Source organism: Paenibacillus sp. FSL R5-0490, assembly GCF_001956215.1.
Taxonomy (GTDB): domain Bacteria; phylum Bacillota; class Bacilli; order Bacillales; family Cytobacillaceae; genus Cytobacillus.
In genome coordinates, this window is sequence record NZ_MRTQ01000007.1 from 1 (window position 1) to 196,904 (window position 196,904).

The 196,904-nt window shown below is 43.7% G+C and carries 189 protein-coding genes, 4 pseudogenes and 1 other annotated feature; of the genes and pseudogenes, 46 read left to right on the forward strand and 147 right to left on the reverse strand.

All coding sequences use genetic code 11. From position 1 onward, the window contains the following. Positions 1–210: 210 nt before the first annotated feature. Both BK139_RS06935 and BK139_RS06940 read right to left on the reverse strand, forming a co-directional pair. The gene (locus tag BK139_RS06935; RefSeq protein WP_076257630.1) at positions 211–1,449 is read right to left on the reverse strand and encodes an ATP-binding protein; all 1,239 of its coding nucleotides are present in this window, start codon (positions 1,447–1,449) and stop codon (positions 211–213) included. Positions 1,450–1,592: 143 nt separating this feature from the next. Next, positions 1,593–2,726 carry a zinc-dependent alcohol dehydrogenase gene (locus BK139_RS06940; RefSeq protein ID WP_076257631.1) on the reverse strand — a complete coding sequence of 378 codons (1,134 nt, stop codon included), beginning with the start codon at positions 2,724–2,726 and terminating at the stop codon, positions 1,593–1,595. Positions 2,727–2,952: 226 nt separating this feature from the next. On the opposite strand from BK139_RS06940, the gene BK139_RS06945 reads away from it, so the two are divergent. Next, positions 2,953–4,209, forward strand: a complete 1,257-nt coding sequence (locus BK139_RS06945; protein ID WP_076257632.1) for a S8 family peptidase — start codon at positions 2,953–2,955, stop codon at positions 4,207–4,209. Between the two features lie 63 nt (positions 4,210–4,272). Here the strand turns inward: BK139_RS06945 and tatC are convergent, their stop codons facing one another. The 4 genes from tatC to BK139_RS06965 all read right to left on the reverse strand — a co-directional run bounded on the left by tatC (position 4,273) and on the right by BK139_RS06965 (position 8,813). Continuing rightward, positions 4,273–4,998, reverse strand: a complete 726-nt coding sequence (tatC, locus tag BK139_RS06950) for a twin-arginine translocase subunit TatC (RefSeq protein ID WP_076257802.1) — start codon at positions 4,996–4,998, stop codon at positions 4,273–4,275. A gap of 342 nt (positions 4,999–5,340) precedes the next feature. Next, a complete protein-coding gene (locus BK139_RS06955) occupies positions 5,341–5,526 on the reverse strand; it encodes a twin-arginine translocase TatA/TatE family subunit (RefSeq protein WP_009335004.1) in 186 nt (61 codons plus the stop codon). A 9-nt stretch (positions 5,527–5,535) separates the two neighbouring features. Then, positions 5,536–7,176, reverse strand: a complete 1,641-nt coding sequence (locus BK139_RS06960) for a PhoX family protein (RefSeq protein WP_076257633.1) — start codon at positions 7,174–7,176, stop codon at positions 5,536–5,538. A gap of 179 nt (positions 7,177–7,355) precedes the next feature. Beyond that, a complete protein-coding gene (locus BK139_RS06965) occupies positions 7,356–8,813 on the reverse strand; it encodes an alanine/glycine:cation symporter family protein (RefSeq protein WP_076257634.1) in 1,458 nt (485 codons plus the stop codon). A gap of 266 nt (positions 8,814–9,079) precedes the next feature. Between BK139_RS06965 and BK139_RS06970 the strand changes: the two genes are divergently transcribed. Next, entirely contained in the window at positions 9,080–10,288 is a 1,209-nt protein-coding gene (locus BK139_RS06970) for an MFS transporter (RefSeq protein ID WP_076257635.1), read from the forward strand. Positions 10,289–10,324: 36 nt separating this feature from the next. Here BK139_RS06970 and BK139_RS06975 read toward each other — a convergent pair whose 3' ends face one another. The 8 genes from BK139_RS06975 to BK139_RS07010 all read right to left on the reverse strand — a co-directional run bounded on the left by BK139_RS06975 (position 10,325) and on the right by BK139_RS07010 (position 18,963). Further along, a complete protein-coding gene (locus tag BK139_RS06975; RefSeq protein WP_076257636.1) occupies positions 10,325–11,656 on the reverse strand; it encodes a CoA-disulfide reductase in 1,332 nt (443 codons plus the stop codon). Positions 11,657–11,757: 101 nt separating this feature from the next. Further along, positions 11,758–12,546: a class II aldolase/adducin family protein gene (locus BK139_RS06980; RefSeq protein ID WP_076257637.1), complete on the reverse strand. Its 789-nt coding sequence runs from the start codon at positions 12,544–12,546 to the stop codon at positions 11,758–11,760. Positions 12,547–12,722: 176 nt separating this feature from the next. Then, a complete protein-coding gene (locus tag BK139_RS06985; RefSeq protein WP_076257638.1) occupies positions 12,723–13,994 on the reverse strand; it encodes a S8 family peptidase in 1,272 nt (423 codons plus the stop codon). 378 nt (positions 13,995–14,372) lie between these two features. Then, a complete protein-coding gene (gene mtnA, locus BK139_RS06990; protein ID WP_076257639.1) occupies positions 14,373–15,434 on the reverse strand; it encodes an S-methyl-5-thioribose-1-phosphate isomerase in 1,062 nt (353 codons plus the stop codon). A 13-nt stretch (positions 15,435–15,447) separates the two neighbouring features. Beyond that, entirely contained in the window at positions 15,448–16,671 is a 1,224-nt protein-coding gene (gene mtnK / locus BK139_RS06995; RefSeq protein ID WP_076257640.1) for an S-methyl-5-thioribose kinase, read from the reverse strand. A 155-nt stretch (positions 16,672–16,826) separates the two neighbouring features. After that, positions 16,827–17,642 (reverse strand): STAS domain-containing protein, encoded by an 816-nt coding sequence (locus BK139_RS07000; protein WP_076257641.1) that lies wholly within the window; start codon positions 17,640–17,642, stop codon positions 16,827–16,829. Positions 17,643–17,750: 108 nt separating this feature from the next. Beyond that, positions 17,751–18,047: a hypothetical protein gene (locus BK139_RS07005; RefSeq protein ID WP_076257642.1), complete on the reverse strand. Its 297-nt coding sequence runs from the start codon at positions 18,045–18,047 to the stop codon at positions 17,751–17,753. Between the two features lie 145 nt (positions 18,048–18,192). Next, a complete protein-coding gene (locus BK139_RS07010) occupies positions 18,193–18,963 on the reverse strand; it encodes a hypothetical protein (RefSeq protein WP_286148156.1) in 771 nt (256 codons plus the stop codon). A gap of 118 nt (positions 18,964–19,081) precedes the next feature. Between BK139_RS07010 and BK139_RS07015 the strand changes: the two genes are divergently transcribed. After that, a complete protein-coding gene (locus tag BK139_RS07015) occupies positions 19,082–20,125 on the forward strand; it encodes a lactonase family protein (protein ID WP_076257644.1) in 1,044 nt (347 codons plus the stop codon). Between the two features lie 36 nt (positions 20,126–20,161). Here the strand turns inward: BK139_RS07015 and BK139_RS07020 are convergent, their stop codons facing one another. The 7 genes from BK139_RS07020 to BK139_RS07050 form a co-directional block, all read right to left on the reverse strand. Then, positions 20,162–21,952 carry a methyl-accepting chemotaxis protein gene (locus tag BK139_RS07020; protein ID WP_076257645.1) on the reverse strand — a complete coding sequence of 597 codons (1,791 nt, stop codon included), beginning with the start codon at positions 21,950–21,952 and terminating at the stop codon, positions 20,162–20,164. Between the two features lie 138 nt (positions 21,953–22,090). Continuing rightward, positions 22,091–23,083, reverse strand: a complete 993-nt coding sequence (locus BK139_RS07025) for a zinc-binding dehydrogenase (protein WP_076257646.1) — start codon at positions 23,081–23,083, stop codon at positions 22,091–22,093. Between the two features lie 78 nt (positions 23,084–23,161). Continuing rightward, positions 23,162–24,409 carry a tyrosine--tRNA ligase gene (gene tyrS, locus BK139_RS07030; RefSeq protein ID WP_076257647.1) on the reverse strand — a complete coding sequence of 416 codons (1,248 nt, stop codon included), beginning with the start codon at positions 24,407–24,409 and terminating at the stop codon, positions 23,162–23,164. 48 nt (positions 24,410–24,457) lie between these two features. Beyond that, positions 24,458–24,664: a binding site (T-box leader), on the reverse strand. A 107-nt stretch (positions 24,665–24,771) separates the two neighbouring features. Continuing rightward, on the reverse strand, positions 24,772–25,512 hold the full coding sequence (gene map, locus BK139_RS07035) for a type I methionyl aminopeptidase (RefSeq protein ID WP_076257648.1): 741 nt from the start codon (positions 25,510–25,512) through the stop codon (positions 24,772–24,774). A gap of 152 nt (positions 25,513–25,664) precedes the next feature. Further along, the gene (locus BK139_RS07040) at positions 25,665–26,240 is read right to left on the reverse strand and encodes a nucleotidyltransferase family protein (RefSeq protein WP_076257649.1); all 576 of its coding nucleotides are present in this window, start codon (positions 26,238–26,240) and stop codon (positions 25,665–25,667) included. Further along, positions 26,230–26,862, reverse strand: a complete 633-nt coding sequence (locus BK139_RS07045; protein ID WP_076257650.1) for an NUDIX hydrolase — start codon at positions 26,860–26,862, stop codon at positions 26,230–26,232. The genes BK139_RS07040 and BK139_RS07045 overlap by 11 nt, the downstream gene beginning before the upstream one ends. A gap of 64 nt (positions 26,863–26,926) precedes the next feature. After that, positions 26,927–27,337 carry a GNAT family N-acetyltransferase gene (locus tag BK139_RS07050; RefSeq protein ID WP_076257651.1) on the reverse strand — a complete coding sequence of 137 codons (411 nt, stop codon included), beginning with the start codon at positions 27,335–27,337 and terminating at the stop codon, positions 26,927–26,929. Positions 27,338–27,514: 177 nt separating this feature from the next. Between BK139_RS07050 and BK139_RS07055 the strand changes: the two genes are divergently transcribed. The 4 genes from BK139_RS07055 (at position 27,515) to BK139_RS07070 (ending at position 32,865) form a co-directional block, all read left to right on the forward strand. Beyond that, positions 27,515–29,254 carry a sensor histidine kinase gene (locus tag BK139_RS07055; RefSeq protein WP_076257652.1) on the forward strand — a complete coding sequence of 580 codons (1,740 nt, stop codon included), beginning with the start codon at positions 27,515–27,517 and terminating at the stop codon, positions 29,252–29,254. Continuing rightward, complete coding sequence (locus BK139_RS07060) at positions 29,254–29,985, forward strand: LytR/AlgR family response regulator transcription factor (RefSeq protein WP_076257653.1); 732 nt, start codon at positions 29,254–29,256, stop codon at positions 29,983–29,985. Before BK139_RS07055 ends, BK139_RS07060 begins: the two co-directional genes overlap by 1 nt. A gap of 304 nt (positions 29,986–30,289) precedes the next feature. After that, complete coding sequence (locus tag BK139_RS07065) at positions 30,290–31,741, forward strand: carbon starvation CstA family protein (protein WP_076257654.1); 1,452 nt, start codon at positions 30,290–30,292, stop codon at positions 31,739–31,741. A 203-nt stretch (positions 31,742–31,944) separates the two neighbouring features. Further along, positions 31,945–32,865 carry a ketopantoate reductase family protein gene (locus BK139_RS07070; protein WP_076257655.1) on the forward strand — a complete coding sequence of 307 codons (921 nt, stop codon included), beginning with the start codon at positions 31,945–31,947 and terminating at the stop codon, positions 32,863–32,865. Positions 32,866–32,907: 42 nt separating this feature from the next. Here BK139_RS07070 and BK139_RS07075 read toward each other — a convergent pair whose 3' ends face one another. Continuing rightward, positions 32,908–34,734, reverse strand: a complete 1,827-nt coding sequence (locus tag BK139_RS07075) for a M6 family metalloprotease domain-containing protein (protein ID WP_076257656.1) — start codon at positions 34,732–34,734, stop codon at positions 32,908–32,910. A gap of 218 nt (positions 34,735–34,952) precedes the next feature. Between BK139_RS07075 and BK139_RS07080 the strand changes: the two genes are divergently transcribed. From BK139_RS07080 to BK139_RS07090, 3 genes are read left to right on the forward strand one after another with little or no spacing between them, the layout of a single operon-like run. Then, positions 34,953–35,141, forward strand: a complete 189-nt coding sequence (locus BK139_RS07080) for a hypothetical protein (protein WP_076257657.1) — start codon at positions 34,953–34,955, stop codon at positions 35,139–35,141. Continuing rightward, complete coding sequence (locus tag BK139_RS07085) at positions 35,141–35,338, forward strand: YwbE family protein (protein ID WP_048010563.1); 198 nt, start codon at positions 35,141–35,143, stop codon at positions 35,336–35,338. The genes BK139_RS07080 and BK139_RS07085 overlap by 1 nt, the downstream gene beginning before the upstream one ends. Positions 35,339–35,377: 39 nt before the next feature. Beyond that, positions 35,378–36,631: an ATP-binding protein gene (locus BK139_RS07090; protein ID WP_076257658.1), complete on the forward strand. Its 1,254-nt coding sequence runs from the start codon at positions 35,378–35,380 to the stop codon at positions 36,629–36,631. Between the two features lie 41 nt (positions 36,632–36,672). Here the strand turns inward: BK139_RS07090 and BK139_RS07095 are convergent, their stop codons facing one another. After that, on the reverse strand, positions 36,673–37,281 hold the full coding sequence (locus tag BK139_RS07095) for an exonuclease domain-containing protein (RefSeq protein WP_076257659.1): 609 nt from the start codon (positions 37,279–37,281) through the stop codon (positions 36,673–36,675). Between the two features lie 70 nt (positions 37,282–37,351). Beyond that, on the reverse strand, positions 37,352–37,576 hold the full coding sequence (locus BK139_RS07100) for a hypothetical protein (RefSeq protein WP_048010560.1): 225 nt from the start codon (positions 37,574–37,576) through the stop codon (positions 37,352–37,354). 106 nt (positions 37,577–37,682) lie between these two features. Between BK139_RS07100 and BK139_RS07105 the strand changes: the two genes are divergently transcribed. Beyond that, positions 37,683–38,411 carry a DUF3784 domain-containing protein gene (locus BK139_RS07105; RefSeq protein WP_076257660.1) on the forward strand — a complete coding sequence of 243 codons (729 nt, stop codon included), beginning with the start codon at positions 37,683–37,685 and terminating at the stop codon, positions 38,409–38,411. A gap of 69 nt (positions 38,412–38,480) precedes the next feature. Then, on the forward strand, positions 38,481–39,437 hold the full coding sequence (locus tag BK139_RS07110; RefSeq protein WP_076257661.1) for a calcium/sodium antiporter: 957 nt from the start codon (positions 38,481–38,483) through the stop codon (positions 39,435–39,437). A 161-nt stretch (positions 39,438–39,598) separates the two neighbouring features. On the opposite strand, the gene BK139_RS07115 is transcribed toward BK139_RS07110, so the two are convergent. The 4 genes and pseudogenes from BK139_RS07115 to BK139_RS07130 form a co-directional block, all read right to left on the reverse strand. Continuing rightward, complete coding sequence (locus tag BK139_RS07115) at positions 39,599–41,065, reverse strand: cbb3-type cytochrome c oxidase subunit I (RefSeq protein ID WP_076257662.1); 1,467 nt, start codon at positions 41,063–41,065, stop codon at positions 39,599–39,601. Further along, entirely contained in the window at positions 41,058–41,609 is a 552-nt protein-coding gene (locus BK139_RS07120) for a cupredoxin domain-containing protein (protein WP_076257663.1), read from the reverse strand. The genes BK139_RS07115 and BK139_RS07120 overlap by 8 nt, the downstream gene beginning before the upstream one ends. Positions 41,610–41,744: 135 nt before the next feature. Beyond that, positions 41,745–42,544: pseudogene (locus tag BK139_RS07125) on the reverse strand (GNAT family N-acetyltransferase). Beyond that, positions 42,525–43,007 carry a DinB family protein gene (locus BK139_RS07130; RefSeq protein WP_076257664.1) on the reverse strand — a complete coding sequence of 161 codons (483 nt, stop codon included), beginning with the start codon at positions 43,005–43,007 and terminating at the stop codon, positions 42,525–42,527. The pseudogene BK139_RS07125 and the gene BK139_RS07130 overlap by 20 nt, the downstream one beginning before the upstream one ends. A 140-nt stretch (positions 43,008–43,147) precedes the next feature. Between BK139_RS07130 and BK139_RS07135 the strand changes: the two genes are divergently transcribed. Beyond that, positions 43,148–44,662: a glycine betaine uptake BCCT transporter gene (locus BK139_RS07135; protein ID WP_076257665.1), complete on the forward strand. Its 1,515-nt coding sequence runs from the start codon at positions 43,148–43,150 to the stop codon at positions 44,660–44,662. A gap of 43 nt (positions 44,663–44,705) precedes the next feature. On the opposite strand, the gene BK139_RS07140 is transcribed toward BK139_RS07135, so the two are convergent. After that, positions 44,706–45,569 carry an AraC family transcriptional regulator gene (locus BK139_RS07140; protein ID WP_076257666.1) on the reverse strand — a complete coding sequence of 288 codons (864 nt, stop codon included), beginning with the start codon at positions 45,567–45,569 and terminating at the stop codon, positions 44,706–44,708. 441 nt (positions 45,570–46,010) lie between these two features. After that, positions 46,011–48,098, reverse strand: coding sequence for a catalase (locus tag BK139_RS07145; protein ID WP_076257667.1), 2,088 nt, complete (start codon positions 48,096–48,098; stop codon positions 46,011–46,013). Positions 48,099–48,389: 291 nt separating this feature from the next. Between BK139_RS07145 and BK139_RS07150 the strand changes: the two genes are divergently transcribed. From BK139_RS07150 to BK139_RS07160, 3 genes are all read left to right on the forward strand, one after another. Further along, positions 48,390–49,649 carry an ATP-binding protein gene (locus tag BK139_RS07150; protein WP_076257668.1) on the forward strand — a complete coding sequence of 420 codons (1,260 nt, stop codon included), beginning with the start codon at positions 48,390–48,392 and terminating at the stop codon, positions 49,647–49,649. Between the two features lie 105 nt (positions 49,650–49,754). Beyond that, positions 49,755–50,324, forward strand: coding sequence for a sigma-70 family RNA polymerase sigma factor (locus BK139_RS07155; protein ID WP_076257669.1), 570 nt, complete (start codon positions 49,755–49,757; stop codon positions 50,322–50,324). After that, on the forward strand, positions 50,321–51,373 hold the full coding sequence (locus BK139_RS07160) for a DUF4179 domain-containing protein (RefSeq protein ID WP_076257670.1): 1,053 nt from the start codon (positions 50,321–50,323) through the stop codon (positions 51,371–51,373). The genes BK139_RS07155 and BK139_RS07160 overlap by 4 nt, the downstream gene beginning before the upstream one ends. A gap of 98 nt (positions 51,374–51,471) precedes the next feature. Here BK139_RS07160 and BK139_RS07165 read toward each other — a convergent pair whose 3' ends face one another. The 5 genes from BK139_RS07165 to BK139_RS07185 all read right to left on the reverse strand — a co-directional run bounded on the left by BK139_RS07165 (position 51,472) and on the right by BK139_RS07185 (position 54,583). After that, the gene (locus tag BK139_RS07165; protein WP_076257671.1) at positions 51,472–52,065 is read right to left on the reverse strand and encodes a histidine phosphatase family protein; all 594 of its coding nucleotides are present in this window, start codon (positions 52,063–52,065) and stop codon (positions 51,472–51,474) included. An 83-nt stretch (positions 52,066–52,148) separates the two neighbouring features. Further along, on the reverse strand, positions 52,149–52,670 hold the full coding sequence (gene lepB / locus BK139_RS07170; protein ID WP_076257672.1) for a signal peptidase I: 522 nt from the start codon (positions 52,668–52,670) through the stop codon (positions 52,149–52,151). Continuing rightward, positions 52,663–53,205, reverse strand: coding sequence for a DinB family protein (locus tag BK139_RS07175; protein WP_076257673.1), 543 nt, complete (start codon positions 53,203–53,205; stop codon positions 52,663–52,665). Before BK139_RS07175 ends, lepB begins: the two co-directional genes overlap by 8 nt. Positions 53,206–53,263: 58 nt before the next feature. Next, complete coding sequence (locus tag BK139_RS07180) at positions 53,264–54,088, reverse strand: MBL fold metallo-hydrolase (protein WP_076257674.1); 825 nt, start codon at positions 54,086–54,088, stop codon at positions 53,264–53,266. A 96-nt stretch (positions 54,089–54,184) separates the two neighbouring features. Beyond that, the gene (locus BK139_RS07185) at positions 54,185–54,583 is read right to left on the reverse strand and encodes a GNAT family N-acetyltransferase (RefSeq protein ID WP_076257675.1); all 399 of its coding nucleotides are present in this window, start codon (positions 54,581–54,583) and stop codon (positions 54,185–54,187) included. A 178-nt stretch (positions 54,584–54,761) separates the two neighbouring features. Between BK139_RS07185 and BK139_RS07190 the strand changes: the two genes are divergently transcribed. Further along, positions 54,762–56,444, forward strand: a complete 1,683-nt coding sequence (locus tag BK139_RS07190) for a hypothetical protein (protein WP_076257676.1) — start codon at positions 54,762–54,764, stop codon at positions 56,442–56,444. 41 nt (positions 56,445–56,485) lie between these two features. Here the strand turns inward: BK139_RS07190 and BK139_RS07195 are convergent, their stop codons facing one another. From BK139_RS07195 to BK139_RS07215, 5 genes are all read right to left on the reverse strand, one after another. After that, positions 56,486–57,331 carry an STAS domain-containing protein gene (locus BK139_RS07195; protein WP_076257677.1) on the reverse strand — a complete coding sequence of 282 codons (846 nt, stop codon included), beginning with the start codon at positions 57,329–57,331 and terminating at the stop codon, positions 56,486–56,488. 82 nt (positions 57,332–57,413) lie between these two features. Then, on the reverse strand, positions 57,414–58,724 hold the full coding sequence (locus BK139_RS07200) for an MFS transporter (RefSeq protein WP_076257678.1): 1,311 nt from the start codon (positions 58,722–58,724) through the stop codon (positions 57,414–57,416). Between the two features lie 294 nt (positions 58,725–59,018). Then, the gene (dctP, locus tag BK139_RS07205) at positions 59,019–60,308 is read right to left on the reverse strand and encodes a C4-dicarboxylate transporter DctP (protein ID WP_076257679.1); all 1,290 of its coding nucleotides are present in this window, start codon (positions 60,306–60,308) and stop codon (positions 59,019–59,021) included. Between the two features lie 122 nt (positions 60,309–60,430). Further along, positions 60,431–61,117, reverse strand: a complete 687-nt coding sequence (locus BK139_RS07210) for a response regulator (protein WP_076257680.1) — start codon at positions 61,115–61,117, stop codon at positions 60,431–60,433. Continuing rightward, on the reverse strand, positions 61,107–62,699 hold the full coding sequence (locus BK139_RS07215; RefSeq protein WP_440230865.1) for an ATP-binding protein: 1,593 nt from the start codon (positions 62,697–62,699) through the stop codon (positions 61,107–61,109). Before BK139_RS07215 ends, BK139_RS07210 begins: the two co-directional genes overlap by 11 nt. A 90-nt stretch (positions 62,700–62,789) precedes the next feature. On the opposite strand from BK139_RS07215, the gene BK139_RS07220 reads away from it, so the two are divergent. Beyond that, complete coding sequence (locus BK139_RS07220; RefSeq protein ID WP_076257682.1) at positions 62,790–63,836, forward strand: TRAP transporter substrate-binding protein; 1,047 nt, start codon at positions 62,790–62,792, stop codon at positions 63,834–63,836. Positions 63,837–63,896: 60 nt separating this feature from the next. Here BK139_RS07220 and BK139_RS07225 read toward each other — a convergent pair whose 3' ends face one another. The 3 genes from BK139_RS07225 to BK139_RS07235 form a co-directional block, all read right to left on the reverse strand. Beyond that, on the reverse strand, positions 63,897–65,090 hold the full coding sequence (locus BK139_RS07225) for a class I SAM-dependent rRNA methyltransferase (RefSeq protein WP_076257683.1): 1,194 nt from the start codon (positions 65,088–65,090) through the stop codon (positions 63,897–63,899). A 105-nt stretch (positions 65,091–65,195) separates the two neighbouring features. Continuing rightward, positions 65,196–66,719, reverse strand: a complete 1,524-nt coding sequence (locus tag BK139_RS07230) for a succinyl-CoA:acetate CoA-transferase ScpC (RefSeq protein ID WP_076257684.1) — start codon at positions 66,717–66,719, stop codon at positions 65,196–65,198. Positions 66,720–66,851: 132 nt separating this feature from the next. Continuing rightward, complete coding sequence (locus BK139_RS07235; protein ID WP_076257803.1) at positions 66,852–67,496, reverse strand: LytTR family DNA-binding domain-containing protein; 645 nt, start codon at positions 67,494–67,496, stop codon at positions 66,852–66,854. A 139-nt stretch (positions 67,497–67,635) separates the two neighbouring features. On the opposite strand from BK139_RS07235, the gene cbpA reads away from it, so the two are divergent. Beyond that, complete coding sequence (cbpA, locus tag BK139_RS07240) at positions 67,636–68,280, forward strand: cyclic di-AMP binding protein CbpA (protein ID WP_076257685.1); 645 nt, start codon at positions 67,636–67,638, stop codon at positions 68,278–68,280. A 40-nt stretch (positions 68,281–68,320) separates the two neighbouring features. On the opposite strand, the gene BK139_RS07245 is transcribed toward cbpA, so the two are convergent. The 16 genes from BK139_RS07245 to BK139_RS07325 form a co-directional block, all read right to left on the reverse strand. Next, the gene (locus tag BK139_RS07245) at positions 68,321–68,776 is read right to left on the reverse strand and encodes a hypothetical protein (protein WP_076257686.1); all 456 of its coding nucleotides are present in this window, start codon (positions 68,774–68,776) and stop codon (positions 68,321–68,323) included. Between the two features lie 63 nt (positions 68,777–68,839). Beyond that, positions 68,840–70,048, reverse strand: a complete 1,209-nt coding sequence (gene lhgO, locus BK139_RS07250) for an L-2-hydroxyglutarate oxidase (RefSeq protein ID WP_076257687.1) — start codon at positions 70,046–70,048, stop codon at positions 68,840–68,842. 18 nt (positions 70,049–70,066) lie between these two features. Further along, positions 70,067–71,332, reverse strand: a complete 1,266-nt coding sequence (locus BK139_RS07255; protein WP_076257688.1) for a (Fe-S)-binding protein — start codon at positions 71,330–71,332, stop codon at positions 70,067–70,069. Next, complete coding sequence (locus BK139_RS07260) at positions 71,325–72,743, reverse strand: FAD-binding oxidoreductase (RefSeq protein WP_076257804.1); 1,419 nt, start codon at positions 72,741–72,743, stop codon at positions 71,325–71,327. The genes BK139_RS07255 and BK139_RS07260 overlap by 8 nt, the downstream gene beginning before the upstream one ends. Further along, complete coding sequence (locus tag BK139_RS07265; protein ID WP_076257689.1) at positions 72,737–73,456, reverse strand: FadR/GntR family transcriptional regulator; 720 nt, start codon at positions 73,454–73,456, stop codon at positions 72,737–72,739. Before BK139_RS07265 ends, BK139_RS07260 begins: the two co-directional genes overlap by 7 nt. A 13-nt stretch (positions 73,457–73,469) precedes the next feature. Beyond that, positions 73,470–75,434: a TRAP transporter permease gene (locus tag BK139_RS07270; protein ID WP_076257690.1), complete on the reverse strand. Its 1,965-nt coding sequence runs from the start codon at positions 75,432–75,434 to the stop codon at positions 73,470–73,472. A gap of 13 nt (positions 75,435–75,447) precedes the next feature. Next, positions 75,448–76,464 (reverse strand): TAXI family TRAP transporter solute-binding subunit, encoded by a 1,017-nt coding sequence (locus BK139_RS07275; protein WP_076257691.1) that lies wholly within the window; start codon positions 76,462–76,464, stop codon positions 75,448–75,450. A gap of 464 nt (positions 76,465–76,928) precedes the next feature. Further along, complete coding sequence (locus BK139_RS07285) at positions 76,929–77,426, reverse strand: GNAT family N-acetyltransferase (RefSeq protein WP_076257693.1); 498 nt, start codon at positions 77,424–77,426, stop codon at positions 76,929–76,931. Between the two features lie 25 nt (positions 77,427–77,451). Beyond that, the gene (locus tag BK139_RS07290; protein WP_076257694.1) at positions 77,452–78,666 is read right to left on the reverse strand and encodes a benzoate/H(+) symporter BenE family transporter; all 1,215 of its coding nucleotides are present in this window, start codon (positions 78,664–78,666) and stop codon (positions 77,452–77,454) included. Between the two features lie 87 nt (positions 78,667–78,753). Then, positions 78,754–80,013: an MFS transporter gene (locus BK139_RS07295; RefSeq protein ID WP_076257695.1), complete on the reverse strand. Its 1,260-nt coding sequence runs from the start codon at positions 80,011–80,013 to the stop codon at positions 78,754–78,756. Between the two features lie 64 nt (positions 80,014–80,077). After that, positions 80,078–80,677, reverse strand: coding sequence for a TetR/AcrR family transcriptional regulator (locus BK139_RS07300; RefSeq protein ID WP_076257696.1), 600 nt, complete (start codon positions 80,675–80,677; stop codon positions 80,078–80,080). Between the two features lie 145 nt (positions 80,678–80,822). Continuing rightward, on the reverse strand, positions 80,823–81,821 hold the full coding sequence (locus tag BK139_RS07305) for a DUF3231 family protein (RefSeq protein WP_076257697.1): 999 nt from the start codon (positions 81,819–81,821) through the stop codon (positions 80,823–80,825). A gap of 82 nt (positions 81,822–81,903) precedes the next feature. Beyond that, entirely contained in the window at positions 81,904–82,689 is a 786-nt protein-coding gene (locus BK139_RS07310) for an STAS domain-containing protein (protein ID WP_076257698.1), read from the reverse strand. Further along, on the reverse strand, positions 82,676–83,320 hold the full coding sequence (locus tag BK139_RS07315) for a cobalamin B12-binding domain-containing protein (protein WP_076257699.1): 645 nt from the start codon (positions 83,318–83,320) through the stop codon (positions 82,676–82,678). The genes BK139_RS07310 and BK139_RS07315 overlap by 14 nt, the downstream gene beginning before the upstream one ends. Before the next feature lies 1 nt (position 83,321). Beyond that, a complete protein-coding gene (locus tag BK139_RS07320; protein WP_076257700.1) occupies positions 83,322–83,687 on the reverse strand; it encodes a hypothetical protein in 366 nt (121 codons plus the stop codon). Further along, positions 83,684–83,989: an antibiotic biosynthesis monooxygenase family protein gene (locus BK139_RS07325; protein ID WP_076257701.1), complete on the reverse strand. Its 306-nt coding sequence runs from the start codon at positions 83,987–83,989 to the stop codon at positions 83,684–83,686. Before BK139_RS07325 ends, BK139_RS07320 begins: the two co-directional genes overlap by 4 nt. 419 nt (positions 83,990–84,408) lie before the next feature. Between BK139_RS07325 and BK139_RS07330 the strand changes: the two genes are divergently transcribed. Continuing rightward, positions 84,409–87,468, forward strand: coding sequence for an efflux RND transporter permease subunit (locus BK139_RS07330; protein WP_076257702.1), 3,060 nt, complete (start codon positions 84,409–84,411; stop codon positions 87,466–87,468). Positions 87,469–87,889: 421 nt separating this feature from the next. Here BK139_RS07330 and BK139_RS07340 read toward each other — a convergent pair whose 3' ends face one another. From BK139_RS07340 to BK139_RS07420, 17 genes and pseudogenes are all read right to left on the reverse strand, one after another. Next, entirely contained in the window at positions 87,890–88,438 is a 549-nt protein-coding gene (locus tag BK139_RS07340) for a CBO0543 family protein (RefSeq protein WP_076257805.1), read from the reverse strand. A gap of 214 nt (positions 88,439–88,652) precedes the next feature. Then, positions 88,653–89,414 (reverse strand): MerR family transcriptional regulator, encoded by a 762-nt coding sequence (locus BK139_RS07345; RefSeq protein ID WP_076257704.1) that lies wholly within the window; start codon positions 89,412–89,414, stop codon positions 88,653–88,655. Between the two features lie 581 nt (positions 89,415–89,995). After that, positions 89,996–91,342 (reverse strand): lanthionine synthetase C family protein, encoded by a 1,347-nt coding sequence (locus BK139_RS07350; RefSeq protein ID WP_076257705.1) that lies wholly within the window; start codon positions 91,340–91,342, stop codon positions 89,996–89,998. Positions 91,343–91,357: 15 nt separating this feature from the next. Then, positions 91,358–93,205, reverse strand: coding sequence for an ABC transporter ATP-binding protein (locus BK139_RS07355; RefSeq protein ID WP_076257706.1), 1,848 nt, complete (start codon positions 93,203–93,205; stop codon positions 91,358–91,360). Then, on the reverse strand, positions 93,193–96,432 hold the full coding sequence (locus BK139_RS07360) for a lantibiotic dehydratase (RefSeq protein WP_076257707.1): 3,240 nt from the start codon (positions 96,430–96,432) through the stop codon (positions 93,193–93,195). The genes BK139_RS07355 and BK139_RS07360 overlap by 13 nt, the downstream gene beginning before the upstream one ends. 16 nt (positions 96,433–96,448) lie before the next feature. After that, a complete protein-coding gene (locus BK139_RS07365) occupies positions 96,449–97,066 on the reverse strand; it encodes a winged helix-turn-helix domain-containing protein (protein ID WP_139325610.1) in 618 nt (205 codons plus the stop codon). Between the two features lie 63 nt (positions 97,067–97,129). Continuing rightward, positions 97,130–97,876, reverse strand: coding sequence for an ABC transporter permease (locus tag BK139_RS07370; protein WP_076257709.1), 747 nt, complete (start codon positions 97,874–97,876; stop codon positions 97,130–97,132). Then, positions 97,873–98,784: an ATP-binding cassette domain-containing protein gene (locus BK139_RS07375; RefSeq protein WP_076257710.1), complete on the reverse strand. Its 912-nt coding sequence runs from the start codon at positions 98,782–98,784 to the stop codon at positions 97,873–97,875. The genes BK139_RS07370 and BK139_RS07375 overlap by 4 nt, the downstream gene beginning before the upstream one ends. Before the next feature lie 115 nt (positions 98,785–98,899). Beyond that, positions 98,900–99,826 carry a sensor histidine kinase gene (locus BK139_RS07380; RefSeq protein ID WP_083675319.1) on the reverse strand — a complete coding sequence of 309 codons (927 nt, stop codon included), beginning with the start codon at positions 99,824–99,826 and terminating at the stop codon, positions 98,900–98,902. Continuing rightward, positions 99,823–100,530, reverse strand: a complete 708-nt coding sequence (locus BK139_RS07385) for a response regulator transcription factor (RefSeq protein WP_076257711.1) — start codon at positions 100,528–100,530, stop codon at positions 99,823–99,825. Before BK139_RS07385 ends, BK139_RS07380 begins: the two co-directional genes overlap by 4 nt. Positions 100,531–100,604: 74 nt before the next feature. After that, positions 100,605–101,942, reverse strand: coding sequence for a lanthionine synthetase C family protein (locus tag BK139_RS07390; protein WP_076257712.1), 1,338 nt, complete (start codon positions 101,940–101,942; stop codon positions 100,605–100,607). Between the two features lie 29 nt (positions 101,943–101,971). Further along, positions 101,972–102,733, reverse strand: a complete 762-nt coding sequence (locus tag BK139_RS07395) for an ABC transporter permease (RefSeq protein WP_076257713.1) — start codon at positions 102,731–102,733, stop codon at positions 101,972–101,974. Between the two features lie 15 nt (positions 102,734–102,748). Further along, entirely contained in the window at positions 102,749–103,567 is an 819-nt protein-coding gene (locus tag BK139_RS07400; protein ID WP_076257714.1) for a hypothetical protein, read from the reverse strand. Between the two features lie 224 nt (positions 103,568–103,791). After that, positions 103,792–104,472, reverse strand: a pseudogene (locus BK139_RS07405) (ABC transporter ATP-binding protein); the annotation flags it as partial. Positions 104,473–104,619: 147 nt separating this feature from the next. Continuing rightward, positions 104,620–106,785, reverse strand: a complete 2,166-nt coding sequence (locus BK139_RS07410) for a peptidase domain-containing ABC transporter (RefSeq protein ID WP_076257716.1) — start codon at positions 106,783–106,785, stop codon at positions 104,620–104,622. Then, positions 106,782–109,901, reverse strand: coding sequence for a type 2 lanthipeptide synthetase LanM family protein (locus BK139_RS07415; protein ID WP_076257717.1), 3,120 nt, complete (start codon positions 109,899–109,901; stop codon positions 106,782–106,784). Before BK139_RS07415 ends, BK139_RS07410 begins: the two co-directional genes overlap by 4 nt. Positions 109,902–109,977: 76 nt before the next feature. Further along, positions 109,978–110,190: a class II lanthipeptide, LchA2/BrtA2 family gene (locus BK139_RS07420; RefSeq protein WP_061791363.1), complete on the reverse strand. Its 213-nt coding sequence runs from the start codon at positions 110,188–110,190 to the stop codon at positions 109,978–109,980. 226 nt (positions 110,191–110,416) lie between these two features. On the opposite strand from BK139_RS07420, the gene BK139_RS23560 reads away from it, so the two are divergent. Then, positions 110,417–110,581 carry a gallidermin family lantibiotic gene (locus BK139_RS23560; RefSeq protein WP_206698159.1) on the forward strand — a complete coding sequence of 55 codons (165 nt, stop codon included), beginning with the start codon at positions 110,417–110,419 and terminating at the stop codon, positions 110,579–110,581. Between the two features lie 47 nt (positions 110,582–110,628). Here BK139_RS23560 and BK139_RS07430 read toward each other — a convergent pair whose 3' ends face one another. Beyond that, on the reverse strand, positions 110,629–111,003 hold the full coding sequence (locus BK139_RS07430) for a hypothetical protein (RefSeq protein WP_076257718.1): 375 nt from the start codon (positions 111,001–111,003) through the stop codon (positions 110,629–110,631). A gap of 156 nt (positions 111,004–111,159) precedes the next feature. Between BK139_RS07430 and BK139_RS07435 the strand changes: the two genes are divergently transcribed. Continuing rightward, positions 111,160–111,420, forward strand: a complete 261-nt coding sequence (locus BK139_RS07435) for a DUF3949 domain-containing protein (protein ID WP_076257719.1) — start codon at positions 111,160–111,162, stop codon at positions 111,418–111,420. 23 nt (positions 111,421–111,443) lie between these two features. Here BK139_RS07435 and BK139_RS07440 read toward each other — a convergent pair whose 3' ends face one another. The 4 genes from BK139_RS07440 to BK139_RS07455 all read right to left on the reverse strand — a co-directional run bounded on the left by BK139_RS07440 (position 111,444) and on the right by BK139_RS07455 (position 114,292). Next, the gene (locus tag BK139_RS07440; protein ID WP_076257720.1) at positions 111,444–111,698 is read right to left on the reverse strand and encodes a hypothetical protein; all 255 of its coding nucleotides are present in this window, start codon (positions 111,696–111,698) and stop codon (positions 111,444–111,446) included. Further along, on the reverse strand, positions 111,695–112,225 hold the full coding sequence (locus BK139_RS07445; RefSeq protein WP_076257721.1) for an RNA polymerase sigma factor: 531 nt from the start codon (positions 112,223–112,225) through the stop codon (positions 111,695–111,697). The genes BK139_RS07440 and BK139_RS07445 overlap by 4 nt, the downstream gene beginning before the upstream one ends. Next, positions 112,212–112,589 (reverse strand): hypothetical protein, encoded by a 378-nt coding sequence (locus BK139_RS07450; RefSeq protein ID WP_076257722.1) that lies wholly within the window; start codon positions 112,587–112,589, stop codon positions 112,212–112,214. The genes BK139_RS07445 and BK139_RS07450 overlap by 14 nt, the downstream gene beginning before the upstream one ends. An 86-nt stretch (positions 112,590–112,675) precedes the next feature. Next, complete coding sequence (locus tag BK139_RS07455) at positions 112,676–114,292, reverse strand: acyl-CoA dehydrogenase family protein (RefSeq protein WP_076257723.1); 1,617 nt, start codon at positions 114,290–114,292, stop codon at positions 112,676–112,678. Between the two features lie 92 nt (positions 114,293–114,384). Here BK139_RS07455 and BK139_RS07460 point away from each other — a divergent pair, with 92 nt between their 5' ends. The 3 genes from BK139_RS07460 (at position 114,385) to BK139_RS07470 (ending at position 117,269) form a co-directional block, all read left to right on the forward strand. Continuing rightward, positions 114,385–114,774, forward strand: a complete 390-nt coding sequence (locus tag BK139_RS07460) for a MerR family DNA-binding protein (protein ID WP_076257724.1) — start codon at positions 114,385–114,387, stop codon at positions 114,772–114,774. 28 nt (positions 114,775–114,802) lie between these two features. Continuing rightward, on the forward strand, positions 114,803–116,287 hold the full coding sequence (locus tag BK139_RS07465) for a class I adenylate-forming enzyme family protein (RefSeq protein ID WP_076257725.1): 1,485 nt from the start codon (positions 114,803–114,805) through the stop codon (positions 116,285–116,287). Positions 116,288–116,390: 103 nt separating this feature from the next. Further along, the gene (locus tag BK139_RS07470; protein WP_076257726.1) at positions 116,391–117,269 is read left to right on the forward strand and encodes an aminoglycoside 6-adenylyltransferase; all 879 of its coding nucleotides are present in this window, start codon (positions 116,391–116,393) and stop codon (positions 117,267–117,269) included. A gap of 27 nt (positions 117,270–117,296) precedes the next feature. Here the strand turns inward: BK139_RS07470 and BK139_RS07475 are convergent, their stop codons facing one another. Beyond that, positions 117,297–118,604: a uracil/xanthine transporter gene (locus BK139_RS07475; RefSeq protein ID WP_076257727.1), complete on the reverse strand. Its 1,308-nt coding sequence runs from the start codon at positions 118,602–118,604 to the stop codon at positions 117,297–117,299. Positions 118,605–118,776: 172 nt separating this feature from the next. Beyond that, complete coding sequence (locus tag BK139_RS07480) at positions 118,777–119,508, reverse strand: DUF1836 domain-containing protein (RefSeq protein WP_076257728.1); 732 nt, start codon at positions 119,506–119,508, stop codon at positions 118,777–118,779. A 178-nt stretch (positions 119,509–119,686) separates the two neighbouring features. On the opposite strand from BK139_RS07480, the gene htpX reads away from it, so the two are divergent. Together htpX and BK139_RS07490 are read left to right on the forward strand one after the other, a co-directional pair. Beyond that, entirely contained in the window at positions 119,687–120,568 is an 882-nt protein-coding gene (htpX, locus tag BK139_RS07485) for a protease HtpX (RefSeq protein ID WP_076257729.1), read from the forward strand. Between the two features lie 282 nt (positions 120,569–120,850). After that, positions 120,851–121,084, forward strand: a complete 234-nt coding sequence (locus BK139_RS07490; protein ID WP_076257730.1) for a DUF378 domain-containing protein — start codon at positions 120,851–120,853, stop codon at positions 121,082–121,084. Between the two features lie 37 nt (positions 121,085–121,121). Here the strand turns inward: BK139_RS07490 and BK139_RS07495 are convergent, their stop codons facing one another. The 6 genes from BK139_RS07495 to kynU form a co-directional block, all read right to left on the reverse strand. Further along, positions 121,122–121,709: a class I SAM-dependent methyltransferase gene (locus tag BK139_RS07495; RefSeq protein WP_076257731.1), complete on the reverse strand. Its 588-nt coding sequence runs from the start codon at positions 121,707–121,709 to the stop codon at positions 121,122–121,124. Between the two features lie 67 nt (positions 121,710–121,776). Continuing rightward, positions 121,777–122,616, reverse strand: a complete 840-nt coding sequence (locus BK139_RS07500; protein WP_076257807.1) for an STAS domain-containing protein — start codon at positions 122,614–122,616, stop codon at positions 121,777–121,779. 198 nt (positions 122,617–122,814) lie between these two features. Beyond that, positions 122,815–124,158 carry a sodium-dependent transporter gene (locus BK139_RS07505; RefSeq protein WP_076257732.1) on the reverse strand — a complete coding sequence of 448 codons (1,344 nt, stop codon included), beginning with the start codon at positions 124,156–124,158 and terminating at the stop codon, positions 122,815–122,817. A gap of 247 nt (positions 124,159–124,405) precedes the next feature. Further along, positions 124,406–125,260, reverse strand: a complete 855-nt coding sequence (gene kynA / locus BK139_RS07510; protein ID WP_175609072.1) for a tryptophan 2,3-dioxygenase — start codon at positions 125,258–125,260, stop codon at positions 124,406–124,408. A 72-nt stretch (positions 125,261–125,332) separates the two neighbouring features. Beyond that, complete coding sequence (kynB, locus tag BK139_RS07515) at positions 125,333–125,962, reverse strand: arylformamidase (RefSeq protein ID WP_076257733.1); 630 nt, start codon at positions 125,960–125,962, stop codon at positions 125,333–125,335. Continuing rightward, entirely contained in the window at positions 125,959–127,227 is a 1,269-nt protein-coding gene (kynU, locus tag BK139_RS07520) for a kynureninase (RefSeq protein ID WP_076257734.1), read from the reverse strand. The genes kynB and kynU overlap by 4 nt, the downstream gene beginning before the upstream one ends. 114 nt (positions 127,228–127,341) lie before the next feature. Between kynU and BK139_RS07525 the strand changes: the two genes are divergently transcribed. Continuing rightward, positions 127,342–127,959 carry a TetR/AcrR family transcriptional regulator gene (locus BK139_RS07525; RefSeq protein ID WP_076257735.1) on the forward strand — a complete coding sequence of 206 codons (618 nt, stop codon included), beginning with the start codon at positions 127,342–127,344 and terminating at the stop codon, positions 127,957–127,959. A 115-nt stretch (positions 127,960–128,074) separates the two neighbouring features. Here BK139_RS07525 and BK139_RS07530 read toward each other — a convergent pair whose 3' ends face one another. The 6 genes from BK139_RS07530 to BK139_RS07555 all read right to left on the reverse strand — a co-directional run bounded on the left by BK139_RS07530 (position 128,075) and on the right by BK139_RS07555 (position 132,954). After that, positions 128,075–128,866, reverse strand: a complete 792-nt coding sequence (locus BK139_RS07530; protein ID WP_076257809.1) for a phosphotransferase — start codon at positions 128,864–128,866, stop codon at positions 128,075–128,077. A 325-nt stretch (positions 128,867–129,191) separates the two neighbouring features. Beyond that, the gene (locus BK139_RS07535; protein WP_076257736.1) at positions 129,192–129,659 is read right to left on the reverse strand and encodes an NUDIX hydrolase; all 468 of its coding nucleotides are present in this window, start codon (positions 129,657–129,659) and stop codon (positions 129,192–129,194) included. Positions 129,660–129,853: 194 nt separating this feature from the next. After that, on the reverse strand, positions 129,854–130,975 hold the full coding sequence (locus BK139_RS07540) for an NADH-dependent flavin oxidoreductase (protein ID WP_076257737.1): 1,122 nt from the start codon (positions 130,973–130,975) through the stop codon (positions 129,854–129,856). A 171-nt stretch (positions 130,976–131,146) separates the two neighbouring features. After that, positions 131,147–131,587: a GreA/GreB family elongation factor gene (locus BK139_RS07545; protein WP_076257738.1), complete on the reverse strand. Its 441-nt coding sequence runs from the start codon at positions 131,585–131,587 to the stop codon at positions 131,147–131,149. A gap of 180 nt (positions 131,588–131,767) precedes the next feature. Further along, on the reverse strand, positions 131,768–132,145 hold the full coding sequence (locus BK139_RS07550; protein ID WP_076257739.1) for a VOC family protein: 378 nt from the start codon (positions 132,143–132,145) through the stop codon (positions 131,768–131,770). A 56-nt stretch (positions 132,146–132,201) separates the two neighbouring features. After that, positions 132,202–132,954, reverse strand: coding sequence for a GNAT family N-acetyltransferase (locus tag BK139_RS07555; RefSeq protein ID WP_076257810.1), 753 nt, complete (start codon positions 132,952–132,954; stop codon positions 132,202–132,204). A gap of 339 nt (positions 132,955–133,293) precedes the next feature. On the opposite strand from BK139_RS07555, the gene BK139_RS23880 reads away from it, so the two are divergent. Beyond that, a complete protein-coding gene (locus BK139_RS23880; RefSeq protein ID WP_175609073.1) occupies positions 133,294–133,443 on the forward strand; it encodes a hypothetical protein in 150 nt (49 codons plus the stop codon). Positions 133,444–133,481: 38 nt separating this feature from the next. Here the strand turns inward: BK139_RS23880 and norA are convergent, their stop codons facing one another. Further along, the gene (norA, locus tag BK139_RS07560; RefSeq protein ID WP_076257740.1) at positions 133,482–134,666 is read right to left on the reverse strand and encodes a multidrug efflux MFS transporter NorA; all 1,185 of its coding nucleotides are present in this window, start codon (positions 134,664–134,666) and stop codon (positions 133,482–133,484) included. Between the two features lie 99 nt (positions 134,667–134,765). Here norA and BK139_RS07565 point away from each other — a divergent pair, with 99 nt between their 5' ends. Then, positions 134,766–135,593: a MerR family transcriptional regulator gene (locus BK139_RS07565; protein ID WP_076257741.1), complete on the forward strand. Its 828-nt coding sequence runs from the start codon at positions 134,766–134,768 to the stop codon at positions 135,591–135,593. 95 nt (positions 135,594–135,688) lie between these two features. Here BK139_RS07565 and BK139_RS07570 read toward each other — a convergent pair whose 3' ends face one another. The 6 genes from BK139_RS07570 to BK139_RS24585 form a co-directional block, all read right to left on the reverse strand. Then, positions 135,689–135,889: a cold-shock protein gene (locus BK139_RS07570; RefSeq protein WP_009335135.1), complete on the reverse strand. Its 201-nt coding sequence runs from the start codon at positions 135,887–135,889 to the stop codon at positions 135,689–135,691. 429 nt (positions 135,890–136,318) lie between these two features. Continuing rightward, positions 136,319–138,181 (reverse strand): ABC transporter permease, encoded by a 1,863-nt coding sequence (locus BK139_RS07575; protein WP_076257742.1) that lies wholly within the window; start codon positions 138,179–138,181, stop codon positions 136,319–136,321. Continuing rightward, entirely contained in the window at positions 138,156–138,920 is a 765-nt protein-coding gene (locus BK139_RS07580) for an ABC transporter ATP-binding protein (protein ID WP_076257743.1), read from the reverse strand. The genes BK139_RS07575 and BK139_RS07580 overlap by 26 nt, the downstream gene beginning before the upstream one ends. Before the next feature lie 87 nt (positions 138,921–139,007). Next, a complete protein-coding gene (locus tag BK139_RS07585) occupies positions 139,008–140,009 on the reverse strand; it encodes a sensor histidine kinase (protein WP_076257744.1) in 1,002 nt (333 codons plus the stop codon). Positions 140,010–140,023: 14 nt separating this feature from the next. Next, positions 140,024–140,713 (reverse strand): response regulator transcription factor, encoded by a 690-nt coding sequence (locus tag BK139_RS07590; protein ID WP_076257745.1) that lies wholly within the window; start codon positions 140,711–140,713, stop codon positions 140,024–140,026. A 73-nt stretch (positions 140,714–140,786) separates the two neighbouring features. Next, positions 140,787–140,990, reverse strand: a complete 204-nt coding sequence (locus BK139_RS24585; RefSeq protein WP_440230854.1) for a hypothetical protein — start codon at positions 140,988–140,990, stop codon at positions 140,787–140,789. Positions 140,991–141,480: 490 nt separating this feature from the next. Between BK139_RS24585 and BK139_RS07600 the strand changes: the two genes are divergently transcribed. Both BK139_RS07600 and BK139_RS07605 read left to right on the forward strand, forming a co-directional pair. Continuing rightward, entirely contained in the window at positions 141,481–142,227 is a 747-nt protein-coding gene (locus BK139_RS07600) for an ABC transporter ATP-binding protein (protein WP_076257746.1), read from the forward strand. Further along, entirely contained in the window at positions 142,224–144,179 is a 1,956-nt protein-coding gene (locus BK139_RS07605) for an ABC transporter permease (protein WP_076257747.1), read from the forward strand. Before BK139_RS07600 ends, BK139_RS07605 begins: the two co-directional genes overlap by 4 nt. 3 nt (positions 144,180–144,182) lie before the next feature. On the opposite strand, the gene BK139_RS07610 is transcribed toward BK139_RS07605, so the two are convergent. The 8 genes from BK139_RS07610 to BK139_RS07645 all read right to left on the reverse strand — a co-directional run bounded on the left by BK139_RS07610 (position 144,183) and on the right by BK139_RS07645 (position 149,129). After that, on the reverse strand, positions 144,183–145,178 hold the full coding sequence (locus BK139_RS07610) for a sensor histidine kinase (RefSeq protein WP_076257748.1): 996 nt from the start codon (positions 145,176–145,178) through the stop codon (positions 144,183–144,185). Further along, positions 145,175–145,849: a response regulator transcription factor gene (locus tag BK139_RS07615; RefSeq protein WP_076257749.1), complete on the reverse strand. Its 675-nt coding sequence runs from the start codon at positions 145,847–145,849 to the stop codon at positions 145,175–145,177. The genes BK139_RS07610 and BK139_RS07615 overlap by 4 nt, the downstream gene beginning before the upstream one ends. A 94-nt stretch (positions 145,850–145,943) precedes the next feature. Further along, positions 145,944–146,462 carry a hypothetical protein gene (locus BK139_RS07620; protein WP_286148207.1) on the reverse strand — a complete coding sequence of 173 codons (519 nt, stop codon included), beginning with the start codon at positions 146,460–146,462 and terminating at the stop codon, positions 145,944–145,946. Positions 146,463–146,477: 15 nt separating this feature from the next. Continuing rightward, on the reverse strand, positions 146,478–146,819 hold the full coding sequence (locus BK139_RS07625) for a hypothetical protein (RefSeq protein ID WP_076257751.1): 342 nt from the start codon (positions 146,817–146,819) through the stop codon (positions 146,478–146,480). A gap of 107 nt (positions 146,820–146,926) precedes the next feature. After that, entirely contained in the window at positions 146,927–147,412 is a 486-nt protein-coding gene (locus BK139_RS07630; protein WP_076257752.1) for a nitroreductase family protein, read from the reverse strand. A 92-nt stretch (positions 147,413–147,504) separates the two neighbouring features. Next, positions 147,505–147,933 (reverse strand): DUF4181 domain-containing protein, encoded by a 429-nt coding sequence (locus tag BK139_RS07635; RefSeq protein WP_076257753.1) that lies wholly within the window; start codon positions 147,931–147,933, stop codon positions 147,505–147,507. Between the two features lie 133 nt (positions 147,934–148,066). Continuing rightward, positions 148,067–148,564 (reverse strand): methylated-DNA--[protein]-cysteine S-methyltransferase, encoded by a 498-nt coding sequence (locus BK139_RS07640; RefSeq protein WP_076257754.1) that lies wholly within the window; start codon positions 148,562–148,564, stop codon positions 148,067–148,069. Further along, positions 148,554–149,129, reverse strand: coding sequence for a bifunctional transcriptional activator/DNA repair enzyme AdaA (locus tag BK139_RS07645; protein WP_076257755.1), 576 nt, complete (start codon positions 149,127–149,129; stop codon positions 148,554–148,556). The genes BK139_RS07640 and BK139_RS07645 overlap by 11 nt, the downstream gene beginning before the upstream one ends. Positions 149,130–149,248: 119 nt before the next feature. Here BK139_RS07645 and BK139_RS07650 point away from each other — a divergent pair, with 119 nt between their 5' ends. After that, complete coding sequence (locus tag BK139_RS07650; RefSeq protein WP_076257756.1) at positions 149,249–150,166, forward strand: DNA-3-methyladenine glycosylase family protein; 918 nt, start codon at positions 149,249–149,251, stop codon at positions 150,164–150,166. Between the two features lie 154 nt (positions 150,167–150,320). Here BK139_RS07650 and BK139_RS07655 read toward each other — a convergent pair whose 3' ends face one another. Further along, positions 150,321–150,515, reverse strand: a complete 195-nt coding sequence (locus BK139_RS07655) for a hypothetical protein (RefSeq protein ID WP_076257757.1) — start codon at positions 150,513–150,515, stop codon at positions 150,321–150,323. 83 nt (positions 150,516–150,598) lie between these two features. Then, positions 150,599–151,195 (reverse strand): YitT family protein, encoded by a 597-nt coding sequence (locus tag BK139_RS07660; RefSeq protein WP_076257758.1) that lies wholly within the window; start codon positions 151,193–151,195, stop codon positions 150,599–150,601. A gap of 76 nt (positions 151,196–151,271) precedes the next feature. Here BK139_RS07660 and BK139_RS07665 point away from each other — a divergent pair, with 76 nt between their 5' ends. Continuing rightward, complete coding sequence (locus BK139_RS07665; RefSeq protein WP_076257759.1) at positions 151,272–151,784, forward strand: GNAT family N-acetyltransferase; 513 nt, start codon at positions 151,272–151,274, stop codon at positions 151,782–151,784. Between the two features lie 251 nt (positions 151,785–152,035). On the opposite strand, the gene BK139_RS07670 is transcribed toward BK139_RS07665, so the two are convergent. Next, the gene (locus BK139_RS07670) at positions 152,036–152,302 is read right to left on the reverse strand and encodes a hypothetical protein (RefSeq protein ID WP_076257760.1); all 267 of its coding nucleotides are present in this window, start codon (positions 152,300–152,302) and stop codon (positions 152,036–152,038) included. A gap of 284 nt (positions 152,303–152,586) precedes the next feature. On the opposite strand from BK139_RS07670, the gene BK139_RS07675 reads away from it, so the two are divergent. Then, complete coding sequence (locus BK139_RS07675) at positions 152,587–153,432, forward strand: DUF6612 family protein (RefSeq protein ID WP_076257761.1); 846 nt, start codon at positions 152,587–152,589, stop codon at positions 153,430–153,432. On the opposite strand, the gene BK139_RS07680 is transcribed toward BK139_RS07675, so the two are convergent. Beyond that, positions 153,429–154,670, reverse strand: a complete 1,242-nt coding sequence (locus tag BK139_RS07680; RefSeq protein WP_175609076.1) for a YeeE/YedE family protein — start codon at positions 154,668–154,670, stop codon at positions 153,429–153,431. The two genes, BK139_RS07675 and BK139_RS07680, sit on opposite strands and share 4 nt — an antisense overlap. 179 nt (positions 154,671–154,849) lie before the next feature. Here BK139_RS07680 and BK139_RS07685 point away from each other — a divergent pair, with 179 nt between their 5' ends. The 4 genes from BK139_RS07685 (at position 154,850) to BK139_RS07700 (ending at position 159,937) form a co-directional block, all read left to right on the forward strand. Next, positions 154,850–156,280: a polysaccharide deacetylase family protein gene (locus BK139_RS07685; RefSeq protein WP_076257763.1), complete on the forward strand. Its 1,431-nt coding sequence runs from the start codon at positions 154,850–154,852 to the stop codon at positions 156,278–156,280. A gap of 184 nt (positions 156,281–156,464) precedes the next feature. Next, positions 156,465–157,799, forward strand: coding sequence for a spore germination protein (locus tag BK139_RS07690; RefSeq protein WP_076257764.1), 1,335 nt, complete (start codon positions 156,465–156,467; stop codon positions 157,797–157,799). Then, the gene (locus BK139_RS07695) at positions 157,789–158,868 is read left to right on the forward strand and encodes a GerAB/ArcD/ProY family transporter (protein ID WP_076257765.1); all 1,080 of its coding nucleotides are present in this window, start codon (positions 157,789–157,791) and stop codon (positions 158,866–158,868) included. The genes BK139_RS07690 and BK139_RS07695 overlap by 11 nt, the downstream gene beginning before the upstream one ends. Beyond that, positions 158,855–159,937, forward strand: a complete 1,083-nt coding sequence (locus BK139_RS07700) for a Ger(x)C family spore germination protein (RefSeq protein WP_076257766.1) — start codon at positions 158,855–158,857, stop codon at positions 159,935–159,937. Before BK139_RS07695 ends, BK139_RS07700 begins: the two co-directional genes overlap by 14 nt. Positions 159,938–160,217: 280 nt before the next feature. On the opposite strand, the pseudogene BK139_RS07705 reads toward BK139_RS07700, so the two are convergent. After that, positions 160,218–160,484: pseudogene (locus tag BK139_RS07705) on the reverse strand (DnaB-like helicase C-terminal domain-containing protein); the annotation flags it as partial. Continuing rightward, positions 160,481–160,921, reverse strand: coding sequence for a GNAT family N-acetyltransferase (locus tag BK139_RS07710; protein ID WP_076257767.1), 441 nt, complete (start codon positions 160,919–160,921; stop codon positions 160,481–160,483). The pseudogene BK139_RS07705 and the gene BK139_RS07710, both read right to left, overlap by 4 nt. Positions 160,922–161,122: 201 nt before the next feature. Here BK139_RS07710 and BK139_RS07715 point away from each other — a divergent pair, with 201 nt between their 5' ends. Continuing rightward, positions 161,123–163,090: a M6 family metalloprotease domain-containing protein gene (locus tag BK139_RS07715; RefSeq protein WP_076257768.1), complete on the forward strand. Its 1,968-nt coding sequence runs from the start codon at positions 161,123–161,125 to the stop codon at positions 163,088–163,090. Between the two features lie 43 nt (positions 163,091–163,133). Here BK139_RS07715 and BK139_RS07720 read toward each other — a convergent pair whose 3' ends face one another. The 9 genes from BK139_RS07720 to BK139_RS07765 all read right to left on the reverse strand — a co-directional run bounded on the left by BK139_RS07720 (position 163,134) and on the right by BK139_RS07765 (position 169,282). Further along, positions 163,134–163,634, reverse strand: coding sequence for an anthrone oxygenase family protein (locus BK139_RS07720; RefSeq protein ID WP_076257769.1), 501 nt, complete (start codon positions 163,632–163,634; stop codon positions 163,134–163,136). Further along, a complete protein-coding gene (locus tag BK139_RS07725; protein ID WP_076257770.1) occupies positions 163,631–164,245 on the reverse strand; it encodes a DUF5957 family protein in 615 nt (204 codons plus the stop codon). Before BK139_RS07725 ends, BK139_RS07720 begins: the two co-directional genes overlap by 4 nt. A 134-nt stretch (positions 164,246–164,379) precedes the next feature. After that, on the reverse strand, positions 164,380–165,069 hold the full coding sequence (locus tag BK139_RS07730; RefSeq protein WP_076257771.1) for a response regulator transcription factor: 690 nt from the start codon (positions 165,067–165,069) through the stop codon (positions 164,380–164,382). Continuing rightward, positions 165,070–166,161, reverse strand: coding sequence for a sensor histidine kinase (locus BK139_RS07735; RefSeq protein ID WP_076257772.1), 1,092 nt, complete (start codon positions 166,159–166,161; stop codon positions 165,070–165,072). A gap of 551 nt (positions 166,162–166,712) precedes the next feature. Further along, a complete protein-coding gene (locus BK139_RS07745; protein WP_076257774.1) occupies positions 166,713–166,913 on the reverse strand; it encodes a hypothetical protein in 201 nt (66 codons plus the stop codon). After that, positions 166,910–167,110: a hypothetical protein gene (locus BK139_RS07750; protein ID WP_076257775.1), complete on the reverse strand. Its 201-nt coding sequence runs from the start codon at positions 167,108–167,110 to the stop codon at positions 166,910–166,912. The genes BK139_RS07745 and BK139_RS07750 overlap by 4 nt, the downstream gene beginning before the upstream one ends. A gap of 106 nt (positions 167,111–167,216) precedes the next feature. Beyond that, on the reverse strand, positions 167,217–167,786 hold the full coding sequence (locus tag BK139_RS07755) for a DUF2812 domain-containing protein (protein WP_076257776.1): 570 nt from the start codon (positions 167,784–167,786) through the stop codon (positions 167,217–167,219). Next, the gene (locus tag BK139_RS07760; RefSeq protein ID WP_076257777.1) at positions 167,773–168,090 is read right to left on the reverse strand and encodes a PadR family transcriptional regulator; all 318 of its coding nucleotides are present in this window, start codon (positions 168,088–168,090) and stop codon (positions 167,773–167,775) included. Before BK139_RS07760 ends, BK139_RS07755 begins: the two co-directional genes overlap by 14 nt. A 172-nt stretch (positions 168,091–168,262) precedes the next feature. Then, entirely contained in the window at positions 168,263–169,282 is a 1,020-nt protein-coding gene (locus tag BK139_RS07765; RefSeq protein WP_076257778.1) for a DUF3231 family protein, read from the reverse strand. 313 nt (positions 169,283–169,595) lie between these two features. Here BK139_RS07765 and BK139_RS07770 point away from each other — a divergent pair, with 313 nt between their 5' ends. Beyond that, a complete protein-coding gene (locus BK139_RS07770; RefSeq protein WP_076257779.1) occupies positions 169,596–169,778 on the forward strand; it encodes a hypothetical protein in 183 nt (60 codons plus the stop codon). Between the two features lie 502 nt (positions 169,779–170,280). Here the strand turns inward: BK139_RS07770 and BK139_RS07780 are convergent. From BK139_RS07780 to BK139_RS07805, 6 genes are all read right to left on the reverse strand, one after another. Next, positions 170,281–174,111: a S8 family serine peptidase gene (locus BK139_RS07780; protein ID WP_076257781.1), complete on the reverse strand. Its 3,831-nt coding sequence runs from the start codon at positions 174,109–174,111 to the stop codon at positions 170,281–170,283. A gap of 389 nt (positions 174,112–174,500) precedes the next feature. Beyond that, positions 174,501–175,241, reverse strand: coding sequence for a 3-oxoacyl-ACP reductase FabG (gene fabG / locus BK139_RS07785; protein WP_076257782.1), 741 nt, complete (start codon positions 175,239–175,241; stop codon positions 174,501–174,503). A 19-nt stretch (positions 175,242–175,260) separates the two neighbouring features. Beyond that, positions 175,261–176,832 (reverse strand): sodium:solute symporter family protein, encoded by a 1,572-nt coding sequence (locus BK139_RS07790; protein WP_076257783.1) that lies wholly within the window; start codon positions 176,830–176,832, stop codon positions 175,261–175,263. A gap of 147 nt (positions 176,833–176,979) precedes the next feature. Continuing rightward, on the reverse strand, positions 176,980–178,044 hold the full coding sequence (locus tag BK139_RS07795) for a ketopantoate reductase family protein (RefSeq protein WP_076257784.1): 1,065 nt from the start codon (positions 178,042–178,044) through the stop codon (positions 176,980–176,982). 29 nt (positions 178,045–178,073) lie between these two features. Continuing rightward, complete coding sequence (locus BK139_RS07800) at positions 178,074–178,934, reverse strand: beta-keto acid cleavage family enzyme (protein ID WP_035325753.1); 861 nt, start codon at positions 178,932–178,934, stop codon at positions 178,074–178,076. 191 nt (positions 178,935–179,125) lie between these two features. Then, positions 179,126–180,673: a sigma-54 interaction domain-containing protein gene (locus BK139_RS07805; RefSeq protein WP_076257785.1), complete on the reverse strand. Its 1,548-nt coding sequence runs from the start codon at positions 180,671–180,673 to the stop codon at positions 179,126–179,128. Between the two features lie 368 nt (positions 180,674–181,041). Between BK139_RS07805 and BK139_RS07810 the strand changes: the two genes are divergently transcribed. The 4 genes from BK139_RS07810 to BK139_RS07825 all read left to right on the forward strand — a co-directional run bounded on the left by BK139_RS07810 (position 181,042) and on the right by BK139_RS07825 (position 183,364). Further along, the gene (locus tag BK139_RS07810) at positions 181,042–181,227 is read left to right on the forward strand and encodes a hypothetical protein (RefSeq protein ID WP_076257811.1); all 186 of its coding nucleotides are present in this window, start codon (positions 181,042–181,044) and stop codon (positions 181,225–181,227) included. A gap of 22 nt (positions 181,228–181,249) precedes the next feature. After that, entirely contained in the window at positions 181,250–181,888 is a 639-nt protein-coding gene (locus tag BK139_RS07815; protein ID WP_076257786.1) for a pyridoxamine 5'-phosphate oxidase family protein, read from the forward strand. A gap of 32 nt (positions 181,889–181,920) precedes the next feature. Further along, the gene (locus tag BK139_RS07820) at positions 181,921–182,739 is read left to right on the forward strand and encodes an MBL fold metallo-hydrolase (RefSeq protein ID WP_076257787.1); all 819 of its coding nucleotides are present in this window, start codon (positions 181,921–181,923) and stop codon (positions 182,737–182,739) included. A 136-nt stretch (positions 182,740–182,875) separates the two neighbouring features. Next, a complete protein-coding gene (locus tag BK139_RS07825; RefSeq protein ID WP_076257788.1) occupies positions 182,876–183,364 on the forward strand; it encodes an SRPBCC family protein in 489 nt (162 codons plus the stop codon). Positions 183,365–183,521: 157 nt separating this feature from the next. Here BK139_RS07825 and BK139_RS07830 read toward each other — a convergent pair whose 3' ends face one another. From BK139_RS07830 to BK139_RS07865, 8 genes and pseudogenes are all read right to left on the reverse strand, one after another. Then, complete coding sequence (locus BK139_RS07830; protein WP_083675322.1) at positions 183,522–184,718, reverse strand: FAD-dependent monooxygenase; 1,197 nt, start codon at positions 184,716–184,718, stop codon at positions 183,522–183,524. A 17-nt stretch (positions 184,719–184,735) separates the two neighbouring features. Then, on the reverse strand, positions 184,736–184,954 hold the full coding sequence (locus BK139_RS07835; protein WP_076257789.1) for a hypothetical protein: 219 nt from the start codon (positions 184,952–184,954) through the stop codon (positions 184,736–184,738). A 110-nt stretch (positions 184,955–185,064) separates the two neighbouring features. After that, entirely contained in the window at positions 185,065–185,514 is a 450-nt protein-coding gene (locus BK139_RS07840; RefSeq protein ID WP_083675327.1) for a GNAT family N-acetyltransferase, read from the reverse strand. Positions 185,515–185,645: 131 nt separating this feature from the next. Further along, a complete protein-coding gene (locus tag BK139_RS07845; protein ID WP_076257813.1) occupies positions 185,646–186,365 on the reverse strand; it encodes a nucleotidyltransferase domain-containing protein in 720 nt (239 codons plus the stop codon). A 6-nt stretch (positions 186,366–186,371) separates the two neighbouring features. Beyond that, positions 186,372–186,818: pseudogene (locus BK139_RS23565) on the reverse strand (GNAT family N-acetyltransferase); the annotation flags it as partial. A gap of 100 nt (positions 186,819–186,918) precedes the next feature. Then, positions 186,919–187,350, reverse strand: coding sequence for a cytidine deaminase (locus BK139_RS07855; RefSeq protein ID WP_076257791.1), 432 nt, complete (start codon positions 187,348–187,350; stop codon positions 186,919–186,921). Positions 187,351–187,385: 35 nt separating this feature from the next. Beyond that, positions 187,386–188,384, reverse strand: coding sequence for an ABC transporter permease (locus BK139_RS07860; protein ID WP_083675323.1), 999 nt, complete (start codon positions 188,382–188,384; stop codon positions 187,386–187,388). After that, positions 188,377–189,303: an ABC transporter ATP-binding protein gene (locus BK139_RS07865; protein ID WP_076257792.1), complete on the reverse strand. Its 927-nt coding sequence runs from the start codon at positions 189,301–189,303 to the stop codon at positions 188,377–188,379. Before BK139_RS07865 ends, BK139_RS07860 begins: the two co-directional genes overlap by 8 nt. Positions 189,304–189,410: 107 nt before the next feature. On the opposite strand from BK139_RS07865, the gene BK139_RS07870 reads away from it, so the two are divergent. After that, complete coding sequence (locus BK139_RS07870; RefSeq protein WP_076257793.1) at positions 189,411–190,181, forward strand: SGNH/GDSL hydrolase family protein; 771 nt, start codon at positions 189,411–189,413, stop codon at positions 190,179–190,181. 136 nt (positions 190,182–190,317) lie between these two features. Here the strand turns inward: BK139_RS07870 and BK139_RS07875 are convergent, their stop codons facing one another. The 8 genes from BK139_RS07875 to BK139_RS07910 form a co-directional block, all read right to left on the reverse strand. Then, positions 190,318–192,009 (reverse strand): methyl-accepting chemotaxis protein, encoded by a 1,692-nt coding sequence (locus BK139_RS07875; protein WP_076257794.1) that lies wholly within the window; start codon positions 192,007–192,009, stop codon positions 190,318–190,320. A 392-nt stretch (positions 192,010–192,401) separates the two neighbouring features. Next, positions 192,402–192,752 (reverse strand): YciI family protein, encoded by a 351-nt coding sequence (locus tag BK139_RS07880; RefSeq protein ID WP_076257795.1) that lies wholly within the window; start codon positions 192,750–192,752, stop codon positions 192,402–192,404. A 115-nt stretch (positions 192,753–192,867) separates the two neighbouring features. Beyond that, positions 192,868–193,686, reverse strand: a complete 819-nt coding sequence (locus BK139_RS07885; protein ID WP_076257796.1) for an SDR family NAD(P)-dependent oxidoreductase — start codon at positions 193,684–193,686, stop codon at positions 192,868–192,870. A 43-nt stretch (positions 193,687–193,729) separates the two neighbouring features. After that, positions 193,730–194,428, reverse strand: coding sequence for a GDSL-type esterase/lipase family protein (locus tag BK139_RS07890; protein WP_076257797.1), 699 nt, complete (start codon positions 194,426–194,428; stop codon positions 193,730–193,732). A gap of 2 nt (positions 194,429–194,430) precedes the next feature. Continuing rightward, positions 194,431–195,024, reverse strand: coding sequence for a TetR/AcrR family transcriptional regulator (locus BK139_RS07895; RefSeq protein WP_076257798.1), 594 nt, complete (start codon positions 195,022–195,024; stop codon positions 194,431–194,433). A 262-nt stretch (positions 195,025–195,286) separates the two neighbouring features. Continuing rightward, positions 195,287–196,081: a hypothetical protein gene (locus BK139_RS07900; RefSeq protein ID WP_076257799.1), complete on the reverse strand. Its 795-nt coding sequence runs from the start codon at positions 196,079–196,081 to the stop codon at positions 195,287–195,289. A 12-nt stretch (positions 196,082–196,093) separates the two neighbouring features. After that, positions 196,094–196,519 (reverse strand): hypothetical protein, encoded by a 426-nt coding sequence (locus BK139_RS07905; RefSeq protein ID WP_076257800.1) that lies wholly within the window; start codon positions 196,517–196,519, stop codon positions 196,094–196,096. A 2-nt stretch (positions 196,520–196,521) separates the two neighbouring features. Next, on the reverse strand, positions 196,522–196,722 hold the full coding sequence (locus tag BK139_RS07910) for a helix-turn-helix transcriptional regulator (protein ID WP_076257801.1): 201 nt from the start codon (positions 196,720–196,722) through the stop codon (positions 196,522–196,524). Positions 196,723–196,904 lie beyond the last annotated feature (182 nt).

The following is a 196,904-nucleotide window of genomic DNA, read 5'->3' on the forward strand; positions in this document are numbered from 1 at the left end:
CCCATCAGCTGATTGGCTTATGACCTCGAGCCCCTAGGAGCCGCAGCTAGATCGGGCAGTTTGACCCCCACTTATCCTCCTTTAATTCCTCTGAGTCTTGACCCACTTATCCTCCTTTAATTCCTCTGAGTCTTGAAGTGGGGGTCTTACTGCCCGTTAGACTACGATAAATAGAGGATGCACATTAAATGTACATCCCCTGAAATCCTTTTATTCTGCCGGCTGCTCTATAGGTATAAAAAGGTTCACGATGGTCCCTTTTCCCACTTCACTCTCAAATATGATCTCCGCCTTGTGATCATTCATAATCTGCTTGGTAACCATCAGTCCTAAACCGGTTCCATCCGGTTTCGTTGTATAAAATGGATCCGCGACCCGTTCCATATTTTCTGCATCTATCCCGCAGCCTTCATCTTTAATGCTGATCAAAACCTGGCCACCCCCTGCCAATTTGGCCGAAATCACGATTGTGCCGCCTTCTGTCATAGATTCCACCGCATTTTTGATCAGATTAATAAAAGCCTGCTTCAGCATATGCTCGTCACATTGAACTTTTGGAAGAGATTTCAGATTCTCTGTTTCAAAATGAATATTCTGATTGGCTGCCTGTTCTTTAATGATTGAGAGGACGTAGTGAATCACTGCATTCAGTTCAACCCTTTTAAACATAGGCAGCCTTGGTTTGCTCAGGATCATAAGGTCATCAGCAATCAGATTAATGCGGTCGATTTCCTCAATCATCATTTTATATCGATCCCTATCTTCAGGGTGCTTTTCCATCTGCAGCTGAGTAAACCCTCTTAAGGCTGCTAAAGGATTTCTCACTTCATGGCCCACTGCTGAAGCAATCTGTCCAACAGCAGCCAGCTTTTCCGTCTGGCGGAGTTCCTGGAAAACATGTGTCAGCGAGTGAATATATGAATAGAAGCGGTTCAGCAGAACATATGAAACACTTGAAAAAATGACCATAAGCACGATTGGCACCATTACCTTCTGGCTGCTCAACAGTAAACCAGCCAAAAGATACTTCCCAATCATGCCGCCGGATACGATCCAAAAATAACGCTTATTTACAAAAATAGGTGCAAATAAAATAAATAATAGTTCTATTGCGCTTCCGCTCTGAAATTCCTTCGACTCACCAAGATAGATCAGCATGCTGTTACTAAAATCTATCAGAAAAAAACCTGCAAAAAATAAGTATTTCACCTGAAAAGGCCGTCCCATCCTGATTAAATACAGCGCAAACGGCAAGAGTCCGATATTCGCGAGATAAAACCCCCAGCCAAGTCCGCCTTTTGGGAGCCCGGGATTTCCACCTGTATTGAGAGGAAGCAGATAATAATAAAATAAATCATAAAGTGCTAAAATAATATAAAACAGCCAGATAAAAAGGGTGACTGCTTTTGTTTCTTCTTTTATCAAAGTATCTTGATTAAAGCCTTTCATTTACATGCTCCTTGGTTAACTCTATTAATAATATGCCTTTAGCACTATTATATACGTTTGTGTCGAAACATGTAATATTATGTTTTATTCTTAAACTTCAAAAAACCGGCCCTGGTATATTCAGGCCGGTTTTTGTATAACAGCTAGGGTTTTAAAATGACTTTAATGCAGTCATCTTCATGGTCATTAAAAATCTTATAGGCACGATCTGCTTCTTGGAGTGGAATCTGATGAGTAATGATCGACTTTGGATCAAATTCCTTGTTCGTGATTTTTTCGAACAGCTCAGGCATGTAGTGCACAACAGGGGCTTGTCCCATTTTAATGGTAACATTTCTCGAGAAAAATTCCTCCAGCGGGAACATATTATAAGTCAGCCCGTACACACCTGTCAGCTGGACGGTCCCAAATTTCCGGACGGCTTTTGTCGCAATTTGAATCGGGCCAAGCGTTCCTCCCTGCAGCTTCAGCTTCTGTTCTATTTTTTCAACTGCGGATTTCTTTCCGTCCATGCCCACACAATCGATGACCACATCAGCTCCACCCTGGGTGATTTCTTTCAGATAAGCTCCCATGTCATCATATTTCGTGAAATCATAGACCTCCACATCATTGGTGAGCTTGGCGTGGTTCAGACGGTAATCAAGATGATCGACCGCTATTACCCGCTTAGCACCTTTCATCCAGGCAAATTTCTGGGTCATTAACCCGATGGGGCCGCAGCCGAGAACGACGACTGTATCTCCCGCTTTTACACCTGAATGCTCCACACTCCAATAAGCTGTCGGCAGCACATCTGATAAAAAGAGCAGGGACTCATCCTCCAGCTCGCATGATTCCGGTATGACAAAGGGCATGAAATTGCCAAAGGGCACCTTCAAAAACTCTGCCTGGCCGCCCGGATGATTTCCATATTTCTCTGTATAGCCAAAATAGCCGCCTGAATCATTATGCGGGTTCGAGTTATCACATTGGCTTTCCATATCATGCTGGCAGTAGAAGCAATGCCCGCACGACACATTAAATGGGATGACCACCCTGTCGCCTTTTTTCACCCGCGTCACATCAGGGCCTGTCTCCTCAACGATTCCCATTGGTTCATGCCCGATAATATACCCGGGCCGCAATGGCATGTTTCCCTGATATAAATGAAGGTCCGATCCGCAAATGGCTGTTGACGTAATCCGGACAATCACATCATCCCGTTTTTCAATTCTGGGATCCTCCACATTTTTCACTTGAATATCTTTTGCTCCCTGGTAAGTTACAGCTCTCATGCTTCACACTCCTTAAATGACTTAGTAGGCTATACCCTCCAAGAGGTTTTATTAACACCATTTATATCCATTCTATCGAACAGAAAATTTTTCCTGAAAATCCAAATCTCTAATAATTTCAAAGAAATAGTACGAAAGGCCGGTTTAATTATTCTGAATTTTGTAAATATAATAGAGTCACAGCTTTTCCGGCTGTGCCCATACATATTTTGAGAGGAGATTTTGAATGAAGAAAAAAAGAGTAATTGGATCTGCAGTATTAAGTGTCGCAATGGGGCTTTCTGTATTTGCATCTGGGGCATTTGGCCAGCAGGTTGAGAGCAATGAAACCTACCGGGTCGTTATTCAGGGACCAAGTGCGGAAAAGGCAAAGGCAAAATCGAACTACGGAGTACGGTGGGATTTTGGACAGAATGGTTTTACTACAACGGTCAATGCTAAACAGTATCAGGCACTTTTAAAAAATAAAAACTTAAAGATTGATAGAGTTGACGAAGTTAAGAATGCACCTGTGACCGCTGCAAAACCCGGATCAGGGGCAGCATCTGCTCCAACTGACGGTACACCCTGGGGAATTGAAGCCATTTATAATGACAGCTCCATCCAAAGCACATCAGGCGGAAATGAAGTAAAAGTGGCAGTGCTGGACACAGGGGTAAATACAGCACATGCAGACCTTGCCGGACAAGCCGAGCAGTGTAAAGACTTCACACAAAGAACATCGCCTTTAATTGACGGAAGCTGCGCAGACAAAAACGGGCACGGCACACATGTTGCTGGTACTGTACTGGCTACTGGCGGCGCTAACGGACAAGGTGTTTATGGCGTAGCTCCAGACGCAGATCTCTGGGCATATAAGGTGTTAAATGACAGAGGATCAGGTTATTCTGATGACATCGCAGGAGCCATTCAGCATGCGGCCGATGAAGCAGCCCGCACAGGATCTAAAGTGGTTATTTCCATGTCATTAGGTTCCAGTTCCAAAAACTCATTGATTACAGATGCAGTTGATTACGCCTACAGCAAAGGTGTGCTGGTAGTTGCCGCAGCCGGAAATGATGGTCCCGGGGACAACACGATCGGCTATCCCGGTGCATTAGTGAATGCTGTTGCAGTGGCTGCACTTGAAAATGTTCAGCAAAATGGTTCCTACCGTGTTGCAGATTTCTCATCACGGGGCAATCCTGCAACTGATGGCGACTTCGTGATTCAGGAGCGTGATGTCGAAGTATCTGCACCAGGCAGAGCGATTGAATCCACATGGTATGATGGCAGCTACAGCACCATCAGCGGCACATCCATGGCTACTCCTCATGTATCCGGATTGGCTGCTAAGATCTGGGCCCAGAATCCATCCATGACCCATGCCCAGCTTCGCGCCGAGCTTCAGAACCGCGCTAAGCAAAATGATATTCTTGGAGGAACAGGAGCTGCCGCTGGCGACGATTATGCGTCAGGCTTTGGCTTCCCTCGTGTAAAGTAAGAGAATAATAGAAAGGCTTGGACATTTGATGTCCAAGCTTTTTTGTTTCTGATTTAATTATAATTACTGCAAAACAGCCTGCTTTTTCTGCTTTCTGTTATATATAATTTTGGATAGGCTCACACTCGCCTCGTACAGCAGCAGGAGAGGCAATGTGACCAATATATCTGAAATAAAATCAGGCGGTGTGACTAAGATCGCAACCACAATCAGCACGAAGTAGGCATACTTCCTTATCTTCTGCAGCGAATAAGGATTAAGAATGCCAAGGCTGGTCAGGAACATAATCACAACCGGAAGCTCAAACAGGAAGCCGAATGGCAGTGTTAAATGCAGCACGAATCGAAAGTATTTTTCCGTTGTAAAGAAAGCTGTGAACATATCTCCTGATAAGGTCATTAAAAAATTCAGAACCAGCGGCAAAAGGATGAAATATCCGAATGCTATACCGGTAATGAACAGAAAAAATAACGCGGGAATATAGGATAAGGCCACCTTTTTCTCAATTCCGGTAAGCGCCGGGCTGACGAACTGCCAGATTTGATGGGCAGCTACCGGGATGGCGGCTGCAATAGCGACAACAGACGCAAGCATAAAATAGACCCATAGAATCTCAGAAGGACCAAGAACAGCCAATTTAAAGTCCAGATCCCTAACCAGCCACTGGTAAATGTCGCTGACAAAAATAAAGGATAGTGCCAAGAATGCTATAAAGACAGCAGCTATAATCATCAGCCTCTTCCGGAGCTCTTCAAAATGCTGGAGAACATTTACTGCCTCATTGTTCATATTAATCACCTCATAAGAAAAGCGCAAGCGCCTTGCCCACCCCCGACAAGCACAAGACGAGCCACCCGGAAAGGCGTTCTTTGCCTTCTTGGGAGGATTGCCAGAAATGTGGAGGCGACTGCCCAGGGACGACAGGCATAAGACGAGCCCTGCAAGAAGGTGTTCTTTCCTCCTGGGAGGGATTGGCTTATGTCTCGAGTCCCTAGGAGCCGCAACAAGCCAAGCTTGTGACCTCGAGGGGGTAGGCTGCTTGCGCTAGACAGTTATCGACGTTCAAAAATTATATACTTTCTTATCTTTATATAAAAGGAAGGAAGATATCCCTCCCTTCCCTATTCATTCTTATAGCAATTCTTTTTTCTTTTCTTCCGGCTGTTCGTCTGAAACAAGTTCGCGTGTGGACTTCTTGAATTCTTTCAAAGTTGTGCCGAATGCCCTGCCTATTTCAGGAAGCTTGGATGGGCCGAAAATGATCAGCGCCAGCACTAGTACAATAATCAATCCTGGTATCCCGATATTTGATAGCATAGTAACCTCCTAGTATTTAAAGCCTGTAATCGCCACAACTCCCGGACGCGGCATGGTGTCTCCCTTGCGGTGCGGCCATTTGCTTGTCAAATTGTTCAGATTTTCCGTCTCTTCTCCCGGGTGCTGAATGGACAGGAACAGGGTTGTCTCGTTTGGTGTAAAAGATGGTCCAGTCAGTTCTGCTTCAACGGGAGCTGAAGCAAACTGAAAAGCTTCACCTGTATTTTTTCCGATCGTTGGGATGACAAACATGCCATTGTTGGCGAAATGTGTGTAGATTCCTGTATTCAGCTTGCTTGATGACATATCTGTTACAGTCCAGAGATTGCCAAGGCTATCGAAAGTCAGATTATCAGGTGCACTGAAGCCGCTCTGTTTTCCGCCGGCTGCAAAGATTTCAAAATCAAAAGTCAGTGCCCCCAGGTCATCTCCATCTTCGATAAATCTGGTAATATGGCCATGGAAGTTGCCATGTTTATCATTGTTGGTGTGGGCAATGAATACCGTTTTATCGAACGGGCTGATCTCCACATCTTCCGGACGGTCAGTAGGCGTTCCGCCAACAAGCAGAGCTGCTTCATGGCAGTGAACAGCCACATCGGCCTGTGTCTGGAATTTCTTTAAAAGATCTGCATTCCCCTTGACGGCTTTCTGCACATTTTCAATCGTTAATGGCACCCATTTTCCGCTGCCCATATTAGCCGCATAAAGTGTCCCTTCTTCCAGAAGGTCAGAGTTTGCTTTCCCGCGGGACTTTACATATTTATTTTTGCTGATGAACTTATACACGCATGCATCTTTCTTATCATCGCCCATATAAACCACAACCCGATTGTCATTGGTCAGGCCGACTGCTGCATTTTCATGGTTGAAGCGACCAAGAGCAGTGTGCTTGCGCGGCTTAAAATTTGGATCAAACGGATCGATTTCCACAATCCAGCCATAATGTGTATCATTTAATCCTGCATCCTTTGAGGTAGATTCGAAATTTTCCTCAGCTGATAAAACCGTGCCCCACAATGTCTTGCCGCCGGAACAATTGGCAAAAGTCCCCTGTACATTCGTTGCACCGCCCACTGCTTTTGAACCTTTGGCAGGACCTGTCAGCTGAAACGGAGTCAAGCCTGTAATACGGCGCGCAAATTTAGAATCTGTGTCCAATTTCCAGGTGCCCTCTTTATCACGGTATACTTCGATAATCGATCCGCCCTGGCTGTAAAGCATTTTTTGAATTTGGGCTGCGGAATACTTGCCATTTGCCGGCCTTGCACCATGAACAAATAGATCGCTTGAATATTCATGATTCACCCATAAAAGACCGCGCTTGTCCCCATCTATTGGAAAATATAAGGTAAAGTCATTGTTAAAGCCGAATGTATCGCCTTTTTTATTTATGACATCTCCATAGGCTGCCACAACATCGTATTTGTAACCACGAGGCAAAACAAGGTCATCTTTATCTGTCGGGTCAATCGGCTTAAAATTCAAGCCAGAGACTTTCTTCTGGAATCCGAATAAATGGGAGGCTGCCTCAACACCCCTAGCTTCCGCTTTTGGAACCATTGCCCCCAAACCTGTCGAAGCTACAGTCAATGCTCCCACACCTGTACCTACATACGTTAAAAACTTGCGGCGATTCAATTCTGACATTCTTAGCACCTCTTCATATTATTTGATAATGTTTTCATCGTATTTATGTACCAAACCCAAGTACAATACTAAAAGATGAATATTAAGAGAATGCTAAGAAATAACCTGAATATTGTAAAAGTAGTTTAAAGATTGTAAAAAAAATGCCCGGCATCAGCCGGACATTTCTAATCTTTCTATTAAGATACTTTTTCTTTCTGAACTTTGTAGCCTTCTTCCCAATATTCGGCGTTTTTGATGCCCAATTTAGTAGAGTTAAATACTGGATCAAGTCCCTGCTTCTTCTGTGCTTCATAGTCTTTAAGCGCAAGCAGTGCAGGTTTCGCAAGTATAAGAATGGCAATAAGATTCAGCCATACCATTAAACCAAGACCTGCATCTCCGAGTGCCCAAGCAAGACCCGCTGTTTTGACTGCTCCATAGAAAGTTGATGCCAGCAAAACAACCTTCAATATATGAGTAGCAAGTTTGAGGTTTTTCCCTTTTATTAAATAAGTAACATTCGTTTCTGCCATATAGTAATAAGCCATAATCGTTGTAAAAGCGAAGAAGAACAGAGATACAGCAACAAATCCTGCACCGAATCCCGGCAATACGGATTCAACAGCAGCCTGTGTATATCCTGGGCCCGCTTCTACTCCAGGCAGATTTTCAAAAAGGAATGTCTTTCCATCTGTGCCAACAGTATTGAACATACCAGTGAACAAGATCATGAAAGCTGTTGCAGAACACACGAATAGCGTGTCAATGTAAACTGAGAAAGCCTGAACCAGTCCCTGCTTGACCGGATGGGAAACCTCAGCAGCTGCAGCAGCATGTGCTCCAGTACCCTGACCAGCTTCATTAGAATAAATTCCACGCTTTACTCCCCATGCAATTGCACTTCCGACAAGCCCCCCAAACATGGAGTCTGCAGCAAAAGCACTTCGGAAAATCAATGAGAATACGGCAGGCAGTTCACCAATATTCATCCCGATAATAACTAATGATACTAGAATATAACCAATTGCCATAAAAGGAACAACGTATTGGGCTACTGTAGCAATACGCTTAACACCGCCAAAAATAATTAAAGCTAAAAGTGCGATAATAATTGCGCCTGTAACGCTTTTATTGATTCCAAATGCGTTTTCCATTCCCAAAGCAATAGAGTTGGACTGAATGCCAGGCATTAATATTGCCATTGCAAGCAAAGCAGAAATGGCAAAAAGAACGGCAAACCATTTAATCCCTATACCTTTTTCAATATAAAATGCCGGTCCCCCGCGATACAGTCCGTCTTTCTTTTCTTTGTAAATCTGGGCAAGCGTTGACTCTATAAAAGCCGTAGCCGCTCCGATAAAGGCCATAGCCCACATCCAGAATACAGCACCCGGTCCACCCATTGCGATGGCAGTGGCAGTACCTGCGATGTTACCAGTTCCTACACGGCCGGAAAGAGCAATAGATAAGGCCTGGAATGAAGAAACGCCCGATTCGGAACTTTTACCCTGGAACATTAGCATAACCATGTCTTTAATATGTCTGACCTGCAGGAACCGCGTCAGGATTGTAAATAGCAACCCTATTGCAAGACAGATGTAGATAACAGGTGTACTCCATAAAATACCGTTTAGCTGATTAACAAAAGCTTCCAAACAACTTCCCCCTTTTTAATATATATTCTGAATCTTTTTCCTATTAGGAATTATAGAATAAATACTGTTATAAGACAATGTTTTTTTAACGGACTGTGGGAATAATGTCATAGAAGTTTCTGGATTCCCTGAATAAAGCGGTTTTCTTCTTAGTTGAGAGGTTATATAAAAATTAGAGTGATAGCATAACCCTTCCTATTTTTTGTAATTTTCGTTATTATATATTTAGGGAAACGAAATGTTGACCGGAAAGAAGTGTTTCAAATATGGTAAAACAGACGAAAAGAAATTTAATGATTATGTGGTTTGCTAATTTCTTTGTAGCAGGCAGCATGACAATGGTGCTTCCCTTTATTTCGTTATATATAGAAAGCTTTGGCGACCATTCTCCAGCCTATGTGCAGCATTGGTCAGGGTGGACGTTTGCCATTACATTTGTAACCGCATTTCTTTTTTCTCCTGTCTGGGGAAGAATAGGGGACCTTTTTGGGCGCCGGAAAATATTGATTCTGTCAGGAATCGGAATGGGGATATCCATCTTCCTGATGGGATATGTGACAAACGTCTGGCAGCTGTTTTTTCTCAGGCTGTTTACGGGAATTTTTACTGGCTTCATCGGTATGTCCCAGGCGTTCATTTCTACGCAGACTCCGAAGGAAATTGCCGGCAGGGTGATGGGGACACTGCAGACCGGAAGCATCACAGGTTCATTGATGGGCCCTCTTCTTGGCGGAGTCCTTGCAGATTTATTCGGATTTTCAGATACCTTCAAATGGACCTCCATCGCCATCTTTGTTTCCGCGTTTCTTGTTTTTTTCACAAAAGAACACAAAATTCAAACTCAAAAGGGCGAGAAAACGCGGTATTCAAGCAAGGCGGTCATTCAGCATATTATCAGTAATCCCATCCTGCTGACAGTTATGCTGATATCAACGCTTGTTCAGATCGCACACTTCAGCATCCAGCCTATCCTATCCCTATATGTCAGCGAATTGCACGGACCGGAAAATCTGGCGTTTTTTGCGGGGATTGCCTTTTCAGCTGCAGGGCTTGGCAACTTGCTGATGGCCAGGCAATGGGGGAAAATTGGGGATCAGTACGGCTATATTAAAACATTGGTTGTTCTCCTCTTCCTTGCAGGCGTGTTTTATCTGCCGGGCGGATTTGTCTCAAACATGTGGCAGCTTGTTCTTGTCCGCTTTGCACTTGGTGTCACCATCGGAGGCATCATTCCTGTCCGGATCGCCTATATCCGCCAGGAAGCACCCGTTGCTATGCAAGGTGAAGTGCTTGGGTACAACACAAGTCTTCGCTTTTTCGGGAATATAATAGGTCCCGTTATCGGCGGTATGATATCAGGCTATCTTGGCTTTTCGGCCGTATTTGTCGTCACAAGTTTCCTCCTCATCTTAAGCGGACTGATTCTGCTCGGTGCGATGAACCGCCATCCAAAGCTTGCGAAGGATTCTTATTAAATAAAAATGAAGCCGGCAGAAATGCCGGCTTCATTTTTATTTCGCTGCATTGCTTGCAATATGGACAGCATCCCAAACACCCGCAAACGGCGGGGCATAACAAAGATCCACCATGCCAAGCTCTTCTGCTGCCATATTGTTGTGGATGGCAACGGCAAATACATCAATTCGAAGGACCACTCCTTTATTTCCGATGGCGTGGGCTCCGAGAATTCGGTTTGTTCCTTTCTCACATATCAGCTTGATCCAGATAGGAGTCTGATTCGGGTAGTAGTCTGGATGATCGGCCGCTTTTACAAATTCAGTTGTGTAGCCAATATCAAGCTTTTTGGCATCCTCCTCGGAAAGCCCCGTTCTCCCAAGCTCCATATCAAAAATTTTAATCGCAGCACTTCCCAAAGTTCCCACATATTTTTCATGACTGCCGGCTATATTGCCACCAGCCAGGCGGCCGCATTTATTCGCATTTGTTCCCAGCGGAATATAATCGTTTTCTTCAAGCACCTTGTGATAAACCTGAGCGCAGTCCCCCGCAGCATAAACACTTTCAATATTTGTCCGCATTTCACGGTCGATGATAATGGCACCATTTTCCGCCATCTCTATTCCCGACCCTTCCAGAAACTTCGTAGCAGGCTTTACACCAACAGCAACAAGCACTAAGTCTGCTTTATAAATGCCTTTATCCGTTTTTACACTCTCCACTTTCCCATTGCCGCTAAAGCTCTCTACCTTTTCACCCAGATTCAGTTCTACGCCGTTATCACGGATTTCTTTTTCAGCTATATCGGTTATTTCCTTGTCAAAAGGAGCCAGGATTCTCTCCCCCATTTCAATAACACGGACATTTTTACCGAGGGTTTTCATCGCTTCAACCACTTCAATACCTATATAGCCACCGCCGACGATAACAACATCTTGCACTTCAGGTTTGTGGGAAATTTCTTTTAATACCATTCCATCTTCGAGTGTCTTCAGCACATAAATGTTCTCGAGATCGGCTCCCGGGAATGGGGGCATGATCGGAAACGTGCCTGTCCCTATCATCAGCTTGTCGTATGTATCCGTAAAGGTTTTGCCTGATGCAAGGTCTTTAACCGTTACTTCCTTTTTGTTTGTATCCACTTTTAAAACTTCATGCTGCAGATGTGTATTAATGTTCCTCTCAGAAAATTGCTCCTGTGTTCTAGCGATCATTTTCCGGTAATCGTCATTTTCACCGGAAATATAGTAAGGAAGACCGCAGGCACCGTAGGATAAAAACTTGCCTTTTTCATACACGGTAATCTCCGCTTTTTCGTCCATTCTCCTTAATTTCGATGCGGCTGACATACTTGCAGCCACCCCGCCAATGACTAGCAGTTTCATTCGGAATCTCTCCTCACGTTCAATAAGGTATTCAAGATAGGTTTCGTTAAAAGGTTGAAATTATACAGAATTCCTATACCCTTATAGCTATCCCTTTTTGGCTATTTTAAAACGTTTTTCAGGACTTCTTCCGTTACTCTCCGAACAATATTGTCGATCATTTCTTCTGGCAGGCCGGGAGCTGTCCGGATTTCCTTATCACTTTTCGGAACCGGTATTCCGCCTGTTTTAATGCCCATTTTCTCCCGGATTGAGATCAGCTCTGCAATTTGTCCAGTGCTCAGTTCGTTTGACTTTTGAATGATTTGTTCGGAATACATCAGCATAAGTGCATAGTGTTCCAGTGACTCCATCCGGAAATAGGCCTCTGTTATGTCCCTGCCCCAGGTTAGTGCGCCATGATTCGCTAAAAGTACAGCATTGTAATCCCTGCAGTATGGAGCAATAGAATCCGGCACTTCCTGTGTCCCGGGGGTGGCATAAGGGGCTACGGGCACTTTGCCAAGCAAAACTACCGCCTCCGGAGAAACGGGCTTTTCAAGACTGATTCCGGCTATGGCAAATGATGTGGCCACAGGCGGATGGGCATGGACAACAGCCTTTGCTTCAGGGTTTTCCTGATATACTCTGAGGTGCATCTTTACTTCTGAAGATGGGTTCAGCTTCCCTTCCAGAATATTGCCTGAAAGGTCCATCTTAACCATCATATCCGGTGTCATAAACCCTTTGCTCACTCCGGTTGGTGTTGTCCAGAGTTCACGTTCATTCACTTTAATGGAAATGTTTCCGTCGTTTGCAGCCACGAAGTTTTTATTGTATATTCTTCTGCCGATTTCGCAGATGAGTTCCTTTGCTTCCTGGTCATTAAGATATGTGTTACGAACAGCCACGGCTGTCAGCTCCCTTCCTATTCACATCCACTCCCTATTGTATAATCAAAATTAATTTGTTTCAGCCTTTTCTATTAGTTTCATGGTTCGTCAAAATTAGATCATTTCCGCGGAAATATTATTAAAAACCGCCTGATCCGAGATCAGACGGTTTTCGGGGGTATGATTCTGTCCGTTTATTTTACGCGCGGGTATCCGAAGCCTGACGCATAGTCGTCACCAGCTGCTGCTCCATATCCGCCTTTAATGTCATATTGCTTGGCACGGTTTTGAAGCTCTGTGCGAAGCTGAGTATGGCTCATGGATGGGCTGGAAGACCAAATTTTTGCTGCAAGGCCTGCTACGTGAGGTGTTGCCATGGATGTTCCGCTGATCGTATTGTAGCCTCCGTTATACCACGTAGATTCGATGCTTGCACCAGGAGCAGACACTTCCACGTCTTTTTCCTGAATGACATAGTCGCCGTCCGTGTTAGGGTTGCCACGGGATGAGAAGTTGGCTACACGGTATGTACCGTTTTGCTGAACGTTTTCAAGAGCTGCAACCGCGATCGCATTCTTCAGAGCTCCAGGATAGCCGATTGTATTAGCGCTGTAGCCTGAGTTTCCTGCTGCGGCAACAACAAGGACACCTTTGCTGTATGCGTAATCAACCGCACTGCTGATGAGAGAATCCTTGCCGCTTGAACCAAGGGACATATTAATGACCACTTTAGAGCCAGTACGGGATGCTTCGTCAGCTACGTGGCGGATTGCTCCTGCAATATCATCTGAATATCCCGAACCATTATCTCCAAGGACTTTATATGCCCATAACTTCGCCTGTGGAGCCACTCCATAGATTCCCTGACCATCATATCCTCCATGTGCTAAAACCGTCCCGGCTACATGTGTGCCATGGCCCTGGCGATCGGTACAAGAACCATTGACAAGCGGAGTGGATTGAGTAAAGTCCTTACATTGCTCTGCAGAGCCTTCCAGGTCAATGTGGCTTGTATAAACGCCAGTATCAAGAACAGCTACCTTAATGCCGCTTCCGCCTGACGTACTCGTAATGCTGCTGTTATTATAGATCGAAGCAATTCCCCATGGTGTTTGATCACTAGGATATCCTGCTGCCTGAATAGAAACTGAATCTTTCTTGGACGCCTCTGTTCTGGCAGTATCAAGAGTAACTTCGCTTACTTTTTCAATCTTTAAGTTCTTATTTTTCAGGAGTGCCTGGTATTGCTTAGCATTAACCTCTGCAGTCATGCCATCGCTCCCAAAATCCCAGCGCTTGTCCACCTGTGAATTCACACTGGCTTTAGCATTTGCCGGACCCTGGATCAATACCCGGTAGGTTTCATTTTGGGTCTCCGGTTCTTTTGCGAATGCCCCCGCTGTGAAAACCGATAAACCCATGGTCATACTTAGAAGTGCTGCTCCTAATGCCCTTTTTTTCTTCATCCTTTTTCTCCTCTCAAGTCTATATTTTTCTGTCGATTCCTGTTGTATTTAAAGTATATTTAAAATATTCAGACTCTAACAATATGCTAAAATGTTTAATTCTCAGACTTTAGAATCAGGCATTGAAACATAGCTTCTAAAAAAGTAACAGGCATTTTGACTGATTTACAAATTTTTTCTACTTTCTACATGTTGTTTAATTCATAATTTTTCCAGAAATAAATAAATTACCTCAAAAAAATTAGTTCCTTTGATAGATACAAAGAGTGAAATTACACTTCGTTTTTATGGATGTCAGGGATATTTTCCTAGTTAAACGCTTTAAAGATATGAAGAATAAAAAACCTCCTAACCGCTTGGTCAGGAGGCTATTTCTTCTTATTTGAACATCTTTGGAAGGCTTTCTGTGTAAGGTGCATACGCGATGCCATTTTCCGTGATAATGCCTGTGATCAGTTCATTATCTGTTACATCGAATGCGGGATTATAGGTTTTTACACCATCTGGCGCCATCGGCTTTTCGTACCATTTAGAAGTAATCTCTTCTGAATCTCTTAATTCAATATGGATATCGTCCCCTGTTTTGCATGCGAGATCGACTGTTGACAGCGGAGCACAAACATAGAAAGGTATATTATAATGTTTTGCGAGAATTGCGACGCCGGATGTGCCAATCTTATTGGCTGCATCCCCATTGGCTGCAACACGGTCACAGCCGACAAGAACCGCTTGAATCTTGCCTTCTTTCATGACGATGCTGGCCATGTTATCGCAGATCAGTGTAACATCGACACCTGCTTCTTCGAGCTCCCATGCAGTCAGGCGTGCCCCCTGCAGAAGCGGGCGGGTTTCATCGGCGTATACTTTAAAATCATATCCCTTTTCCTGTCCTAAATAAATCGGAGCAAGGGCTGTCCCATATTTAGCAGTAGCAATTGTTCCGGCATTACAGTGTGTCAGAATGCCCCATCCAGGCTCAAGTATAGAAAGCGCGTGCTGTCCGATCGACTCGCAAACTTTTTCATCCTCAGCACGAATTTTTTCTGCTTCCTCTTTCAGGGCCTGCTTTATTTCCGCAGCAGCTTTGCCTTCTTCCTTCTGGAAACGGGCTTCCATGCGATCGAGTGCCCAAAACAGATTGACAGCAGTTGGCCGTGATGACGCAAGGTATTCCTTCGCTTTCTTAAAGTCCAGATAAAGTTCTTCATAGCTTTCTGCTGCTGATTGCTTTGTGCCCAAATAAACACCATAAGCCGCGGCTATGCCAATGGCAGGTGCACCTCGTACCTTTAAATGATAGATTGCACCCCAAATATCCTTTAATTCTTTTAAATGCAAAAAGTTCTTTTCATTCGGCAGAACTGTTTGATCTAATAGAATGAGTGTATTGTTTTCATCGTCCAATCTCACAGACTGGATCACATCCACTGGTTTCCCCATCATGCTGCCTCCTCTAGAATCTTTTTTCACAGTCTTTTAAAGTACGCACAAAATCCGCTCCTGTTTTAAAAGATTCCCTATCCATAATAAACATTTTTCCGGCTGCCAGACAAATCATTTCTGCTGCAGCTCTGCTGGTGTAATCTTTAATGGATGTGACATCCTTTACGGATGCCAGCCCGATAATTCTCCTGCACAATTCAAGTCCTGTGACGGCTGCTGTGTCACGCAGGATTGTATCAAGATAGTATTCCTTAAAGCCTTCATAGCTGGCTGTTTGTTCAGTTGCCTTCTCATCCCAGGCCTGCAGGAATTTCGTTTGGAATAAGTCGATAATATCTTCTATTGTGTTTTCAAGATAACCAAGCTGATCGGTTCTTGCTCCATCTTCAGTGATGGTATATTTCGCGTTTACATAGGCGAAAATCAGGTTGGCAATCACGTTGCCGACATCGTATCCGGCAGGGCCGTAAAAGGCGAACTCAGGATCAATGATCTTGGTGGAATTTTCTTTCACAAAAATTGAGCCTGTGTGCAGATCCCCATGCAGGAGGGACTGGGCATTTGTCATAAACTCAAATTTAAGCTTAGCCGTTTCAAGCTGAAGCTTAGGATCCTCCCAAATTTCCTTTTTGGCAAATTCCCTGGTGCCTTCAAACACTTCATTTCTCACACAATCGTAAAACGGTTCTGTGAAGACGAGATCCTCTGAAATTTCGCATAGTTCCGGGTTGATAAACTTTTTGACAAGCTCTTTCTTTTCCTTATGCCCCATTACGACATCTGAAGTAAGCAATAAGGTATTTACCAGGAAGCTTGAGATATGGTCAGCAAACAGCGGGAATTTCTCATGCTGCATTAAGGCTGTTCTCATTATAGTGTAATCTGACAGATCCTCCATTGCTGTACAATTCATTACGGGATCGTAGTTAAACACTTGTGGCACGAAGCCTGGAGCTAGCTTGTTTTGCAGATCAAGAATTTCGTATTCAATGCGGTTGCGGTCAGGAGACAGCTTAAATTCATCAGATATTCTGGCAACCGGTCCGGCCTGCTTGATAATCAGCGACTTCTTGTGTTTATAGTCAGTCAGCCTGAATACATAGTTCAAATTGCCATCGCCAATTTCCCTGCAGTCCAATTCAGCATCTGGAGAAAAATAACTCAGCCTTGTTTTGGCATATTCAATGGCTTCCTGTTCAGTCATTGTAAAATAAGCGGATGTAAAAACAGTCATGCAAAAAGCCTCCCATACGAATCTTTATAATTGTATCTATAATTTGTTAATTTAATATATTTGAAAATATCTAAATACTATCATGTGACTTGGTGTTCGACAATATTTTTTTATATAAAAAGAAGCCGCTTTATGAGCAGCTTCAATCATTTCATTTAATTAATACTTCTAATCGCCTGCAGGACGTTTGAATAGACTTCAAGGGATGATAAATCAATGCCAAGGGTAACGGCTTTCTTTGCCAAATCGGGTCTGACTCCTGTGGCAATGGTGTTGACACCGATCAGAAGGAGGATATTCCGGATATCAAAAATATGCTTGGCAATTTCGACATCTATATTCACCGTGCTGGAAAAATCGATAATTAAGGTTTCGATCCCCAGCTGGCTGACCCGCGGGACTGTCTTCTCAATGATGATTTGCGCCCTGTCATAGTCTATACTGCCGATTAATGGCAGGATTGCAATGCTGTCCTGTATCGGTACAATGGTTGCAGACAGCTCATTTACCTGGGATTGGGTCTCTTTTAATTGTTCTTCGGAGTGGCGCTCAAAAGCGAATACGGTCTCATTAACGCTAATGTCCAGCATAAAGTTCACTTTTTTAATAATAGAAATAATCTCATCAGCCGTTACTTCAAAATTTTTGCCAATTTTGTTTAATCTATCAGTAAAAACAAGGCGGGTGTCCGGATACCGGATGACGATATCAGAAATTTTTCCTCCCTTCGAGGCAGCCCGTTCGCCATTTCCTTTGCTCCATTCAACCAGTCCTTCAGGAATCATATTATCGCTGCTTGCAATCATGTTTCCCAGGAACTTCATAAACTCCACATACATCGAAACGGCAGCCTCGAATTCCAGTTTGGGAATTTCAAAGCCAAATCGCTTTACGATCTCTGTAACTATCTCTTCAGATAATACCTCCGCATTTTGAGTAAGATACGCTGAAACTTTATGAATAGGCTCCATCTGTGTATATATCTCCCCTCTTATGTCTTGCTTCGATTATATCCTACTATATCTTCAAAAGGACAGAATGGAAAATAAATAGGAGAATTTCCTTAAGAGAAAGAGTCATTAAAGCCACTCTTCATAATCTTCTTCCCTTATTTCGCTGATCAGTAGAGCTTCAAATCTTCTGTAAAGCTCCTGGATCCCGGGGTCACTGTTAATCAGCGGCAGCTTGATTTGATAGTCATCTTCCGACTTAAAAAAACTGATTTCAGTCCACTTTGTCTCATCTATCCTACTTTTTAATATTTTGGTCTGAATATCGATGTAATTCTGGTAGATTTGACCGACTTTCCGTTGTATCAGCATCAGTTCATGTTCATTTTCAGGGCTGATATGATATTGATAGATTTTTATGTACATGGCAGCTCCTTTGGTTATTCAGTTATGGGTAATCTGGGGATTTATGATCGATTTTTTGGTATTCATGGCCAAATTACACCTTTTGAGCGAATCCAGCTTCTGAGTAACATTCAGATAAAAGGGAAATTCAACCGGCAACAGTTATTCAATCTCCCAGCTTTTTATAGAAGCCCAATGCCTCTATTAAAAACTCCCAATCATACCCTGTCTTTTCATGAATCCGGGCCGCCCATTCTTCAATAGATTCTGCAGGAGCATCATGGTAAAGGCCTTCTGTTGTACTGAGGAAGCTTTTCCAGTTGTAAAATTCCCAGTGTGCGGTTTCGTTTTTATAGGGAATCCGCTGCTCTAGCAAAACTTTTGGATAAATAGAGTTTTGCGATCGTTCAGCTGCTTCCAGAAAAATTTTCATGTCTGCCGGGTCCGTATCATAACTCTGCCCCGAAATTTTTCCGTTTGGGCGGTGATAGGCAATTTCCAGCTGTCCGCGTTCAGATGAAACCTGGACATCTGCTGCAGGGAAAAATCCGCTTATTTTATCGGGAGTAAAATCCCGGGCCTTTGAATCAATTAATATAGGCTGCAGCCATTGGTCGCCCAGATCACATAGAAAGCGGCGGCCTTCTTCATCCACCGCCACCACTGCTGCATGGGCTGAAGAAGTTTCCAAATCATGGCCTACCGGATAGGCCTGAATTCCAGCCTCCTTAAATTCGTAAAGTAGCCAAATCGCAAGGTCAAAACAGTTTCCGGCAATGCCATATTGAGCACGGTGCTCCTTCATTAAAGAAACATCCCTCTGCTTTTTCGTTCCTGCTTTATTATAAAACCATGCTTTTGTCAGAGTTTCCATCGGAAAACGATCAAATTTTCTCCAGACTGCCAATATCGAATGGGGAGCGTACAACCTCATCATCCTCTCAAATATTTACCTTTTACTATTCTTTTTCCATTGTAAAATTCCTCTTCCTTTTGTTTAGAAGGCAAATTATGATAGAGTATTTTCAGATGAATACATATAGAGGAGGCTTCATATGGCCAAGTACAGAGGATACATAGGCACATACACAAAGGGTGAAAGTGAAGGGATTTATTCATTTATTCTGGATACAGAAGCAGGCAAAATTTCCGATGTCAGGACTGCAGCGCAATTGGATAATCCCACCTATCTAACAATCAGCCGGGATAATCAATTTTTATTCTCGGTAGCCAAGGAAGGCGAATCCGGCGGAGTGGCTGCATATCGCCTTGACAGCAGCAGCGGTTTACTTGAGAAAATCAACAGCCAGGTTTCTGCCGGCTCCCCTCCATGCCACGTCAGTGTGGACTCTTCCGTGAGCAATGTTTTCAGTGCAAACTACCATAAAGGGACAGTCGAGTCTTACTTAACAAATGAGGACGGCTCTTTAAATCCTGCTGTTTCGGTTATGGAGCATAGCGGATCAGGACCTGACAGCAGGCAGGAAAAACCGCATACTCACTATGCCGGGCTGACTCCGGATGAAAAATACTTAGCTGCAGTTGACCTGGGAACAGACCAGGTGATTACGTATGAAGTAAATGAAGGCATTCTAAAGGAAAATAGCACCCTGTCCGTTAAGCCTGGAAGCGGACCCAGACACCTTGTGTTCCATCCAAATGGCAAGTATGCCTATGTGATGACCGAGTTTAGCTCTGAAGTTCTTTTGCTTCAGTATCATGAAGATGGAAGCTTCGTTCAAAAGCAGGCTATAACCACACTTCCCGAAGGTTTTAAGGAAAATAACCAGGGAAGCGCCATTCATATCTCTTCCGACGGCCGCTTCGTTTATGCCGGCAACCGCGGGCATGACAGCATTGCTGTTTTCTCCGTCAATCAGGATAATGGAGAGCTTGCATTTGTGGAGCATACCTCTACCGAAGGAAACTGGCCGCGTGATTTTGTGCTCGACCCATCTGAAAAATTTATAATTGGCTCAAACCAGAATTCCAGCAATATTGTTTTGTTTTCGAGAGATGAACATACAGGGAGGCTTACATTGCTTCAATCTGATGTGAAAGTGCCGGATCCGGTTTGTGTGAAGTTTTTACATGTATAAGATATTGAAAAGAAAGAGCCAGCAAAGGCTCTTTCTTTATATTTTAAACTTCATAGCCTTTTCATGAAGCTCCTGTGCCATGTCTGCAAGGACACCTGTTGCGGATGAAACCTCCTGAATGGCTGCGCTCTGCTCTTCTGTTGCACCCGCGACCTCCTGAGTGTGCAGCGCAGCCTGAATGGCATATTCATCAACCGTATTAAACGAATCTGACAGCTGGCTCGTGCTAAGCTGTATCTTTTTCATTTTTCCGGACACAAGCTCCATTTGTGCATACGTTTCTTTCACAGCAGCTGATATCTCATCGAAGGAATTCCATGCTTCACCAAAAAGTGTGATTCCCTCTTTTACTGTTCCTTCCCCTTTTGAAATGGATTCGACCGCAATTTTGGTTCGATCCTGTATGTCGAGAATAAGTGAAGAAATTTGTTTTGCAGAAACACTTGATTGCTCAGCCAGTTTTCGGACTTCATCTGCAACAACAGCAAACCCTTTCCCGTGCTCTCCAGCTCTGGCAGCCTCGATTGCAGCATTCAATGCAAGCAAATTGGTCTGGTCAGCAATCTGACTGATAATCGATAGAATCTTCTCGATCTCTGCCGACTTTTCATCCAGCTTATGAATAATTCTGCCCGTCTCATCCGTGTTTTGGCTGATGATTTCCATCTGCTTAATTGCACGATTAACAATCAGCATACCATCTTCTGATCTGGCAGCTGTATATTCAGAAGACTGAGCGACTTTTCCTGACATAGAAGAAATCTCCCGGATATCTTCTGTAATTCGATTCAAATGTTCGCGGGACTCGGCAACCTTTCCAGCTTGGCCTTCAGTCCCTTCAGATACTTCCTGAATGGACCCGGCAATTTGGTCAGTTGCCTTCGCAACTTCGTCCGCATTTGCGTTCAGTTGTTCTGCAGAGGCCGCCACCTGCTGTGAGGTATCTATCACATTGGTTATCAGCTCTTTTAATTGATCCATCATTTCGTTATAGCTTGATACTAGCCTGCCGAGTTCGTCCTGCTGGGCTGAGTACAGTTTATCGACTGAAAGATCACCTTTTGCCAGTCTATACATGCCTGACTGAAGTGCTCCAAGCCGTTTTATGAAATTTTTCATAAAGATATAAACAATCAGCAGTCCGGCCAGCACAGATAATCCGGCAATGATTAAGGACTTATTCAGAATATCTCCTCTTATTAGCAGAGCAAGCTTATGCATATCGAAATCAAGCCCTGCCACTCCCTCAATATTTCCATTTTCATTTTTAAACGCTTTCGCTAATGTAATAGTAGATTTCCCTGTGCCTGTGTCAATATAAGGATCAGTCCAGATTGCCTTTCCATCTGCCTCCTTCGCACTTAAATACCAGTCACGCTGCCTGGGATCAAAATCCCTCAGGTCTACTTCTGCCGGCGGGATATTTGAAAGATAAAACTCTCCCTTACCCTCTGTTGCAAAATATAGATTTAAGGTATTTCCATAATCCCCTGCTTTACTGCTCAGGTAGGTTTCATAGAATTGTGTTTTCAATGGATCATTGGCTGCCGGCATATTTGTGATCTCTTTCGCCATTTTATCCGGAAATGAGTATGTATTGGACTTCATTTCTTCCGATTCAGTTAATTCTGTTAAGAAATGTTCATACTCTGCAAAAATTTCCTTGAAATCCGGATTGATTTCCTCCAATGAACTCTTGGGAATGATGGCATATTCAAGCACTTTAGTCTGCTGATACGATAAAAACCCGATGAGCATTAATGGAACAAGTAAAAGAAGGATCATAATCAGGCTCATCTTAAACCTCAAAGATTGATAGAATTTCATAATAGCCTCCAAAGTCGAAACATGTAGAATTTAAGGCTATTCTACCACTACTAAAGATTCACAACAACAAATTTTTCGAATGTTCTTAAAACTATTTTCCTATAATAAAAAACACCTCTGTTCCGAGGTGTTTAGGTTTTATCTGATTGTAAAGGCAATTTTGCCCCATTGCTCTGCGTTTTCAATTCGATCAAAAGCCTGCTTATATTGTTCAAGGTGAAATGCCTGATCCACTACCGGCCTGATTTGATGCTCTTCTATAAAATGGAGCATTTCATGGTATTCCTCTGCACTTCCCATTGTTGAACCAAGCAGGTTTTGCTGTGCGTAAAAGAGACTGCGGAGATTAAGGTCCAGCACATCGCCTGTAGATGAGCCAAATGTTACAATGGTACCGCCGTTGCGAAGGATTTCCAGAGATTTATTAAATGTAGCCGGGCCAACAGATTCAATAACAAGATCCACCTTTTCACCGTCAAGTGCCTTCGTCCAATCTTCACTGCTGTTCAAGGCTTTATCAGCACCAAGGTCAAGAGCTCTCCGGCATTTCTCCTCTGAACGGGAAGCCACATACACAGTTGCCCCTGCCGCTTTTGCGAATTGCATTAGGAAGGTGGCCACTCCCCCTCCAATTCCGGGGATGAACACCTTCATGCCTGCCTGAAGCTTTCCTCTTGTGAATAATGCCCTGTAGGCAGTTAGTGCTGCCAGGGAAAGGACGCCTGCTTCCTCCCAGGTTAAATATCCTGGCTTGGGTGCTGCGTTTTCAGCCGGAATAATGATGTATTCCGCGAATGTGCCATGAAACGGCAAGCCGACAATTTCAAAGCCGGCCGGCGGTGCCCCGCTTTTTTCCTTCCAGCCAAGTCCGGGATTGATGATGACTTCATCGCCTGGCTTCACGTCTCTAACGCCATCTCCGACTGCGTCGATGATTCCCGCTCCGTCTGAACCGATGACCAGCGCAGGGTCTTCCGGCTTGTGGCGGTTCAGGACAAATAAATCACGATGGTTCAGTCCTGCCGTTTTTAATTTCACCCTGACTTCGCCGGCACCCGGCTCAGGCATTTCAATTTCACCAGAAGATAACCCGGCGAGACCGGCTTTTCCTTCATGAATGATTGCTTTCATTTCTTCCACCCGCTTTTCTTTAAAAATTTCGTCTATTCTATCATAGCTTGAAAAGGATTGGGGAAAGAAGCGATTTGCCTAGTTCAGCCTCAGTTTCACAAACTTTCTTTTTCCTGCCTGAAGAACTAATCCGTCTGTAATTTTCACGAGCAGCTTTACATCGCTGACTTTTTCACCGTTTAAGCGGATTCCGCCTCCTGCAATCATTTTTCTTGCTTCCGTTTTGGAGGAAAGCAGGCCAAGGCTGACAATCAGGTCCGTAATGAGCATTTCATCATCGCCCTTCCATTCGGTTTCCGGAATCTCATTTGGCATGGCTCCTTTTTGGAAAATGGTTTTGAAATGCTGTTCGGCTTTATCGGCTGCACCTGCACCATGGTACATGCGGACGATTGTTCGGCCTAAAAGCATCTTGGCATCACGCGGATGAAGAGTTCCGTCTTCCAGCCCTTCTGCGATTTGCTGTTTTTCGGTCACCGGCAAATCTGTTGCGAGATTGAAGTATTTTGCGATCAGCTCATCCGGTATGGACATGGTTTTGCCGTACATATTATTAGGATCCTCATCCACACCGATGTAATTGTTTTTCGATTTGGACATTTTCTCTTTGCCATCCAGGCCCTCAAGGAGCGGCATCAGGATGACGACCTGCTTTTCCTTTTGAAAATGCTCCTGCAGATGGCGGCCCATTAAAACATTGAAGTGCTGGTCATTGCCGCCAAGCTCGATATCGCTTTCAAGAGCAACCGAGTCGTAGCCCTGCATCAGCGGGTAGAAAAACTCATGAAGCGAGATCGGCTTACCTGTGGCCAGCCGTTCTGAAAAGTCATTGCGTTCCAGCAGGCGTGCAACCGTTATGCTTGCAGACAGGCGGATAACGTCTTCAAGCTGGAGGTCAGAGAGCCATGCTGAATTGTAATGAAGATCAACTTTGTCCATGTCCAGCACTTTGCTGAACTGCTCGAAGTATGTTTTGGCATTATGCTTCACCTCTTCATCTGTGAGTTGATTTCGGGCTGCCGATTTCCCTGTCGGGTCGCCAATTTTCCCTGTAAAATCGCCAATGATCAGCTGAATGACGTGGCCGTTGTCCTGGAACTGCTTTAATTTATTCAGCACGACCGTATGGCCGATATGGACATCCGGAGCAGAGGGATCAAGACCCAGCTTAATTTTTAAAGGCTGATTTTGAAAAATGGATTTGGCTATTTTATTCTTCAATTCGGCTTTTGGCAGAATCTCCTGGACACCATTGCAGTAAATCTCAAGCTGCCTCTCTGTTTCAAGCTTTTGTTGGGCAGTTAATTTTTCGAAAAAATTGTCCATGATTTCCATCCTTTCTATTTTTGGAATACAAAAATCCACGTCCCTAAAGAAAGGGACGTGGTTAACGCGGTACCACCCTTATTGAAGATTGCTCTTCCACTCAGCGGATTAACGGTCCGAGCCGGTCCCTGCTACTTCTGTTCACAGAGAAAGTTCAAGAAGGTAATTCACTGTTATCTATGTGCTGATTTTCACCGGGCATCAGCTCTCTAAAACAGGGAGAAAACAGCTACTGATTTCTGTCATTACTTTAAAATTTGAAATTTTTATTATTCTAGCTGAATGCTTTGGAATGTTCAAGTGTTTTTTAATAAATCTTAAAAGTAAATAAACCAGGAACATTCAATGCCCCTGGTTCATGATTATTTCGTTAAGATAATGGGTCCTTCTTTTGTGACAACAACGGTATGTTCACATTGGGCGACATGGCTTTTATTAGGTGTGACGAACGTCCAGCCGTCGCTCATTTCTCTGACTTCTTCATCTCCGCTTGAGATAAACGGTTCGAAGGCTACAACCATTCCTTCTCTTAGCAGCTGCTTATCCCATGGATCAAAATAGTTCAGGATATGGTCCGGCTTCTCATGAAGGGAGCGGCCTACACCGTGGCCGGTCAAATTCATGATTACGTTGAATCCATTGTTTCTTGCGACTTTATGAACCGTTTTACCAACAAGGCTCAGCTTGCCGCCCGGCTTTAATTTTTTCAGGCCTTCATCAAAAGCTTCCTGTGCCGCATCACATAACTTTTGCAGCTTCTCGTCTTCACCAACGACAAAAGATAGGCCTGTGTCTGCGAAATAGCCATCCTTTGATCCTGAAACATCAATGTTTACAAGATCGCCTTCTTTTATTATGCGGCTTCCCGGAATCCCATGGGCCACTTCTTCGTTCACGCTTATGCAAGTAAAGCCTGGAAAGTCGTATTCTCCTTTAGGGCCTGAAATCGCTCCGTGCTTTTCGAACAGCTCTCCGGCTAAATCATCAAGCTCTTTGGTTGTTATGCCTGGCTTGGTTTTTTCAATCATCACATCGCGAATCTCCGCGACAATTTTGCCGATTTCCTTCAGTTTTGCTAATTCTTCTTCGTTTTTTACAATCATACAGAATCCTGCCTTTTCTTTAGTTGTTATTTCTCTATTATAATCTAAATGTGGCACGCTTAATAAGAATTCGCATTTTCTCTTGATAAAAACCTAATAATCATGTGCAACATCAGTATTAAAAACACTTTTTCAGTGGTTCTTGCTATCAATCAAACGTTTGATTGAATTTCTTCTATCTCAGGCCATAATAATTTCCAGTTCTTTTTTTCAATTCGCTGCAGGTATACTCCAAATAACTTGCTATTTTCAGCAAACATAGGTGTGGGCTTTATTTTAAGAGCAAGCAAGTCCTCGATCTCCCATGGAGCAGTTAATATAATATTGTTTTTGTCATCAAGCTTTAATCCAAGGGCAGTCGCCGTTTCAGGAAATTTCGAGATTGCATCCACTGATGAAGTATATGGGGAAAGGTCATTAATGAGATGCATTCTTGCCTCATTTTTAACTGACCATGGCACTTTGGGCAGAAGGGATTTAAGCTTAGACTCCAGTTCTTTTTCCGTTTCTTCGCTAAGGTCACTCTTATTAAAATAAACGACATCCACATCCGGCAAGTGAGTTCTCTGACTGAATCCATGAAGAGTATCCCAGACTTTTGCTCTCACGAAGCCGGCACAGACCCACCAGTCAGGGAGGTCTAGTGACTTTGCGGCTGTTAGGATGGTCATCATCCATTTGTCCTGCTTTACCGCCTTCACTATATCTTCTTCAGTCTTAATCAGCATGCTCCCTCTCCATCTCCCGAATTGAATGCAGTACGCGCCTGTAATAGTAATCCTCATGCGGAACAAAGTCCTCTTTGCGCACTGTAATGGCAGAGGTGATTCTTTCATCTCTTTCAACCTGAAACCCTTCTGCCTTAATATGTTCTCTTCCTTCAAACCAAAGCTCATAGAAGTCCTCCAGAGCAATCCGGTAGATTCCTGTTACTTCTTCCAGCTGCGGGTTGAACTCCTCCAGTGTATGAACGCTGTCATAAAGAAATACATGCGCCAGTTCTTTGTCGATAAAATTTTCTTTCTCTGCAAGATATTCAATGACACCCAGTGGCACCAAGTCCTCAAAATCAACATGAATCCCCAGCTCTTCCTCCACTTCCCTCATGCCGTCCATGACAGATTCATGGCTCATGAGGTGGCCTGCAGCGGTTATGTCCAGAAGTCCGGGGTAATCCTTTTTGTCATTGCTGCGGTATTGAAAATAAATATATTCCTGATCATGTTCCCTGCTAACAAACCAGCAATGGAAAGTTTCATGCCAGTGGCCTTTTTGATGAACCTCTTCACGAGAAGCTATACCGATTTGTTTTCGGTTATCATCAAAAATATTGAGAATTTCTGTGTCCAATTACTTGGCCTCCTCTTTTTAGATAAACTAAATTAAAGGGATACCCAGCTTCCAGTTTCCCCTGTTACTGCTTTCCTGATTGATTATGATAATTACGCTGCACCATTCCCGAAGATTTGATCATTCCGAACTTTTCATAAAACGGCTGTAATTCAGGGTCGCACATAATATCGATCATGTAAATGCCGTCCAGCTCTTCAAGCATTCGGGTGATCAGCTTTCGGCCGATTCCCTGCTGCTGGTATTCAGGCAGTACTTCAAGCAGGGGAATATAGGCAGATAGCACTCCATCGCTGATTGCTGTGATGAATCCGGCCACTGCATGTTTATCGCGGTCAACGGCAAGCACAATCTTCGTGCTGTTTTTTAAAAGCTTCAGATGTTTTTCAGGGCTCGGCGGATTTGGCCACCCGTCAAAAAAACCGTCCAGCATATCTGGTGATATTCCTTCTATATCCATTTTATATTCGATCATTTTGTCAGCTCCATTATTATCGGAAAAAAGCAGGAAAAAAGCCTGCTAACAAGATATTTTCGACAATTATTTATAAAAAGCCTGCGATTTTTTTGAAAAATTCAAACAGGCCATTTTTCATTTACTCTTTAATCTATTAAAATGATGATAATAGACTTGGTTAAAGGGGCATAAAGGATGCTTGAACTGCTGATTACAATGCTGGAGCGGCTTGGAATCATTGTCACGATTGCGCTGATTCTGACAAGGTTCCGCTTTTTCAGAGAGATGATTTATGGTGAAAGATTAAAACGGCAGCAGGAGTATAAAGCCATTCTTTTTTTTGGTTTCTTTGGCATCATTGGAACTTATTCCGGGCTTGCCTTCAATACAGACACACTCCAGTTTAACCGCTGGGCATCCGAGCTTGCCTCCGATGAAGCCATCGCCAATTCCAGGGTGATCGGGGTCGTACTCGCCGGATTGCTTGGCGGCCCTAAAGTAGGGATTGGCGCAGGAATTATCGCTGGATTCCACCGGTTTACGCTAGGAGGCTTTACCGGGATTGCCTGCGGGCTGGCGTCCATAGTGGCGGGGCTGCTTGCCGGCTTTTTCCGCCGAAAGAACGAACATGTGAAGCTATCATCAGCCTTCTTCATTGGTGCTGCGGCTGAAGCCGTGCAAATGCTGATTATCCTTGGAATATCACGGCCCATGGAAAAAGCGATCGCACTTGTCGAAATGATTGGAATCCCTATGATAATAGCAAATGGGCTTGGCAGTGCCTTATTCTTGCTGATCATAAAAAATGTCATTAACGAAGAAGAAAAAGCAGGTGCTTTTCACGCACAGAAAACGCTGCGGATTGCTGATCAGACGCTCGCACACCTTCGGGAAGGCATCAATCCTAAGTCCGCTCTGGCAGTCTGCCTGATTTTACATAAGGAACTTCAAATGAAAGCAGTTGCAATCACCAATCACACTGAAATCCTTGCTCATGTCGGCCTTGGAAATGACCATCACCGTTCCGGAAGCCCGATTCAGACCCAGATTACACGGGATGTCATTCAACACGGAGAAATTGTGGCTGCCAATGACCAGGCCATTCACTGCCGGCAGGAAAACTGTCCTCTTGGTGCTGCCATTGTCGCTCCTTTAAAGCTGCGCGGTGAAACCATTGGAACGCTGAAGTTTTACTTTACTTCGGAAAAAGAAATGACAAATCTCGTGATGGAGCTGATTTCGGGGCTCAGTGTACTGCTCAGCAGTCAGCTCGAAATTGCTGAAGCTGATAAAGCCTACCAGCTGGCAAAAGAAGCTGAAATTAAAGCGCTGCAGGCGCAAATCTCACCGCATTTTTTATTTAATTCATTAAATACAATAATCTCGCTTGTGCGGATTGAGCCTGCCCAGGCACGGAAATTGCTTGTATCTCTTTCACATTTTCTGCGCCAGAACCTGACAGCCACAACCGTCAGCTGTACGACTCTTGAACAAGAGCTCAGACATGTAAAGGCCTATTTGTCAATAGAAGAAACCCGGTTCGTAGATCGGCTCGAAGTCATATATGACATTGAGGAAGAGGCCCTTTTGGAAAGAATTCCGCCGCTCACTTTGCAGCCGATTGTGGAAAATGCCGTAAAGCATGGGATTAAAGACAAAGAACATGACTGTCTCATTATGATCAAAATTATGAAACGGGATGGAATGACGATAGTGAAAGTGAAGGATAACGGAGAGGGCATGAGCAAGGAGAGATCTGACCAGATTGGCAAAGAAACCCTGATGTCAGAATCGGGATCCGGACTTGCGCTCTATAACATTAACCGCAGGCTGACGATGATGTTTGGTGAAGATGCTTCACTGCAAATAGCGAGCACGCCAGGCGCCGGCACTGCCATTCAATTCGCCATTCCACAAACGGAGGAAAAAAGCTGATGGAAAAAACGATCCGAACTTTAATCGCTGATGACGAACGCTACAGCAGAGATGAATTAAAGCATTTACTCGAGAAATTTCCTGCAATTCAAGTTATCGGTGAGGCTGAATCGGGTGAAGCAGCGGTGATGAAAGCCATCCAGCTTCAGCCGGATGTTGTTTTCCTTGATGTGGAGATGCCCAAAATGAATGGAATGGAAGCGGCCAAATCCCTGCACGAGCTGAAAAAAGTGCCGCTTATCATCTTTGCAACGGCCTATCCGCAGTTTGCTGCTGAAGCCTTCCGCTATGAAGCTACCGATTACTTACTGAAGCCCTACGACGAGGAACAGCTCGAGCAGACCATCAGGCGCGTGGAAAAATTGATTGGCGCAAAAAAAGAAAATGACATCGGCAAGCCGGCCGGCAAACTGGCTGTTGAAGAAGATGGGGAAATTTTATACCTGGAGCCAAAAGAGATCCTCTATATCGGCCGGGATGAAAAAGTATCCCGGATTATCACCAGAACCGGAGAGCATGAAACCAAAACCCCGCTGAAGGATTTGGAGAGCCGGCTATTGCCCTTCTCTTTTTTCAGGATTCACAAAAGTTACCTGGTGAATCTGGATTATGTAACTCGACTATCTCCCTGGTTTAACGGGGCCTATCAGCTTGAGATGGAAGGCCGGGAAGAACTCTTGTCTGTGAGCAGGAACTATGTGAAGGCACTGAGGGTGCGATTGGAATTGTGAAATAGCATCGGGGACGGTGCTTTTTTGTTTTTGGGGGTGGAGTTTGCTGCTTGGGGATGCGAGTGCACTTTGAATTAGGGTTGTACTGACCTCGAGGTTAATTGCACTTGATCTAAAATATGTACCCCACCCTCTTTCCAATCATAATATAGTGAATTTTCAAACGAACTTCCGTTTTTCCATGCATCTTAATCTCCCTTCATTGCCTTTTAATCTTCATTTTTTACATCTTGGACACAAATTGTTCAAATTTTCTCCTTCTTTTATATAATTAATGTAAACGCATTCATAAAGGGGGATAAATATGATTACTTTTTTAGCCTGTATTGCACTTTTAATTGTAGGTTATTTTACGTACGGCAAGTTTGTTGAAAAAGTCTTCGGTGTGAAGGAGGCACGTACAACACCTGCCTATACACATGCTGACGGTGTGGATTACATCGCTATGAGCACACCTAAGAACTCGTTAATCCAGCTGTTGAATATTGCTGGCACCGGACCGATTTTCGGTCCGATCATGGGAGCTCTTTACGGGCCTGTTGCTTTTATCTGGATTGTGGTCGGCTGTATTTTTGCCGGTGCTGTTCATGACTATTTAACAGGAATGATTTCCATCCGCAACCGCGGCGCTCATTTGCCTGAGCTTGCGAGCAAGTTCCTCGGGAAAGTCATGAAGCATGTTGTTAACGCTTTCGCTGTTCTGCTTCTGTTATTGGTTGGTACGGTGTTTGTTACGACTCCGGCTGATCTGCTTTATGTGGTGATGGATCAGAAGGTATCTGTAACCCTCATCATTGCTGCAATTTTCATTTATTACATTTTGGCGACTTTACTGCCTGTTGATAAAATTATTGGCCGCTTATACCCATACTTTGGAGCATTGCTTTTAATCAGTGCACTTGGCGTTGGTATCGGTTTAGTTGCAACCGGAGCTGATATTCCGGAAATTTCTCTGCAGAATTTCCATCCGGCTAACGCACCTATTTTCCCATTGCTGTTCTTCACGATCACTTGCGGTGCTCTTTCCGGCTTCCATGCGACACAGACTCCGATTATCTCCCGTACAACTCAGAATGAGAACCAGGGACGCAAAATTTTCTATGGCATGATGATTGCAGAAGGAATTATCGCGATGATCTGGGCAGCTGCTGCAATGAGCTTGTTTGATGGCTATAACGGATTAAGTGATTTCCTTGCAAACGGCGGTCCGGGAGCAGTCGTCAGTGAAGCTTCCACAATGATGCTTGGTGCAATCGGCGGAACACTTGCTATTCTTGGAGTCGTTGTCCTTCCAATCACTTCTGGAGATACCGCTTTCCGAAGTGCACGAATGATTATTGCTGATTATATTAATTTTGCTCAGAAGAAATTCTCAAGCCGTTTGTGGATCGCTATTCCTTTGTTCGCAGTTTCACTGGCACTTACGCAAATCGACTTTAACATTCTATGGAGATACTTCAGCTGGGCTAACCAATCAACAGCAGTTATCGCACTGTTTGTCGGTGCCATGTACTTGTATATCGCAAAGAAAAATTACTGGATTTCACTTATTCCGGGTACTTTCATGCTGCTGATGGTCTTAACGTATATCTTAAATGCACCTATCGGATTCGGTTTATCCTGGAATACTGCCTGGATTGGCGGTGCAATCGGCACAGTTGTTCTTGTAGCCCTGTTCTTCTCTGCTGCTAAAAAAGCGCGGGCGAATAATCTGCCGCTTGAAGAGGATATTTCCGGCTGGAAAAGATCTGCTTAATGGGCTGCTGTAATCCCAAATACCGGGAAGCAGTAAATGAGGAAGAGAAGAGAATAAATGCGAAAGGTGAAGCTTCTCTCTCTCTTTCTGTTAAATTACTTTTTGGCGTGATATCCATATTCGGGATATTCTTCTATTTTATTTAGCAAAAAGTGCACGTGCATGCGTGCACTTTTCCATTTAACCAAAGGAGGCACTATAGTATGAGAATATTAATAGTCGGAGCCGGAGCCATTGGAGGCTATTTTGGCGGAAGGCTTTTGGAAAAAGGCATGGATGTTACATTTTTGGTAAGGGAGAAAAGAAAGCAGCAGCTTGAGAAATATGGGCTGCGCGTGGAAAGTGTTCATGGGGAGATGGCGTTTCCTGGGCCGAAAACGATTCAGGCTGGAGAAGAGGCAGATTCATTCGACGTCATCCTGCTCTCTACCAAAGCTTATCATCTTGCGGGAGCCATCAGGGATATCCGTCCATACACAGACAGTAATACTATGATTCTTCCTCTCTTAAATGGAATTGCCCATATGGATCAGCTGACAGCTGCTTTTCGAGAAGAGAATGTTCTCGGGGGACTTTGCTTTATTGAAACCACTCTTGGTGAAAATGGGAAAGTGGTTCATACCAGCCCTGTCCATGACTTGGTTTTCGGGGAGCGTTCCGGCGAAAAAACGGAACGGATTCTGAAGCTTCATGAAGCTTTTTCAGGAACAAAAGCAAACCTCCGTCTCTCTGAAAATATAGAACAGGAGATGTGGCATAAGTACCTGTTTATCTCCACGCTTTCCGGTGTCACCTCCCTGTTCCGCTCACCAATCGGACCGATTCGTGAGCAGGCATTCGGGATGGATTCGGTTAAAGAGGTTCTAAAAGAGGCATCTGCCATAATGAGAGGGCTGGGTGCTCCACTGGCTGAAGGGATTGAAGAAACCCAGGTGAGCAAAATACGTGAAATGGGTTATGAAATGAAATCCTCCCTGCAGCGAGATATGGAAAAAGGGCAGGCAATTGAAGCTGATCACTTCTTTGGCTATTTGCTGGAGAAAGCTGACATACTGGATCTGAGTGCACCTGTTATCGGTGCCATATATGCTAATTTGAAAGTATATGAGAAAAATAGTCTTTAAATAAAAATCCGAGCAGGCCATTCTGCTCGGATTTTTATTCTATTATTTTGTACTGCTGTTCGAATTATAGAAGAATTTCGCTGTGATAGATCCATCCGCATTTTCTTTAATGTCTGTTACATGGATTCCGGAGTCAGCCGGGGTTGAGCTGTTGCCCTTCCAGAAATAGTAAGAGCCTGTGTGTACATTTTCTGATACAGGTGTGATTTTGCTTCCTGATTTGAAGAAATCGCCTGCATCCCCGCGGTTTAGATTTTTCTCTAAGTCATACTTGCCATCAGCCTGTAGAACAGATAAGCCGTAGTGCGTTACGACTGTTCCGTCACTAGCTGTTTCCGATTGGTTGTACTGGAAGCGTTTGTTCATCCAGTTTTCCACATTGTTTGGACGGAAGCCGGCTGTCTGGTACAGGTTGATGATGTTCTCATCTACATGCCACGCCACTAAGCCTTTAGCGTCTTCACCCTGGCGGATAAATCCTTTATTAAAGCCATCCTGCTGAACGTTTTCAAATAGGAAGTATTCAGTGCCGTTTGAGCCTGGCACTTCCATTTTGACAATGCCGTTGTCAGCATCTGCTTTATTGATTGCAGGCAATGTGATTTCCTGCACGCCATCTTCCGGTTTCACTTCAACCGGATTTACCCATCCTAAGAAAATCTTAGAGAACGGATCAAAATGTGCCGGAGAGTTTCCGCCATATTCAGGTTTATTCGGATAGCGCAGCCATGATCCGCCTGCCATCATAGAATAGTTTCCTACCCCTTCAGAGCTATAAACCGTATCATAAAAGTCAGGTAATCCCAATGCATGTCCAAATTCATGGGCATAGACCCCAGTTTGTGCCGGGAATGGACCTGTTTTTGCTTCTTCTTTATAAGTGTTTGTGGCAGTATCAAATCCGGCAACGTTTCCGCCGATTCCCGGCTGGATGTTGTAATTGTTTACGAGTACGCCATCATAGGTCATATCTTCTTTAACTGTTTTGTCAATCCATGCTTCTTCAGGCATTCCTTCTGTTACTGGTGCCGGCTGGCCAGTTTCATAGTATTTGCCATAGTAAAGGGCGCTCAGAATATTCCACTTATGAGACCAGAATTGTGCCGGATCACGGCTGAATTCAGCCCCTGTTCCTTCATGAATGACGAAAATGTTAGGCACTTCCCCATTCTCGGCATATTTTGAGAAATCAACCTGATCGTCTGCTGCTTTCAGCAAGTCACGAATGAATTCGCCTGTATGGGCATCACCATTCACATTCCCATTTACATATTTACCGTCTTCAGCATATTTACCTTCCTGATCCAGATAGTAGGAAGCACCTTTTGGCATCTCCACCCAGACAAACTCTGTATTTTCCTTGCGGACAAGGTTCGTTTTTCCATAGCTGGATTCTTTATAAGCGTTTTGCATCGTGCGGTCCTTTGGAACATCAGGTCCATCATATTTCTGGAATTGAGGAAGCTCATAAGGATTATATTCTGTCCCAAAGATTAAATCCTCATAATATTTAGCCGGAACTTGTCCAGGCATATCTCCAACCGGCTCATCACCTTCCGGATACTTTGCCAGAAGAACCAGAACTGGAATATCCCCTTTCGCCTCCTTATATGCAACATGATTGTCGCCAGGCTGCTGGAATTTTGCTCCCGCCTTGGCTGCTTTCTCAGCCGGATCCGCCTTTGACAGATCGATTCCCAGCTCCTTCGCTTTTGCAGTAAGTTCCGGTGACGCACCGACATGATGTGCAAGATTGATTTGATACTTGCTTTCCTGCTTAGCCTGAGTATCTGCAGGCCCTGCTCCTGCAAAAACGGCACTTCCTGCCAGAGCAAGGGTTAAAGCTGAAGTTGATAGAACTTTTAACAATATACTCACTCCCTATAATCTATTTCTGTATTCTAAATATTATAAAATATTCAGTATTTTCTAAATAGGAGGAAAGCATGGTTTCCTATAGAATTTCGTGATACTAAAGACTTATTTTTCAGAAAAGTTACAGGTGAAAAGATTATTTCTCTGAGAAATTTCCTTTAACAGGTTAATGATTTATAATAGAGGGATATGTAAATAAAGGAGACTATAACATGACTCATATAGAAGATAATTCACCAAAAAAAATCAGCCTTAAAGAAGCAATGAAACAGCAGCTTATGAATAAAAAGCAGGGTCAGTCAGGCGGAACGTTCAATAATGCCCCCGTCAAATCCACGAAAGCGCTGAAAAGCCAGCAGACTAAGAAGACCAATAATCAGCGGAAACGGACAGGTGTGTAATGGAAGGTCAGAATCGCGCTGCCATAGCGCCAGGATTAAAGGTGAAGATCGTTCTTAAAAAAGATCAGCGGACAGGTGCGCTGACAGAAGGAATCGTGAAAGACATTTTAACGAAGTCCCCTTCCCATCCGCATGGCATTAAAGTAAGGCTTGAAGACGGACAGGTTGGCCGGGTAAAACAAATCCTGCGCCCATAAGGAGCGGCCTTTTAATTTGATAACTCACGGAGGAGACTATTGGTTACACTGATTAAACCTTTACTGGTAAATATAACGATACTATTTTCATTTACGTTTAACGGAAATTTGCTTTTTCCCTATCAGACAAAGGCCCCCCTTACCTTTAAGCAAAAATTGATTTACGGCCTGCTTGGCTCATTCGGGGCACTTCTGTGTATGTTTTACCCCATTGAAACACTGGGGGAAACCCATTTTGATTTGCGCATGGTCGCGATCATGATTGTGACACTGTATGTGGGGTGGCTGCCGGGATCCATTGTGATGCTGAGTACCGTCATTGCCCGCTATGTAATAGGCGGCCAGTTTATTTATATTGGAATTTTGGTTTCTATATTGTCTTTTGTGATTACATTTTCCTTAAGAAGAGTGTTCCTTAATTCTAAACACCGGTTGATAACAGGTTCATTTATTCTCTTTTTTTATTTTTACTTATATATAGCCATTCTTGCGACAGCCGTCATGTTTCTGGACACCTTTTTTTATCTGACCTATTTCGCGGCGTTTTATCTGACATTTATTGCTCTTGTTTTTATAATCGAGAGTCTTTTCAGAACGAATAAACAGATCAGTGAAATGGTATATATGGATAAGCTTACAATGGTCGGCCAGCTGGCAGCTTCGATTGCCCATGAAATTAGAAACCCTTTATCCACTGTGAGGGGCTTCATTCAATATTTGAGCCATGATACGGCGGATGAGAACTTTAAAAAGTTCTCCCCTCTCATAATTGAAGAACTGGATCGCACAAACAGCATCATTACCAACTATCTTAAAGTTTCAAAGCCCGAACAGTTCCAACTGGCTAATGTCCCCCTTCATGAGGTGATTCAGGATTGCGTCCTGCTCATGAGGCCGCTTGCCTCTTATTCAAATGTAGTGATTGAGTACGGAAATAAAGGGCCATTTTATGTGAGGGGTGATGAAGACCACCTAAAACAGGCCCTCATGAATATAATCAAGAATGGAATTGAATCGGTTCAGGAAAAAGGAAAAATCTCTATCATTACTTCTGCTGATTATTTTCATAATACCGTTAAATTGACAATTACGGATAATGGACGGGGCATGACCTCCGAGCAGTTGGAAAATATCGGTTTGCCTTTCTACACAACGAAAACAAAGGGTACAGGCCTGGGGAGCATGGTTACGAACAAAATCATCCGTGAAATGCAGGGAACGATAGAATATGATAGCGAAATCGGCAAGGGGACGACAGTGAACATCATACTGCCTTTGCTGAAAAATGAATAAGAAAAAGAGTGCCCAAGTGCACTCTTTTTCTGTATAGACTTTTAGCCAAGCCGGCCCTGGGCTGCTGGCTGGTATTTTCTCATTGGGCCTTTTGCAAGAACATCACGCATATAGTAGTCACCGGCCGGATTTGTTTTTCTCAGCAGTTCTAAGAGGTATGTAATATCATCCATGGCGCGGTGTGTCTGGCTGTCTGCGATCCGGTGGGATTGAATAAGCGTCAGCAGCCTGCTGTCTGTAAAGCCGTATTCTTTCCAAGGAACACTTCTCATGGTGCAGTACCATTTTAATTCGTTAATATCTTCAGGATACATCCGGTATAAAAAGCTGCGGTCAAAGGATGCATTATGAGCGAAAACCGAATCAGCGTGAAAGAAGTATTTTTTTATTTTGATATCATCAAAGCTTTTTCCGATGACAGCTTCATAAGGAATCCCATGGACTCTGAATGCACGGCTGTAATTGTTTTTGGCCGATTTGCTGATGGGTTCCCGAAGGAAGGAGGATTTATCCTTTATATCAAGAATCTCCCCTGTGTCGGCACGGTATGAAAATAGCTTTAATGCCAGTTCGATGATTTCATCGGAATTTGGTCCTAGCCCCGTTGTCTCCACATCCAGCAGCAATCCCATCTTTTCCTGGTTTATCATAGCCTGCCTCCTCTATTGATTATAAATTAAGCATATAATAGAGGAGTGCTTATTGCCAGCGGAACCGCTCCTAGATCTTTTTATCGTTTTTCAAGCGGTCCACATAATCCGCATGATAATTCTGATGCATGTATTCACGGTTTTTCATGGAATAGAAATATCCTGTTGAAAGAGACAGAAATGCGAACAGAAAGCCTACCCCAAAGCCGAAGTTGTGGTAGCCCATGACAATGCTGACAACGGTAGTGATCAAGAGCGCTACTAATATATAGAATAAAATGTTTTTGTTTTTCAAGGGTGTGCCTCCTCTTATTTGAAACTAAAAAGCTGTCTTATTATTATACCAAAACCGAAACAAAACGGCCGCTTTATCCGTAAAGAATAACAAGGAGGTTTTTGCCATGATTGGACTTGTCATTACACAGATTTCTGTGATTCTGCTCTTCCTGATTCTGGGGTGGGCTGTACGATTCAAAAAAGCTTACTGGCTCATTTCCGGATTCGCCTCGCGGCCGGAGATTGAACAAGAACAATTAATTAACAGCGGTTATCCGCAAAAAACCGGCAGCCTGCTCATTGGCACCGCTGTCGGAATGCTGGTGCTTCTGCCATTGACGTTTACAGGATTCAGATTTGCTGTGGAAGTGCAATTCGGTTTTATGCTGGTGGTTTTGCTTGGGGGATTCATTTATTTATCCAGATATGAAGTGCCGGCCAAAAGAAAACGAAGTTATATCATCGCTCTCATTCTTTTTATTGTGACGCTTGTCCCCCTCATTTACCTGACTCTCTCCAGCCATAAAGGCTATGAAATGGCATTAGCAAAGGATTCATTTGAAATCTCCGGGATGTACGGAGACGAATGGGATTATCGGGATATTCAGTCTGATCAATTATTGGAGGAGATGCCTGAGGTTACCTGGAAGCAGAATGGAATCGGCCTCCCCACCCTTTCACAGGGGCATTTTAAAGTGACTGGCTATGGCAGCAGCTTATTATTCATACAGAAAGGCCATACGCCGATCCTGTACATTGAACTTAAAGAAGATCAAATCTTTGTGAACAGCAAAGTTTCCGCAGAAACTGAAAGCTGGTACAAAGTTATGAAAGAAGAAGCGGATATCAAATGAAGCCGCAACGGCTTTTGTTTGAATCCATAATTGGGTAATCATAGTAAAAACAGGAGGTGACTCGTTAAGGTGTCATATTTACTTTTAATTATTGGATTTTTTTTATTGATTGCAGGGGCAAACTTTTTTGTGGATGGCGCTTCAAAAATTGCGGGGTTCCTAAAGATTTCCCCGCTGCTGGTCGGGCTGACAATCGTTGCATTTGGAACGAGTTCACCTGAAGCCACTGTCAGCATTCTGGCTGCGCTGGATGGAAATGCCGATGTTGCTATAGGAAATGTTGTCGGCAGCAATATCTTTAATATCACGCTGGTGGTCGGTGTAACCGCCATGATTTTCCCTTTAAAAGTCGAAAGTGCAACCATCCGCAAGGAGATTCCCTTCACATTGCTTGCAACAGCCGCACTTATGATTTTTATAAGTGATGCATATCTTGACTCTATCAGCAGCAATGTGGTTTCACGCAGTGATGGTCTTGTGCTGCTGCTCATATTTGCTGTATTCATGTACTACTTATTTGAAGTGGCCCGGGAGAGCCGAAGAAGCACAGAGTCTGCTCGTGTCAAAGCAAGTGCTGCCCAATGGACAAAGCAAAGTCTTTTGACGATTGCCGGATTGGCTGCCATTATTTTTGGCGGTGACCTGGTTGTTAAAAGCAGTACAGAAATTGCCTTTTCATTGGGGATGAGTGAAACATTGGTCGGCTTAACGATTGTTGCCATCGGAACTTCTCTGCCGGAGCTGGTGACATCTGTCGCCGCAGCCATAAAAAAAGAGAGTGAAATTGCTTTAGGAAATATCGTAGGAAGCAATATCTTTAACATCCTTTTCGTCCTTGGGGCATCGGCTTCTATATCTCCACTTCCTGTAGACCCTAAAATGTTCATCGATATTACAATCTTAATTTTAATTACATTCGTGCTCCTTATTTTTTCAAGAAGCCATTATGCCATTGGAAAATATGAAGGGGGTTTTCTTGCAGCCTCTTACATTATGTATTTGATCTATATCATAACGCGGAATTAATTACAGTGCCGGTCCTTTTGGGTCTGCGCTTTTTTTAAGCGGATGTTGTTTCTGAAAAATACTGCTGCTTCTCCACCTTTGCCGCTGCCGGCAGACATAAAGAGATGAATGCCCATACCACAAAAAAACCCCGGAGGAAAATTCTCCAGAGTCTTTAATTATCAGCCAGCAGCTGAGTTTTTGTTGTATGGAACTTTCGTGCCAACATTTCTTAACCCGGCAAAAAATCTTGCGGTGAAGATGATCGCAGCCAGAACGATAAAGATTCCGCTGACGGCGCCAACCTGGTCGGACAGCACCCATTGCGGCAGGTGCTCTGCCCATCTTCTTGGTGCACTGATCCCGCCGGCATAAAGGAAAGAGCCCACCAGACCTGTAAAAAACGCAAAATAGAGCGCGATGGTGAATGTGTCGATTCCCCTGTGCTGCTGATTGCCTTCGGTTTTATTGAAATAATACATAAATCCGATAATCATAGCGACTACCCCCATTCCCATATATGTATGGAAATGTCCAGGAACCCATTTCGTATTATGCATCACATGATTGACAACAATGGTGGCATCAATGATGGCCGGAATGGCTCCGGCCACCCATCCGAACATGGAAAGAAAAAACAGGCTTGAGGCAAAGTCCCACTTCATCCGCGAGCGGTAGACAATCATAAGCGCACCGTAGGCCGTAACGACCATAACGGGCAAGCCGTTAGCATAGGAAAACACCTGCCCGATGATGAGCATCCATTTTGGCACCGCAAAGTCCATCAGCAGATGGTGCGTATAAATCATTAAGGTAAAAAGTGTGGAGCAGTTCCAAGCAATTAAGAAGACTTTGTTAGCTTTCCACGGCCGTTTTGTATATTCTGAAAGGACCTCATAGACTGCAATAACAGCCATATAGATGGTGCAGTTTGCAAAGATATGGCCAAACGCATAGGTAAGATGCTTGGCAAGCAGCGGGTCTATCGTAATGGCCGGATTGATAATATTCACCAATGATGCGGCCAGCACCGTGGCACCTGCCAGCAGTGCAGTCGAGTTAGTGATGATAACCATGGCCGTCGCCACGACAGCAGCAGGCGGCCCGTATCCTTTCTTCCCTCTGAAAATAATATCCCATCCGAGCGCCTTTCCGAGGCCCCCATAAACTGCTGTCAGCCTTGCAGCCAGGTACATGTACAGAAGCAAAAAGCCAATGCCGAGAATCAGCATGCCTGATAAGAAGAATACTGCCCCTGCTGCCCCGTACATTTTGGCTGACTGGGCAGGAAGCGGATATAAGAACGTCCATCCATCTGAAAAGTCAAAGACAAAAATAGCGATGAGGACCATCATGACTCCGGTTAAAAAAAGGACGAAGTTTACAATGAGAATGGCTGGGTTAAGCTTTACGTATTTAGACAGGAAGTACCATAGAATGGCCGTTCCGCCCAATGCCGCGATGCCAACCATACCTGTACCGTGTGCAGTCATGATTTTATAAAACCATTGCGGTGTAATGCTGATCATTTCCCCCTGATTCATCAGCATAATAACCCCAAAGATCATCATAAGAATTAAAACAAGTGCCGTCACTGCCAGATGCCAAATCACTGCTTTCCTAGCTAAAGGGTGAATCGCTTCATTCATCAGATGCTCCCCCTTCCGGTTCGACGACAATTTCTTTGACCATCACATGATGGCCGGTTGAACAGTATTCAAGACATAGAATCTGATAAGTTCCAGGCTCTTCAAAGGTATAGTAAACGGTATTTGTATATTCAGGCATGGCCTGAGTCTGTGCGACGAGCTCCATTTTTTCATTGTATAAGCCGAAACCATGGGTAACATCCGAGGCTGTCACATCAAATTGAACTTTATCCCCAACCTTAAACCTTTCCTCACTCATCTCCCACGCGTATTGGATTCCGGTTACCTTCACTATCTTCGTTTCACTAAAACCTTCCGCTTCGGCCTGATTGCGGTCATACGGCAGCCTGCCAAGCGTCATAACAGTAGCAAAAGCCATAATGGCAATAAGTCCGAGAAAATAGAATTTCCTGATTTTATATCCTTTTTCCTGAATGGCACTATATTCACCGCTGCGCCTGGATTCACCGTAAACAAACGCAAAAGCAAGCGCCAGCAGAAAAACAAAGAAAACAGTCGCATACATGGCGATAAGCTGATACATTTCTACCCCTCCCAAAAAATATTCAACAATCCCCAAACCCTATTTTATGGAAGCTTAAAAATTAATTCGGTGATATATGTCCTATTTAACGATTTTTTTAAAAAAATTTCCTCACAAAAAAAATGCCCTGGATTTTCAGGACATTTTCTTATCAATCGTGTACATCATCCAAAAACCTGTATCTTCAAAACCGATACGTTTATAGATAGCGCCTGCTGCCGGGTATCATAAAACAGGCACAGCTCTTTATTTTCCGAAAGGAGCTGGCGGCAGAGCTTGACCATGCACTGAGTGGCAAACCCCATCTTCTTGAATTCACTTTTTGTTGCTACACCTACAACCATGGCTGAAAGGGAATTTTCAGCTGTCGTTGAAGCAGTGCTGACCATCATCCCATCCTCTTTGATAAAAAAGGAACGCGATGAGCCATCCTTTAGCCCCCTGCGCTTTCGTTCAACAGTAATGGCGGAATCGCTGAATTCCGGAATGCTGTTCAGAAGCTCAACAAGCTGTTCTGCATCATCAGGAACAGCCTGGCACACTGCTGATACTTCAACACCTTCTGCATTTAACTTTGTACATTTTGCATAATAGGTTTCCCGCTTTCTTTTTATGCGGTGTGATACATAAGGTTCAATTTCCGCCGTTACAGCTTTTAGGCCGGACATCATTCCAAACTTCGGGTCCTCAAGCATTATCTCCGCAAATCCCTTGGCGTTAAAGTCTCCTGCTGTATATGGGATGAAATTTTCTTCATATTTCAATAAAACTGCCTTTAATTTGCCATCTTCCCCAAAGTCCCCCCATACTTTTTGAAATTCCTGTTCATAGCCGTATGCTTCAATATCTCCAATAATGAACAGATTCTCAGCCGGCTGCTGTTTTAAAAGACTGAAACACATTTCATGATCTTGTTCAGTAAGTTGTCTGATCATATTTAATTAATCTCCTTCCGATCAAATTGGCTGATACAGGCGGGAGATTCAGGTCCCTTGCCCAGACTGACAGCTGTCCAATATGATGGATTTCATGGGCAATGACATGGTTCAGGATATCTCCCTTTTTATACTGCTTCTCCATCCATGGCGGTGTAACAAACTCATTGTATGGAATTGGCCATTCCTCCTGAAAAAAGTGTTCTAACCCCCTGCGGTATTCTTCAGAAAGTGCCATTACTTTATCCAATTGGGCATAGTCGGAAAACAGAGGATCCTTCACTTCCTTGCCCTGTATCACACAAATCCAGCTGTATTCTACATCTGCGATATGAAAGAGGGTTTCCAGAATGCCTCCAACTCCTCCAGTCCGGTTGGCATTCAGCTCTTCGGCTGAGAGCTGACGGCACCATTCAAACCACTCATCACGCACTTGCCAGTTATATCGGAATAATGTCAGCAATTTCACTTACCTCCTTGTCCGGATACCTTTGAATTTCGTCAGCATATGGGAATTTCCTGCAAATTTATTTTTCAGCCGCATAATTACTTGCCATATATTTAATCCTAAAGGAAGCAGCATGAGAAGAAAGGGGATTGCATGTGAAGAAAAACTTAATGGTTTTCTATATATCGGCCGCCATTTTATTATTGCTTGTTTTATTCGGTGTTTTTGTCCCGGATTCACTGGAGAGTGTGACAGCAAATGTACAGGCCTTTATCACCGATAAATTCGGCTGGTATTATTTGATCCTTGTTTCGTTTATTGTCATAGTTTGTTTATATTTTTTAATCAGCCCTTTAGGAAGAATCAAGCTTGGGAAGCAGGATGATAAACCGGAATTTACCCGTCCTACCTGGTTTGCGATGCTGTTCAGCGCGGGGATGGGAATCGGGCTGGTTTTCTGGGGTTCAGCAGAACCGATTTATCACTATGCAGTAGGGTCTCCAACCGGAGGTTCAGTGGGGACGGACGAGGCGATTAAGAATGCGATGAGATATACGTACTTCCATTGGGGCATACATGCCTGGGCCATCTATGGAATTGTCGCACTTGTGCTGGCTTATTTTAATTTCCGTCATGGGGAACCTGGCCTGATCAGTGCCACGTTAAAGCCCATATTGGGAGACCGTACACAGGGGGTTACAGGAAAAGTCATTGATATTCTTTCAGTGGTAGCGACCGTTATCGGTGTGGCAACAACACTTGGGTTTGGAGCAGTGCAGATTAACGGAGGATTGTCATATCTATACGGCCTTCCTGTAAATTTCACCGTACAGTTTGTGATTGTCGCGATTGTTACAGTCCTGTTTATTCTCTCGGCCCTGTCCGGTCTTGGAAAGGGCATCAAGATTTTGAGCAATGCCAATATGTTTTTGGCAGCAGTTTTGTTTCTCTTGACCTTCTTTCTTGGACCTTCTTTATTTATATTGAACCTGTTCACCAATACGCTTGGAAGCTACCTTCAATATTTGCCGGGCATGAGCCTCAGGATTGCTCCTCTGAATCCGGAGGTCAGGGAGTGGATCAATGGCTGGACAATTTTTTACTGGGCCTGGTGGATTGCCTGGGCGCCGTTCGTTGGCATATTCATTGCCCGTGTTTCCAAAGGAAGAACCATCCGGGAATTTGTCTTTGGGGTCCTGCTTATTCCGTCTCTAATTGGATTTATTTGGTTTGCCGCATTCGGGGGAACCGCCATTATGCAGGAGCACCAGGGCACAGCGAAAATCTCGGAATTGGCTACTGAAGAAGCACTCTTTGGCGTATTCTCTAACCTTCCGATGGGTACAGTCCTGTCAATCATCGCCATTTTGCTCATTTGCACGTTCTTTATTACTTCGGCCGACTCCGGCACCTATGTATTAGGAATGATGACGACAAATGGTTCGCACCATCCCGGCAACAAGATAAAACTAGTGTGGGGAATATTGCTTGCTGCCATTTCTTTGGTCCTGCTTTATTCCGGCGGACTGCAGGCTCTGCAGAATACAATGATTGCAGCAGCTCTTCCCTTTTCCGTTATTATGGCTTTAATGACCTTCAGTCTGATCAAGGCTCTCCAGAAAGAAGCCAAGGAGCTTGGGATTGGGAAGATTCCGAAGAAGAAAGTGTAGATGCAAAAACCTGCAGATCTGGCATCTGCAGGTTTTTTGATGGTTATTTTACCGGAATCCAGATCTCTGAATAATAATCCGGATCGGATGCATCACCTGCTGTATAGACTTCCAGTTCAGGTGCAGCAACATGTTCATAGCCGCTTGATGGAAACCATTCCGAGAAGATTTTTTTCCAGGTGTTTTGCATGGCATGCGGCATGGCGCCATGTACTTCGAACACCGCCCATTTGGAGGCCGGGACTTGCAGGGTGTCAAAGCTGTCAGGCTTTTCACCTTCAAAGCTTGCGGCAATCCAGTAATCCATGCTCTCAGGCTTCTGGCTGCGGTTATCCACACACACGCCGAGAATACCTTTGATATCCCCATTATTCAGCTTGAACAGCTTATCGGAGGTGCCGTTACTGTTTACTTCATCCCACAATTTCGGGATACCGGCCAGATTTTCTTCATTGACCAAAGAGAACTCCTTTTTGATGCCAGCGACTTGAAAAGCTTCTTTTTCGACAATGGCATATTGCATTGGTTCTGCCCCTTTCAGACTAACCTGGATTACCAGGCGGTTATAGGATTTCAGCTTTCCGGAAAAGTTTCTGGCTTCCGTCGGGTTCATGCCATGCTGTCTGCGGAAAGCCTTTGTAAAAGCTTCAGGAGTGTCATAGCCATATTTATAGGCGAGGTCAATCACTTTGAGATCTGTACAAACCAGGTCCTGTGCAGCGAACGTTAATCTTCTGCCCCGGATATATTCGCCCACCGGCATATCTGTCAGAATGGCAAACATGCGCTGAAAATGAAATATGGAGGAGTTCGCCGCTTCCGCTGCTCTCTGAACTGAAAAATCCTCATCCAGCAAATGCTCCTCTATATAATCAATAGCCTTCTGCAGCGATTCAATCCATGACATTACTGATCACTCCCTTATGTATATCCTATCTATATCTCTTCTTGGCTTCCTGTCATTTTTTGCTTTGTTTTGGCAGGCGATAATAATGAATTCTTATTTCAGGCGGAGAATACCTGCTGAAAGGGGAATTTTAGATGCGGTTTTTAATGGTCAGTCTCTGCATTATTTCGGCGATTCAAAAGATCATATAAAGTGAAACTTCAATCAGTGGGGGTTTTCCTTATCCCCCACTGATTGTTAGTTGAGGCCCACAGGAAGTGGGTCACAAAGACGTTGCCACAGGACGTGGCGTTCTTAGTCTTTGTTCTTCTTTTCGGGCCTTTACGGGCAGTTTGACACCACTTATCCCCTTTGATTCCTCTGAGTCTTGAAGTGGGGGTCTTACTGCCCGTTAGACTGCGATAAAAGCCAGCGCCCATTAACAGGCAGCTGGCTTCGACTTTATATGGCACGTCCCCAATGACGGTGCATGGCAATCGTATTGATTAAATTCTTACTGGAAGATGGGTCTCCGCTTCTAATTTCGACGATGCCCATATCAGAGAGCGTTTGTGATTGTCCCAGCATATTTAAGGCTTCTGCCGGCAGCAATTCGGCTCCTTCGCCGCCAAACGCAATGGTTTTGAAATGCTTATAGGATTCGCTGACAAATTCCTTGGCCTGCGGCACTTTTTTCAGCGCTTCTGCACTTTCCTTTCCTCCTGCTGCATAGATGGCGTCATACATAACCGAGTGAGAGGTCAGGAATGTCTTCGTGACTTCGAGCTCCCCGCCGTCACCTTTAATCATGCCCAGGTTTTTGCTGACAATCTCCGGCATGATCCCAGCCGCTTTCAAGGCTTCCATTACGCTGCTGACTTCGTTATAGTTGAAGCCATTATCAGCAAGAATGGCAACTTTTCGGGTCTTAGCTGATCTGGCTGTATTCATTTGGCTTAATGCAGGAGAAGAAAGCGTGACTTTGGATTCAGCAGCTTCATCCGGCACCTTCACACCGACGCCAAGGGCAATTTGCTCAGCCAGGTAAAGATCCACATTACTGAACATATCTACAACCTGCTGCTTTATATCCTTGTTCTGCACCTTGCCAACTTCAAAACGGAATGCTTCGATAATATGCTGCTTTTCCACTTCGGACATGCTGTTCCAGAACAATTTCGCCTGGCTGTAGTGGTCTTTGAAGCTGTCGCTCCGCTGGCGGACTTTGCGCCCTTCGACCTTTTCCTGATAATGAACATAGCCGCCCTCTTCTGCTGTGGCAGGGCTTGGATCATTATTCTGCATCGAGTTTTTATGATAAGCAACCGGCCCTTTATTGATCGTCATGCGATGATAGCCGTCATACTGGTTATTATGGAATGGACATACAGGACGGTTGATCGGGATTTCATGGAAGTTTGGACCGCCAAGGCGGATCAGCTGGGTGTCTGTATAGGAAAACAGACGGCCCTGCAGCAATGGATCATTCGAGAAATCAATGCCCGGCACCACATGCCCAGGGTGGAACGCGACTTGTTCTGTTTCAGCAAACACGTTATCCTGATTCCGGTTCAGGGTCATTTTTCCAATGATCTTAACCGGGACCATTTCCTCCGGCCACAGCTTCGTCGCATCCAGAATATCAAAATCGAAGGAGAATTCATCTTCTTCATCAATCATCTGGACACCCAGTTCAAATTCAGGGTAATCTCCCATTTCAATCGCTTCCCAAAGATCCCGGCGGTGGAAATCCGGATCCTTTCCGGCAAGCTTTTGGGCTTCGTCAAAAACAAGAGAATGCGTGCCCAGAACCGGCTTCCAGTGAAATTTTACAAATCGTGCCCTGCCCTGCTCATTCACAAACCGGAATGTGTGAACACCGAAGCCTTCCATCATGCGGTAGCTGCGCGGAATGGCACGATCTGACATTGTCCACATGATCATGTGGGCAGTTTCCGTATTGTTGGCTGCAAAATCCCAGAACGTATCATGGGCCGTTGAAGCCTGCGGCATTTCGTTATGCGGCTCCGGCTTGAATGAATGAACGAGATCCGGGAACTTGATGGCATCCTGGATGAAGAATACCGGGATATTATTGCCGACTAAATCGTAATTGCCTTCTTCCGTGTAAAACTTGGTGGCAAATCCGCGGGCATCACGTACAGAGTCTGCCGAGCCCCGGGAGCCGGCAACGGTTGAGAACCGGACAAAGACCGGGGTTTTGACAGATGGGTCCTGCAGAAACTTAGCCCTTGTGTATTCTGCCATGGATTCATACACCTGGAAATAGCCATGTGCGCCAAACCCGCGGGCATGAACAACCCGTTCAGGGATGCGTTCATGGTCAAAGTGCGTCATTTTTTCCCGGAAGTGAAAGTCCTCCATCAAGGTCGGTCCGCGGGTACCTGCTTTCAGTGAATGCTCATCCTCCGAAACCTTTACCCCCTGATTCGTCGTCAGTTTCTTGCCTGCGTTATCCATGCGGAATTCCTCAAGCTGCCTGTCCTTGCTGTGTTCATTTACACCTTTGTTTTGCGGATCCTGTTTCAAATGTTCATTCCTCCTTATATTTAAGAAGCAAATGCTTCTGGATTACGTATGTATCTACAATTGAAGTACCCTACATTAAAGGAGGTAAACAGCAAAATAAAAGAAAGCAGCGTAAAACTTCCGTTTAAATCACTTGAAATCTCATTTGTTTATTTACAGGAATTGGTTCTTTAGCTTATCAAATTTTTGTTTTTTGTGACAATGTTATATAAAAAAAGCAATTGAGTATTGTCAATAATAGTAAAACAATATAGAATTTTCTTATAACCTCACGAAGAGGCAGGTGAAACGATGGAAATTACCAAGCATCTTTTCTTTAATCTATCGCTTTTGATCGTTATCTTGTTTGTTGTGCTTGTATGGGCGGAAAAAAGTTCTAAATTCCGGTTTTCCAAAGGCTGCTCTTTTGTATGGCTTTTGTTTATGATCTGGATATGCTTTCAGTTTTCCTATCAGACAAGCCCCCATTATTTTTTTGATTTACGATTGATACCTGTCATCATCGGCGGTTTATATGCGGGGATTGGCCTTGCATTAGCCGGAACTGTGATTTTGATGAGAAGTTTTTATGGAATAGAGCCTGGATTTTATTCTAATATTCTTTTATATTTGCCCCTGGGAATTATTCTTTGGAAGCTCTATCCCTGGTTTTGGAAGCAGGTGCCCCGAAAAAGGATTCGCTTTTCGGTTATTATTACTCTGATTTTAAGTGTACTGACGGTCATAGTAATGGAAATAAGCGCGCCGCCACAAAACCGGTTCGATGCCTGGTTTGCCTATTTGATGATTCCGCCATTGGGTGTTTTTATGATTACATATGTATTTGAATTTGCTAAAAGGAATCTGGATATGCGTGAGAATCTCGTCCGGACCGAAAAACTTGAAGCTGTCGAGCAAATGGGTGCAGCCATCTCACATGAAATCCGCAATCCCCTGACAGCCGCTATCGGGTTTGTTCAGCTTTTGCAGGAGCAGCGGCTGCCACCGCGAAAAAGGGTGGAATATTTGAACATTGTGAAGGCTGAACTTGAATCAGCGGAGCAGGTCATCCAGAATTATTTAACCTTTTCCAAGCCATCCTTGGATAAGATCGAGGAGATCAATGTAAAAAAAGAGCTCATGCAGGTATTGAATATATTAAAGCCGACAGCCAACCAGAATTCCGTCGAAATCAATGCCCACTTTTCCCTCCTCGGATCTATTAAGGGAGATCGGCAAAAATTCCACCAATGCTTCTTGAATGTAATTAAAAATTCAATTGAGGCTATGCCGCGCGGCGGGCAGTTATACATAGAAACGCACTACAGCAGCAGCCAAATCATCATCGAAATAAAAGACACCGGCGTGGGCATGACTTCCGAACAGATTCAGCGCCTGGGAGAACCCTATTATTCTACTAAAGGCTCCAAAGGAACCGGGCTTGGAATGATGGTCGTATTCAGTATTGTAAGGGCCATGGATGGCAATGTCCGGGTCAAAAGCGAAGTCGATAAAGGAACTGTTTTCAGCTTTACTTTTCCGATTTTCAAGTCGGAAATACATAAGGATTAACAAAAAACAGCAGGGTCAACACTGCTGTTTTTCTTTTTTCCAATTTTTATGGAACCTCCAGGCAGTACCCCTCGTCTAAATGTTACCAACGAAAGGAGCATAAACATGCTGGTAAAAATAACAGACAATCAAGGGCCGCCCCTTCAATCCGATACAGAGTCCAAAGAAGAGAAGCTTATTTGGCTAATGGATATATATGGGGACATGGTTATCAGGGTTGCCTTCTCCTATTTAAAACAAAAGCAGCTGGCTGAAGACGTATCTCAGGAAGTTTTTATTAGCTGCTATCAGAACCTTGAAGGTTTTCAGAAGAAAGCTGCCTATAAAACCTGGCTTTACAGGATCACTGTCAACAAATGCAAGGATGTTTTAAAAAGCTGGTCTTATAAAAATTTGTTTTATAAAGAATGGATTGGATCCCTGCTGGCAGATCGAATGGATTCTGTTGAGACTGAGCTGCTTCACATAGAAAATAAGGAGTATCTGTATAGCAGAGTTCTTGGGCTCCCATTGAAAATGCGTGAAGTCATTATCCTTCACTATTATGAAGAACTAACGCTGACCGAAATTTCCGACCTCCTGAGCTTAAATATGAATACAGTCAAATCGCGGCTTCACCGGGCAAGAAATTCCTTAAAAGACGTTCTTTCAGAGAAGGGAGATGAACAGACATGACCAATCATTTTAAATACCCAGATAATCAAATTCGATTCGCGGATAAACAGAAAGAAATGGTATTAAAAGCTGTAAGACCTAACTCATATTCTTTTCAAAAGAAAGAAAGAATAAGCCGGAAAAAGAAATGGGCTTATGCAGGCACAGCTGCAGCAGCTTTGTTCATACTTTTTATCGGAACTGCTTATTTTTCTCCCGGAATGGCAAAGGTAGCCGCCAAGATTCCTTACTTCAGCGTATTTATAAAACAGGAAGAATACAAATATGCTTTATATGATGTCGTTAGTGATACTGCTAATAAGCATCGCTATGACTTGAGAAGAATGGATGCCTCCATCCCTGATAAAGAGTTAACCGTCTGGCTTGGAGGAACAAAGGCGGAAGTAAACGGCATTAAAGAAGAAGTAAAAAAAACCTTCAGTCACTCATTAAAAGTTCATAACTTTGGTGCGTATGATATCAGAATAAAAAGGGACAAACGTGATAACACGATACCAGAAGAAACCCCTGAAATGAAAAAGCAGCAAGCTGACAGCCTGGAGCTGGAACAAAAGATCATTAAAGCGCTTGAAGAGAATCATTACACGATGGCCTTCCCAGTTCAGGCCAGGATTAATGAGATTGAGAAATATATTTTTGTAGCTATCCCGAAGACCGAAAAAAGGACTGACGAGCTTAATAGTTTATTGAATTCGATTTCAAGTGAATATGGAAAAGGGTTCAAATATGACATTAGACAGATTGATATGGAAGCCAGAGAACAGGAACAGCGATGGGATGAATCCGGAGTCATTCACGTCATCGCAAGCGGCTTGATGGAAAACAAAGAATTCAAGGTAAAAGGGTTTTCATACTCTTTCCATCCTCTCCCGCTGCAAATAAAGGTGAAAACAACCGTGAAAGCAGATGACCCGGATGCAAAGGTGCTGGCAGAACGCATTGAAGAGGAAATCGAGAGCTTCTTACAAACACATGAAAAAGCAGAAGATATTCGAAATGACCCATATGAGCTGACGATCTTAAGTAAAGATAAAAAGAAAATAAATTAAAATATGTACAGGTAAGTTTTGCCTCCCGTTTCGGGGAGGCTTTTATTTTCCCGCCTTCGATTCCGCCTGTCCGGCCTCTATGGCTTATGCAATTTCATTTATGATTCTATCTGCTCCGCCTCCAAATGCTTCGTGCAGTTATACAGCTCACAGTTCCACTTGCTTTCTTTTATTAACAGTTCCGTGATGGAGGTGTTCTTCGGCGGAGTGGAAAGGTCTGTCTGCGGAACCAGTTCTCTTAACAGATGACGAATAAAGGCGCCATGGCTTACGATCAGCACGTTTTCATCCGGATGCTTTTCTGTAATCTCCTGAAGGAAGCCAAGCCCTCTATTCATAACACTTTCTTTCGGCTCGAAACCAAGGTCCATTTCACGCCAATTCGTGCCCCATTTTTCAAGTCGTTCGGCTTCAGTTGTGCCTTCAATCATTCCGCCGCCGACTTCTCTAATCCTCGGATCGAGGTGAAGGGGAATGGAGCGGATTTTTTCCTGGATCGCTTCTGCCGTCTGCTTTGCCCTTAAGAGATTACTGGAGTAGATCACATCCCATTTTTCGCCGCTAACTCGTTCGGCCAGACGTTCTGCCTCAGCCATACCTTCTTCATGAAGGGGAATATCCGAGCTTCCCTGTGCCCGTCCCTCCTTATTCCAGGCTGTGATTCCGTGCCGGATTAATCCGATTCTTGTCATATGTAAAAAACATCCTTTCTTTTGAATAGATTTTTAAGAGTTGCCTTATCTAAGTAAAAGAGCGTTCTTTGCCGCTCCTGCAGCTACTCTACTTTTCTCATGCTTGTAAAAGGATACCAGACAAATTCACTGACGCCGATGATGCGCTCTTTCCCAATAAAGCCGAGCCCATTTCGGCTGTCCAGGCTGACAAGGCGGTTGTCCCCCATGACGTAATAGTGATCACTCGGAACCGTGAGAGGACCAAAGTCACCGGTCAATTTGCTGACAATTCCTTCTGCTGCTTCACGATTTTCATCAAGGTAGTCTTCATCCCATTGCTGGCCGTTAATATACAGCTGATCATTTTTCATTTCCAGTTCATCGCCGGGGAAACCTATTAATCTCTTTACATAGTTCTTTTCATCACCCCTGATGATGACAATATCGCCTCTGTTCAGTTCTTCAAATTTATTAACAAAGATTTTTTCCTCGTCATGAAGGGTCGGATCCATGGAGGCACCTTCCACATAGTACGGTGAAAAAAGAAAGACTCTGATGACCAGTGCGATTCCAAAGGCAATCAGAAGGGACTTGAGCCAGCTCGCTATTTCATGCTTATTCATGTGCTCCACCAAAGCTTTCGGCACCCATATACCGGTCTTTGATTAAGGTGCGGTGGTGAAGTTCATGTCCGGCAATAATATAGGCAATGGCCCGGGCAGTTACCCCGGTGCCGTTCGCATTTCCACGCCTTAGCAATGCCTCATCATCCAGGCTTTTCAGTAAAGAAATCGTATTTTGGCGAACCTGGGACAGCTGTGCTGAAAGCTCCTCAATGCTGAAGCGGTTAAATTTGCCATTCTTTACGTACTGGTTATCATCATATCCCGGCAGCTCAGCCATCTCCCCTCTGCCAATGCAAAGCAGGCGGTAGCTCATGATGCGTTCAGTATCTGTAATATGGCCGATCACTTCCTTAACCGTCCATTTTTCCGGAGCATAGCGGAAATTCGCCTGGTCTTCATTCAGATCTTTTACCAGATTGATTGTCTCCTTCATTTGTCCATCGAGGATCTGCAGAAGGTCCCCTTCCGGTACAGAGCTGACATATTTCTCATAATACGGTGCATACTCATCCAATACAGGTTTCTTTAACATCTTGTTCCCTCCCATTCTATTACCTTATTTTACTAAATTTCCACCCATAGAGCCAACTTCAGGTCTGAAAAAGCTCGCCCCTGATTGCTTTAACATACCGTTCGGCTGACCGCTGCACTGCAAGGTCTGCCTCCTTTTCTACCACTCTGTGAAACGCATTGTAAATCCGGTCAAATGACAGCGGTTTGATTTTGCCGGCCATCCGTTCAACCGTTTCAGCGGGAAGCGGAATGAGGTTCGGATAGCTGTACATGAAGCTGACCCAATCCCTGTCCGCAACGACCTGAATGATGTCGCCGGTAAGCATGACGCCTTTGCTCCCATTCCCCTTTTCCCAATGAAGGACAGCACCGCCTTTAAAATGGCCGCCGAGGCGGTGGATCACCAGGCCATCATGAATCTTAAAACTTTCTCCGCTCCAGAAAATGATGTGGTCACTTTCCCTAATTACCCACTCCCTGTCATCTTCATGGATATAGATCGGCGCATTGAATGCTTCTGCCCATTCAACTTGTGCTGAATAATAATGAGGATGGGACAGTGCGATCGCGCTAATTCCGCCCAGTTCTTTTATGGCTTCAATCGTGCACTCATCAAGGTAGGTGATGCAATCCCACATCAGATTATAACCGTTATGCTGAATAAGATAGGCCGTCTGGCCGATGGCAAACTCCGGAGCTGTTTTCAAACTGTAAAGATTGGATTCCTCCCGCTTTATTTCATTCGTATAATTTTCGCTTTCTTTCATTTCATGTAAAGTAGTCCACTCCTGTCCGCCGTGTCCAATATATTGGCGCTCTTCCATGCAGATTGGGCAGCTTTCAGGATGATCGTCGCATGGTGGAAATTGCGTTCCGCACGTTTTGCATATATATTTTTCCATAGATAATGCCTCCGTTTCTCATACTGGTTATATTCACCATTTTACTATCGGAAACGTTCTGTTAAATCGCCGTTTCGGCTGAAAGCGGCTACTGCTTTAGACTGAGACTTTATACTTTAAGCCTAATGTAAAAACCTCAAAGCCCAGCTTCTCGTAATAACCCGCCTTTTCTTCCTCTGCCAGCAGCTGTAAATGCAGCCGGTCCTTCGAGCACTCTGCTGCAAGCTTTCGTACCATTTCCTTGCCGATGCCCCGGCTGCGATAATCTGGATCAACGATTAAACCGCAAAGGTAAGCATTAATCACTCCGTCTGAAATAATGCGTCCTGTCCCGACCAGGCACTCTCCATCATAGGCACTGACCACGATCCAGCTCTGCTCCATCGCTCTATAAAGCGTTTCTTTCGGCAACTTCAAAAATTCATTCCAGCCGTCATTTTCATATAACTGAAATAACTGATTATAGTCGGGCATGGCCAATTCATATCTGATCATAAAAATCTCCTTAACAATGGGAATGCTAATCCTATTCGGGTTCAGTGCAGAAAATTCCTTCCTTTTAAGGATTATGCTGTCCTGATGCACAAGAACACTTAAGGATCAGCTTTTTGAAACTTTTTTGAATTTCACCCGTAAAGGATTGTAACGACCTTATTGTTAGGAGAGATTCATAATGGGAAATATATTTATTTTTTCACTCATCGCCGGACTGGCGATTTCGATCCTGCTGATTCCGTTCAGCTATAAACCGAAGGCGAAGGAAAAGGAAGGAAGGAAACTGGGAACCGGAATCATGGCCGCCACCGCAGCTGTATCTGTGCTGCTTGTTTTTGCCGTGTATTACCTCACCAATCTGGACCGGAACTTGACTAGTTTGTGGCTGTTTGCGGTTTTCGCTTCTGTAATGGGGGCTGTTTTCGCGACTGGCCGGGAGCGTATGATCAAAACAGGTGTGTTTGTCCTTAGTTTAGCTGCAGGAGCTTTCTTTCTGACAGCTTTCCTGTTTAATGCAGATGATAAATATGAAAGTGCCAAAATGAAGGAAAAAACGGAGATTGAAACATTTGATGAAAAAGAAACACCGGCGAGCGTGCCGCCTAAGTTTGCACGCAATAAGATGAAGAAGGCTTTCGGGCAGGTCCCGAACACGAGTTATTATGAACTTGGCAGTCTGCAGATCCAGAAAGTCAATGGAGAGTATGTGTATATTGCGCCTGTAGAGTTTTCGGGCTTTTTTAAATGGTGGAATGGGAATAAGACACCAGGCTATTTTACAATTAGCGCGACTGATTCCTCAGCTAATCCAAAGTTTGTGAAAAGCGATATGGTGTACACGCCATCCTCTTATTTTAATAAAAATTTAGAGCGCCATATCCGGATGCAGTATCCGCAGGCCATTTTTTACGGAGATATGCAGCTGGAAGTGAATGACGATGGAAAGCCGTTTTATATCCTTTCATATGGAGAGTTTATTTCGGCGAGGAATGGCTTTGAGGTTCAAGGGGTGGTCATGGTTGACCCGCTGAACGGACAGACGAAGTCTTATAAACTTGCGGATGTGCCGGCCTTTATTGATGGAGCAGTTTCTCCTGAGACGGTCAGTCTGCAGAACAGCTATTTCGGGAATTATGTCCATGGCTTCTGGAACAGCAAATTCGGAAAGTCAGATGTAAGGCTTCCATCTGATGAAGGAACAGAAGCCAATGTGAGCCCTATTTTTGATGAAAATGGCGACATGTACTACTTCACTGATTTTACGAGTCCAAAAGAAGGCGTTGATTCAATGCTTGGCTATTCTCTGACAAATTCAAGGACAGGCGAAGCGACCTTCTTTACAGGCAATCTTGAAGAATCTTATATGGATTCGCAGGGTGCCCTCCAGATTATCGAGAAAAAATTCATCGAGAAGAAATGGAGCGGGGAAATGCCTGTTCTGTATAACTTCTACGGGGAAGCAAGCTGGCTGACGCCTGTGCTTGATGCCAACGGATTCCTGCAGAACTACTTCATTGTATCAGCTGCCAATCCGGAAATTTCCGCTTATGGAACGACGCCAAATGAAGCATTGCGTTTGTATAAAACTGCATTGCAGCGGGGCGGAGGCACAGTAGACGGAAGCTCGAAGGCAGAGGAAAAACAGATAAGCGGCACTGTGGTGCGGGTGTACAAGGAGAAGTCCGGTGATTTTACGGTCGTATCATTCCTTCTGGACAACCGGCAGAGCTATGTGGTTTCATCCGAAACCGTGCCGATGGCCATTTATCTGCAGGAAGGCGATCAGGTCAGCGTTAACTATCTGGATACAGGTGAGGCATTCCTGCCTGTGAAGGAAATGAGCATTAAAGGATTGGAATAGATGCAAAAACACGATGAAGACAGTCTTCATCGTGTTTTTTATTAACCTGCTATGATGTTCGCTGATTTAATGGCACTCGATAGCGTGGATTTGATGCTGACATGATCAAAAGACAGCCCCAGCTGTACTGCGGTCTGGGCAATTTCCGGTCTTAAACCGGAGATTGTGGTCTTTACGCCGATCAGGCTTAGCGCTTCGATCAGCTGGAATAGCTGATGAGCTACCATTGTATCGATCATGACTACTCCTGAAAGGTCAAGGAACAGCTGGTTGACGCCTAATTTATTGCATTGCTGCAGTGTATTTTCAAGCATGATTTTTGCTCGTGCTGTATCAATATCCCCGACAAGCGGCAGAAGTGCAATATCTTCTGTCAATGAAATGACCGGGGAGCTGAGCTCAAGAATTAAAGCCTGCTGAGCCTGCAGCCTCTTCTGGGAATGGTTATTATACTCTTCTGTGAACCAGGTAACTACTTCCCCAATGGTTCTGATGATCATCCTGCGCCATAAGGCGATTTGTTTGTCATCATATTGGCCCTGATTGGTTTCAAGGAACTGCTCAAGCAGGTTTAAATACTGTTCCTGAGTGTTAAAGAACTCCTTGAGGATCATCTCAAGAGGGGTGCGGAGATGTTCATCATCCTGCGCCACTTTGACAATCCAGACTTCCAAATCATTAAAGAACGCTTCTTCTTCTTTATGGAAGACTTCGGAGAACTGCTTGTGGAATTCATAATTTTGCTTTTTAACTTTTTCAATTACAGAGGGGTCTTCCGAGGTATAAATCCCTCCGCTTTCTTCTTTGTTCACTTTTTTATACCATTCTTCTGTTAAGTCCCATGTTTTCTCAAAGAAAAATTGATATAGATCATGATTACGATGCATGCCCGTCTCCCCTAACCGAACTGTTATTACAATATTTTTATTTTAACCGAAGAGAAATAAAGTGTCACTTTTAAGCTCCTACCTATGTGTCGGCCAATTCCCTGCTGTTTGCATACTGATAGTCTGCCCCCTGGCTTGGAAGCATTATGCTGAAGACTGATGCGAATACCAGAAGAATGATGGATGCAATGAAAGAGCTGTCATAGCTGCCTGTCAGATCAAATAATACACCAGGGACGAATGAACCAAGAGCTGAACCCAGCTGATGGCTCAAATAAATCCAGCCGATTACGGCTCCTGCGGACAGATGTTTGAAATATTCTGCAGCCAGTTTCATGGTTGGTGCGACGGTGGCAAAATTGACAATCCCAAAGCTGATAGCAAACAGAATGAGCAGATGGGACTGAGTGACAAAAAAGCCAAACAAGGAAGCATCATTTACGATGACGAGCAGAAGAACAATGGTTAATGCCCGCACTCCATAGAGAAAGGCAAGGATTTTTCTGCAATTCCACTTGTCTGCGAGGAACCCCGAAACGACAGTTCCAAGAATATTAAAGCCGGCCAGCAGGCTGACAGCAGCTCCCGTTACGCCAGGCGAAAATCCGCAATATTGGGCAAAGGGAATCAGATGAGTATCCATCAGGCCAGTAGTGGTGACTCCGCACACGAAAAACGGGAGCATGAGAAACAGGAATTCTTTCCGTTTTAAGAGCTGGAATATGGATATCGTTCCTTTTGGCGCTTCCTTTTTCCCCTGCTTCCCCTCCTCACTTACACTCACTTTTGCTCCATAAGCATCGATTTGCAGATCGGCCGGTTTCGAGCGGATAAAGAGCAAAAGCAGCGGGAAAATGATTACAATCAAAAAGGAGCCGAGCACAAATACGGTTGTCTTCCAGCCCAGCAGATTAATCAGGAATAAGGAAAGCGGGACGAGAATAAGCTGCCCTGCGGCTGTTCCTGCAGACATCAGTCCCATTGCCATACCCTTTTTATCGGCAAACCAGGTCGCCACTGCCATCGTTCCCGCTACATTGGATGCACCCCCAAAGCCAACGGAGGCAATCACGCCGTAGATGATCATCAGCTGGACGGGATTGGTGGTAAAAAAGGTCAGAAGCGTTGAAAATCCAATAATCAGGATACTGAAGGACAGAATATAACGGATGCCGTATTTATCAATCAGCCGGCCGACATACGGCTGTGAAATGGCAAAAACAATATAGCTGACGAAAGCAATGAAGGAAATAACACTGCGATTAGCGGAAAACTCATGCTCCCAAGGCGCCATAAACGCGCCGAACGACAATCGGACACCCTGCGCTGCGAGCAAAGCCAAAAACGTCAGCACTAAAATTATCCACGCATAATGAACCTTTAAGCGCTTCACGATGTAAACCCTTCTTTCCGGTGACAGGCACCTATACCAGTTGGGCCAACTGGTATAGGTGCCTGTCACTGTTTTTTAAAAATAATATACCATATAATTTTTAAAACTTTCTAAATTTTGTTTACCTTTCGTGTTTATTCAACAATTTACTTTTCAATCAAACATTTGATTGAAATGACATGAAAGCATTCTCATTTCTGATTTTTTCCCGGGAAATAGCTGCAGGAATTGTCGTCTGCACTGGGGGCTTTCGACAAAAAAGGCCATTCCCTTAGCGGAGAATGGCCTTTCCCTTTATACTGCCTGCTTTTGCTGTTCCTGCTTCATTAATTTCATATCACTGATGGCTTTCTTAGCTTTATTTTCATCAAACTCATTTTCGCTCTTTGCTACAACCATTGTTGCGATTCCGTTTCCGATCAGGTTCACGATCGCTCTTCCTTCACTCATGAAACGGTCTACGCCAAGAAGAAGCGCCAATCCTTCTAGAGGAATAACCTGAAGGGCTGCAAGTGTAGAGGCCAATACGATAAATCCGCTGCCTGTTACTCCAGCTGCACCTTTTGAAGTCAGCATCAGTACAAGCAGAATCGTAATCTGCTGGCCGATTGTCAGATCCACTCCGAACACTTGGGCTAAGAAGACAACCGCCATGGACAGATAGATGGATGTACCATCCAGGTTAAAGGAGTAACCTGTTGGAATGACAAGGCCCACAACCGATTTGGAGCAGCCGATGCGCTCCATTTTATCCATCATTCTCGGAAGCACTGATTCTGAAGAACTTGTACCTAATACGATCAAAATTTCATCTTTGATGAACTTCAGATAATTCCATAAGCTGAATCCGTACATTTTGCAGATGATATTCAAAACAACAAAGATAAATAAGAACATGGTCACATACACGGAAATCATCAGTTTACCAAGCGGTACAAGTGATGCCAGTCCGAAATGCCCAATTGTATAGGCCATGGCGCCAAATGCTCCAAGCGGGGCTGCCTTCATGACATAGCCGATGATTTTAAAGAAGACTAAGGACAGCTTATCCAAAAATTCAATGACGATTTTGCCCTTTTCACCAAGAGCCGCCAAGCCGACACCAAATAGAACAGAAAAGAATAAGACCTGCAGGATATCTCCTTTTGCAAAGGCATCCACCATGTTGGAAGGAACAATATGTGTCACAAACTCAATCCAGTTGATGCCCTCTCCTCCATTGGATGTATACTGTGAAACATCTCCTTTTTCCAATTCATTAAAGTTCAGGCCTGCACCTGGTTTAATGACATTAACGACGATCAGGCCGATCATTAAAGCAAGTGTAGTAACAACCTCAAAATAGATGAACGCTTTGCCGCCTACCTTGCCGACTTTTTTCATATCGCCCATTTTCGCGATTCCAAGGACGATGGTCAGGAAAATAATTGGGGCGATGACCATTTTGACTGCGTTGATAAAGGTGTCGCCGACCGGCTTCATTTCTTTTCCGACTTCCGGCCAAATCAGCCCGACCATAACACCGATAAAAATAGCCGTTAACACCTGAAAGGTTAGATTCTTATAAATCCGCTGCTTCTTCACTCTAATCTCAGCTCCCTTTTTCTAACTATTCATTCTATTAGAAATGATAGCGTTTTCAGATAAAAGAGAGAAGTTTATGGTCATAACGGATGTTTTGTTCATTTTGGTCTCAAGCAATGCAGCTAAACGATGACATACCGATTCACAGGTCTGCCCACGCCTCCGTACTGCACATCCAGCCGGATCGCACCGTTTTTTTCAAGATAATCAAGATAGCGGCGGGCGGTGACTCTGGCAATGCCGATGCCGTGCGCGACTTCTTCGGCAGAGCGGGGTTCGGTCTGCTGTTTCATGAAAGCAGTAATTTCATTTAAGGTGAATTCATTCAGCCCTTTCGGCAGAACATTTACTTCTTTTTTCGCTTGCCTGGCATAAATCAGGGCATCAAGCTGTTCTTGTGACAGAGTGCCTGCTTCCTTCAGGCTCTCTCTGTAATGGCGGTATTTTTCGAGGGCCTGCTGGATCCTGTTCAGCTTAAAGGGCTTGATAATATAATCCCTGGCGCCGTTTTGAAGCATCAGCTTAATGGTTTCCTTATCTTTTGCGGCAGAAACGACAATGACATCAGAATCAAGGTGCTGTTTTCTGAATTCCTGCAGAGTTTGAATACCATCTTTTTTCGGCATAAAAATATCTAAAATCACCAGATCAGGCTGCAGCTTTTTCGCCAGGGCAATGCCTTCCTCCCCATTCCCGGCCGCAGCAATGATTGTAAAGCCGGGCACACTTGCAATAAATTCTTTATTCACTTCCTGGACCATTGGGTCATCTTCAATCAGCAGCACACTGATTTCTTCTTTAACCGCCATATGATTCTCCCTCCGCTTCCATCGGAAAAACGATTGTAAACGAGGTTCCTTCACCCCTGTTTGATGAAACCTCGATCGCTCCTCCGCCTTTTTCTGCAATTTGTTTGACAAGGTAAAGCCCGTAGCCTGTCCCGCCAGATTTATTGGCGGTAAATCCTTTTTCATATATTTTCGGCATTATCGCCTCCTCTATCCCGCTGCCGTTATCTTCCACCAGTACCGCACAAATCTCATCCGTCTGTTCAATGCTGATGTCAATTTTTCTATCTTCACGTTCACTATGCTCAAAAGCCCCGAAAGCATTTTCAATCAGATTGCCCAGCAGCAAAACAAAGTCATGGTGATCCAGGTTGCTCGGAAACTCCTCCAGATTGCTGTTTGGGTCGATGACCACCGTGATGCCCAATTCCTTGCCGCGCCGTACTTTGCTTAATAAAAGCCCTGCAATGGCATCGTTCCTGATTTTATCGCTGAGGAAATTCGAAAGGTTTTCCTGCTCTTCAGACGCGTCGAAGGTCAGCTGTAACGCCTGGTCTGCTTTTCCAAGCTGAATCAATCCGGCTATGGTATGAAGCTTGTTCATGTGTTCATGGTTCTGGACCCTGAGCGCCTCAACAAAGCTTTTTACGCCTGTCAGCTCTTCGGCCAATTTCGTAACTTCCGTGCGGTCCTGGAAGATGGCCACAGCTCCGATTTTCTCATTGTCTTTCCGGATGGGAATTCTGGTGCTCAGGATGACCTTTCCGCTAACAATGATCTGTTCGTTATAGACAGCACGATTACTTTCTACAATCTCGGGAAGCCTTGTGTCTTTTAGCACGTCTCTGATTTTTTTGCCTGCGACTTTGCCTGACACACTAAAAATTTTCTTTGCCTTTTCATTGAAAATCGTAATGTTTTCCTGGTTATCGATCGCGATTACGCCTTCGTTGATCGAATGGAAAGTGGCTGTCCTTTCCTCCAGCATCCGTTTGATTTCATGGGGCTCCAGCTGGAACATCTGCTTTTTAATATGATTGGCGAGCATTAAAGAGCCGATCAGTCCAAATATGAGCGTCAAAAGCACAATGATGCTGATCTCGTCTGCCAGATCTGTGATAATCTCCGTAATCGAAGGTATCTTATTGCCGACAACAACCACACCGATTTGATTGAGGCTTTCATCTTTAATCGGGATGAATGCGCGGATAAATTTGCCGACGTCTCCCTCAGCCTTGGAAAAATAAATATGCTCGGCAAAAGCAGGTTTCTCATCCTCACCTGATGAAGGCCTGCCGATCAGCTCCCTGACCGGATGGGAATAGCGGATACGCTCCATATTCATGATTACGATATAATCTGTTTCATTAATAATCCGGATTTCCTCTGCAACTTTGTTAACCGTCTTCCAGCCCTGCGGCTGCAGGATTCCTTTTTTCACATCTGACAGCTCTGCCACCGTTCTGGCGGTATTCATCGAGCGTATCCTCAGTTCCTTTTCTTCCTGCTCCTGGATGTTTGCAATCACGACCATCCCGCCAATCAATAAAGAAAAAATAACGACAGCATAAGACAATATGGTAATCTTCCAGCGGATGGGCATCTGATTCACAAGGGGTCCCTCCCTTCTGTCTTTACGGATAGAATTCTTGTAAGTATGATAACATTAATAGTTTTAAAAAGGAGGATTCAAATGAAAAGCTATGTTCTCCTTGCCGGCATGGTTTTGCTGCTGGCTGCCTTGTTTGGCTATCGAAGCTTTTTTCCGGGAGAAAAGCTTCCCTACGATGATGACCAGGAAGGGCTCAAGGATCAAATTGTCTTCAAGTTCAGCCATGTGGTGGCTGAAAATACGCCGAAGGGTCTTGCAGCCCAAAGGTTTGCAGAGCTTGTCGCCGAAAAATCGGATGGCCATATTAAAATAGAAGTGTTTCCAAACGGCAGCCTTTATTCTGATATTGAAGAAATTAATGCGCTTAAGGAAGGGCAGGTTCACTTTATTGCCCCTTCCACCTCTAAACTTGGGATGCTTTCCCCGAAATGGGCCGTGCTGGATTTGCCTTTTGCCTTCCCTTCGCGTGAAGCTGCACTTGATGGCCTGAATGGGGATATCGGCAAGCAGCTGCTTGATTCTCTTCAGGGGGACGGTATTAAAGGGCTCGCCCACTGGCCAAATGGATTTAAGCAGATCACCACGAATAAGGGTCCTATCCAAAAACCGGAGGATCTGAAAGGGCAATCCTTCCGTATCATGCAAAGTGATGTGATATCAGCCCAATTCAGCCGCCTGAAGGCAAAAGCTATTCAGGATTCCTTCAATTCCACATATAAGCTGCTGGAAGAAGGTGAAGTGGATGGCGAAGAAAACACAGTTTCCAATATCTACTCTAAGAAATTTTATAACCTGCAAAAGCATATGACAATCAGCAATCATGGCTATCTGGGATATGCGGTTATGATGAGCGGGAAGGTCTGGAATGAGCAGAGTGAGGAAACAAAGAAGATTCTGCTCGAGGCAATGGAAGAAACAACTGAATGGAACAGCCGGATGGCCTTTGACATGAACGAAGAACTGCTTGAAAAAATCAGGCAGAATTCCTCCATTCAGATTCATCAACTCACACCGGAAGAAAAGCAGGAATGGCAAGCTGTGCTGGATCCCATCTATGAAGACTTTTCACAGGATATCGGGAAGAATCTGGTGGAAGAGATGAAGGAACTGCGGGGTAAATATGAATAAAAAGGTGGCAGGCACCTATACCAGTTGGCTGAAGTGGTATAGGTGCCTGTCACCCCTTTATTACAGTTTCTGTATGAATGCTACTTTAAGGTAGTCTCCTTCTTTGAATTCCTTAATGGTGCGGAAGTCTTCAGGAAGGGTGAATTCCTCAAGGATTTTGTAGCGGTCACCTGTTTGTGCGAACGCTTTTTTGATAAAGTCTTTGAATTTTTTCATATTGAATGTGCTGCAGTTGGATGAGGCCACAATGATTCCGTTTTTTTCTGTGATTTGAATGGCCTGTGCAAGCAATTCCGGATAATCTTTTCTGGCGCTGAAAGTATGCTTTTTGGAACGGGCAAAGCTTGGAGGATCCAGAATAACCATATCAAATGCCAGCTGCTTCCGGACAGCATATTTGAAGTAGTTGAACACATCTTCCACAATGATATCCTGTGCCTCAAAATCAATGCCGTTGACGCTGAACATTTCAATGGTTTTGCTTTTGCTGCGGTTGGCAAGGTCGACACTGGTTGTTTTCACTGCTCCCCCTAATGCGGCAGCAGCTGAAAAAGCGCCCGTATAAGAGAACGTGTTAAGTACCGTTTTTCCTTCCGCATACTTGTCCCTGATCGTCTTCCGGACATGCCTCTGGTCAAGGAATACACCTACCATGGCGCCATCATTCAGATAAATGGGAAAGCGGATTCCATTCTCCTTCACCATCAGCGGAAAAGAGGCCCGCTCTCCTGCTGCAAAATCATCGTCCTCTATATAAGTGCCTTTTACAGCAAACCGTTTCTTTTCATACAATCCTTTTACATCAGCACGGTTCATGAATGCCTGTATCACCGTATGCCTGAACGTATAAATGCCTTCACTGTACCAGCTGATCACATAAAAGCCATCATAATAATCAATCGTGATGCCTCCGATTCCGTCTCCTTCTCCATTAAAAACCCGAAAGGCGGTTGTATCTGGATCACGGAACAGAGCTTCCCGTCTCCTTAACGCTTCTTGGAATTTCTTCGCAAAAAATGCTTCATCAAAGGTTTCCTGAGGATTTCGCGACAGTATCCAGCCCCTGCCTTTATTCTGCTTTCCATAATAACCTTTGCCGATAAACCGGCCGCTCTCATCAGTCAGCTCAATGACCGCACCCTCTTCGATGCCCTTCGGAATCCGCTGCACCGACTCCTCCGTCACAAGCGGATAGCCATCCCTAAAACTATTCTTATATTTAGAAGCCGCGATTAATTTGATAGCATTACTCATAAATTCACCCAATCATTTTGTTAGTATAGCTATCATTGTAACATTAAAAGTGACAGGTACCTATACCACTTGGATGAAGTGGTATAGGTGCCTGTCACTATCTCATCACTGACGGCCAGCAGCTGCCGCTGTTTCTTTCAGCATGGTTCCATTTTTTGCAAAGTCTGTGTGCCAGGAGAGTGCCTTTTCCAGTACGTGCGGTGTTTGGCCGCCTCTTGTGAGGGCTTCCCGGTAATAGTCGCGAAGCTGGTCGCGGTACAGCGGGTGTGCACAATTCTCGATGATCAACTCCACGCGCTGCCTTGGAGCAAGCCCGCGCAGGTCTGCATAGCCCTGCTCTGTTACGATGACATCTACATCGTGCTCGGTGTGGTCGACATGGGAGACGAATGGGACGATGCTTGAAATCTTGCCGTCTTTGGCAATAGACTTCGTCACGAAGATTGCCAGTCGGGCATTTCTCGCAAAATCTCCGGAGCCGCCGATGCCATTCATCATTTTCGTTCCCAGGACATGGGTTGAGTTCACGTTTCCATAGATATCAAGCTCCAATGCTGTATTGATTGAAATCAAGCCGAGGCGGCGGATGATTTCAGGGTGATTGGAAATCTCCTGAGGACGCATGATTAAACGGTCCCTGTACCGGTCAAAATTCGTGAAAACCTCTTTCATCTTTTCATCTGATAGTGTGATAGAACAGCAGGAAGCAAAGTTCACCTTTCCGGCATCCATCAAGTCAAATACAGCATCCTGCAGCACTTCTGAATAGACTTCCAGATTCTCAAACTCAGAGTCGAGCATTCCATGAAGCACGGCATTCGCCACCGAGCCAATACCCGACTGCAGCGGTGCCAGGCTATTTGTCAGCCTTCCTGCTGCAATCTCCCTGCGTAGAAACTGAAGCAGATGCTGAGCCATAATGGCGGTTTCTTCATCCGGCGGCACGATCGTCGAAGGAGAGTCCTGCTGATTCGTGAATACGATTCCCCTCACCTTATCCATATCCACTTTAATTCCCGGATCGCCGATACGGTCGTCGGCTTTCGTCAGCGGGATCGGATTCCGCTCCCCCTGCCTGCCAGGTTCATATAAATCATGCAATCCTTCCAGCTGTGTGGATTGTGCCAAATTGATTTCAACAATGATATGTCTGGCATTTTCCGCGAAAGACAGCGAGTTTCCGATAGAAGTAGACGGAATGATCAGCCCATCCTCCGAGATAGAAACCGCTTCCAAAATAGCGAAATCAATCGGATCCATGACATTGGCGCGGATAAGCTCTGCCGTGTGGGATAAATGCTGATCGACAAACAGAAAATCCCCCTGATTAATCCCTTTTCTCATGGTGGGATCGGCCTGAAATGGCAGCCTTTTTCCTAAAATTCCGGCTTCCGCAAAAAGCTTATCCACATCAGATCCCAAAGAAGCCCCAGTATACACATTCACTTTAAAGCTCTCATGTTTGGCACGGTCAGCGAGCGCAAATGGCACCGCTTTCACATCACCCGCACGTGTGAAGCCGCTTAGCCCCAGAGTCATGCCATCCTGAATCCAGGATGCTGCTTCTTCAGGTGTAACTACCCGGTCATGCAGGCGGCTGTCGCGAATCCGTTCTAAATGTTTCTCCATGATGCTCATCCCCTCTATCAAGATATATGTAATCATTTTACCCGGATAAAGAGGGAGCCAGGATTTTTCCGGTTATCTTACGGAAAATTCCGATAAAACAGCAAATTTCACAGCTGAAACAGAAAGAATTTTCTAAAAACCAAGCAATTTCCTGAAATAGCTGGAATAGGACTGGCTGACAGGCACCCGGTCCCCATTTTTCATGACGAGGAGAAAGGTGGAATGGGTATCAGGAAAGATTTCCTTGATATGATTAACATTTACAATGAATGAGCGGTGGCAGCGGATGAAACTGTCCTTCGGCAGCGAATACTCAAAATCCTGCAGCGAGTATTTATGGGTGCCTGAATGGCCGCCAGTATGTACATAGGTCTTCTTATCCTTTGCCTCAAGGCAGACAACTTCGGAAAAAGGAATCGGAATCCAGCCATCATTCGTTTTCATTGTCACAACCGATTTGCCGTCCGTCAAAGCCGGGAAAATCGCTGTTACACAGCCTTCAAGCTTCCCTTCATGCAAAAATGGCACAGCCATGCCGTGATACGGAACACCGAACACATCACGGTCGATAAACTCCGAGACTCTTTGCTGTGTCCCTAAAGCCTTATAGGCGATGGTCCCTTCCTTAACCATGTCCCCCGGCCTGATTTTCAAATCGATGCGCTTGCTCGGCCGGTAATAAATATATTCACTCGTATTGGAAACCGCTATGGAAATCTCATCGGAAAACAGCTCCCCAATTACATCCAGCAGCGATACAACTGTAATGCTTTCCACGTTCTTTTCAGCACCTTTCATGATGATGGTTTTTTCTTATTTTACAAGTTTTCGTAAGGGGAATCACTTAATTTCTTATCATGGCCGAAAAAGCACCCGCATAGAATAGAGAAGGTTTGGGGTAAAGGAGGATGTTCGCATGCTAATTCGCCATCAGATGGTGGAGAAAAAAGATGTTCATTTTTGTGATGAGACATTCAATTTGGAACAGGCGCTGCAGTTTTTAAATAAAACAGGTTACCGTTGTGTCCCAATTCTGGATTCCACACATACAAAGTTTGCCGGCAACATCTATAAGGTTGATATTTTAGAATATAAGGAGACTCATTCTCTGGATGAACGGATTACGGTTCTGGCTAAAGACCAGCATACCGTGATCGACGAGGACGACTCTTTCATGAAGGCCTTCTTCACGCTGAAAAGATATCCTTATCTTCCGGTTGAAAATAACCAGGGCCATTTTGCCGGACTGCTGACCCATGCAGCTGTACTGGAACTTCTGGAGGAAGCGTGGGGGCTGAACCGCGGCAGCTATACGCTGACTGTGGGCAGCTATGGCACACAGGGAACCCTGAAAAAGATGACGGGCATAATCAGCAAGTACAGCGATATCCAGGGCGTCATCTCATTGGATTCATCCAATTTCCATGTCAGTCTGATCCGCCGCGTCCTTTTTACATTGCCAAAAGATACGACAGAGGAGACCCTGGAAAAAATCAAGAAGGAAATGGATGCAAATGGCTTCCGGGTAATTGGGGTCGAGTGCCATAATGGTGAATGCTGATTTAATATGAAAAGCCGTTCCATAATGGAGCGGCTTTTTCTTACCGGTTATTCCGGTGAAAAAATTCCTGGTACCCGTAAATAATCCAGGCATAAGAGGTGAAGAACAGGAAAATATGGGTGGGCTTAAATTTTACGAGCTTATATAAATTCAACCTTTGATATAAGTAGTTAAGCGGGTATGCGAACAGCAGATCCATGATGGCATTCACAGCCAAATACTTTTTGAAGCTGCCAAAGGTAAAATGAAAGATCCATAGCGTTCCGATAAAGAATGGGCCCATAATAAAGGTGAGGTCATTGAGCAATTTCTTGAAGTGGCCGCCCTCCACTGTCCACCATTTAAAGGGAATGGCCAGAGTGCTTAAAATTAACACTAAAATACCTGCGAAAACAGAAACAGTCGAAAATTTATTGAATGACTTCCTGGGCAGAAAGAATATGGTCAGCCAAGGAATGACCAAATGAAGCAGCCTGATCGCTGTAGTTAGTTTCATATAAGAATCCCCCTTCTTCCATATTGTGGTTTAGGGGGATTTGAATTATTCTCCATTTTTTTATTAAACAGCTGATTCCATCTTAAACATCCCGTCCATCTTCCTGACAATCTCTTTTCCAATCTCTATGGAAGCCGTCGCGGCCGGAGATGGTGCATTTAAAACATGGATGGAGCGTTTGCTGGGCACAATGAAAAAGTCATCGACTAATGAACCATCATCCTTCAAGGCCTGTGCTCTGACACCGGCCGGCCCGGGAACAATATCATCCTTCTGAATGTCCGGCATAAGCTTCTGGACATTTTTCATGAAGAGCTCCTTGGATGCTGAGCGGATCATTTCTTCCACTCCCTCTTTCATATATTTCTTTGCGAGCTTCCAGAAGCCTTTATAAGCCATAACATCCATCAGGTCTGCCACATTCAGGTCCGTCTTTTTATAGCCCTCCCTTTTAAAGCTTAGAACGGCATTCGGCCCCACATCAATAGCTCCGTTAATCATGCGGGTAAAATGGACCCCAAGAAACGGGAAGTTAGGATTTGGCACAGGGTAGATCAGATTTTTGACGAGACTGCTTTTCTCCGGCTTGAGCATGAAATACTCGCCCCTGAATGGCACGATTTTGACATCCGTCTTCAATCCGGCAAGCTTGGCGATCCGGTCTGACTGCAGGCCGCCGCAGTTTACATAGTAAGCTCCTCTTATCTCTCCCCTGCTGGTCTGGACGATTACTTCCTGAGCTGTTTCGTCAATGGCTAATACTTTATGATTCAACAGGATGTCCCCGCCTTTTGCTGTAATGATCTCAGCCATTTTTTCCGAAACCTGCTTATAGTTGACTATTCCGGCCATTGGCACATGGATAGCCTTTTTTCCATTTACATGCGGCTCTATTTCATGAAGCTCCCCCTGATCGATCATTCTGATTCCAAGTCCGTTGTCCAGCCCGCGCTGATATAAATCGTCCAAAAGCGGCAGCTCGAAATCTTCGCTCGCGACAATGACTTTCCCGCAGATATCCACTTCAAGCCCATGCTTCCGGCAAAATTCTGTCATGGACTCACTGCCTTTTTTGGCAAGCCTGGCTTTATAGCTGCCAGGTTTATAGTAAATTCCTGAATGGATGACACCGCTGTTATGGCCTGTCTGGTGGGCCGCCACGTGGCTTTCTTTTTCCAGGATGGCCACTTTTGCTGATGGAAACCGGTTCAGCAGCTCCATTCCTGTTGAAAGGCCGACAATGCCCCCGCCAATTATGATGTAATCGTACATGATCCTCCACCCTTTCTCTTATTTATGATCAATTCCGCAGGCTTCTGCCAGTATTTCAATAATATGGACAACACGCACCTTGTCTTCAAGCCCCTCACGTTTCACCCCGAGGCACATCTGCAGATGGCAGCCAGGGTTGGACGTGACGATGGTGTCAGGCGAGATGCTTTGGACTTGTTCCATTTTAGTGTCGAGTATTTCCATGGACTCTTCATAGTGAACAATATTATAGATTCCGGCCGATCCGCAGCACATGTCCCCTTTCGGAAGCGGAACATATGTAATGCCTGGTATGCCTTCGAGGAGCTGAACGGGATCTTCCGCCACCTTCTGCACATTTAGTAAATGGCAGGATGGCTGATAGGTTACAGCACCTGAGAGTTCCCGGGTGAAACTGATTCCGAGTTTGTTCAGTATTACACTTACATCTTTATTCTTTTGGGCGAACACCCTGGCACGCTCTGCCCATTCCGGGTCTTCTGCGAGTAGGTGATCATATTCAACAAGCATCGCACCGCAGCCGCCAATCGCATTTACCACATAATCAAAGTTCCCTTTTTCAAAAGCTACAATATTTTCCTTCGCCAATTTTCTGGATGTTCCCGTATCTCCGCTATGATTCTGAAGCGCACCGCAGCAGGTCTGTTCCTTGATTACGGTGACTTCGCAGCCGGCATGCTGAAGCAGCTTGATGCTGAGGTCATTGATTTTGGCAAAAAACACATCCATAATACAGCCTGTAAAAAACGCGACACGGGCTTTCGGCTCACGCTCTGGCAGAAGGATGCCCGTTCTCAGCTGTTTATTTGGCATTTCCACAGCCGGAGCGATCTCTTCAAAAGCCCTAAGCTGTTCTGGAAGAATGCCGAGGGCCTTGCTTTTGCGGGCAATCGAATCCAAACCTGTTTTCTGATAGGCCCGAAGTGAAGCTCTCATGGCTGCCAGCAGTTTTTTATTCGGCAAGGCCTTCTGCAGAGCCATGTTCTCCACGAATGGAGATGGTGCTTCGGCCCTCTTTACTTGCTTAAAAGACTCGAGGATTTTTCCATATTGAACATTGGTTGGACATGCCGTCTCACAGGCGCGGCAGCCGAGGCAGAGCTCCAGCGATTCGGTAATTTCTTCGATGGTTATTTTTCCTTCCGCCGCCATTTGCACAAGATTGATCCGTCCCCTTGGAGAGTGCCTTTCTTTCCCCATGCTGGCGTATGTGGGGCATGCCGGGAGACAATAGCCGCATTGGACACAGTCAAACGTTTCTTTATAGGCGAGCTGGCTAGTCATGGACTAACACCAGCCTCTGCCCTTTTGTCTCTGGGAAAATTTTGCCCGGATTCATAATGTTGTTTGGATCCCAAGCTTTTTTCATTCGTTTCATCATGTCCAAGCCCATTTCACCTAGCTCCATTTCCATAAACGGTGCCTTCATGGTCCCGATTCCATGCTCGCCTGAGAGGGTTCCTCCCAATTCAATCGCTGCGGTAAAAATCTCCTCCACCGCTTTTTCCACGCGCTTCATTTCTTCTTTATCCTGCTTATCAGTTATGATATTCGGATGCAGATTTCCATCACCCGCATGGCCGAATACGACTAAGTCGATTTCATATTTCGCTTTAATTTCCTGAAGCCTTCTGAACATCTCAGGTATCTTGCTTCTTGGAATGGTGGCATCTTCGGATATTTTCGTCGGCTTTTTCCTGACGATGGCCGGCGAAACAAGTTTTCTTGCTTTCCACAGATTCCCGGCGGATTCTTCATCCCTGGCAATGATGGCTTCTCTCGCCCCAACTTCCAGGCACACCTGCTTCACCTGCTCGCTTTCATCCCTGATGGCGATTGGATGGCCATCCAGCTCAATCAGGATAATGGCATCCACATCTGTCGGGAGCCCGATCGGCTGAAACTCTTCCACAGCCTGGATCGAAGCCTGATCCATAATTTCCATTTTGGAAGGCAGGATGCCGGATGTGAGCACAGCCGATATCGCCTTTCCGGCATCAATAATGTCATCAAAAATGACCATCATTGTCTGGGTTGCCTGCGGTCTTGGAATCAGCTGAAGGATGGCCTCTGTGATGATGCCGAGCGTCCCCTCGGATCCAACGATCAGCTTCGTCAGGTCATAGCCTGTAACGTTTTTGACCGTCCGTCCGCCTGTCCGAATGATGTCCCCTTCCGGCGTGACGATCTCAAGGCCCAAGACGTAATCCTTCGTTACCCCGTACTTTAAACCGCGCGGGCCGCCTGCATTTTCTGCGAGATTCCCTCCGATTGTGGAAACATGGGAGCTGCTTGGGTCTGGCGGATACATCAGCCCATGCCGCTTTGCTTCACGGTCAATATCAGCAGTTATAACACCTGGAGATACAATCGCAACGGTATCCTCCGGGTCAATGATCAGCTTTTGGGTCCATCTGGAAAAATCAAGGACCATCCCGCCGTGGACAGGGAGCGGGCCTCCGCTCAGACTTGTACCCCTGCCTCTTGGATAGACGGGTATTTTCAGTTCATTGGCGACCTTTACAATGCCCGCCGTTTCCTCTGTCGAGACAGGCTGCAGGATGATCTCCGGAATATAGGCTCCAAATGAGCCGTCGTATGAATAAGAAACCAGGTCCGCTTTTTCAAGCAGAATGCGCTTTTCTGATCCCATGATGCTTTTAAGCCGCTCAACAATCTGTTCGGTGATCACCATGGCACCTTCTTTCCTTCCCATTCGTTCACCTTCAATTTCTTTGTCACATTCTCAAGATGCACCCGCATCGCCTTTGCCGCTCGTTCTTCATCCTGATCTTGAATAGCTGTAAAAATGCTCATATGCTCCTGATATACCTGTTCGCGCTTTGCCGGAAGGCCCACGTTTTTCTGAAGGGAAAACGCAATTGCTTTCCGGTACAGATCATCGATGTTTTCCATTACCTGTATCATGAAGCGATTTTTCGTTGCTGCAATCAGGTATTTATGAAAATTCACGTCGGCCTGATCGCCAACTGCTTCAGGGTTCGTCAGCGTGATTTCAAATTGATCGAGCGCCGTTTTCATTTTTTCCAGGTCGTCCTCATCACGACGCAAGGCAGCAATTGCTGCTGCCTGTGTCTCCATAACCATCCTCATTTCCAATAGTTCAAATACCTGTTCCACGGGAATGTATTCAATCGCTAACGAACCAAGCATGTCTGCCATATTAACCTCTTTAACGAAGCTTCTGCCGCCTTGCCTGGATTCAATGATCCCGCTGGCAGATAATACGCTCAATGCCTCTCGGACAGGCGCACGGCTGACGCCAAACCGTTTGGCCAGTTCATTCTCGGATGGCATCGGCTCATTTGGCGGGAACTTGCCTTCTTTTATCATTTCCTTCAGCTGATCCAGCACCTGGGCCGAGATTTTTTTCCGTTCGATTTTCATGGATGTTAGCTCCTTATATGGTGATTTCGACTGAATTGCTTTTCTTTACTCTAATGATATGGAAGAGAATCGCGAACACACAAAGCCCGAGTCCGGCAATATCCGTAATCATGCCAGGTTTAATCAGCATTAAAGCCCCTGCAAACATTAGGATTCTTTCAACAATCGTCAGCTTGGCATTCAGGTAGTTTCCAAGTGAACTTGCCAGGGCGTAAATACCCAGTGTGCTTGTGATGACTACAAGTGCTACTGATAAAATGGATATTGTTTCTCCCTCTGCTGCCTGAAGCAGAATGATAGGATTATAGGCAATCATGAACGGGATGATAAAGCCCGGCAGTGAGATTCTAAGCGCTTCCCATGATGTCTGCATCGCATTGGCGCCGGCCAGTCCTGCTGCGGTATAAGATGCCAAAGCCACAGGCGGTGTAATGTTGGACAATGCACCAAACCAGAACACAAAGAAGTGTGCAGCAATCGGGTTAACGCCCGCTTCCACAAGGGCAGGAGCTGCTGTAACGGCAACGACGATGTAAAGTGCTGTGGATGGAAGCCCCATACTTAAAACGATGCAAGTGAGCATGACGACGATTAAAATCAGCCAAAGCTGTCCGCCCGTTAATTCGACAATATTATAAGCTAGTGTAGATCCAATTCCCGTCATGGTGACAACACAGATGATGATTCCGATGGCGGCGCAGGCAATCCCGACCTGAATCGTCCCTCTTCCGCCTTCAATGAAAGCTTCAATAGTTTTAGAGATCGTGATCCTAGAAGATTTATCCTTTGCCAGCCAGCTCGCAATGATAACCGCGCCGATCCCGGCAAATCCGGCAAACAGGGCTGTTTTTCCCATTAAAAGTGTTGTGATAACGACGATAATCGGGATAAGGAGAACCCCGCGTTCCTTCAGGATTTGGAAGACATCCGGGATATTCTCTTTGCTGATGCCTTTTAGGCCTTGCTTTTTCGCTTCAATATCAATGGCAAAAATCAAGGCGATATAGTAGAGAAAACTTGGAATGATCGCTGCCAGGATGACCGTCGTATAAGAGATTCCAAGGAACCCGGCCATAATGAAGGCCGCAGCACCCATAATCGGCGGCATGATCATTCCGCCTGTTGAAGCAGCAGCCTCAACAGCACCGGCAAACTTAGGCTTAAGGCCGATGGATTTCATCAATGGAATCGTAAAGGCGCCTGTTGTGGCAACGTTGGCTACTGCACTTCCGCTCAAAGATCCTGTCAGTGCACTGGAAATGACGGCAACCTGAGCCGGGCCTCCGCGCTTTCGTCCTGCAATGGCAAGGGCAAGATCATTGAAAAGCTGGGTCGCACCGCTGACAGACAGGAAAGCACCGAAAAGAACGAACATGACGATGAATGTGGATGCCGTTGACAGTGTTAATCCCAATACACCCTCAGTCGTCATATAAAGACGGTACAGAAGGCGTTCAAGTGAAAAGCCGGCATGTCCGAATATCCACGGGAAGTATGTGCCAAACAGGGCATATATAATAGCGCTTCCGCACAGGATCGGGATAAAAATCCCAACTGCCCTTCTCGAAGCTTCAAGGAGGACAATGATCGTAATGGCACCAAAGATATAGTCAATCATAATCGGCTGGGAGCCCCGGTCCACATGAATGGTTGTGTAGTTCAGGAGCAGGTAGCCGAGACCGGCAATCGCAAGTGCCGCAAAAACGTAATCAGGGGCTGTAAACCTTTTTTGATTGGAAGACTTTCCGGCCGGATAATAGAAAAAAGTCATTACCAAAAGGATGCCCAGGAAAATCAGGTTTCTATAAATCTCTTGAATATTGGATAATCCATTGGAATAAATGGCAAATGCAGAAAACACTACAGCAATAATGGCCGCTGCTTTTTTATATGGCCCTTCAAGAAGGCGCATGCCGCCGCCAGCTTCTTTATCGAGGTCGGCTGGCTGTACAATAGGTTCGCTTGTTGATTGTGTCATTCTTTTCCCTCCTTTATTTCGCTTCCGGCGGAATTAGATTTTCAGGTATATCAAGGCCTGCTTCTTTAAAATATCTGTATGCTCCGGCATGCAGTGGCACGGATACGCCATCAAGGGCCGTTTCCAGCGTCATTTCCTTGGCAGAGCTATGAACCTCATACATTTCATCAAGATTTTCATATAGTGTTTTGGTTACAATGTAGATGGTTTCTTCATCCATTTCTTTTGTTGTGGATAATAGGTTTGGCTGGGCTATTGTGTTGATATCTTCGTCAATGCGAGGATAAGTGCCTCCAGGAATAACATAACGGTACCAGCTGTCAGATACTGCATTGATGGCATCCAGCTGTTCATCGGTTACTTCCAGGATCGATGCTTTGACATTACTTGCATACATATCTGTTACAGCGGAAATCGGGATACCTGCCGGAAGAGAACCTCCATCCAATCTCCCGTCACGCATCGCGGAAACCGTGTCACTGTAGCCCAGATACTCAGGAGAAATATCCTTTTTTGTAAGCCCGAGACCATCCATCATCACGACTGTGGATTGCTCCGTACCGCTGGCCTGCGGCCCAACAGAAAATTGCGTTCCTTTTATATCGTCGATAGTTCCACTTTTGATCTTATTGTTCATCAGCACGAAATGCTCCACATTGGGCCAGAGCATGGAGATTGTGCGGAGATCCTCATAGCGCTTTCCTTCAAAAGAGTCTTCACCGGCATAAGCCTGAGAAGATATTAATCCCTGAAGAATAGCAAGCTGTGCTTCCCCTTCACGCAGAAGTTCGATATTTTCAATGGATCCGGCAGAGGACTGGCCGCTCGCCTGGATTTTCTCACCCTTTAAATGGCTGCTCCAAATGTTAGCCATTCCAACTCCTATCGGGTAATATGTACCTCCGGTTGATGCGGTCGCAACGGATACGAACTTTTTATCCTTATTCTCGGCCGCTGTCCGTACGCCAACAATCGCAATAAAGATAAGTGTCAGAACCGATATGATAATCTTCCACTTTTTTTGAATCATAAAATCCTCCCTTTCCAGTAAGTATGTAAGCGCTTTTTTCAAACTTGTATTACAAGTATACAAGATTACACGTTTTGAATTCAATTAAAATTCTGATTTTTCTTTTTGTTTAGTAGATTTGGTTGCTAGATTCCTTGTGAATAAAGGGGTTTCTGAATTAAAAATAGGAAAATTTACCTTGTGGAGTTGTTGAAGGGTTAGGTTGGGCGGCGGGCTCGCGCTTTCTTGTTTAAAGCCTGGCGGGGTTCGGACTCTGGGTGCCGGATTTTGGCATTCTAAGTCTGAAGTTGGGCCGGGTTCGGACTCTGAGTGCCGTATTTCGGCTTTCTCTGTCTGAAGTTGGGCCAGGTTCGGACTCAAACTCCCAGAAATCTTCTATCATTGTCAGAAGTGCCACCTGGGTTAAGACTGCTCCCTATAAAAAAAAGGCCCATCCCCTTGTAAAAAAGAAAATGGCCTATCTGTTATAGCAGCTTACCCATATAGTATTCGTCCACAAATTCTCCGTTTATCATAAGCGAATGTTTTTTGGTGCCTTCAATCTGGAATCCCGCCTTTTTATAGAGGGCGACACCGGCCTGATTGCGGATAACTGTTGTAAGCTCCAGCTTGTGGATATGGTGTTCACGCGCCCAGCGGTCCAGTTCTTCAAACAGTTTGGTGCCGATGCCCCGGCCTCTGTGTTCCCTGAGAATGCCTGCAACCAGATAGGCTGAGTGACGGTTTCTCTTTGCTGCACCGCCGATGGCCATTACGAAGCCTATCAATCTGTTATTCTGTTCCGCGATGATGATGGTCGAATGGTCTACTTTTTGGATGGCTTCAATTCTCTTAAGCTGTGCCTCTGCTGATGTCTGCCTTTCACCTGGCTCAAATAGCATGTAGTCTGATTCGTTTTCTACTTTGGTGATTAGATGTGCGAGGGACTGAGCGTCTGCTGTGGTTATATGGCGAATGATCATATTAGTTCTCCTTATTATTTATCTATTAAACCCCGTCTCTCTCCACTGTCCCCGCCAATACCGCCCCAGCAACAAGTCCCCAAACAGGAGCGCTTATATGAAGAAAGCTCACGCCTGATAAGGTGACGATGAAGGCTGCCAAGGCACTTAGCCTGTACCGGTTTCCGGAAAAGCCCGTTTGCAGGCTGGAATGGAGGACGCCAATCAGGGCGAACCCGGCGAGCAGTGAGACAAATGCCTGCGGAAGCGACTGGATAAAGGGCACGATTTTCCAGGCGAATATCCCAAAGACAATTGTAATTGCCCCTGACACCACTGCTCCCATATACCTTTTATCCCTAGGCCCTGAATCCGGTCCGGCACAGATGGCGCTCATCATGCCGGCGATATTGGCACACTGTCCGCCAAAAAAGCTGGTGATTACGGAGAAGACGCCGCTTGATGAGACAATTTTCCGAATAGGGGGCTTGAAATCCCCGCTTTCCAAAGCCCCGATTCCTGGTGCTGCATCATTGCTCAGAATCAGCATCGCGAGCGGGAGGGCAATGGTTACGAGCCCCATCCAGCTGAATTCAGGCATCTGAACAGACGGGAGAAAATACGCTATCTCTTTGGCCGGATGGACATCGGCTGTCAAAAACAATGCGGCAAAGGCAGCCGCAACGGCTGCGAGCACAGGAGGGAACTTTTTCACATATCTCGTAAAAAGCAGAAAACTGACTAACGCCGCTCCTCCGACAACAGGCATTTCCTGTATGGCAGGCACGAGCTTCACGACATACCCGGCAACGAGTCCGCCAAGCATGGAGGCGATAACCTCTTTCGGCACCCAGCCAATGATTTTTGTAAACAGACCTGAAATGCCTACCAGAAAAATCAGCAGCCCGGAAATGACATATCCCCCAATTAGTTCAGGGTACGAATATTGCGCAGTCACCGTCGCCAAAAATGCTGCACCTGTAATCGAATGCCCCCCAGTAATCGGAATACGATATAGAAGCGGCATGAGGATGCTGTAGACACCTCCGAAAAAATAAACTGCAAACATCCAGTTAATCGTCTGCTGATCCGTGAATCGCCCTGCTGACGCCGCCTGCAGGATAATCAGGGCAGGCCCGGTCATAACCAGCGTGCTTGCAATGATTCCAGATGAAATGTTTTCCGCATTTAAATCCCTTATGAAGGAACCCTTTTGTTCCGCCTGACTGTATCCGTTATGCCTCTCCTTCGGCAAACCCATTTTTCCTGCCCCCGACTTCTGAGTATTTTACTTACTATCATGATTTTAAACAGGTAAATTGTCAAACTATTTCGCCTATGAAAACATTTATTCAGCCGATGTATTTTCACCCGGTAACTTTAGTATTCTCCTGTCGTCTCCAGTTTTGGTTAATTGATAGAATAAAAGTATGCTAACTATCCCCATGGATCCAATTAACGTGGTCATAACCATCGGAGACAGCCAGTTGCTTACAATCATAAAAATCCCAGCTGCACTAACTCCGAGTATCATAGCTATTGTGTATAAAGCCATATAAGAGCTGCGTGCATGGTCTGGTACACTGCTCGCCAGCAAAGTCTGCTGAACAGGGATATACAGCATTTCACCAATGGATGCTATGAACATAGCTAAAATCAACACAAGCGGGGATGTGCTAAAACTTACAACTGTATATCCCACAAAAAATAACAGGAGGCCAGCCAGGAAAACAAAGCGGTCATTATATTTTTTCATAACCGCAGAAATCATCATGGTAAAGCAAACAATAAGTATTGTATTTTCCGTTTTCAATATACCAAGCATATTGACACCGTCCACTTTCAAGGGAAGAAAAGCTGCAAGCTGAACAGGTTCACTTATTTTATTAGCAAGGTGAACACCTATGTAATTGGTTAATTGCTCCTCCACCGAAACAATAAGGAGACTTGCGATTAAGAAAACAGTAAAGAATCGGTGCGCCAATATGTTTCTGTATGCTTTTATTATGCTTGAGGATCTGCTGTTAGACTGGTTGGCTTTTGCGGGAATATATGTTTCTTGAATAAAGAAGGCAGTGATGAGGAATGAACATAATATCGACATGGCGGCACCTAACAGCAGGTAAAAGAGATAATCAAAGAATAGGAAAGCGCCAGCCATGCTGCCCACGGCAATACCCGTATTGCGAACCCAATAAGAGTATGTATGTATGGTCTTTCTCTCTTCCGGCAAGCTGACATCTATAATTAACGCCTGATATACAGGACTGGCCGCACCGCTGCTGAATTGGATAAAAACAAAGGCGAAAAACATAAGATAAGGGTGTGAGTGTACAAAAGCAGCACCAGTAAACCCCATAAACATAATAAATTCAGATAAAAGGATGATCTTTTTGCGTCCCAGCCGGTCTGATGCGAATCCTCCCAAGATAGAACCCCCGACATGGGCAATCATGACTCCCAGGAATAAAAATCCCGTGATTAAATTCCCTGTCTTGCCGGAAAGATAAATAATCAAATACGGCAATACAGACATCGTTGAAACGGATGAAAGGAAAATCAAAAACAGTCGAATTCGAATGGTTAAGTTAAAGGTTTTTAACTTCATATTAACATCGCCTCCATTAATGATTGATTAATCAATCATTATTATTATAAAAAAGAGAACCTACTTAGCTTATAGGCCCGAATAAATTTATGGCGGAAGATGCATAGCTCTCCCACACGTTACTATATCTTTCGTCTGTCGAGTTTAACCGGATTCCGATGAGAAGACTGGTATAAAGAGTTGCTGCAGTCAATGGATCCTGGTCAACCAGTACTCCTTTCTGCTGGCCATTTTTTACCAGCTTGCTGACCTTCTCTCTAAATTCATCATGAAATGCGTCCAGCTTTGCAAAAATGGCCGGATACCGCTGATGCTGTCCGACAACCTGAACAACTAAAGCCAGATAATTATTAATTCCAGCGAACAATCTTATATGGCCGCGAATCATCTTTTCCAGCTCCAGCATTGGATCTTCAGCTTCATGGTTAAAATCAAACACTTGAACAGACAATTCATGCAGCGGCTCTGCTACTGCTGTATAAAATAGCTCCTCTTTATCTTTGAAATAAGTAAAAACACTTCCGAAGCTAATGTTTGCAGCCTGAGATATTTTTTTTATCGTTGTCCCTTCATACCCCTCTGTTGCAAACAGGTATGTCGCTGTTTCTAGAATGGCTTCTCTTCTTTTTTTCATATTTGTTAATTGCTGTTCTGAAAGCGGCATTTTTAAAACTCCCTATCTACGAGTGATTAATCAATCATTAATAGCTATTATACTGGAAAATTTTTAAATTTATCAAGTCAAAAAAAGAAATACCCTCACAAGGATATTTCTCTTTTTCGACAAATTTCGGGTGATGCCTGTCACCCTATATGAGATTTCGGCGTTCTTCCATTTGCGGAGGTTCTTCCATCCAGCCGTTTTGGATCATGATTTTGGCGCCGCGGTGGGCGTATTCGAAGATGTCTTTTGTAAAGACGGCTGCTTTGGCCGGAATGTCGTTTCTTAAGCTGAAGGCTGTTCCGATGGCATTTTTTCCGATTGAAAAGCTGCAGAACAGGCTGATGCAGTACATCATGAGCTTATCTGAGAACGGGGCAGCAGTAGAACGGGTAGCTTGGCCGCCTGGACCCACCGGGGTTTGTATACCATCTTCCAGCAGCATTTCAGAGAATTCTTTAATAATCCCTTTTGCCAGTTCCACGCCTTCTGAAAAATAGTTCCTTACTTCTTTTGTCTGTGCGCATTGGGCAAAGCCTGTAATCATCTGCATGCCTGTCACATTTGCTTCAATTGTATAATACAGCTGGCTCAGCTCAACCGTATTGATCGTCCGTTTTCTTCCAAGTAAGTTTGTACCCTTTAAATAATTTGTGTCCTTTACAAATTCAACTTTTTCAGGCATGGTCACAAAAGGCGCACGGATCAGCAGACCTTTTCCCAGTAAGTATTGAGTGCATTTTTTGGAATACTCCTGGGTCATGGCGGTAAGGTCTCTATACAGTAAGATAATATCTTCCCGGTAAGACATGCTTAAGTGCAGAGTATGCAGCCCCATGCTGATCGATTTCATGAGACGCACAAACATGATATCAAACCCGTTAGCGAACAGGGCCGGAGCATCCGGCACGACATCCTGTTCGGTAAACCCCACCGGTATGGCCGCCCCTTCTTCTTTCAATATATGAGTGATCTTCTGAATAAAAGGATTTATATCTTCCTTTAAATCGGACATGATTTTTTTCGCTTCTTCGTCATTTGAATTTTCAAGAAAGTATTCAAGCATTCTTAAGAGCATGGTTTTCTGCTGATAAGTCATCCAGAGTGTGGCCAGTTCATTTGATGTAATCGGCGGTCTTTCAGGCATGAATGTTCCCCCATCATTTAAGTTATTACTATCCTCCCTTCAGTTACAAAAATCATGCATTTTTCGCAAAAAAAAAGACCCCCTAAGAGGCCCCCAGCTCGTTCCGATTAAAATAGATATTTAAAACCTGCTTCAGAGATTGGTCGATCTGTACCCATTCATCCAGCTTGTAGTTATTAAGCACTTCCGCCAGGTTTGGCTTTATGCCAATCAATTTGATGATGCTGCCTGTCATGAAGTTCAATGTTTTAATCAGCTGGGTGAATTTCTCGATGCCTTTCCCTTCAATTTCCCCAACAGCTGTCAGATCAAAAAGAATTTCGTCATATTCGCCTGCAAAAACAGCCTTGAGGCAGCTTTCGGAAATAATGTTAATTTTAGCTGAAGTTATATCGCCAAATAAAGGGATCAGGCAAAGTGTTTCAGACAGCGGGATAAACGGCCCGGACAATTGATTCAGGCGGGTCAGCACCTGCTCAAGCTCTTCTTTTTTCTCCAAAAGTTCAAAGTCGGTGGAGGTGAGGCGCTGCTGCAGCTGCATCAGTTTATCCATCAGTCCTTCGTTTGAGCTGTCTTTGGGCAGAAACAGCATATTGGCATGATCCTCGCTGTCCCATTGGATATGAACCTCAAATAAACAGAGAGGCATTTCCCTGGTTTTCATATTCAGTTCCAGCTTCACAGGATCCACACCGGGCTCCCAGCTGTACTGAATGAGCTTTTCAATGCTTTCTTCATCGATGATTCCTTTTAGGTGCCCCCCGCTCAGGTCAAAGCTTTCCCGTGCGATAGTGGAGTAGCTTACTATTTTTCCGTTTCTGTCAGCTTTTAAAAACGCAAGCGGAAGCGCATGATTAAAATATTGCATTTTGCTGTCCTCCCGCTTCATAATTTTGGAGCCATTTCTGTGTGTCCTGCAAATCCTTTAGGATAACTGTACGATCGGTACAATACGGAAGCAGGTCATACTTCCCTGCTAATCGCCCGCCAAGGATAACAGCCGGCTTATGCGGCAGCTTGGCAAATGCCTCGGCATATTCCTTCAGCTTCGGCAGGTGATAGACGATAGTGACTGACAGCCCGATTACGCTTGGCTTCCAGTCTTTTGCCGTTTTAAGCGCATATTCCAAAGGCAGGCTTGGACCAAAATACTTCGTCTCCCAGCCACTCTCTTCAAAAAGACTGTTCACCATCTTCAGGCCGATATAGTGCTGTTCCCCATCCAGACAGAGAAACATGGCTTTTTGGCTTGATTGTCTTTTTTCACTTTGGTAAGCGAGTTTAGACAGCACAAAATCACATGTAGCTGTTGCCAGATGCTCATCTGCCACTGTGATTTGATTCGTCTCCCATAGGTGGCCAATGTGCTGCATCGCAGGTGTAATCAGATTTTGATAAACCTCGATACGCGTTAGATGCGGGTATTTTCGGATATTTTCCCAAACCTCCCCGGAATTACCCTCAAGTAATAAAGAAGCAAGTGTTTCTGCCTGCTGCATCCTACGCGCCCCCTTTCGCTGGTTCACCTTTCAAAACAGCGATGGCTTCTGCCAGGTAAAGATGGAATCGTTCTGCCTTCTCCGCAGACTCTTTTTCTTCAGCCAGCACAGCCTGAATGATTTCGAAGTTGTCGATCAAATGCCGGGTTTTCATCCCATGCCTGGTTAATATGCCATTAAGCCAGACTGCATAATCATTGAAAAAAGAGGACTGATCCAGCTCATAAGCTGTCTCCAGATGCTTCATATGATGATGATTATCTTCCCGGCACTTCTCTTTTCCCTGTTCGCCGAACCGTTCCAGAAGGGAAGGATCACGCTCATAAATTTTATCGGTTACACTATTGACGATCTTCTCATGATTCACTTAGCCACCACCTTGTATTGCGCTACTTTTGGAATCACAGCAGCCAGTTCCTGATCCGGATATTTCTTTTCTAAATCATGGATCTTTTTAAAATCCTCGCTCCGGACCCAGTTTAAATAGTTTTCTTTTGTATCAAAAATGAGCTGCACAGTCAGTTCGCCGGCGCGTTTATCATTCTGCAGAAGCAGAAAATCGACAAACCCCTCTGCCTGGTCGACCGACCGCGAGCGATTTTTATATATGCGAATGACTTCTTCCGATTTTTCATCGGGAACGTCGAATGTTGAAAAAACAGTGTACATGAACTCTCCTCCAATTTTGGGAGTTTTATGGCTTCTTCAGTATAACATACAGTTTGGGATTGTCATTTTGAGAGGGTTATGGGCTGGGGGCGGGGATATGGCTGATGTTAATTTACATTTTCGCCATCTGCTTTTGCCGCTCCCCTCCGCTCTCAATTTTTTCTTCCTTAAGCTTCTTCTCAGCCTTAAGTCCGATAGCAAGATATGTCTCTGGCTCGTTATGCCTTCTCTTGATCCCGGTTAAGATAGTATCTGTAAGAATTGTTAAGTTTTTCCTGCAAATAAGATCGCAAATTGGCGAAATAGGTCGGACGAATTATTGGAAAATTTAAGTAAAAGTAGTTATTAATACCTATTAACCTCTGTATAATTAGATCTTGGGTGCAAATTTTCACTATTAGGGAGTAAGGAGAATGTTAATGAAATTCTTAAAATTGATTGTGCAGAGAAAGATTTTGGTTGCCCTGATGACGGTATTAATTCTCGCCATCGGCAGCTATTCCATTATGGACTTGGATAAAGAGCTGATGCCGCCTGTGACGATGGATGGCGCCTATGTAGAGGTCAGCGCCGGGGAGATGGCAGCGGCTGAAGTGGAGCGATCGATCACCATTCCCCTGGAGCAGCAGATCAGGGGGATTGACGGAGTCGAGTCGGTAGACTCTACAACTGCGATCGGACGCAGCTCACTTCAAGTTACGTTCGATGAAGGCCTTGGCGATGAGCTGTTTAATGAAGTAGAGGCAGCTGCCAACGCAGCAAAGGCCGACAATGCCGCGATTACAGATGTTACAGCAGGTCAGTACGGTACCACTCAAAGCTATGAATTTTATATGGATGTATCCGGCGGCAGCATGGAAGAGATGACCGCTTTTGCTGCTAAAGTTCTGAAGCCGCGCCTGGAAGCATTGCCGGAAGTCCGGGATGTATCGCTTGCAGGGGTTCAGGAGCACGAGGTACTTATTGAATTGGACCGCAGCAAGTTGGCTGAAAAAGGACTGGATTCAGCAGCTGTGATCGGTGCTATTCAGCAGGTTAACAGCGAAGCCACACTGGGAGAACTCAGCAGCGATGCCAGCTCTCCTTCCCTTCGCTGGAATACGAAGCTGGAAAATGCCGCAGATGTACAGAATATCACAATCCCCTCACAAAATGGATTTATTGATTTGAAAGATGTGGCAGATGTTACATTTCAGCCGGTTGAAAGCTCATCCTTTGTATGGAAAAACGGCACGAAAGATTTCATTTTTGTCCAGATCGGACGCGCAGCAGATTCCACACAAATTGAAATGGCAGCCGCGGTCCGTGATGAGGTGAAGAACATTCGCAAAGACGGTCTGGTAAAAGGCTTTGAACTGAATGAAATGGTGGCACAGGCAGATTATGTACAGGAATCGATTGATGGCGTGACCGGCAACATTTTAATCGGCGGCGTCATTGCCATTGCCATTCTGCTGATCTTTTTAAGGAATGTAAGGGCCACCTTTATCATCGGCCTGTCGATTCCGACTTCCATCCTGCTGACATTTACAGCGATGTGGGTTTTTGATTACAGCTTTAATATACTTACTCTGATTGGCCTTGGTTTGGGGATCGGAATGATGGTGGATTCCTCGATTGTCATTATAGAATCCATCTATAGAAAGAAGGAACAGGGCCTTGGCAAGCTTGAGTCCGTGCTGGAAGGAACCAAAGAAGTATCCTCAGCTGTCATTTCTTCGATGCTCACCACAATTGTGGTATTCCTGCCAATCGGCCTGATTGGCGGCGATGTGGGCACATTCATGATCATGCTGTCTGCTGTGGTAGCCATTACGCTCATCAGTTCGGTTATTGTCTCGTTTACATTAATTCCTTCACTTTCGGAAAAAATGCTCAAGCTCCGCAAGCCAAAGAAAGAGCACAAAGAAGGACCGATAATGCGTATGTATAGCCGTCTTGTAGCCTGGGCCATCCGGAAAAAACGCTACAGCTTTGCGGTCATTGCGATTTTCTTCCTGATGTTTGCCGGTTCCTTAACGCTTGTGACGAAAATTCCGATGACGATCATGCCGGACATGTTCAACCGCTACACAGAGCTGATGGTTAACCTGGAAACAGGGCTTTCTCCTGATGAAAAAGAAGACATCGCTCAAGGAATCAACCAGAAACTGCAATCCATTGAAGATGTTGAGTCCAATTATGTCATGGACGAGGGCGGCATGTTCTATACGATCATCAATATGACAAAGGGCGATGACATTACAAGAGAACAGAAAGATGTCAATGAAGAGATTATGAAGGAACTTCGCAGCCTGTCCGATACTCTTCCGGTGAAAAATGTCCAGAGTGCGATGTCAGCTGGCGGCGGCTCTCCGGTTCAGGTAAATATCAAGGGAGAAGATTTTGCAGATTTGCAGAACCTTGCCGGGGATTTTACAGAGGATCTGGAAAAAATTGACGGCATCGTTGGTGTGACCAACTCAATGGAACGCACATCAAAGGAGCAGGTTGTTGTTTTAAAAGAAGAAGCAATTGAAAAAGCAGGCTTAACCCAGCTGCAAATCAGGCAGTTTATCGAGCAGGCGTTCATGGAAATGCCTGTCGGAGTAATGAGCATAAATGAAGAAAATGTGCCGCTTGCTTTAAAGTGGGCTGAGAAAACAGATTCCAAATCATCTCTGCTGGACTTAAAAATCCCTACTGCCGAGGGAGAGAAAGCATTATCTTCCTTTATTGAATTAAAAAGTATCGATACACCGAATGAAATTTCCCATAATGACGGGGAGCGCTTCATCTCCATTTCGGCAGATATTGAAGGCAAAGATCTTGGGGCTGTGAATCGCGAAGTTCAAAAGCTGATTAATGATTTCGAAGCTCCTCCCGGCTATAGTGCTGCAGCTGCCGGGGATCTTGAGCAGCAGCAGGAATTAATTATGGATATGGTGTTTGTTTTAGCGATTGCCATTTTCCTTGTCTATCTGGTGATGGCTGTCCAGTTCAACCACCTTGGACATCCGCTGATCGTTATGTCTGTCATTCCGATGACCATCGTCGGCGTCATTCTTGGATTGTTCCTGACACAAATGGAGCTGAGCGTGATGTCTGGAATGGGTATTGTTATGCTGATTGGGATCGTGCTTAATAACGCCATCCTGCTGATCGACCGTACGAATCAGCTCCGCAAGGAAGGATACTCTGTTGAAGATGCACTTATTGAAGCAGGTAAAAACCGCATCCGTCCGATTTTCATGACTACTCTCACTACAGTTGGCGGAATGCTTCCCCTTGCTTTGGCTTCGGGAACTTCCGGAAATTACCAGGCACCGATGGCAACCGTCATTATTTCCGGACTGCTGTTTGCAACCTTTATTACGCTTCTTCTGATCCCAGCGGTTTACCGCTTGTTCACCGCGTCCAGCCTCCGTTTTGGCTGGATGAAGAAAAAACACAAAAAGAATGGCCGTGATGTGAAAGTAATTCCAGAGACCGTTAATTAATTTGTCCCGCCCCCTCAAAAAAAGAGGGGGCTTTTGCGGATATTTCAAGCACTATGGACAAGGGCTCTTTCCTTTTTCTTTTCCCTTCATATATTAGCAGGAGAAAGGAGTGAATCCCATGTGCCAATATTGTGTGGAAGAAGAATTTTATTACAAGAAGAAAGTCTGCTGCAAGAAGAAGGACAAACCTGAACACCATGGCTGTAAAAAATGCACGAGCGATTTTAAGCCTATTTGTCCGTGTAAACAGTGTTCCGGGGAACATAAGAGCTGTTCCTGCAGAAAATGTTCACCGGAATTTCATCATTGCCCTTGCAAAAAATGCACATTTGAAAGGCATTACTGCAACTGTAAAAAATGTTTCCATAAATATGACTATTAATCCAGTAAAAACAGCGGCCAGCATTGCTGACCGCTTGCTTTATTTTTTGACTGCGCTCTTCAATGCCAGCATTAAAAGGCGAATACTCAGAAAAAAGAGGATAAAGCCAATTAACGAATAAGTATGCTTCCAATGTATGAGCACAAACATATCTAATAAGCTAAATAACGGTTCAATGATATAAGCAAACACAATCCCCAGGCCCGCTGCTGCAGCCGCATAGCTTTTCCATGTGCTGAAGTACTGGTAAATCAGCATCCCTGACACCGGAATGACCACAAAATCAGCTGGCACTAATGGGGGAATAAAATGAAACAGCTTATCCGGATATCCCCACAAGAGAAAACTCACTCCCACAACATCCAGGAAACAGGCGAAGATTGCACAGATTAAGCCGAAAGCCAAAATTTCAAAGAATCGTCCCTTATCCACCAGCCTCCACCAAATAAAAAAAGGCAAAATGCTCGCAGCCAGCAGCAGCCACCAATTAAAGCTGAACAAATCCTCATGTACCCAATGTTCAAGAGAAATATCTCTTAATTTCTCCCTAAGGGTTTGCTCATCTTTATAGGAAGGAATGCGGCTCATCTTATCACCTGCCATTTTGTGTTGGTATCTTGTTACTCATTTTCCCCTTCGGAAGGAGTTACATACAGTAAGCAGATGGTTTTAGTGAAATTTTGACGGATAGCCCAAACTTAATTGTGACTGCGCAATTATCCACTATAACGGCTCAATTCTCCTATGCATCGGCTTATTCAGCCATAAAAAAGCGGCCAGGCAGAGCCAGCCGCTTTCATACCTATTGCTGTCCAGTATAAATCTTGATTGCATCCCTTAAAAACTCAGCGGCACCCGGCTGAGTTTTATCATAATAAGCTTTAAACCTTTCATCTGCCACATACATTTCCGCCAGCCCGGCGTGGGCCTCTTTGCTGTATTCGCTCCAATAGAAAGTGATCCATTGCTTATGCAGGCCTGCTGCTTTTTGAGCAAGCTCGCCTGCCGGATTGCCTGTTTCCATGGCCTGGGCTAAGGTGCTGTTCACCTCTTCGGCCAGTTTCGTTACAGCCTCATGCTCCTCTTGGGTCATGTTCATGAGTTTGGCATTCGACTTCTCTACTGTCTCCTCACCATATTTCTCGCGGATTTCTTTTCCGTATTGCTTCTCGTTATCTTCAATCATTTTCTTTTTAAATCCTTCAAACTTTTCTTTATTTGACATGGTTGTTCTCCCTTCTGCTGACGCAATCGTTTTTTCTACATTCGTAATAAGCAGATCAAGCTGCTTTCTTTTCTCAAGGAGTTTCTCGCGGTGCTCCTTCAGTGCATCTGCAGCGTCGAAAGCTGGCGCTGTGATGATTTCCTTAATCTGATCGAGACTGACACCCAATTCTCTGTAAAACAGAATCTGCTGCAGTCTGTCAACTTCCTGCTGGCCATAAATGCGATATCCCGACGAATTGGTTCTTGCCGGCTTAAGAATCCCAATTTCATCATAATACCTGAGAGTCCTCGAGCTGACCCCGGCCAGCTGCGCGAGCTTCTGCACTGTGTATTCCATGCGGGTTCCTCCTTTCTAGAAAAGCGGAAGCGCCTTGCCCACGAAGGAGCGCAGACTAAGAACGCCACGTCCTGTGGCAACGTCTGCATGGCCCGCATCCTCCCAAAAGCTGTCGCTTTTGGTCGTGCGATGTTTATGCTGACGAAGCCTTCCTTGTCCTGCGGCCCTCAGGCATAAGACGGTTCCTGTAAGAAGGCGTTTTTCCTTCTGAAAGGAAACGGCTTATGACCCCGAGTCCCTAGGAGCCGAAACAAGACAAACCGAAATGTGGAGGCGACTGCTCAGGGACAACAAGCATAAGACGAGCCCTGCAAGAAGGTGTTCTTTCCTTCTGGAAGGGATTGGCTAGTCTTTCGTCCCTAGGAGCCGCAACAAGCCAAGCTTGTGACCTCGAGGGGGTAGGCACTGGAGCTAGACATTGAAAATCTATAGAAAGTACTTTCTGTTTAATACGATACACCTTTACGCAGCGTGAAGGTCAAATGGTTTTTTGCTATTTATTCTACATTTTTTCAGCCGGCAAAAAAAGGCCGACACTGCGCTTTAGTGCAATGTCAGCCTTTCTGCAAATTCGGCTGTACTCAGTTATTAATCATAAAGGCCAAATCCCAGCTGGACACCGGTTTTTGGTATATGGAAATAAGTGTCAGCATAATACCTGCCACCCCCTCCAGCATTCCCATATTGACAATTTTCTTCTCGGCATTGTCACTAAAATTGTGATCATAAAAGCCTAATGGGGCATCCTGGTCATACATATCCACGATCATGCTCAGGAGTTTGTCCCGTTCTATTCTTAATGTTTCGTTCCCGCTGTCCTGATACATAAGATGGGTTAGTCTTAAAAGTCCAGAAAATCCATGACAGAAGGTAGGGGAGTAGATATTCCATTTCTTCATCGTTCTAGAAAATGTAGCAAGAAAGGCATCTAAAGCAATCTCTTTCAGATCATCCCGATGAAGCCCTTCACCTGCCAGCCATAATGCCCTTGCCGCACCTGGAGACCCATAGCACCAGGCATCCCTATGATAGTCTTCCGGTTTTGAATGATCTTTATTAACCTCTTCTTCCCAGCTGATGATGGATGGAAACATGACGCCATATTCATCGTACCGGGTGTGTGAGCGGAGCCAGTCACTGATTTTATGCATTGCATCTCTTTGCCCCGGGATCTGGATTCCTTCTTTCAGACAGATTGCCATGGCAGCCAGGATACCCGCAATCCCGTGGGACATGCCACAGTTAAATTTCGCATTTCGGCCGGACTCTGAAGATGAAGGATCTGCTGAGATGCACCAACCTGGAACCATTATCCCCATTACTTCTTTATCTTCACTAAGCAACACTAAATAAGCAAGAATTTTAACAAGGGCTGTTTTCGCCCATTCTTCCTCTTTAAATATTAATAAGATTCCTATCGTGCTGCACCATCCCTCGATCACATCATAATCTGACATTTCAAGGTCTGTTTTGGCCATCGTTTTTTCTAGTTCAGATGGGTACATTTCACAGAAGAAATCGATTAATTGATTAATGAATCCTTTATACCTGGTACCCCCTTTGGAAAGTGCATGAATTCCCAGGAGGATACCGGCCAGGCCGCTCCACATGGAGAGGGAATGGATCCCATGTTTTTCAATTTCCTCTTTAATCCCAAGCACGTATTCATGCCCAGCCAAATCCCAGCCGGAGCTTTTCCTGAACTCATCCATTTCGGCCATAGCCACACACATTGCCGGATATCCATGTGAGAGACTAAGAGGTTCCCATGGGTAATGCTTTACACCATTATGCAGAATAAAGTTTTCTTTATCCTGAATAGCTTCGCTTACGGTTTTCGGATCTTTTAATTTCATAGCCAATTCAACGGCTATATCTTCAGCTCTTTTTCTTAACTGTTCTCCTGTTATCCCTTTCGTCTGTACCATACTAATATCCCTCCCTTATACGCCCTGCAGCTGCACTTCATCTCTCACCAGTGCATTTACTTGTGTATCGTACAAATCTTTATAGAGGCCATTTAAACTGATCAATTCTTCGTGTGAGCCCATTTCAATGATCTCGCCGTTGTCAAAGACAATAATTTTGTCAGCAAATTTCACTGAGGAAAAACGGTGAGAAATGAATAATCCGATTTTGTCTTTCACTAAATCCTGAAATCTGGAAAATATATCAGCCTCGGCTTCCGGATCTAAAAAGGAACTTGGTTCGTCAAGAATATAAACGTCAGCTTCCCGCATGAATGCTCTGGCAATGGCAATTCGCTGCCACTGTCCTCCCGAAAGCTGCTGGCCGTCTTCGAACCATCTCCCAAGCTGGCTGTCTATTCCCTTATTCAATTTATTTATAAGCGGCAGCACACCCGATCTCTCAGCTGCATTAAGAATGCTTTCATCATCCTTTATCTTTTGAAGATTTCCGAATCCTATATTGTTTCTTGCAGACATTTCATAGTGGACAAAATCCTGGAACACGGCTCCTATCCTTTGGCGAATGGCTGATTTGCTATAATTGCTGACATCTTGATTATTGATCAGAACCTCACCTTCATAAGAGCTGTATAACTGGGTTAGAACCTTTACCATTGTTGATTTACCTGAACCATTCTTTCCCACAACCGCAACCGTTTCTCCTTTTTTCAGAGAGAAATTGACATCCTTTAATGCTAAATTGGAAGTATTGGGATACACAAACGAGACATTTCTGAATTCTAAACTTTGGATCTCTCCCAGCTCTTCCGCATTCGAATCGTCTTCTTCTTTCACTACTTCCAGATCTAAAAATGCAAACAGCTGTTTCATATATAAGCTATTTTGGCATAATGACAAGACACCCTGAACAACCCCTTGAGAGTTTCCCTGCGTCATGGTTACTGCCTGAATCATCCCTACCAGATTTCCAATCATGATCTCTTGATTAAAAGCAGCAAAAGCAATCATGAAAATAATAATGGCAGAGACCAGTTCATTTAAAAATTGAAAACGGATGGACATGAACGAACGTTTCTTGGCAATTTCTTTGTCTTCTTCAAAAAACCCCGAGAAAATCCGTTTATACTGGTCAATCAGATAAGAGCCCAGCTTAAACAATTTTACTTCTTTAAAGCTATTGTCTTTGGTCAGCAAAAAAGACAAATACCAGGATTCTCTTGTTTTCGGGGCTCTTCTGAAATGAATATCAAACTCTTCCTGCCCTAATTTCAAAAAGGAAATAAAGGAAACGAGCGGAAAGACAATTAATAAACAGGCTACCCACCATTTCCAGATGATCAGGATGGCAGCAACAGAAAAAAGAGTTACTGCCTGGCTGATTAAGGACAGGATCTGGGAAAATATCTGATACGGACGGTAAGATGCCTCCGACTGGGCCCGCTTTAATTTGTCCTGTACATCGGCATTTTCAAATGATTCCAAAGGAAGGTCATTTGATTTACTCATGATCGTTTCATTTAAGCGATAACCTATGAGACTTTCATAAAGCCTTTCAACATATCCTCTCAGGACAGACACCAATTCATTTAGAATAGTGGCACCCGCCAGCAGGCCAAAACTGAAAAAGACATCTGAAAAGGCACCGCTATTCTGTGAACTGACAATACTATTAATAAATTCCTGTGTCGCGATGATTACAAAGGCAGGAATAAGTCCCTGAAGCAGGGAGCAGCCAATAATGAGAATAAAATAGAATTTATTGATCTCCCAGAGAAGCTTGAATAGCCTGGGCCAGTAAGAGAAGGAACTTAAAATACTTTTAAAGCTGAAATTAGAAGAATAGTATTTTAACTCATCCATTGTTTCTGCTTCTCCTTCTGGTACCTTAAATGGTATAAAGTATGCCTCGCGAGTGTAATGATTTTCGTTTCCCGCGTGCGGTCAACTCCAATCAGGCGGTTGATGTGCATATGAATGACGCTTCCGATCAGATCGTCTATATGATTGGCGATGAGTCCTTGCCGGTTCGCAACATTTACTTTATCAGCATAAATACTTAACGCTTCTTTTCTTATATTCATTAAAGAATAGAGTGTTTGCCCTTTTTCATCCTTCTGCAAATTGGCCCAATTGTCATCGGTATTGCCATAACGCAGCAGTTCAGATTTCATCTGTTTAAATTCCTCTTTGTATTCCTTGTAATTCACACTATCATTGAGCCAGTTCAGCTGTTCCCTGAAGCTGAGCGAGAATCCCTCGAGGATATCAATCACACTTAGTGCACCAAATAATTCTTCGCTTATGTCAATACGTTCAAATCTTCTAAGCCCCAAATATCGCGCTACGGCCTCACTGTCTTTAGAGAAGAATGTTTCAGCACTGCTGATAAGGTCAGAACCTCCATATCTTTCAATCTCGGGATCATAGGTATCAATGACCATCCGATTCAAAAGCCCCTCTTTTTTCATCGTATTGGCCCATTGATAGATCGAAGGGATTCCCTTTGCCACTAACAGATCCGGGTCCCCTTTCAGCCGAATTCGGATATGCGGGACTTCATCTATATAACGTATAAAGAATGCCTGATCAGCCCATCCATTCTCTTTAGATTCTTCAGCCAATTTGCAGAATCCATTATATAGAAACTCCTCGACACGCTGATTCATGCCATACAGCTTGATATAAAGCCATTCGCTCCCCGGAAATTTAAGCCGTTGATCATCCGGGATAAATTCTTTCTTCAACTGCATTTTATTTTTATTCAGCTTGTTCTCGCTGGTTACGTGGTTACTTTTAATGAGAGGGAAAACAAATTCAGCAAAGAATGAATCCCCATTTTTATTTTTTACCAATAGATTGGCCGGATCTTTCATTCCAGTTTCAGTGATCCTGATCGTCTGTCCCTTACTAAGCCGTTTAAAATCATATTCCAGTAATTCCAGATGAAAGCTGTTTTCCAAGTCTAATAGAACTCGATTATCGGAGCGGGTCTGATAAACATAACGGGGAATCTCCCTCTCCTTCCTCCACTTTTTAAAATAATCCATAAACTCTTTCCCGCTGATACTTTGATCTAAATCCAATGTGAGCGGGTCCACTTTCCACTCGGCAGGCGACAGAAGAATATTTTTATATCTAATACCCGGCAGGGCATATGAATGTTCAAGTTCTCCCCAATCAAATGGCATCCAGTGTCTGACACCTTCTAAAGCAACTTCCCTTAGAAATCTGCATACATTTGGTGCGTTGGAATAATCGAGCATATGGCATGTGACAGGGATGATTCTTTTATTCAGTCTTTTAGACTTTAGATAAAAGGATTCCAGATTGCATCCTACAACAATATCCTCTAGCGGTATCTGCTTTTCAGCCGGCTTGGATGAGTTTGTTCCCACTGCGATTTCATATTCTCTGGTATTCTTGGAAACCATCAGATTGGCTGCTCTTCCAGCAGGCGGCAGATAGACTAATTCTGCAAAAATTGAATCCTCGTATAGTGATTGCTCTGTTTTGCTCGTGTCTGCCAGTTTAGTTTCGATCGATTCATCCAATATATCGATAAATCTTCCAAACGTCTTGCCGGCAGCGGCTGAACCAGGGTTACCTCCGATAATCATTTCAAAATGGCCATCATCAATGTCCGATTCATGATTGGCTACTATTTGGAAATAGAGCTCCATGGAGATCGGCGCCTGGGATGCCGGGTCAAATTGTTCCATTTGCTCCTTGCCCGATAGCCTTTCAATATCCTGATCCGTTAGTTTAATTTCCATGCTTCCATCTTTAATTGCCTTTGTCATGAGTTCGAGTAAAACCTTGGTCCGGTATGGTGTGAATTTATCTCTTGTCTTTTTCATAGACCTGGAAGAAGGCGGAAATTCATAGGTAGCAGGATAACCAAGGCCCATATCTTCATCCAACAGGGTCAAAAGCGGTACTTCCTGATAGGTTCCATAACGCTCTACAAAGTCTTCCCTGTAACGGTCAATGTGCTCAAATCCGCTGTGCGGAGGAGATAGCTTCCAGAGAGTCTCTGCAGCCAGTTCGACCGTGTCCTTCACGTTTTCACTTAGGGTTAATGCACGGGTGTTCATGGCTAAATCAACTTGAATTAAGTTTTCTGCATCTGTCACTTTTTTCATGGAGTTTTTTAAGTCAGTGAATATTTCCTCTCCCTGCCCCACTGAGGTGAGGTTATATTCATTGAACAGGGCCTCTGCATTCTTCAGATCACTTAGAATGGGGTGATGTATTTGATTCTTGATGATTTTATTAATCAGATTACTTAAAGGGTTTACATCCATAAGAGAAGGTCGTATCTCGCTGATCAGGAATTCCTGTTTCAGCAGCTCTTTTATAAATTGGGTAATGGTATCAGTATCTGCCTGAGGATAACGTTCTTTAATGGTATGGACAAGAACGGAAAAAGCAATCGGTTTATCAGCCAGCCTGAATACGTCCTCAACCACTTGAGTGAAGCGAATCGTTGGCTGTTTATTATAATTGTCCCCATCTTTGAATAACTGTCCAAAGCCAGTATGAAAAAGGAGCTTTACCCGCGTTCCATTAAAGTAGAGTGAATGATTGCGCATAACCTGGAGGCGTAAGAGGACCTCATCCTCTTCTTCCAGAATGCTGATTGCCTTTAAAAGCCATTCCATATCAGGCCTGGCCCTCTTCTTAAACTGTCTGTTATCCGGGATGACTAAATCTGTTTTGTCTCCAATCCTGCCAGCTTCTACACCAGAGCATAAACCAAACGGTGTTGGGCGAGTGGACATCCTGATCAGATATTTCAGGGCTGACTTGATCAGCTGATTCTTCTTTGGCGAATCACTGAACTTCTCCAGCTTTATTAGAGAATGGTAGAGGCTCGGACTGGAAACATAGATGGCTTCCCTGATTTCCCGATTCTTCATTAATTGAAAGAGCTGTTCTTCCGCTTGTTCGCCCTCAAGGCTGCTCATCTCTGAGTAGACCTGAAAGGGCATAAGAGGAGATCTGAGCATGAAATAATCCAGTAAGGAGTACAGCGGCTCTTCCTTATTATTGTTCTTTTTTATTTTATTTCTTTCTTTCACGATCATTGCTTCTCACTCCTTTTTAGTCTGTCATTTCCACTTCAACTTGTCTTTCCAGGCACAGAAAGTAACCTTGACCCCTTCTGGTTTTAATGATCTTAGGTTTATTGGGGTTTGCCTCTATCTTCTCGCGCAATTTGTGAATATAGACATATAAATTATCCGTGCCTACTGTTTCATCAAAGCCCCACACTAGATCAATCAGCTTTTCCGAGCTGCATATTTTTCCTGAATGTTCAATGAGCGTTTTTAATATTCGGAATTCCAGCGAAGAAAGGACAATTACCCTGCCTTCCTTTATTAAAACCCGATCCTCTGTATCAAGCACGGTATCCTCAGTGAGCTTTACCAGCACATGATCCTTCTTTGCCTCGGAAGGCTTACTTTTTTCATGGATGATCCGCAGAGTAATCGTTTCCAGCAAGTTTTTATAATTCTTATTAAAGCTTGTCACAATAATTGAAATCCCATTATAAATTGTGACTCGCTTGAAAAAGCCAATAATATCCTTCTCAAGCATGCTCTCATCGATGACAATGGCAAAACATTGTTTAAGTAAACCAAAGGAAATGTCTCTCCAGTTTCGCAAGTGGAGAACTTGAAAATCAGCTATTTCACCTATAAGACCATGCTTCTCCAATGTATCTTTACAATTTGAAATAATCAGAATATTTATGGCTCACTCCTCCTTCGCAGAAAAGTTTTATTTATTGGCAACGTCATTATTCTTATATAAATGAAGGGCGTAAATTATGGCCAATACACTAACAACCGTGATGGATGCTATTCCAGAAAAAATGTTTTTCAGCTTATAATTTGTCAGATCCGTGACTACCAGGCTGAAAAAATAGGGATTTAACAGCTGCCAGTCTCCTAAAGATGAGAAAAGCATTGCAATAGATGTTGTACAGCCTATTACAGCTGTAAGGATTCCTGCAACGATATTTCTAAAAGCAATGCTGGCCAGTATTGTGATGCATACAAGCCCACACTGAGTAAAAGCTATTTTCAAACTGCCCAGAATCTCTGACTTTATGAAATTCTGTGGCGGCGGGATATCAGCAAAGATAAGACATATGATCAGATTTACACAAAAAATCAGCAAACAAGAAGTCAGGATAAACAAGAAAATAATGAACACTTTACCTGTAAAAAAAGATGCTCTTGAATGCGGATAGGTAAAATGGGCTTCTGCAGTGCCTTCACGGTATTCCCTTGAGAAAATAAAACTTGCAATGCCTGCATAGAAAATCGGCGCTATGATAACCGCCAGCAGGAAATTCACAAAAACCAAAGATGTGTTCCAATTAAAGGCTGAGTCTTCCAATAATCCGGATAGCATGACATAAATAAGATTAAAAACAATGGGTATGAGAATAACGCCCAATATCATCCATTGAACAATTGTCCTTCGCAATTTCAGCAGCTCAGTCTGCAGGATCGTGATCATGAAAGATCCTCCTCCTTCGTGATGGATAAAAAGTAGTTTTCGAGGGAATCGCGGGCATTAACCATTTCATATACCTCCACAAAACCATCAACCATTCTTGCATTTAACTCAGCTGCCTGAACACTGTTATAGATCTTGATTAGACCCTTATTACATATGACATAGTCTGAGATTTTCAACTCATTCTCCAGGATGAACGAAGCTTTATTCACATTATTTACCGAGATTTGCAAGTATCTTTTTTTCTTTTCCTGCAAGGCTTCATAATTGAGTTCTTCAATTAATCTTCCCCTATGTATAATTCCGAGAACATTGGACAAATGATCGATCTCAGATAAAATATGACTTGATAGCAAAATAGCAACCTCATAGTCGTTAGCCAGTTTCAGCAGGGTTTGTCTCAGGTCTTTCATGACCTGTGGATCCAGGCCATTGGTCGGTTCATCCAGAATAAGAAACTCCGGATAATGCAGCATTGACCTTGCAATCCCAAGTCTTTGCTTCATCCCGACTGAAAAGTCTTCCACCTTCTTGTCTTTGTATTGCATGAGGTTTAACTTCCTCAGCATTTCCTCGGTGCGTTTTTTTGAAGTGACTCCCATTAGCCGCCTGTGTATTTCCAGGTTTTCTTCTGCAGTCAGGTTATGATAAAAGTTGGAGTGGCCAATAAAAGAACCGATTTTCTCAAAGATGGATTGGTTTTTAGCCGGATTTTTTCCAAATAGTTCAACCTTGCCCTTTGTTGGCTTGATTAAGTGCAGGATCATTTTCAGGGTAGTAGTCTTGCCGGCTCCATTTTTCCCGATTAAACCGTATATTTCCCCCTTTTTGATTGTCATATCTATATTTTGCACCACTTGTTTATTCTGATAGATTTTTGTCAGACCAAATGTCCTTAATACATCCATTCTCGCCCTCCTCTCATTTATGGCATTTATTCACCAAATAAGGTAAATATTAACTAACAATTAAAATATTACTATACTTTTTTTAAGTATTCCTAAACAATTTCTTACATTTTCCTTACATCTGCTCTTCGGCTATTAAAGAAAAGGAGAAACACGTTCTATCGTAAGGCTTGCTTGTAACATGGATTTGTCCATTTTGTTTTTCTACTAATTTCTTTGTAATGGATAGACCAAGCCCATTCCCGGCAATGGTGCGGGATTTCTCGGCTTGAAACAGCCGATTGAATACATGAGGTAAATCTTTTTCCATTATCCCCTCACCTTTATCCCAGATCTCAATCCAGCAGAGCTTATCAGCTTGCTCGATATTCACTCCTATTACTTTACCTTCCGCTCCATATTTAACAGCATTTTGGATCAGGTTATTTAAGATTCTCTCAACAGAGCCTCTGTCACATCTTACATATAATGGTTCATCTGGCAAATCAATTTCCGGAGTTAGGCCTCTTCTTTCAAACTCGACAAAAAAGGCCACAAATACATCCATGATGATTTCCACAATATTTTCTCTTTGAAGCTTTATATCAATTTCTCCGGCTTCAAGCTGAGCAAGTTCAAAAAATGATTCAGTGATCGCCGTTAACTTCTGGGCCTTCTGATAGACCACTTCCAGATACTTCAGCCTCTCTTCTTCAGTCATTCTGCTGTTTTCCCGGTAAATAACCTCCATATATCCTAATATGGAGGTTAGAGGGGTGCGAATATCATGCGAGATATTGGTAATCATTTTCTTTCTTTCTAATTCAAGAAAATTAGTTTTCTCTCTGTTGTGATGATATTTTTCCATAAAACGATTAATCGAATCGATCAGACTTATTAATGGTGAGCTGGAATAGTGAATCCGTAAATGAGTCACAGAGTTATTTGAAATAGATTCATCCAAATCTCCTTTTATTTTTTTGAATTGTTTATTGAGGGAAATCCTATCATACAGGAGTCCCAGCACAATAATGGTTAACAGAATAATCATCGTCCTCATCATTTTCGTTCACCTGCAAACCGGTAGCCGATTCCCCAGACAGTCTGTATATATTCTGGTGCAGATGGGTCTGTTTCAATTTTATTTCGCAGGCGATTTATATGAACCATTACTGTATTATCATCGGTATGGAAATCCTCTTTCCAGATGTGTGAAAAGATTTGTGATTTGCTGAATACTTTTGCCGGATGGGTAAGAAGAAGCTCCAGAATGGCAAACTCCTTAGCTGTTAACATGATTTTATTATTTTTAATTTTGACTTCATATGTATCACGGTTTAATTCCAGATCATTAAATTTCAATAACTTCTGCGAATCTTCTTTTTTTGTTTCATTAAGATAGAGGTAGCGTCTAAGCTGAGCTTTCACTCTGGCAAGAAATTCTCCAATAAAAAAAGGCTTAGAAATATAATCATCAGCTCCAAGCCCTAAACCCAGCACTTTATCCTGTTCTCCCCCTTTGGCGCTTAAGATCATCACGGGTGTATTTTTATGTTGTCTGACGTGCTGAAGAACTTCCAATCCATCCATCTGCGGGAGCATAATATCCAAGATAATCAAATCATAATGAAAACTGTTTATAAAATCCAGCGCCTCTTTTCCATTATCGACCAGCTGTGTATCATACCCTTCATTTTGCAGTGTTCTTTGAATTAGATGGCTGATTTCTTTGTCATCTTCGGCAACTAAGATCTTCGAAAGGCTCATGTGTATCACCTCTAGTGATTATTTAGATACACTTTGATTCTAACACATTGTTTTTGTAAATTTTAACATTTCTCTCAAAATAATAAGAAAGGGCTATCCCATTTCAAGTCAGCTCCATGAATCATTTCCAGCATAGACAGACAAATTCCGGCGCTTCCTTCCAAAAGCCCTGGTTTATGCAGCATTTTATTTTCCGCATCAGTATATCCAAATGGGGCCTCCGGATTATAGCTGTCTATTAGCTTATTTGCATAGTCTTTCAGTTTCTCTTTATATATGGAAAAATGCTCTTCTTCTTTTCTCACCATTTTATGCAGGATATGCATGTTACCTGAAACGCCATGACAAAAACTGAGTCCGTTCACGCTCGTATCTTTTAATTCCTTAGCGATAAGTGAAGTATACGCCTCCAACGCCTCTCTTATTAAGCTTTTTTCATTCAGCGCTTTTCCAGCAAGATATAACGAATAGGCAATTCCAGGCAGTCCGTAGCACCAGGCATCCGGATGGTCTTCATTGTAATTCGGCTTCCCAAATACTTCATGTTCAAATGAGATAATATCCGGCCAGGAAATGCTTTCTCCCTTCACTCTTTTCTTGTTTACTAACCATTGGGAGATCTCCCATATCGCTTCCTTTTGCCCCTTTACTTCGTACCCGTCAAGGCTGGACCGGGCCAAACCTGCAAGCGTACCCGCAATGCCATGGGACATTCCACTATTAAAGCATCCATTGGGATACATCGTTTGATAGTCCTGATTGAATTGATAGTGTCCCGGAATATACCAGCCTGGAACCACTTCTCCATCAATACTTATTTTATCTGCCAGACGGACTTGATTTTTCATTACTTCCTTATACAGACACTGGGCCGTTTCATTCTCAGGCAGCTCCCGCAAATATACTGCCAAACCTGAAAGCCCTGACATGGGATCATACCAAAAAGGGGAAACGCCTTTAGCTTCGCTGAAAGTTTCGGACCCTTCCCTTAAAAATTGTTCGATTCTTTTAAAAGCTAAACTGTTTAATTGCTGCAGGAATCCCGAGTAGCGCGTCCCTCCTCTGGAAGCATGCAAAACAGCGTAAGCGATTCCCGTTAATCCGCTATATAGAGATACATCATCAAGGCTTTTCCCATTCATTTCTTCATGCAAAGCCATTAAATAGTCATGTATAACCTCATCCCAGCCTTCCTCAGGATAAAGCATGTCCAGCTTCGAATAAAAAAGAATAAGGCCTGGATATCCCTGAGATAAAGAACAGCTATCCCAAGGGCTCCTCCCCTCTGAATTTCGGTTGGAGGCTGCACAAGCGGCGGCTTTAACCTGTGCAGGATCTTTTAATTTGTATGCAATGTCATGGACGATCTGCTTCATATTCATGACAGTGGATGAACCTTCCAGTTTGACCATAATTCCTCCTCCTAACACTCTTTCTGCTTCTATTTGACCCAATCTCTGCGATTCCACCGCAATAGTGTAAAAGAATAGGTGGGAACGATAACAAGCAAAAGAAACCATAAATACGAGAGGTCTGCCTCTAGCAGGAACACAAACAATTCCTGGCTGCCAAACAGCAGAATATCAAATAAATCACTGAGATACACAGAAATGAAGAGTAAGAACAAGTAAGTGATAACAGTAATGATCGTATTCGGCAGTGTGACACTTAATAAACTGGCTACACCTATCAGGGCAACAAAAATAATGAATACACCAAGATAATATTTCACCTGATATATATAGGCTTCCGCCACTCCCATTACAGGTGCATTTTCATAATAAAAACTAACCGAATCCGCCTTCGGATAAAATAAGTATCCCGCAGCCGTGCCCACTGCAAAGGTGATTGCCATCATGACAGCCACCAGCATAATCAGCAGAAACCATTTTGCTAATAAAATGTCTTTTAATGAGAGAGGTCTGATCGCCACCAGGCGAAGGCCTCCCGACTGGTACTCGCCATTAATGCTGTCGATGCACAGTACAGGCAGTATGATGAGGACCATCAAATAATAGATTTTCTTCAGCAGAAAAATAGAGTAATTCAGTGAGTTGAGCGGTGCACTTTCTTCCATTGTAAAAAACAGGTTTTCTGCCAGCAAAGACTGAACAAGAATATAAATCATGAAAATGGAAAAGAACAAGATGTTTTTTTTTCGACTGAACATTCTTTGCCATTCACTGGTAAGCAATGGATTCATTTTGTCTCCCTCCTTCTAATGTAAGGAATCTCTTCTGGAGAATATGATTAGTGAAACTGCAGTCCCCACAAGTATATAAGCCATCATAACAGCCAATATCCATCCCTTTAAAAACACTTGATCTGTAAGCATCTGAACAATTCCGCTAAACTGAATCTCAATTAAAGAAAAGTAGACGTACTGTGAATAGCCAATGGACTCTCCAAACATTCCAAGCAGTACTGGAAAAAGCATGGAAGCCAGCAAAAAACCGGCTGTTATCGCAAATGCCGTTGTGGATGATCTGCTTATGACCCCCACCAGAACCGCAACACTGGCCACCGCTGCAAGCGACAGATAGGAAAGCAGATAATAAGCCGCACTATAGCCTAAAGAGTCAAAGGGGGAAACAGGCTCTGGCTGAAAAAATAAGTAGACTTCTTCTGCACTTTCGAAAAAAAGCCATCCCGCAGCTGCCGAACAGATAAAATAGGCAGCCACGAGCAAAAAGAGATAAAGCAAAACGGAAAAATACTTCGCCCAAAAAACGCTTGAAAAACGAAAGCTTCTTTGCAGGACCATTCGAAGCTCGCCGGTTCTGTATTCATGCGTGAAGCTCATGATAATGATCAGAACAGCCACGATATTGAAATAGAGCATAAAGACTTCCGCAATACTCATAACAGGGAAATTGGACCAGAACGAGTACTGCGGGTCCGTCTTCTCGAGTACTTCATTGTTTTCTCTTGATTGAAGGGCCGTAACGAGCACTAGGAAGGGAATGAGGATAAAAAAAAGAATGGAACTTTTTTTGCTCCAGAGACGTTCCCATTCACAAAGGAATATAGATCTCATTGCGCCATCAGCTCAATAAAGATTTCTTCCAGGTTTCTTTCAGATTTCTCAATGCCCGTTATCCCAATGTTTTCTTCAGCTAGTATTCTTCGGAGATACTGAAGCTCATCTTCTGTACATATAGCCTGAAGTGTCCTGGAATCAAGCCTTTTGATCTGAAGTTTTCCCTTTAACAGGGATAAGGCTTTATCAGGCTGTGCACAGCTGATTTCCCACCTGGCTTTTCCAATGAGATCATCAAGTCTTCCTGTCCATTTAAGCTCACCTTCATGAATCATGACGATTTTATTGCAGATATGCTGAAGTTCATCAAGCAAATGACTGGATATTAAAAATGTCAGGCCTTTTTCATTTCTTAATCGCAATATCAGTTCTCTCAGGAATTTCATCCCCATCGGATCGAGCCCATTGGCCGGCTCATCCAGAATAATCACTTCAGGGTCGCCCAATAGCGCCTGGGCAATCCCCAGCCGCTGCTTCATACCGAGGGAATAAGAGGAAACTTTATCATTGCCTCTATCTTTTAATCCGACCAGCTCGAGCAATTCCTCCACTTTCCTGTTATGTTCTGACCTGGGGATATGGGGATGCAGCTTAATCAAGTTTCTTAAATTCCCCCTCCCGGACATATGTCCGAAAAAGATCGGCGTTTCAACGATGGCACCCACCCGGCTTAATGCCTGCTTCCGATTCTTTGATACAGAGTTCCCAAGCACCAGCACATCTCCCGCAGATGGCTTTACAAGCCCCATCATTACCCGGATCAGTGTCGTCTTTCCCGCGCCATTCGGTCCAAGGAACCCGCAAATATCCCCCTGCTCTATATCAAAAGTAACCTCATGAAGCAATTTTCTTGTTTTTATCTTTTTGGAAACACTTCGCACTTCCAATACCTTCGGTTCCATGTCAGCACCTCACTCAGCTTCTCCTCCTCAGGAAAAAGCGGACTATTTGTAAAAATAGTATCATGATCTATTTAAGAATCTTTTTCTTAATTCTTACATTTTTCTTAAGCCTAAAAAAATACCCCTCAATCGTGCCAGGGGTACCTCTTACACTGCCTTCACGGCAGGCTCTTGGCCATACATCTCTTTATACAGTCCATCCGCTGCCAGCAGTTCCTCATGTCTGCCCGCCTGGACAATTCTGCCCTTCTCGAGAACAATGATCACATCCGCATCCTTTATGGTATTCAGCCTGTGTGCAATAATGATCTGGGTGCAGGCAATACTTCGGACCTGGTCATGGATATGGCGCTCATTCTGATTATCAACGGCACTAGTTGCTTCATCCAGCAAAAGAATCTGCGGCTCCTTGAGGAGTGCCCTCGCAATTGCGATCCGCTGGCGCTGGCCGCCGGAAATATCTGCGCCTCCTTCTGCAACAGGAGTAAAATAATGCATTGGCATTGCCATGATTTCATTATGGATTCCAGACCTTTTACAAGCTTTGACGATCTCTTCTTCCGTAGCATCTTCATGATAAAGCGACACATTTTCAAGAATCGTTTTATTAAATATCGGTGTCTCCTGGGACACAACTCCAATCTGCTTTCGTAAAGACGGCAAATCCAGCTCCCGGATTGATATGCCATCAAAGCATATGGTTCCTGCGTTCGGCTGGTGCAGTCCAATCATAAGCCGTGCCAGCGTGCTTTTTCCTGATCCGGATGGTCCTACAATCGCAACTTTTTGACCTGGCTGAATGCTCACACTGATACTCTGAAGACTTGGCTCGCTGAATTCGGAATATTTAAAGGTGACATCTTTTAATTCAATACTGCCCGATAGCTTATCCAGCTTTTTTAATTGTTTAGACTGATCCTGTTCCGGCCTGGCATGCAGAATATCCCCAGCCCTCATTAAATAAGCCTTAAGCATTATCAGCTGGCTCACAGATCTCACCAAATTCTCGACTAATAAAAACAGGCTTCCGGCCATTGTAAAAATGGCTACCAGCGTCCCAAGTGATAATCGGCCGTTCAGCATCTCCATTACACCTATCCATAAAATGATAAATGGCGCTATTGTCTGTATGCCTGCATTCATACTGTCAAGCCAGTTCATGGCAGCATCTCTGGATTTAACCTTTCGGAGATACTCGACAAACAAAGAATTCCAATTTCTGTATATCCTTTCTTCCGTTCCGGTGGTTTTGATGGCCGCAATATGGTAAATCATTTCACTCATGGCTCCCTGCACCGCCGTCTGTGCCATTACTGTTTCTTTAGACAGATGTTTTAATTTGGGGTTAAAAATCAAAACGGTCGCTGCCGAGAGCAAAATTAATAAAAGAACGGATATCCCCATTGTCATTGAAAAATAAGCGGCAAAGGAAAACATCGCAACAATTAATAAGGAATCAAAAATGCTAGTGATCACATTGGCAGAAAGGATTTCCCGAATGTGAACATTGCTGTTGGCCCTGAAGATAAGGTCTCCAAAAGTCCTAAGCTGAAAAAACTTATAAGGCAAGGAGAGAAAGTGCTGGATAAACCTGCTCATCATCTGCAAATCCAGCGTGTTTTTCAGCCTGATCAAAACCTTTGTCCTTAAATAAGAGAAACAGGTTTGAAACAGGATCAGAAAAAACGTCGCCGCCCCCAGCAGAGAAAACAGATGAACATTTTTTTCATCCAGTGCATCAATAATAAATTTTGTCAGGATGGGCAAGCCCAGAGTGAAAATCTGAAGAAACCCTGACATGAATAAGACAGACAGAATCAGTTTCCTATTTTTTTTCAGCAAGTAAGCATATTGGCTCCAGACTTTAGTGCTGCTGTCCTTTTTCACAGCCCATAATTTGTCCTGCGGCTCGCAAAGCAAAGCATAGCCGCTAAATCCTTTTTCCATTTCAGTTACTGACAGCCTGATTTTCCCTTTAGCAGGATCGACGATAAAATACGTTCCATTTTTGATTTTTTCCAGGATTACATAATGGTTTTGTTCCCAATGAAGGATGGCAGGGAGCGAAACCGATTCGAGCCCGTCTATCGATACCTTAACGGCGCTGCATGTAAATCCGGCCGATTCCGCTGTTGAGGCTAAGTTGTACATGGAGATGCCGTCTCTTCCTACGGATAGCCTTTCCTGCAATTCGTAAAAGGAGACTGAACTTCTGTAATACTTAGCCAGCATCTTCAGGCAGCAGATCCCACATTCCGACCGTTCCATTTGTTCCATAAACGGGACAGTGCGCATCGTTTTTTTCCTTGTCATTTATGGATCACCTCAAGATGTCCAAGCTGCAGGGAGAGCAGTGAAGGAACAGAATCCGGATCATGCAGCCTCAATAATTGGTAGCCTATTCCGGAGAGTCCTGTCATAAATCCGGGTATATGTCCGGCCCAGATTAATGAATCAGCAGATTTCCTTTTCTGTTCTAGAACGGAAGCTGCCATATTCTCTGCTATTTCCCGAAGGTCTTGTCTGTTTTCTTTTTCTGCAGCCAGCAGCAGCAGTTCGATATTCCCCATATCTCCATGACAGAGATTGATTCCTCTGCCAAAACCGTCCTTCAGTGTTTTATTAATCGCTCTTTGAATATCTCTTTCAAAAAGGGGATTCCCCTGCCCCTTCATCATTAATCGGCTGATGCCAATTCCCGCTGCTCCGTTACACCAAAAAACAGGAATATCATTGGGCCCTTCCCTGTGGTCACTCCAATTTTCGTCTTCAGTGCTATACCAGCTATTTTCGTACTGAACCGCTTGCAGGGATGCTTCCTGAAAGTCTGGTCTCCCCGCTTTGTCAGCTAATACTTGTAGCGCCCACGCAATGCCGGCTCCTCCGTGAGACAGTCCGTTTAATGGCCGGTCAAATCCCGGAATAACCCACCCTATCCCTTCAGGATATTCGGTTTTATGCTTCATTAGATGATTTCCGCATTTTATCGCTGTTTGAAGCGCATGCATTGACTTTGTCAGATCATAAAAATTCAGCAGGGCAAAAATGACACCAGCACTGCCAGACATGATATCGTAGCGCCTGTCATAATCAATCTGTTTTTCAATATGGCCTATTACCTCACAGGCAAGTTCCTCGAAATTATCAAGGTTCCATAGTTTTTGAAAGTGACAGAGAGAAAGGAGAATGGATCCCCATCCGGTAAATACCGAGATACCATCATCGTTTGCAGGATGCTTAATCCTGTCCTTAACCATCTGAAACGCTCTCTTGGCCGCATCTGTATATTTCTCATTCTTTGCTGAACGTCCCAGATAACCTAAAAACAAGCTGATACCAAGAATTCCATCGTATAGACCGTAATGTAACGGAGACAGCCGGGCATCTGCCCCATGCTCTTTGCTTATCCCAATCCAGGTTGCATCTTTCTGTCCTTCTCCGTAAATAGCCCGCTTGCATAATAGATTTCCTATTTCAATGGCCTCTTCTTTAAACCTTTCTTTGCTGACCTGTCCCTTTTCCAGAAGAACCGGATCAATAGGAGTATCTTCTGCTTTATCCTTTTCCAGAGTAGCCAGTGACATTTCTATGTATTCCAGCTGAGTATTCAAATCTTTCAAAGAGAGTTTTCTTATATTTTGGTCAACTAAGTTCCTGCCTGCAGTCTGGTAGAAATTTTTTATTTCTTCTTGTTGACTGGTCCATATACTTGTTGAACTTGGCTTTGCCGTAAAGTAAGGTATATCCCCGGCTAAAAGATCCTGCAGCTCATAAGGTATGACAAGATTGAACATTTGGTTCACTTCCCCTGTATTCCAAAGCGGCATAAATAACCATTCCCGATCAAGGCCATTTTGCAGATAATCAGGATGAAAGCTGGTTTCCAGAAACGTATGATAGATTTGGGTTGACCTGAGCACAACACGTACTTCTGCATGGTTAAATGCTTGAAGCGGTCCATTTGCCGAAAGCAATACATCTTTATGTTCCAGCATTATGGTATAGAGATCGTTAAATCCTTGCTGCAATGAATCCTTATAATCTCCTAAACTCGGTTTTTTTGTTTTTAAGCGGGGGACATTTTTGCCAGAGGAAGTTTGCCCTTTTCCTTTTACCAGCTTCATTTGATCTGTATAAATATCTTTGATCATAAATACATTGTGTGTAACTTCCTGCCCGCCTCTGCCGCCTATCCCGCTTACATCCACACCATCCTGGACTTTATCGGCAGAAAATTGAACAGGAAGCATCATTGTTTTCAATACTGAACTGGATAAATTCTTAATTGCCTCGTGTACAGCGGTTTTTCTGGCAGGTATCGTTACTTCATTCTGAAATAATACTTCCAGGTCAACCAGCATTGGGTGTTCGCCATTTGCAATGATATTTTCATAATGAAAGTCCCCGGCATTAAGTATGTATAGAAGCCCAATTAACGCTCCCTGTCTGTAATAAAACCGCTCCAATTCTTCAATCGATTCACAATCTTTATAATCAATGAATTCCATCCATCCATAATTCTTTCTGGAAATTACGCTTAAGGTTTTCAGCGGGTGCTTCAGCCCTTTCTGATTTATCCAGGACAAAAGGTTTTGAAAGGATTCATCAACTGCAATAGACCTTGGTTTATAAACCGCCTGTTTACCATTTTGAAACTGAATGATATGTACTGCTTCCCCGTTCTTATGTGTATCTCCCATGCCAAATTCAATTGTTTTGATTACACTGCCTTGTGAGAAAATGGTTAATCCTTGATAGTCATCAATGAATCTCCTAATCATTTGATTAAAGGTTTTAATAAGCATAAGCGTTCTTTCAGTCATAACCCTTGCTAAAACAGGATAATGACTGAAAAGCTTTTTTATGTCTTCATTATTGGTTAAAGAATTCTCAACAAAATATTGATATCTTTCTTTTTTCGTTTCTCCCTGCAATTGCTCAAGGTATGATGAAATATTCAATTCTAAAATTAAGGTTTTTAAAGCAATAAATGATAAATGTTCATGGAGGTATCGGCTGAAGGAGGCAATTACGCCTTTTACATCAAGATAGTTATCCTCATTCCTATTGTTTATGTAATGTAGTGTTTTCGTCTGAGCCCAACTTATAAAAGGCCTTACAAAAGGGCTGAATACCTTGCTTATATCACTGTCTATGTCATATGCGATTGAATATTCAGCCTCATTGGCAAGTATACTCTCATAATAATTGCACCATTCTTCATTGCATTTGGCGGATTCTTCTTTTTTCATTATGAGAGCGGCAAATTCGTCTTTAGTTAAATTTAAAGTGTTCAAGCATAGCTCGAATTGTTCTGGATAAACGATTCCAGATTTTGTTTTCCATTTTGACAATAGTGTGTGGTCCGTATTCTGTTCGCTGCTGCTTATTTGTCTTTCAGTAAAATATTGGGCCTTTCCATTGTGCATCCTAAAACCCCCTTAATGAATGTTAATAAAAATGTCAGGCAAAAAATTGCCTGACATCCGATTTACAGCATTTGAATCAATCTCCAGGATAGCATCTCACTACTGATGGACAATTTCTAATTGTGATTAGGATCGTGCGGCAAACCCAAGCAGTTTGAGGCTGTACATCCGCTCCGCCAGAAATGTTCTTAAGTTCTTCAGCATCTACCTGAGACACCGGGTGCTCAAAATCAACTTCATTACGAAATTCAGGATTCCTTAAAGCTCTAACAACTAATTCTTTTGACATTCTAACTCCTCCTAAATAATGGTCATTGTCTTAAGACAACTTCATACTACCATCTAAATCTCTTAAGAAATCATAAATATTCTTAAGATTAAAATAATGTTAATTTAAGGATTAGATAGAAAATATTTACTATTATGTTAGTAGAGTGATAAATGCAGTCGAATTCTTTGCGAGCACAACCCATCACTACTAATACTTTTTTGGAGGGATTTTTGTGAAAGAGAATATGTTTGATCTGGATGTACAAGTATTAAAGGCGGCTAGCGGAGAACAGCCTGATATTAAGAGCAAGCTTTTCTGTACTCCTGGATGTGTAGACCAGACAACGAAAACAAGCTGCTGCTTAAAATGTAAAACATCTCTTTGCAATAGCAATATGTCTTGCTGGTAAGCAGAAAAAAGGGCTAATGAGGATCACCTCATTAGCCTTTTTTATACTCAAGCTTCGATTTTTTTAACCAGTATGGCTGCAGTCACTTTCTCTGATAAGCATCCTTCCAGATCCTTTTCCTTGATAATCTGCAGGTCCAATGCTGATTTTATTTTACGTTCATCAGGTTTTTTCTGGATTAATTCCGGTAAATTCAATTCCTCTAATCGTTTTACGGTTTCTTCGGTGTCAAACTTCTCCGTCCTTCTAATCTGCCTCTGCAATTTGTAGCTGTCAATCTTGACTTCTCCTTTTTCATTCTGTCCCACTGCTGTATCAAAATACTGATGAAAAAGGTTTTTCAATTTATCCAATTCTGCTTCCAGGTCCTTTTTCCTGCGGTTCAGCTCATCAAAACGGACCAGCATCTCTTTTGTAATCATGGTTGCATCGCCTCTTTTCTTGGATGATACTTCATCTTATTTTGGAAGCGGCGGATTTATGCCTAAAAACAGGAACACTTGTTCTTGTTTGGTCCTTGAATGCGAATAGTCACCATTTGGTGTAAAATGGAATTAATCAAGCTGGGGGGGGATAAGATGCTTTTAACTATTTTTGGAGTGGTTCTCGGGCTATATGTTTTGCTTTCTCTCATCATCCTGCCCATGCAATATCGTTTTTTGGTTAACCTTAAAGAAATGGAGGCCCAAAATAAAGCGAAGGGGAAAACACAGGGAGAAATGTATGACAGCATGAGAGTGGATGAACTGGTTCTCCATGAGAACATGCAGGGAAACCCGATCTTTTTTCTGGCCAATTTGCTGGCATCGGTTATCTATCGGATGAGGCACCCGAAGTAAAAAAGGACCTTTCTGGGTCCTTTTTACATTACCAAAAATAGCAATATTGGGAGGGTTGTGAAAGCAGCTGCCAAAATAGGAAAATATACTGTGATCGCTGCTGATTTTACCATGGTGTCCATTTCGGGCAAAGGAATATCAGCAGGTGCAAACATCCAGTTTGCGATGCGGTCTTGGGTGGATTTATGGATAGGGAAATCAGGAACATCCACTTTATATTCATCCAGCTTTTCCATAAGCACCTTTTCATTTTTCCAAAGCTCATTATGTTTTTTCAAGCTTCTTCCACTCCCAGATCTTTTTTTAGTTTCCGTAATGCTCGGAATAATCTCGATTTGACTGTTCCAGCCGGAATTCCCATAATGCAGGCAATTTCTTTTTGAGGTAAATCATGATAATACGTTAAGACGATTACGGCGCGCAAATCCTCCGGCAGCTTTTGAACAGCTTCCTGTATGGTTAATTTGTCTTCCTGAGAAATCGAAGGCGGAGGATGCTTTTGTACCAGAAAGGGAAAAAAAGCTTCGAAGCGTCTTTCCCTTTTCAGTTTTGTCATCACCGTATTGTAGGCAATCTGGTATAAATATGTGTTGAATTTTCCCTTTGCAGGATCATATTGATGCTTTTTTCGCTGAAGCTTTTCAAATGTATCCTGAACTACATCAATACTAAGCTGCTGATTCGCAGTTAATCGGTAAATAAAACGATACAATGGCTGCTTGTAGTATTGATAGATCTCTTCCAGCGCAGTGATGTCTCCCGACTGAAACCGGATAACCTCTTCTTCCGGATTATTCAAACTCATCCGACCACCGTTTCTGAATTCCTTTGTAGACATAGGCAAGCTTTGTAATCAGCCAAATAAAGGTGATCAGCCCAAAAACAAAAGATTGATGGATAAAAAATTGAATAAATGGGCTTTGAATCGTATCTCCTCGCAAAAGAAATACCAGTAGCCCTGTAATGCACAAAAAGGTGTAAACGGCGGAAATCACCATGATTGTATCCCAGCGGGTCCAATAAAAATAAATATCCGTTTTCTTAAAATCTATTTTTCCCCACTTGTCACGAACAACTTTCTTATTCAATGTCGCAATAATCATAGCAAACGTCATTCCGACCACTATTGAAAAGATGCCGCTAATAATCCATCCGATAACAGAAGTCATATGATTCCCTCCTCAGGCTGTTTACTTTTTATACTGTCCGGGAGGGAAAAAGGTTCACTGGATAGCGGAATTTTTTAAAATTTCTTTTAACACTCCAATTCCTCAAGTGCAATCGTCTGGTACCCTTTAAAAAAGGAATCGCAGAACATATCCCACTCTTCAGCCGCTTCCATGGAAGCTTCGCTCACTTCCCCGCACACCGGGCGCTGCAGGAGATCTGTCAGCTGCTCCGCAAATCGATCAATTGTTTTCTGAGGTGCACCTGCAAGCACATTTGACACGAATTCAGCCGGCGGGTACCAGTCTGCCACTCTCTGAATATCCCGGTAAATTTGCGTCAGCAGCAGATTGCGCGGGCCTTCCCACTGCTCATTGACGACGACATCCCGGAAGATGCGCGGCAATGACGAGAATTCCTCCATGACGCCATGGCCGGCAAAGACGGAGATGGCATCACGCAGTACCTCTGCTCCTTCGTTCGTTGCACAGATTTTCTGCAGCAGCACAAGCTCCCTTAGGTTAAACAGCTGTTTTCTCAGTTCGATCGGCTGATCAACCGGAATCCCGGCATTCAGCGGCTGGTCAAGGCGCAAGAATAGATCATAGATTTTAAAAGCGCCTGCAGCTGTACGGTGGGCGGCGTTTTCAATTTTTTTCAGCGTTCTCGCTGATAGCGGGTAATCTTTTACCTTTTTGCCAAAAACAATCCGGAAATCACCATAAAGATTGGCTTCCCGGGCTGCACGGAGCATAAAGGCGGCACAGGCGATGCCGATTTCAAGGCGGGATAGTGTCAGAACGATGCCGACTGCAACGGCCACCCCTTTTCCTGCCGGGCCAACCGGGTAAGCAAGAGCCCCATTATACTGAAATTCCCCTGTAGGCAGCTCGGCCGTGCCCATTTTCCACTTGATCCGGTTGATTTCATAGCTATTGCGCTTTTCCTTCTCCTTCTCACCAGGCAGCCAGGAGGGCACAATGAACGTGGACACTTTATCAGTGCCGGAAATCTTCGCAGTGACCACGGAATAGTCAGCATGTGCAACCGAGCAGAAAAATTTATTGCCATAAATGCGGTAGTTTTTACCATCTGGGACCGCCTCAAGCACATTGGCAGGCAAATCGGATCCTCCCTGGATCTCCGTCATGAACTGCGCACCGATGGCAAAATCCCCGTCCAGTCCCTCTTTCGTATGCTGTAAAATTTGCTCCAGCTCAGGAATATCTTCATTCGGATATTGTTCAAGGAGTGCAATTAATCCAATCGTGCATGTCAGCGGACAGGCTACACCCGCTTCCCCCAGCTGGTGAATCAGCATCCGCTTCGCGAAACTTTCCCAGGACGGCATGCGGCTTGAAAAAAGCCCCTCCCCAAACACTTCTTTTTCCAGCTGATGCGTTTCCAATGGTCGGACGACACGGTCAATGCGGTGATTGAAGGCATCAAAATGAAGCATATACGGACGGGATTCAGGCCTTGCTGCACTTTCTGCAAGCGTGTTCCATTTGGACGAAACAGCCGGCGAAAAATCCTGCAGTTTATTATGTATCTGTTCATATTGCGAGCCTGCATATTTTTTTAAGGCCATTTTCAAAAAGGGATCATGCTTATACCAATCCTGGTTGGCACGCCGATCTAAAAACTCATCAAATGTGTATGAATTCCTGCCTTTTATCTGCTGGTCCCGGGAAGTTATCGTCATGGAAAAATCACTCCTTTTTTGATTGACAAATACTAATTTTCAGAATTATTATAAAACTAAGCTAACGTTAACGTCAACTAGGAGGATACATAATGGCAGAAGAAAAGGTTTTTACCATCAGCGAGCTTGCGGCGATGTTTGACATCAGCTCCAGGACGATCCGCTATTACGAAGAAATTGGCATGCTGACTTCGGAAAACCGCGACAGCCTGACCAAGCAGCGCACCTATACGAACCGGGAACGACGGCGCCTGAAGATGATCCTGCGGGGAAAAAAACTCGGCTTCAGTCTTCAGGAAATCAGAGAAATGATTGATCTGTATGAATCGAACCCGGAAGGCGAAGCGGAGAAAAGCAGGATTATTGCATTTGCTGACAGCAAGCTGAGAGAAATCGAAGAGCAGATTATGCAGCTGCAAATGCTGCGGGAAGACATTTTGACGTACAAAGAAAAGTATGAAAACAGCCGGGTGAAGACATAAATTCATTTTTAATAAGGGGCTGAGTATAGTGGGAGCAACGATTCATGGAGTATTGGAAAGAAACGCAAGGAAGTTTCCTGAAAAAGATGCTTTTATAACGGCATCGAACCGACTGACATATGGAGACATGAACCGCCTATGCAACAGGCTGGCACGATATCTTCAGAATGAAGGAGTCCGGCGGGGCGATCGGGTTGCGGTAATGTCCCGCAATACGGAGCACTTCTTTTATGCTTTTTTTGCCTGCATGAAGATTGGCGCGATTCCGATGCCGGTGAATATCCGCCTGACACCGAAAGAATTGTCTGCTATTTTTCAAAGTGCGAATGCTGCAGGAATTCTGTATGAGTTTGAGCTTGCTGAAACGGCTGCGGCGTTAAAAGAGAATGTAAATTTCTATTTTTCGATTCAGGATGCAGTGGAGGCTTCTTCTCATTTTTCTGCCGGCAATCTTGATGTGCCGATTGATTCGCGGGACATCTGTGAGATTCTTTTTACATCCGGAACAACCGGGATGCCAAAGGGAGTTGTATTCAGCCATGAACGCATTCTGGCGATCGCCGCCGCGGTTTCGGTTAATTTCAGCTTGTCGCATAATGATTCCATGCTCACCCTGATGCCGCTCTCCCACTCTGCTCCTTTAAATACCTTTTTCATGAGCGGGCTTTATTGCGGAGCATCTCATGTGATCGGCGACTTTACTCCAAAGGGCTTCCTGAACTGGATTCAGCAGGAAAAGACGACCTTCTCATTTGCGGCACCTGTCGCCTATTTGCTTGCGGCCAAGGATCCGGATTTAGCTTCCTATGATTTGTCCAGCATGCGTGTCTTTGCCTATGGCGGCGGCCCGCTGGCTCTTGCCTCCTATCACCATGTGAAAAAGGCGTTCCGAAACGAAAACTTCTATCAGGTATACGGACTGACGGAAGCGGGACCTAATGGCATTCTCTTATACCCGGAAGAGCATCTGGAGAAGGCCGGAAGCATCGGCAAAAATCCGACGGTGAACATGGAGATCCGGGTCGTCCGGCCGGATGGCACCGATACGGCTCCAAATGAATACGGCGAGATTCTTCTGACTGGCGACAGCCTCATGCTTGGTTATGACAATAATCCGGATGAAACGAACGCTGTGCTGAAAGGCGGCTGGCTCTATACCGGCGACATTGCCTATCGGGATGAGGATGGCTACTTTTACATCGTGGACCGTAAAAAGGATGTCATTATATCAGGAGGCGTGAACATTTATCCGCGTGAAATTGAAGAAGTCCTCGCGAAGCATGACGCGGTTTTGGAATCCTGTGTCGTCGGTGTGCCTCATGAAGAATGGGGTGAGACCGTTAAAGCGGTCGTTGTGCTGAAGGGCCAGGTGTCTGAGGAAGAATTGCGGGCGTTTGCAGCCGAATATCTCGCAGAATTTAAGTGCCCGAGGATCTATTCCTTTGTGGATAAACTGCCGCGGAATGCGAGCGGGAAGATTTTGAAGCAGCAGGTGAAATTGGTGCATGCTTAATTGCGGCGAAAATCAGGTGCTTAGGATAGCACCTGATTTTTTAGAGTCACCAGCAGGAATCCGCCCCTAAAAAGGTAACTTAACCAAACAATCAGGAGGCCCCATGAAGTCAAGAACCGAAACCGAGATGATGAATCTGATTTTAACAGCTGCCAAGGGTGATGAGCGCGTCCGCGCGGTAATTTTGAATGGATCCCGTGCGAATCCTAATGTAAAGAAAGATATCTTTCAGGATTATGATATTGTGTACATCGTGAGGGAAATGGAGTCCTTCACCTGTGATCATAGCTGGGTGGATGTGTTTGGCGAGCGGGTGATGATGCAGTTGCCGGAGGAGAAGGTGCTGCCGCCTGCCGATGGGCATGGCCGCTTCCCCTATCTGATGCAGTTTGTGGACGGGAACAGGATCGATCTGACGCTGATTCCGGCTGAAAGGATGGATGAGCTGCTGGAGCCTGACAGCCTGAGTGTGCTGCTTCTTGATAAGGATGGGCTGATTGGGCCCCTGCCGCCAGCCAGTGATCGGGATTATCACATTAAGAAGCCGGATGCGAAGGAGTTTGCTGATCTGTGCAATGAGTTTTGGTGGATTACGATGAATATCAGCAAAGGGCTTTGGCGCAGGGAGCTGACTTACGCAATGTTTATGCATGAGCAGATCAACCGCAATGTGCTGATAACCATGCTGGAATGGAAGGCCGGCATCGCAGCCGATTTTACAAAGAGCGCAGGCAAAGCCGGCAAGTATCTGCCCGATTATCTTTCTGCCGGGGAATGGGAACAGTTTCAGGCTACATACTCAGACGCCGAATTTGAACACATCTGGGATGCCCTTTTTACCATGTGCTCCCTTTTCAGAAATACAGCTGTTGAGGTCGCGGAGAAACTTGGCTTTGAGTACCCCTTTGAAGATGATAAGCGTGTGGCCGGATTCATAAAGCATGTCCGCAGTCTGCCTGCAGACGCCCAATCCATCTATTAAAAAAATCCCCTGGGCTCAGGGGATTTTCTAGTTGTTCTTTAATTCCAGCTGTTCAAACGCAGACCAGTTCACCATTTTTTCCAACAGAATGGAGATCAGAACGCCCATCAGCAGCCCGTTTGAGATGAATGGCTGAATCAGTACAGGAAATTCCGCGAACACGGCAGACGGTGTATTCATCAGACTGATGCCGATCAGGACGGGTGCGGCTAAACGGAAGATGGTGTCTGAGTTGAACACTTTTCCGCTTAAGCTGTTGAAAGCAGTCCCGAACAGCTGCAGATACGCGACAAACAGCACGGCGTTCCCGACTGTTACCGGCATGCCCGCGAGCCATGAGCCCAAGTGCGGGACCAGGCCAATTACAGTTAATAGCGCTCCCCCAATGAAGAAGGGTGTTCTCATCAATACGCGCGTACTCTGCAGGAACCCGATCGATGAGGTGAATGGTGTATAAGGTACAAGACCAAAACCGCTTCCAATCACGGTGAAGACCGAGGTGATAAAAATCGACCCGCGGTACTCGCGTTTCCCGGATTCCTTTTTAAACAGGCGGTCCCCGGAACTGATCGAAGCGACTGTGTTGCTCAGGTTCATCAGACACGCAAAGAAGGCTACTGCCACAATTCCGATTTCCAGGTTAGGCTGTCCCAGCGGAAAGAGTGTAAAGCTCACACCTCCGGATGCCGTTCCCTGTACTGCTTCGCCGGGAAACAGGAGATCATAGCCAATCCAGCCTGCCAGCAATCCTATTAAAATAGAAAAATTACTGATGAGGGCGTTCCCTTTTAATTTTAATAAACTCACAAAAATGACGAGGGCGAAGGAATAAAGCGTAATCGGCACATCAATGGTGCCCTGCTCGCCGACCTTCATCATGCCTTTAAAAAAGATGAAAATCAGCTGGAAGGTTAATAGAAACAAATAAACGGACATCACCATCGGACTGAAGATTGACTTCAGCAGTGAAATGCCGTTGAATGCTGCGAGAATCAGCGTGACACCCGAAGCGAGCATCACCCCTGTCGCAATTCCGCCTCCGATTTCTGTAAAACTCATGCCAAGGGAAGATGCGGATAGGCCAAGGTTCAGGATGACACCCCACAGCAAGCCGGAATGGCCTTCCATGAGAGGATAGCGATGCCCTTTCCAGCCTTGAAAAATGGTCGCCAGCCCCGTAAAAATAAGCGAGGCTCTCAGCATCATCGCAATTGTTTCACCCGGAAGACCGAAGACGGTTCCTACTGAAATCGGGACCATCACGGTATTTGCAAAAATGAAAAATAGCCATTGAACAGAAGAAAATATCGTCACGGTACCAAACCGTTTATCCAAGTTGCCAACACTTCTTTCTATTATTTCGTTTCTCTAAAAATAAACTAGCTATTATTATAGTATAAATTCCTATAAATTTCTTTGAGTTTGTCTTGAGAAAAAGTGGAAATTGGGAGAAAGCGGCAGCGAATAGGAAAAGCCCGCAAATCCATTGCGGGCTTTCTTTCCGGACTTACCCATTTAAAAACAAGGTAGCCGTTACATATTTCTTGGTCAGCGACTTGTAGTAGGCCGATAATACGGTGAGGGAGGCCGTTACAAGAATATTCGAGACGATGTCTTTCTGCTGCTCCGTAAAATCCTGAAAGCTCTCCAATGTCTGCAAAGCTTCCTGCTTGATACATCTCTCAATGCCATCATGCATGTTTTCGCCTAATATATTATGATGATGGGCTTGTTCAAAAATAGCCGCGTAAGCAGAATAAAATGGGATCGGCTCAATCAAATCGTCTGACCGGTCATCGAGATCATTAAAAAGGAGAGCCAGAATCTTTCGGATAGAATCGAAATCGAGCGTCGCTTTCAGATCCTCCACGATAAAAAGCATGGCAGCCTGGTCGACTGAATATTTTTTGCCGAGCTGCGGACTGCCAATCAGGTTCTTCACATCCCGCTTCACCCAATTCTGCACCGCCGTAGAAGATAAATGGGTAAATTCAATCTGGTTTCCCAGTGCGACAATTTCATTGATGGAAAAACCGATGTTCTGCAAGTCTGCCCGCAGCAATTTTTCAAATATCGCCGGCATTTTCGTATCGAGAAAAGCTTCCGTTGAAACTCCTCTTTTTTCATGAGCGGCTGCCCATGCCTGCTGAAGGATTTGTTTGGGCGAAAGCTCCCCTTCTCCCTTCAGCGACAGCAGGAAATCAGCCATGCTTTTCCTTGATAGCTGGAATAATTCCAAGGTAATCAGCCCCTGCGTTCTCTATTCAATGCTTTCATCCTAATCGTTTCCATGGTGACAGTCAATGTCTATTTCCGTTTCGCCCTGGTTATGGCTTGCCATTTTCATAGAAAAATTATATTATATAGTCAGATGAAAAGTTCATATGAACTCAAAATAGATAAAAAAGGGTGAGGAAATGGGTAAACGTATTTTTTACTTTTTATTGACGAACGTGCTTGTTCTTTTGACAATCAGCATAATTTTCTCGCTGATTGGCGGAGGTAATTACATTAATGCCCAGGGCGGCATTGATTTCGGGGCATTGCTGGTATTCAGTGCGGTCATTGGCTTCTCCGGCTCCTTCATTTCTTTGTGGATGTCCCGCTGGATGGCTAAGAAAATGATGAATGTCCAGGTGCTGGATCCGAACGGTGCCCTTTCAGGAGCTGAACGGGACATCGTGGAGAAAGTTCACCGCCTTTCAAGAGCGGCAGGCTTAACACATATGCCGGAAGTCGGAATTTATCACTCTCCTGAAGTGAACGCTTTTGCGACAGGTCCTTCGAAAAAACGCTCGCTTGTGGCAGTTTCAACTGGATTGCTGCAGGAAATGGACGACGATGCCATTGAAGGGGTCATCGCCCATGAGGTGGCACATATTGCGAACGGAGACATGGTCACCATGACCCTTCTTCAGGGGGTTGTCAACACATTCGTTGTCTTCCTTGCTCGAATCGCAGCCTGGGTGGCATCCCGTTTTGTCAGAGAAGAAATGGCGCCAATTGTGCATTTCATCGCAGTAATCGTGTTCCAGATCGCCTTTTCTATCCTTGGAAGTCTTGTCGTCTTCGCCTACTCCCGCCACCGTGAGTTCCATGCGGATCGGGGCGGTGCTGACCTGGCCGGCAAAGACAAAATGACACATGCCCTGCAGAAGCTGAAAGCCTACTCCAGCCGCATCAAGGGTGAAGAGCAGACGGCGATTTCCACTTTGAAAATTAATAACAGAAGCAAAGCTTCCTTGTTTTCGACCCATCCTGATTTGGATGAGCGAATTAGACGATTGAGTGCGAAGTAATTAAAAAGCGCCTTAAACAGATTTTCCATAGCGAAAAAAACAAAGCTATCCTATTGCGGGATAGCTTTTCCTTATTTTTGTGAATGTTTTCCTCAAACTGGAGGGCTGTATCCCGCTGAGTCTTTTCCTCATTTAGGTCTCCAACTCTCTAAAAGTTGTTTGCCCCCCCAATAAAAGGGTAACTCCCTAATATATAGCAGAAAAAGCATCGGAGTAAGGCTGTGACGGTTTGTACCGATGCTGGCACGCTGTATGATTACTCACTTTGAGGAGGACAAGAACATGAACGGTTTCCAGCGTATTGCACTTGTACTAACGATTATAGGAGCCATTAATTGGGGATTAATTGGATTTTTCCAATTTGATTTAGTTGCCAGCTTATTCGGAGGACAGGATGCAGTGTTATCAAGAATAGTCTATGGATTAGTGGGAATCGCCGGTTTGATCAATCTCGGTCTCCTCTTTAAACCAAATCGTGAATATGAAACAGAACCAGAATCAAGGCCTGTGCGATAAAATCAAAATCCTCCAGCCTTTAGGCAAGGGGGATTTTTCAATCAAACGTTTGATTGAAACGATAGACCAAAAAACGCTCGTTTTCATCACCCATAAGTACCACCTCTTTGATCAGCTCAAATGGGGTGCTGTTTTCCAGATAAAATAGATAATCTTCTGAAGGGTAGTAAAGAATAATATCCATTTCACGCGGGTTCTCTTCTGCTGAGCGGAGAATGTTGTTGACAACTTTCATAAAGATCTGCACCGAAAATGGATTGAAAAAGTAAAAATGAGTGTCCTGCGGAGTGATTTCATACTTCTGAGCCAGGATGCAATGAAAGCTGATTCCTGCTTTTTCCCCTTTGTAAGTCCGGAGATTTTTCATTGCCTCACGGTAAAAGTCTTCACTCATTTCCACACCTGCAGCGGAAGCCCGAAAGGTATGGTATATGTAAAACGGAAGCCGGCCCTTGCCGCAGCCGAAGTCCACGAGACGGTCACTGCTTTTCAGCGTGTATTCACTGAACAGTTTTTCCAGCCCCTCATAAGGTGTAGGTTCATAGCGGTGATAGTGTAAGGAATGATGGAACCCTTTTTGGTCGCCGTGTGTATGGATATTCAGCCGTTCATCAAAATCTTTCATAGCGGGCTCCTTTTAAAAAATGCCTGCTGCCATCCAATGAGGACAGCAACAGGCAGTTAGATATGTACTATTTTTTAGGTTCAATCACTAAGTATTCCCGTAAGGTCTGCTGTAAAGTTCCCTTTGTTTCCGCCTGCTTTTGGAATGAAACTCCAGCATGAATCATTTTGCGGACAAGCTCTGCCCGCAGACCGGTAATGACGGCATCACAGCCCATCATTCGTATTCCGCTCAAAATCTTTTTGAAGTGGACAATGACATCAACTTCCATGTCGGCAATTCCGGAAAGGTCCATGATTAAGGTTTGGATTTTAATGGATGAGATATCCATGAGAACTTTTTCTTCAATCGTCTGAATCCGGTATGAATCAATCATGCCAATCAGCGGCAGTACAGCGACAGATGTGCTGACCGGAATAATCGGCACGGACAAATGCTCCACCAGTTTGCGCTGCGATTTAAGCATTTCATCTTTATAATCAGAGTAGCTGATAAAGAAGTTATTTAAAAATTGGTCCACATGATCATTGACTTCTTTTTCCATAACATAGAAATCTTCAGCCACTTTGTCCTGCCCTTTAATCCTGTCATACTGGAACAGGAAGTGCCACAAAGTCCGGCGGATCGCCTGCACCCATTCCAGTTTAAAAGAGAGCGTCAGGGAATGCTCAGCCCAGGCCACGCCTTCCTGCCTGGCAAAAGCAATCAGCTCATCTTCTCTATTTTCAGCAACATATAAAGCCAATCTTTCGGCATTTTTTAAGAGATCAATATTCCCTCTTTGCAGAATTTCATTGATCTTAGAGGCTACATTCACAGCCTCTGACAATAATTTGTGCTGAAAGTTTTCACGATTCGCAACAATAAATCCTGCAATATCGCTTGTTTCTTTGTAGGTTGCTTCCATTTTAAACATACGCCCCCTTGTCTTATATATTATACAATTCGTTTAAATCGAATAAAATCCTTCTATTGAATTTGATAGTGAAGATCACATTATTATTTATGGCAGAGTCCTAAATGTTAATACCCTTTTTATTTTACCCATAAACCATAAATTTAAATTTTTCATAAAAAAGTAAAAAAGCGCCGGATAGGCGCTTCTTTAAATAACTCCTAATGTGCTCAAGAACACAACCAAAATCGTAACAGGAACAACTACTTTCATCAGGATGCTCCACGCGGTGTACATGGCTGGCGAAATGTCGCTGCCAAGCAGAAACTCTTCTTTGACAAGCCCTTTGTCCATTCTAAAAGAAATAAACAAGGCAATCAGCAGGCAGCCCAGCGGAAGCAGGATGTTGCTGACCAGGTAGTCGGTTGAATCAAAAATATTTTTCCCGAAAATCGTGAAGTCTCCAAGCAGGCTGAATGAAAGCGCAGCAGGGATACCGGCGGCAAACATGACTATGCCGGAGATCCAGGAGATTTTTTTCCGTGAATGCTTTCCGTTCTCGATGAAGGCGGAGACGATGATTTCCAGCATGCTGAACGATGATGTCAGCGTTGCAAATAAGAAAAGCAGCAGGAAGATCGCCAGGAACACTTCTCCTAATGGGATCTGTGAAAAGACAGCAGGCAGGACCATGAACAGCAGACCCGGGCCTTCCGCCGGTTCAAATCCGAATGCAAAGACAACCGGGAAAATCGCCAATCCAGCCAGGACCGAGATGATGATGTTCATAATGACAACAGATCCAGCTGATGATGGAATGCTGACTTTCTTATCCAGGTATGAGCTATACGTGACCATACAAGAAAAGCCGACTGCTAATGCAAAGAATGATTGTCCCAATGCATAGAGTGCCGATTCGCCTGTGATTTTACTGAAGTCCGGGTTCAGGAAGAACTTGACCCCTTCCATTGCTCCATCCAGCGTCAAAGCGCGTATGACAAGCACGATAAAAAAGATGAATAATAGCGGCATCATGTATTTACTTGCAGCTTCAATCCCGTTTTGAATTCCGAATGTAATGACGACAATATTAATAAGAAGAAACACAGCCAGCCCCATTAGTGTCCAGCTTGGCGTCGAAGTGATCATGCCAAATAGTTCCGGATAGGCTGCACCCGGCTTGATGATTTGGCCGCCGATCGACAGAACTGTGTAAATCAGTACCCAGCCCCCAACAACTGAGTAAAAGCTCAGCAGCAGGAAGCAGCCGATCACCCCAAGCTTCCCGGTAATCGTCCACTTGCTGTTTGGCGCCAGTTTATAATAGGCAGACACCGCTTCCTTCTGTGCGCCCCGCCCGATAATAAATTCTGAAATGAGCATCGGCAGCCCCACCAGAATTGTAAATGCGATAAACATCAGCAAAAAGGCGCCCCCGCCGCTTGTACCGGCTACATATGGGAACTTCCAGATGGCCCCCAGGCCAATCGCCGCACCGGCCGAGGACATGATAAAGCCGAATTTAGATGACCATTGCTCTCGATTTGTACTCATAGTTTCCCCCCTGTTTAGTTTCTATTTATATAGGTGGTTCGGACTCTGACTGCGGTTTTTTCGTTGGTCGTGTCTGAACTTGGACCAGGTTCTGACTCTGACCGCGGTTTTCTCGCTGGTTGTGTCCGAAGTTAAACCAAGTTCTGACTCTACCAACGGTTTTTTCGCTGGCTGTGTCTGAAGTTGTACCAGGTTCTGACTCTATCAACCGTTTTTTCGCTGGTTGTGTACGAAGTTACCCGTGAGATTACAGCTCTGTACGGATATCCCAAAGTTCAGGGAAGAAGCGCTGGTCCAGGACTTTTTTCAGATAGCCGACACCGGATGAACCGCCTGTGCCCATTTTGAAGCCGATGATTCGTTCGACCGTTTTCATATGGCGGAAGCGCCACTGCTGGAGCCAGTCTTCGATATCCACAAGTTTTTCCGCAAGCTCGTATAACTCCCAGTACTTTTCAGGATTTTTATACACAGTCATCCAGGCGTCGCGGACAGAATCATTTTCTTTGTAGGTTCTGGTTACATCTCTGTTCAGAATGTCTTCATCAATTGGCAATCCGGCTTTATGAAGCGCGCGGATCGCTACATCGTAGAGGCCCGGTCTTTCAAATGCTTCTGTTAATCTCGCATGCAGCTCGGGATCTTTTTGATAGATTTTCAAGACATGCTCGGTTTTGTAGCCTAACGCAAATTCTACCATACGATACTGGTAGGATTGAAAGCCAGATGCCTGGCCAAGGGAATCGCGGAACTCCATATATTCGGACGGCGTCATGGTAGACAGTACATCCCATGCCTGAATAATCTGCGACTGCGTCTTTGAAACGCGCGACAATCTTTTCTGTGCTGTGGATAAATCATTGTTTTCAATTGAATGGATGGCTGCGCCCATTTCGTGAAGAATCAGCTTCATCCACAGCTCGCTCACCTGGTGGATGACGATGAACAGCATCTCATCATGATGGCCCGAAAGCCTGTTTTGCGCGGATAGAATTTTATCAAGCTGAAGGTATTCACCGTATGTCATGTTATTGGTAAAGTCTGTATGGATGCTCTTTTCAGAGGTTGTTGCGTTTACGTCCTGATGTTTTTCGTTGATCATGTTGGTTCCTCCTTGAAATTAGTTATTTGATTAGCCAGTTCCGGGACAAATTGATACCTGTTATGCTGTCGGCTAAATCGGGCGAATAACCGCCCGCACCGGGCTGCCGTCTCCGTCTTTGATCGGGAGCGGCAAGGCAATTAGTTCATAATTTCCTTCTTCTACCTCATCCAGCATGATGTTTTCCAGTATATGAATGCCATTCCGATATAAGGCATGATGCGTTTCCATCTCTTTGCTGTCGAGCTGATCGACAGATGGCACATCCACTCCGAGCAGGCGCACCCCTTTGCTGCCAAGGTGGTCTGCCAAATCCTCCGTCAATTCAGGAATCCGATTCGGAAACACTTCCGAATCATTCGGAACCGAGGTCCTAAGCAGCACACGTTCTGCGCCTTCGAGATCAAACTTTTTCAGAACCTCCGAGTCCACCTTTTCATACCCAGATACATCGATCACCCTCGCTGGTCCGACATACAGCTCAATGTCCAGATCCAGGATTTTTTCGCCTTCATCATTAAAATGGAACGGCGCATCGACATGGGTGCCCGTATGCAGGCTGGTCGTAATCCGGCCGATATTGACAGAGCCAGTTTGTTCTTTTGTAAAAGCTGTTTCATAGCTGAAAGGGGTATCACCCGGCCAATGGGCAATGCCGTTTGTGAGCGGCTGAGATATATCGATCCACCCTTTTTTCGTCATGCTACAACTCCCCGCTTATTTTCGAATTGCTTATATTTTTCCTCTTCCATGATGCCTTTTAGAATTTGCACGGTTTTCCACACATCTTCAAACGTGTTGTATAGCGCAACCGGCGCCAGTCGGATTCCATTCGGCGCCCGGAAATCCGGGATGACTCCCTCTGCCTTCAGCGCCTTGCAGATCCTTGCTGCTTCCGGGTGCTCCAGATAAATATGGCCGCCCCGCTTCTTTTCATCAAGCGGATTGCGCAGGACAAGGCCATGTCCTTCAAGCTCTTGCTGAATCAGTTCGATCATATAGCCTGTCAGCTGAAGAGATTTTTCACGGATTCGTTCCATGCCTACTTCATTAAACATGCTTAGTGAGCCAATAATCGGCGCCATGCTGAAAATATTCGGCGTACCGATCTGGTAGGCGCCTGCATCCTCAGCCGCAGTCAGCACATGTTCCATATCAAACTGCTTATCCTTGCGGGAGCTGAACCAGCCTGCCAGTCCCGGAACCTGTCCAAAGTGGCGCTTGTTCACAAACAGCCCGCCAGTTGAACCAGGACCGCCATTCAGATGCTTATAGTTGCACCAGAACGCGAAATCGACATCCCAATCACTCAGGGAATGGGGGACAGATCCAACCGAGTGGCATAGATCAAAGCCAATTTCAATCCCGCGCTTATGAGCCTCAGCAGTCAAATACTCCATATCCAGCACCTGGCCACTTCGATATAAAACACCCGGCAGGACAATCAGCGCGATTTCATCCGTCATGGCCGCGACAATGTCTTCTTCTCTCAATGTATGTCCATCCGCACTTTTCACCCGGACAAGATGCTCATCAGGATCATAGCCCTTCAGCTTCACCTGGCTTTGCAGCGCATAAATATCACTTGGAAAATTAAGCTCGTCTGCCAGTATCTTTGTTCTTTTTCCTTCCGGCTTGTAAAAAGTGGAGACTAGCTGGTGAAGGTTAACGGTTGTGGAACCGCTTACAACTACTTCCTCCGGATTTGCCCCTACGATTGGCGCAAGCTCTTTACCCAGTTTTTCAGATAGATAAAACCAGGGATTATCCCCTTCTGTCCACCCGTCAATGGCATGGTTCTTCCAGGAATCCAGCAGGTCAAGGAGTGATTTCTCCGCACGTTTTGAAAGCAGGCCAAGTGAATTGCCATCCAGATAAATTCCATCTTCTTTTATATAAAACTCTTCCCGGCAGGACAGGTCATTTTGTTCATCAAGTCTGACTGCATACTCTTTTGTTATATCCATAGATTTCCAACCTTTCAGAATATTTATTATTTACGAAAATTATATTGTTTGATTGACACTATGTCAATGATATAATGTCAGTAATATTAGAAAATAAACAAGGGAATGAAATAGATGAATAATTCCATAGATCAATTGCCGGCGAGGCAGCAGCAGGCCCTGAAAACACGCCAAAAGCTTCTCCAGGCCGGTAAAGAAGTTTTTCTCGAAAACGGATTTCAAAAAGCGACCATCTCCCAAGTGATCAAAAAAGCAAAAACAGGCTATGGTACGGCATACGTCTATTTTAAAAATAAAGACGAGCTTTTCATTACATTAATGGAAGATCTTATGAACCAGTTTTACGAAGTGGCAGAGATGCCCTTTAAGCCGCAGGCCAAAGAAGAGGCCTATGAAAATATTAAAAAGCAGGTGAGGCTGTTCCTGCAGTTGGCTTTGGATGAGCGGGACATGATGAAGGTCGTAAAAGAGGCAATCGGCGTCTCACCTGAGATAGAGGAAAAATGGTACGGAATCCGTGAACGCTTCATCGAACGGATTTCAGTCGACATCCGCTACGCTCAGTCACAAAAGCTTGCCAAAGAGAACCTTAACCCGGCCCTCACCGCGAGAGGCTGGTTCTATTCGAATGAAATGTTCATGTGGGAGCTGGTGATGAACAAGGAGAAGTATCAGATGGATGATGTGATTGTGAACTTGACGAGGATGTATACAGGCGGATTGTACGAATAAAGCGAGGATTAATGACAACGCAAAAAAGGTGCCTCTCCCTTAGGAAAGACACCTTTTTTCAATTTCAAAACTACTTCCGAACGTTTCGGAAGGGACAGGCTTCGTGTCCCGCTTCTTAGATCCACTCTTTCCCGTGCTGACGAATGAATTCAATATCTTTTTGATAGTGTTCATAATGGCCTTCATCCAGCATTTTTTGAAAGGCAGCGTCACCCTCACCGGCTTTTCTTTTCATGTACTGACATAATCCTTCTAACCGGAGCAATACCATCTCCACATAGTCTTCTTCCATTTCCGCCATACCGTAGGATTCAAAAAACAACTTAACTCTTTGTCTTATGCGGCTGGCATCAAGAGGTGGATTATAATGAACGGCTTCGCCTGTTTCGGTATGATAATGCCTGCTTAATGGAACGCAGGTATAAAGAGCATACGCTATGTCCCATAGTCTTGGTCCGGGAGCCGCAAGGTCAAAATCGATAATGCCTGCCGGCTTTTCGTGATTAAAAATAATGTTGTAAATGGCAAAATCATTGTGACAGACAACCTCCTGGTTATCTGGAGTATTGTCTAATGGCTTCCATTCACTCGGTATAGGAAAATCACTCACCGCATCATGATAGTGCCGGAGCATCTTCGCTATTTGTTTTAAAACATCATTGGACCACATGTATTCTTTTAAAGGGTAATTGCCCGCTTCCCCTTCAATATAGGATAAAATTTCTCTGCCTTTGTCATCCATTCCTAGAAACTTTGGCGCAAAGTTGAAACCTTTGCTTTCCAAATGCTTTAATAAACGGTGAATTCTGGGACTGTCCGGCTTCAGTTCACGCCGGACAGTATCTCCGGAACGATAGACACGAGAGACATTCCCTCCTGTCAGCAGCTCTTCGTTTTGATTCTTCATTAAAATTCCCCCAATAATATAGGGACCCAGCAGCTGTGTCAATAGAGATGTATTTTTACCCAAAAATAAAAGCAGAGCTGCGAAAGGCATCTGCTTGGCAATGGGAATTTAATTGTCCACACCATGTATCCCTTGAATGATTTCAGATAGACAAATAAACGCACCCTTACAAATCAAGGACCGCCGCCTGTCTCTATCCAATTAATGAATCATTTCAAGTTATTCCACATGTGTAAAATAGATTCCCCTTTCTTTACATCTCTTGAATAGACTTTACCATAGAATGGAATCTAATGGTATCTGCTTTTATGATTATTCAATTATTTCAGGTCGATTCTGATATCCTTTTCTCATAATCAATATATTCCTCAATAAAACCCCTGTATTCACCTGTTAATCCATCCGGCAAGTTACACAGCCCAAAATACTGCAATTCTAACGACTCGTTATAATCTGCCTTCAGCTCTCCACTTACTTTTTTCGTAAAATATAGGGCTGTTGCAGAATAAAGTTCGTCACCATTTTGAACTTTCAAGTAGTACTCGGAACCGGAAAATACATTCAGCAGCTTCAGGTTTTCCACTGCCAATCCTGTCTCTTCAAAGACTTCTCTTTTTGCTGTTTCTTCAAAGCTTTCCCCCAAATCCATCAGCCCGCCTGGCAGCCCCCAGCAGCCATCATGCCTTTTTTGCAATAACACTTCATTTCGCTCATTTAAAATAATGACCACTGAACCCGGCAGAATAATGGGTCTATGCCCTACATACTGTCTGAGATATTTATAGTATTCCACTTTCCTTAGCCCCCTCTGTTCCAATGACAGGCCAATAAACCTGTCGCCTTCTCCCACCTTACATATTCTTGAAATTTGTGCTGGATACCTTTTTTCATCTGCAAAATCCCTGCGGTCCGCAGCATTATCACAAAAAGGACTGCCATATGCAAATGGCAGTCCCTCTTTTGTTTCTCTCGCGAAATGCGAATTACTTAATCCACAACCGGAAACCACCCCGGAGTGTTCACAATTGCCTGCCAGAGCGGATCCGGGATAACCAGTTTTTCCTGGTCCTTTTTAGATAATGTGACGGCAATTTCAGATTCTTTTCCTTCCTGTACCTTCAGCACCCAATCCGGCTCCATAATCAGCTCGCGGCCAAGGGCGACCATGGCCACTCCTGTTTCCAGTGCTTTCACAGCTTCATCAGGAGTATGGATCGCCCCTACTCCGATAAGCGGAAGGCGATTATTGATTTTTTCTAATAGATGCTGTATTCTCGGCTTAGCTTCATCAGCCCCGCGTCTCGGTTTGGACCAGAAGTCCATCAGGGAGACATGAAGGTAGTCCAGCCCTTTATCTGACAGGACATCCACCAGTTGAAGAGTATCGTCCATGGTGATTCCTGGATCGGTCGGTTCTTCCGGAGAAAAACGGTATCCTACAATGAATGGCTCCTTTGCATGCTCTTTTACCGCTTTTTGGACTGCATCTACCACAGCAAGAGGAAACGTCATGCGTTTCTCAAGGCTGCCTCCGAATCGGTCCTCACGGCGATTTGAATGCGGAGAAAAGAACTGCTGAATTAAGTAGCCATTGGCGCCATGGATTTCAACGCCATCATAGCCTGCCTCGATGGCCCGGCGGGTAGTCTCGCCGAAAGCGGCAATGATTTCCTCCACTTCTTTTTCCGTCAGTGCTCTTGGCGTATTGCTGCTTCCTTCAGATGCAACCGTACTGGCACTGACTGTTTCGCCATTTGGAACGAGCTCTGGCGGACATTCTCTCCCGCCATGGAAAATCTGCAAAATGGCTTTGGCACCCTGCTCTTTAATGCTTGATGCCAGCCTTGAAAGACTTGGAATCATCCCGTCATGATCGCCGCCGAATTCACCATGGAATCCTTTTCCGTTGGCTGTCACATTTGTACAGGCCGTAATCACCATTCCGGCCCCTTTGGAGCGGCGTACATAATAATCGATCTCGGCATCTGACACGGTTCCATCCGGATGGGAAGCGAAATTCGTCATCGGCGCCAGGACCACCCTGTTTTTTATTTCGACCTTATTTTTTAACTCCAATGATTCTACTAGTGGTTTATAGCTTGGATTCATATAAGTCACTCCTTTTTTTCGTTCACACCTAGTTTGTTTAATGTTTACACAAAATAAACTGGCATCAAACTTACTGTAATACTATAAGTTACAGTTAAGGCAGTCAATTATTTGAATCGCAGCGTTCCCAAAGGAACAGAGGGACAGGTCCCTTGTCCCTCTGCTAAAGACTTATTCCTGGTCCCAGGATATATTCTCGATGATCACATCCAGTTGGCCGCTTGGGATCATGAGTGACGTTTTCTCTCCCAAATTTTTCAACAGAAGCTGTCTGCCAACCGGAGACAGGAACGAAATACAGCCATTATCAGGGTCTGACTCTTCCGGGAGGCAAATATGATAAACTTCCCGATCATCCTCCCCGTCAAACAATACGGTTACCTTTGTACCAATCAATACTTTCCGCAAAGGCTGTTCCGCCGGCGCCTGATTACAAAGAGCAAGGTATTGCTCTACTTCCCTTACATAAATACTGAGAAAATCCCTTCTTCTCTCCTTCAGCGGAGTGGAAGAAAGGTAAAGGCCATTCAAGTCCTGATGATTTTCATCAATATACGTCAGCTGTTTAATAAAGAATTCTTTTTCAGTGAGAGCTTCAAGACTATGGTTCATAATAGATAACCCCCCTGCTCGGATCAAACACCCTGCAAAACATCAATTTTTCTGTCATTTTCCATGCACCATCCTTTTTGAATATATAAAAAGCAGACCTTTCCCATTTGAAAAAGAAAGGTCTACTATATATTTACAACATAGCATATAGATACCTGAAAAGCCAGCTAACTTATGCGATCATTGGCAAACCCCGAGCGGATTCCCATCAGGATCAAAGAATGTAAAAAATTTCGTAGTCCCTTCTCCGCCAATTGGATTCACGTTTACACCTTTCTCAAGTAAAAGCTTATGAGTTTCTTCAATATCTTCCGGAATGAAGTTATAATATTTCCCCACGCCAAACTGATTTTCCGGAAACTTCATCGGCTGATGAGGACTGGTTCTGACAAGGCAGACGACAGTTTGCGCCTGTTCCCCAATCCGCATGACAGCTGCCTCTTTTTCCATGTAAATCAGCTGAAATCCCAGTATTTCTTCATACCAGCCTGCTGAATGCTCAGGGTTTTTTACCGGTATAAAAATTCCTTCCACGCCTTTTAGCAGCGGTTTGCTCATTAGAATCTCTCCTTTTAAATTTGAATGATATTTACCATCAATACTCATGCTTATTATTAGTGCTGCATTAATTCCTTCAGCCGCTTCATGGCCGAGTGAACCGTCAACCGATGGAAGGAGACGAGTTTCCCCTTAAAGACAACTGAATAGACACCATAAGGAGTCGGTGATAAGTCCATTAATTCTTTTCTGTTTTTAAAATTAATGATACTAACAGGGATGCCTAATTTATCGGCTGCTTCAATGATATTTTCTGCTGCAATGTCAACGTAAGGGCACTGAAAAGAACGCAGGATGGTCAGGCCGTGGAATTTATTTATTCTTTCATCCCAGTTGTCAGGAAAGAGCGGCAGCAGTCTGCCGGGATCAAATTGATAAACAAGCAGCTCAAACTGATAAGGTGCTGTATCCGCCAATCGAAACCCATTCTTGAGAAAAATCTCTTTGCCGGGTGTCCACGAGGTATCTGGATTTGTCACCACCAGCACACCCTGCTTCGCATTAATTTGCGCATCTTCTAGACATTTGCGGATCAGTCTGGAGCCGTACCCTTTTCCTGTCTCACTTACCCACAGGCAATGAATGACCAGATAGTTATCCGCATGAACAACTCTTGAAGAAAACGCAGCGTCCGTGTATTCAATAAAGCCTGCCTGTTTATCCCCTTCGAAAAGCTGTACATACTTTAGTCCTTCCTCGAACCGGTCGTTCAGCCATTTATTTTTATTTATGTACCCCAGCGAATTCTTTTTGCTTCTAAGACAAAAGCTCCCCGCCCCTTCCAAGATTTCGGCATCGCACTCAGCCATTCGTACATCTGCCAATACAACCACTCCCTTTTCTATCCTATTACTTCTCCCTTTTGTATTATTTTTCCTTTTCAAATTCAGACTATCTGCTCTTTCTGCAAGAAAAAACGCTCCTGTTTTTGCAGGAACGTTAGATTTAGACTGGTTGTTCTCTTGTATTCGCGCTTCTTGTGTCCGAAGTTGATCCATGTTCAGACTCTTCCCACTGCTTTCCCTCTTTTAGTTTGGCTTCGGACACACACCGATTTCCCTTTGTACTGTCCGAACAGGGAGAGCGGGCCCGCTATGAATACTTTTCCAAATTTTAAGCACTCTAATTGTGTATGGGAGGTGAAGGATTTGACGCGTCAGAACAATAAATCAGAGAAACAGAAAACAAATTCCGCAGCAGTCAACCGGCAGGGTTCAGGATCAGAATATGAAAAAGAACGTGCCGGGCATGTGGAAGGGTACGGTCAGCCCTACCCGGAAAATGAAGCTAAACAATAATGACGGGCAAGAGTGAATTAGACGTTAATTCACTCTTTTTAGATTGCCTTCACCACTTTGGATGCCTTTTCTGCAGGCTTTTTCCACATCAGGGTTAGACCGATCCCCAATGCGGTGACGATAGCTGCGAAATAGTAAGGGTAGTTAATATCGATATCAAACAGCATCCCTCCTATAATAGGTCCGCTGATATTCGCGAGGCTTGTAAACATCGAATTCATTCCGCCCACAAAGCCCTGTTCATTGCCGGCGATATTGGAAAGATAGGAAGTGATAGCCGGACGGAATAAATCAAATCCCACAAAAACAATGAAGGTTACAAGCAGGATCGCAAAATAGGAATGAACAACGGTCATTAAAAACACAAGCAGGCCGGATAATAGTAAGCTGTAGCGGATCAGTTTGATTTCGCCCCAGATGCGGGTAAGGCGGTCAAATAGCAGGATTTGCGATACTGCGCCAAAAATGGCTCCGCCCGTTATAACAATAGCAATATCCGATGGTTTGAACGCAAACTTGTGATCCACAAATAAACTAAAGAAGGATTCAAAAGCGGCAAGCCCGAATGAGGCAATAAAAATCAGAATAAAGGCAAGGAGATACTTTGGCTCCATTACACGCCTGAAGCCGCTCTTTCCTGCTTCGGCTCCTTCATTATATTCCTCATTGCGCTCAGGCTCTGTTAATAAAATTAGGGAAAGCACCGCTGCAAGTGCACCAAGTCCCCCTGCAAAGAAAAATGGCATCCGCGTTCCGAACTCTGCTAAAAATCCACCGATGCCTGGGCCGATGATAAATCCGGTGCTGATGGCCGCTGACATATACCCGAGTGCCTTCGGGCGGGTTTCAGTCGTGGTAATATCCGCAATAAACGCTGTAACGGCCGGCATAATAAAGGCCGCACTAATTCCGCCTAAGATGCGAGAAAAGAACAGAACCTCGATTTCTTTGCCGATCCCGAATAAGAATTCTGATAGGCCGAAAATAAACAGGCCGGTGACAATCATGATTTTCCTGCCCCATTTATCGGCTGCCCTCCCTGCAAACGGGGAAACAATCAGCTGGGCCAATGCAAATGCGGCTGTCAAATAGCCGATCGTTGTGCCCGTTATGCCCAAATCATTCATCAGCGTTGGCAGGACAGGAATGACCAGGCCGATTCCCAGAAAGGCAATGAATAAATTCGTCAATAATAATCCTAATGTGATTTTTTGTGTTTTCATCTATATCAGGCTCCTTACAAAACAGTCAAACTTGATTTATATATACGATCTATCCTAGTGTATATAGTAACTATATAGTCAAGGGCAGTGATGTAAAAAATGAGTAAAAAAGACGGCAAATATCTAACGACAGGTGAATTCGCAAAGCTTTGCAAAGTTAACAAGCAGACCATTTTTTATTACGATCAGATTGGGATTTTGTCCCCGGTTATGAAAAATGAAAAAGGATACCGCTATTATTCCATTCATCAATTAGAGTTGTTTTTTGTGATTGATTTATTGAAGGATCTTGGCATGTCGCTAAACGATATACAGCAGTACATGCAAAATAAATCGCCCGAAAGCTTTTTATCCATCATGTACAGGAAAAAAGAAGAGATTGTAAAGAAGCGTCAGGAAATCGAAATGAAGGAGAAAATGATTGAAGCCAAAATAGCCATAATGGAAGAAGCCTCCCACCTTAATTTTAACCGGATTACACTTCAGCGTTTGCCGGAAGCAATCCTTTATTTAAGCAGAAACATTCAAAATATATCGGACGAAGGATTTTTAGAGGTCATCTCGGATTTTATTAATGAATTGCAGATCTCGCAGATTGATTCAGGCTATCCGATCGGGTCCATAACGAAGCGTGAGCAGGTGCTGAAGGGGGAATACGCCAATTACAGCTATTTGTATATCGAGCAGCCCAATCCAAAGGAAGGCCATCCCTATTTCCGGGCCGTTAAAGGGGATTTCCTCATCGGCTATCATGTTGGGAGCGAAAAAACGATCGGCGATACGTATAAGCTGATGTTTTCAGAGATGGACCGGCTTGGTTTAACCTTGGGAGAGCATGTATTTGAAGAGTACATTTATGATACTGTTGTCCGGAATGATAAGGAGCATTATGTTACGAAAATTATGATGGAGGTGGACCGGGTGTAGGATACTAAACATTTGCCCTGCTCATCAGTGAGCGGGGTCTCATAAGTTCACAAAAAAACAGGCCCATAAAGGGCCTGCTCTGAGTTGGTTTAAAATTAAGCTTTGCGAACGTTAGCTGCTTGAGCTCCACGCTGGCCTTGCTCAACGTCGAAAGTCACTTCTTGACCTTCTTCTAGAGATTTGTAGCCTTCGCCTTGGATAGCTGAGAAATGAACGAATACGTCTTCTCCACCTTCACGCTCGATGAATCCGAATCCTTTTTCACTGTTAAACCATTTTACTTTACCGTTTTCCATTTTTGTTGCCTCCTTGTGTGTAAACCACACATTGTGTTACTATCCTTGCTCTCAGTGATCATCAAGACGTAAAGTTATTACTCAAACTATCCTTTACACCGAACAAAAATAATTCTTAATAAGCATACCACTTTTCAGAATTATATGCAAGGAACACAATAATTTATTTAATTTAGAACACTCGAATCCGGCATTCACCCCTGGTGTGACGCAGGTTTTGGTTGATACTTAAAATCCTCGGTTCCCGCTTTCTGTGTCTGAACTTGCTCCAGGTTCTGACTCTAACTCGCGCTTTCCTGCTTTCTCTGTCTGAAGTTACTCCAAGTTCGGACTCTGCTGACGGTATTTCTTCCTTTTCTGTCTGAATCAGCTCATGAGGCAAAAAATTCTCCAAAAAACAAAGGGCCAGATTTAATCTGACCCTAGATATTAAATCGCCGACTGTATCTGCTTCGTATAGAAAAAGCGGACAATGAAGAAGTAAACAATCTGGATGGCCAGGAAAACACTCAGAACAGCAACTGATTCTTTAAACAGGTTAAAGTAGAACAGGTTCGATAACGCAGTCAGGGCAACAGCTCCATGGATTAGAGCAACAAGGATCGGCGCGAAAAACAGAATCATCGTCTGTCTGTTTAAGACCTTTTTCAGCTCTCTACCGGTCAGACCCATTTTGGAAATCGACCTGAATTTTTGTTTATCTTCATCCAGGTCCATGTAAAGGCGGAAATACAGGAAGCTGCCGGCAGAGACGAAAAAGACAATCCCGATAAACAGCCCGACAAATAAAATGGGCCCGTAGCCTTTCATTATTTCATATATTTCGTATTCTGCCGATGTAATTTCATATCTTGGCAGCTCTTTGTACAGCTTTTCAGAGGCAGCCATTACCCTTTCCTCTCCATCTGTTGCCTGCCAGGCATAATAGCTTTCCTGGAACTCTGGTTCAGGAAGCTTTCGGTAGTCATCATCTGATACAACAAAATACGAATCTGTAGCCGGCAGTGCCTTCGAATGAATGACTTCCTTTGGCTTCAAAATTGTGCCGGACGTCAGTGTAATGGTTTCACTCAGGAGCTCCTTCGTTTGCCCGAAGTTGGTCCCTTTAAACTCCACTGTCATTACTTGACCGTCTTTTAGGTCAACCGGATCTTCGTCAATGAGCGATGCAAAGCGGTTAAAATCGGATTGACGCGCAATCAGAATGGTATCCCCGCCAACTTCAAAGTAGCGTAAAACAGTATGCTCCGAATCCGCTTCAATTTTTTCTTCCTTTAACGTCTGATTGATAAATTCAACATTCTTCACTTCATTTTCTTCAGATGTTTTATAGGAAAACGTTGTAGCATTGATATTTTTTATGTTTGAAGTCAGCACGGTTTGAAATCCGAATAAAGAACCAATTGCACTGAAGGCAACCGTTGAAACCATCGCAACCATGAAGAATGTCCGAGCATTATCCTTCATGCGAAAGGCCAAATCTGAAAACAGCAGCATATTCGTCTTAAACCAGAAAACCCGCTCATTCTTCTTTAATCGTCTAATGATAAACACGCTTAATTGCGTAAATAACAGATAGGTCCCAATGCAGACAACGATGATCACCGGCACCATGACCGCTACTACCATCACACCTTTTGTGAGTAGAGCGACTGCATACCCCGCACCTAATAAAAGGACCGCCAGCACCGTTAAGAAAAGATTTGCTTTTGGCTCACCCTTTGACATCTTATTTCCTTTAATTAATTCAATCAGCTTTTTGCTGCGCAGAACATACGTCACAAATAAGGAGATAAAGAAAAATAAAATAATAAAAGAAAAGAAGGTGATCAGGATGGCCTTCACTGGAAAATAAAAAGACAGAGTCTGCTCAATTATCAGCACATTTTCCGCAAGCAGCAAAATCGCCTTTGCAAATACAACGCCGAGGAGAATTCCGCTTAGGGTTGCCAGAAAGCCAATCAGCATATTTTCCAAAAAAACCATAAGACGGATCTGTTTCATGCTCATGCCCTGGATCATTAATAACCCAAATTCTTTTTTCCGGGACTGCAGAAAAGAACTCATCGAATATAAAACAAAAAAGAACGAAAATACGTAGATAATACCTGCTGCCGCGTTCATTCCCTTTGTAACAACAGAGTTCATGCCATCACCGCTTAAGGAAGGGTGATTCGCAAAAGTCGAAAAGGTAAAGAAGACCATGACCGTAAATAAACTGCTGAGGAAGTAGGCCGCATATAAGCGTTTGTTCCGTATTACGTTATTAAACGCGAACTGACGAAAGGTCATGTGCATCCCCTCCCAGCAGCGAAAGTGTATCGATGATCTTTTGGAAAAAGGCCTGGCGGTTATCGCCGCGGTGTATCTCCGAATAGAATTTTCCGTCCCGGATGAAAATGACCCGGTTGCAATAGCTCGCTGCCTGCGCATCATGCGTGACAAGCATCATGGTTGTCTTCTCGGTTTGATTGATTGATTCAAGCATCTCCATAACATCCTTGGAAGACTTTGAATCCAGATTTCCTGTCGGCTCGTCCGCCAAAAGCAGCTTAGGCGTATGAATCATTGCTCTTGCCACAGCAGCTCTTTGCGCCTGTCCGCCTGATATTTCATACGTCCGCTTTTTCATAATTTCTGTAATCCCCAGTTTTTCAGCGATTTCGTATGCCTTGTCTTTCATTTCCTTCACTTTTTTCCCATCCAAAGTTAACGGCAGGACCATATTTTCTTCAACCGTCAAGGTATGAAGCAGGTTGAAGTCCTGGAAGACAAAACCCAGTTCACGGCGCCGGAATTGAGCCAGCTCCTCTTTTTTTAAGACATGGGGATTTCTTTCATTGATCAGAATTTCTCCTGTTGTCGGTTCATCAATGGTCGCAATCATGTTCAGCAGCGTCGTTTTCCCGCTTCCCGAAGGACCCATGATTCCGACAAACTCACCTTCTTCAATGGTTAAGTTAATATCCGTTAACGCTCGATAGGCGATCTTTCCTTCATAAATCTTGCTTACCTGTTTCACTTTTAGCATCACAAGTTCTCCTTTCACAGTCAGTTGACTTGTGATCAGTATATCCTCTATTAGCTATTCCAAAAATCGATTTTTCTTTCACTTACCTTACAAGATTGTAAGGTTCTGTGATTTACCGAAAGTCAGCCGGAAAAGGGACCCTTCCCCAAGCGCGGATTCCAGTTCAATCCGATGGCCAAGGTAGTCGGCCGCCTCCTTCGTCAAGTACAGCCCCATACCTGTGGACTCTCTGAATTTCCGCCCATTTTCACCGGTATAAAAAGGTTCAAACACACGGCGCTTGTCCGCCTCTGGAATCCCGGCGCCAAAATCCTTCACTTCTAAGACAGCTTCCCCGTCTTTTTCATAGACGGAAATATCAACTCGGCTGCTCTTTCCCCTGGAATACTTGACCGCATTATGGATCAGCTGAGAAAGCATAAAGAACAGCCATTTCTCATCTGTCTCCACGATTATGTTTTCTATTTCCTGCAGAAGATTCGGATACACTCCGTTCCGGATATAAAATCGTTTGTTTTCGCCATTTACTTCATGAATGATTTTCGACAAGTGTACAGGTTTGATATGAAAATCCTGTTCGATTGTCCGGAGTCTCGCCATATAAAGGATCGTGTTCAGCCCCGTTTTCATCCGGTCTGTTTCTTCCCGGATGCTGGATGAATCCGGTTCATCCAGGTTTTGCGCAATCAGTTCAATGACAGAAAGCGGTGTTTTCATCTGATGGACCCATTGATCCATGAACTTCAGGTGCTCATCCTGCCTGGATTCCAGCGCCTTTATTCTCGTTTGATAATGTTTATACTGGTTCTTCAGCAGTTCATCAAGCGCCCTTGAAATGGGGGAGTTTTCTGTTGTTTGAAAGGAATCGTCAAGAGAAGAAAGCTCATTTGTCAGCCTTTTATAAAACTTGCGGCGGCTAAAATAGTGGTAGGACAGGTAAGCCTTGAGAAAGAATAGGCCGAGAAATATGCCATAGAGAGCCGGCAATAGACGCTGGTAGCCATCAAGCCAGTAGATAGCCAGAACCATAAAAAATTGAACAATCTGTACAGCAATTAATAGCGCGTGCTCTTTAAAAAATAATTTCATGTCCCTCCAGCCTTTCACCAGGTAACAATCAAACGATAGCCTGCCCCTCTCACGGTTTCGACCGCTCCTGAAAGCCCGATTGCCTCAAATTTTTTTCTTACCCTCGCCATATTTACATTCAGTGTATTTTCATCCACATAAACCAGCTCATCCCACAGCTTTTCAAGAAGATCCTCACGCCCGGCCACACGCGGGTGCCGCTCCAGGAGACTTTCGATAATGTCCGCTTCTTTTTTGGACAGCTGGACCGTTTTATCACGAAATGCGAGTTCCATTCTTTCCGGAAACAGCTTTAATCCTTCTGCCTCAAGTACCCTCTCCTGGGCCTGTGTAGCATATTCCCCGTAAGCCCGTCGCAGCTGGCTGCGGATTTTCGCCATCACAATTTCCGGATGAAACGGCTTAGTAATGAAATCATCGCCGCCATTCTCGAGCGCCATTACCTGATCCATCTCCCCTACCCGAGCCGAAATGAAAATAACCGGACAGATCGATTCCTTCCGGATTTGCCTGCACCAGTAATACCCATCAAAGCTCGGCAGATTAATATCGAGGAGCACAAGATCCGGTTTATGCTTATGAAACTCTTCCATCACATGATCGAATTGTTCCGCAGCCGCAGCTTCATAGCCATACTTCACTAAGTGTGACTTCAGGTGCTCTGCGATCTTCGGGTCATCCTCAATAATGAATATTTTCTTCATCCTCTCACTCCTTTGTCTTAGAAAATTATGCCATACGATTTATAGGAAAAAAAGAGCTGCCTCAGCAGCCCTTCTAGATGCAAGCTTTCTTTTCTAATGTACTGATCCATTTGTAATACCCCATTAGGATTATTAATAGAATCGGATTTACAAAGGCAGAATACCATAAATTCCACCATCCATAATGAAAGAAACCAAATGGATGTGGCAGCAGGGTTGCCGCTTCATAGCTCAGCAGGAAGATCTCCCAAATAATAAAGTAGCCCACCTTTTTCATGAAAGAGCCCGAAAAAGGATACCAATTAATAAACATCAAATTTACAGGCGGGATTAAAATGGTGTAGGCCGGAAGTGCCTCCCAGTCTATTCCTTGAGTAAAGTACCAGTATCCTTTGTACTTGAAATCCACAAAAATATCAAAGAATAATTGGAAGGCTATTGAAAAACCCAGATATGGACAATTTTATTGGCCGATATTCCTTTAATGGTCTTATATATGATCAAATTAAACAGAACTACTGAAGCAATTTGTAAAATCATTTTCCACTCCGGAACTTTTTTTGATAGTATTTGCAGTTTGCGGGGATTCAATCCCTTCTTGATGCTCACTTAGGGACCAGTTTCCCTCATATACAAATTGAACATGGATAGTGAAAAGTTAGACTGTTCTCCCCCAACATGACAAAAATGTCACTTTACATTCTGTTACATCGATGGCTGGCGGGAAGTATAGCCGGTATAGTGTGATAGTGAAGGAGGTCGAAAACATGACCAAAATGATACAAACCAAAAACCTATCAAAATCATATGGAAAAACACAGGTCTTAAAAAATATTGATTTGACTGTTGAACAAGGGGAATTGACTGCCATTATGGGTCCGTCCGGATCCGGAAAAACCACCTTAATGAACACCCTGTCCACCATTGATGACTTTAGCGGGGGGAATGTATGGATAGAGGGAAGTTCCCTTTTACATATGAAAAAGAAGGATCTGCGGTCGTTCCGCCAAAAAAGAATGGGATTTATTTTTCAGGATTATAACCTGCTGGATACCTTAACGGTGAAGGAGAACATCCTCCTCCCGCTTTCTCTTCAAAAAACACCTGTTGATGAAATGGAAAAGCGGTTAGCCAGATTGGTTGATGCCTTAACGATTGAATCCATTTTACATCAATATCCTTCTGAGATATCAGGCGGTCAGAAACAGCGGACAGCTGCCGCAAGGGCAATCATTACAAATCCCGCCATTGTATTTGCTGATGAACCAACGGGTGCACTCGACTCCCGGTCTGCTACCCAGCTGCTGGAACAAATTCAATTGCTCAATGAAACCTTCAGGACTACTGTTCTGATGATTACACATGACCCCTATGCAGCCAGCTACTGTCAGCGGGTTATTTTTCTCCGTGATGGAAGAATCGTCAATGAAATGTTTAAAGGCGAGCAGACGGAAAAGGAATTCTTTGATCGCATCCTGACGATTCAAAGTGCTTTAGGAAGTGACCGGCGATGAACTTAGTGGATTTATCATGGAGGAATATGAAACGGAACTTCCGCTTGTATTCCATTTATTTCATCTCGATGTTTGTCGGCGTTGTCATTTACTTTACTTTCTCGGGTCTCATGTTTAATAAAGATGTAGTCGAAGCCATTCAAAATAAGGAAAACTACAAAATGGTTATTTCCCTGGCTTCGGTGATTGTCTTTTTGTTTATTGTCTTCTTTATTTTATATGCGAACTCTTTTTTCATGAAGCAGCGAAAAAAGGAATTCGGCATGTATTTGCTTTACGGCATGAAGGAGAGACAAATTGCCGCAATGGTCTTCTTTGAAACCTTATTCTTGAGCGCCATTTCGGTTTCCAGCGGGATTTTAATCGGTGGACTGCTATCGAAGTTTTTCGGTGCAGTATTAATGAACTTAATGCGCTACAATGAGGAAATTTCTTTTGCTTTTCCATTAGAGGCGATTGGATCAACTGTTCTGTTATTTGCCTTATTAATAGTCATCATTACCATTCAAAGTTATGTAACTGTCCGGCGTGTCCAGTTAGTGGAATTGTTTCATGCAAAGGAAAAGATAGAAAAGCCATTTAGATTTTCTTTTGCCTTCGCGCTGCTGTCCATTCTATTGATTTCCGGATCATACTATATGATTACCATAGGAGATACGGACATTTGGAAAAATCATTTTAATGAAACCTTAACAGCTGTAGCGGCAGCTTTGATTGCCGGGACCTATTTATTTTTCCGGCAGTTCTCTGGATGGATGCTCCAAAAGCTGAGCCAGCAGAAAAACTATTTTATGGGCAGTAAAATGTTATGGATCTCTTCTCTCCGTTTTTCCATTCGAGGAAATACAGTCAATTTCACCTTCAATTCACTGATTAGTGCGATTGTCATCTTTACAGTCGGATTTCTTGCTGTTGACTATGCCATGAAAAGCGAAGTGGTAAAAAAAGAATACCCGAATCATTTTGCCTTTTCGACCCAGGATGATGAAACTCAAAGACATATTGAAAAAATGATGAATGAGTCACATCCCATCCTTGCTCATGAAACCCTTACAGGAATTCAAACAGAAAAGATCCAAAACAGAAAGGCATTCTTTAGCTATCCTGAATATTACACCGAGGAATTTCACCTTTTCCCGGAGTCCCAATTAAATGCCATTGTTGATTTGAGAGGAACTGGAGAAAAAGTAGAAATTGCCGGGGAGGAGGCCATCCTATTAACAAGGGGGATTGATGAACCGGTAAAATATAAAGGTTCTCAGCCTGAAATAACCGTTTTGAAAGACCATACATTTCGTATAGCGGAAAAAATACGGTACCCGCTGTTAACCATCCCAACGATGCCTGGCGGAAAAACCGATCCCCAGCCTTCAGTACTCATTGTTTCAGACGAGGCTTTTGAGGAACTAAGAAAAGGACGCACCCTTTCTTCATTTGAAATTTATCAAATTGAAGATCCAAAAACATCCAATGATGTATCACGGGAAATCCATGACATCGTGATGAAAACAGAAGGAGCCTATTATTCGGCCTATATTGATATGTATTCCATAGATACGGAGTCATCTTCTTTAATCTTATTCTCCGTTGCCTTTTTTGCTGTTATTGCGTTGTTTGCTTTAGGGAGTGTCATTTATTTTAAACAGCTGCGAGAAGCTACAGAAGAACGGGAACACTACGCCATTCTGCGAAAAATCGGTGTGGACGACAAAGACATGAAAAAAATTATCCGCAAGCAATTGCTGTTCGTATTTTTGCCTCCGCTCCTGCTGGGATTGCTGCACAGCTGGTTCCTTTTATATTACACCGTCATCCTGGTTATCAAAGATTTGCCTTCTTTAACGACCATTATTTTTTCCGTCATGGGATTATATGTGCTAACATATTTAATCTTTTACGCATCATCTGTATCTATTTACTACAAAATTGTCAGCGAAAAAAACACACGATGAGCTTTACTCATCGTGTGTTTTTTTTATTAGTAAAAAGGGATCGCTATCAAGCGGGAAGTGAACGATAAATTGGGTGTATTCATTCACTTTCGACGTGCAGCTAATATAATGTCCCAGTTTGTTGCACAGCTGCTGGGCTAAATATAAACCCATCCCGGTTGACTTCGAATGCAGCCGCCCCGTTTCTCCTGTAAAACCGCGATTAAATACTCTCGGAAGATCTTTCCCGCTGATGCCAATCCCATTATCGCGAATCACGAGCTGTTTTTCCTGCGGGGTTTCCACAACGGAAATGGTGATTTCTCCACCAGGTTCCGTATATTTCAAACTGTTTGTCAGAAACTGATTGACAATGAAATGGAGCCATTTAGGATCACTTTGAACTTCAAGCTTATCTGCCTGTATGTGCAGGCGGATGTTTTTTGAAATAAACGTTATGGAGTGGGACTTTACAATATCCTTCGTAATCTTGATTATATCGCATTTCCGGATATCGTAATCCTGATTAAAGCTGTCCAGTTTAGCGTAATAGAGTGCTTGATCAACATAATTTTCAACTTTGGCGATTTCTTCCCTTAAACTGTCTGCATCCATATCAGTCTGCTGCAGCAGGCGAAGAACCGCAATCGGTGTTTTGATTTCATGAAACCAGCTGACAATAAAATCATAATGTTCCTTCTGTCTGTCCTGAATCCGATTCATCTCCCGGATATGTTCCCGCCTCAGCTCATCGATGTGGGCCTTTGCAAATTCCCCTTCCAGAGACAGGCTGTCATAATCGGCCTTTTCCATTTGCCGGATCACACGCAGATTTTGCTGATACCGGTATAATAAAAACCCGATTAAGACAATCGAAGATAAGGTAAAGGCATAGAGGAATGTCCCCCATGCCAGCCTGCCATGGATATCAGTAAAAAAGATGGCGGCTGAAACCAGGAAGCTGATCAGATAGAGGACGATATAAGGCTTTTCATAGGATAGATAGCGAAGGAAAGTCATTCAATTATATACCCTAACCCTTTCCGAGTGACAATGAAGTCCTCTAGTCCAAGTGCGGCAATTTTCCTGCGCATCCGATTCACATTCACGGTAAGTGTATTATCATCAACAAACTGCTCCTCATTCCACAGCGCCTGCATTAAGTCATCCCTGGACACAATTTTCCCGATATTCCGCATCATCAGCTGCAAAAGGATAAATTCATTCCGGCTTAGCTCATTGCTTTCCCCATTCAATTCAATCATTGAATTGGTTACATTTAATTTCAGGCCGCGATGGATCAGACGGATATTCTCCTCTTCCTGATAGGTATACTTCCGGCGGATGAGCGCACTTATTTTGGCAAGAAGGATATCCAAATCAAAGGGCTTCTGGATAAAATCATCCCCGCCCATATTAATTGCCATTATGATATCCATATTCTGATTTCTGGAGGAAAGGAAAATAATCGGCACCTTTGAAACCGAGCGTATTTGCTGGCACCAGTAGTATCCATCAAAAACAGGAAGATTGATATCCAATAAAATCAGGTGTGGACTTGTCTGCTCAAATTCCGTCAGCACTTGATCAAACTGAGTTACCTCTACCACATCATATTGCCACTTTTTAAGCGTATCAGCGACAATCCGTCTTATTTTTTCATCGTCTTCGATCATCATGATTCTATACATTACTATCCCTCTTTGCTGGAAGAATGGAATTTGTTCAAAATTTTTAAGATACTGCTATTATTCCATACTGTAATCCTGAATTGAAATGATCACCTTATTGCTTGAGCTCATCAAGAGTCTTAAACATTCTCAAATATACATCACGAATGGATTCGTCGGTCAATTCGTCATTATACAGCCCATACTCCCAAGTTTGAAGGGAATCATTTTCTTCGGATGCTAAAACTCCCACAGCATAGCTTTTGCCAGCCTTCCATTTCCATGAATCACTATATTCTGTGTCTTCACCAATAAACGGGATATGACTGCTTGCCGATACAAAAAAGAACGGAATGGATGACTCTGCATATGTATCTGCATATTTGGCTTCAGCCGCTTGAGCAAGATTTTTTTCGGTTATGATAACTGCTTCATAAGAGCTTAATTCCTCATCTGTAAGCTCATCAATAGATAGTTCATTAAACTTCACTTGGTCTGCATCCACTCTTGGCGGGTCTCCAACGACCGCAATCCTTAATGCTTTTCCATCATACGGCTCGAGGTCAAGGGTTTGAGTGCAAGCTGATAGTAAAATAGTTAAAATTAGCAATATGTAAGAAATCTCTCTTGTCATACTCATCACCTCTGCCTAGATAATATAAACAATTATGCTAATTATTCCAACAATCAGTAAGGCCAGACCCTTTATAACCAGCCTCCGTCTGAAAGCCGCCATGCATCCTGAAACAAAGCCGATGAACCCTAAGCCTGCACCTATATGCTGAATGATTTTGATTTCTGAAATGCTGCCGGTAATAAAGACTTGAAAACCTATGCAGCAGCCTCCAAAAATCAGTAAAAAGAAAGGGTTCTTCAGCTCTATTTTCACATCCTGCTGTTCCTTTTTGTCCATTTTTTTATAAGCATTTTTAAAGAAGAAAAAGGGAGCCACCCATATAAATATGATTACTATGGCCTGGAAGAAAAACATATGAACTCCTCTCGCCATTCTATTAATCTAACACCTCAAAATTATACCATATTCTAACAATAACAAAAAAAGCGCCCTCCAGTGGATAGGCGCCCTATAAAAAATACTTATGATAAATGCCGTATTTTGCTATTGATCTGTGTGCGCGGCTTCGCTTCCGGCACTTCTTCAGGATACCCTACGCCGAAAATACCAACGACATCGTAATCTTCAGGGACATTTAACGTCAGTCTGGCTTTCGCAGAAGTCCCAAGAGAAGACCAGAAAGTTCCCACGCCTGATTCCCACGCCATCAGCATAAAGTTCTGGATAAAGCAGGATACGGCAGCCATATTCTCTGTTCGTTCCAGAGCTGTTGCTCCATGTTTGGACAGAATCGCAAGCACAACGGGGGCACCGCCGAAATCGGTTTTATGATTCAGCTTAGCCCTTGTTTCCGGACCAGCAAATAATACTTCCCATGGCTCCGTCATTTTATGGTTGGGTGCCATGGTCGCAGCCTCCAGCCAGGTTTTAATTAAATTATGATCCACTTCATCAGATTTGAACTTTTTAATGTTGCGTCGTGTTGTAATGATTTTCTGTATATCCACTGTGTAATTCCCCTTTTTGTTTATTTACTATATATAATACTAGATTAATTGGATTTCATCTTTGAAAATTATTCGATGATCCCATTCTAAGTCTATAACATCCAGAAAAAATCAGTCTTAATAACTGTGAATAACAAAATTAAAACAAAGACCAAATGAATAATGGTCACCATATAAGCCCTGCGGTTTTCGGCATATTTCCACTCCATAAAAGCCCTGGCGCTTTCTGAAACACCGATAAAAACAAAGAGCAGGAACCATGGTTCTAAAAACCATAGCCACTCCATCGGATCCCTCGTCATGTTAAAAATGCCTCCGGCCAGGATAGCCACTAAAAACCCTATTCGAATGGTCCAATCCACCTTTTTATGTTTATTATTGATATGGTTATAAGAAAAAAATTTCTTTTTCTCAACCCTCAGCCATTTTCTTAAACCCAATTCGAAGAAATACATAGATGCTCCGACAATCGTGGCTAAAATCAATAACTTAGGCCCGAACATTGGATCCATTACATACATACCCTTCCCTCCTCCGCCTTTGCACGAACACTGTGTTCTCTTGTCTATTTCTACGGGTATAGAAGGAAAAAGTTCCCTTTAATCTATTGATGTTCCAGCTGCAGAAAAAATAAAAGCCGAAGAGGCAATCTCTTCAGCCTTGTTTCTCCAATTCAAGCAGAGCCTGCTTCATTTCAATGCCCCCGCGATAGCCGGTTATCGCACCATTTTTGCCGATGACACGATGGCACGGGACCGCGATTAACAGCGGATTGGCACCGATTGCTTTCCCTGCTGCCCTTACTGCCTGCGGCCTGTTGATTTTCTCTGCAATGTCCGAATAAGAGACTGTTTTTCCGTAGGGAATCTGTGCTAATGCCTCCCAGACGCCTTCTTGGAACGGAGTGCCTTTCACATCCAGGTTCATTGAAAAAACTTGTCTTCTTCCCAGCAGAAATTCCAGTATTTCCATCATGTATGGCTGCAATGCTTCTTTATTTTCCACAAGCACTGCAGCTGGAATATATTTTTTCAGCGATCTTTCAAAATCCTTAAATTCCGGGTCAGATCCAATATAGCAGAGACCCTTTTCTGTTTTCGCCAGGTACAGGCTCCATTCCCCTTCCTGCATGTTCGCCCATTCAATGTTCATTCTTCCGCTCCTCTCTTGTTTTATTTCTATATGCGGCAGGTGTTGTGCCCAGCTTCTTTTTAAATAAAGAGATAAAATAAGGGGTGCTGGGGAATCCTGCTGATGCACCGACATCGGCTATGGATTGCTCCCCGGACTTCAGCAGATGAACGGCTTTTTCGAGCCGAATATCCTGGATATATTCTGTAGGCGACTTCCCGGTGAGCCGCTTGAACACCCGCTGCAAATGATAGGGACTTCCATGAAACAAGTCCCCCAATTGATGTAAGGTAATTGGGTCTTTATAATGCTGATCGATCCACCCGGTTATTTGCTTAATCCATTCTTCTGCTGGCAGGCAGAGGCCATCCGGTTTACAGCGCTTGCACGGTCTGAAATTTTGCGCCAGTGCTTGAGACGCATTTTTAAAAATAGCGACATTGCCGATATTCGGGACTCTCGACCGGCACGATGGCCTGCAGAATATCCCTGTCGTTTTAACGCCATAAAGAAAGAGATCATCATAGGATTTGTCGCAATCCTTTATTGCAGTCCAATATTCTTTCGGAATCTGTTCATAATCCACATGCGCTCACCTCTGCTAAAAAGTATACACAAAAAAGATTCATCATCAGCGATTTCCAAAATATAAACGCAAGATAACGTAATCCTGAGGACTTACAATAAAGAAAAGGAGGAATCCAAATGAGCTGTCCATCTGTTAACTGGAAAGATGCTGAAAATGGCCTGGTGCTTTTCACTCCGTCTGAATTTAGCTTCTCCGAAAACCTGCGATACTTGTCACGATCAACAAATGAATGCCTTTATGAGATTTCCGGCGAGGCAATTAGACGCGCCATTTCTATCAGAGATGAAAAGCTGCTTCTTGAAATAAGCGGTGAGTCAGATCAGTTCCTGACCGTCAGGATTCATAAGCCTGTCACGCATCAAATGAAAGCGGAGATTGCAGAATATATCCATGATTGGTTTGACCTCGGAGCCAGTCTGACCCCATTTTATGAGATGGCACAAACAGATCCCTTGCTGAAAAAGCCTGCAGAGCAATTTTTCGGACTGAGAGTCATGGGAATTCCCGATTTATTCGAGGCTTTTGCCTGGGGAATCCTCGGGCAGCAGATTAACCTTACATATGCGTATACACTGAAGCGGAGGCTCGTTGAAATATATGGGGAGGCGCTGGAGTACGGAGGGAGTAAATACTGGCTCTTCCCTGCAGCAGAAACGATTGCCGGGTTAACCATCGAAGATCTGGCTGACTTAAAAATGACGGTGAAAAAGTGTGAATATCTCACTGAAGTGGCATGCTTAATTGCTAACGGCGAGCTTTCAAAAGAGGACCTGCTCAAAGGAGATGTAAAAGCTGCAGAAAGAAAACTAACGAGAATTCGCGGCATCGGCCCCTGGACCGCACACTATGTCCTCATGCGGTGCCTTCGCTTCCCGAACGCTTTTCCAATCGATGATGTCGGACTGCATAATGCGATTAAAGTGATCTTAGACTCAGAGAAAAAACCATCAAGAGAGGAAATTCTGACATATTCTGCTCGCTGGGAGAATTGGGAAGCATATGCTACTTTTTATTTGTGGAGAGTATTATATTAAATTATTTGCCAAAAAGCTGACGTGACCCGGAGCGACCGATAAAATTAGTTTCTGGCCGATATACTTTTGAAAATGACCGATAAAATAAAAAATCCGGCCGCTACCCTTACCCTTTTGGCCGATAACTGATAGAGGACAGGTTCCCCTGTCCTTTCTATGTCAGGAAAAAATATAGTGGTGTCATTACAAGAAATAGAGCCTGAAAAAAACACCCGCCTGCACAGCCAAGACAGCCCTCATCCGCCAGCTGCTCCCCTGCTTCATACATATTCTCGCCAACATCCCAGCCATTATCCTCTTCTTCATTATTCTTCTTGCTATTCTCCTTATCTTCCTGCAGTTGAATCATAGTATCCCCACTTTCCTGATATTACCCTAGAATAATAGTAAATTATTTTCCATAAAAAAGAAAAGGCCAGCACGGCCCTTTCTTCAGTACTTCTCCACAAGTATTCTTACATCAAGCTTGTAAATGAGATCAATCATCCGCGTCCCGATCATCTGGCAGATCACCGCATAAACAATAACCTTCCAGTCCACGACAACCCCTGTAAGCAAAAGCAGGCTGCCATTTATGTAAAATAATGTCCGTCCCGGCGCACTTCCTCTTGCTTTTGAAATGATTAACGCAAGGATATCCATGCCCCCTGACGATGCGCCCATCCGGAATAAAATTCCGACTCCTATTCCAAAGACTACAGCTCCAAGCAAAAGATCCAGTAGAACCGGATTCAGCGGTTCAGTTATGTATGGAGTCAGAATATCAATCGTAACCGAAGTAACCGAAACACAAAACAGCGTCCAGATCACACTGCTTTTTCCGAGCCATTTGGCTGCTGCCAGCAGCAGGCCCGCATTCAAAACCCACAATGTGACCGAATAAGGCGTGTCCACTATGTAATTGAATACGACCGCCAGACTCGCCGCGCCGCCGGACGGGATAAAATGCGGAAACAAGAAAAAGGTCATCGCCGCCCCCTGGATTGCTGCAGCGATTCCCAAAATGATAGACTTATATAGCAGGTACATAACAAATTCTCCTAACCTTTTTTCCTCACTCTATCTTATAATAAACTCACAAAATACGAAATGAAAGGTGTTCAATATGCCACACCAATTTGAAACAGAACGGCTTTTACTGAGAACGATGCAGCAGCAGGATCTTGATGCTGTATTTCAAATCTGGGGCAGCCCCGAGGTCATGAAATACTGCGGCGGCTCAAGTACAAAGGACCGGATTCAGCGGTCCATCGAATTTTACCGGCATCTGCAGGAAGAGAAGGGCTATTCCGTTTATGCTGTTTTGCTTAAAGAAACATCCAGCTTATTCGGGGTTTGCGGATTTAATCCGGGAGAGAGTGATGACGAAGCAGAACTCCTCTATCACTTGAGCCAGTCTTACTGGGGAAAAGGCTTTGCCGCTGAAGCTGCAGCAGCATCCGTCAGAAATTTGACTGAATCCTGCCCGAACATAAAGAAAATCATTGCCTCCATTGATCCGGCCAATCCTGCTTCCGGAAAAGTACTGACGAAAATCGGCATGAAATCAAAAGGAATGAAGTGGTTTGAGGACACCCAGCAGGAGGAGCTGTATTTTGAGATGGAGCTGGAGGGTTAGTATACAACCAATCCCTTTCAAATGCCGGCTGATGCCAAAAGAAAAGTTCTGAGTAAATTGTAGTTCTATTAACCAAAACTTCACTAGAACCCGTTCATAAACTTAATGGACCGGGGTTCTATTTTTTTATGTTCTGGTGAATTTAATCAGCAGAGTACGAAAATGAATACTATTTACCGACGAACAAAACAATGATCCATTTGGACGCTGTCCTGCTTAAATCAGTGTCTTTCCAGCCCTAGAATGGTTGATTAGCAAATGGATGACTCAATGTTTTTTATTTCGCCATTTGAATCAACACGATCTGTTCCTTGTTCACAATTCTCCTTGTTTTCCCATTCAATAATATATTTATTAAATTTTGCAGTTACTGAAATGATTTCAACATTCCCAATTTGTTTGGTGTGATAATCTATAACAATTGCTTTAGCTTGTTCCTCTGTAATTTTTGATTCTATGCTGCACCCATTTACTATTATTGATGTCATTGTGATAAAAATAATAAAGATTTTTTTCATATTATTTCCCTCCCTAACCAATACGACGCTTTTTCCACAATTAATGTTACTCAGTGTATTTATTGAACAAATCTGCTCTTCGTGAATATGCATCTCTTTTTGAAAAAAATGTATTACATTCTGCAATAATTCAAAAAAATAATAATCACACTGCCAAAATATACATTATTTAACATCCAGAAACTGGAGTGCTTTTTCCTATGAAACTATACAAGTTCCTCCGAATACATATATTTACAGATTAACTTTCATGAGTAAAATCAACCTGGAAAGTGGGTTTGTAAATGAAAAAGTGGCTTGTAGGTTTTGTAGTGGCTGGGGTTATCTTGGTTTTAGGCGCATGCAATAAAGAACTGTCAAAAGAGGAAGTAATCGCTGGACTTGAAGAACATGCAAGCGAAGTAGAGAATTATCATGCTGACATTGAAATAGGGGTAGATATTATTGATAAATCTTTAGATTCAACATTGCAGTCATCCGAAGCCATACTCAGAACGGATGTGAACGAGAAGAATATGGAAGGGTACGGTGTGGTAATGGGAAGTGCAAACGGCAGTTCCACAAATTCTGAGTATTATTTTACAAAAGATAAAGCGTATATAAACGCAAATAATCAGGGATGGCAGAAAGTACCGAACCAGGACCAAATCCGCCAAGACGATACTTTCTATAAAAATGTCGTTAAGATTGTTACATTGATTGCAGATAAAGTGGAAATGACCAAACAGGATGATTCCTATGTCTTTACCTTCAAAGGTAAAGATATAGACGTTTATCGAGCGTTTGAAGATCCATATTCTGTTAGTTTCACAGGAATTGAACAAGAAGAAGTGGAACATGATGTTAAGATTGTCATCAATGCCGAAACCTTTTATATTGAAGAACTGTCAAACACTTTAACAGGTGAAAAAGACAATACTGCAGTTATAATCGACATTAATCACGTATATAAAAACATGAATGAAATGGACAAAATTGAAGTTCCTAAGGAAATAATCGAAGAAGCTGCCTTATATAAAAAAGGTTCCAAAAATCTCTCTTGGAACCTTTTTCTTTTACTTTCATTATATATGCCAAAGCTCCATCCAAAAAAAACTTGGTACTCCATTTCGAGTACCAAGTTTTTTTAACAAATCGAATCCGTAGATTTCGGATTCTTCAATCCAAACAGCGGGCGGATGAATAACGCTACACCTGTTCCAAGCATGGCCATAATCGCCCATACCCAGCCGTGCAGGCTGAAGGATGCGATGCCGCCGAAGTAGGCGCCAATATTACAGCCGAACGCAAGGCGGGAACCATATCCCATCAGCAGTCCGCCGACAATCGCAGCACCAGCTACACCCGGCTTGATTTTTCCAGGCTTGAACGTTCCCTGTGATGCCGCTGAAATAAAAGCACCCAGGATGATGCCGAAGTTCATAACACTTGTAGAATCAGCAAGCACTGTATTTTTCAATGCCGCTAAGTTCGGATCTGATGCAAAGTATCCCCATGATGTTACATCGATTCCCATTGCCATCAGCGTTTTTCCGCCCCATAGCGCGAACGCGGATGTGATGCCCCAAGGCGTTCCGCGGACCGTCAGAGTCAGTGCATTCAGCAACGCAAGGACGATTGCTGCTGCGAACAATGGCCATGAGCCTCGCAGGATTTTTTTCCAGCCGGCCGTTGTAGGCAAAGCTTTCATCATTGGCGCTTTACGCTTTTTCGCGATTTGCAGGGTCACCCAATAAATCAATGCAAATAAAGCAAGCTGAACCACCAATGCCCCGCCATACCCGAGTCCAGTTGATGTCGCCAGTGAGATTGGCGGCAATGCCGGTGTTTCTTCCATCCAGAACGAGAAGTGGTACGCTCCAATCGTGGAACCCGCGATGAACGAAATCAGCGTCAGAATCATGGAGGATTGCCCTCCGCCTACAGAATACAAAGTGCCGGATGCACAGCCATTCCCAAGCTGCATCCCGATTCCAAAAATAAAGGAACCAAACAGCACGCTTACTCCTACAGGAGACACATACCCTTTAGGCTCAATTCCTGTAAAACTGAAGCCTGTGCTTAAAATAATCGCAAACAATGTGGAAGCAACTGCGAGCATCAGCATATGTGCCTGCAGTCCCTGCCCGTTTCCTACACTGGCAAAGCGTCTGAAGGCAGACGTAAAGCCGAACCGGGCATGAAGCAAGGTCATACCGAGTGCAATTCCAATAATAAATAGAACTCCCTGTGTCATGTTCGCTGTATTTATTATAGAGATGAACAAAATGAGAGCTGCAAGAACACCAGCTGCAACAAAAGGCTTTTGAATCGGATTTAAGTTTGAAACAACTGTTGTTGGTGCTGAAATCCATGATTTATTTTTCATTTCAACTTGAGCCAACCTCATTCACTCCTTTTCTTATCTTTTTAGTCGGATTAAAGTGTTATTTTATACTATATTTTTTTAAAAGTAAATGGTGAATTTTTCTCCAGTCCGAAGATTTCCTGATATAATTATATCTTTGGAGAGTCATAATTTTACAGACAGGAAAGGAAAGGATATCTTTGCTTAAGCGGTTTAAATGGCCATCGTGGGCAATATTTTGCATCTTCATTGCAGGCATCTATTATTTTATCAGCTCTGGAGCTGACACCAGCCTTCAGGCTTTTTCCAGAACAGAAACCACATCCCCTGAAGCATTCCCCGGATTAAACCTGGAAACGCGGACAAAGGAAACGAAATCTTATACCCTTGCAATCAGTACACCAATAACTGAAATTGAAAATTTGAACAAACCTATGAAAGAGTGGATTCAGGCTCAAGAAAGGGATTTCCTTGAACTTGTGCAGGCAAACCGGCAGGTGCTGGACAGCGAAGATTTCCGTGCCCATCTTAATATCAAGGCGGATCCGAAAAAAGTTTCCGATACTATGTACACCCTGGTATTTGAAGCTTACCAGTATACTGGCGGCGCCAATGGGCAGGCCGCGGTCAAAACGTTCACGATCGACCTTGCGAATCAGAAAATGGTGCAGCTTGCAGATGTCATCCATATGGATGAGGATTCCCTGACAACGCTCAGAACGATGATAAAAAACCAAATTGGCCAGAAGGAAGAGCTCCAGGACTATCTGTTTAATGACCTGCTGGACGAAGCGCTGAAAAATCCGTCGAGCTGGAAATGGTCACTGAGCGGCAAGAATTTTACGCTTTATTTTAACGAATATGAAATTGCGGCAGGCGCAGCCGGAGCGGTCAAGGTGAAAATTCCAATCGAACAGATTCGTCCCCTCTTAAAGGATGAAATTGCCCTGCATTTGAAGCTCCCTGACATCCAGCTGCCTGAACCCGAAGTCGAAGAACAGAAAGCAGCTCCACTTGATCCAAACGGCAAGTATATTGCTCTTACCTTTGATGATGGGCCACACCCGAAAGTCACACCGCTTATATTGGATATTTTAAAAAAGCATAATGCAAAGGCTACCTTTTATATGCTTGGCAGTCAGGCGCAATTCTATCCGGCACTCGCAAGCCAGGTGGCTGAAGAAGGCCATGAAATCGGAAATCACAGTGACAGCCATGCGGACCTTTCATCCCTTGGCGAAAAAGAAATTCGCAAAGAAATGGAAGAAGCCAGCGCCAAAATCAAGGAAGCAAGCGGACAGCTTCCCGCAACCGTCCGCCCGCCTTATGGCGCCTTGAATGAAGATGTGAAAAAAATTGCCGGAATGGCCCATACACCGCTTATTCTGTGGTCGGTGGATTCATTGGACTGGAAAACCCTCAATGCCTCGGCTATTCAAAAAATCGTGAAGGCCAATGCTGTGCCAGGCTCCATCGTCTTGATGCACGATATCCATAAGTCAACTGCTGAAGCACTTCCAGACCTGCTGACCTACCTGGAAAAAGAGGGCTACGAATTCATTACCGTCTCCCAGCTTCTATCTCTGCAGGAACAGGAAGTGACCGGTACGTTTTTTGGAAAAAGATCATAAGCATTCAGCTAGACGCTCAGGGTTTTCCTGAGCGTTTTGTATTATGCGCCTGTCCCCTTTTCATAAAAGGGAATGGTGCTGCCATCCGCCGTGGGCTAAAACTCCAAATAAAGTTTTTAGGAATAAAATTTTCCAGCAAGCGAAAGTTAATAATATTTATGTCTTTACGAAGGGGTAACCCGCAATGGATCGATTTATTAATGAAATAAAAGCAGAGCTTGGGAACAACGGAGATTTTCATCTTCAAAGGGACTACCTTGCGGATGCTGCCGTGATGCTGCTGGGGTTTAATACACTCATCGATTTTATTAAAACGAGAACTGTGCTTCACAAGCAGGCGGAGAGTATCCTTTTGCAGAATCAGCCTACTGAGGATTTATGGCGGGCCATAGGGGAAGTGTTTGAAGGGGATGTCCAAAAAGCCATTTCATCCATATATGAAGGCAAACTGGTAATCCATTTTGAAAACACCGACCGTTTTATCATTATGGAGCCTGTATCCGCTATGCTCGATCGTTCGATTGATTCACCCACAAATGAAAATGTTATTCAAGGGGCATTGGATTCCTTTACAGAAGGAATCGATACTAATATCGGCATCGTCCGAAAACTCATGAATTCGGACGAAATCAGAATCGACTCTTTTTTAGCCGGCCGCAGCCGCAAAAACAAATTATCCTTGCTGTATTTAGACGGCCAAGCGGATGTGAATCTGGTTAACAGCATTCGTGATCATATTGAAAAAAATATCCAAATGGAAGCATGTGATCTGCAGGGACTTGCCAAAATGCTGGGGTTTCCGTCTTGGAATGCTATTTCAAAGTTTAATACGACTGAGCTGCCCCATCATGCGGTTCAGAATCTGAAAAAAGGAAAAGTCGTTCTGTTCGCAGATCGATTGCCTTTTGCTCTCATTCTCCCAAGTCTGTTCTGGGATATGTTTGCTATTGAAAATGACCGGAATTTTCCTCTTCCTATTATGTTTGCCATTAGGATTATCAGAATCATCGGCATTCTGGTGACGCTGATCAGTCCTGGGCTTTATGTGGCTTTGGTCTCAGTCAATCCTGAAGTATTGCAGATTCAGCTTGCTTTATCAGTTGCCCAAAGCCGTGAGGGGGTTCCCTATCCGGCTTTGGTAGAAATTATTCTCATGCTTGTCATTCTTGAATTAATCCTGGAAGCAAGTGTAAGGCTGCCGAAATCCATTGGGCCCACCATTACAATGGTCGGAGGAATTATCCTGGGACAGGCTGCCGTGGAAGCAAAATTAGTCAGCAATCTGCTGATCATCATTCTTGCCGCCACAACCATTGCCAATTCAACCATCGTCGGATTTCAGAATGCTGTCTCCATTCGGCTGTTCAAATACGCCATTGTGCTTCTGGCGGCAATATTTGGCATCTTAGGGCTGGTTGCCGGCTTGGTTTTCATTTGCGCTTACCTGGCAAGCCTCAATACCTATGGAAAGTCCTATCTCTACTTAAATGTAAAAGGGAATGAAAGCAATGGCAGATAAAAGTTTGCATGTCATGCTGATGTACATCATCAGCCATTTGGGCCTGATTTTCTTTATGTATCCAGGCAATGTGATTTCTAGTACAGAACAGGGCCACTGGCTTCCTGTTCTGGTCGGCGTGATCATTCATTTCATTTTCATTTCTATTTATATGAAGGGACTAAGCTATTTTCCAAAAAAAGATATTATTCGCATCTATGCAGGGATTGGGAAAGGGACAGCTGTCTTCTTTATTGCCCCGGTTTTCTTATATTTCGGCATGATATTATTGATTACGCTCCGGGCTTATGCCGAAATTATTACCATCGTCTTTTTATCAAACACTCCTTTATGGGCCATCATGCTTTTATTGATATCTATTTCGACCTATATAGCAGCCAGAGGAGTTGAAACCATTTTTCGCACAGGGCTTCTCCTATCCCTTTTATTTCTTCCCATTATCATCTTTATTTTCTTTACTTCTTTCCAAAACGTGGATTGGAGGTACATAGTTCCTTTAGATGCAGATCTCGGATTCCTTATAAAAAGAACATACCTGGAAAGCTTTTTTGCTTTTTCCGGAGGCTTTCTGTTTCTCGGCTTTGTCCAGCCTTATTTCTCCTACGACAGAAAATATGTATTATGGGCTGCCGCATTCCTTATTCCCTTTTTCCTTTTTTCAGTCTATATTCCAGTCCTGACTTTTGGGCAGGCCACCTCAGCTACAACCTTCCTTCCATATGTTGTAGCCGTGGATGCCATCAATATTAATTGGCTTATGTTCGACAGGGTCACAATGTTTTTCTTGTTAAGCCTCATCTCCTTTGTAATGCTTTACCTTGCTCTTGTGTCCTGGAAAGCAATTCGAATCTTAAGTCATTACCTCCCTTCCATTAAACCGGTAAAATTGTTGCTTGCCCTATCTGCCGCAGTCTATTTTTCATGTTTTTTAATCCCGGATTGGAAAGATGTCGAGAAATTATTTTGGTGGAATACGTTTCTGAGGTTCTACATTTTAATAGCCATTCCATTTTCAATTTATTTCTTTGGACGCCGCATGAAGAGGAAGGATAAAGATGAATCCATTTAATCTAAAATCTAAAGCACCTATTACTGTTTGTCTGCTTTTGACAATGATGACTTTAACCGGCTGCTGGGACATCAGAGATATCAATCATCGGACTCTTCCTGTTGTCCTTGGCATTTCTACTGTTGAAGACGATCAATACAAGGTTTTTCTTAAAATCCCTGAACCTGTGGAAGGGTCTATGGAAGTGAGGATCGTATCCGGAACGGGGAAGACCATTTCCCATGCGGTAGATGTCATCAGCCGAAACATGGAAACCAGCGTAGATCTGCTTCATGTAAAAGTCATCATGATAGAGCGGAAAACAGCGGAGAAAGGCATGAAAGACATCATCGCCGGTTTCATGAGATCACGGGAGGTATCACCAAAAGCACTAGTCACGATTTGTGACCAGAACATGGATGAATTTTTTTCGATACTCTCAGAATCAAAGAATCTTAAAGGAACCAACATGTTCGATTATTTTGAAAAAAATGCAGGCTGGAATCCGGAGATTGCCCTTACAAGGATATGGGAAGTCTACCGCAGCATCCATTCCTATACACGAGATGTAGCTATCCCCCTGATTGTGACGGGAGAAACGACAACTTACGAACAAGCAGGCTCTGCCGTTATTAAAAACGGAAAGATGGTGGAGCAGATCAGTAATGACGAAACCCTGCTATTCAATGCCTTTAATAATGAAAGCACCCATGGACAAATTGAAGTTCTGAATCACGCAAGCGTCATGATCATCGGCAACTCCATGGACCACCATACAGACTTGACTGATAAACAGCCTTTTTTGGAAAGCCGGATCAACCTAAAGGTTGTCATCCTTGAAACAAGAGGCAACACATCCAGTGCCATGATCAAGAAAGAATTGAGCCACCTCCTCTCAAGCCGATTCAGCAGTATGTTAGCCACACTCCAGGAAAGCGAAGCAGACATTCTCGGCTTAGGCCAATTGTATCGCACTAAAATCGACCGAAAAGAGCTGAAAAACTGGCGGTCCATTTACTACCCAAACTTGAAATCTGATATCCAATTCAAGATAGACATCCAAAATGAAGGGTACTTAAGAACAACCTGATGGGACAGTGAAGCTGTCCCTTTTCAGGTCAGGCGGGAATAGCATGATAATTTTGCTAAAATGAGGGGAACCAATCGGTTGCGGTTGCGCTGCTCGTCGTCGATCTTCCATTCTGATGAGCCTTATTTTGCCTGATTAATACCGCTCGCTGCCGGTTTTTCCAACTAATGGGTTCTGTTCTGCCTGATTAATGCGGCTCGCTAAACTATTTATCTCGATTAGTACCTCTCATGTATTCAAACTCTTATGCCAAATGTGCATTCCATCCAATTCGCTTTGCTCACCCTAACTCCCCAGGCGGCAGATCCCCAAACTTCCCAATCTCCTTCATAAACGCCAGCCGTACCGTCCCAATCGGCCCATTCCGCTGTTTGGCGAGAATAATCTCAATCGTATCCTTGCGGTCGGATTCCTTATAGTAATAATCATCACGGTATAAAAACGCTATCACATCTGCATCCTGCTCAATCTGCCCGCTCTCCCGCAAATCTGAAAGCATCGGCCGCTTGTCCTGCCTGCTTTCCACGCCCCTGCTCAGCAGCCTTAAGTTTGTAATCGCTTCTCCAGCACGATCTTATGCAGTCCTTTTTCATCGGTATAAGTTTCAATCACATCAAATCCATGCTTAATATTCAAAATCAGCATGCCTCTCCATTTGTTCATCGTTTTTGTCCGGACCAGCTTATACCCCATTTCTTTTAGATATTCATGCTGCTTTTCCATTAGCATGGAAGCAAGGCCCTTTCCCCTGTATTCAGGATCCACTCCGCCCAACCAACTATAAAAGGTCTCCTCATCAAGGGGGTATCCCATTTTATATCCAATCACTTTTTCTCCATCCATAGCTGCCTGCACCAGCAACTGAGGTTTGCTTTTCATCTTACTGACTAATTCTTCAGAATCGCCGAATATGTTCCTGTGAAGTTGCAGGATTCCTTTTAAAACATCATCCCCTGGCATTGAATAAAAGATATTTAATTTCATATGTCCCTCCCGCTTAGAAAGCTCCTCTCCTTTAAATATAGCAGTTTTATACTACCGCCACCCTCTGCTATTAGTTTATTACAGGCATCAAGTCTTAGGTCCTCTCTATCATTTTGAATATTTTAAATATTTTATATTTTTAATACCGAAACAAGATTGTATAATTTACCAGAATGCTAGAATTAAGGGAGGCGAAATAAGTTGAGGCAATTGAAAAAGTCTTTTATCTTCTTTGTTACATTGATTTTAATGACCATTTCTTCTGCGGCTTATGCAGAAAAGCCGGGTCTTGAAGATTTCCCGGAACCCGCAGATGTACAGTCCTGGGAGCTTCCTGAGGACATGACCTGGGAAGATTACCGGCCGGTGCCGGGAATTGACTGGCGTACGGCTGATATTGAACCTGAAAGAGTATTACGGGGAGCGCTTGTCATTGTCGATTTTCCTGACCGGGAGTTTATTTTAAGTCAGCCGGAAGGATCTGAAGTGGCAGGCAACCCTATTGGCACCGGCAATATTCCGCGGGATGAAATCGGCCAGTTCTGGGTGGATTTCCTGAACAAGCCGCAGCCGCTGAATAATCATCGGACCATCAATGAATATTGGAGAGAAAATTCATATGGCAAATGGGCTGTTGAACTGGATTCATTCGGAACCTATCGGATGGACCACAATGAATTCCAGTACGGACTGAACGAATTCGGACAGCAGGTCAATATGCCGGGAGAGTACCAGGCAAAAAATTTAAGAACTGAAGCAATGGAAAAGGCGCAAGCCGATATCGCCGCTTCAGGCAAAAATTACGATTTCACCTTCATCCTGCATGCCGGATATGATGAGTCAGGTGTCTGGCAGGAATTTGGGGAAATGATGTTCCAGACAGCAGAAGATGTGGCGAAGGAATTCGGTCCGCCTTTTGAAGGATTTCCGAATTCCGCCAATACCCGCTATGTCCCTTGGACTTCGTGGCTTGCCGCGAAAAGCATCTGGTCCAGTGCAAGCCGGGGCGTTTCCATCCAGGGTGAAAACGATGGAATGGGAACCTTCGCTCATGAATTTGGCCATATTATGAATTTGGGGGATAACTACAACAATCCATATGGAAAGCCTGTTTCCCGCTCCTATTCCGGACCTTGGGAATTAATGAGCCGGGGAAGCTTTAATGGTCCTGCAGGGCCTCATACACGCTGGATGGTGCTCCCTACACTAGGCGGATCAGCGCCGGCGCATCACATGCTCCGAAACAAAATCAAGCAAGGCTTCTTATCGGAAGATCAGTACTTGAACATCAGCCGGGAGGAATTGGCTCAATCCGGACCTGTGTTTACTGATATCCTGGCACGTTCGGTACCGGCCGGTGAAGAGTTTGGCCGCAATGCCCTTCACGGCATCAACATCAGCATGGAAGATCTGACGCCAAAAAATTCACTTGAGGACGACTGGCGTGCGGACATGCAGCGCGGGGAAAAGTGGTACAACAACTATACCGTGGAAGTGGTGGACCGTGTAGGATTTGACTCGTTCACTCCAGATTCCGGCGTTCTTCTTGCCAAAACCAAAAATTCGGAAGCAGCACCAAACATCTGGGTCATCGACTCTCATGCAGAAGACATTAACCAGGTTGACTTTAAACGTCCTGACGGAACAGAAGCTATGTATTCAAAAGGGGATTACAGACAGCTTTCCGATTCCCTCTTCAAAGCAGGCACAGCAGATGGGGTTGTCAGCGAATATAAGGACGAGCATAACCGTCTTCACTTTTACATTTTAAATAAAAAGCTTGATAACGAAGGAGCCCTCTCCTATCGTGTCGCCGTCCGCCATATGGATGAGTCCGGCCCGACCGCAAGAGGCGTCTCAGCTGAAAACAGCAAAGTCCAATTTGCCGCTCCCGGCAAGGTGGCAGCCTATTCCTTCAAGGTAACCAATACGGGCAATGCTGCAGATCTTATCCGCCTTAATGCCAAGACGGAAGCCGGCTGGGAGCTCATGCTTGAGCATAATGTGATTGAAGTGCAAGCCGGTGAAACAGTGGAAGTTCCAGTTTACGTGAAAATTCCAAAAACCAAGCCTGTACCGACAAGCCTAACATTTACAAGCACCTCTGAAACCGATCCTGCCAAAACGGATACTGTTACAAGACGTGTTGGCCCGGGTGCGGGGAAATAAATGATTAAAAAAGGGACAGGCCCGCCTGTCCCTTTCCATTTGCCTACTCTCTTTCATGCAATTGGCTCTTATAAAACTTTAAAAATCCCACAAACACCATGACAGCGCCAATCGTATTGCACGCTACTCTGATCCAATTGATCATCAGAAACTCCCTTGCGGTCTGTTTCAGAAATTCCACTGAATGAACACTCTGCCCCTCAATAAACATAATTTCATTCCGCGGCCATTCAAATAGCATGGAGATGAGCCCCAGGAGAATCATGACAAGAATACTTCCCAGAACCCAGCGGCGTGCAGATTTTATTTTCCATACCAAAACCAGCGCGCCAGCCCCAGTGACCCAGCTCGCTAACCCAAGCGGCGGGAAAAACGTATGGGGACTCGCGACCTCCATAAAATCCATAGAGACATCAAATGATTCCGGCACGTTATGAAAAATATTCGGATACACCATAAATACCTCCAGTATAAAAGCTCCCAGCATAATAAAGGTGATCCATAAATATGAAACCATAAAGAAATACGTCAGTTTTTGCTTCATTGCTTTTCCTCCTTCATCTTTTGTTTCTTCTTATACTGCCAGGCAGGTACCATCACTGCGGATAAGGCAGCCAGATAAAACGGCAGAAATTTAATCCCCACTGGCTGATCGAATAAATAGAAACTAATGATTCCAATTAGATTAGATAAAATAACTCCGGCTGTTAATCCGCCGGCTGCTCCAGCCAATATCCAAACCAGCAGTCCTCTGTTTTTTTCTTTGGAGCGAACAGACTCATGCGGCGCCTTCCATATCTTTCGGACCGCAGCCGCGCCTGCCCCAAGAAACAGTACTCCCGCAACCGGATGAAACGCTCCAAGCCAGCTGATTTTCCAGCCCAGATTGGCTGTGAAATACATGGCAAAGAGCAGCAGAAAAACGACTATCATCTCCTTATAAATCCGCTTAAAAAATCCTCCTGCCAGTGCACTCAGCATCATCAGTACCGGAATGGCATAGCCAAACAAATGTACAAACATTTTATGGGCGGCCCATTTGGACGGGTCCCCAAAGATCGACATACCCGCAAGCAAAAACTGAACCAGCAGGCAGCCCAGATAAACCAAGCCCAATCCTATATAACTATTTTCAGCCAATGTTCTTTTTGGCATTTTCTTTCGTCCCCTCTCCTGTTTTCTTTACAAAACCCATTCTAAGCGGGGGTTCTAACAGCACTCTTATCAATTTCTTACAGAATTATTAAATCCGGCAATAAAAAAAGAACGCATAGAAAATCTATACGCTCTTACCGTTTAAATCGATAGCCCACGCCCCAAACCGTTTCGATATAGTCCGGTTCAGATGGGTCTTTTTCAATTTTCTCCCTCAGCCTTCTGATATGAACTGTCACAGTTGTGACATCCCCATAGAAATCAAATCCCCAAACCTGCTCGAGCAGATGCTCTTTGCTGAAGACCTGGTTCGGGGAGGTAGCCATGAACAGCAGCAGGTCGAACTCTTTGGCCGTAAGGATTCTCTCTTGATTGCCCGCAAATACTTTCCGTGTACCCGGCTGAATCAGCAAATCCCCAATCCTGATGTCTTCATCCTTGCCGGGACCGCTGGAGGTAAGCCTGTCATAACGGGCTATATGCGCCTTCACCCTGGCGATCAATTGATTGGGATTAAAAGGCTTGGCAATATAATCATCCGCTCCCCTGCCCAATCCCCGGATCATATCAATGTCCTCATTTTTTGCCGTCACCATAATAATGGGTATCTCTGAAACCTCCCTGATTTTCCTGCAGACTTCATAGCCGTCCATATCCGGAAGCATCAGGTCCAATAGCACCAGCCGATAGGCGTTTGTTTTTAAGCGTTCCAGCCCTTCCTGACCCGTTGCCGCAATATCTGCCTCATACTGGTTCAATTCCAGGTAATCCCGTTCGAGCTCAGCAATACTAAGCTCGTCTTCAATGATTAAGATTTTTTCCAATCATCTTCCCCCCTTTTTTAACGTAAAAAAGATACTAAGCCCCTTTCCGGCTCCGCCACTTGCCCAAACGGTCCCCCCGTGGCCTTCGATGATTTTTTTTACAATCGCAAGACCCAGCCCGCTGCCGCCTGTGGCAGAATTCCGGGAGACATCCGTACGGTAAAAGCGGTCAAATAAATGAGGCAGCTCGTCGTGTGAAACGCCAGCACCATTATCCTGAATTTCAACCGTGACGTCCTCCGCTTTTGACGACAGCCTGACCACTAATTCTTTCTTTTCTTCCTTCATGTATTTCAAGCTGTTCTGCACAATATTGCCAACCACGCGATTCAATTTCTCCCTGTCAGCCTGCACCCGATACGATTGATTCGGCTCGCACTCAAGACGGAGACTGACAGGCTGTCCCGCCAGATTAAACCGAAGCTCCTCGAGGTAATCATCAAAATAGGACGCTAAATCCAGCTCCCTCAAATCATAAGGAACATTCGGCAAATCAAGCTTGGAATACAATAAAAGCTCCGAGATCAAAGCTTCCATATCATCCGCCTTCTTTTCAATCGTGCCCAAATATCGTTCCATCTTTTCCGGCGTATTCGCCACACCATCTGCCAGGCCGCGGACATAGCCCTTAATGCTCGTTAAAGGGGTTTTTAAATCATGGGAAATGCTTGCAATCAATTCCTTCTGATTCTCTTCATACTGCTTTTGCATAGCTGCGGCTTCCTTCAATCGGCTTCTCATGCTTTCAAACGCCATGGCCAGCTCGTTCAATTCATCCTTGTTCCCGGAAACCTCTATTTCTGTATCCAGATCTCCTCTGCTGATATCATTCGCCGACTGCTTCAGCCGGAGAAGCGGAGCAATGATGCTTTTCGAAACAAGGAAAGTCAGGATTCCATTGGTCAAAATCAGCACCCCGACCAGCAGATAAATCCGAATCGACCGGAAAAATTCAAGATCCTCCTGATCCACTGAACCTTTCACAGGATAGAACAATACATACCCAATGACCATTTCCAGCAGCAGAAATAAAACAACAGGAAGCAGCACCATCCCTATATTCGATAAAATCAATCGTTTTTTTATGGACATCCAGTCACCCCGGTTTTGTATCATAATAGCCGGATTGAACCAGCTTGATAATCTTGAAAAAAGTATAAACAAAGATTCTAACCAAAACATTATATAGTTATTACAAAATTCTTAACAGGTGGTTTTTTTGCAGAGGGGCGGTGTACGGAATTTTTTCAGGTTAACAACGGGGTTCTGACTCTGACTGCAGGCTTCCTGCCTTTTGTGTCAGAAGGTGGACCAGGTTCTGACTCTATCTCGCGCTTTCCTGTCTTTTGTGTCAGAAGGTGGACCAGGTTCTGACTCTATCTCGCGCTTTCCTGCCTTTTGTGTCCGAAGTTAGACCAGGTTCTGACTCTATCTCGCGCTTTCCTGCCTTTTGTGTCTGAAGTTAGACCAGGTTCTGACTCTATCTCGCGCTTTCCTGCCTTTTGTGTCCGAAGTTGCCCCAGGTTCTGACTCCACGATTCGGATTTTCGCTTTTTGTGTCCGAAGCTCCCCCAGCTCCTTGGGTTTAATAAAAAAAGTGCACAGATTCATTCTGCACACCAGCTCCCCGCCTTACACCAACCCTATTTATTTTTGCCTTCCATTTTAAAAAGGGCTTGATCCAGCTTTTCTTCTATTCGCTTTAATCTGTCGTTTCTTCTCTTGAAAATAAAAAAGAAAATGACAAGGATCCCAGGAATAGTCAATAAAAAGGCAAAAGCCAAAAGCTGAAATAAAATATCGCCGGCATTCAATCCGGCCAGAGCAAATGTGAACAAATTCATGATGGTTCCCCTTTTCGGGATGCCATGGTTAGGGTATATAACTGCCTGAGGGATACTACTAGAGCAAAAACAGCCAAAGCATTGGTCACGGAAAAGAAATCTATGTCCGCTAACATGTTCCTGATCATTAAAACTATCGCTATCACTGAAATAATAATGGCCGAGTAAAAATCAAACCTGCTGGTATTTTCTTTCAAAACCAGTTCCCCCTTTCGATAGTTTACGATTATACAGAAGGGAAAGTTTCATTTTCGGCCATAAAAAGGGACAGGTTCATTGTCCACCATCCCCTGGGACAGTAAACTATTTCTCTTTTAACATTGAATACTTACGATAAGCTTTATAGAAACTGATGCAGAAGAACACAGCCATAAAGACTGGAAGCAGCCTTAAAAGGACAAATGGAGTCTCAAATAAAAAGGCTTTCCAAAATAATGCACCCTTCATACTCCAAAGACCTTCGGCTAAATATAAGCCCGAATCCTTGTAAATCATATACGAAAAAGACAATAACAGTATCCCCAAACCAGATGAATACCCCATCAGCCTTCTATAATAATGACTCTGTGATTGGCGATCCGAGAAGATTTGACTTTGTCCATCATCCTCTTTTTGCCAATATCGAATTCCGCCAAGCCATGGCCCACTTATATAAACCCAGCCGAAATCTTCATATAACCCTTTGTAACCTTCAAACTTTTTCTTTGAAAAATAATCTTGATAATCGAGCCGCATCACATATTTCTTGTCTGTTTTTTCGAAAGTGTATATGCCCAATCCGCTAATATTTGTACAGCGATAGCCTTTTTGCAATTGCTCGTTCAGCCAGCGCTCCTCTTTTTCAATATCAAAAAACATCTTAAATTTCTTCATTCGATTCACTTCCTTCGTACAGGGATAAAATATGCAGCAGCCTCTTTTGTTCGATTTTCAAAATTTCGCTTCCTTCCGCAGTAATCATATAAACTTTTCTCCGGCCTGACTCTCCAACAGGTTCAATCCAGCCATGCTTATTCAAGTTCTCAATCGCACCGTATAATGTACCAGCCGCTAAACTAACAGTGCCGTTACTTATCTCGTCTATCTTCTGCATCACGGCATAGCCATGGAGCGGCTCACGCAGAGCTAATAAAATATAATGCATGGTTTCAGACAGCGGTAATAATTTATGTTTCATCTTCTCATCCTCTATTCAGTTCAGCTATATAGTTCAACTTAACAATAAGATAATACAGTTCAACTGAATAGTCAACGAAATTTTAAAATAAAACTAAAAAAGCCGCTTTCCTTAGGGCAAGGGAAAGCGACTTTTAACCGCTAGTGAAAGAAGAATAAAGGCAAAAATACCATCAATCTCTATCAGCAGCCGTTGGAGGCTGTTCAAACCAGCCTCTCTCAATCATGATTTTTGCAGCACTCTGGACAAAATGTGAATTTTTCATTGTTGCCTTCAAATAAACCATCCCTACATCGCGCCGGCCATTGACTGCCACTGAATTTCCGAATGCTCTAAGTTTTATTGAAAACATATCCATCTTATGGAAGAGCATGATTTTATCAGAAAAAGGCGAGAAAGTGGAATTGGTTATTAAGTCATCCAGATAAGGTGGTGAAGGCAAATCTTCTTCATGCAGTTTTTGCCTATAACTTTCAATATTCGTGGTGGTAATTTCTTTTCCCTTCTCAAACAATTTACGTATCTTTTCATCCTTGGCCACTTGGGCAAATGCCATAATGAGTGCCTTACTTGTCACATTATTTTCAATATTATCGTAAAAATGGGGGATTTCCATTGCATGCAAAGGGCGTTTATCTCCAAGGTAGCCGGTTAAAAAATCTTTATGCACAAATTCCGCTTTCTCAGGAACTGGAATCAATGGGGGTTTAATGATCAGCCCTTTATGTATTAATATCTCTTTGATCTGCTCCATTAAATCCATGGCGGAATCCATACAATGCCTAAAAAATTCCTTTACGTCCTTTCTGTACATAAGAGGGATGGCAATACTATAAATACTCAATCCTGCTTTTGCCGCATACTTTAAATAGTGGACATAAAATTCATCCATAAACAGTCTGGGAGCACCTAAATTTACATCCTCTTCCGTAAAACCATTAGGAATAGGAAATCCTTCTTTCTTGAAAATACCTTTAATAGTCTCCATAAATTCTTCTGACAGCTGTAAGGCATTTTCCAATAAGCTTTTAATGTCCTTATCTTCAACATGCTGCAGAAAATATTTTAAAAAACATGATGCCATACTGTTTCCCATATATGTAGCCCAAAGCTTGCCCATTTCGGCTGATGTTAATTTTTCTGAGCTATCCGGATTATGAGAACTTAATTTAATTGGTTTAATTTTTTTCATGACAATCCCTTCTTTTTTACTTACTATCTCCTTCCTTTAAATTCGTATACTTTAAATTTCGTCAAAATTAAAGCTGCTATTTGGGGAGAAGGGCAGCTGTCAAGCAAAAAACTAATTGGAACAATAATACGAAACTTATTTAAAGGAGAAACCGTACAAATAGTTAAAGGAGTCGCTGCAGGGGCTTTTTGAAAGACCTTTGCAGCAGGAGAGGGAAAGTAACCCGATTTTCACACACTTACCTAACTCAGCACTAGTGATAAACTTTAAGAAATTCTGCTGATTTTAGAAAAATGAATGGAGGAATTCCAATATGACAAGTACCGCTCTATTTATCATAGCTATGGCATCTATAGTTATATGGATATCATTATCCATAGAGCTTATGAAGCCTTCCAAGGAACAGAATGGCCGCAAAATAGTTATTTTAACTGCTGCAGGTTCTTTATCCACTATAGTTTTAACCATTCCACTTTTTCAAAATATCTCTTTTTAAGAAAAAGGAAATTTAGTATTGTACACTTCAAATGGATACCGCTGTTCATGCCACAATGAAGGCTCAATCCTTATATAAATAAAGGGAGATGCCGATTCTGATGGATCTTCAACTCCCAAACTTTAACTGATGGAACAGTACCTTCAGTTATTTGGAAATATGATATTTTCAACTAAGCCTTTCTCCTGTCCGAAGACATGCCTGCTCGGGCTCTATTTGCAATTTTGGTTTTTCTATTTGCAAATTCACCCTCCCTATTTGCAGGTCCACTCCATCTATTTGCAAAACCATTATTCCAGCACTGATTGCACTCGACTATTTGCAAATTTACCCCTTCTATTTGCAAAATAAGAGTTCTATGTGCAAATTCCCCCTATCTATTTGCAATCCCACCCTCTCTATTTGCAGGTCCACTCCATCTATTTGCAAAATCCCTCCCGGCCAGCAGTCTTCCCAAAAAGAAAACCCGGCTCCACCAAGGAAGCCGGGTTTCCCCATCCTATTACTTATCTTGCTTTCCATTCCCTTTCCCAGGCTTCACCGGGCCATCAGGGGTTTCAAGATTTTGCGGAGGCTGTTCGCCTTTTTTCAGCTTGTACAATTCAACCGTTTTGGTTGTTTTGTTGCCGGCCAGGTCCTCTGCTTCAAACGTAAAGACGTTTAAGCCTTCTTTCAATGAAAGTTTAATCTTTTTGAATTCCTTTTCGATGCCTCTCATTGCATAAGGCTCCTGGAATTCCTGGTAGAATAGCTCGCTGCCGTCCTGAGAGAAGCGAAGCTGGTCAAAGTTATCTGTCACTGTAATGTTGATGACAGGGTCCTTCTTGTTATGCTTAATGTATTTACTCGAAGGCAGCCCATCGATTTCAACCGTCGGGCCAGTCGCATCGACGATGATCGTGCGCTTGAAAGAGATCGCATTATTCGCAGTATCCACTGCTTTCACTTCCAGGCTGTGAACGCCATCTTCAAACGTCATCTTTGTTTCAAATTCATATTGTCCTTTTTCGTCATTGTACGTAGTTTCAATAGGTGTTCCGGCAATGGTGAATTCCTTCATGCCAGATTCTTCTTTAATCGTGCCGCTGACAGTCAGTTCATTTGTGTTGTACACTTCAAGCGCCGCAGGCTCCTCAAGGTATACGTATGGAACGGTCTTGTCATTGCTCACTTCGCCCACTTCCACAGTTGCTTCAGAAGAGTTGCCGGCAAAGTCATAGGCTACTACCTTAACATTTGTGCCCACTTCCAGTTCTTCCGGAAGAACAAATTCTTCTGTATCTCCGCTTAGCGCTTCATCCAGAATAGACTTTTCATCTACGAAAATATCAATATACGAAATGCCGGAGCCTTCAGGGTTATCAGCAGCTTCCAGCTTTAATGCTGTGTTGCCTTCGATAAGGTCAGCCTGAACGCTTGGCGCAGCCGTGTCCACTTTTACAGGGATTTTCACGGATTGCCACTCTGCCCCTGCATAGTCGATGACAGACTTAATCTCAAAATAGTACTGTCCGTCCTGCGCAAGCTGGTTGCTGATTTTTCCATCCCAGCCCCAGTTCGGATTGAGCGTATAATTCGCACCTGCCCCGCCATCGTAATAATGCTTGCGAAGGCTGTTTTCCGTGCGCAGCTTACGTAACGTTTTTCCATCCTCATCTGTAATCGCGAATTCTGCTTGTTTCGCATTTCGCAGGAATGAAAGAACCGGGATCAATTGATCCTGAACTTTGTCCCCGTTCGGAGAAATGGCGATTGTTTCCCCGCTGAATGCATCGTTTACCGGATCATATCCTAAGTAAGAATACCCCTCGGCTGTCTCTGAAACTGCTCCTGCCATTCCGTAGAATGAACTGTCATCATACTTCATACCGTCAAGGATCGGAGCTTTATCCCAATCACCCTTGAAGCCTACATAAGGAACCGTTAATTGCGGGTTCACGTCAGTTGAGTCTGTCAAAGTGACATATCCTTCAACAAAGTATCCATTCGGGAATACCTCGTTGATGTCAAGAGGAGTTTCCCAGTTTCCTGTCTTCGAAGGATCTACCACTTTTGCATTGCTGACATCCACACTTACTTTAAAGCTTACAGATCCATTCGCAGGAACGGTTACCTCTGCTGAATCCTGGCCCTCCACTTTTACAGAAGCATCCAGAATCTTCTGAGCTTCAAGCTCATCTGCTGCCCAGCCCATCTCTCCATAGGCTGCAAAATCAGTCTGCAGATTTGCTGCCACATCGTAAGCCACATCTTCACCACTGAAGTTTTGCGCTTTTAACGTGAATTCAAATGTATTGCCAACTTCTTTTAAAGCCACTTTTCCTTCATTCGTTGAAGCCTCCGTTACGATAACAGGAGAAGATAATGCCGAATGAAGCTGCATGATGCCGGAACCTTGTCGGCGCGGGGAATAAGGGATATTCCATTCAAATGCACTGTTGACGGTTCCTTTATCAATGACCGGCGCCGCTGTATTCATCATCAGGTTCTTCGCAACGTTGACACGGTCAAAGCCGGTTACGCCAAATTCTGTATCCACACGTTCAAGAACAAGTGCCGCACCACCGGAAACGTGAGGAGCTGCCATGGAAGTACCGCTCATCATACCGTACTGGTTATTCTCAAGAGTCGAGTAGATTTGTCCGCCTGGAGCTGTAATTTCAGGCTTGAAATCCAGGTTAGGCGTTAAACCCCATGAAGTGAAGGCGCTCATTTTGCCTGCTTCAGGGTTTGCTGACTTTGTTTTTTCTCTGTTAAAAGAAAGCGTGACTGTCTGGCCATCCTGAATGGCTGCTGCCAGCTTGTCTCCATCTGTCTTCAGCATGAATAGCTGCGGGATTGTAATGGACGGATCGCTTGCCATGTTGACATAACCGTCAGCATTATTGTAGATAATAACGCCGACAGCTCCAGCTGCCTGGGCATTAATGGCTTTATCAACAAATGCCAATTCCCCGCGCTGAATTAATGCGTATTTACCAGCAACACCGGACAGCTCTTCAGGCTTGCCCAATCCGCCGTAGGCTACTTCAAATGTTTTCGTTTCAACGTCATTCGGGTGAACATTTCCTGCTGACAAGAATGCAGCTTTTCCGGACTCTTCACCGAATTGGTAGTTGACTGCATCCAGATCCATGAAATTATTTTCAATAGATGCTACCTGCAAAGAATCATAGGATACACCAGGTGATCCCGAAACACCGATGTCCGGGTTTTCACTGCTTGGATTAGCGAATCCATTTCCAAAGTGAGCAGAGTTCCCAGCAGAAATAGACATTAAAATGCCGTTGTCTACTGCTCTGGCAATCGCTTTTTGTTCAGCTGACTCAGGGCTGACAAACCCGGCTGTTGAACCAAGACTCATGTTTAGTACGTCTGCACCAAGTACAATCGCATCATCAATCGCCTTTACATAAATATCACTGTATGTAGAAGGCATATTCGGATCATTTCCGAATACTTTAAGCGCAAGGATCTGGGCTTCAGGTGCTACCCCTTTAATGCCGCCGTTCTCCTCATCGCCATTCGCTCCGACAGTACCGGCAACGTGCATTCCATGCATGGAAGCATCCGGGCCGATATCACGGATCGTGTCATTTTCATCCATATAGTTGTATCCATATGGTACTTTTTCAGAATAATATTTCCCAAGAAGGCCATTATCTTTTTTAAACCTGGAAATTTCCTCTTTCGTTAATTCCTTTTCTGATTCATCGGCCAAAACCATGTCACGGTGAGAAGGATCCATACCGGTATCAATGACGCCGACTACCATGCCCTCACCTTTAAAGCCATAATCACGCCAAGCTTCCTGAGCTTGTACGAGCTCTTTACTGTAAAGCATATCCGGCTTTTCCTGCGGCTTTTCGTACTCGTTCACCACTTGTACTTCGGCCACTTCCGGCATTTCTTCTACAAGCTCAATGTCGCCATACATCATCTCAGCACTAAAGCCATTTACAATTGTAGTAAAGCTTTCGCGCTCAATCATCTTCACTTTATTCTTTTTAGCGCGGTCCTTTACCTTCTGCTGTTCAGACAGCTTTTCATTCTTCAGCTTCTGCTTTGTTGCATCTGGAAGTTCTTTATACTTCTTCTTTTGCTTTTGGGCATAAAGGACAGAAGGCTCTGTCTTCATCTCCACGATGACCCTGACAATATCAGTTTTGCTGTACTGCTTGTCCAGCTCACTTTTCTTTATTTCCTGGATGGTCTTGCGGTTTTCTTCTCCCTTGCTATTCGGTGTTTTCTCAGGCACAACAGCTGCTGATACCGAACTGGAGAAGATTAGCATGAACATTAATAAGGCCACTGCTGATCTTTTAATCCTCATTCCCTACCTCCTAGTTATATTATTCAGAATTTTTTTAATACACTATAAAGGTACCAAAACCAAATTTTTCATATAAGGATCAAAAGACCTGATTAACAGAATCATGAACAGGAAATTAGATCTATTTTTCACAAAAAATGCTGTAGAAAAATTTCATATTTTAACAGAATTTGAGATTTAGCCGGGACAGAGGGACAGGTTTTTTGTCCCATTAAAGCATTTTGTGCGTAAACCAAGAAAAAGGCATAGCCAGACAGCAACACTATCTGACTATGCCTCTATAATTTTGTGTAGATTTCAAAAGAAGTTTACCCATTGCGAGAGCCTGCCTCGACATCCTCCTGAGACTATTGTGAAACAGGATTTTTCGGGTGGTGCCTGTCACCAATTCAGATTACAAGCCCTCCATCTATACTCAAAATGGCTCCAGTAATAAAGCGCGCTTCGTCTGAGGCCAGGAAGGCATAGCCGTTTGCGATGTCTTCCGGTCTGCCCATTTGATTCAAGGGTGATTTTGCTTTCATGATGTCTTTTACCTTATCAGGCAGAGCTCTGGTCATGTCCGTCTCAATAAATCCAGGAGCAATGGCATTGACTCGAATTCCGTATTTCCCCAGTTCCTTTGCCCAGGTTTTAGTCATACCGTTTACTCCCCATTTCGCTGCGGCATAATTGGACTGGCCAAAGTTGCCGTATATCCCTACAACAGAAGAGGCATTAAGAATGACTCCTTCTCCCTGATCTTTCATTATTTTTGCTGCATTCTGGCCGACATTGAAAACACCCTTTAGATTTACATCAATGACCTGATCCCACTGGGATTCTGTCATATTTGTCAGCTGTGCATCCTGAACAATACCGGCATTGTTTATGACAATATCTACACGTCCGTACTGAACTAACGTTTCTTCAAATAATTGACTGACTTCATTCCGGTCTGCCACATTGCATACAACATAGATGGCTTCTCCATCGGCTTTTCTAATTTCCTCTGCCCTATCCAATAGATTTTGCTCATTTAAATCAGCTAAGACTAATTTTGCTCCTTCTTCTGCAAATTTCTTAGCTGTGGCTGCACCGATGCCTTGCCCAGCACCGGTAATGACAGCAACCTTGCCTAATAATTTCATTTTTAAGTCCATCTCCTCTTTATCCCTCAACTGCCTTTTTCGACCCAGAAACAGCCTTTTGCTCATTTTCTTCCGGAGCATAATCATCCTGAATAGTTGAGATAACCTTTTTGGTTGAGCTGCTTATTTCGTTTTCAAAATAAGGTTCATAGGCTTCAAGCGGTGCTTTCTTGCCAATTTTAACAGCAATTAAAACGCTTACAAAGGCAGCTGCCAGAGCAATGATAAATGGATTAGTTGCTCCCAATACCTTCGCAATGATATATACGAGCGTACCAACAATAATGTTGGCATATGCACCCGCGCTGTTCATTTTCTTCCAATATAAACCTAAATAGACGACAAAGAAGAAAGCGGCGCCGAATCCTCCGTACACATACGTGAATCCCATAGCCAGCAGCACAGGCGGTTTAATGGCACTCACCACTGCTAAGACACCAAGTGCCAGAACGGTATATCTTAAATGCTTTTTCGAATTTTCCTCAGTAGTTTTTGATGTGAATATATTTTTGTAGATATCATAATACAGCGATGTCCCGCAATGCAGCAGCATGGAATTGGCTGTCGATACGGCTGCAGCACATAAAGCGACTAAAGTAAGTGCTCCCACTAAAGGATGCGCATATTCCGTGATCACCAGCGGCATAATATAATCAGTGGTTTGTCCTGCCGGAAGGCTGGGAATCAATGTTTTCGCACCAAGACCAATAATGATTAACGGAACGAAAATGGCGATTAGCAATACGACTGAGATCATCATCTGCATGATGGCTACTTTAATGCTTTTAGGCGCCAGCATTCTGGCTACCCAGTGAGGGGAAACGGCTGCCCCAAGTGAATTGGATATGAAAATAGAGAAGAGCGCACCTAAGCCAAAGGTTCCGACTGGAGATAATAAAACACCCTTTGATAGACTTTCTCCTCCCACAACGGTTGGTGCAGTTGTAGCCGCCAGAGTATCATAAATATTAGAGAATCCCCCTGCTGCAGCCAATACAGCGACAGCCCCCAGAACTACACCTAAAATGATTAAAATGGTGTTCACGGTATCTGTAACAGCTACTGACCAGAAGCCTCCTATGCTTGTAAAAAGAAGGAAAACAAGAAAAGCAAAAATAGCTATTTCATATTTCATACCTGTTATAGTTGAAAAAACAATTCCAAACCCGACTACTTGCAGATGAGTAAAAACAAAATATCCAACAAGCATAAGTGCCGCAACCAGCGTCCGTAATTGGCTGTTCTTTTTTAATGGTTCATATCGGAGATGAATAAATTCAGGGAAAGTTTTTGCCGGCGATTCCGGTCTCCTGACTTTATATGCAACAATCGGAATTAAAGCGGTACCAAAAAACCATCCCGCAACCCATCCTATGATGGCTGCCACTCCCGAACTATATAAATAACCCGGAACACCCATGACAGAGGCAACACTGACCCATGTGGCAACAGACGTACCAACCCCAATAAATAAGCCCATCCGGTGTCCGCCAGTTGTAAAGTCTGACATGGATTCAACATTCTTCAAGCTCTTCAGACACGTCCACACGATAAATAGTAAATAAAATGAAAATACAGCGATATACCACATTCCTGTCACCACCTCCTATTTAAATAGTTTTCCGGAATATCCCCAGCGCTTCACTTTTGACTTTTCGACTTTATAACACAGAATTGTACCGCATATCAATGAAAAAGCGATTGTGGCACCCCAAATCAACAATGCTATAGCCATGGATTATCTCTCCTTTACAAGTTCACTTGGTTTATTTTTCATTTCCTCGTTTAAAGATTCGAAAAAAGGTAAATTGTCAGAAAAAACCGGAACTGCTTTCCTATTTTCAGCATCCGATACCAGCTCCACAACTAAATCGTTATAAGGAGTAGGAATGCCGAGAGCTTTCCCTTTTTCCGAAACATGGCCATTAATAAAGTCAATCTCAGTCTTCACTTTCCGCACTAAATCCTGCAGCATACTCGCTTTAAGATTTCGGTGTGGAGACCAAACCTCATGGTAAAAGTCCATTTTCTCACTAACCTTTTGACCTTCCTTCAGTTCCAGGAATTCCATGTCTTTTCCCTGCATATTGGTTAAGTGAATCCCTTGCGCATGTGCCACTTTAATGGTTTCATCCGCAATATAAGCCAGGCTGGTCATTGCTTCTTTATTCGACAGAACTTCGCCGAACGTACAGCCGAGTGCCGCAGACATTCCGCTGAATGTCGTATTCATTAATAACTTTGTCCACTTAATTCCGCTAATATTGGACGTGATTTTGCAATAGCCGACATGTTCCAATACCGCTTTTACATCTGATAAGCGGGGTGTGATCCTTCCGTCCGTTTCCCCTATCTCAAATGCATATTTCTTTACAGTCTCCCATTCAGTAGTCAGTTCAGACTCACCCGGGCCTTTCCATGTTGCGCCAAAGCCAACCGCCCCGCCAATCGTCCTGCTGCCGCCAACTATGGAAGCAACATACTCTTCGGGAATTCCGTTCTGAAGCGTACAGACGATGCTGTTTTCGTGCAGATATGGAAGTAATTGATGAAGAGATTCATAGGTAAATACCTGCTTGGTTAATAGAAATACTAAATCATATGAGCTGCTAATTTGATCTGGTGTCAAGGCATTGACAGGAACCGTCTTATTTATAAAACCTGAAAGCTTTGCACCGGATTGATTCAGCCTATTTACATGACTTTCATTAATATCGATTAAATCTACTTTTTCTCCCCCTTCCGCCATTAGTGCTCCAATGATTGTTCCTAAAGAGCCTGCACCCATAATCGCAATATTCATGTTAAATCCCCCTATTCTTGTTACTTAATCTAGTTTTGAACACCTTTCAGTGATGTAACCAGACTGCCTCTATTCAGCTTATCAATCCCTAAGATTTTTCTGGCCTCAGCTGGAGTGGCAACCTCTCTTCCCAATGTTTGAGCCAGGTTTGCTATTCGATTCACGAATTGAGCATTCGTTTCAGCTAATTCACCTCTTCGAAAATAGACACTATCCTCCATTCCTACCCGAACATGTCCGCCTAATAGAATACTCATCGTATTGATGGTTAACTGATCTTTACTTGCACCAATTGCCGACCATGTAGAACCTTCCGGAATGCTATCTATTAAAAACATCAGGTTTTTAGGTGTTGCCGGCATTCCTCCATGAACACCCAGTACGAATTGAAAATGGAATGGATCATCAATCAATCCCTTTTTAGCAATTCTTAACGTATTGTGAATCATGCCTACATCAAAGATCTCAATCTCCGGCTTGATTTGCCGTTCTTTCGTAACTGCCGCCAATCTTTCCAGGAACTCAGGCGTATTGTGAAAGACACCTGAGCCAAAGTTCATGGTCCCTGCATCAAAAGTCGCCATTTCTGGGTTTAATTCACACACCTTTAGCCGGTCTTCATCATTATTTCCGATTCCCCCTGCTGTTGTTAAATTTAAGATAATATCGCATTTATCCTGGACGCGGTCAATAACTTCTTTATACGTATCCAGATTTAGTGTATTTTCTCCCCTATGATCCCTTACATGAATATGGGCGATAGCCGCCCCCTCTTTCCATGACTCATAAACAGAATCGGCAATCTCTTTTGGTGATAATGGCACATAAGGCGTATGTTCCCGTGTTGTTTGTGCTCCTGTTGGGGCTACTGTAATTATTAATTTTTCCATTGTTGATCCCTCTTTCTGCAGAATAAATTCTTCTTTTTCTATTGATGCAATTTCTGTGCCAAAAGTAAAAAGGCGTTAATACAGCCTTTTCTCTAATAAAGATAAAAAAACCGATGATAAAATTCATCGGTTTTTAAATAATCTGACTATTTAGTCGTCTTATCAGGCATTTGTTTTGATGAAATAATTCATCAGTACCGATTCGATTTTGCATCACTTAAGCTAATACCCAGCCTTTTAGCCTTTTTTACGATAGTAGATTGATCAACTTCTAAAATAGCGGCTGCTTTTCTTGTACTTCCATAAAGTTTTATTGCCTTTTCAATGGTCTCTTTCTCGACGTTTTCCACTATTTTCTTTAAACTGAGTCCTTCATTTAATGATTTTGCACCATCCAGCTCAATATTTAATAACTTCATTGCATGGTCAGCACTAAACCTCTTGAATTTTTCCGAAACGATCACCATTCGTTCTACCACATTTTGCAGCTCTCTTATGTTTCCAGGCCAGTTATACCCTTTAAATACTTCGAATACTTCCTTTTCTAATTGCACTTCTTTACTATATTTTGCATTATAAATGTCTAAATAATGTCTGACTAATATCTCAATGTCTTCTGATCGTATCCGAAGCGGCGGAATATGAATCGGAAATACATTTAACCGAAAATACAGGTCTTCTCTAAATTTCCCTTCTTTTACAAGATCGTATAAATCGCAATTGGTTGACGCCAGGATCCGGACATTGAATTTAATCGGCTTTGTCCCGCCTATACGTGTAACCTCTTTTTCCTGAATAATCCTTAGCAGCTTCGACTGCAGCTCAATCGGCATCTCTCCAATTTCATCCAGCAGCAAAGTGCCTTTATCAGCCAATTCAAACATGCCGATTTTCCCTTTACTGGATGCACCGGTAAAAGAGCCGCTTTCATAGCCAAACAGCTCCGACTCCAGGAGACTTGCAGGAATGGCAGCACAATTGATTTTTATAAAAGGCTTGCCATGCCTCTCACTATTCATATAAATTTCATTGGCGACAACTTCCTTTCCAACTCCTGTTTCTCCAGTTATGAGGACCGTTACATCCAAATTGGCCACCTGGTGAATCATCTGAATAACAGGTTTCATCTCCTGGCTTTCTCCAATTAAACTTTTGGATGTCTGTAATTTTCTGAGATGTTCAATTTCATATTGATTCTTCAGCTTATCCTTTTCAACCTCTTGCATACGCTTCTCTGAAGCTGCTAATTTTTCTTGCATTTCCAGTAAATCCGACATATCCCGATTGATTACTACGACCTTTTTGATATTGCCTTTCTGATCAAAAATGGGATTACCTGATGTCAGCACTTTGACCCCTGTCCGGATTTCGGCTACCGCATTAATTGGTTTTTTGGTTCTAATAATTTCAGGGGTGATGGCGTTCTTATATAAACCTTCCTTCATCAGATCTCCCACGTACTTATTCAGGACAAGATCAGGAGCCAGGCCGGTTATTCGGCTGTAGGCCTTATTCACATATAACGTCTTTCCTTCTCCGTCTGAGATATAAATTCCATCATAAAGTTCATCACAAACCTGTTTATAATCGCCTTCATTTAACTCTTTGATTTCTTTAAAAATGTTGAGCAGCCCTGTTTCCGTCTCTCTCTTATCCAGAGAATGGAGTGGCGAATTTTTAATTGTCTCTAACAAATTTTTTAAAAATTCCTGCGAAGAAAATAGTTTTTCTTTTGTCATAACATCCTCACGCCCCCCCCGTTTTCTGATCTTATTTGAATATTTAAACAAGTTGTACATAATTATAGAATTTTAGAAGAGTTATTTTCAAGGACGAAATGACTACAATTTGATACGGGATAGCCTATATGAAGATTCCTTTACCAAAACACCCTGTAATTGGATATTTATGTTAACATATTACTTAGATTCTCTAAGCCAATCTAGAATCTCATGATCCAGCTTTATGATCCTGTCTAAAAACAATAAATAGGACGACACACATACATAGAATAACGAAAAACAGCCAGAATACATCCGTAGCAAAGTCCATCCCACTACCTCCATTTAAGTATTTGCCCCACTTTAAAAAGAAAGCGGTGAAAATGTTGAGTAAGAGTAAACGAATATTACTAAGCCTATTTGCCATCCTCATTTGCCTTGCGCTATTTGTGATTGGAATCCTATTTGCCGGAAAAATGCCTTTCCTAACCGTGCTGGGGATAGCCGGACTTAGCGGAATCTATTATGTTGTGTTCCGGCTTGTAAGGACATCAGCGAAGATAGAAAAATAGCTTAGATGAAAAGGAGATAAATATGAATACATTTAAAAATATCATAACCACAAAAGAAGAATTTGCGTCTTTTCGGGAGGAAATCGGCAAGCCGAGTGCACGTGCCGCCGGCAAAGTCATCACTTTCATCGATGAGCACTGCATTGATTTTATTTCCAAGTCGCCTTTTTTAACGATGTCCACTTCAAATGCAGCCGGGAAATGTGATGTTTCGCCAAGGGGGGATGCCCCCGGGTTTGTGACAGTTCTTGATGAGCAGCATCTATTTATTCCGGAACGGCCGGGGAATCGAAGAATGGATACCGCTCATAATCTTATCGAAAACCCCAACATTGGTCTTCTTTTTCTCATACCAGGACTTGGAGAAACACTAAGAATTAATGGTAAAGCTTACATATGCCGTGACCCGGAGCTCTTAGAAATGAGTATAGCCAATGGCCGCACTCCTTTATTTGGCATTTTAGTAGAAGCAGAGGAATGCTTTATCCATTGTGCAAAGGCATTGATCCGATCGGGATTATGGAACGGGGAGTCCTGGCCTGCGAAAGAAGCCCTTCCTTCCGCCCCTGCTATGCTGGCAGCCCATACAAACCTGCCGAATCAAACCGCTGAACAAGTGGCGAAGGATCTTCAGGAAAGTTATAAAAACAGATTGTATTAAATATACGGCGCGAAAAAAGGAGCTGAACAGGTTTGCTGGTTAAAAAGAAAGCATCTGAGGGAAAGAAAAACGGCGTTTCCTATCTGAATGGCCAAATAAAGTTTCAGGGTGTTTCCTTAAACGTGCACAGCTATTTAACGGATGGAGTCTTAATTGACACCGGGGCACAGTCTCTCCATAAATTCTTTGAACCGTTCATTGATGAATCAGACTTTGACCAGATCATGATTACCCATTTTCATGAAGACCATTCCGGCTGTGCGGCATATGCTGAAAAAACGAAGAAACTCCCTATCTATTTAAACGAAACATCCATTCCTTCCTGTGAAAAAAGGGCTGATTACCCTTTATACAGAAAGCTTTTTTGGGGCAAAAGGAAGCCGTTTCGCGCCCAGGCGATTCCGGATTCCTTTTCCTCCCGAAAAGCGCACTGGGATGTCATCGACACTCCCGGACATGCTTTCGATCATAAAGCCTTTTTAAACCGGGAAACCGGCCAGCTGTTTACGGGGGATTTATTTGTCAGTGAGAAGACCAAGGTGGCTTTAGCAGAAGAAAGCATTCCGGAAATTATCCGCTCCCTTGAACGCGTTCTAACCTATGACTTTGAAGATGTATTCTGCAGCCACGCAGGCTTTGTAGAAAATGGACGAGCAGCCCTTCAGCGAAAACGGGACTATTTGCTGTCCATCCAGGATGAAGTATCCTCACTGTATAAAGAAGGGAATTCCGCTGACGCGATCTGTCAGAAGCTGTTTCCAAAAAGATACCCCATCGTGAAATTTTCACGCGGCGAGTGGGATTCCAGGCACATCGTCACATCGATATTGGAGGAGTGCAGCTCACGGTAAGCAGACTCGTCATGGAGCGAGTTTCTATGATTCACTGTCTCTATCTCCTTTGCCTGTTTTTACATGGTTTTATTTCCCAATTTTCTTAATAATGATACAATTAAAATGTAATAATTTACATAAGGAGTGGATTCATTTGTCTATCACCACTAATGGTAAAACGATTATCAAAGAAGCTGCCATTCATTCACCAGTGGAATTCGTTTGGTATGCCTGGACGATTTCCGAAAGAGTGTCTGAGTGGTTTGCACCTGAAGCAGCCATTGAAGCCAGGGAAGGCGGGAAATATGAACTTTACTTCGTACCCGGAAATAAAACGGGAATGAATACCAGGGGCTGTAAAGTCACAAAGCTGAAGAACGAAGAAGAGCTTCACTTTACCTGGAAAGGCCCAGACCAGTTCGAGTCCATCATGAACAATGAAGACGAATTAACCATTGTAAGTGTGAGCTTCAAGCCAATCAATGAAACTGCAACCAACGTGATGGTGACACACAGTGGATTTAAAGATCATGAAGAATGGGCTGAAGCTATTAAATGGCACGAAATGGCTTGGGCAGGTGTGCTGGATAGTTTAAAATCCGCTCTGGAAAAGGGCAAAGGCAACTTATGCTGCCAGCCTTAATCCAATTAGTAAAGAGAAATTTAATAGTCCTCTTTTTTTAAATAATCCACCAAAATAAAAGTGATTATGGCAACTCAAATGACGTAAAAAAGCAAAAGGGAGCTGCCTGACAAGAATTCGCTCCCTTTTCTGCGTAAAAACTTTATTAAAATCCTTACTACAACCCATCAAACCTCACTTCATACAGGTATTTCATCTGTTTTTCCAGAACCCAGGCCGGAATATGCGGGAATAGTGCATCTCGAAGAGCTACAGAAACACCGTTATTCAGCTGGGCCACCCTTCCAATCCTGTTTGACATTCTGGTAATTTGACTGGTCCGCCGTGTTCGTTCGTGTTCATATCTTCCCAATGCCTCTTTAATTGTGGGACTCCTTTTTAAATGACCTGCGAGGATGATTGCATCTTCAATAGACTGTCCGGCCCCTTGCCCCAGATTGGGCGTCATGGCATGAGCTGAATCACCGAGCAAAACAATGTTCCCAAATACAAAGCGGCTGATTGGCGGGAGATCATAAATATCATGGTGAAGCAATTGGTGATCAGACGTTTGTGCCAGTATGCCGGGGATTGGCTCGTGGTAGCCTTCAAATATCCTGGTCAAGTTCGATACAGTAAAGGCTCTTAATTGAGAATCCTTTGCTTTGGCATTAACGCAGGCAAACCAATAAATTCGGTTGTCCGGCAATGGTACGATACCGAAGCGTCCTCCGCGGCCCCAGGTTTCTATAAATATTTTTGGATCATAATCCCTCAAGTTCGGTCCTGCCTGCACAACCGCCCTCCAACAGGTGTATCCCGAATACCGTGGTTTTGCATTCGGCATCAGTGTTTCACGTATGGTGGAGTGAATGCCATCCGCGGCGATCAGCAAATCCCCTTCCTCCGTTAAACCGTCTTCAAACCATACTCTCACTCCGGAGGCATTTTGTTCAAAACGCCTGCAAGTCTTTCCAGTATGAACAATTTGCTTCTGATCTAAAGCGCTCATTAGCAGCTCCAGGAGCTTTCCTCGCTCAATCGCAACATTATCAAGTCCATACTTGCGGCTGATTAAAGCTGTGTCCGTCCGCTGCAGGATTTTCCCTGCAGGTGTTAAGATGCGAAGTTCATCCAATGCCTTTCCTTCCTGAACAACCTGATCTCCCACACCAAGCTGCTGCAATGCACGGACAGCATTTGCGCCAATTCCGAGCCCGGCACCTGCGAAACGCACTTCATGCTTACTTTCAAAAACCTTCACTTCCATCCCTATTTTGCGAAGGGCAATGGCTGCGCTGAGCCCTCCGATGCCAGCGCCTATGATGATTGCTTTCATCGTATCACCGCTTTCATGTACATATAATCCAACCATTGAATTAATCTACTATTTTATTTATTTCTTAACTTATTTAATTCTGGAATATGTTTATAAATATCCGATACTTTATCTACAACCTCTAACTTCACTGCATCTCCGCCATTTCCCGTCATGGCAGTATTTATAAATCCATATATTAATCTCAGTAATGTTTTAGCATCAGCTTCTGTAAGATGATTAACAGCATCTATCGTATTCTCAAACTCATTATTAACAGCAGTTTCTTTCAATGTAATTCCTCCAATAAGATTTCAATATCCTTCTTAAACAAACCTGCCCCTTTTATCGAATAAGAAAAAGCAATGCTTATTTGTGCATTGCCTGCTTTCCTTCTGGACTGTTAAATAATACTTAACTCTAAATATTCGTCAGCTTCCTTAAACCCAAACTTCTTATATACAGGTCTTCCCATATCAGATGCACCAAGCCATATTCTTGATATACCAGATAGTTTGACTTCTTCAACTAATTTTGATAATAAATTTTTTGCAATGCCTTGACCTCGGTAATTTTCGTGAGTGTACATATTTGCAATATATGCCTTTTTCCCGGTTTTATTGGTATAGCTAGGTGGGAAATCATAAAAAATTACTGCACCACAAGCTATAATTTGTTCACCATCTTCTACAAGCCATTGGATAAGCCTGCCCTCACTTAACTTTTCTCTAAAGAAAACGGATAGTTCCTCATCAATATCAATACTTGGTTCTAACCCCTCATCAACTAATTGTTTTTTTCTTAGCTCAACCATTTTTTCAATATCGTTCAGGTTTGCTCTACGATATTTCAACATCTAATCACTCCTAACGATGAATTGTATTCTTCATTCTCATTAATAAAACCTTCTTAAACAAACCTGCCTGATTCAGCAGCTGATCTTTACTATAAGCACCCTATTAGCTGGTTAAGTTGAAGATGATATTAGCTTTTCCCCAAAGAAAACCCATCAAACAACCGTCCTCCGAAGGGTTGCAAGACAGAATAAACTAATTGTATAACTTGATTTTTATTACCAGTCTTATAAAAAATATCAAAAGCATCTACAAAATGATTTGCGAACTCCTCATCGTAACTTCTCAATGAACGAATTACCCATTTAGATGCACCAATCCATTGACGGTTTGTTCTCAAAATGAATTCGCTTAATAATTCTGCAAGTGTATTAGCTATAAATATTTCCTCTGCTCTAATAGAACAACCTATAAAATCATCCAGTGCATCCGTAATAAAATATCGCTTTGTATTTATAGTTTCTACTGACCATTCTTTTGGACCTTGACTTAATATATCCATAGCCTCTTTTTTTATGGAATCAATTATTCCAACATCTTTTAGGACAATTCCTTCTGAAACCATCCTTGGCATTGAAGGTCTCGCTCTTTCATAATCCATTTCAAAAAATTCCTTATATGTGGTTAAGTTATGTACAAATACCTCAATAGCCCACCCATATGCTATTAAGGACTCTCTGTAGGATGAATGAAGGTTATTATCGAAAATAACAATATCAAGGTCAGAAGTTTCTGTTGCTTCACCTCGAACCACACTACCTGCTAAGAGAGCTCCCTGACAATTCGGAAAATGCTCATTAATAAATTGATGTGCTGCTTCGAACGGGGTTAACTTTTTTACTTTCCTCATTGAAGATAGACTTAAATAATGTGTTGAATTTGGATAAATATTTTCCTTTAAAAACCCAAAGGAAGTATAAAATTTGTCTCCTTGTTCTGTATCTGTATGAAGTACTAATACCTTAAAAAAGTGTTTTGCATCGTTAATGATTTGGTTTAACAAAAGTCTTCCTAGACCATTTCTTCGATAATCCTTAGAAACATAAAACCTTCTCAGCCGTCCAACTTTTTCATCATTGGAAAACGGATCTATATTAAGCCCTCCAATAGCAATCAGTACACCTTTTTTGTTAAATAAACCATATAAAGATTCCCCAGGCTTATTAAAGTTATTAGTGCCATTCTTATAATCATTAACTAATCTTTCAAGAAACCGAAAACCCTCATTTTTGCTTCCCCTAACTAAATGGGTTAAATCAATTTTAACCAAACTTTTTAATTGCTTCACTTTAAACTCTTCCATATCTTCCTCCGAAAAAGCTCTCATAATATAATTCTCCCAAGAAAATCTTCCTATATTTATACTGCAGCCGGTTCTCAAAGACGCCTTTGTTCAATTGAACTTATTCTATATCGCTTCTATATTTTTCAGGTAATAACTCCATGACATTACACTTTACCAATTCACTATTATAAGAAATGATGACATCCGTTTCTTTGCCGTAATCACTAATTAACTCTCGACACATCCCACAGGGAGCAACCACCCAGCATTTCTCTATATCCTCGTGTGGGTGAGGATGGGCCACTGCTACTATTGTTTCAAATTCGTGTTCACCTTCAGATATAGACTTGCCAATAGCCATTGCTTCACCACATACAGTTATTCTCCCAACATTCGCTTCAACGTGAACTGCTGAAAATACATTACCAGATGTTGTTCTGACTGCTGAACCAATGTGATGCCGTCCATACCTGTAATTCTTTTCAATCACTTTTTCTGCTTCTTTTATCAATTCGTAGTCTTTATCTTCTAAAGGTCTTACTTTTAACAAAATAGATCTCCCCCATCTACTAGTCCACCGTTATCTTAATACATATCCTTCTGAGTAAAATTCCAAAACGCCACAGCCAGGCAGCCTGCCGTCCAGACTCCAAGCACGGTCAGTGAAAACGGCAGGGACATCCCTTCAATCGGCGGCGCCTGTCCTTCCAGGTAGTTAATCAGATCAAAGTTCAGATTCACTAGATATTTGGAGCTGGTCCAGCTTGAGCCGATGGAAGACAGCAGGGTGCCAGCGATTAACACAGCCATCATGGCACCAATTCCCGTCGCTGTATTTTTCACCAGGACGGAGATCATCAGGCTGATCGTTCCAACGACCGCTGTTACCACCCACGCAAGCCCGGCTGACATCAGCAGGTATTCCCACATCGGCAGGGTATGAATGTACTCCGTTGAAAACTCCCCCGATGCAGAAGCTTGAAACCCGGTTAAGATAGGTGCGGTCCAGCCGTCATATCCGAGGACGATCCCTGAAACCCCATAACAGACGATTACCGTAACCGCCATCAGCATGGAGGTATACAGCAGCACCGTCAGCCATTTCGCCATCAGGATCCACCACCGCTTAACCGGCCGGGACAGTAAGGTTTTGATTGTGCCATCATTGTATTCCCCGCTCACAATATCCGCCATGATAATGATAATGAATAACGGCAGGACAAGCGTGACTCCCTGTGATAAAAAGATGCGGATAAACGTAGGGGCGCCAGGATAGTTCGGGTTGATATCATTGTCCAGATAATACTGCTTTTGCTTCAGATCAAATTCGAGGAACTGTCTGAACTCGTCCTGAATTCCACTTGATGCCAGCCGATTTTGCCGGTCGACAATCTCCTGCTGAAGCTCCACCCGCCAGTCCAGAGTGCCCTGCTTTTCAATTTTCTCCTGTATCTCCCGGTATTGGGCATATGTAAACATCGACACCAGAATAACTAATATAACGCCGACAACCGCGAGGCGTTTTTTGGAAGCGATCTTCATCACTTCATTGCGAATCAGGCCAACCATATTCGGATTAGACAATATGATCGCCTCCTGTCAAACTGATAAATAGATCCTCCAAGGTCTGCACTTTCCTTTCGATCGTCCATACCTCAATGCCCGCTTTCATTAGGGCTTCATTCAGGATTGAGGTTTTGCTTTCCTCCATAAGCGTATGTATCGTATGGTCATCGTACAGTTCTGCCGCCTGGACATGCGGGGATTCCTGTAAAATAGCAAGCGCACGGAAAGAATCACTGACTCTCCAGTCCACACCGGCGGACAGTGTACCAACCAGATCGCTCACACTGCCGACCTTTACGATTTCTCCATGGCTCATAATAGCCACGCGATCGGCCAGCAACTCGATTTCACTTAAAATATGGCTGGATACGAGAACCGAAAGACCCGTTTCATCGACCAGCTTTCTGATAAATTGGCGAAGATCCTTGATTCCCATCGGGTCCAGTCCATTCGTGGGCTCATCCAGTATCAGCACATCCGGCCGGCCCAGCAATGCCTGTGCGATTCCAAGCCGCTGCCGCATCCCTAAAGAATAGGTCCGCACCTGATCATCAATTCGCGCAGTCAGATCGACCAGATCAATGACCTCCTGTATCCGTTCATCATCTACATTCGGCAGCATCCGGGCAAACATCTGCAGATTTTCACGGCCGCTTAAATACTTATACAGCTCCGGATTTTCGACGATCGAACCAAGGCGCTGCATCGCCTGAACGAATTGCTTTCTCACATCGAATCCGCAGATGTGAATCTTTCCGGACGTTGGCTTAATGAGCCCGACAAGCATCCGGATCGTAGTGGTTTTCCCGGCGCCATTCGGACCGAGGAATCCAAAGACTTCGCCTGGATAAATGTCAAATGATATATTATTAATAATCGTTTTCTTTCCAATGATTTTCGTTACATTTTCTAATTGTACTGTTGGCTTTACACTCATAGCATCACCCCTGTTCTATTCTAACTAAATTTTCGAACATTAACTCTTTTGAATACTCCATTTGAGAAAAAAATTGATAGAATCAAATTAGAAGGAGAGGTCAAAACATGAAGAAATGGATGTGGCCGTTATTTTTCACCCTATCCCTTGCCCTGACAGTTCTGTTTGGATATGGACTTGCCAGTGCCTATATGGATGTTACCAGCCCGCCCCGAGGAAAAATTTTAGAGAAAACAGAAGATAAACCTGTCACACCTGGCGATGCCTATGTCGCCCTTGGAGATTCATTAACAAGGGGTGTCGGTTCCTCAAAAGGAGAGGGTTTTGTCTCGCTTACTGGAAAAGAGCTGAAAGAAAAGAAGATGGTTGATCGCTTTCAAAACCTTGGAGTACGCGGCGCCAGAATTGAGGATTTGCTGACACAACTGGAACAAAAGGAAGTCCAGAGATCTCTTAAAGAAGCCAAAATAATCTCCATCACCATTGGTGGCAATAACCTTTTTAATAGCGGGAAGATACTCGAGAAATATTCAGAGGAAACCGCACTGGGCATCGTGAACACCGAAATTCCGAATCTGGAGAAGACATTCAAAAGCATTCGCGAAACCAATCCGAATGCCGTTATCGTCTATATGGGACTTTACAATCCTTTTAAGCAATCGCCCAATGGGGATTCATTTGATTCCGTCATCCAAAAATGGAATGAATCTGCCCGGACATTAGGCTTGAAATACCGAGTTCAAATAGCAGATACCTTCAATCTGGTCACAGATGCCAAACGCGATCTTTCCAGTGATGTCTTCCATCCGAATGATGTCACTTATCAGGAGATGGCTGAAAGCCTGTCACTTGTCATTGAAAAAAATATCGTTGAATAACCAAAAGGTGAATCTGCAGCAGATGTGCGGATTCACCTAAAATGGGTTTACATTCGCAGAGATCGCCTGAGACCTGTATGAAAGGCTTTCTTCTAATGCCTGTAATCCGATATTCTTTTCCTAAGCCAGCAAGCCTTTAGAACTTGAACCGGCTTACTGTATCTTGAAGCTGCTCAGCCATTTCCGATAAATTATGGGCTGAAGCAGACACTTCTTCCATAGAGGCGAGCTGTTCTTCAGCTGATGCAGCCACGCCTTGACTATGCATGGAAGATTCTCTTGAAATAGCTGTCACTCCTGTTACAGCCGCAGAAATTTCCTGGGTGCTGGCAGACATTTGCTGGGCGGTCGCTGCCATGCCATCAACCTTTAGTCCTATATCCATCATGAATCGTAATATCACTTCAAAACTCTTCTGTGTTCGGGAGACTATTCCCAAACCATTTTCAACTTCCCGCTTTACTGAATTCATGGAATCTGTGGATTGGTTCATATCATTCTGAATTTGCCGGATCAACTCAGAGATTTGAGAAGATGATTCCTGGGATTGTTCAGCCAGCTTTCTTACCTCGTCTGCAACTACAGCAAAGCCTTTGCCATGCTCCCCTGCTCTTGCCGCTTCAATTGCAGCATTTAGCGCCAGCAGATTGGTCTGGCTGGCAATATCTATAATTACTTTTGAGATATTCTCAATTTGCTTCGACCTCTCATTTAATAGCTGGACTTCCTTGCTGGTTTCGATCACAGTAGTATGAATCAGGTTCATCTGCTGAGAAGTTTGTTCTACATATTTGCCGCCTTCTTCTGCACGGGCCCCTGCTTCAGCAGTATTTTCGGCTATTTCTGCAGAAGACTCCGCAATCGCTGCAATGCCGCTTGTTACTTCTTCTAATGCTTTTGCACTTTCTTCTATGCTTTGGGTCTGAGTTTCCGCTCCGCCGGCAACCTGCTGTATGGCTTCCGTAATTTGTTCAGTCGCCTTGCTGGTCTGTTCTGCCCCTGCAGTTAACTCCTCTGATGAAGCAGCTACCTGATCGGAAGTACCCAAAACCTCTCTGATCATGGTTATTAAATTCTCCTTCATTTCATTGTAACTTTTTGAAAGATCTGTTAGCTCATCACCCGCATCATCTATTACTTCTGCAGTAAAATCTCCTCTGCCAGCCAGTTCTAATGCACTTTTAACAGTTGAAAGACGCTTCTGCAGCCTTTTAGTAAACCAGAAGACAACTAGAGATGCAACAGCAGCAACAATTAAGATAAGGATCAGGAACTTTGTCATGAAGTCCGATAGAATTTTATCAATAATGGTTTGGGGAGCGCCTACATACAAGATTCCAACTGTTTCTCCGCTCTTATTCTTCAGCGGCATGTAGGCTGTTTGAAAGATATTGCCTGTAACTTGAGCTTCTCCATAATAATTTTCACCTTTTTTAAGTACAACTTCACCCACTTCAGGCGAAACAGAGGTTCCAATATTTCTCTCACCGTTTACAAAGACATTCGTTGTAATGCGGGTATCCCCCTGAAAAATGGTAATCGAATCACCAGTATCCTGGCCTATTGCATCAACAAGTTCAAAATCATTATTAAAGAGGTGATCTCCTCTATACAGCTTGCCATTCCGGATTTCCCATTCACCAGGAAACTTATTCCGTATGTACCTTTCACTTAAACTAAGGTCACCCTTAGCTTTTTCAATTGCAAATGCCTTAATCCCCTTGGTTACTTCATTTACTACAACGCCTCCGATAATAACAGACAGCAGCAGTACGATGCTAATTACAATTAAGTTGATTTTTGTTCCTAACTTGAATTTGAACCTCAATTTAACATTACTCCTTTATGAAATTAAAATGTTTTCCTGACTGAACTATAAAAAAATATAGTTTCATCTTCCTTCCACAATAAAAAAAACACTCACTTATCTTGAAATACAAGAAAAGGAAGTGTTTTAAGAATCTGGCAGGAGCGCTGCCCATTCTAAAAGTTCCGTTTTAAATAAGTTTTAACGTGTATCAGCCAACAGGGTCCCTATTCTGTCTACACCAAAAGACCTATTTCATCACTTTTATTTTCATCAACTTCTAAATTATAGCAAAGAGACCATTTTATTCAATACTTTTTACCTATTAGCACCTTAGAAATATTTTCCACATATGAGCTGTTTGCCCTGTCATTTTCCATTGTATTTTCAGGATCCCCTGACAGCACCGAAACCTAAAACACTTGCCGCAATTCAATCTGCCCTTCCCCATGTCCTTGAGGATCCGGCATCTGCATGGCCCACTCGATCGCTTCTTCCCTCGAATTCACATCAATCAGAATGAACCCGGCAGTCAGTTCTTTCGATTCAGTAAATGGGCCTTCCGTAACCACAGGCTTTTCCCCTGGTCCCGGATAGGAAATGCGAATTCCATTTGAACTTGGATGAAGTCCTTTAGCCATAACCCGCACGCCCGCCTTAACCAACTCTTCATTGTACTTCGTCATGGCTTCCATGAGTTCAGGGCTTGGGAGCTTTCCGGCTTCGGAATTCTTTGAGGCTTTGACAATCAGCATAAACAGCATAATTACTTCCTCCTTTTTTTGAGACAAACCCTCTAATAGGCCTCCCGCTTGGAGAATAGTGATCTTAAGCATAAAAAATGTCTGTCCGTTGCATGTCCTTATTTCTTTAGGGTATTCAATCCTTCAGAATACGAGCTTTCCTGCTAACTTTACAAATAAATCTCATCAATCCTTTGTGCGCGGGAGGAAAGAGCGTGAAAAAAATATCCATTGTTCGGCGCATGGGCATTGGACAGATAATCGGTTTATTTCTATGAACCCCATCTAAAGCAATTTTTGCCAACTTTTCAGGAGTCATCATTTTTTGCTTTTTTAATTGCCGGGTGATAACCGCTTTATTGATATTGATTGCTTTCGCTGCTTCAAAAATAGGTGTATCAACAAATGCAGGACAAAGAGCACTAACATGAATGCCGAACTCTTCCGCTTCATAATGAACCGAGGTGGTTAAGCCCACAACCGCATGTTTCGTTGCAGAATACGCCGAAGATACAGGAGAAGGTCCTAATCCTGCTGCAGATGCTGTATTCACAATATAGCCGAATCCTTGTTTTTTCATGAGATTATACCCTGCTTGTGTTCCATTAATAACTCCCCATAAGTTAACGTCCATAATTTCTTTCCAGTCTTCTATTGTCATATCATGGAGCTCACCATACATGGCAATGCCCGCATTATTAAAAAGATAATCAATCCGGCCAAATTCATTGTGTATTTCTGTGAGTAACCGTTCTACATGATCATATTCACTTACATTTATATAGGCATACCTGGCGGTTATTCTTTCATTATTCAGTTCTGCCTCAAATTTTTTCCCCGATTGTTCATTAATATCTGAAATAATGACAAACACTTTCTGTTGAACTAATTCTCTGCAAAGTGCTTGCCCAATACCTGAAGCACCACCCGTTACTACCGCAATCTTTTTATCCATACCCAACCCCCTCTCTATAATTTCGCCTTTCTAATCTCTCTTTTTACTGAATTGCGTCTTGATTGTGGCCTGTCATACGCTTGATTTCAGATGCATACATATCAGCAGCCATTTGGGCACCAGCACTGTTTAAGTGGATGCCATCTAATGTCAAATGCAGACCGCGTTCTTCTGATAGCCTGTCTATTCGTAAAGGCTTTTTATAAAAGAGGACATCCGCCATGACTCTCATTACTTTTGTGCTGATATAATCTGAAGTGTCCACTTTTGATAGGCGGCTGAAAAAAAAGGATTGCATATCCAAAAAGCTGACATTTGCATATTTACGAGTGATAGTTTGGATATGAACATTCAATTCCTTGAGTTCATTGTTTGGAGCATTATTTATATTTTCACCAACTAATGCTGGGGTAACTGCTGCGGCTTGTTTCGATGATTCAAGTACCAGCTTTAATACTTTATCGTAATATTCTAAAAACTCATTCTGATCTTTCGCTGCGGGCTGGGCCTGAACACTCAGCAGTTTTGAATACACATCATTCACACCAATCCAAAGGAAAGAAAGATCATATTCCGTATCTAATTTTGTTTTTAATAGACGAGCATGTAAACTTTTAACTGTCTCGCCTGGTTTGCCAAGATTAACGAATGTTATGTCCGGGTACTGTTTCTTTAATAGGTTATAGAAAGAAACTCCAGGACGGCCTTCAGTTAGACTGTCACCAATTAAGGCTATTTTCATGTCTATTTCCTCCTCTTAATGGATGCTAAAAAGATGGTAATGGCCTCGTTAAAGAGAGGTTCAAGCTTGCTCAGCTCCTGTGTGTTCGTTAATTGACACAGCCCTCCGAGCCATGTTCCAACCAGCAGGGTCCAGTCATCAATATTTCCATCTTCAAATTCTCCCTTGTCCACTCCTTCCTGAATAATGGTACGATAAGCACCCATAGGAAGAACCGCCAGCTCATATAATGCTTTTACAGACTCTGCACTTGAAGCAGGATTTGAAGCAAGTTCTTGTCCTCCTTTTAGTAGGGGAGTCTGGTAATTATAAAGAACATGCATGGCCATTCCATAGAGTTTCTCTGCTGCGGTAGCATAAGCTGATTCCTTGGCCAGCCATTTTGCATGCCAATTCTCCATCGTTTTTTGCGCCAATGCAACAAACAGTTTTTCTTTATTTTGAAAATGATAATAAATATGTCCTTTGCTGTAACCAGAGGCTTTTGATATGTCTAGTACTGAAGTTTGATTGTATCCTTTTTGAGAAAAAATCAAGGCGGCTTTTTCCATAATGTCACGCTTAGCTTCTTCGCTGTTATAACGCCTTTTTTTCAAGACTAACTCCCCCCCCTTCCTCAAATTGAACGACCGTTCTAATTTATTATATAGATATTTCCACTTAAAGGGAACTATTTATTGATAAATTCACAAATTTTACATTTTTCCACTAACTAAAGAACTTTCATAGTTAAATGCCATATATTCAATGACAATGTTTTCATTAATTGTGGTCCTTCCTTAGTGCATTAGAAAAAGCCGCCAGTTTGGCAGCTGCTTTAGCAATGAATATAGCAAACTCTCTATCTTTTATGCTCAATCAATAAATTGCGGAGCTACGGTATGGATCATTATATCCGCTTTGTTTATGTATGTACCTTCCCTCTTCGAAATGTTTCCTCTTCTCTTCAAGCATATCTGCCAAACGATCAGAATCATCTATGTAAACCAATACTTTACTGACCTCTTTCTTCAATCCAAAATATCCTTTATATGTAATAGGTTCATGAAAGAGAATTTCATGTTTCAGCTCATCTGTGATTCCAAAGATTTTAGTCAGGACTCTAGGAAAAACAGTCGCATGAAATACTTCTTTCTCATGAAGTATTCTGCCATTTTGACTATATTTAAGTTCTGCCTTTTGTATTAGCTTTATATCCCGTAGATGAAATGAAATTTCCCGTCTCGCCCCTATTTTCATTTCAACCATATTCTCTCTTATACGTATAGGTGTGTTCCTTACCCAATTATAATCCCCGATCATATAAATAATGCTATAAATATGGAGCGCTGACATAACATACGCATAGGCTGGTTCTTCCTTTTTCAGATAAATATGGAAAACGATCATCTCTATAACCTGTTCGTGCAAAAGAGCGATGAACAGCCAAAAATAAGCTGAGTTTTTGTACAGAGGAAATGAATTTTCACAATCCTCTCTTTTTCTTCCCCAGCGAAAGAAAGCGTAAAATAAAATTTTCCATTCTTTCACGATTATCGTAATAATTGGATTCTGGTCAATCTTCCCTTGCCTGTATCTTATAAATAAATAGACTGCAAAGACTTCAAGCAGCACTGCCAATACAGCTAGTGAAACTATCATCTGCTTATCCATTATGCCCCCTCCTCACGCATGCTTTTTATGTTCATACCAAAATATTATGTATTGGATTGCCCCCATCCCTGTTAAAAGGATGACAGGGAAGTAAGGAATATGGTTAAGGTAAGCAGTTAAAGCGATAGCAAGAGGAAAAGATGAAGCAAAGAAAATATAGACTTTTCTGGTCGCTTTATACGTAATCCATTGAAGCCCTTCGTCTTCCTCTTTAAATTCCATAGGCATTAAAGTGGGTTTAATTTTATCCTTGGGATTTTTTAAATTGTAAATGGGGATTGCGGAAAGTAAAGCCAGAATAGGGATGCCTAATACAAGAGGATCAAGATTCAGCCAAGCTGGAACATCTTCAGAATAATAATTTCCCAGCATGATAACCCCCAGCCCGAGAATTAGTACCACATTAAAAATGGGGGAATGAAAAATTTTCTTTAACATATTTATTCTCTTTCCAGATAAAAAATTTGTTCAACGGGAACTCGAAAGACTGTTGCCATCTTTAAGGCAAGAGTAATGGACGGGGCGTAGTCCCCTTTTTCGATTAGACCGATCGTTTGCCTTGAAACATCAATTTTTTCAGCCAAATCCTGCTGAGTTAAACGGTATCTTGCCCGCAATTCGCGCACAGAATTTTTTAGCATATTTACTTACTCTCCTTCTATTTATTTCCTCTTTATCGTAAATGATCATTTGCAAAATGTAAACTTTAGTTGTCATTTTGACATAAAATGTTAACATCCTGCAATCGAGTAGGAGGGGGTGATTAACCCCCGACCTCTCACACCACCGTACGTACCGTTCGGTATACGGCGGTTCGAAAGTT

Bases quoted from the DNA above. Each gene is read 5' to 3' on its own strand.
- BK139_RS07525 (WP_076257735.1), top strand. From the start codon at position 127,342: ATGAATAATTCCATAGATCAATTGCCGGCGAGGCAGCAGCAGGCCCTG.
- BK139_RS07700 (WP_076257766.1), top strand. From the start codon at position 158,855: ATGAATCCATTTAATCTAAAATCTAAAGCACCTATTACTGTTTGTCTG.
- BK139_RS07300 (WP_076257696.1), bottom strand. From the start codon at position 80,677: ATGCCGCTTTCAGAACAGCAATTAACAAATATGAAAAAAAGAAGAGAA.
- tyrS (WP_076257647.1), bottom strand. From the start codon at position 24,409: ATGGACAATTTTTTCGAAAAATTAACTGCCCAACAAAAGCTTGAAACA.
- BK139_RS07760 (WP_076257777.1), bottom strand. From the start codon at position 168,090: ATGAAACATAAATTATTACCGCTGTCTGAAACCATGCATTATATTTTA.
- BK139_RS07755 (WP_076257776.1), bottom strand. From the start codon at position 167,786: ATGAAGAAATTTAAGATGTTTTTTGATATTGAAAAAGAGGAGCGCTGG.
- BK139_RS07575 (WP_076257742.1), bottom strand. From the start codon at position 138,181: ATGACCTTTCGTCAGTTCGCGTTTAATAACGTAATACGGAACAAACGC.
- BK139_RS07455 (WP_076257723.1), bottom strand. From the start codon at position 114,292: ATGACGATAACTTCCCGGGACCAGCAGATAAAAGGCAGGAATTCATAC.
- BK139_RS06935 (WP_076257630.1), bottom strand. From the start codon at position 1,449: ATGAAAGGCTTTAATCAAGATACTTTGATAAAAGAAGAAACAAAAGCA.
- BK139_RS06955 (WP_009335004.1), bottom strand. From the start codon at position 5,526: ATGCTATCAAATATCGGGATACCAGGATTGATTATTGTACTAGTGCTG.
- fabG (WP_076257782.1), bottom strand. From the start codon at position 175,241: ATGAAATTATTAGGCAAGGTTGCTGTCATTACCGGTGCTGGGCAAGGC.
- BK139_RS07010 (WP_286148156.1), bottom strand. From the start codon at position 18,963: ATGATGAGGTTGTACGCTCCCCATTCGATATTGGCAGTCTGGAGAAAA.
- BK139_RS07410 (WP_076257716.1), bottom strand. From the start codon at position 106,785: ATGACAAGGAAAAAAACGATGCGCACTGTCCCGTTTATGGAACAAATG.
- BK139_RS07315 (WP_076257699.1), bottom strand. From the start codon at position 83,320: ATGCAGCAGGCAGAAACACTTGCTTCTTTATTACTTGAGGGTAATTCC.
- BK139_RS07415 (WP_076257717.1), bottom strand. From the start codon at position 109,901: ATGCACAATGGAAAGGCCCAATATTTTACTGAAAGACAAATAAGCAGC.
- BK139_RS07160 (WP_076257670.1), top strand. From the start codon at position 50,321: ATGACCAATCATTTTAAATACCCAGATAATCAAATTCGATTCGCGGAT.
- BK139_RS07565 (WP_076257741.1), top strand. From the start codon at position 134,766: ATGAGTAAAAAAGACGGCAAATATCTAACGACAGGTGAATTCGCAAAG.
- BK139_RS07220 (WP_076257682.1), top strand. From the start codon at position 62,790: ATGAAAAGCTATGTTCTCCTTGCCGGCATGGTTTTGCTGCTGGCTGCC.
- BK139_RS07370 (WP_076257709.1), bottom strand. From the start codon at position 97,876: ATGATCACGATCCTGCAGACTGAGCTGCTGAAATTGCGAAGGACAATT.
- BK139_RS07155 (WP_076257669.1), top strand. From the start codon at position 49,755: ATGCTGGTAAAAATAACAGACAATCAAGGGCCGCCCCTTCAATCCGAT.
- BK139_RS07260 (WP_076257804.1), bottom strand. From the start codon at position 72,743: ATGGTGATCACCGAACAGATTGTTGAGCGGCTTAAAAGCATCATGGGA.
- BK139_RS07210 (WP_076257680.1), bottom strand. From the start codon at position 61,117: ATGGCGGTTAAAGAAGAAATCAGTGTGCTGCTGATTGAAGATGACCCA.
- BK139_RS07060 (WP_076257653.1), top strand. From the start codon at position 29,254: ATGGAAAAAACGATCCGAACTTTAATCGCTGATGACGAACGCTACAGC.
- BK139_RS07605 (WP_076257747.1), top strand. From the start codon at position 142,224: ATGAACTTAGTGGATTTATCATGGAGGAATATGAAACGGAACTTCCGC.
- BK139_RS07340 (WP_076257805.1), bottom strand. From the start codon at position 88,438: ATGAGCCGCATTCCTTCCTATAAAGATGAGCAAACCCTTAGGGAGAAA.
- BK139_RS07795 (WP_076257784.1), bottom strand. From the start codon at position 178,044: ATGAATATTGCGATTATGGGTGCAGGCTCTTTAGGAACAATCATTGGA.
- tatC (WP_076257802.1), bottom strand. From the start codon at position 4,998: ATGAACAATGAGGCAGTAAATGTTCTCCAGCATTTTGAAGAGCTCCGG.
- BK139_RS07735 (WP_076257772.1), bottom strand. From the start codon at position 166,161: ATGTCCATAAAAAAACGATTGATTTTATCGAATATAGGGATGGTGCTG.
- BK139_RS06945 (WP_076257632.1), top strand. From the start codon at position 2,953: ATGAAGAAAAAAAGAGTAATTGGATCTGCAGTATTAAGTGTCGCAATG.
- BK139_RS07490 (WP_076257730.1), top strand. From the start codon at position 120,851: ATGAACGGTTTCCAGCGTATTGCACTTGTACTAACGATTATAGGAGCC.
- BK139_RS07070 (WP_076257655.1), top strand. From the start codon at position 31,945: ATGAGAATATTAATAGTCGGAGCCGGAGCCATTGGAGGCTATTTTGGC.
- BK139_RS07720 (WP_076257769.1), bottom strand. From the start codon at position 163,634: ATGAAGCAAAAACTGACGTATTTCTTTATGGTTTCATATTTATGGATC.
- BK139_RS06960 (WP_076257633.1), bottom strand. From the start codon at position 7,176: ATGTCAGAATTGAATCGCCGCAAGTTTTTAACGTATGTAGGTACAGGT.
- BK139_RS07025 (WP_076257646.1), bottom strand. From the start codon at position 23,083: ATGAAAGCAATCATTCATGAAGGAAAAGCCGGTCTCGCCGGGTTATCT.
- BK139_RS07690 (WP_076257764.1), top strand. From the start codon at position 156,465: ATGGATCGATTTATTAATGAAATAAAAGCAGAGCTTGGGAACAACGGA.
- BK139_RS07000 (WP_076257641.1), bottom strand. From the start codon at position 17,642: ATGGAGCCTATTCATAAAGTTTCAGCGTATCTTACTCAAAATGCGGAG.
- BK139_RS07190 (WP_076257676.1), top strand. From the start codon at position 54,762: ATGGGAAATATATTTATTTTTTCACTCATCGCCGGACTGGCGATTTCG.
- BK139_RS23560 (WP_206698159.1), top strand. From the start codon at position 110,417: ATGTTTGATCTGGATGTACAAGTATTAAAGGCGGCTAGCGGAGAACAG.
- BK139_RS07105 (WP_076257660.1), top strand. From the start codon at position 37,683: ATGATTGGACTTGTCATTACACAGATTTCTGTGATTCTGCTCTTCCTG.
- BK139_RS07450 (WP_076257722.1), bottom strand. From the start codon at position 112,589: ATGACTTCTGTTATCGGATGGATTATTAGCGGCATCTTTTCAATAGTG.
- BK139_RS06940 (WP_076257631.1), bottom strand. From the start codon at position 2,726: ATGAGAGCTGTAACTTACCAGGGAGCAAAAGATATTCAAGTGAAAAAT.
- BK139_RS07165 (WP_076257671.1), bottom strand. From the start codon at position 52,065: ATGACAAGAATCGGATTAATCCGGCACGGAATCACAGCCTGGAATAAG.
- BK139_RS07390 (WP_076257712.1), bottom strand. From the start codon at position 101,942: ATGGTCAAACTGGAAGGTTCATCCACTGTCATGAATATGAAGCAGATC.
- BK139_RS07815 (WP_076257786.1), top strand. From the start codon at position 181,250: ATGAATACATTTAAAAATATCATAACCACAAAAGAAGAATTTGCGTCT.
- BK139_RS07285 (WP_076257693.1), bottom strand. From the start codon at position 77,426: ATGATCATTCGCCATATAACCACAGCAGACGCTCAGTCCCTCGCACAT.
- cbpA (WP_076257685.1), top strand. From the start codon at position 67,636: ATGCTAATTCGCCATCAGATGGTGGAGAAAAAAGATGTTCATTTTTGT.
- BK139_RS07790 (WP_076257783.1), bottom strand. From the start codon at position 176,832: ATGTGGTATATCGCTGTATTTTCATTTTATTTACTATTTATCGTGTGG.
- BK139_RS07270 (WP_076257690.1), bottom strand. From the start codon at position 75,434: ATGACACAATCAACAAGCGAACCTATTGTACAGCCAGCCGACCTCGAT.
- BK139_RS07500 (WP_076257807.1), bottom strand. From the start codon at position 122,616: ATGGAAGCAACCTACAAAGAAACAAGCGATATTGCAGGATTTATTGTT.
- BK139_RS06975 (WP_076257636.1), bottom strand. From the start codon at position 11,656: ATGAAACTGCTAGTCATTGGCGGGGTGGCTGCAAGTATGTCAGCCGCA.
- BK139_RS07640 (WP_076257754.1), bottom strand. From the start codon at position 148,564: ATGAACATTGAATGGGCGAACATGCAGGAAGGGGAATGGAGCCTGTAC.
- kynA (WP_175609072.1), bottom strand. From the start codon at position 125,260: ATGATCAACGAAAAACATCAGGACGTAAACGCAACAACCTCTGAAAAG.
- kynB (WP_076257733.1), bottom strand. From the start codon at position 125,962: ATGACGAAAAAAGGGTGGATCGATATATCTCAGCCGCTCACAAACGGC.
- BK139_RS07765 (WP_076257778.1), bottom strand. From the start codon at position 169,282: ATGAAAAAAATTAAACCAATTAAATTAAGTTCTCATAATCCGGATAGC.
- BK139_RS07660 (WP_076257758.1), bottom strand. From the start codon at position 151,195: ATGTACCTGCTATATAAGTCTATCATTTTGGGAATCGCTGCAGCAATC.
- BK139_RS07085 (WP_048010563.1), top strand. From the start codon at position 35,141: ATGGAAGGTCAGAATCGCGCTGCCATAGCGCCAGGATTAAAGGTGAAG.
- BK139_RS07050 (WP_076257651.1), bottom strand. From the start codon at position 27,337: ATGATCGAATATAAAATGGATATAGAAGGAATATCACCAGATATGCTG.
- BK139_RS07355 (WP_076257706.1), bottom strand. From the start codon at position 93,205: ATGGATGAGTTAAAATACTATTCTTCTAATTTCAGCTTTAAAAGTATT.
- BK139_RS07265 (WP_076257689.1), bottom strand. From the start codon at position 73,456: ATGAAAATCGAACGGAAAAAAATCTCGGCCCAGGTGCTGGATCAGCTG.
- BK139_RS07175 (WP_076257673.1), bottom strand. From the start codon at position 53,205: ATGTTAAAGAAACCTGTATTGGATGAGTATGCACCGTATTATGAGAAA.
- BK139_RS07625 (WP_076257751.1), bottom strand. From the start codon at position 146,819: ATGTTTTTCTTCCAGGCCATAGTAATCATATTTATATGGGTGGCTCCC.
- BK139_RS07495 (WP_076257731.1), bottom strand. From the start codon at position 121,709: ATGAAAGATTTTGATGAACGGCTGAATATCCATACACACGGCGACCAA.
- BK139_RS07910 (WP_076257801.1), bottom strand. From the start codon at position 196,722: ATGCTAAAAAATTCTGTGCGCGAATTGCGGGCAAGATACCGTTTAACT.
- lepB (WP_076257672.1), bottom strand. From the start codon at position 52,670: ATGAATAAGCATGAAATAGCGAGCTGGCTCAAGTCCCTTCTGATTGCC.
- BK139_RS07675 (WP_076257761.1), top strand. From the start codon at position 152,587: ATGAAAAAGTGGCTTGTAGGTTTTGTAGTGGCTGGGGTTATCTTGGTT.
- BK139_RS07230 (WP_076257684.1), bottom strand. From the start codon at position 66,719: ATGGAGAAACATTTAGAACGGATTCGCGACAGCCGCCTGCATGACCGG.
- BK139_RS07635 (WP_076257753.1), bottom strand. From the start codon at position 147,933: ATGTATGTAATGGATCCAATGTTCGGGCCTAAGTTATTGATTTTAGCC.
- norA (WP_076257740.1), bottom strand. From the start codon at position 134,666: ATGAAAACACAAAAAATCACATTAGGATTATTATTGACGAATTTATTC.
- BK139_RS07885 (WP_076257796.1), bottom strand. From the start codon at position 193,686: ATGGATAAAAAGATTGCGGTAGTAACGGGTGGTGCTTCAGGTATTGGG.
- lhgO (WP_076257687.1), bottom strand. From the start codon at position 70,048: ATGTACGATTACATCATAATTGGCGGGGGCATTGTCGGCCTTTCAACA.
- BK139_RS07845 (WP_076257813.1), bottom strand. From the start codon at position 186,365: ATGAGGAAAGTAAAAAAGTTAACCCCGTTCGAAGCAGCACATCAATTT.
- BK139_RS07570 (WP_009335135.1), bottom strand. From the start codon at position 135,889: ATGGAAAACGGTAAAGTAAAATGGTTTAACAGTGAAAAAGGATTCGGA.
- BK139_RS07020 (WP_076257645.1), bottom strand. From the start codon at position 21,952: ATGAAATTCTATCAATCTTTGAGGTTTAAGATGAGCCTGATTATGATC.
- htpX (WP_076257729.1), top strand. From the start codon at position 119,687: ATGGGTAAACGTATTTTTTACTTTTTATTGACGAACGTGCTTGTTCTT.
- BK139_RS07325 (WP_076257701.1), bottom strand. From the start codon at position 83,989: ATGTACACTGTTTTTTCAACATTCGACGTTCCCGATGAAAAATCGGAA.
- BK139_RS07865 (WP_076257792.1), bottom strand. From the start codon at position 189,303: ATGAGTGTAAAGCCAACAGTACAATTAGAAAATGTAACGAAAATCATT.
- BK139_RS24585 (WP_440230854.1), bottom strand. From the start codon at position 140,990: ATGAAAAAGGTGGGCTACTTTATTATTTGGGAGATCTTCCTGCTGAGC.
- BK139_RS07380 (WP_083675319.1), bottom strand. From the start codon at position 99,826: ATGATGAGGACGATGATTATTCTGTTAACCATTATTGTGCTGGGACTC.
- BK139_RS07225 (WP_076257683.1), bottom strand. From the start codon at position 65,090: ATGAGTAATGCTATCAAATTAATCGCGGCTTCTAAATATAAGAATAGT.
- BK139_RS07435 (WP_076257719.1), top strand. From the start codon at position 111,160: ATGCTTTTAACTATTTTTGGAGTGGTTCTCGGGCTATATGTTTTGCTT.
- BK139_RS07460 (WP_076257724.1), top strand. From the start codon at position 114,385: ATGGCAGAAGAAAAGGTTTTTACCATCAGCGAGCTTGCGGCGATGTTT.
- BK139_RS07360 (WP_076257707.1), bottom strand. From the start codon at position 96,432: ATGATCGTGAAAGAAAGAAATAAAATAAAAAAGAACAATAATAAGGAA.
- BK139_RS07445 (WP_076257721.1), bottom strand. From the start codon at position 112,225: ATGAGTTTGAATAATCCGGAAGAAGAGGTTATCCGGTTTCAGTCGGGA.
- kynU (WP_076257734.1), bottom strand. From the start codon at position 127,227: ATGGATATAACAAAAGAGTATGCAGTCAGACTTGATGAACAAAATGAC.
- BK139_RS07345 (WP_076257704.1), bottom strand. From the start codon at position 89,414: ATGGAATACACAGTGCAGAAGCTCGCGCAGCTGGCCGGGGTCAGCTCG.
- BK139_RS07040 (WP_076257649.1), bottom strand. From the start codon at position 26,240: ATGCTGATTAAGACTGAAGAAGATATAGTGAAGGCGGTAAAGCAGGAC.
- BK139_RS07555 (WP_076257810.1), bottom strand. From the start codon at position 132,954: ATGGCTGAGTGCGATGCCGAAATCTTGGAAGGGGCGGGGAGCTTTTGT.
- BK139_RS07255 (WP_076257688.1), bottom strand. From the start codon at position 71,332: ATGACTAGCCAGCTCGCCTATAAAGAAACGTTTGACTGTGTCCAATGC.
- BK139_RS07290 (WP_076257694.1), bottom strand. From the start codon at position 78,666: ATGGGTTTGCCGAAGGAGAGGCATAACGGATACAGTCAGGCGGAACAA.
- BK139_RS07540 (WP_076257737.1), bottom strand. From the start codon at position 130,975: ATGAATCCAAGCTATAAACCACTAGTAGAATCATTGGAGTTAAAAAAT.
- BK139_RS07680 (WP_175609076.1), bottom strand. From the start codon at position 154,670: ATGAAAAATAAATCATGGATTTCAGCACCAACAACAGTTGTTTCAAAC.
- BK139_RS07610 (WP_076257748.1), bottom strand. From the start codon at position 145,178: ATGACTTTCCTTCGCTATCTATCCTATGAAAAGCCTTATATCGTCCTC.
- BK139_RS07080 (WP_076257657.1), top strand. From the start codon at position 34,953: ATGACTCATATAGAAGATAATTCACCAAAAAAAATCAGCCTTAAAGAA.
- BK139_RS07695 (WP_076257765.1), top strand. From the start codon at position 157,789: ATGGCAGATAAAAGTTTGCATGTCATGCTGATGTACATCATCAGCCAT.
- BK139_RS07530 (WP_076257809.1), bottom strand. From the start codon at position 128,866: ATGAAGAATCAAAACGAAGAGCTGCTGACAGGAGGGAATGTCTCTCGT.
- BK139_RS07780 (WP_076257781.1), bottom strand. From the start codon at position 174,111: ATGAGGATTAAAAGATCAGCAGTGGCCTTATTAATGTTCATGCTAATC.
- BK139_RS07215 (WP_440230865.1), bottom strand. From the start codon at position 62,699: ATGCCCATCCGCTGGAAGATTACCATATTGTCTTATGCTGTCGTTATT.
- BK139_RS07305 (WP_076257697.1), bottom strand. From the start codon at position 81,821: ATGCCTGAAAGACCGCCGATTACATCAAATGAACTGGCCACACTCTGG.
- BK139_RS07600 (WP_076257746.1), top strand. From the start codon at position 141,481: ATGACCAAAATGATACAAACCAAAAACCTATCAAAATCATATGGAAAA.
- BK139_RS07580 (WP_076257743.1), bottom strand. From the start codon at position 138,920: ATGCTAAAAGTGAAACAGGTAAGCAAGATTTATGAAGGAAAGATCGCC.
- BK139_RS07430 (WP_076257718.1), bottom strand. From the start codon at position 111,003: ATGATTACAAAAGAGATGCTGGTCCGTTTTGATGAGCTGAACCGCAGG.
- BK139_RS07670 (WP_076257760.1), bottom strand. From the start codon at position 152,302: ATGAAAAAAATCTTTATTATTTTTATCACAATGACATCAATAATAGTA.
- BK139_RS07665 (WP_076257759.1), top strand. From the start codon at position 151,272: ATGCCACACCAATTTGAAACAGAACGGCTTTTACTGAGAACGATGCAG.
- BK139_RS07350 (WP_076257705.1), bottom strand. From the start codon at position 91,342: ATGGTACAGACGAAAGGGATAACAGGAGAACAGTTAAGAAAAAGAGCT.
- BK139_RS07725 (WP_076257770.1), bottom strand. From the start codon at position 164,245: ATGCCAAAAAGAACATTGGCTGAAAATAGTTATATAGGATTGGGCTTG.
- BK139_RS07800 (WP_035325753.1), bottom strand. From the start codon at position 178,934: ATGGAAAAATTAATAATTACAGTAGCCCCAACAGGAGCACAAACAACA.
- BK139_RS07395 (WP_076257713.1), bottom strand. From the start codon at position 102,733: ATGAATCCATTGCTTACCAGTGAATGGCAAAGAATGTTCAGTCGAAAA.
- BK139_RS07900 (WP_076257799.1), bottom strand. From the start codon at position 196,081: ATGGATAAGCAGATGATAGTTTCACTAGCTGTATTGGCAGTGCTGCTT.
- BK139_RS07585 (WP_076257744.1), bottom strand. From the start codon at position 140,009: ATGAAATTATTTTTTAAAGAGCACGCGCTATTAATTGCTGTACAGATT.
- BK139_RS07120 (WP_076257663.1), bottom strand. From the start codon at position 41,609: ATGTATCAGCTTATCGCCATGTATGCGACTGTTTTCTTTGTTTTTCTG.
- BK139_RS07620 (WP_286148207.1), bottom strand. From the start codon at position 146,462: ATGACAAGAGAGATTTCTTACATATTGCTAATTTTAACTATTTTACTA.
- BK139_RS07710 (WP_076257767.1), bottom strand. From the start codon at position 160,921: ATGAAATTAAATATCTTTTATTCAATGCCAGGGGATGATGTTTTAAAA.
- BK139_RS07400 (WP_076257714.1), bottom strand. From the start codon at position 103,567: ATGAGATCTATATTCCTTTGTGAATGGGAACGTCTCTGGAGCAAAAAA.
- BK139_RS07005 (WP_076257642.1), bottom strand. From the start codon at position 18,047: ATGTACATAAAAATCTATCAATATCATATCAGCCCTGAAAATGAACAT.
- BK139_RS07375 (WP_076257710.1), bottom strand. From the start codon at position 98,784: ATGGATGTATTAAGGACATTTGGTCTGACAAAAATCTATCAGAATAAA.
- BK139_RS07770 (WP_076257779.1), top strand. From the start codon at position 169,596: ATGACAAGTACCGCTCTATTTATCATAGCTATGGCATCTATAGTTATA.
- BK139_RS07295 (WP_076257695.1), bottom strand. From the start codon at position 80,013: ATGAAGTTAAAAACCTTTAACTTAACCATTCGAATTCGACTGTTTTTG.
- BK139_RS07590 (WP_076257745.1), bottom strand. From the start codon at position 140,713: ATGAAGAAAATATTCATTATTGAGGATGACCCGAAGATCGCAGAGCAC.
- BK139_RS07115 (WP_076257662.1), bottom strand. From the start codon at position 41,065: ATGAATGAAGCGATTCACCCTTTAGCTAGGAAAGCAGTGATTTGGCAT.
- mtnK (WP_076257640.1), bottom strand. From the start codon at position 16,671: ATGACTGTTTTTACATCCGCTTATTTTACAATGACTGAACAGGAAGCC.
- BK139_RS07420 (WP_061791363.1), bottom strand. From the start codon at position 110,190: ATGTCAAAAGAATTAGTTGTTAGAGCTTTAAGGAATCCTGAATTTCGT.
- BK139_RS07880 (WP_076257795.1), bottom strand. From the start codon at position 192,752: ATGCTGTTTATGCTGATTGTCAAAGCCTCAAAGAATTCCGAAGCCGGA.
- BK139_RS07890 (WP_076257797.1), bottom strand. From the start codon at position 194,428: ATGAAAATAGCCTTAATTGGTGACAGTCTAACTGAAGGCCGTCCTGGA.
- BK139_RS07180 (WP_076257674.1), bottom strand. From the start codon at position 54,088: ATGGAAAAATATATATGCAAAACGTGCGGAACGCAATTTCCACCATGC.
- BK139_RS07745 (WP_076257774.1), bottom strand. From the start codon at position 166,913: ATGAATTTGTTCACATTTGCTCTGGCCGGATTGAATGCCGGCGATATT.
- BK139_RS07830 (WP_083675322.1), bottom strand. From the start codon at position 184,718: ATGGTTGGATTATATGTACATGAAAGCGGTGATACGATGAAAGCAATC.
- BK139_RS07330 (WP_076257702.1), top strand. From the start codon at position 84,409: ATGAAATTCTTAAAATTGATTGTGCAGAGAAAGATTTTGGTTGCCCTG.
- BK139_RS06970 (WP_076257635.1), top strand. From the start codon at position 9,080: ATGGTAAAACAGACGAAAAGAAATTTAATGATTATGTGGTTTGCTAAT.
- BK139_RS07015 (WP_076257644.1), top strand. From the start codon at position 19,082: ATGGCCAAGTACAGAGGATACATAGGCACATACACAAAGGGTGAAAGT.
- BK139_RS07545 (WP_076257738.1), bottom strand. From the start codon at position 131,587: ATGAACCATAGTCTTGAAGCTCTCACTGAAAAAGAATTCTTTATTAAA.
- map (WP_076257648.1), bottom strand. From the start codon at position 25,512: ATGATTGTAAAAAACGAAGAAGAATTAGCAAAACTGAAGGAAATCGGC.
- BK139_RS07385 (WP_076257711.1), bottom strand. From the start codon at position 100,530: ATGAGCCTTTCGAAGATCTTAGTTGCCGAAGATGACAAAGAAATCAGC.
- BK139_RS07245 (WP_076257686.1), bottom strand. From the start codon at position 68,776: ATGAAACTAACTACAGCGATCAGGCTGCTTCATTTGGTCATTCCTTGG.
- BK139_RS07185 (WP_076257675.1), bottom strand. From the start codon at position 54,583: ATGATCAGATATGAATTGGCCATGCCCGACTATAATCAGTTATTTCAG.
- BK139_RS07065 (WP_076257654.1), top strand. From the start codon at position 30,290: ATGATTACTTTTTTAGCCTGTATTGCACTTTTAATTGTAGGTTATTTT.
- BK139_RS07140 (WP_076257666.1), bottom strand. From the start codon at position 45,569: ATGTCATGGATTGAATCGCTGCAGAAGGCTATTGATTATATAGAGGAG.
- BK139_RS07870 (WP_076257793.1), top strand. From the start codon at position 189,411: ATGAAGAAATGGATGTGGCCGTTATTTTTCACCCTATCCCTTGCCCTG.
- BK139_RS07505 (WP_076257732.1), bottom strand. From the start codon at position 124,158: ATGAGTACAAATCGAGAGCAATGGTCATCTAAATTCGGCTTTATCATG.
- BK139_RS07550 (WP_076257739.1), bottom strand. From the start codon at position 132,145: ATGAGCAAACCGCTGCTAAAAGGCGTGGAAGGAATTTTTATACCGGTA.
- BK139_RS07805 (WP_076257785.1), bottom strand. From the start codon at position 180,673: ATGACAAAAGAAAAACTATTTTCTTCGCAGGAATTTTTAAAAAATTTG.
- BK139_RS07195 (WP_076257677.1), bottom strand. From the start codon at position 57,331: ATGCATCGTAATCATGATCTATATCAATTTTTCTTTGAGAAAACATGG.
- BK139_RS07650 (WP_076257756.1), top strand. From the start codon at position 149,249: ATGAGCTGTCCATCTGTTAACTGGAAAGATGCTGAAAATGGCCTGGTG.
- BK139_RS07905 (WP_076257800.1), bottom strand. From the start codon at position 196,519: ATGTTAAAGAAAATTTTTCATTCCCCCATTTTTAATGTGGTACTAATT.
- BK139_RS07275 (WP_076257691.1), bottom strand. From the start codon at position 76,464: ATGATTCAAAAAAAGTGGAAGATTATCATATCGGTTCTGACACTTATC.
- mtnA (WP_076257639.1), bottom strand. From the start codon at position 15,434: ATGGGGAAACCAGTGGATGTGATCCAGTCTGTGAGATTGGACGATGAA.
- BK139_RS07470 (WP_076257726.1), top strand. From the start codon at position 116,391: ATGAAGTCAAGAACCGAAACCGAGATGATGAATCTGATTTTAACAGCT.
- BK139_RS07095 (WP_076257659.1), bottom strand. From the start codon at position 37,281: ATGATAAACCAGGAAAAGATGGGATTGCTGCTGGATGTGGAGACAACG.
- BK139_RS06985 (WP_076257638.1), bottom strand. From the start codon at position 13,994: ATGAAGAAAAAAAGGGCATTAGGAGCAGCACTTCTAAGTATGACCATG.
- BK139_RS07615 (WP_076257749.1), bottom strand. From the start codon at position 145,849: ATGTATAGAATCATGATGATCGAAGACGATGAAAAAATAAGACGGATT.
- BK139_RS07655 (WP_076257757.1), bottom strand. From the start codon at position 150,515: ATGATTCAACTGCAGGAAGATAAGGAGAATAGCAAGAAGAATAATGAA.
- BK139_RS07055 (WP_076257652.1), top strand. From the start codon at position 27,515: ATGCTTGAACTGCTGATTACAATGCTGGAGCGGCTTGGAATCATTGTC.
- BK139_RS07310 (WP_076257698.1), bottom strand. From the start codon at position 82,689: ATGCAATATTTTAATCATGCGCTTCCGCTTGCGTTTTTAAAAGCTGAC.
- BK139_RS07150 (WP_076257668.1), top strand. From the start codon at position 48,390: ATGGAAATTACCAAGCATCTTTTCTTTAATCTATCGCTTTTGATCGTT.